Origin of the sequence: Microbacterium sp. NPDC087591, from assembly GCF_044743625.1 — a bacterium.
GTDB lineage: Bacteria > Actinomycetota > Actinomycetes > Actinomycetales > Microbacteriaceae > Microbacterium.
Window position 1 is genome coordinate 111627 of sequence record NZ_JBIUWU010000003.1, and the last position, 226516, is coordinate 338142.

Sequence of the window (226516 nt, forward strand, 5' to 3'; positions counted from 1 at the left end):
TCAGGGTGTCCTTGCCGCTGTCGGCGATCGCCGCCGCTGCGCTCTGGTAGACCGGTCCACCGACCGGGAGGATCACGTCGACGCCCTGGTCGAGCACGCCCTGGGCGGTCTGCTTGGCCGTGTCGTTCGCGTCGAAGCCACCCGTGAAGGAGCCCTTCTGCGTCGCGGCGTCCCAACCGAAGACCTCGACCGATGCCGACTTGTCCTCGTTGTACTTCTCGACACCGAGCTGGTAGCCGTCCATGAACACGGCGACGGACGGGATCTGCATGCCGCCGAAGGTGCCGACCTTGTTCACACCGCTCTGCGCAGACCACGCTGCGGCAGCGTAGCCACCGAGGTAGGCGGCCTGAGCCGTGTCGAAGACGAGGGGCTTGACGTTGGGGGCGTCGACGTTGCCGTCGAAGTCGTTGTCGGCCCAATCGTCGATGATCGCGTAGTCGATGTCAGGGTTCGCCAGTGCCGACTCGACGGTCGCGGCGGACAGCTTGAAGCCGACCGAGACGATCAGCGAGCAGCCCTCGGAGACGGCGGTCTCGAGGTTCGGCGCGTAGTCGTTGTCGTTCGCGGACTCGAACTCGAGCGGCTTGATGTCCAGCTCCTTCGCGGCGCTGTCCATGCCCTCCTTCGCGGACTGGTTGAACGACTTGTCGTTCCAGCCGCCGGCGTCGGAGACGAGGCAGGGAAGGAAGTCGGAGTCGACCGGCTTCTCAGAGCCGCCCGGCTCGGCGGTCGGTGCCTGGCCACAGCCGGCGAGTGCGAAGACGACGCCCGCGGCGATTGTCGCGCCGAGCAGCTTCTTGGTGGTGGAGATGGTCAACTCATGCCTCCCTCAACGAAACCGCGGCCCTCGCGGATCGATCAAAGTTACCTAGTGTTTCAGCGTTTGCGCACACCGGCGGCCCGTGTGCGAACGAATGGTTACCAAGCTGAAATCAACCCAGCCGATGAGCGCGATGCCCTGCTCATCAGAGCACGTCACCCTGACCGGTCAGCTTGAGGGACTCCACGACACCCTTCACGCGCTGCGCGTGCTCGACCGTCGTGACCAGCAGGGCGTCGGGAGTGTCCACCACCACGATGTCCTGCACACCGACCAGGCTGATCACGCGGTTGGTCTGGCTGACCAGGATTCCGCTGGCGGCGTCGGAGAGCACGCGGGCGTTCGGACCGAGCACGGCGAGGTCGTTCTTGCGCCCGTGCGTGATGAGCTTGGTGAGCGAGGCGAAGTCGCCGACGTCATCCCAGTCGAAGTGCCCGGGGATGACCGCCAGCCGCCCCCGTTCGGACGCAGGCTCAGCCACGGCGTAGTCGATCGCGATCTTCTTCAGCTTCGGCCAGATGCGGTCGACCGCCGGGCCTCGGCGCTCGCGATCGTCCCACGCCTCGGCGAGCTCCAGCAGCCCCGCGTGCAGCTCCGGCTCGTTGGCGGCCAGCTCTTCGAGGAGAACGCTCGCCTTCGCGATGAACATGCCGGCGTTCCACAGGTAACTGCGGTCTGCGACGTACTCCTTGGCCGTCTCGAGGTCGGGCTTCTCCACGAAGCGCTCGACCAGAGCAGCCTCGGGAGCACCGTCGACGACGAGCTCTCCGGCTTTGCGGATGTAGCCGAACCCGACCGACGGCTCGGTGGGCGGAATGCCGATCGTGCAGATGTACCCCTCGCGGGCGACCTGGACAGCCTGCTGCACGGCCCACTCGAACACCTGGGTGCCGCGGATGACATGGTCGGCGCTGAACGAGCCGATGATCACATCGGGGTCGCGACGGTGCAGGATCGCCGCGGCGAGCCCGATCGCGGCGGCGGATTCGCGCGGCTCCGATTCCAGGAAGACGTTCACATCGTCGATGCCGGGCAGCTCGGCCTCGACGGCGGCGCGGTGCGCGCGCCCCGTGACGACCGCGATGCGATCGGGGCCGGTGAGCGGTTCCAACCGATCCCAGGTGTCGCGCAGCAGCGAGTGCCCCGATCCGGTGAGGTCGTGGAGGAACTTCGGAGCGTCCGCACGAGAAAGCGGCCAGAGCCTGCTTCCGATGCCGCCGGCGGGGATCACAGCGTAGAAGTCCTGAATGGGTTGCGTCACCCCGTCAGCGTAGCCCGCGACCCTCCGCGTCGGTGTCGGCCGGCCGACGCGCGAACTGCACTTAGGCTCCCCTTCGTCGCTCCCCGTCATCTGACAGGAATAGGATGGACGACGATCGGGCATGCCTGACTTTCGACAGGATCACTCTTGGACGAGCGCAGCGCACGCGACCGACGCTCATCGATCCAGGGAGGACGACCGTGTCCACAAGCGCTCGCTTGACACCGTCGATTTCGGAAACCACGTCCAAGACCCCCCGCGGCACCCTCTACCGGGGTCGCGAAGGCATGTGGTCGTGGGTGCTTCATCGCATCACCGGAGTCGCCATCTTCTTCTTCCTGTTGGTGCATGTGCTCGACACAGCGCTGATCAGGGTCTCGCCTGAGGCGTACAACGCCGTCATCGGCACGTACAAGAACCCGATCATGGCGCTCGGCGAGGTCGTACTCGTCGCCGGCATCGTCTTCCACGCCATGAACGGCCTGCGCATCATCGCGGTCGACTTCTGGTCGAAGGGCGCGAAGTATCAGCGCCAGCTCTTCTGGGGTGTCCTCGCCGTGTGGGTCGTGATCATGGCCGGGTTCGTGCCCCGCCACCTGATGCTCGCGTTCGCCGGATTCGGAGGGGGTCACTGATGACCGCGCAGACCGTCGTCGCTCCCGCCCGCCGCCAGCGCGGATTCAACCTCGAGAAGTGGGGGTGGATCTTCATGCGCGCCTCGGGCATCGTGCTCGTCGTGCTGATCTTCGGCCACCTCTTCATCAACCTGATGGTCGGCGAGGGCATCCACGCCCTCGACTTCGCATTCATCGCCGGCAAGTTCGCCACGCCGTTCTGGCAGTGGTGGGACGTGCTGATGCTGTGGCTCGCACTGATCCACGGCGCCAACGGCATGCGCACCATCGTGAACGACTACGTCACCACCGAGAAGGCGCGCAAGGCGCTGGTCTGGGCGCTCGGCCTCGCCGCCGGTCTCCTGATCCTGCTCGGCACCCTCGTGGTGTTCACCTTCGACCCGTGCCTGGGCGTACAGCCGGACAGCGTCCTCTGGACCGAGTGCGCCGCGCTGGTCGGAAACTGAGAAGAAGGCTAAAGAAGAAGTGACTACCCAGACGCAGGATTCCGTCGTCCGTGACGGCGTGCACTACCACCAGTTCGACATCGTGATCGTGGGTGCGGGCGGCGCCGGCATGCGCGCCGCGATCGAAGCGGGCCCCGGTGCGAAGACCGCCGTGATCTCCAAGCTCTACCCCACGCGCTCCCACACGGGTGCGGCACAGGGCGGCATGGCGGCGGCGCTCGCGAACGTCGAGGAGGACTCCTGGGAGTGGCACACCTTCGACACGGTCAAGGGCGGCGACTACCTCGTCGATCAGGACGCGGCGGAGATCCTCGCGAAGGAGGCCATCGACGCGGTCATCGACCTCGAGAACATGGGCCTCCCCTTCAACCGCACCCCTGAGGGCAAGATCGACCAGCGCCGCTTCGGCGGTCACACGGCTGAGCACGGCAAGACCCCGGTCCGCCGCGCCTGCTACGCCGCAGACCGCACCGGCCACATGATCCTGCAGACGCTGTTCCAGAACTGCGTCAAGCTCGGCATCAACTTCTTCAACGAGTTCTACGTGCTCGACCTGCTGACCGTGAAAGATGCGGACGGCAAGACCCAGGTAGCGGGCGTCGTCGCCTACGACCTGTCCACCGGCGAGCTGCACGTGTTCCAGGCCAAGGCCGTGATCTTCGCGACCGGCGGCTTCGGCAAGATCTTCAAGACCACCTCCAACGCGCACACCCTCACGGGCGACGGCGTCGGCATCGTCTGGCGCAAGGGCCTCCCCCTCGAGGACCTGGAGTTCTTCCAGTTCCACCCGACGGGGCTCGCCGGTCTCGGCATCCTCCTCACGGAGGGCGCACGAGGCGAGGGCGCGATCCTGCGCAACGCGTCGGGTGAGCGCTTCATGGAGCGCTACGCACCGACCATCAAGGACCTCGCTCCGCGTGACATCGTCGCGCGCTGCATGGTGCAGGAGGTCCTCGACGGCCGCGGCGCCGGCCCCCACAAGGACTACGTGCTGCTCGACTGCACGCACCTGGGCGCGGAGGTCCTCGAGACCAAGCTCCCCGACATCACCGAGTTCGCCCGCACGTACCTGGGGGTCGACCCGGTCGTCGAGCCGGTGCCCGTGATGCCGACCGCGCACTACGCCATGGGCGGCATCCCGACCAACAACGACGGCGAGGTCCTCGCGGACAACACCACCGTCGTCCCCGGACTCTACGCCGCCGGCGAGTGCGCGTGCGTCTCGGTGCACGGCGCCAACCGCCTCGGCACCAACTCGCTGCTCGACATCAACGTGTTCGGCAAGCGCGCCGGTCGCAACGCCGTCGAGTACGTCCAGACCGCGGACTTCGTCCCGCTGCCCGAGAACCCGGCCGGCTTCGTGTCGGACATGCTCGAGGGCCTCCGGAACAACCAGGGCACCGAGCGCATCGCCGTGCTGCGCAAGACGCTGCAGGACGAGATGGACAAGGGCGCGCAGGTGTTCCGCACGCACGACTCCCTGCAGCACGTGCTGGGAGTCATCGCCGAGCTGCGCGAGCGCTACAAGAACGTGCACGTCGACGACAAGGGCCAGCGGTTCAACACCGACCTGCTCGAGGCCGTCGAGCTGGGCTTCCTGCTCGACATCGCCGAGGTCGTGGTCTACGCGGCGCAGAACCGCGAGGAGAGCCGCGGCGGTCACATGCGCGACGACTTCCCGAAGCGCGACGACGAGAAGTACATGCAGCACACCATGGCGTACCTGACCGGCGATGCGCACTCGTCCGACCCGGGCGATCACATCAAGCTCGACTGGAAGCCCGTCGTGTTCACCAAGAACGAGCAGGGCGAGTTCAACTACCCGCCGATGGAGAGGAAGTACTGAGCATGTCCACCGCCATCGCAGAAGCACCTGCCGACACGACCCAGGAGGCTGCGATCCAGTCCTTCGTCGTGACCTTCAACATCCGCCGGTTCGACCCCGAGGTCGACGCCGAGCCGCACTGGGTCGACTACGACGTGGAGCTGTACTCCACCGACCGCGTGCTCGACGCACTGCACAAGATCAAGTGGGAGGTCGACGGCTCGCTGACCTTCCGCCGCTCCTGCGCACACGGCATCTGCGGTTCGGATGCGATGCGCATCAACGGCCGCAACCGCCTCGCCTGCAAGACGCTGATCAAGGACCTGGACATCTCCAAGCCGATCTACGTCGAAGCGATCAAGGGTCTCCCCCTCGAGAAGGACCTCGTCGTCGACATGGAGCCGTTCTTCGCCTCCTACCGCGAGGTCCAGCCGTTCCTGGTCGCGAACTCCGTGCCGGAGAAGGGCAAGGAGCGCGTGCAGACGATCGCCGACCGCGAGATCTTCGACGACACCACCAAGTGCATCCTGTGCGCCGCGTGCACCTCGTCGTGCCCCGTGTTCTGGACGGACGGACAGTACTTCGGTCCGGCCGCGATCGTGAACGCGCACCGCTTCATCTTCGACTCGCGCGACGACAACGCCGCCGTGCGCCTCGACATCCTCAACGACAAGGAGGGTGTCTGGCGCTGCCGCACGACCTTCAACTGCTCCGAGGCGTGCCCGCGTGGCATCGAGGTCACCAAGGCGATCGCCGAGGTCAAGCAGGCCGTCCTGCGCGGACGCCGCTGACCGCTCTCGCGCTGTTCGACACGCCTCCGCCCTTGGATAGGGTGGAGGCGTGTCTGATTCCGGTGGCGCCGCGCCCGAAGCCGGTCGCCTCGATGTGGCGGTCGAGCGCGCCACGGCGCTGACCCGACGCACACTCGGCCTCTTCCCCGTGCGGGTCTGGCGTCATTTCCTGCAGCACAACGGATTTCTGCTGGCCGCCGGTGTCAGCTATCAGGCGCTGTTCGCGATCTTCGCCGCCATCTACCTCGCCTTCGCGATCGCCGGGCTCTGGCTCGGCGGCAGCGAAGAAGCCGTGAACGGCCTGATCGACATGATCAACAGCTACATCCCCAATCTGATCCTCCCCGAGGGCGGGGTGGTCACCCCCGCACAGGTGCAGGAGATCGCCGCCAACACGACCGGCGTCCTGAGCATCACCGGTCTGATCGCCCTCGGCACCGTGATCTGGACCGCGATCGGATGGGTGACCTTCTCCCGGCGGGCGACCAGGGACATCTTCGGCCTGCCGCCGGACCGACGCAGCTACGTGCTCCTCAAGGCCCGCGACCTGCTGGCGGCCGTGATCTTCGGCGTCGCTCTCATCATCGGATCCCTGCTCAGCTCGGCGAGTGCCGGCGTGCTGAGCTGGGTGCTGGCCCAGCTGGGCTGGGATTCCGAATCGGATGGCGTGAACCTCAGCATCCACGTCGGCACGGTGCTGGTGTCGTTCGTGCTGATGTCCGCCGCGCTGGCCGCCATGGTCCGCTTCCTGACGGGAACGTCGCTGGACTGGCGGATCATCTGGCCCGGCGCGCTCCTCGGCGGCGGTGCGATGACCGTCCTCCAGTTCGGTGCGGGATTCCTGCTGAGTTACACGCCCTCCAATCCCCTGCTCGCCACGTTCGCGATCTTCATCGGTCTGCTGCTGTGGTTCCGGATCAACGGCGTCGTGATGCTCGTCGCATCGTCGTGGATCGCCGTCGCCGCGGGCGACCGCGATGTCCCGCTGCTGCATCAGACCGAGGCGGAGCGGCGTCTGGCGGAGTACCGGGCGCTCCTGACCGCCGCGCGCATCCGGGTGCGAGAAGCCCAGACCGCCCGTGACACGGCTCCGTGGCACCGCGCGTGGGCGGCAGGGCGGGCCCTGCGCGCGGCAGAGGCGGAGCTCGCCGATCTAGAGGCGTCGCCGCCTCCGCCGGTCGATACCACCACGCCGCTCGCGCAGCGGCTCCTGTCGGAGCTGAACCGCGGCGCCAGGGACGCCAACGGCACCAGGGCAGGAAACGGTGCCAGGGACGGCAACAGCGATCGGGATGTCGGCGGCTCTCGTTAGGCTTGTCCCCATGCCTCATCTGCGTATCGCCTCGGTCAATGTCAACGGAATCCGGGCGGCTGCCCGTAACGGGATGAGCGGATGGCTCGATGACGCCGATGTCGACATCCTGACGTTGCAGGAGGTCCGCGGGCAGGACGAGCACCTGGAGGCGGCACTCCCCGGCTGGACGTTCGTGCATGACGAGGCCACGGCCAAGGGCCGCGCCGGCGTCGCGATCGCGAGCCGCGTGCCGGCGATCGCATCGCGCACCGATTTCGGTGACGCCGACTTCGATTCCAAGGGGCGGTGGATCGAGGCCGACTTCCTGATCGGCGACCGTCCGCTCACGGTCGTCAGCGCCTACGTGCACTCCGGCGAGGCCGACACCCCCAAGCAGGACGAGAAGTGGAAGTTCCTCGACGCGTTCGGACCGCGCCTCGCCGAGCTCGGTGCCGACGACGCGCTCGCGCTCGTCACGGGCGACCTGAACGTGGGTCACCGCGAGCTCGACATCAAGAACTGGCGTGGCAACCGCAAGAAGGCCGGCTTCCTGCCCCGCGAGCGCGCGTACTTCGACCGTTTCCTCGGCCCCGCGGGCACCGAGGTCACCGGGGTCGACGGCTCTGTGGGCGTGGGACTGGGCTGGGTCGACGTGGGTCGCCGCTTCCACGGCGAAGTCGACGGCCCCTACACGTGGTGGTCCATGCGCGGTCAGGCGTTCGACAACGACTCCGGCTGGCGGATCGACTATCACCTGGCCACACCGGCTCTCGCGGAGCGCGCCACCGCGTACCACGTCGCCCGCGCCGCCGCCTACGACCAGCGCTGGAGCGATCACGCTCCCGTGGTCGTCGACTACACCTACTGAATCGCCGAACGACCGGGAGCGCGGCCGATGCCGTCCTCCTGGTCGAGGTACCGGTACCACCCGCGGTACTCGAGGACCGTGCCGAACAGCGGATTCGTCGCGCGCATCCTGATCGTACGGCGGCGGTGGTCCTCATCCCACCCGTCCTCGAGGTCGACATCGACGCCGAAGATCCCCGCGAGCGGGATCCGTCGCCCGGCGAAGCGCAGGGCGACGCGGCGGGTGCGCATCCGCAGGGCGCCGTCGTCCGTGACGCTGCAGTGCTCGAGCATCTCGACGCGGCCGCGTGCGCCCAGGACGTTGTGCACGATGCCGGTACGCGGGGTCGTGGTCAGTCGGTCGGAGATGTACTGCGTCGATCCGGGGAAACGGAACTCCCGCGTCGTGTCGAGCGTCGCCTGCCCCGATGCGGTCACCCCGCAGCGCACGGTGAGCAGGAACGGCACGTCGCGCCCGAAGCGCGTCACCAGCATGCGCGGTCCGACGACGGGCCGGCCGAACGCGGACAGACGCCCGAAACGGCTGCCGGCCACCTCGAAGACCCCTTCGGCACGGTCCTCGTCGGGGGCGACAGCGCGCATCTGCGCCAGGATCTGCGGGTGCAGGCGCTCCGCATCCGCTCCCAGCGCCCGCAGGAACGCCTCTCCCCTGGCCGTCACTCGCGCACCTCCTCGCGATACGGCTTGACGGTCTCGGGCACTGCCCCGTCACTCGGGAACTCGCACTCGAAGGCGCCGCGATAGCCGAACAGGAATCCGAGCAGGTCGTTGCGCACCTCGAGGTCGATCACGAAGCACCCGCGCTCGTCGTCGAAGCGCTCGGTCAGATGCGCCCGCCCGCTGAACAGCATCGGGAACCGGAACGCGAGCGGTCCCTCGTAGAAGCGCTGCGCTCCCGAGGTCAATCGCAGAGCGCCGTCATCGGTCACCGCGAGTTCCAGGTCCACCGCGAGATGCTGATGCGTGCCGAGGTAGTCGATGATCCTCCCCCGCGCTTCGCTGTAGATCATGGTCGCGTCGAAGCGTCGACGACGTCCTGGGCGCACCGTCATGGTGCGCACGAAAGTCACGGTCTCCCGGCCGAGGCTGTCGACGTAGGCATGGTTATCGATCTGGAACGGGATGTCGGTGCCGCGCTCGGGGAACATGATGTTGCGCATCGTCCCGATCGCGAGGAACGGCAGCGTCCACCACGGGCCACGCCGCACCTCGGACATCACTCCCCGACCCACGCAGCCGTACCCCGCAGCCACGCCGACGCCGAAGCGCCGCTGCAGCTGCGGATGCAGGCGTGCGAAGTCCGGCCCGAGAGCGCGCTCGAACACGCCGTCGCCGGCGCTCATGAGCTGATCCTGTCGAGGGAATCCGGGGCGTCCTGCATGATCGTGCGCTCCCGGCGGCGCGGCGGACGCGACAGACAGCGTCGCGCCTTCGGACCTCCCCGGCGGAGCGAACGCCACCCGCTGAGTCGTTCCGGAGCGATGTCGTCCTCCGCCCACATCCTGAGTCGATCGAAACTGCGCGCCGTGAGCCACCAGACGAAGCGCCTCGTCACCAGCCGGTCGAGGATCAGACCGAAGGGTCCCCACCCTGGTGTGTAGTCGTACCCGGTGATGAAGCGCACACCGTCATCGGTCGGGATGTAGCGCCAGTAGCCGCGTCCGGACTGCAACGGCGACAGCCGGTCAGCGGAGTCGAACACGAGCGCCGAGGTGCGCTCGCCCCGCGAGCCCTCCCGTGTGCCGAGCGAGACCCCGGTGCCGCGGATCGTGTGCACGCCCAGGTCGAGAGCGTACGCGAACTCCTGCGCACCGTCCGGTCGCGTCCGCACGGGCCGGATGGCGGAGAAGCGCGCGTCCCATCGTACGTGCGCGGCAGGGTCCTGCGTGAGGCCCCAGAGGGTCTCCAGCGGCGCTCGGATGAGGATCTCCACGTACAGCGCGCGATCCCGGCGAGCGGGTGCGCGGACGGGGCTGCGGGACGGCGCCGACATCCCGTCAGCCTAGACGACCACGGCGACTCCCTCCGTGAGGAGCGGCGGCGCGGAGCACCATAGGATTGATGTCGTGACCAAACCTCGCCTCTACTCCGGAATGCAGCCCTCCGCCGACTCTCTTCAGATCGGCAACTACATCGGCGCGCTCCTGCAGTGGCGGGACCTCCAGAGCTCCTACGACGCCTACTTCTCGGTGGTCGATCTGCACGCCCTCACGGTCGCGCAGGACCCGTCCGTGCTGCGTGAGAAGACGCGACGCACCGCCGCGCAGTACATCGCCGCGGGGATCGAACCGTCGCTGTCGACGCTGTACGTGCAGTCGCACGTGCGAGCGCACGCCGAGCTCGCGTGGATCCTCAGCACGATCACGGGCTTCGGCGAGGCCGGCCGGATGACCCAGTTCAAGGACAAGTCCTCCCGCTACGGGCAGGACGGCACCAGCGTGGGCCTGTTCACCTACCCGGTGCTGATGGCGGCCGACATCCTGCTCTACCAGACCGATGTGGTGCCCGTCGGCGACGACCAAAAGCAGCACGTCGAGCTGACGCGCACGCTCGCCGAGCGATTCAACTCCCGCTTCGGCGAGACGTTCACGGTGCCGATGCCCGTGATCCAGAAGGAGACGGCGCGGATCTACGACCTGCAGAACCCGACGTCGAAGATGTCGAAGTCCGCGGAGAGCGACGCCGGCGTGATCTGGATGCTGGACGAGCCCGCGAAGTCCGCGAAGAAGATCATGCGCGCCGTGACCGACAACGAGGGCTCCGTGCGTTTCGACCGGGAGAACAAGCCCGGCGTCTCCAACCTGCTCACGATCTACGCGGCGCTCACCGGCCAGCAGGTCTCCTCGATCGAGAACGAGTATGCGGGCCGCGGGTACGGAGACTTCAAGAAGGGTCTCGCCGAGGTCGTCGTGAACGAATTCGAGCCGGTGCGTGCGCGCGCGCTGGAACTGCTGGACGACCCCGCAGAGCTCGATCGCATCCTCGCGGAGAACGCCGGGAAGGCGGATGCCGTCGCCGATGCGACGCTGTCCGACGTCTACGACCGGGTCGGCCTGCTCCGTCGCATCTGAGAGCAGCGCCCTAGGATGGGGGCGTGACCGATCCGCAGCTGCCCCCGCCGTCCGGCGCCGTTCCTCCTGTTCCCCCTGCGCCGACCGGCGCGGTTCCGCCGCCTCCGGTCGCGCCGCCGTACCCTGCACCGCCGACCGGCCCCGCGTACCCGACAGCTCCTGCTGCCGAGTACGCGGTCGCGCCGACGGCGTACTCGGCCCCTCCCGGTGCCTATCAGGTACCGGTCGGCGGCTACACGCAGCAGGCAGGAGGCTACGCCGTGCCGGACGCCGCTCCGCGCAAGTCCGGGCTGCTCGGCATCCTCGCGCTGCTCTTCTCGCTGGTCGCGGCGGTGGTCACGCCCATCGTCGTGGGAGTCGCCACGTACGAGATCGGTCGCCGTATTCCCGAGGCCGCCACGCGCGTCGACGACTTCGATTCGCTCGCGTGGCTCTCCCCCGCGCGCGACCAGGTGCTGTGGGCGGAACTGGCGTTCTGGACAGGAACCATCCTCGGCATCGTGGCGATCGTCATCGGCATCCTCGCCATCGTCCGCAAGCAGGGACGTGGACAGGGCATCGCGGCGCTGATCGTCTCGGCCGTCGGCCCGGTGATCTTCTTCTTGGTGGTGCTGGTCGCACTCACGCTCGGAGGGGCGGCCGGAACCGCAGGCCTCTACAGCTGATCCCGCGCACCACGTGCCGCACTCAGCGCGGCGCGTGGTGCTTCTGCTGGGCGGCGACCAGTCCCTCGGCGACGAGGAGCTCCACGGCATCCGCAGCATCGTCGATCAGGATCGGCAGGTTCGCTCGCTCGTCTTTGCCGAACGGCGAGAGCACCCAGTCCGCGGGGTCCTGACGTCCGACCGGGCGTCCGATGCCGACGCGCACGCGCGGGAAGTCCGCGGTGGCGATGGCCCGCGCGACGTCGCGCACGCCGTTGTGACCGCCATGGCCTCCGCCGATCTTGAGCTTGACCGTGTCGAACGGGATGTCGAGCTCGTCATGCACGACCACGATCTGCTCCGGCGGCACGGAGTAGAAGCGTGCAAGAGCAGCGACCGGCGTGCCGGAGACGTTCATGAAGGTGTTGGGCTTGGCGAGCACCAGCTTGTCGGCACCGGGGCGCAACCAGGTCTCGACGACCCGCGCACCTCCCTTGTGCTCGCGGAAGCTCTCGCCGCGACGGGCGGCGAGCTCGTCCACGACCATCTGGCCGATGTTGTGACGCGTCGTCTCGTACCGGGGCCCCGGATTGCCGAGTCCGACCACGAGCCAGGTCGATGTCATGTTCTTCTCGTCCTCTCGCGCCGAGCCGTCTGCGACCCGGTCAGGATACGACAGAGGGGACGCGATCGGATCGCGTCCCCTCTGCGGTGAAACTGTCGGAGATCACTCCGCGGCGGCCTCCTCGGCTGCCTCTTCGCCTGCAGCGGCCTCGTCCTCTTCGCCGAGGTCCTGCTCGGCGGGGATCGAGATCGCGACGACGAGCACGTCGGCGTCGGTCAGCAGCGACGAGCCCTTGGGGAGGACGACGTCGGCAGCGGTGATGTGCGCGCCGTCTTCGAGACCCTCGACCGAGACCTCGATGTTCTGCGGGATGTGGGTCGCCTCGGCCTCGATCGAGATCGTGTTGGCGTCCTGGTTGACGGTCGTGCCGGCAGCCGGCTCGCCCACGACGATGATCGGCACGTCGATGGCGACCTTCTCGCCCTTCTTCACGACGAGCAGGTCGATGTGCTCGATGATCTGGTGCACGGGGTCCTTCTGGACGTCCTTGACCAGGGCGAGCTGCGGCGTGCCCTCGATGTCGAGCTCGAGCAGCGCGTTGGCGCGGCGCAGGAGCAGCGAGACCTGGTGGCCCGGCAGTGCGACGTGCACGGGCTCGGTGCCGTGACCGTAGATGACGGCGGGGATCTTGCCGGCGGCGCGCAGGCGACGGGCGAAGCCCTTGCCGAAGCTCGCGCGGAGCTCGGCGTGGACCTTGGTGTCTTCAGACATGAGGTTCTCCTTCGGAACACGCAGCGAAGGTGCCGCGCGGTGGTCTGTGAATAGCGATCTCGAACGCGGACGCGTGAGGAAAGCCACCGGGCTTGCTTCGCCGCGTCGATAACGGATGACAGCGCACGCGCTGAAGCATCCCTCGCCGAGGTACAGGCTCAATGGTACCGGATGACCCGATAGGCTGAGTACACCGTTCCCTTCTGCAGATCACGGAGACCTCATGCTCGACGGCGCCTTCCTCTCGCACGTACTCCTCTGGGTCATCGGAGCCATGACGGTGTGCGCCGCAGTGACGTCGTTCATCGCGCTCTTCTCGCTCGGCCGCTCGGGCTACCGCAAGGACTGACGCTCCGGGCTCCGTCCCCGGTCACGCCTCACCCGGCGCGCGCCTCCGTGGCCGTGCTGATGATGGATGTCGCTTCCTGGACATCCGCCGACTCGTCGACGCTGATGCCCCGCTCGTCCGCCTGCAGCGGCTCCCACGTCTGCAGCTGCGACTCGACCAGCGATGCCGGCATGAAATGGTCCCCTCTCGAGAGGACCCTCGCCTCGAGGGCCGCTCGGCTGACCGAGAGCTCTGCGAAGAACGCATCCGGCGCCTGGGCACGGATCGCGTCACGATAGGAGCGCTTGAGCGCCGAGCAGGCGATCACGATATGAGCGGCATCGCTCAGAGCAGCACCCACGACGGCGAGCCACGGCATCCGATCCGTGTCGTCGAGCGGGATCCCGGCCGCCATCTTCTCGACGTTGGTGAGCGGATGAAGGTCGTCGGCGTCGATGAATCGCGCCCCGATGCGTTCGGCGAGTGAGCGCCCGACCGTGGACTTCCCCGAGCCGCTCGGTCCCATCACGACGATCCGCATTGTCATTCCTCCATCGCTCGACGTCACACCAGCGGTGTGACAAGCTCCATTCTCGCAACCCGCACGGTGACCGTCTGACCGCGGCTCACCGGAGTCTGCGCTCGAGGCGCGCCCGTCATGACGACGTCGCCGGCACCCAGGGTCGACCAGGAGGCGACGTAGGCCAGGCAGTCGCGGATCGACATCGGCAGCTCGCGGCTGCCCGTCGTGCACATCACCACGTCGTCGACGAGCAGCTCGAGCTCGACGTCGTCGATGTCGGCATCCGTGTCGATCCAGGGCCCGAGCGGCGTGTACCCGTCGCCCGACTTCGATTCGAAGTTGCGCGGATCCCACTCCCCTCGATCAGGGCTGGAGAGGTCGTTGACCGCCGTGACGCCGAACACGAACTCGTGTGCATTCTCGGCGGTGAGACCGATCGTGGACCGTGCGATCACGACGGCGATCTCCCCCTCGGCGACGGGGGTGCCGGCGTCCCGCCTGACGTGCACCTGGGTGCCGGTGCCGACGACCGTGCGCGGGCTCTTCAGCCAGGCCTGCACCGGCGAGGGATGTCCCGGACCGTTCTGTGCGATGCCGACGACGACACGGGGATCGACCGGCGCCAGGATCGTTCCGTCGAGGGGATCTCCGGCATCCGACGGCATGCGCCCCTCCGCAGCTGCGCGGAACGGATCCTCGATGGGGACGAAACCCGCGCCGTCGAGCCTGGCGAAGCGCGGACCCGCCGGGGTCGCGACCCGAACGACGCGCATCAGATCCCCACCGTCGCCGCGGGAGGCAGCGACGCCGCGCCGCTCATCGACCGACCGCCGTGATCGACACGGTGGTCGCGAACACGTCGTCTCCGCCTTCGCCGCGCGACACCTTGATCGCGTCGTCGACGCGCGTGAGGTCACGGCGCAGGGTCTCGGGTGCGAGGAAGGTGGATGCGGTGGTGATCAGCGCGAGCACGGCCATGTAGGTCGCGAGCAGCACCCAGTTGCCGCCGGTGACGGCGATCAGGTAGGCGCCGAGGACTCCGGCGAGGCCGCCGGCGAGCACGGCGGAGATCTCGCGGGCCATCGCGACGCCGAGGTAGCGATGACGGTTGCCGAACAGCTCGGGGAGCATGGCGCACTGCGGTCCGAGCATGCTGTTCACCGCGACGCCGATGCCGACTGCGATGACGCCGATGGCGATCGCGTGGTTGCCGAGCGACAGCAGCCACCAGGCGGGGAACGTGTAGATCAGCATGAACACCGCGCCGAACCGGTAGACGGTGCGGCGGCCGAAGCGATCGGACAGATGCCCGGTGATCGGCACAGAGAAGATGCCGATCAGCGACCCGAGCGTGACTCCCCAGGTGAGCAGGCTCTTGTCGGCGGTGTCGCCGGCCACGGCCACGAAGAACGCCAGCCCCAGCGTGTTGAACATGTAGGAGCCGCCGTTCTCGGCCATCCGCAGGCCGATGCCGACGATGACGCCGGGCAGACCGTGCGTGAAGATGTCGCGGATGGGCCGTTCGGCGATCTGCTCGTGCTTCTCGAGCTCCACGAACGTCGGCGTCTCGCGCAGGCGCATGCGGATGAACAGGGCGAGGAGGATCAGCACGAACGACGCCAGGAACGGCACCCGCCAGCCCCAGCTCAGCAGCTGGTCCTCCGGCAGCAGCGTGATCAGGCTGAACACGACGGCCGCGAGCAGAGTGCCCGCCTGGATGCCGATGAACGGCAGTGCGGAGAAGAATCCGCGGCGCTTCACCGGCGCGTACTCGGCCATCAGCACGGTTGCTCCCGCCTGCTCGGCTCCGGCGCCGAACCCCTGCAGCAGTCGCATGAGCACCAGCAGGACCGGCGCCCAGAGTCCGATCGCCTCATAGGTGGGCAGCAGGCCGATGGCGGTCGATGCTCCTCCCATCAGGAGGATGGTGGCGACCAGCACCCACTTGCGTCCGAGCTTGTCGCCGAGGACGCCGAAGAACAGACCGCCGAACGGGCGGGCCAGGAAGCCGACGCCGAAGGTCGCGAACGCCGCGACGGTCGCCATCGCGGGGTCGCCCTGGGGGAAGAACAGGACGTTGAAGATCAGGGCCGTCGAGAGCCCGTACAGGGCGAAATCGAAGTACTCCAGTGCGCTGCCGATGCTCGAGGCGAGCGTCGCCCTGCGCAGGTTCGCCGCGTACTCCGGGTCATCCGGCACTGCTTCGGCGGGGGTGCTGGTCTTGGTCACTGCCATCTCCTTCGATCGGCTTCGCCAACGGCGTGAGGTTGACGATATCAGCCTGTTGGATGCAGTTCAACCCTTTGGACCGACGCTGGACGTAGCACTCTTCTCGACGGACACCTGAGCGCGCCCGGGGTCAGCGCCGGGCGGCGGCGCTGAACGGGTTCGTGAGGACGGCGGCAGCCTCACGCAGCGCGCCGCCGACACGCTCGATGCGCTCGTAGTCGGCCTCGCCCGCCCTGATCGCCACGCCGAGGGCGAGCGGCGGATCGGACGGCGCCCAGGCGCTCAGCGGCACAGCCACGCCGACGACGCCGCGCAGCGACTCCTCGGCATCGATGGACCAGCCGCGGCGTCGCGCCGCTTCGAGCACGTCCAGCAGCGCGCTCATCGTGGTGGTGCTGCGCTCGGTGAGCGCGGGGAACACGGCGTCCTCGCCCAGCAGCGCGATGACCTCGGCATCGGTCATCGCGGACAGCAGCGCGCGGCCCGTCGCCGAGAGCGGCGCCGGCAGGCGCGAGCCGAGCGGCGTTCCGAGCCGCAGCGACTGCGAGCCCTCATGACGCGCGAGGTACAGGGCGTCGGACCCGTCGAGCATGGCGACCTGCACCAGCTCGGTGTGCAGCACCGGCGACGCTTCGCAGACGCTGTAGAACTCACGCACCTGATTGAACTGCGCGGCGAAGGCGCCACCCAGCTCGGCGGTGCGCAGTCCGAGGCGATAGCCCTGCGGGGTCCGCTCGATCATGCCCCCACCCTCGAGGGCGAGACAGAGATTCGCTGTCGACGACTTCGCCAGCCCGAGATCGCCCGCGAGCTCGGTGAGCGTGCGCGGGCCTCCCGCTTCGGCGAGCAGCCCGAGCAGACGGATGCTGCGCGTCACCGCCGGCGCGGGGTCACGTCCCTCACGACTGTCGTCGTCCATGCACGGGCCTCTCTCGTGGTCAGTAGAACTCGACCGTATCGACGACTGCGCGCAGCGGCTCGCCATCCAGCAGGCGCGCCGCGTTCTCGGCGAAGCGGCGGGCGATCCGCTCCTCCTCCTTCGAGTTGAGCGCTGCCGTGTGCGGGCTGACCAGCACGCGCGGATGGGTCCACAGCGGTGACGACTCCTCGAGCGGCTCCTGCTCGAAGACATCCAGTGCCGCGAACGAGATCCGTCCATCGTCGAGCCCTGACAGCAGCGCCCCCTCGTCGATGACCGTGCCTCGGCCGACGCTGGCGATGATGACTCCGGGTTTCACCGCGGCGAGCACCTCAGCGTCGATCAGGTGGTGCGTCTGGGCGGTGCCGGGAAGCGTGACGACGATCGCATCGACGTCGGCGACGGCGGCCACGAGCTGGTCGAGTGGCACGAGCCGCTCGACGTGCTCGACCGGCTCCCCGGAGCGCGTCGTGCCCCAGACCCTCGCGCCGAGCGCGGAGAAACGGCGAGCGCACTCCGCGCCGATCCCGCCGAGGCCGACGACCAGGACGGTCATCTCGTCGACCTGACGCATCTCCCAGCGGTCAGGCCACGTGCGGCTGGACTGATCAGCCAGGAGGCGGGGCAGACCCTTGGCTCCGGCGATGATGCCGAACACCGCGAACTCCGCCAGCGGGCCGCCGTGCACACCCGCGCTCGTGGTGAAGACGACACGATCCAGCGCCGCGCGGTCCAGGCCGGCAGCCTTCACCGTGCCACCGCCGCCGGCAGCCGTGGTCATCACCCAGCGAAGGCCCGGGTTCGCACCGACGGTGCGCGCAAGCTCGGAGGCCGCGACATCGGGGATGCCGAAGAGCGCATCGGCCGAATCCACCAGCGCATCGAACGCCTCCTGCTGCTCCGGGGTGCGGACGAACTCCGGATCGCCCGACCAGTCGGCCGGTCCGCGCATCGGGGGGAGCAGCGTGTGATCGCGGATGAGCTCGATCCGCGGCTCGAGCTCCTCGATCAGTCGGCAGAGCTCCTCGCGCAACGGCACCGCCACGACGACACGCAAGCGGTTCTCGGTTCCGGCCATGTTGATCCCTTCCTCGGGAAGTCGATGGGTGCCACTCTAACCCAGATCCATCTAGCTGAACCCTGTCCGCTGGGTTGGATCTTTGCTACCGTGACACCATGAATGCCTCAACCGCCGACGTCGGCGTCATCGGTCTCGGCGTCATGGGTCGCCCCATGGCCGATCATCTCCTGGCCGCCCGCGGTCACCTCGTGATCCACGCGCGTCGTCCCCAACCGGAACTCGTCGCTGCAGGAGCGACCTGGGCGGAGACGCCACGCGCGCTCGCCTCCAGCGTAGACGTCCTGCTGGTGATGCTCCCCGATCTTCCTCAGCTCGAGGAGCTGCTCGACGGGCCGGACGGCCTGCTCGCAGGTTCGGGCGAGCTGCTGATCCTGATCGGCTCCACCTCCTCCGCACCGGCTGTGCGCCGACTGGCGGAACGCCTGCACGTTCAGACCGAGGGGCGCGTGCGCATCGTGGACTGCCCGGTGTCGGGCGGGGAGGATGGCGCGATCGCCGGAACGCTGTCGATCATGCTCGGGGGCGCGGACGACGACGCCGCGATCGCCGCCGAAGTGCTCGCGTCGTGCGGCTCCCCTGTCCACCTCGGCCCCCTGGGTGCCGGTGAGGTCGCCAAGGCCTGCAATCAGCTCGTGGTGTCGGCGACCATCCTCGCCCTGGGAGAGGCCACCGTGCTCGCCGAGCGGTCGGGACTGGACCTGGACGCGCTCTGGTCGCTGCTCGGCGGCGGCTACGCCGGCTCCCGCCTGCTCGACTCGCGCAGGGAGAAGCTCGTCTCGGGCGACGACTCCCCCAGCGGGATCGCGCAGTACATGGTGAAGGACCTCGGATTCGCCGCGGACATCGCGGACGCCACCGGGACGGCGGCGATCCTGCTCCCCACCCTCCGCGCGGCCTTCGACGAGATCGTCGCGGACGGCCTCGGCGACCGCGACATCAGCGTCACGCGCCGCTTCGTCGCAAACCGTGACACAGCGGCGCACTGACCCCGCACACAGCGATACGCTGAAAGCAACCCTTCTTCACGATCGAGGAGCCATCTGTGCCCGAAGCATCAGCGAACATCGGAGTCGTCGGACTCGCCGTCATGGGGTCGAACCTCGCCCGCAACCTCGCCAGCCGCGAGGGGAACACCGTGGCGATCTTCAACCGCAGTTTCGAGAAGACGCAGTCGCTTCTCGACGCGCACCCGGAGGCCGGGTTCGTGCCCGCGTCGTCGTATCAGGAGTTCGCGGACAGTCTGCAGAAGCCGCGCACCGCGATCATCATGGTCAAGGCCGGTGGCCCCACCGACGCCGTGATCGACTCGCTGGTCGAGGTGTTCGAGCCCGGTGACATCATCGTCGACGGCGGCAACGCCTACTTCCCCGACACGATCCGCCGCGAGAAGGCCGTGCGTGAGACGGGGATCAACTTCGTCGGCGCCGGAATCTCCGGTGGTGAAGAGGGTGCCCTGCTGGGCCCGTCCATCATGCCCGGCGGCTCGGACGAGTCCTGGGTCACGCTCGGCCCGATCCTGAAGTCCATCGCCGCGGTCGCCGAGGGCGAGCCCTGTGTCACGCACGTCGGCCACGACGGCGCAGGACATTTCGTGAAGATGGTGCACAACGGCATCGAGTACGCCGACATGCAGCTGATCGCCGAGGCGTACGACCTGATCCGTCGCGGCACCGGCAAGACCCCCGCCGAGATCGCGGAGATCTTCGCCGAGTGGAACCGCGGCGAGCTGGAATCGTACCTGATCGAGATCACCGCCGAGGTGCTCCGCCAGGTCGACGCCGACACGGGCAAGCCGCTGGTCGATGTGATCCTCGACCAGGCCGGCGCCAAGGGCACCGGCGCCTGGACGGTGCAGACCGCGCTCGCCCTCGGCGTCCCGGTCTCCGGTATCGCCGAAGCCACCTTCGCCCGCTCGCTGTCCTCCCACCCGGAACAGCGTGCCGTCGCCGGATCTCTCCCCGGCCCTGACGAGGCCTTCACGGTCGCCGACCCGGACGCGTTCATCGAGGACGTGCGCCTGGCGCTGTACGCATCGAAGATCGTCGCGTACTCGCAGGGCTTCGACGAGATCCGTGCCGGCGCCGCCGAGTACGACTGGAACATCGACCTCGGCGCCATCTCCAAGATCTGGCGCGGCGGATGCATCATCCGCGCCCAGTTCCTCAACCGCATCGCCGACGCGTACGCTGCCGAGCCCGCACTGCCCGTGCTGCTCACCGCCCCGTACTTCACCGAAGCGATCACCCGCGCACAGGCCGCCTGGCGCCGCGTCGTCATCGCCGCGGCAGCCGCCGGCATCCCCGCCCCCGCGTTCTCCTCCTCGCTGTCGTACTACGACGGCATCCGCGCCGACCGGCTCCCCGCCGCACTCGTGCAGGGACAGCGCGACTTCTTCGGTGCACACACCTACAAGCGCATCGACAAGCCCGGAACCTTCCACACCCAGTGGTCCGGCGACCGCACCGAGATCGAAGCAGAAGACACCCACTGACGCCGTCACGGACAGCATGAAGGGGGCCCGGCCGATGCCGGGCCCCCTTTGTGATCCGTGATGCCGTTCAGCGCGTGATGTCCTGCACCGTCCCCTTCGAGAGCCGGAGGCGGCGTGTGGCACGACGGGCGACCGCCGAATCGTGGGTCACCACGATCATCGTGATGCCCTCGGCGCACAGCGACTGGAGCAGCGCGAGGATCTCGTCACGCATGCTCTCGTCGAGGTTGCCCGTCGGTTCATCCGCGAGCAGCACGCGCGGTCGCTTCACGATCGCCCGTGCGATCGCCACGCGCTGCTGCTGTCCACCGGAGAGCTCGGTGGGAAGGTGGTCGCCGCGATCCTCGAGCCCGACGTGCGCGAGCGCCTCGGTCACCCGCCGCAGCCGCTCCGCCCTGTCGAGCCTCATCGGCTCCAGAGCCATGTTCACGTTCTCCGCGGCCGTGAGGGTGGGGATGAGGTTGAACCCCTGGAAGACGAAGCCGATCTCCTCGGCTCGGATACGCCCGAGCTCCTTCGCCGAAGCGGTCGCGAGCTCCCTGCCGTTGAGCAGGAGCGAGCCCGTCGACGGAGAATCGAGAGCACCGAGCAGCTGCAGCAGCGTCGATTTCCCTCCCCCGGTCGGCCCCTGGATCGTGACGAACTCCCCTGGCATGATCTCCAGATCCACACCGGTCAGAGCCTTCACCGTGCGTCCCTTCTGCGCGTACGTGCGGGTCACGCCCGTCGCGCGGTACAGCGGCCGGTTCTCTTCTGTCATCGGCGCCGTCTGCGCCAGGTCTGCGATGGTCATGTCTGTCTCCTTGAAATCGAATTGTCCGAGGTGTCGAGCGGCCGGAGCACTCAGGCGACCGACCGGAGCGCCTCTGCCGGGCTGAGTCGCGCCGCGCGCCACCCGCCGAACGCGCCGGCGATCAGTCCGCCGAGCACGGCGAGCCCGACGGCTGCGACCAGCACCCACGGAGTGAACGGCGCCTGCAGGACGATGTCCGCCGCCTGGGTGGCCTGGGACATCGGACCCCCTGCGCCGCCCATGGGACCGCCGCTCATTCCCCCGGGGCCGGTCTGCCCCGTGCTCGCGGTAGATGCCGCCACGGTCGGGCGGATGATGTTGATCGCCACGATGCCCGCGATGCCGAGCACGAGTCCGACGGCGCCGCCGATCAGGCCCTGCACCATGGATTCTCCGGCCACCTGACGCACGACGCGACCGTTCGACCAGCCGATCGCCTTGAGCGTTCCGAACTCCCGGGTCCGTCGTCCGACGCCGGAGAGCGTGAGCAGCACGGACAGGAGCACGGCGACCGCGAGAACGATGATCGAGAGCCAGGTACCGAGGTTCGTGATGAGGGACGTGGCACTGGAGAGCGAGCCGGAGACGGTGGATGCGAGTTCGGCCTCGGAGGTGACGGTCGCATCGGGCAGCTCGTCGGCGAGCGCCGCCTGAACGGAGTCGATCGAGGCCGCAGAGTCCGCCTGCACGTAGACCGTGGAGATGACGTCCTCGACACCCGCGAGCTGTTGCGCCGTGTCGAGAGGGAGGTAGACGTTCGCCGCGGTGTCGGCGGTGCCGGACGTGGAGGTCAGGATGCCGACGACCTCGACATCGGACCCGGCGACGTCGATGGTGTCACCGACAGCGATCTCGTTGGTCGTGGCGTAGGTGCTGTCGACGAGGGCGACGAGGGCGCCGCTGTCGTCGCTGTCGAACGCACGGCCGTCGCTGACCTCGACGGAGGCGAGCGGGCCGATGGCCGTCGCTGCGGGATCGATGCCGAGCACCGAGAACGAGTCGACGTCGAAGGCGCCGCCACCGGCGCCGTCCGCTCCGCCGGCGGGCGGCGCCTGGCCTTCTGCCGGCATGCCGCCTTCTGCGCCATCCTGCGGGCCGAAGCCGCCGCTGGGGAGCTCGCCGGAGAACGTGGAGTTCGTGAGGCTCAACGCCCCGGTCGCGGCAGCCACCCCGTCGGTGGAGGCCACGGTGTCGAGCACGGAGGCGTCGAGCGTGCCCCGCATGAAGTCGGTGCTGAGCCTCGACTGGTTCAGCGTGGTGGTGTCGCCGTCGGTCTCTCCGGAGTCCGCGTCGAACTCGAACCGCGGGCCACCGCCCTCCCCCGGCTCGGTGGCGGCGCCGGTGACGGTGAGGTCGGTGCCGACGCCGTACACGGATTCCAGGGCCTGCGCCTGGGCATCCCGCACACCGGCGGTGAGCGCGTTCACGATGATCACGAGGGCGATCGCGATCGCCAATCCGATCGCGACGATCATGGTCTGCTTCTTGCGGCCGGCGAGTTCGCGCCGCAGATATGTTCCGTACATCTCTCTCCTTCTGCCGCGGACATCGCGGGGCGAGATCGACGTTAAGGAGCGCTGCTATGCGGATTCGAGGGGCGGATGATGAGAAGACTATGGACGCGCGACGGCTCCGTCTCAGGGCCCTACCGCGTCGATGAAGGACCGTGCTCGTGCGGCCAGCGCGACGAGATCTCCCCCCGGAGATGTCGCGTCGCCGACGAGCGGACCGCCCACTCCGACGCCGAAGGCTCCGGCTGCGAGGTAGTCGCCGACGCTGGCGGGCGTCACTCCGCCGACCGGGATGATCCGGGCGTCGGGGAAAGGGTCGCGCACGGCGCGGATGAACCCGGGTCCCAGGGTCGCGGCCGGGAAGAGCTTGACGGCGGCGCTGCCCAGATCGAGGCCCCGCTGGATCTCCGTGGGCGTGTAGACCCCGGGCAGGATGCCGATGCGCTGCGCCACCGCGTAGGGGACGGAGTCGTTGAGGGTGGGGGTCACCAGGAACTGCGCGCCCGCGGAGACGGCTCGATCGACGTCGCGCTCGTCGAGCACGGTCCCGGCACCGATGAGCGCGTCGGAGGGGGCGTCCTGGACCAGCTGCGCGATCGCCTCCTCCGCATCGCGCAGGGTGAGGGCGATCTCGAGCGTGAGGATGCCGGCAGCCAGGAGCGTCCGCGCGGCGGCGACCGTCGCATCGACCTCCGTCCCCCGCAGGATCGCGACGATCCTGCTCGACTCCACCCGACGCTGGAGCTGCGCATTGTCGACCGTGCTCATCGCGTCACCTCCTCACCCGTCGCGCCGCGCTCCGCGTGGACGAGGGGCGGCGTACCGCCCCAGGGCAGAGCGGGAGTCCCGCCCACCTCCACCTCGACGCCGAGCAGAGCGCCGTCCGCTTCCGTGGGAGCAGCGAGCCCCACACTGGCCGTGGTGATCACCAGCAGCCGATCGACGAGAGCAACAGCTGTGGGGCGGGTCGCGGGGAGCGCGATGGTCTCCGCCAGCGCACCCTCCGGGGAGTAGCGGCGCACCTCCCCGGCATCCCAGACGGCCACCCAGAGCATGCCGTCCCGATCGATCGTCATCCCGTCGGGGTTGCCCCCATCGACCCGGCACACCGTGCGGCGGTTCGAGAGCCCGCCATCGGGCGCGACGTCGAACGCCTCGATGCTCCGGTGCGGCAGCGTGTCGATGTAGTACAGGGTGGATCCGCTGCGGTCGAACGTCAGACCGTTGGAGACGGTCACCCCCTGCAGCCGCTCCGTCGCCACGCCGCGGGCATCGAAGCTCCACAACGAGCAGTGCGGATCGCGGGGCATCGCCTGACTTCCCACCCAGAAGCGGCCGAAGGGATCCGCTGCCCCGTCGTTCATGTAGTCCCCCTCGCTCGCCACGCCGCTGGCGAGCGGCGAGACGACGCCGCTGTCGCTCACGTGCACGATCCCCTGATCGACGGCGACAGCCCAGCCCGCACCCGCGGCGACGAGAGGCACCGGAGCGCCGATCTGCGCGCCGACGACCACGGCCGTCTCCGGGATGACCTGTCCGTTCTCGAACCGGCCGCGGTGGAAAGCGCCCGTCGCCATGTCGATCCACGCCAGGGTGCCGTCCCGTCCGTCCCACCGCGGCGACTCCGCCTGGACGTAGCGAGCGTCGGAGAGGATCTCGACCGTGCGTGAGAGCGGGGAACGCGACATCGTTGACAGCTTTCATTGGTAGCGGATAACCGTTATGTGGCAGACTATCTCACAATATGCATAATACTTGCGAAAAGTGCGAACCGACGATGCGGAAGCAGGGAAAGTAGCCCATGGCTCTCAAACTCCACGGCCTGATGCCGATTCTGGCAACCCCGTTCGACAGTACGGGCGCCCTCGATCGCGCGGGGCTCCGACGGCTGGTCGAGTTCGAACTCGCCTCCGGCGTCGACGGCGTCGCCGTCTTCGGGATGGCGAGCGAGGGCTTCGCCCTGACGACCGAGGAGCGCAGGACGATCCTCAGTGACGTGGTCGAGGTCGTCGAAGGCCGCGTGCCCGTCATCGCCGGCGTCAACGGCACCTCGACGGCCACCTCGATCGAGCAGGCGCAGCTCGCACAGGACGGCGGCGCCGACGCCCTGATGGTCCTCCCGCCCTTCATGGTGAAGCCGCCGGCGGCCTCCCTCATCGACTTCTACGGGGACGTCGCGGATGCCACGGCGCTGTCGGTCATGGTCCAGGACGCCCCCGGCGTCACCGGCGTCGCCATGACCCCTGCGCTCATCGCCGAGCTCGCCCTCCTCGACGGCGTCGACTCGGTCAAGGTCGAGTCCCCGCCCACCGCCCCCAAGGTCGGCGCCGTGGTGGATGCGATCACCGACCCTGCATTCGCCGTGCTCGGCGGCCAGAACGCCCAGTTCTGCCTGGAGGAGTACGCGCGGGGCGCCGTGGGCACGATGCCGGCGTGCGAGTTCCCCGACCTGCTCGGCCCGGTCCTCGCGGACTTCGTCGCGGGGCGCGTCGAGGAGGCGCGCGCCGCATTCCGTCGTATGCTCCCTCTCGTGCTGATCGGACTGCAGGGCGGCATCGCATGGGCGGTGCACAAGGAGATCCTGGTAGCGCGCGGCATCATCGAGCACGCCACGGTCCGCTACCCCGCTGCTCGCCTCGACGCCGGCAGCCGCGCAGCCGTGCACGTTGTCCTCGAAGAGCTCGCCCTCCCTCCGCTCCCGCTCGCGGTGCGCGCATGACCGGTCGCGGCGTGCTGCTGATCGGCGGCAGCTCCGACATCGGGATCGCGATCGCGCGTGCCTTCGTCGACGCCGGCGACCGGGTCGTCGGCGTCGGGATCGAGGAGAGCAGCGACCCGGTCTTCACGCAGTACCTCACCGCCGACTGCAGTGTGCCGGAGACTGCGGACCTCACCGTCGCGGATGCCGTGCGCTCTCTGGGCGGCATCGACGTGGTCGTGCTCGCCGCGGGCCGCATGCCGATCGCTCGGGCCGAGGCGACGAGCGACGACGACTGGCGCGGTGCGTTCGGCGCGACGCTGGACTCGGCGTTCTTCGTGGCACGCGCCGCTCTCCCCCACCTCGCGGCCGGCTCCTCGATCGTCGCGGTGACCTCGGTCAACGCGACACTCGCCGCCCCCGCCCTCGCCGCCTATGCGGCCGCCAAGGCGGGCGTGGAAGGCCTCGTGCGGCAGCTCGCTCTCGACTACGGCCCCCGCGGCATCCGGGTGAACGCGGTGCAGCCCGGCAGCATCTCGGCGACGGACACCGGCGAGACCGAGGGGTATCCCCTCGGCAGGATCGGACGCCCGGAGGAGGTCGCCGCGGTCGTGGCGTTCCTCGCCTCCGAGGCCGCGTCGTTCGTCACCGGCACGTCGCTCGCGGTGGACGGCGGCCTGTCCATCTCATCGCCCGCTGCCTGGCTCAAGCCGGTGCTGCGCGAGCGCTGGCTCTGACCTCACCCCGCTCTGGCACCAAGAAGGCCGCGTCCTGAGGACGCGGCCTTCTTCGTCGATGCGGCGACTCAGGTGTTCGAGTCGAGCAGCCCCTGCACTTCCTTCTTCAGGGCGTTGAGCCCGGACTGCACGTCGACCTGCCCGGCGAGGATCGTGGCGACGCCGCCGCCGATCGCTGCGTCGATCTGTGCCGTGACGGCCACGCGGTCCCACGCGGCTCCCCTGGCGTGCTCGGAGATCTCGGTGCGGAAAGACTGCTGGAACGTGTCGGCCGCCAGCGCGGGGATCTGATCGGCCACGCTCTTGGCCGCCGGGGCCACGGCCGAGTTCTCGTACAGGGCGGTCGCGGCCTCGACATTGGTCGCCGCGTAGAGGATGAAGTCGCGACTCGTGAGCTCGCCCTCGCCGGCACTCGCGAACAGTCCGCTGCCCCATGCCCGGTTGAACGAGTCCTTGCCTCCGGAGGTCGGCCGCGAGATCGCACCGATGTTGTCGATGATGTTCTGCGCCGCACCGTTCGTCTTCACGAAGGTCGATGCGAGAGGCGCGTCGTCGTAGATCGCCGCTCGTCCGCTCGCGAACAGGATGCGCGCATCGCTGCGGGCGACGTTGGTCTGGGTCAGCCCCGCGTCCTGCAGAGACTTGTACCAGGTGATGGCCTCGACGCTCTCGGCGTCTCCGATGGTGCAGGTGAAGTCATCCGTGACGACATCGCTTCCGAAGCCCCACATCCAGTGCACGGCGTCCTTGAGGTCGGGGTTCTTCGTGACCGCGGCGTACGGGATCAACGAGGAGTCCTGCTTCTTGATCTTCTCGAGCGCCGTGGCGAACTTCTCCACGCTCATGCCCGAGGTGATGCCGACGCTCTCGGCGATCTCGCCGTTGGTGATCATGCCGATGCCGGCCGCCGTCAACGGGAGCACCAGCAGCTTGCCGTCCATCGTGTACGAGTCGAGCACGCCCTGCGGGATACCCAGCCCCTTCGCGAGATCGGTGAGGTCGGCCAGCACGTTCATCGGCGTGAGCACCTGCCATCCGCCGGACTGCCCGACGCCGAGCAGCTTGCCGGAGCGCCCGGTGAGGGCGAGCTGGGTGGCGGCCTGGTCGTAGGGGTAGATCACGGGCGCGACCGTCACCCCCGCCTGGGCCGAGAACCCGTCGAGGATCCCCTGCCATGCGGACTTGAGCGCCTCCTCGCCGAGCGAGTTGCCGTAGAAGTTGATGGTCTTGGCCTTGGTCGCGGCGTTCGCGCCGGCGCCGACGCCCGTCGCGGTCGGCGTGGCACAGCCGGTGAGGGCGAGCAGGCCGAACGCGGCCAGTGCGCTGCCGCCGCCGAGGAAGGCCCGGCGACTCAGCTGCGAGTTCGAGAGGTTCATGGAGACTGCTCCTTCGTGATGTGGGGGACGTGCATTCGGGCGGCGCATCGCTACCCCTTGACGGCTCCGGCGGCGAGGCCGGAGACGAAGTAGCGCTGCAGGAGGATGAAGATGAGGACGAGCGGCAGCGACGTGATCAGAGACGCCGCCATGAGCGCCGGCCAGTCGGCCGTGCCCTCGCGGATAAACGCCTGGGTGAGGCCGGCCGGAAGCGTCTGCTTGTCGGGCCCGGCCAGCGTCAGCGCGAAGAGCAGATCGCTCCAGCCGCGCATGAAGGCGAACATCCCCGCGGTGATGAGACCGGGAACCACGAGCGGGAAGACGATGCGGAACATGGTTCCCGTGCGCGAGAGGCCGTCGACCTTCGCCGCCTCGAGGATGTCATCGGGAAGGGCGTCGATGATGCCCTTCAGCAGGAACACCGCGAGCGGCAGTGTGAACGTCGTGAACGAGATGATCAGCGCCGTGTATGTGTACAGCAGCCCGGCGGAGCTCAGCATCAGGTACAGGGAGATGAGCAGCAGCGCCCCGGGGATCAGCTGGCCGATCAGGAACATGAACATGATGGCGTTGCGACCGCGGTAGCGGAACTTCGACAGCGAGTACGCCATGAGTCCGCCCACCAGCACCGCCAGCACGGCCGTGCCTGTCGACACGATCACGCTGTTGAGGAGGTTCTTGAGCAGGGCGTCGTTCTGGAAGAACCCGACGAAGTTCTCGATGGTCGGATCGACAGGGAAGAACGGGCGGTCCAGCGCGAAGACGTCCTCCTTCTTGGTGAAGGCGGTCGCGGTCAACCAGTAGATGGGGAGCAGACCGAACAGCGCGAGCAGCAGGAGCAGGACGCGGCCGGGGATGGACAGGTGCGGGCGGATGATCGACTCGCCGATGTCGCGACTACGGCGCATCACTTCTCCAGTCGTCGGTTGAGGAGCAGATAACCGCTCGAGATGATCGCGAGCAGGACGAGCCAGAGGGCGCCCATCGCGGAGGCCTTGCCGAGCTCGTAGCTGCCGAACGCGAGGTGGTAGAGGCTGACAGCGAGAGTGGTGGTCGAGTTGCCCGGCCCGCCGCCGGTCATGACGAAGATCGTGTCGAAGTTGCCGAAGTTGTAGATGAACTCGAGCACCGCCACGAGCGTGACAGGACCGGCGATGTGCGGGAGGGAGATGTAGCGGAAGCGCTGCACCCTGGTCGCGCCGTCGATGGTCGCGGCCTCGATCTGCTCGCTGGGCAGCGTCTGCAGCACCGCGAGGGCGACGACCATGATCCAGGGGAAGGAGTGCCACGTCTTCGCGATCACGACGGCGGCCATGGCGCCGACGGGCTGTCCCAGCAGGCTGACCTCCGGGAGCCCGAACGTGGACAGCACGTGGTTGACGACGCCGTAGCTGTCGTTGAAGATCCACGCCCACAGGAACGACACGACGACACCGGGGAGCAGCCAGGGCAGCATCAATGCGCCGCGCAGGATGTTCCTGCCGCGCATCCGCGCATTGAGCAGGATCGCGAGAGCGACGCCGAGCACGAGCGGGAAGACCGTCGAGAGCGAGGCGAACACGAGGGTGGTCCCGAGGCGTGCGAAGAACTCGTCCCAGATCGCCACGTAGTTGTCGAGGCCGACGAACGTGCGCTCGGGGCGCAGCAGCGATTGGTCGTAGAGGCTCGTTCCGATGCTCGACACGAGGGGGAAGATCGCGATCACGAGGAACAACAGGACCGCGGGAAGTGCGATCATGAATCCGAAGGTGCGATCCTTCGCACCCAGCGTGGAACGACGCCCGGAGCGTGGCTCGACCTGCTCGCGAATCGCAGGCCGCTCGAGGGTGGCTTGTGGCATTGCATTCACTTTCCGAAGAGGGAAGACCCCGCGTGGGGCCCTGCACGTCGTCGTCGCAGTCGTCGGCGGTGACGTGCGCTTAGTCAACCACAATGCGGATGCGAAATCCACAAAATGCATAAGACACCCACATTTGTGTTGCTCCGCATCATTTCTCTCATTAGGATGACTGGCAGCGGTGACGAGCCGCAGCGTCGCACGAGCGGCGGCAGAGTGGAGGAGCAGGCGCGATGGCATCCGAATCCGTGGGCGGCACCCAGACGGTCGAACGGGCGATGTCCCTGCTCGCCTGCTTCACCGAGGAGTCCGGAGAACTCCGCGTCTCGGAGCTGTGCACCCTGACCGGCCTCGGCCAGTCCACCGTCTCGCGCATGATGTCGGCGCTCGACCGCATGAAGTTCGTGGTGCAGGACGGCCGCACCGGTCTCTACCGCCTCGGCCCGGCCGCCGTCTCGCTGGGTACGATCGCGATCAACGGCTCGCCCATCTTCCGCGCCTCGCGCCAGATCGCCCAGAACCTCGCGCGCAAGATCGAGATCGGCGTCAACGTCGCCGAGCTCAGTGGATTCACCTTCACCTACCTCTGCAACTTCGAGGGCGCACTCGCGCCGAAGTCCTTCGCGATGGCCGGCCGCACCGGCCCTCTGCACGCCACGGGCCTCGGCAAGGCGCTGCTGTCCGGCATGCCCAGCGCCACGGTCGACGAGTACTTCGCGCAGACGCCCCAGCGGTTCACCCCTCACACGATCGTCGACCGCGACGCCATGGAGGTCGCGCTGGAGGAGACCCGCAGCCGCGGGTACGCGACCGAGATCGAAGAACTCGCCTTCGGTCGCGCGTGCATCGCCGCTCCGATCCACAACCGTGCCGGCGAGATCGTCGCCGGCCTCTCGGCGAGCGGCCCACTGTCGGTGCTCGACCTGCATGCTCCCCACCAGGAGCTCGCCCTGCAGCTCATCGAGGCAGCAGACGAGATCTCCGTCGCCCTCGGCTACAGCCCCTCCCGCACCGCGAGCTCGTTCGCGACCCTCTGAGCGCCCTGCCGCGGCGCACGCGGCACCTCGACCACACTGCCGCGGCATCGGCCGTCGGCAGCCCGCCCCGCTCTGCCTTTGGAGACCCTTGTGAGAATCGCGCGCGTACAGACCTTCCCGCTCTACCTCTCGAAGGAGGACGCCGATAACTCCTACGCCGGCGACACCGCCGTCGAGCACCGCGGCTATGTCATCCGACCACCGTGGCGCAGCCTCTACTCCCCCGGCTACGAGACCCTGCTGGTGAAGATCGAGACCGATGACGGCCTCGTCGGATGGGGTGAGGCGCTCGCACCGGTCGCTCCCGTGGTCGCGGCCGCCATCGTCGACAACCTGCTCACCCCGCTGATCCTCGGAGAGGACCCGCGCTCGGTGCGCACCCTCTGGCACCGGATGTCGGAGTCGATGCGCGAGCGCGGACACCTCACCGGTCACCAGGCCGATGCCATGGCCGCGGTCGACATCGCGCTCTGGGACCTGTGGGGCCACGCGACCGGACTCTCGGTGTCCGAGCTGGCGGGCGGACGCTTCACCGAGGTGCTGCCCACCTACGTCTCCGGCATCCGCGGCGTCGACGACGCCGAGCGGGCCGACAAGGCGGCGGAACTGGTCGATGCCGGCGTCCGGCGCATCAAGCTGCACCTCGGCGTGGACATCCGCACCGACCTCGCGACCTACGACGCGATCCGCGCCGTGCACCCCGACCTGGACCTCGCGCTCGACGCGCACTGGACCTACCGCCTAGGCGAGGCCAAGACGCTCGGCCGCGAGCTCGACGACCGGCACGCGTGGTTCTTCGAGGCGCCGCTCGCGCCGGAGGACGTCGAGGGTCACCGCGACCTCGCCGCCTCGCTCTCCACGCCCGTCGCGATCGGTGAGGCGATGCGGAGCCGCTTCGAGTTCACCGACTGGCTCACCCGTCGCGCCGTCGGCCTCACACAGCCCGACATCGGGCGCACCGGCATCACCGAAGGGCTCGCGATCGCCGCGGTGTCCGATGCGTTCCACGTGCCTGTCGCCCCGCACCACTCGGCGGCGTTCGGCATCGCGATGGCGGCGGGAGTGCACGTGGCGGCGAGCGCCACGTCGCTGCTCGCCTTCGAGTACCAGCCGTTCACACTGCCGGTCGCCAACCGGCTGCTCACCGCTCCGCTGGAAGTGCAGCCCGACGGCGGCTTCCTGGTGCCGACCGGCCCCGGCCTGGGCGTCACGGTCGACGAGGCCGCCATCCAGGAGTACGTGCGGCACTGAGCGTCCCTCCCGCTTCACCGACGAACGGGTGGGCGGGGCCGGATCCCTCCGGCCCCGCCCACCCGTTTCGTGTTCTGCCGTGCGGCGCCGGTCAGTCGCCGACGCGCACGAACTGTGCGGCACTGACCCGGTGGATGCTGGTGTTGCGCACCTCGAGCCGCACCGTGCCGACCGCGTCGGCGTCATAGCGGTAGGTGCCGAGCGAGCGCCAGGCGCCTGCACCCTCCGTCTGGTTCACGATGACCTCGGTGTCTCCGCTCTTGTGCGTGACGATGTACGCGGCAGAGGTCGTCGTGGTGGCGTTCGTCGGATACCAGACCGAGACACGGTACAGCCCCGCCTGGGGAAGGTCCGCGTTCCAGGTCACCGTGCTGCCCACCGAGTCGTTGTCGCTGTAGCGCGTGCGGGTGCCGTTCCAGCCCGACAGCCCGCTGGGGTACCAGTTCCCGGCCTCGAGATAGCCGGGCCAGGGCGACTGGGTGTGCGTGATCACCCCCTCATCGGCGATGCGGACCAGCACCCCGCGGCGCAGCGTCTGGTCGAGTCTCGCCTCGAATCGGGTCGACGAGCCGGGCGCGACGCCGGAGCCGGCCGTCACGGTCCACGTGTGAGTGAGGTCGGATCGAGGCGGCACCGTGATGGTGACGCTCTGCGGACCCGCGCTCCAGCCGGTGGTGCCGTAGAGCGCCAGCGTGCCCTGCAACGGGGTGACACCGGTGTTGATGACCACCGCGGTCAGCTTGGCGACGGCTCCGGGTCCGCTGACGATCGCGGTGTCCGTCGACAGCGACACCAGCCGACGTCGGTCGATGACGTCGATCGTCGCCGCCCTGAGCGTGACGGCCGGCTCCCCGGGGATCGTCAGCGCTCCCTTCACCTCCACCTCGCCGAGCGTCGCGGCAGCGGCGATCACGACCGCGGCTTCCACTCTGCTCGTGGCCCCCGCGGCGACGGAGACCGCAGGCACGGCGCCGTCGAGCTGCCATCCGCCGGGGAGACTGAGAGCGACCGTGCCGGCGATCGCCTCATCCGTTGCGTTGCGCACCTCGATCACGAGCGGGACGCGGTCGCCCGCGGTGCCGGTGGCCTGCGCCACCACGTCTCCGGCGATGGCGCTGTTCTGGCCGCTGATCCTGGCGGGCACCCGCAGGGTGGCCTCCGAGGTCGTCGTCCCGCCGGTGGTGATGGTGTAGCGGAAGGTCGCGGTCACATCATCGACCGGGATCGTCCACTCATAGGGGTAGGCCTTGGCCGGCGCCTGCTGCACCGCGTGGTCGCCGATCCGGTAGCTGAGCGTGGCCGTCTGCTCCGTGTCGATCTGCACATAGGCGTCGTAGCCCTCACCGTCGGGGCGGACCAGCAGCATCCCGCGCGCCAGGCCGTAGTCGGTCGCCGGATCGGTGTCGACCTCGTGGAACGTGTCGGGACCATGATCGACGATGTCGTCCGAGGGCAGCGCCGGCTTCTGCACCTCCACATCGCGCACGATGAGCGCGAGCAGCCCGCGTGCCGGCACGGTGACCGTGACCCGACCGTCGTGCGCGGTCTGCGTGGAGCGGCTGCCATCGGCGGCGACCACCTCGACGGACGGCGCCGCGCTGCGCGGCAGCCCGGTCAGGTCGCTCGAGAGATCCACCACCACCTGCTGCGCGCTGGCTGCGGAGTTGGTGAGGCTGACGTAGAGGGAGTCGTTCCCCGTTCCGGCGAGCCAGTTGATCAGGGGGTTGTCGAGTGCGATCAATCCAGCCGGAAAGTACGGCCACACGCCGTCCTCACCGAAGAACGTGCCAGGGGCATGACCGTAGGCGAAGAACTTGAAGTACGCGAAGTCGGCCTCGAACACATGGGGGAAGTCGATGCTGCCCGCGCTGCGGTAGAAGCTCTCGCTGATCAGATAGTCCATCGCGAGCCCCAGCTGGGCGGGAGCGTGATGGAAGTAGTACCCGGTGATGCCGACCGGGCCGCTCGTGGCGAAGTCCGGCTTCATGTGCGCCACCTGGAACTGACGTCCGTAGTAGCCGGGATACGTCGTGAAGCGCCCGATCACCATGTTGTGCGCGACATCGGCGATCAGCGCGTCACCCGTGTGATGCGCCAGGCGCAGCAGCGCGCCGGCCCAGCACGGATTGAACACGTATCCCCCGCCGGGGTTGGCCAGCGTGCTGAGCCCGAGCTTGAAGGACGACAGCGCCTCGAAGGTGAGCCCCGATGGTGACACGTACCAGGCGGGCACGGTCTCGGTCGGAACGGTCGTGGTGGGGTAGCCGGGCAGCGAGCTGCGCGACTCCCAGTCGTACTGCTGCGTGATCACGGGACCGGACGGCACGGTGACGTTCTCATCCGGCACCGGTCGCACCGTGGTCTGCGTGAGGAAGCGCTGCACCTCGCGGTACGCCCCCTCGAGGAACTCATCCTCACCGGTGATCTCGAACAGCTCCAGCAGATCGACCCAATACTTCGAGAAGCTGTAGGCGAATCCGCCGGGAGGTTGCCCGTTGCCGCGGTACGGGGTGAGGATCTGCTCCTGCACATAGCGGGAGCCGATGAGCTTCGCCTCGGCGAGGTAGGCGGGATCGCCCGTGGCCCGATAGGTCGCCAGGGCGTTCGCGAACGGCGCCCTGCTCTGCCCCACCGTGCCGGCCTTGGTCGCCTGCACCGCGAGGCGCTGGATACCGGCGTTCCGGCCGTGTGTGAGTTGATACAGGGCCGTCAGGTTCACCGCATCCGTGGGGATGCGCCCGATCCGGTACTGCGTGGTGTCGTTGTAGACCGGACTGCCGATCACGGGCGAGTGCCCGATCCCCTTGCGCGACACCTGGTACTCGATGAGCGGACGAGCCCGTCGATCGTAGAGCGTGCTGTCCGCCGTGCCGGTGAGATAGTGCGCGGAGAGCACCACTCCGCTGGCCGCGGTGCGGACCGCATCCTCGTTCTCGACGTCGACGAACCCCTTCGCCCTGTTCCACCATCCGGAATACGAGGGGATGTAGTCGACGGAGTCGTCGCCGTCCGGCTCGACCGCGATCAGCTCGGCCATGGCGTGCACGGCATCGGTCAGCGACCGGTCGTAGACGTTGTGGCGATACGCCGTGAGCCCGTACTCGCCCCGGCACAGCTGCGTGTACGTGCCGTAGAGGGTGTCGGCACTGGCCGCCAGCCCGAAGGCGAAACCCCGCTGCTGCCCCACGGTCATCGTGGTCCGCAGCCCCGGCTGCGGGGAGTACATGCAGGGAACGATGTCGAGGCTGTCGTTGCGCAGGCTCATGCCGTACGGCTGCCGATCCGACATCAGCTGGCGTTCGTGCACGAACTCCGCGACCTCGGCCGGCAGGTAGACGCCGGAGGTGACGGGCACGTTCCCCACGGCATACTGCGTCAAGGCCATCGGCGCGAAGAGCTCCCACGCGCCGAGGGGCGCGGAACCGTCGAGCACCGAGAGCGCATGCTGATACGACCCGCAGAGCACCTCGTCGAGGTCGTCGAGCGCCTTCGCATCCTGGCTCTGGTACCCGACGATGTAGTCGCCCGCGGTCTTGGCCGTGATGACGTAGTGCGCCTCCGGATTCGGGCCCTCCAGGCGCCACCGGACGACGAGGTCGAAGTCATCCGTGCTCGTGCGCAGCTCGATCGCCTGCGCGCCCAGCACCTGATGCGAGGTGAAGCCCAGCCAGCTCGGCTGCAGGGGCCCGTAGAGCTCCGGGGCACTGCCGGCGGGGAGCGTGCCTTCGAAGACGATCCACTGCTCGTCGAAGCGGTGGGCGGGATCGGTCAGCAGGAGCCATCCGCCGTCGTGGGCGACCTCGAGGTCACGGAAGATCGTCTCCCCGCCGTCCCACTGAGCGCGATAGAAGGTCATCCGATGGTTCTCTCCCACCAGCTGCGCGATCTGCGACAGCGCCAGGTTCGGCATCGCGAGGCGGCGCAGAGCATCGGGGTATGCCCCCGGGGTCGTGGTGGTCGCCGAGGCCGATGGAGCGGCACCGAACGGCGCCCCCACCACCGGCGGGAGAACTCCGGCGATCACGAGCATCCGCAGCACCGACCGTCGGCTCCACAGCAGGGAGCCATCATCGGGTTCGGCATTCGTCGTTGAATCCATGATGCACATAATGCAATGAGTATGCGAACATGTCAATGGACCGCCCTACGATCCGCACGCCACCGGTAGCGTCGTCAGGCAGGCACACCGCACCGAAGGATGTCACACGATGGCCCAGGACCGACCCGAGGAGATGACCGAGTACTCCCTCGGCACCCTGATGACCGCACCCCCGGCGCCTGCGGGCCCGGGAGACTTCGACGACTTCTGGCGCGCAACGTTCGCCGAGTTCGGCACGGGCACGGTCACCTGGCACCGCACCCGCGACCTGGAGGCCACCGACACGCATCACGCCTGCGAGATCCGCTTCGACTCGTCGGCCGACGAGCAGGCGGTCGCCTACCTCCTGACTCCGCGCTCGCCGTCGTCCGTCCGGCGCGGGCTCGTCGTCGGACACGGGTACGGCGGACGCAGCGGCCCCGACCTCGACCGCGTGCCCGCCGACACCGTGGCCATCTTCCCCTGCGCTCCCGGCACACATGCGGGAACCCCCAGCCGCTTCCCCGCCGCTCCCGACGAGCACGTGCTCGCCGGCATCTCGCACCGCGACACCTACTCGCACCGGTTCGCGGCGGCGGACATCTGGCGGGCCGCCACGGTGCTACTCGACATCGCCCCCTCCGCATCCGGCGCGTTGGACTTCAACGGGGGGAGCTTCGGCGGCGGGATCGGCGCAATGGCGCTCCCCTGGGACGCTCGCTTCCGACGCGCCGTGCTGGACGTGCCGAGCTTCGGCGACCACTCGACCCGCCTCACCCGGCACTGCACGGGAAGCGGCGAAGCCGTGCGCCAGCACCTCCGGTCTCGCCCCGAGGACCGCACGACCCTGGACTACCACGACGCCGCGACCGCGGCTCGTCGACTGCAGATCCCCACCCTCGTCGTCGCCGCCCTCCTCGACCCTGCGGTCGACCCCCGCGGACAGTTCGCGGTGCATCACGCACTCGCCGGCCCGCGACGACTCGGTGTCCGCGCGGCAGGGCACCTCGACAGCCCCGCAGGGGTCCTGTCGGATCGGCTCGCGCTGCAGGCCGGCATCGACTTCCTCGCGCTGCCGGACGACCGGCTCGCCTGAGCACCGTCGCCGGCGCTCGATCGACTTCGGTGAGCGGACTCACAGACAAGACATAGCTGGCTCCATAGAAATCACATAGGAGATTCCGCAGAATGGTCGCATGAGCAACGACCTCCCCGAACTGCGCCGCCCCGACGGCTCCCCCCTGCGCATCCTCGCCGTCGACGACGAGCAGATGCTCACCGATCTCCTCGCGATGGCGCTGCGGATGGAGGGGTGGGAGGTGCGCACGGCGTCCTCCGGTCTCGAAGCGCTCCAGGTCGCCCGCGAGTTCGAACCCGACGCCCTGGTGCTCGACATCATGATGCCCGACCTCGACGGCATGGCCGTGCTCAAGCGCCTGCGCGAGTCCGGCAGCCTCGTTCCGGTGCTGTTCCTCACCGCGAAGGATGCCGTCGGCGATCGCGTCGCGGGTCTGACCGCGGGCGGCGACGACTACGTCACCAAGCCCTTCAGCCTGGAAGAGGTGATCGCGCGACTCCGCGCCATCATCCGGCGCACCGGGCACGCCACCGCCGACGACGGCCAGTCGATCCTGCGCGTGGCCGACCTCACCCTCAACGAGGACAGCCACGAGGTCATGCGCGACGGCACCGAGATCGACCTCACCGCCACCGAGTTCGAGCTGCTCCGCTACCTGATGCGCAACGAGCGCCGCGTGCTGTCGAAGGCGCAGATCCTCGACCGCGTGTGGAGCTACGACTTCGGCGGCAAGTCATCCGTCGTCGAGCTGTACATCTCCTACCTGCGCAAGAAGATCGACGCCGGGCGCACGCCGCTGCTGCACACCGTCCGCGGCGTCGGCTACATGATCAAGGCCCCGCAGTGAGCAACACGGGGATGGCGCGACGGCCGATGAGCCTGCAGACACGGCTCATGACCGCCGTGATCGGGTTCGTCTCGCTCATCCTCGTGATCGTCGCCGTCATCACCAGTGCGCTGCTGACCACCACCATGGAGCGGCAGCTCGACGAGAAGCTCTACACCAACGCCCGCAGTCTCAGCTCCTGGGTGGCGCAGGTGCCTCCGAGCAAGGCGACGGTCGACAACGTCCTTCCTGCGCAACTCCCTCCCGTGGCACCTGGCCTGCTGTTCGCGGTCTTCAGCCAGGTCACCGGAGCGAGCGGGGTGATCATCTCGGCCGATGAGGGCGCCGCCACCGGCACGGCGACGACCCTGACCAACGCGCAGCTCGCGCAGATCGCCGCGGCGCTCGGCACCGAGCACATCGCGAACGCCACGATCGAGAACGTCGGCTCGTATCGCGTCGCCGTCAGCACGACGCCGAGCGGTGTCCTGATCGTGACCGGACTCCCCCGCGACGAGATCCAGAACCAGCTCGCGACCCTGCTCACCGTGATCGCGCTGGCCACGCTCGGCGGGCTCATCCTGCTCGCCCTCACCACGGCCATCACGATCCGGGTCAGCCTGCGACCGCTGCGAGCCGTGGCCGCCACGGCGATGCGGGTCGCGAATCAGCCGCTCGACCGCGGCGAGGTGACCATCACGGAGCGCATCCCCGTGTCCGAGGCCGATCCCCGCACCGAGACCGGACTCGTGGGCGCGTCCCTGAACACGCTGCTGGATCACGTCGATGCCTCGCTCGCGGCGCGGCAGAAGAACGAAGAGCGGATGCGACGCTTCGTCGCCGATGCCAGCCACGAGCTGCGCACGCCGCTCGCCTCCATCCGCGGATACTCCGAGCTCTCGCTCCGCGCGCTGAGCAAGCAGGCACCGGAGGAGGCGATCGAGGGAACCACCTCATCGCTCGAGCGCATCCAGGCCCAGTCCCTGCGGATGACCCGGCTCGTCGAGGATCTGCTGCTGCTCGCGCGCCTCGACGAAGGACGCGAGCTCGTCTACGGCACGGTCGACCTGACTCAGCTCGCGCTGGAAGGCCTCTCCGACGCGCGCCCCACCGCGATCGATCACGAGTGGAGCATCGAGGTTCCGGACGAGCCGGTCGTCATCGTCGGCGACGCCGGGCGCATGCACCAGGTCGTGGCGAACCTGCTCGCCAACGCCCGCACGCACACCCCCGCCGGCACCGTGATCACCCTGAGCGTGGCCCAGGAGCAAGACGAGGCCGTGCTCCGCGTGCACGACAACGGACCCGGAATCGACCCCGGCGTGCGCGACGAGCTCTTCGCGCGCTTCGCCCGCGGCGACAGCTCCCGTGCCAGGCAGACCGGCGGTACCGGACTCGGGCTCGCCATCGCGAAGGCGATCGTGGAGGGTCACGGCGGTCACATCACCGTCGCCAGCGAGCCGGGCGACACGACCTTCACGGTGCGGATCCCGGTGAACCCGGCCCGCGGCGCAGTATCCGATTCCGCGCCCTGACTCCGGAGCCGGCCTGTCGGCCGCGCGACCTGCAGGAGATCTCACGGGATGAAGGAGGAATCCGAGGGTTCGGTCCTTCAGGTCGTGAGATCTCCTTCGCGTCGAGCGACGGAACGCAGGTCTCAGTAGCCGGCGAAGGCGTCGGTCGTGAGGCTGTGTGCCTTCTGCAGCGCGGGCGCGAGGTCGGCGATCAGCCTCGGCGGACCCGAGATGAACGCATGACGGCTGGCGAGATCACCGACCGCACGCTCGAGGCCGGCGGCGTCCAGGCGGGCGCCCTGTGCCCAGGTCCAGTGCGCGGGAAGATCGGCGGGCTCGTCCTTGGTGAACACGATGGTGCGCACACCCGTCGCGGCGAGCTCATCACGGAACGCCAGCTCCGCAGCCTCGGCGGCGACGTACACCAGCACCACGTCGCGCTGCTCCCCCGTGGCCTGCAGCTGGCGCAGCTGCGAGACGAACGGCGTGACGCCGATCCCGGCCGCGAGCATGAGCACCGGGGTGTCGCCGCGCGGCAGGATGAAGTCGCCCCAGGTGCCCGTGACGGCGAGCACCGCACCGGGCTGCGCCCCGGCCAACGCCCGCTTGTAGCTGGACGGATGCTTCTGGTCGCCGTTCTTGTAGGCGATGCGGAGCGTGGGCAGGTCGGCTGGCGCCGATACGATGCTGAACTCGCGACGGGTGCCGCGCGCGTCCGGGCGGTGATGCGGCACATCCAGTTCGAGGTACTGACCGGGGAGGAATGCGAGCTTTCCCTTCGCGCGGAAGGTGAGCTCCTGTGCCGTGGGGGTGATGAAAGCCCGTCGTTCGAGCACGAGCCGCACCGAGCCGCGCAGGGCGAACGCGAACGCCAGCAGGTTGCCGATCAGCAGCGCGCGCTCCTGACCGAGCGTGAAGAGGCCGGCGACGGAGATCGGCCAGCCCGCCAGCACTCCCACCAGCACGGCGACCGAGAGCTGCTGCCACCGGCGGGGCGGCAGCGTCAGCGGCTCGGAGAGCATGAAAGCGCCGAGGAACAGGAACGGCGACTGCAGCAACGCGAACTGCAGGGCGGTGGAGAAGTCGAAGGCGACATCGAACTGCTGCGCCTGCACGAGCTGTCGCACGAGAGAGATCCCGAGCGCGACGACCAGGAAGAGCAGCACCACCCGCACCTTCTCGGTGCGCCAGAGCACGGCGAGTCCGAGCAGTGCCACCGGGAGGGCGAGCGACGGCGTGCCGACCCACCACGATGCGGAGGTGCCCAACCACTCGAATGCACCGAAGGAGCCGAGGATCGAGACGAATGCGGCACCGAATGCCGCCGGGTTCAGGATGTGCCGCCCGCGCCAGGCGATCAGGTACTTCGACAGGCTCGCGAGGGCACCAGCCACCGCGAGACCCAGCAGCGTGGTGGGCTCGAGCCCCGGACGCAGCACGAACAGCAGGATCAGCGCCGTGACCAGAGACGATTCGATGCGCCACGGCAGCCGGATGACGCGCTGCGCCGCGGCATCCACCCCGGAGATGACCACCGCGAGCACCACGAAGGACACGAGCATCTCGACCGGTGTGGGCGAGACGATCACCCCTAGCAGCGACAACAGGAAGGCGATCACCGCCAGCGCCATCAGGGTGAACAGCACCAGGCGGTACATCGACAGGGCGCCCAGCAGGGCGAGCACCCGCTGTCGGGCGGCGGTGAATGCGGTGATCACGTGGTCCACTCTTCCCTAGTTCGGGGGTGCAGGGGCGTGGGTGACGCCCGTGAGGAACAGTTCGGCGTCGCAGCCGGGTGAGCGCTGGACGCGGCCGTCGGTGCTCATGCGCACCCACTCCACGCCCCACTCCGCGGCGAGCTCAGGGCCTCCGTCGAAGAACAGGGCGGTGGCGACGGCATCCGCCGTCATCGCATCCGGCGCGAGCGCCCAGGTCGCCGCCCAGGTGCGCACGGGCATTCCGGTTCGCGCATCGAGCACGTGATGCAGACCATCGCCCCACGCGCGTCGATTGATGGCGGAGGCGCACAGTGCACCGTCGGCGAGCGTGACGACCCCGATCGCCGTGGTCGCGTCATACGGATGCTCCAGAGCGACGCGCGTCTGCACGCCCCGCACCCGCATGTCGCCACCGGCATCGACGACCACCGGACCGGGGACCGAGGCGAGTGCCGCCGCGACGAGATCCACCAGCCGGCCCTTGCCGAGCGCGCCCACATCGAGGAGCGCCGGAGCGGGAGCCTGCACGGCGTGCGCGGTCCAGCTGATGCGCGACTGCCATGCCTCGGGTGCAGGCCGCGGCGCTCCCGCCGCCAGCGAGTACTGCGCGTCGTAGCCGAGGGCGTCGAGGCTCTGCGCCACCAGCGGGTTGACCGCACCCCCGGTCGCACGCGACAGCTCACGATACGCGTCGAGCATGGCTCCGGCGTCCGCCGAGACGAAGGCGCCGCCCTCCGCCCCGAGCCGCGTCACGTCGGAGTCTCCCCGGAAGCGCGACCACTCGCGATCGAACCGCTCGATCTCGGCTGACACCAGGGCTCGGGAGTCGGGCGTCACCTCCGCGGCGGTCTCGATCTCCCAGCGGGTGCCGATCGCGTCGAACTGCCAGATCGCCATGATGAGCCGCGGGTCACCGGGTCAGGCGGCTGCCTGCTCCTTGATCGACTCGACGGCGGCGTTGAAGCCGCCGCTGGTGAGCGAGGACCCGGCGACGCGGCTGACGTTCAAGTCGTCGATGGACTTGCCCTCGACCTCTGCGGCGATGCCGTCGATGAACGCGCCCTGGTACTGCTCGGTCTCCCGCGCCTGGGGATCGCCGGTCACTTCGACGTCGGTCACGACGCCATCGGCGAGCGTGAGCGTCACCGAGATCTTCTCCACGGTCTCGGGCGTCTGGTACGACCCGTCCGCGGTGTACGTGCCGTCTGCGTAGGTGCCAGAGGCGCTGTCGGCCCCGGTGCTGGAGCTGGACGGCGCTGAGCTGCTCTCACCGGAGCTCGAGGTGTCTTCTGCCGCAGGCGTGCCGGAGCAGCCTGCGAGCACGAAGAGCCCTGCGATTCCGACGAGGGCGGAACCCTTGCGGACAGAGGTCGGTACGGTCGTGCGGATCATGATGGTCCTCCCGGCTCGATGTGAGACAACTGTATGCCTGTGAATCGACCGTAGGCACTCGGCCTATGCGCGGGCTGTGGGAGGACGATGCGCTTCCTAGGCGTCCCCGCCGAACATGCTCGTCACGGAACCGTCCTCGAACACCTCGTGGATCGCCCGCGCCAGCAGCGGAGCGATCGGGAGGATCGTGAGACCGTCCCAACGACGCGACTCGGTGAGCGGGATCGTGTCGGTGATGACGACCTCGTCGATGGACGAGTCCTGCAGACGCTCGGATGCCGGGTCGCTGAAGATCGCGTGGGTCGCCGCGACGATGACGCGGTGGGCGCCTGCCGCCTTGAGCGCCTGCGCGGCCTTGACGATCGTGCCACCGGTGTCGATCATGTCGTCGACCAGCAGGCAGGTGCGCCCCTCGACCGTTCCCACGATCTCGTGCACCGAGACCTGGTTCGCGACCTTGGGATCACGACGCTTGTGGATGATGGCGAGCGGGGCGCCGAGGCTGTCCGACCAGGTGTCGGCCACGCGGACGCGCCCCATGTCGGGCGAGACGACCGTGAGGATCTCGCGGTCCGCCGGGCTCAGCGTGCGCTTGAAGTAGTCCAGCAGCACGGGCTTGGCGAACAGGTGGTCGACAGGGCCGTCGAAGAAGCCCTGGATCTGCGCGGCATGCAGGTCCACGCTCATGACGCGGTCGGCGCCTGCGGTCTTCAGGAGGTCGGCGACGAGACGGGCGCTGATCGGCTCGCGGCCGCGGCCCTTCTTGTCCTGACGCGAATAGGGATAGTACGGCGCGACCACGGTGATGCGCTTGGCCGATGCACGCTTGGCGGCGTCGATCATGATCAACGTCTCCATGAGCCACTCGTTGACCGGCTCGCCGAACGTCTGGATCAGGAACAGGTCGCAGCCGCGGATCGACACCTCGAACCGCGCGTAGATCTCACCCGACGCGAACGTGCGGTGCTCGGTCGGAGCGATCTCGGTGCCGAGCGAGGCGGCGACGTCGGCCAGGAGCTGCGGATGCGAGCGTCCGCCGGCGACCACGAGCCGCTTCTTGGTCTTGGCGACCAGACCCGGCGCGATGCCGTTGTCGCGATCCAGTTCGACCGTCTTCTTCTTGCGCGCCATTTTCGCCTATTCCGCCGATCGTTCCCGGGCTGCGGCGTCCGCCGCACCCGTGCCTGCCCTGTTCTTCTCGACCCAGCCGTCGATGTTGCGCTGAGGCGCGACGGTCATGGCCAGAGCTCCGGCGGGGACGTCCTTGCGGACGACGGCACCGGCGCCGGTCTTCGCGCCAGCTCCCAGCCTAACGGGCGCGACGAGCACCGTGTGCGAGCCGGTGTGAACCTCATCCTCGATCACCGTGCGGTGCTTGTTCACGTCGTCGTAGTTGGCGGTGATGGTGCTCGCCCCGAGGTTGACGCCGCGACCGATCGTCGCGTCTCCGACGTACGAGAGGTGCGGGACCTTGCTGCCCTCGCCGATCTCGGCGTTCTTGGTCTCGACGTAGGCACCGATCTTGCCGTTCGCGCCCAGCACCGTGCCGGCCCGCAAGTACGAGAACGGTCCGACGGTGGCGCCGGCGCCGATCACGGAGTGTGTGGCGTCGGTGCGACGAACGCTCGCGTCCTCGCCCACCTCGCAGGCGACGAGCGTCGTGTCCGGTCCGATGATCGCCCCGGAACCGACGACCGTGGCACGCAGGATGTGGGTGTTCGGGAGGATCGTGACGTCGGGCGCGAGAGTCGCGTCATCGTCGATCCAGGTCGTCGCCGGGTCGATGACCGTGACGCCTTCGCGCTGCCACCTGCGCACGATGCGGTCGTTGAGCACGCGCCCCGCTTCGGCGAGCTGCACGCGGTCGTTGATCCCGAAGGTCGACGCGGTGTCGATCGCGATCTCGGCGGCCACGCGCTGCTCGGCGGCACGGAGCAGCTCGATGACGGTGGTGAGGTACATCTCCCCCTGCGCGTTGTCCTGACCGACCCGAGCGAGGTAGGTGCGCAGCTCCGGTGCCCGGAACACGTAGACGCCGGCGTTGATCTCGGTGACGGCGGCCTCTTCGGCCGTGGCATCCTTCTGCTCGACGATGCGCTGCACGGTGCCGTCGGCGTCGCGGATCACGCGGCCGTATCCGCTCGGGTCCTCGAGTCGGGCGCTCAGCAGGGTGGCTGCGGCGGCCGCGGCCCGGTGCCCGGCGATGAGCGCCTGGAGCGTGCTGGCCTCGAGCAGCGGAACGTCGCCGGAGAGCACGAGCACATCGCCGTCGAAGTCGGCGGGGAGCGCATCGATCGCGACCTGCACCGCGCGACCGGTGCCGGGGACGTCATCCTGATCGATGAAGATCGCGTGCGGATAGTCCTTGCTCAGAGCTGTGACGACCTGGTCGCGCTCATGACGCACGACGACCTCGACGTGAGCCGCCTCCAGCACGGCGGCCGTGGTGAGCACGTGCCCGACCAGGGGGCGTCCGCCGATCGCATGGAGCACCTTCGGCAGGCGCGACTTCATACGAGTGCCTTGGCCCGCTGCGAGGATGATGATGGCGAGATTGTTCTCTGTCATGCTCCGCCGCCAGGACTCGAACCTAGACCTCACAGCTCCAAAGGCTGTCGTGCTGCCATTACACCACGGCGGACCGTGCCGTCCGCGAGGGACGCCACCGGTCAATTCTGCCACGCCCGGAGCGCCCATCCCGGCGCACCGGTGAAACGGACGGCGGGGTCGTCATCCGGACGAAACACGCCCCCGCGATGATGTCTCCGTGAACATCGTCATCGAACGCGTCGAGACCGCCACACCGGAGATCACCGCATTCCTGCTCGCGCATCTTCGGGACATGGACGGGACGGCACCTCCCGAGAGTCGGCACGCTCTGCCGCTCGCCGCCCTGCTGGCACCGGGCGTGCGGCTCTTCGCCGCGGTGGAGGGCGGGCGTCCGCTCGCGACCGGCGCGCTCGCCTCGATCGACGAGGAGCACGAGGAGCTCAAGTCCATGCGCACGGACCCCGCGCAGCGCGGGCGAGGGCTCGCGACGGCGATGCTGTCGTTCCTGCAGGCGGATGCCGTGTCGCGCGGCATCCGCCGGATCTCGCTCGAGACGGGCAGTCAGGACTTCTTCCGCCCGGCCCGCGCCCTCTACTCGCGCGCCGGATTCGTGGAATGCGCGCCGTTCGGCCGCTACCTCCCCGATCCGCACAGCACGTTCATGACGCTGTCACTGGATGGAGCCGGCGGCGAGCCGGAGGGCGAGCACACGCGATAATGGACGGATGAGCGCAACGGACGAGGTCGATCGGATCGTCGGCGCGTGGAACACCCAGCGGCCCGATCTCGACTTCTCCCCCCTCGAGGTGCTGTCGCGCATGGACCGTCTGTCGCGACACCTGGACCGCGCGCGCCGCGACGTCTTCCGCCGCAGCGATCTCGAGCCGTGGGAGTGGGACGTGCTGTCGGCACTGCGCCGCGCCGGCGCCCCCTTCCAGCTCTCGCCCAAGCAGCTGCTGCAGCAGACCCTCGTCTCCAGCGGCACCATGACCAACCGGATCGACCGCCTCGTCGGTCGCCGCTTCGTGCGCCGCGAGGCCGATCCGGACGACGGACGCAGCGTGCTGGTGATCCTGACCGACGACGGGCGCATCCGCGTGGACGCCGCGATCACCCGTCTGGTCGACGTCGAGGCCGATCTGCTGCAGGCCCTCTCGCGCGGAGACCGCGACCGCCTGGCCGGGCTGCTGCGCAAGCTCAGCCTGAGCTTCGACGCGTGAACGGCGGCTGCTGATGGGCATGCTCTCGCCCCTGCCCGTGCGCGACGGCGTGGGCGCCACCCGGCTGCACCTGCCGATGAGCGGTCCGTGGCCGACGGTCGCCGACTACATGATCGAGCGCTTCTTCCATCTGGAGCCCGAGCAGGTGCATGAGCGGTTCGATCTCGGCGAGATCGTCGCCATCGATGGGCGCGCCCTCCCCCGGGACACTCCACTGGGTGTCGAGGAGTTCATCTGGTACTACCGCAAGCCCCCGATCGAGACCGAGATCCCGTTCGCGGTGGAGGTGCTGTACCAGGATGACGATCTGCTCGTGGTCGACAAGCCGCACTTCCTGCCGACCACGCCGGGCGGCAAGTTCCTGCAGAACTCGGCGCTCGTGCGGCTGCGCAACCTGCTCGACAATCCGGACCTGGCACCGATCCACCGCCTCGACCGCGCCACCGCGGGGCTGCTGATGTTCTCGGTGCGGCCGCAGAGCCGCGGGCCGTACCAGCTGATGCTCCAGAACCGTGAGGTGGAGAAGGTCTACGAAGCGGTCTCGGCCGTGCCAGAGGACTGGGACCCGGCGGCGCCGACGCTCCGGGGGCAGCCGTTCCCCCTCGTCTACCGCAACCACATCCGCAAGGATCGTGGCGAGCTGCTCGTGCAGGTCGACGACGTCCGCGAGCCGAACTCGGAGACGCTGATCGAGCTGATCGGCAGCGACGACCACGTCGTGCACACGCTGCTGCGTCCCCACACCGGCAAGATGCACCAGCTGCGCGTGCATCTGGCAGCTCTCGGCATCGGGATCCTGAACGACCCGTTCTACCCCGCGCTGCGAGGAGAGCTCCCCGACGACTACGCGCGACCCCTGCAGCTCCTCGCGCGCGAGCTGCGCTTCGTCGACCCGATCAGCGGAGAGCAGCGCGTGTTCACCAGCGCGCGCTCCCTGCAGGACGCTCCCGTCAGCGGCGCATGACCTTGCGGGCGAGGCGCGTGCCGAGCAACTGCATGAAGTGCACGAACACCACGATCAGGATGATCGCCGCCCACATCACGACCGGTTCGAACTTGCGGAAGCCGTAGATCTGGGCGAAGGCGCCGAGACCACCACCGCCCACGAGGCCGGCCATGGCCGTCATGTCGATCAACGCCACCACGATGAAGGTGTAGCCGAGGATGAGCGGTCCGAGAGATTCGGGGATCGCCACTGTGAACAGGATGCGCCAGGGACCTGCGCCCATGGCGCGCGCCGCCTCGATGACACCGGGCGAGACCGAGACGAGGTGCTGCTCGACGATGCGCCCGATCGCGAACGCGGCAGCGAGTCCGATGATGAACGCGCCGGCCGTCGTGCCGATGCCGACGCCGATCACGGCACGCGCCAGCGGCTGGGCGACGGCCATGAAGATCACGAACGGGATCGGCCGGAAGAAGTTGACGATGAGGTTCGCGATCACCGAGACGACGACGTTCTGTGCCAGCCCACCGGGGCGGGTCACGTAGAGGATCACGCCGATCACGAGACCGAGGATGCCGCCGAGCACGAGGGCGAACGAGGTCATGTACAGGGTCTCGAGCGCGGCCGCCCAGAATTCGGGCCAGAGTTCGATCAGACGATCCATCAGCGGGCCTCCTCTCGTGCGATCTCGGTCACGTGGACGCGCTCGCCGATGGCCGCCAGAGCCCCGTCGATCGCGGCACTCTCTCCGCGGATCGCGAGCGTGAGATGCCCGAAGGCGCGTCCGCGGATGTCGTTGATGCCTCCGTAGACCAGCTCGAAGTCGAGTCCGGCGGAGGCCAGGTCGAGGAAGACCTGCGCCTGCGAGGAGTCACCGTCGCGGAACGAGAACGTGACGAGGCGGCCCTGGTGCCGCTCGCGCAGCACCGACTGCTCAGCCGGCGAGGGCACACCCTTGACCACGGTGCCGACGAACCGCTGCGACGCGGGGTTCTGCGGGGCAGAGAACACGTCGAACACATCGCCCTGTTCGATCACGCGCCCGCGCTCCATCACCGCGACCTTGGTGGCGATGGTCTGGATCACATCCATCTCGTGCGTGATCACGACGATCGTGATGCCCTGCTCCTCGTTGACGCGCTTGAGCAGATCGAGCACCTCGTGCGTGGTCTGCGGGTCCAGCGCGCTGGTGGCCTCGTCGGCGAGGAGGATGGCGGGTCCCGTCGCGAGCGCGCGCGCGATGCCGACGCGCTGCTTCTGCCCTCCGGAGAGCTGCTCCGGGTACGCCTTGGCCTTGTCGGAGAGTCCGACGAAGGACAGCAGCTCGGTGACACGGGCGTCGATGTCGGGCTTCTTCCACCCCGCGAGCGTGAGCGGATACGCGATGTTCGCCCGCACGTTGCGTGAAGAGAACAGGTTGAACTGCTGGAAGATCATGCCGATGCCGCCGCGGACCTTGCGCAGCTCGCTCTCCCGGAGTGCGGTGATGTCGACGCCGTCGACCAGGATCGTGCCGCTGGTCGCCGGCTCGAGGGCGTTGATCAGCCGCACGAGCGTGGACTTGCCCGCTCCGGAGTAGCCGATGATGCCGAACACATCGCCCTTCTCGATCGAGAGGGTCACGTCATCGACGGCGATGACCTCGCCGTCGCCCGGCGTGCGGGACGGGTAGGCCTTCGACACGTTCGTCAGGCTCACGATCGGCATGTGCAGCTCCGGTCTGGATCTCGGGGGAATGACGAATCGGGTGACGCACGATGCGCCACCCGATTCTCTCGCATCAGGCGGGATTCCTCCCGCCCGCGCTCACTTCTGTGCTTCGGTGTCTTCCTGGACCTTCTTCAGCGACGCGACGAGGTCCTCGACCGGCGTCTGCAGCGCCACCGCGGTGCCGCCCGACGACGCGAGCAGCCCGGCCTGGACGTCCTCGTTGGTCTGGAAGATCTCGACGAGCTTCAGGTAGGTGGGGTTGTCGGCATCCTCGGCGCGAGCCGCGAAGATGTTGACGTACGGCAGCGCGTTCGGGTCCTCCGGGTCGTCCTGTGCGATGGCGTCCTCGTAGGAGAGACCGGCGTCCTCGACGAAGTCGTTGTTGATGATCGCCGCAGCGACGTCGGGCAGCGAGGTCGGGATCAGAGCAGCCTCGAGTGCGGTGACCTTGACCTTGGACTTGGCGGTGTCGACATCGGCGAGGTCGGAGAAGATCGATCCGCCGCTCTTGAGCTCGATCAGGCCAGCCGACTGCAGCACGAGGAGGCCACGGGCCTGGTTCGACGCGTCGTCGGGAACCGCGACGGTCTCGCCCTCGGGGATGCTGTCGACGTCGTCGTACTTGGTCGAGTACAGACCGAGCGGGTAGATCGCGGTGGAGCCGATCGGCGTGAGGTCGGCACCCGAGTTCACGTTGTAGTCCGCGAGGTAGACGATGTGCTGGAACTGGTTGAGGTCGATCTCGCCCTCGGTCAGCGCCGGGTTGGGCTGCTCGTAGGAGCCGAAGTCGACGAGCTCGACCGTGATGCCCTCTTCCGCGGCAGCGTCGACGAAGGGCTCCCACTGCTCGTCGCCCTTGCCGACGACGCCGATCTTGACGACCTCGGGCGTGGTCGATTCTCCGCTGCCGGAGCCGGCCTCGGACGATGCCGTGGCGCAGCCTGCGAGGGCGACGAAGAGCGGGACCGCGGCGAGCGCGGCGATGATGGACGTGGTACGGCGGGACATAGTGATGCGGGTTCCTCTCTCAGGGACTCGAATACGTTAGGCAGGCTCGGGCGCGGGCGCGGAATCGAGCCGTCACACAGCGTCACAGCCCGGCATACCGGTGTGCGGCCGCGCTCAGTCGAACTCTTCGATCCCCTGCAGACGCACCTGCTCCAGGTCGAGCCGCGCGGAGATCCTCCGCACCACCAGGTCGTCGACGGTGCCGGAGCGGCGCAGCCCGAGCAGCACCTCGCGCTTGCGGTCGAGCATGGCGAGCTTCAGGCGGGTGTGCTCCTCGTGACGGATGAGCGGCGACCGCTGCATCACGTCGACATCGGCGGACGTGGCGATCATCTGGAGGGTGGTCCCGTCGCCGCCGTCCATCGACGAGGGCAGAGCGCCTCCGCTGCCGAGGTTCTCCTCGACGCCGCCGCCGGTGCCGAGTGGGTCGGGCTCGTCGAGCATCTCATCGAGCGCGTCCGCCTCGGCGTCGACGATGGCCTGTTCACGGGCGAGGGCCCTAGCATTCGCGAACTCGAGCATCATGTAGCCCTCGGTGCGCACCCGATCGCGCACCTCCTGGCCGATGCCGTGCTCCGCGGCGAGGTCGTCGAGCGCCGCCAGGGCGGCTCCCGAGATCGCCCGCTCGGCCAGCTCGTACTCCTCGTCGTCGGCATGGTCCACGGGGATGCGCGCCCAGCGCACGAGCGCGGGCAGGAGCGGACCCTGCACGAGCAGGCTGAGCAGGATGACTCCGGCGGTGACGAACACGACCTCGCCACGGCCGGCGGCATCCGGTCCGTCGGCGATCGTCGCCGGCACCGACAGGGCGATCGCGAGCGACACCGCGCCGCGCATACCGGCGACGGTGGAGACGAGGCGTGCACGGGAGCGGACCCCGCGTGGCGGCTTGGGCGCGGAGGACCGCTGGAACGGCACGCTGAGCAGCTGGAACAGGTACCGGACGACGAGCAGTGTGACCCACACCGCCAGCGTCACCAGCACCAGGCGTCCGATCGCCGCCGCGGAGATCTCGTGCACGACGTACTGCACCTCGAGCCCGATGAGCACGAACAGCGCGCCGTTGAGCAGGAAGACCCCGAACGGCCAGGCCGCATCGGTCTGCCGGCGCGACGAGGCGGTCGTGACGCGAGGCGAGACGTAGGCCACGATGAGCCCGGCGACGACGACCGCGAGCACTCCGGACGCGTGCACGATCTCGGCGAGCAGGAACGCGGTGAACGGGATCAGCAGGAGGGCGACGTTGATCACCATGGTCGAGGAGACGCGGCTCAGCAGCAGGTAGCCGAGCCCGGCGATCACAGTGCCGGCCGCGATACCGCCGACGTACGAGACCAGCACCGTCCAGGTGACCGACCAGGGTGTGATCTGGCCGCCGACCGCGAGGGAGACCGCGATCGCGTAGAGCACCAGCGCGGTGCCGTCGTTGGTGAGGCTCTCCGCCTTCAGCTTCATGAACATGCGTCGAGGCAGCAGCCGCCCGAGCGCGGCCACGGCGGTGGCATCCGGCGGGGCGACCGCAGCACCCAGGATGAGGGCGATCTCCCACGGCATCCCGAAGAGCACGCCGATACCCGCCACGGCGAACGCCGACGCGACGACCAGCAGGGTGCTCATCGGCAGGATGTAGCGGAAGTCGCGACGGATCGCGCGCAGGGATGTCGTCAGGCTCTCCCAGAAGAGCATCACCGGGAGGAACAGCAGCAGCACCGTCTCCGGCGGCAGCTGCACCTCGCGGAGCGCGGGGACGAACCCGAGCGCGAGTCCGAAGATGACAAGCACCAACGGCAGCGCGAGACGGATGCGGGGTGCGAGCAGCGCCCCCGCGAGGATCGTGAGTCCCAGCAGGACCGTGACCTCGAGACCTTCCATATGTACCTCCCGGATGCCGCAGGATCGCGCCGTGCGCCACCGGATGGCGTCAGGCCCCGCCCAGAGCACAGCGCATCGCACTGCCACCGTATTCCCAGGAAGGGGGGAACAACAGACCCCCTCACGGGGGGAATGGACTCAGCCGAGCTCTTCGGTCAGTTCGAACCAGCGCAGTTCGAGCTCGCCGATCTCGTCCTGCTGCGCGCTGATCTCCTTCATCCGCGCGCCCAGGCCTTCGAAATCCGACTGGTCGTGTTCTGCGAGCGCGTGCTTGGCCTTGTCCACCTGCTGCGTGAGCTTCTCGATGCGGCGCTCCAGCGCGGAGATCTCCTTCTGCGCGGACCGCAGTGCGGCGCCGTCGAGACTCGCGGACTTCGTCGTGTTCACGGCCGTCTGCGACTTCGCTGGCGCGGCATCCTGCAGCTGTCGCAGCCGCAGGTACTCGTCGACTCCGCCGGGAAGGTGGCGCAGCCGACCGTCGAGGATCGCATACTGCTGATCGGTGACGCGCTCGAGGAAGTAGCGGTCGTGGCTGACGACGAGCAGCGTGCCGGACCACGAGTCGAGGAGGTCCTCGATCGCGGAGAGCATGTCGGTGTCGAGATCGTTGGTGGGCTCGTCGAGGATCAGCACGTTCGGCTGATCGAGCAGCACCAGCAGCAGCTGCAGTCGGCGCTGCTGTCCACCCGAGAGATCCTTGACCGGGGTGGAGAGCTGCGCGGAATCGAAGCCGAGCCGTTCGAGGAGCTGACCGGGCGTGAGCTCCTGCGCCTTGGAGCCCGTCCCCATCGTGTACGAGGTGCGCAGCCGCGAGATCACGACGCGCACGGGCTCGCGCCGCACGTCCTCGAGCTCGTCGAGACGCTGGGTGAGGGTCTTGACCTTCACCGTCGTCCCGCGCTTGACGCGGCCGACCGTGGGCTCGACGGTGCCGGAGATCAGTCCGAGGAGCGTGGACTTGCCGGCACCGTTGACGCCGAGGATGCCGGTGCGCTCACCCGGGGCGATGCGCCACTCGACGTCGCGGAGCACGACTTTGTCCTGGGTCCCTGAGCTTGTCGAAGGGTCGGGCGTGGAGTACGTTACCCCGACGTCGAGCAGGTCGACGACGTCCTTGCCCAGACGCGAGACCGCGAGGGACTGCAGCGACACCTTGTCGCGGATCTCCGGGACGTCGGCGATGAGCTCGTTGGCCGCGTCGATGCGGAACTTGGGCTTGGCCGTGCGAGCCGGGGCCCCGCGGCGCAGCCAGGCGAGCTCCTTCTTGGCGAGGTTCTGACGCTTCGCCTCGGTGGCCGACGCCATGCGGTCGCGCTCGACGCGCTGCAGGATGTAGGCCGCGTACCCGCCCTCAAAGGGCTCGACGATACGGTCGTGCACCTCCCAGGTCTCGGTGCAGATCTCGTCGAGGAACCAGCGGTCGTGGGTGACGACCAGCAGCGCACCCGAGTTCGGCGACCAGCGCTTCTTGAGGTGGCCGGCGAGCCAGGTGATGGCCTCGACGTCGAGGTGGTTGGTCGGCTCGTCGAGCGCGATCACGTCCCAGTCGCCGGTGAGGAGCTTGGCGAGCGAGACGCGACGGCGCTGTCCGCCGCTGAGCGAGCCGATCTCGGCATCCCACGGCAGGTCGCGGAGCAGACCGTCGATCACGTCGCGGACGCGCGGATCCCCCGCCCATTCGTATTCCGGAGTGTCACCGACGACGGCGGCACTGATCGTGAGGTCGTCGCTGAGCGTGTCGGCCTGGGAAAGCACCCCGATCGTGGTGCCGCCGCGCACGGTGACGCGTCCGGAGCTCGGCTCCTTGAGACCGGCGAGCATCCCGAGCAGGCTCGACTTGCCGTCGCCGTTGCGGCCGACGATGCCGATCCGATCTCCCTCCTCGATCCCGAGGGTCACGGAGTCGAAGACGACCCTGGTCGGATATTCGAGATGAAGGGACTCTGCCCCGAGAAGATGTGCCATGTCACTCCCCAGGGTAGTCGCGTCGGACTGGGCGTTCGTTGCGGGAGCCCCGGCTGATCCCCCGGGCTCCCGCGCGCGTCAGGAACGTCGTCGGGCGCGGCGTACGCGAGCCGTCACCACCAGCACAAGACCCGCACCGAGCAGCAGCAGCGCTCCGGCGACGAGCGCCACGTCGATCTCGGCGCCCGTGTCCGGCAGCTGTGCAGGCGCCGCGGCTCCCGCTCCTGCGGACGGGGCGATGATGGTGGTGGAGTCCCAGCCGAGGAGCGCACCATCAGCCGCGTAGACGGCGATCCGGTGCGCGCCGAGCGTGACCTCCTCCGAGATCATGACAGTGACGGTGCCTTCGGCCGAGACGGTGCGCTCTCCGAGTGCGACCGGGGTGGAGAACAGATACACGTCCACTCGCTCCCCGACGAACTCGCTCCCGACCGTGACGACGGCAGTCTCCCCCCGCACGAGGGAGTCGGGAACGGTCACGGTTCCGCGAGCTTCTTCTGTCAGGTCCTCGTCGGACGGGCCTCCGTGTCCAGGCTCCTCCCCCGTCGATGCGACGGTGAGGGTCGCGGCATCCGTGATCGCTTCGCCGGCGGCGTTCCGGAACACCGCTCGATATTGCGTGCCGGTCGCCGACGCCGCCGCGCCGGTCACGACATAGGATGCGCCCGTCGCATCCGGGATCGCGACCCAGTCCGCGGAGCTCGAAAGCCGGGATTGCCACTGCACGGTGGGAGCGGGAACGCCCGTCGCAGCCGCGGCGAAGCTCGCATCCCCTCCCTCATCCACCTGCACATCGGCCGGGTGCGATCCGACCTGCGGCGCCACCATCGCCGGCGCTGACGGCAGTTCTGTTCCCGGGATCGTCGTGCCCGGCGCGGCGTAGATGAACCGGAGTCCGCGGCTGAAGGATGCTCCGATCACCGACAGATGCGTCTCGTCCTCGAACACATGCCCGCCGAGCTCCAACCCCGCATAGGCGCGTTCCGCCAGTGTCGTCGCGAAGCTCGTCATGTCGCTCGTCATCGGGAAACCGGTCGTGGTCTCCTCCAGCGATCCGACCGAGAGGAACACGCGTGCGTCGAGTGCATCGTTCTCGGCGGCGTACTCGTTCTCGGCATCGAGGATCGTATGCTCATCCCACCAGAGCGACGGGCTCGCGATCACGAAACGCTGGAACAGTCCCTCGTTGTGCAGCAGCGTGTAGGTCGCGAACAGACCGCCGAAGGAATGGCCCATGAGCGCACGATCGCCCGCATCGACGTGGAAATCCCCTTCGATCCGCGGCACCAGTTCGTCTCGGAGGAACGAGAGGAACTCCGGTGCCCCGCCGGAGGGCGTCGCCACGCCGATGTCGGTCGGAGTCAGGTCGAGGGTTCGTGGAACGCCCGAGGCCGTGAAACCCTGACCGGGGTTGTCATACCCGATCCCGACCACGACCGTGCCGGGCGCATTCAGCCGTGCCGTCTCGACCGCGATTCCGAACTCGGCGTTCGCGTCGGTGACGTAGAGCACACGGTACGCGGACCCGCTCTCGCTGTAGCCGGCGGGGAGCGCCACCGAGATCTTGTAGCTGCGGTCATCCTCCGAGGTCATCATCCACGTCTTCACGTCGCGGATGAACGGGTCAGGCTCCTCGGCTGGTCCTGCGGCGACGGCGGCGTGCGTCGAGGCGCCAGAGGCACCCGCGCCGCTCGCCTGAGCGCCCGCCCAACCGGCCGTGACAAGCGTCGTGGCTGCTGCGAGAGAGACGAGGGCCCGGACGCCGCGCCCTCCCCGAAAGTCATACGACATGAGACATCCCTCTCGTCGGTCGATCAGTGATCCTCACGGTAGGACGGGCGGCGCAGCCATCCCATGTGCGCTCACCCCATCAGTGAAGGGCAGCGATGTGCGGATACCCTGCGCCTGCTCACGGTGACGGGAGCGGTTGCTGTCGTCACCCTCTTCGAATGCTCCGGACGCTTCTGCCCGACCTAGACTCGACGGGTGTCATGGAATCGCCGGGTGTTCTCCCTCTCGCTAGACGATCGCAAGGCGAAACTGGTCCGGTCGAGAAGGCACTCCGATCGCTACGAGCTCAGCGTCGACGGAATCCCCCAGTCCGTCGTCTCGATGACCGAGCCCACCATGCTCGAGTACGCCTACACCCAGCACATCGCCCGCGCGATGGATGCCGCCGCCGAGCCCGGCGCACCGCTGTTCACCGTGCATCTGGGCGCCGGCGCCCTCACCCTGGCACGGTACATCGAGGCCACGCGCGCCGGATCACCTCAACTCGTGGTCGAGTTCGAGCCCGCGCTCTACGCCGCAGTCATCGCCGCACTGCCCCTGCCTCCCGGCGCTGACGTGCGAGTCATCTTCGGCGATGCACGGGCAGTCGCAGACGCGGAGCTTCCGGATGAGAAGCCATCGCCGGACCCGTCATCCCCCTCCCGCGAGTGGGTGGACGCGCGCTTCACCGTCGTCGATCTCTGGGATGCCGCCGTCATCCGGCATCGCGTGGCCAGCCAGGAGTTCTACCGCCGGGTCGCCGCACGCTCCGCCGCATCGGGGGTCGTCGCCGTGAACCTGCTCGATGGGCATCCGTTCGAGTACGCACGGCGACAGGCGGCCACCCTGCGATCCGTGTTCGAACATGTGGCCGTCGTTCTCGACGCCGAACCGGAGGATGACGAAGGGCCACTCGGCAACGTGGTCGTCTTCGCGAGCGATGAGCCGCTGGAGATCGTCACGACCCCCGAGCTCCTCGGCACCCCGCGCCCTCCCCTCCTCCACGACGGCGAGCTGACGTCGTGGATCGCGGGAGCGCGCATCATGACCGACGCCGACGGCACCGACTCCCCCGACCCCGACGACCCGGTCTGGAACTAGCGCACCGCGCGGCGACGACCCCTCTCTGCCGACAACGCACTCTTCCCCGCGAACACGGACGAGCCGCCCGGAACCCGAAGGTCCGGACGGCTCGTGGTGCGCCCTCGACGAGGACTGGTGCTGCTTACTGGAACGACTTCACGATCTCGAGGAGGCTCGGCACGTTGGCGTACGCGTCGGCCGCGTTCGCCTTCGTGACGATGATCGGCTCCAGCAGGTAGGCCGGAACGACCTTCTTGCCGTTGTCGTACGACTCGGTGTCGTTGACGTCGACCTTCTCGCCCTTCTGCAGCTGACCGACCATCTTGATCGACTGCTCGACGAGCAGCGTGGTGTCCTTGTTGATCGTGGAGTACTGGATACCCTCCATGATCGACTTGACCGACTCGACCTCGGAGTCCTGACCCGTGACGACCGGAACCGGCTTGCCGGCACCCTGCACCGAGGTGATGATGGCGCGAGCAAGGGTGTCGTTCGGAGAGAGGACGCCGTCGAGCGTCTCGGAACCGTACGAAGAGGTGAGCAGCGAGTCCATACGACGCTGCGCGTTCTCCGGCTTCCAGCCCTCGGTCGCCGTCTGCGCGATCTCGGTCTGACCCGAGACGACCTTCAGCGTGCCATCGTCGATCTTCGGCTGGAGGACCTTCATCGCACCGTCGAAGAACACGGCGGAGTTCGCGTCATCCGGAGAACCCGAGAACAGCTCGATGTTGTACGGCGCGTCGTGGCCCGCACGCTCGGCGAGTCCGTCGAGCAGCGCCTGCCCCTGCAGCTCGCCGACCTTGAAGTTGTCGAACGCGACGTAGTAGTCGACGGCCTCGGTGTTCTCGATCAGACGGTCGTACGCGATGACGGTGACGCCGGCGTCGCGGGCTGCCTCGACCTGCGTTGTCAGCTGCTTGCCGTCCTTCGCTCCGATGATGATGACCTTCGCACCACCGGTGACCATCGCCTGGATCTGGTTCTGCTGCTCGGCGACCGTGTTGCTGGCCGGTGCGTACTGGACGTCGGCCTTGAAGCCGGCCTTCTCGAGGCCGTCCGTGAACAGCTGACCGGCGAGGACCCAGTTCTCCGAGGTCTTGTCCGGGAGGGCGACACCGATCGTGGCGTCAGCGGCGAAACCCTTGGCGGTCTCCTCCCCTGCTCCGGAACCGGTACCACCGCGCTCCGAGGAGCAACCGGTGAGGGCGAATGCGCCCGCGACGACAAGCGCTGTCGCCGACAGAAGAATCTTCTTCATGTGATCTCTTTCTCTGGTGTGTGAAGGTCTCGTCGCGCGTGCGGCACGCGGCTCGACCCCTACTTTCCGCGCGTCTCGTCGACGGCGGGGGCTTCGTACTTCTGGCTGGTCGGGTAGTTGGCCTTCGGATCGAAGGTCGCAAGCGCCGGGTCCTCCTTGCGGCCGAAGCGGCGCGTCATGAACCCGATGATCGAGGGACGACCCTGCTGCTTGTTCCAGACGTCGACACCGACCGCGAACAGGAGCACGAGGCCCTTGATCATCGAGACGACGTCGGCGCCCTGCCCGAGCAGAGCCAGGCCGTTGTTCAGGAACGCCATCACGAGACCACCGATGATCGAGCCGATGACGGTTCCGATACCACCCGAGACGGCGGCGCCACCGATGAAGACCGAGGCGATCGCGTCGAGCTCCCAGCCGTTGCCGTCCTGCGGACCCGATGCGGTGGCACGGGAGACGTAGATCATGCCGGCGAGGGCGGCGAGGACCGACATGTTCATCATGACGAAGAAGTCGACCCAGCGGTCCTTGACGCCCGACAGACGCGCAGCCTGGCGGTTGCCGCCGACGGCGTAGATGTGACGGCCGAACACCGTGTTGTTCGTGATGAAGGTGTACAGGATCACCAGGAGCAGCAGGATCACGCCCGAGATCGGGAAGCTGGTGCCCTCACGCCCGGTGGCGAACAGCCATCCGGCGACCAGGATGACGACCGAGATCAGGATCACCTTGGTCGTGCTGACCCAGGCGGGCGCCATCTCGGAGCCCATCTTGCGCTGGGCCCGACGCAGGCGGATCTCGGAGATCACGATCCACGCGACGCCGATCAGCGCGAGAACCATGGTCAGCACGTTGAACGGGACCGGGATGAACGACAGCTCCGGCAGGTAGCCCGCGCCGATGATCTTGAAGCCATCGGGCACCGGCACCGACTGCGAGTCGCCGACCCACTGGTTCGCACCGCGGAAGAACAGCATGCCGGCGAGCGTCACGATGAACGCGGGCACCCCGACATAGGCGACCCAGAACCCCTGCCAGGCGCCGACCAGCACGCCGACACCGAGTCCGAGCAGAATCGCGAGCGGCCAAGGGAGATCCCAGTCCGCCATCGCCTTGGCCACGATGATGCCGGTGAACGCCGCCACGGAACCGACCGACAGGTCGATGTGGCCCATGATGATGACCATCACCATGCCGATCGCGAGGATCAGGATGTAGGAGTACTGGTTGACGACGTTGATCAGGTTGCCGGACGAGAGCGTCAGTCCCTGCCCCTTGAAGATCCAGGTCAGCACCTGGAACACGACCAGGATGACGACGAGGCTGCCGAGGATGCTGAACTGGCGCAGCGTCGACTGCCCGCCCCCGAACATCTTCGTGATGTCCTTGAAGTGGAAGCCGCGCTTCGCGGTGGTCGATTCGGTGGTCATGCGGATGCTTTCTGGGTCGCGGAGGTCATGCTGCGCATGAGGGCCTCGGGTGTCGCCTGTTCGGTCGGGATGCAGTCGGTGACCCGACCTTCGAAGACGGTGTAGATGCGGTCGGAGATGCCGAGCAGCTCCGGCAGCTCGCTGGAGATGACGATGACGCCCTTGCCCTGCGAGGCGAGCTCGTTGATGATCGCGTAGATCTCGTACTTCGCTCCGACATCGATACCGCGGGTGGGCTCGTCGAGGATGAGCAGGTCGGGATCCGTGAACATCCACTTCGCCAGCACGACCTTCTGCTGGTTGCCACCCGAGAGCTTGCCGACGCCCTCCTCCACGGACGGAGTCTTGATACGAAGCGCCTTGCGGTACTGCTCGGCGATCGCGTACTCCGCACGCGGATCGACGACACCGCGGCGAGCGATCTTCGAGAGCTTCGCGGAGACGGTCGCACGCTTGATCGTGTCGAGGAGGTTGAGGCCGAGCACCTTGCGGTCCTCGCTCACGTAGGCCAGGCCGTGCTTGATCGCCGCTGCCACGTCCGGCAGCACGATCTCCTGCCCGTCCTTGACCATGGACCCCGAGAGGTAGGTGCCGTAGGAACGACCGAAGATGCTCATCGCGAACTCGGTACGCCCCGCACCCATGAGGCCGGCGATGCCGACGACTTCGCCGCGGCGGACGTTGATGTTCGAGCCCTTGACGACCATGCGCTCGGACACGGTCGGGTGCTGCACCCACCAGTCCTTGACCTCGAAGAACACCTCGCCGATCTCGGGGGTGCGGTCGGGGTAGCGGCTCTCGAGCGAGCGGCCGACCATGCCGCGGATGATGCGGTCCTCGTTGATCTCGCCGCGTGAGATGTCGAGCGTCTCGACCGTGCGGCCGTCGCGGATGATCGTGATCTCGTCGGCGATCTGCTCGATCTCGTTGAGCTTGTGGCTGATCATGATCGACGCGATGCCCTTGGCCTTGAGACCGAGGATCAGATCGAGCAGATGCTGCGAGTCGTTCTCGTTGAGTGCGGCGGTCGGCTCGTCGAGGATGAGGAGCTTGACGTCCTTGTTCAGTGCCTTCGCGATCTCGATCAGCTGCTGCTTGCCGACGCCGAGCGTCTTGATCTGCGCATCGGGGTCTTCGTTCAGGCCGACGCGGGCGAGCAGCTCGATCGCGCGCTGCTTCTGGGCCTGCCAGTCGATGCGGCCCAGGTGGCGGATCTCGTTGCCGAGGAAGATGTTCTCGGTGACCGAGAGCTCCGGGATCAGCGCGAGCTCCTGGTGGATGATCGCGATACCGGCCTGCTCGCTCGCCGCGATGTCGCGGAAGCGCTGCTCCTCGCCGTACAGCAGGATCTCGCCGTCGTAGCTCCCGTAGGGGTAGACGCCGGACAGGACCTTCATCAGGGTCGACTTGCCTGCGCCGTTCTCGCCGCAGATGGCGTGGATCTCGCCGGCGCGCACGGTGATCGACACCTCGGAGAGGGCCTTCACTCCCGGGAACTCCTTAGTGATGCTGCGCATCTCCAGGATCGGGCCTGACACGGTCGGCAACGTTGCTGTGGTGCTCACGGATCTTCCTCGCGACGTGCGGTCACCTTCGATGTGACCGTTCACATTTGTAACATGGTGCATTGGGGACGGGACCATGTCAAGTCCGGTCGGCGATTTCGTGTCGTTACCGTGACCCGGACGACTCGCGCAGGCGCAGCGTCGTCTGAAGGGGTCCGAACGCCGGCACCGGCTCGTCCCGGATCTGCGCGAGCAGGATCTTGACGGCTCTGCGCCCCAGCTCAGGGAAGTCCTGATGCACTGTCGTCAACGTGGGCGCGACGTGCGCCGCGACCGGCACATCGTCGAAGCCGACGACGCTCACGTCCTCCGGCACCCGGATCCCGGCATCGCGGAATCCATGCAGCAGGCCGATCGCCATCAGATCGTTCGCCGCGAACACCGCGGTGAAGTCCCGCCTTCGCGAGAGCTCCTGCCCCGCGAAGTAGCCGAAGTCCGCCGACCAGTCGCCGCGGATCGGCGGGAACGTGGGCAGGTCGGCCTCGCGCAGCGCGTCGAGATAGCCGCGCATCCGCGACTCCGCCTCGATCCAGTCCTGTGGCCCGGCCAGGTGCAGGATGTCGCTGTGCCCGAGCCCGATCAGGTGCTCGGTCGCCGCGCGCGCCCCCGCGACCTGATCGGCGGAGAGACTGATCCCGTCCGACCCGGATGCGGTCTGGAGACTCACGAACGGCAGCGAGACGGCCATCCCCCGCAGCACATGGAACACGCGCACCTGCGGAGCGAGCACGACGATCCCGTCGACCTGTTCCCTGGCCAGTTGACGCACGGCACTGCCGATCGCCTCGGGCGTCGTCGCCGCGAGGTTGAGCGTCGAGACCGAGTAGCCCTCCTCACGCGCCGCATCCTCGATGCTCGCGATGGACGATGTGGGGCCGAACTCGCCGATGGTCGCCGAGAGGATTCCGAGCATGTTGGACTTGCTGGTCACCAACGCTCTGGCGGCGAGGTTCGGGCGGTAGTCCAGCACGGCGATCGCATCGAGGACCTTGGCTTTGGTCTCCGGGCGGATGCTGGCATGATCGTTCAGCACGCGCGAGACCGTCTGGTGAGAGACCCCGGCGAGCCGTGCGACGTCACGGATGCTCGGCATCCGCGCACGCTCAGAGGCGCTGGACATCGCAGCCTCCTTGCATGTGCACGGTCACATCGTTACTTCATTATGTACGCCGGGAGCGCGGTCCGCACACCGGGGCTGTGAAAGGCGTGAACGGCACCGACTAGCACATCGAAAAGAGAAACCCGGCGTGACCCGGCGGTTGTCGCTAGAATGACGAGTACCCAGCGGGCTTTCGCAGCTCCGCACCCGATGAACGCTCGCCTGAGGAGGGACTCAACTTCGTCCTGGCCGGCCGTCGAGCGTATGGCGACAGGACAAGGCCATGAGCTCCCCCAGAAGAGCATCGATGACTCTCACCGCCGGAATGATCCTCTGCGCAGGCATTCTCGCGGCCACCCTCACCACCACCGACCCCGAATGGTGGGAACTGTACTTCAGCCGGCTCGGCATGACCGGCGACCTCTCGGCGACGCTGTTCAACGGCGGCCTGATCGCCGCGGGCGTGGTCATCACGGTCTCGGCGATGATGATGAGGATCTGGCTCATCAGCACGCCGCTGATCGCCGAGGCGAAGTACCGACACGCCGCCCGCGCGGTGCCGTTCTTCGTGGCGACTCTGGGCATGAGCCTCGGGGCGATCGGCGTGTTCCCACTGTCGGTCGACAAGGCCGCACACGACAACTCGTCCATGCTCATGCTCTCGTCCTTCGCCTGCCTGCTGATCGTGCACCGCATCTTCCTGCGTCAGCTCTCCCCGATGCTGACCCGCCTCGCTGCCATCTCGGGCGTGACGATGGTGGCCAGCATGGCGGCGATGACGCAGGGATGGATCAATCTCACCCTGTTCGAGGCGATCGGATTCACCGTGATCCTGACGTGGGTGCACCTGCTCGAAGTGCAGCTGCGGAGCCTCGCTCCCGCATTCATCTGGCGACGTTCAGCAAACTCACAGCGATTTTCTTTGTCCCCCATTTGGGGGACAAGCAAAGTGGCGCTATTGTCTATTCAGTAGCTGGGGCTACAAGGCGGAGCATCTGGGGTGCGAAGCCGAACGCAGTGAGGCAGAGCAGCCACGTCCCTTGTGGTGAGCACCCTCTCGAGTACCGGTTGGGGAATCGGATGACTCGAGAGGGGCTGCCCGCTCCGACTCCCGAAGATCGTCACACGACGATGCGAGCGCCCGGCACCGGGCCATGCACATGCAGCGCTTCATGCCCGGAGCGCCGCAGCGCCGTCTGCACATCCTGCGCCGCCTCGGGGTCGGCGCACAGCAACGCGATCGTCGGCCCGGAGCCCGAGACGATCCCCTGCAGCGCACCGGCGCGGATTCCGATGTCGATCGTCTCCGCCAGGTCGGGACGCTCAGAGAGCGCCGCCGCCTGCAGGTCGTTGTACAGCGTGTCCGCCAGTTGCGCGGGATCTCCGGATCGCAGTGCTTGGAGCACGGGGATCGGTACGTCGAGCGACATCGGCGGATCATCGGCGAGGGCGCCTTCCTCCTCGCGCAGAAGATCGAGCCGCCCGTAGACCACGGGCGTGGAAAGGCCGTGCTCGCTGGTGACCAGCACCCAGTCGAACCGGCCACGCGCCAGAGCGGGGTTGAGCTGATCACCCCGACCCGTGCCCACGGCCGTGCCGCCGTGCAGCGCGAACGGCACGTCTGCGCCGAGCCGCGAAGCGAGCTCGTGCATCCGCGCGGCTGACAGGCCGGTGCCCCACAGCGCGTCGCACGCGACGAGTGCCGCCGCCGCATCCGCCGACCCTCCGCCCATTCCGCCGGCGACCGGGACGCGCTTGCGGATCTCGAGCGCGACCCCGCCGGGGTACTCGGTCGCCGCAGCCAGGAGCTTCGCTGCCCGCATCGCGAGGTTGCGATCGTCCAGCGGGACCTCGTCGACGTCATCGACGCCCGAGACCGTCAGCGAGAAGTCGTCCGCGTGACGGGCGATCACGTCCTCGTAGAGCGACACCGCCTGGAAGACCGTCGCGAGCGCGTGATAGCCGTCGTCATGGCGACCGCCGACCCCCAGATAGACGTTGATCTTCCCGGGGGCGCGCACGTGCACGGACTCGGTCGTCGCGGCGATGCTCATGATCGGATGTCCGTCACAGCTCCGAGGACTTCGCCCACAGGTTCACGTCGATCGCGCCCGAGAGCTCATCGATGCGCGTGAGCTCCTCCTTCGTGAACGCGGGGCCGTTCACCGCCGCGATGTTCTCGTCGAGCTGCGAAGGACGCGAGGCGCCGATCAGCGCCGAGGCGACGACCGGGTTGCGCAGCGTCCACTGCAGCGCCAGCTGCGCGAGGGACTGCCCGCGCTCGCGGGCGATGTCGTTGAGCGACCGCAGCGTCTGCAGGGCTTCATCGCTGAGCCTTCCCTCCGGCATCGAACCGCGCTTCTGCGCGCGCTCAGCGGTGCCGTCGCCGAGGTACTTGTCGGTCAGCAGCCCCTGTGCCAGCGGCGTGAAGGCGATCGCACCCAGTCCGTGCGCCTGGAGGGAGTCGGTCAGTCCGTCCTCGATCCAGCGGTTGAGGATCGAGTACGCGGGCTGGTGGATGATGAGCGGCGTACCGAGCTCCGCGGCCACGGCCACGGCCTCCTCCGTGCGCTCCGCGCTGTACGAGGAGATGCCGACGTAGAGGGCCTTGCCCTGGCGCACCAGGGTGTCGAGCGCCGCCACGGTCTCGGCGATCGGCGTCACGGGGTCGACCCGGTGCGAGTAGAAGATGTCGACGTGGTCCAGGCCCATGCGGGTCAGTGACTGCTCCGCGCTGGCGAGGATGTACTTGCGGCTCGCGAAGTCGCCGTACGGTCCGGGCCACATGTCCCAGCCGGCCTTCGACGAGATGATCAGCTCGTCGCGGTACGGCCGGAAGTCCTCGGCGAAGATGCGGCCGAAGTTCTTCTCGGCCGAACCGTACGGCGGGCCGTAGTTGTTCGCCAGGTCGAAGTGCGTGATGCCGCGGTCGAAGGCGTGGCGCAGCAGCGCGCGCTGGTTGTCGAGCGGGATGTTGTCGCCGAAGTTCCACCACAATCCGAGCGAGATCGGGGGCAGGTACAGACCGGACGACCCGACCTGACGGTAGGCGAACTGCTGATAGCGGCTCTCGTCCGCGGTGTACGGACGGTGCAGCTCGGGGACATCGGGGCTGAAGCGCGAAGACTCGGTCACCGTGCCAGGTTAGTCGGTGATGCCGACCTCATCGATCGATGTGGCGTTCTGGGCGATGCGCTGGTAGTCCTCGACCGTGAGATCCTCGCCGCGCGCCGTGGGCGCGACGCCCGCCGCGATCAGCACCTCCGACGCCGCCGCCGAGCTGCCGAAGAGGCCGGACAGCGCCTGACGGAGCATCTTGCGGCGCTGGTTGAAGGCGGCGTCGACGATCCGGAACGTGCGGCGACGCTCGGCCTCGCTGCCGCGCTCCCCCTCGGACCGGTCGAATCCGACCAGCAGGCTGTCGACGTTCGGCACCGGCCAGAACACCTGACGCGACACGGTGCCGGAGAGCTTCCACTCGCCGTACCAGGCCGCCTTCACGCTCGGAGAGCCGTAGATCTTCGAGCCGGGCTTGGCGGCGAGGCGTTCGGCCACTTCGGCCTGCACCATCACCACGCCGCGCTGCAGATAGTCGAAGTTCTCCAGGAAGTGCAGCAGCACGGGGACGGACACGTTGTACGGGAGGTTGGCGACCAGCACGGTCGGTTCTCCCGGAAGCTCCGTGATGCGCAGCGCATCGGCGTCGACCACCGTAAGCTTCTCGGGCGCGACGCCGTGCTCGACCGCGGTCTGCGCGAGGCGGGCGGCGAGGCGGTGATCGATCTCGACGGCCGTGACGGCGGCCCCGCTCTCGAGGATCGCGAGAGTGAGGGAGCCGAGTCCTGGTCCGACCTCGACCACGCGTTCGTGCTGCTGCACGCGGGCGGCCTGCACGATCTTGCGGACGGTGTTCGCGTCGGTGACGAAGTTCTGCCCCAGCTTCTTGGTGGGGGTGACGTCGAGCTCGGCGGCGAGGCGGCGGATCTCGGTGGCGCCGAGCAGGGTGACGGTCATCCCCCCATTCTCGCCTATCCGCGGCGGCGTCCCCGCGCGTCTTCCGCGGCGTCCGCGTCACGAAACGCACCGTCGCGCGTCGTGGTAGGTGAGCGGGGCGATCGATCCGGATGCCTCTGCGACGCCCGTTGTGGAGAGGACACGCTGTGGACGCCGAGAAGACGAGGCCGAACGCGGCCAGTGGTCACCCTCGAGGAGTCGAGCGCCGCACCAGCATCCGCAGCGCCGCATGGGCGCTTCCGGTGATCGCCGCCGCCATCGCCCCTCCCGCTGCCGGCGTCCTCGACGACCGCGGGGCTGCGGCGCAGGATCCCTGAGCAGGAGGCGGCCCGTGCGGCACAGCGGTGTCGGAGGCCGCCGCTACTGTGAACGGATGCCTTCCCTCGGTGAACTCCTCGCGCCCCGCCGCATGGGGAGGGACTTCCGCTGGTTGCTGGCGTCGTCGTGGACGAGCAACATCGGCGACGGCGTCGCGCTGGCCGCCGCCCCGCTGCTGATCGCGTCGATGACCTCGTCGCCGATCCTGGTGGCATCCGGAGCGATCCTCCAGTTCCTCCCGTGGCTCGTGTTCGGTCTGCACGCCGGCGCCATCGCCGACCGCTTCGACCGGCGACGTCTGGTGATGCTGGCGAACACCGCCAGGGCGATCGTGCTCCTCGCGCTCTGCGTGTTCCTGATCACCGGCACCGCGAACATCTGGATCGTGCTCGCGGTCGCATTCCTCTACGGCACCGCCGAGGTCTTCGTCGACACGGCAGGCAGCACGCTCCTGCCGATGCTCGTGAAACCCGCCGACCTCGGCATCGGGAATGCGCGCCTGCAGGCCGGATACCTCGTCGCGAACCAGTTCGCCGGGCCGCCACTGGGCGCGTTCCTGTTCGCGGCCGGCACCGCCTGGCCGTTCCTGCTCGAGGTCGTGTGCGTGAGCGTCGCCGTCCTGCTGATCTCCCGCATGGCCAGGACGCCCATCCCTCCCCGGGCGACGGCCACCCACCCTCCCGTGCACACCGACATCGCCGAAGGTCTGCGCTGGCTCTGGCGCAACCCGCCGGTGCGCACGCTGGTGCTGATCATCCTGCTCTTCAACGTGACCTGGGCGGCTCCGTGGGGCGTGCTGGTCCTCTACGCGACCGAGCATCTGCACATGGGCGCGGTCGGCTACGGCGCCCTCACCACCGCCTCCGCGGTGGGCGGACTGCTGGCGACGGTGAGCTTCGGATGGTTGGAGCGGCATGTGTCGTTCGCGACTCTCATGCGGGTGGTGCTGTCGCTGGAGGTGCTGATGCACCTGGCCTTCGCACTCACGACCGTGGGATGGGTGGCGCTCGTGATCATGTTCGCCTTCGGTGCCTACGCCTTCGTCTGGGGCACGATCTCCACCACGGTGCGGCAGCGTCTGGTACCGGCGGCGCTGCAGGGACGCGTCGCATCCGTGAACATGGTCGGGGTGTTCGGCGGCATGGTGATCGGTCAGGCGCTGGGCGGCGTGATCGCCGAGATCTGGGGCCTCACGGGGCCCTGGTGGTTCGCCTTCGTCGGAGCCGCGCTGACGCTGCTGTTCGTCTGGAAGCCGATCTCGCAGATCGTCAGTGCGGCGCCGGTGGAAGCCGCTCAGTCCTCGAACGAGCCGTAGACACGCAGCGTGTTCGCGGCGAGCTGCGCCGAGAGCTCATCGACGTCGATCCCGAGCTCCGCCGCCATGAATCGCACCGTGATCGGCACGAGGTAGGGCGCGTTCGGTCGACCGCGCAGGGGCACCGGAGTGAGGAACGGCGCGTCGGTCTCGACCAGGATGCGCTCGAGTGGGGTGACCGCGAGCGCGTCACGCAGGTTCTGCGCGTTCTTGAAGGTCACGTTGCCGGCGAACGACAGGTGATATCCGGCATCCGCGCAGACCTTCGCCATGGCGTCGTCCCCGGAGAAGCAGTGGAACACGGTCCGTTCAGGCGCGCCGACACGGGTCAGGGTCTCCAGCACGGCCTCATGCGCATCGCGGTCGTGGATCTGCATCGCGATGCCGTGCTTCTTCGCCAGGGCGATGTGCGCCTCGAACGACGCGAACTGCGGCGCACGCCGTTCCGGCTCCGTGCGGAAGAAGTCGAGCCCTGTCTCGCCGATCGCCCGCGTGCGCGGATGCGCGGCCAGCTCGTCGATCACGGCGATGGCCTCGTCGAGCCGCCCGGCCTCGGCATAGGTCGGCGCGTCGTTCGGATGGATCGCGACCGCGGCGAGCACACGGGAGTCGGATGCTGCCGCCTCCACTGCCCAGCGTGAGGACTCGATGTCTCCGGAGGCCTGGATGACACCCGCGATGCCGACCGCGGCGGCACGGTCGAGCTGCTCGGTCAGCGACAGCGGCTCGTCGCCGTCGAGGATCTCCAGGTGCGCGTGGTTGTCGTAGACCGGCACGCGCAACGGCTCGGGAGCCGCCGGATAGCGCAGGTCCTTGCGCCCGTCGCCCGAGCGCTCACGTACGTAGGTGTCGGACATGTCTCAGGAGGTGGAGTCCACCCGCGGGAACAGCGGAGCGAGCCCGTTGACGCTCGTACCAGGACGCAGTGCACCCCAGGCGCCGGCCTCGCGGATCGGCTGGTCCTGCAGGCGTCCGAGGCTCGCGGCGGCGCCGAGCGCGTGCCACAGCTTCTCGGTGGCCTGCGGCATCACCGGCGACAGCAGTACGGCGAGCGCGCGCAGTCCCTCCGCACACGTGTAGAGCACGGTGCCGAGGCGCGCGCGCTTGTCCTCGTCGCGGGCGAGAGCCCACGGCTCGTTCTCGGTGATGTAGCCGTTGAGCGCGTCGACGACCTTCCAGATCGCGGCGATGGCCTCATCGATGCGGAACTGCTCGACGGCGGCATCCGCGTTCGCTGCGGCATCCGCGACGATCTTCTGGATCGCCAGATCCTGCTCGGTGTACTCGGCAGCCGGGGGCACGATGCCCTCGAAGTACTTCTCGATCATCGCCGTGGTGCGCGAGGCGAGGTTGCCGAAGCCGTTGGCGAGCTCCGCCTGGTATCGCGCGGACAGGTCCTCCCAGGAGAACGAGCCGTCCTGCCCGAAGGCGATCGCGGAGAGGAAGTAGAAGCGGTACGCGTCGGAGCCGAAGACGTCGGTGATCTCGGTGGGCGCGATGCCGGTGAGCTTGGACTTCGACATCTTCTCGCCACCGACCAGCAGCCAGCCGTGCGCGAAGACACCCTTGGGCACATCGAGTCCTGCAGCCATCAGCAGCGCCGGCCAGATGACGGCGTGGAAGCGCAGGATGTCCTTGCCGACCACGTGGTAGGCGGGCCACCGGCGCGCGAAGGTCTCCTCGTCGGAGCCGTAGCCGACCGCGGTGGCGTAGTTCAGCAGCGCGTCGACCCACACGTAGATGACGTGCGACTCGTCCCACGGCAGCGGGATGCCCCAGTCGAAGGTCGAGCGCGAGATGGAGAGGTCCTTGAGACCCTGGCTCACGAAGGAGACGACCTCGTTGCGCGCCGAATCGGGGCGCACGAAGTCGGGCTGGGTCTTGTACAGCTCGAGCAGGCGGTCCTGGAACTCGCTGAGCTTGAAGAAGTAGTTCTTCTCCTGCAGCAGTTCGAGGGGCTTGGAGTGGATCGCGCACACCTTCAGGCCCTCGAAGGGCCCGGTGCCGTCGACGATCTCGGACTCGGGCTTGAACTCCTCGCAGCCCACGCAGTAGAGCGCCTCGTACTCGCCCGCATAGATGTAGCCGCGGTCGTAGAGCCGCTGGAAGAACGTCTGCACGTTCTTCTCGTGGCGCTCCTGCGTGGTGCGGATGAAGTCGTCGTTGGCGACGTCGAGCGTCTCCAGCTGCGGGAACCAGCTCTCGGTGACGAGCTTGTCGACCCACTCCTGCGGGGTGACGCCGTTCGCCGCCGCGGCCCGCAGCATCTTCTGGCCGTGCTCGTCGGTACCCGTGAGCATCCAGGTGTCATCGCCCGCCTGGCGGTGCCACCGCGCGAGGGTGTCGACCGCCACCGTCGTGTACCCGTGGCCGATGTGCGGCACATCGGAGGGGTAGTAGATGGGCGTGGTGATGTAGAACGATTCGCCTGCGGGCATGGGGACAATTCTAGGTGGGACGGAGGGTGCGGTTACGCCGCCCGGAAACCACCGCGACCGGCACTCAGTTCACGGTGACGTCGACGCGGTGCCATCCCTGGGCGCCGTCGGGCGCCGGGGGTGCCGGCTGCTCGATCTGCGTGTCGCCGTCGACGCTCACCGCACGGCACTCGATCGTGTGACGACCGGTCTCGGCCACCCACGGCATGCTCCACTGCACCCAGGTGTCCGCCGAGATGGCGGTCGCGAGCTCGGCACGACGCCACGGTCCGCCGTCGACGCGGACCTCGACGCCGGCGATACCGACGTGCTGCTGCCAGGCCACCCCGGCGATCACGGTGTCGCCGGCCTCGACCGCGCGTCCGCCACGGGGGACGTCGATGCGCGACTGGAGCTTGATCGGACCGTGATCGGACCAGCCACGCGGGGTCCAGTACGCCTGCGCGCGGTCGAACCGCGTCACCTCGAGCTCGGTCACCCACTTCGTCGCCGACACGTAGCCGTAGAGGCCGGGCACGACCATGCGCACCGGGAAGCCGTGCTCGATCGGCAGCGGCTCGCCGTTCATGCCGATCGCCAGCAGGGCGTCGCGGTCGTCGGTGAGCGCCTCGACCGGCGTGGACGCCGTGAAGCCGTCGATGGAGGTCGACAGCACCATGTCGGCATCGGCATGGACACCGGCGCGCGCGAGGAGTTCACGGACGGGGTGGCCCAGCCAGCGCGCGTTGCCGATGAGCGAGCCGCCGACCTCGTTCGACACGCAGGCGAGTGTCACATACGACTCCTGCATCGGCAGGGCGAGCAGCTCGGTCCACGTGATCTCCACCTCGCGATCGACCATGCCGTGGATGCGCAGAGACCAGTCAGCCGGGTCGACGCGCGGCACGATCAGCGCCGTGTCGATGCGGTAGAACTCCGCGTTCGGGGTGACCACGGGGGCAAGTCCGGGGATGCCGAGTTCCGCCGCAGGCGGCACGGCGGCTGCGGGGGCTGCGGCCTTCGGCAACGCCAGCGCGTCGCGTACCGCGTCGATCGAGCGGGTGACGCCGCGCGCCGCGTTGCCCACCGCGAGCGCGATCAGCCCGGCGGCCGCGGTGCCGGCCGTCCAGAGCAGGAACCGGCGACGGTCTTCGTGGTCAGGCGCGAACCCGGCGATGGGGCGCAACCGGCGCGTGAGCAGTCGCAGCGCGATCACTCCGACGAGTCCTGCGACGAGGCCGGGCAGCCACGCGAAGGGGCCGGAGCCGGGGCGGACCATCGCGGCCACCACGGCGAGCGCTCCGAGGCCGCCGAGGATCACGGAGCCCACGCCCGATCGCCAGGACTCCAGGATGCCGGCGACGGCCGCGACGGCCACGAGCACGATCGCGATGCCCGTGATGAGGGCCGCCTTGTCGCCCGTGCCGAACAACGCGATCGCCGTGTCCTTGGCCCAGCTCGGCGCGAGGTCGATGAGCCCGCTGCCGATCACCGCGAACGGGCTGGCGCTCGGCTCGACCACGGCGGCGACGAGCTCTGCCAGTCCGACCGCGACGACCGCCGCGCCCAGACCCGCGGCCGCCGATCGGAGGCGGTCACCGCGCGACGTGCGGATCGCTTGCGTCATCATCATCCGAGAGTAACCCCGGAGCGCCGCGCGGGATCCGTTCGGTTTCGTCCCATCGGGGGTATTCGCTCGGCCTGCGCGCTTCGCTCGGCTCTACGCACTTCCCTCGGCCGTATCGCGGAGATTCGGCCGCGGGAAGCGCATATCGCCGCGGGAAGTGCAGCGGAGCATCCGGGTTCAGAGCGCGTTGCGCCGAGCGACCTCGCCGAGCCAGGCCAGCGAGGGCTTCGGCGAGCGCGCGAACGTCTCGTGGTCGAAGCCGATCAGGCCGAACGTGGGGGCGAATCCGCTCGCCCACTCATAGTTGTCCAGGGCGCTCCAGTGTTGGTACGCACGCACCTCGATGCCGTCCGAGATCGCGCGGTGCAGTCCTTCCAGCGCTCCCTGCGTGTAGGCGATGCGGCGGGTGTCGTCAGCGGTGGCGATGCCGTTCTCGGTCACCAGGATCGGCACCCCTCCGCTGCGCTCCCAGGCACTGCGGACGCCGAGCTCGAGCGCCTCCGGGTAGAACTCCCACCCGGTGAGGGTCGTCTCCACGTCGGGGCTGACCGGACGCGGCCCCTCGGGTCCGATGAAGGTGCGCGTATAGGCCTGCACGCCGACGAAGTCATCGCCGGCCGACTGCTCCAGATACCAGTGGTCGCGCGGGTCGCCGTATTCGGCGAGCATCTCGTCGGCACCGGGCTCCCCCGTCGAGTGGAATGCCTGGGTGGCGATCGTCCAGCCGGCCTGTGCGCCGGAGACGCTGTGCACGATCTCCGATGCCCGGTGGTGCGCGTCGAGCAGCGTGTCGGCGACGGCGAGGTCCGGATTCGGCAGTCCGAAGGCGACGAGGTTCGCCGCGTCCTCTCCCCCGGCGAGCATCGCCGCGATGTTCGGCTCGTTGATGGTGCACACGTAGCGGACCCCGTCGAGGATCGGCAGGACGGTCTCGACGTAGCGTGCGAACAGGTCGACCGCGTCATCCGCCCGCCAGAAGCCGTCCTTCTGGAACCACTGCGGCACCGTGAAGTGCATGAGGGTGACCGTCGGGTCCAGGCCGTTCTCGCGTGCCGTGTCGATCATGCGACGGTAGTGGTCGAGCATGGCGCGCGAGACGAACCCGCGCTCGGGCTCGATGCGCGCCCACTCCACCGAGAACCGGTAGGAGTTGAGTCCGGCGTCCGCGAGCAGACGCATGTCCTCCGGGTAGCGGTGGAAGTGGTCGGCGGCGTCGCCCGACGGCTCCACCATGGGCGAGCCGGGCGCATGCTCCATCGCCCACCAGTTGCTGGTGGTGTTGTTCCCCTCCACCTGGTGGGCTGCGGTCGCGGCGCCCCAGAGGAAGCCTTCAGGGAATGAGAGCACGGAGGCTCCTTTCTTTCGGTGGGGTGTGGGCTCAGCGTGCGGCGCGTGCCGGATTGGGCACCGCGTCGAGCAGTTCGACCGTGTACGGGTCCTGCGGGTGCTGCAGGACCTCGGAGGTCTCGCCGCGCTCGACGACGCGACCGCTGTTGAGTACGAGGATGTTCTCGGTCACCAGTCGCGCGCTGAGCAGATCGTGCGTGATGTAGAGCATGCTGATGCCCCAGCGCTCGCGCAGATCCTCGAGCAGGGCGAGCACTCCGGCGCGCAGCGAGACGTCGAGCATCGACACCGGCTCGTCGGCGATGAGCACCTGCGGATCGCTCGCGAGCGCCCTGGCGATCACGACGCGCTGACGCTGTCCGCCCGAGAGCTGGTGCGGCAGCTTCGCCGCGAACTGCTCGACCGGGGTGAGCCCCACGGTCTCGAGCAGCTCCAGGACGCGCGCCCTGGCCTCCTGCCCGCGCAGCGGGGTGTAGTTGCGCACCGGTCGAGACAGCGCGTATTCGACGGTGTGCAGCGGGTTCAGCGCCGCATACGGGTCCTGGAACACCATCTGCACGTCCTTGCGCAGGTCGCGCAGACCGCCGCGGCGCAGCGTCGCGACGTCGACATCACCGAACCTCACGGTGCCGGCAGTGGGCTTCTCGACCCCGGTGATCAGCTTCGCGATGGTCGACTTTCCCGATCCGGAGGCTCCGACGAGCGCGAGCGCCTCGCCCGGCTCCAGCCGGAACGACACGTCGTCCACCGCGACGACCGGATCCTGCCCGCGGCGCGGCGCCGGGTAGCGCTTGGACACCCCCTCCACGATGATCGCGGCATCGGCACGGCGCAGGTCGCGCTGCGCCACGGTCGGCAGCGTCTCGGTCAGGTCGGTGCGCACCCGCCCTTCCCGGCGCCGGGTGCCGAGGTCGACGAAGCCGGGGATGGAGATCGTCTTCGCTCGCGGGTCCGCGTAGTGGCTGAGCAGCATCCGCGTGTACTCGTCCTTCGGGTCATGCAGGATGTCCGCGCTGCGGGCGTCCTCCACGATGCGCCCCTCGTGCATGACCATCACCCGGTCCGTGGCCTCCAGCACGATGCCGAGGTCGTGGCTGATGAGGATCGCGGTGAACTGCTCGGCCTCCTGCAGGTCGCGGATCGTATCCATGACCGCGTGCTGCACGAGCACATCGAGGGCGGTGGTCGGCTCATCGAACACCATGAGCTGCGGTTCGAGCGACAGGGCCAGCGCGATCGATGCGCGCTGCCGCATGCCGCCAGAGAGCTCGCCGGGGTACCGCGAGAGCACCTCCGGCTCGAGGCCGACCTTGCCGATCAGCTCTCTGGCTCGCGCGTCGCGGGCCTCGCGGGGCACGTGACCGTGCGCGGCGAAGATGTCCTGGAAGTGCGCGCCGACCGTGCGCACCGGATTCAGGGCGTTCATGCCGGACTGCAGCACCATCGCGAAACCGCCCTGGCGCTGGCGACGCAGCTCCTCGGCGTCCAGCTCGCGGATGTCACGCCCGCCGAACAGGATGCGTCCTCCGCTGATCCGCGCCGGGGGTTTCTGCAGCCGTGTGAGGGCGAAGCCGAGCGTGGACTTGCCCGACCCGGACTCGCCGACCAGCCCCACGAACTCTCCGCGACGGAGCGTGAACGACACGTCCTCCACCGCCGTCACCGGCTCGGTTCCCGGCGAGGCGTACTCGACCGAGAGCGAGTCGACCTCCAGCAGCACGTCATCCGCGTTCATGGCGCTCATCGGCCCTTCCCCTCTCGCAGGCGCGGATTGGAGATGCCATCCACGCCGAAGTTGATCAGTGTCAGGCTCAAGGCCAGCAGTGCGATGCACAGACCGGGGGCGAACAGCAGCAGCCACTGCCCGGTGAGCAGCGAGTTGGAGTTCTGGGCCCAGTAGAGCATGGTGCCCCAGCTGACGATGCTGGAGTCGCCGAGACCCAGGAACTCGAGCCCCGCCTCGGCCAGGATCGCCGCCGTCGCGGCGCCGAACAGCGTGCCGGCGATGATCGAGGTCATGTTCGGCAGGATCTCGCGGAACACGATGCGCGCTGCGCTGTCTCCGGAGAACTGCGCGGAGGCGACGAAGTCGTTGCCCCGGAGCGACTGCGTCTGACTGCGCAGCACGCGCGCACCCCAGGCCCAGCCGGTCACGACGATCACCGCGATGATCATCAGGATGCCGCCGTTCTGCAGGTACGCGGCGATCACGATCATGAGGGGCAGGCCGGGGATCACCAGGAAGAGGTTGACCACGAAGCCGACCACCTCACCGGCGAAGCCGCGCATGTATCCCCAGCTGAGTCCGATGAGCACCGCGACGATCGTGGAGAGGATGCCGGCGGCGAAACCGACCAGCAGGCTGATCTGCGCGCCGTAGATGAGCTGGCTCAGCACGTCCTCCCCCGCGGCCGTGGTTCCCAGCCAATGGGCGGCCGAGGCGTCGGCGTTGCGCTCGAAGCCGTTGTCCTTGGCCCCGTACGGCGCGATCACCGGGGCGAACACCGCGACGAGCACGAAGAAGCCCAGCAGGCACAGTCCGAGCCGGGCCTTGCCGTTGCCCCAGAGGGTTCCGAGCATGCGCCCGAGGGCGCGCCACGGGCTCGGGGACGCGATGCGGTCGGCCGGAAGCTTGACGTTCATGGTGGAGGTCATCGGCGGGTCCTTGGGTCCAGTACGCCGTACAGGATGTCGACGAGGAAGTTGGCGATGAGCACGCTCACGGTGATCATCAGGAAGAGCGCCTGCATGAGCGGGTAGTCCTGCCCGATCACGGCGTTGAACAGCAGATATCCGATACCGGGATAGCCGAACACCTGCTCCACGAGGATGGATCCGCCCACCACGCCGCCGAGCGTGAGCCCGAAGCCGGTGAGGTTGGGGAGGATCGCGTTCCGCGCGGCATAGCGCAGGGCGATCGTGCGACCGCGCAGACCGTTCGCCTCGGCGAAGGTCACGTAGTCCTGACCGAGCGTGTTGATCATCGCGTTGCGCATGCCGATGATCCAGCCGCCCAGTGAGGTGAGCAGGATCGTCAGCGCCGGGAGCACCGCGTGCATGGCCAGGTCGGAGATGAACGCCCAGGTGAAACCGGGGGTCGTCGTGGCCGCGTAGGCGCCGGTGGTGGGGAACCAGTGCAGCACGTAGCCCAGGAAGAACAGCAGCAGCAGCGCGGTCCAGAAGTACGGGAAGGTGCTGAGGAAGGAACCCGTCAGCGTGGGCAGGCTGTCGAGCCAGGTCCCTCGCCGCCAGGCGGCCGCCACGCCGATCAGCGTGCCGATCACGAAGGCGAGGATCGTGACGATCCCGACCAGCCCGATCGTGTACGGCAGCGCCGTGGAGACCATGCTGGCGACCGACTGCGGGTAGAACGTGTACGAGACCCCGAAGTCGAGCCGGGCGACCTGACCGAGGTAGGTGACGTACTGGTCCCAGATGGAGCCGGTCGGAACGCCGAGTTGGGCCTCTATGGCCGCGCGCGTGGCGTCGGAGACCGGACCGTTCTGCGAGAGCTTCGCGATCGCGGCATCCGCGGGAGATCCGGGCATGAGCCGCGGGAGGAAGAAGTTGAGCGTGATCGCGGCCCACAGCGTGAGCACGAACAGACCGAGCTTCTGAAGGACGTACTTCATTTGTCGTCTCCGTTCACGAGCTTCAGCTTCGTGAAGATCATCAGCGGCGCTGAGTCGTAGTTCTGCGGGATCATGTACGGATCGTCGGCGTTGGGCCACCCGGTGAACTTGGCGTCGCTGAACAGACCCCAGATCCCGCCGTAGTACAGCCCGATCACCGGCAGGTCGTCGTAGACGATGCCCTGCAGCTCCCGCACGATCTCGGCCTGGCGCTGCGGATCCACGGTCGCCCGGTACTCGGTGAGCAGCGCGTCGGCCTCATCCGAGCGGTAGCGCTCGAAGTTGTTCGCGGTCGCCTCTCCCGACGGCACGTAGAACTCGCTGGAGAGGAGGTTGTTGTAGGCCTGGTACACGTCGCCGTTGCCCATGCCGCCGATCGCCATCTCGAAGTCGCCGTTGCTGATCGCGCTCTGGTATCCGGCCGGCTGCGGCAGGCGGAGGGTGACCTTGACACCCACCGCGGCGAGCTGCGACTGCACCGTCTGGGCGGCGCGCGTCCAGTCCGTGAAGCCGTTGGCTGTGGTGAGGGCGAACTCGAGCTGCTCTCCGTCCTCCCCCACCAGTCGGTCGCCGTCGAGCGTGTACCCGGCTTCCGCGAAGGCTGCGAGCGCGGCATCCGCGTCCTGCGTGATCATGCCCTGGTCGGGGATGTCGGGGTCGAGGTACTGCTCCTGGTTCGGGAGGATGAGGCCGGTCTGACCGGCCGGCTCCATGTACCCCTCGGAGGCGGTCTCGGCGATCTCCTCGCGGTCAAGGGCGAGGGCGATACCACGACGCACGTTCACGTCGTCGAAGGGGGCGACCTCGAGGTTCGGCATCAGGGCGATCACGCCACCCGGCGGGAACCACCACGCGTTGTGGTCGCTCGCCGCTCCCCAGGTGCCCTCGACGTCGGAGATGAACGCGTAGGCCCAGTCGTAGCCGCGGCTGACGGTGTCGAGCTGCGAGTTGGTCGCCGGCAGGATGATGTGCTCGATCTCGATCGAGTCCGCCTGCCAGTAGTCGGGGTTCTTGTCCATCGAGTACTGCTGGTCGTTGTAGTTGCCCAGCACGAACGGACCGGTGCCGACCGGCTTCTCGTTGCGGAACGTACCGGGATCCTTCACATCGGCCCAGAGGTGCTCCGGCACGATCATGGTCTGTCCCAGGATCGACAGCGACGGTGCGTCCTCTCCCTGCAGGTGCAGGATGACGTCGTCGCCATCGGTCTCGACGCTCTCGAGGTGCTGCCACGCCCCCTTGATGTCGAGCGAGGGGTTGTCCTCCAGCAGCTGGAAGGTGAACGCCACGTCGTCGGGGGTGAGGTCTTCGCCGTCGCTCCACTGCACGTCGTCGCGGATCGTCATCACGATCGTGCGGGCGTCGGGCTGCGACCACTCGGTCGCCAGCCACGGGTTGAGCGTCCCGTCGAGCGGGTTGACCAGGATCAGCGGCTCGTAGATCCACCGCGATGCGGTGCGCGTGTTCGTCAGGTACGGGTTGAAGTTCTTCGTGAAGAACGGATTGCCCTTGTCGGCGTTGATGAGCATCGTGTCGGCGCCGATCGACGGATCGGGCTGCGACGTGATCTGGATGCTGCATCCGCTGAGCGCGACGGCCGCGGCCGCCAGGCCTACGATCGCGGCTCTGCGCCACCGTCGGAGCGTGTGCTTCTTCGACACCCTGCCACCTCATGTCGTCTCTGTCATGAAGGGCGTCACGTGGTCGGAACGCCCTGCGGACCCTGCCGCATGAGCGAGTGTAAGCGCATACATTTCTGCGCCGCAACCCCTTGACAAGGCCCCGGAGGACTGTCTTCCCTTGCCCTCACTGGCGTGGGAACGGTGCCACAAGGTACCTAATCCGGTCGCCGGGAGCTCTCTCTGAGCAGGATCTGCAGGGGCAGATGCACCACGAGCGGCTCGGCATCCGGGCGCTCCAGACGACGGGCGAGCACCTGCACGGCCGCCCGTCCCAGATCGATCATCGGCTGGCGGATCGTGGTCAGCGGAGGCCGCGAGAGCGTCGCAGCCTCGATGCCGTCGAAGCCGGTCACCACGACGTCCTCCGGCACCCGGAGCCCTGCGGCGCGGAACACCTCGAGCGCGCCGAGCGCCATCTGGTCGTTCGCCGCGACGAGTGCGGACGGCGTCGTCTGCGCCAGGATCTCCTCCGCCGCGCGCCGACCCGAGGCGCGAGTGAAGTCCCCCCTGGCGACCGTCACGGCATCGGGCGATCTCCCCGCCTCCGCCACGGCGGCGGCGAACCCGTCCCAGCGCTGGGCGCCGTCCGGGGAATCCTCGGGGCCGGCGAGGAATGCGAGCGCGCCGTCACCGATCTGCGCCAGCACATGGCGGGTCAGCTCCGCCATCGCCTCGGTGTTGCTGACCGTCACGTGGTCGTAGTGGTCGCCGCGGGGCGGGCCGGACAGCACCGCGACCGGGATGCGGCGAGAGAGCCCGGCGAGCTCGTCTTCCGGCACGCTCTCGGCGAGCACCATCAGCCCGTCGACCTTGCCGGCCATGTCGCGCACGGTCGCGCGGGAGGGATCATCGCGCCCGACACCGATCATCAGCACGAAGCCCTGCTTCCAGGCCTCCAGCTCCGCGCCGCGCAGCACCTCGTCGAGGAACAGCAGGGTGTGGTGCTCCTCCCCCGGCTCGGCGGCATCGTGCACGACCGTGAACGGCGGCGTGGCCGCAGCTCCCGGGGTCAGCACATCCAGCGACGGGGCCTCCTCCGCGGCGTCGAAGCCGGGAAAGTACAGTCCGAGCACGCCGGTCCGGCGTTCCGCGAGCCCGCGCGCGCTGCCGCTGGGCACGTAGCCGAGCGCCGTGACGGCATCCAGCACCCGCTCCCGCGTGGCCGGACGCACGGCATCCGGCGAGCGCAGCACACGCGACACCGTCGCGATGGACACGCCCGCATGGTCGGCGACGTCGTACACCGTGGCTGTCTTCGCCATGCTCGCGTCCTCCCTCCCGTACGTGCTTGTGAGGTTACTTCGCTCTGGCGGCGAGCGCGGCCTGGTACAGATCGCGGGAGGAGAGACCGGTGAGTGCGGCGACCTCGGAGGCCGCCTCCTTCAGACGGATGCCGTCGGCCACGAGCTTCTGCACCTGCGCGAGGGCATCCTCCGGCGAGGCGTCGCGGCGCGGAGCACCCTCGACCACCACCACGATCTCGCCCTTCACGCCGTCCTTCGCCCAGGCGACGAGCTCGGAGGCGGTGCCCCGGCGCACCTCCTCGTAGAACTTCGTGAGCTCGCGGCACACCGCGATCCGGCGCTCGTCGCCGAAGGCGCCGCCCATGTCGGCGAGCGAGGAGGCCAGACGGGCCGGGGACTCGAAGAACACCATGGTGCGCGGCTCTGCGGCCAGGGCGCGCAGGGTGGCGCGGCGCTCCCCCGGCTTGCGCGGCAGGAAGCCCTCGAAGGTGAACCGATCGGTGGGGAGCCCGGAGATCGCCAGAGCCATCAGCACGGCGCTCGGGCCGGGGATCGCGGTCACGGTGACGCCCTGCGCGACAGCCTCGGCGACCAGCCCGTAGCCGGGATCGCTGACCGTCGGCATCCCGGCGTCGCTCATGACGACCACGTCGGTCTCGGCGGCGAGGGCGGCGAGCTCCGCCGCCTTCTGCTTCTCGTTGTGGTCGTGCAGCGCGATCAGCCGCGGCCGGTTGGCGATCTGCAGCGCCTGCAGCAGGCGTCCGGTGGTGCGGGTGTCCTCGGCGACGACGACCTCCGCGTTCTCGAGGACCTCGATCAGGCGGCGCGAGGCGTCACCGAGGTTTCCGATCGGAGTGGCGGCGAGGATGATCACCCGCTCAGCATAGGCGGGTTGTCTAGGCTGGACCGGTGACCGCGCCCGTGCCCCTGCTGCCTGCTCCCGAGGAGCGGCTGACACGATACGGACGGCTGCGCGACCGCATCCTGCTCGATCCGGACTGGCGCCGCTCGCTGCGTTGGCTCGCCCCGCTCGTGGTCACCGCGATCGCAGCCGTGCTGCGGCTGATCAACATCGGCCACCCGCGTCAGCTCGCGTTCGACGAGACCTACTACGTCAAGGACGCCTGGTCGCTGTGGACCCTCGGCTACGAGGGAACCTGGGGCGAGGGGGCGAACGACGCCTTCGTGACCCTGCAGCAGCTGCCGCTCTCGGAGCAGGGCTCGTTCATCGTGCATCCGCCACTGGGCAAATGGCTGATCGCCCTGGGCATGGCAATCGGCGGGCCGGACAACAGCGCCGGCTGGCGCCTGGCGACTGCGCTGCTGGGCACAGCCTCCGTACTGCTCGTGTACCTGATCGCGCGGATGCTGAGCGGATCGATCGTGGTGGCCACGGTCGCCGGCCTCCTGATCGCGCTCGACGGTCTGAGCATCGTGCTGAGCCGGATCGCGCTGCTCGACGGCATCCTGACGTTCTTCGTGCTGCTGGGCGTGCTGTTCGTCCTGCTCGACCGGCGACGGACGATCCCGCTCTTGGAACGCAGGGACCCCGAGGCCCCCGACCCGTTCTGGGGCCCGATCCTCTGGCGCCGTCCGTGGCTGATCGCCGCAGGACTCGCGCTCGGGGCGGCCTGCGCCGTGAAGTGGTCGGGCCTGTACGTGCTCGCCGCCTTCGGCCTCTACGTCGTGGTGACGGATGCCCTCGCCCGCCGCCGCGCCGGAGTGATCCTGTGGCCCACGGATGCCGCGTTCCGCCAGGGCCCGGTGTCGTTCCTGCTGCTGGTGTTCCCCGCGCTCGCGGTGTACCTGATCAGCTGGACCGGATGGTTCGTGACCGCGGGTGGCTACGACCGCCAGAGCGATGCGAATCCCCTGGTCGCGCTGTGGAAGTACCACCAGTCGATGCTCGGCTTCCACGTCGGACTGAACCGCGGGCACCCCTACGCGAGCCCCGCATGGGAGTGGCCCTTCCTGCTGCGCCCGACCGCCGTCTGGGTGGGCACGGATCCGGCCCCTTGCGGGGTCGACCACTGCATGGCCGTGATCTCCGCGGTGCCGAACCCGCTCATCTGGTACGCCGGTGTCGCGGCGGCCGTGTTCCTGCTCTACCTCCTGGTGCGCGGCTGGGTGCTCCGTCAGCCGGTCGGACCGGAGATCAGCGTGCCGCTCGTGGGTCTCGCCGCCACCTACATCCCGTGGCTGCTGTTCCCCGAACGCACGATCTTCCAGTTCTACACCGTGGTCATGGTGCCGTTCCTCGTGATCGCGCTCGCCCTGACGCTGCGGGTCATCGCCGGACGACGAGACGATCCGCTGTACCGGCGACAGTCGGGCGAGCGGACCGTGCTCATCTTCCTGGTGTTCGTGGTGCTGGTCTCGGCGTTCTTCTACCCGCTGTGGGCGGGCATCAGCGTGCCGTACGACTTCTGGCGCCTGCACAACTGGCTGCCCGGCTGGGTTTGAGTCGCGGCACGTCAGCGCGTGACGGGCTCGTCTCCGGCGACGTGCTCGACCAGAGGCAGTACCCGCCCCGAGAGGTGCGTGCGCATCGCGATCGATGAGGCGGTGCGGGCCACCCCCGGCACCAGGGCGACGCGGTCGAGCACCTCCTGCAGCTGCGTGGCGTCGCGGGCGACCAGCCGCAGCTGCATGTCGCTGGCTCCGGTGACCGTGTGCATGTCGACGATCTCCGGCACCGCGTCGGCCAGCGCCGTCGCGACCTCGTCATGCCCGACCTTCTGATCGATCTCGACCAGGCAGAACGCCACGACGCCGTAGCCGAAGCCGCTCGGATCGATGCGCGGCACGATCGCCTCGATCACCCCGCCCTCGTGCAGGCGGGCGAGACGACTGGTCGCCGTGCCACGGGCGATCCCCAGCCGCCGCGCGCACTCCAGCAGCGGCAGCTGCGGGGACTCCGTGAGCAAGCGGATGAGCTCGGCGTCGAGGCGGTCGATGCGCATGTCCCGGCTACTCCCTGGCCACCCCGACGCGTGCCGCACCGCGTGTGAGGCGGGCCACGATCAGCAGCACCGCCGTCAGCCCCAGCGTCAGCAGCAGCTGGATGCGGGCGGCCTCATCGACCATCGCCAGCGCGATGACACCGGCGAGCAGCGCCAGGCACAGCCATGACAGCCAGGGGAAGCCCCACATGCGCATCGGCATATCGACACCGTCGCGGTCGGCACGCCGGCGCAGGATGATCTGCGCGAGCGCCGTCGCCGTCCAGATCACGAGCAGGGTGGATCCGACCACGTTCAGCAGCGCCGGCAGCACCACATCGGGGAACGCCCAGTTCAGCCCCACCGTCACGAAGCCGAAGGCCACCGACGCGAGCACGGCCACGAAGGGCACGCCCTTGAGACTCGTGCGGGTGATGCCCTGCGGAGCGAGACCGCGCTCGCCGAGCGAGAACGCCATGCGCGAGGCGCCGTAGATGTTGGCGTTCATAGCTGACAACAGCGCCACCACGACGATGAGCGACATCACCAGGTCGACGCCCGGAACGTGCAGCGTGGCGAGCACGGCCGAGAACGGTCCGTCGAGCACGGCGGGCGAGTTCCAGGGCAGCACCGCCACGATCACGAAGATCGAGCCGATGTAGAAGATCAGGATGCGCACGAGCACCTCGCGCACGATCCGGCGGATGTTGCGGGCCGGGTCGTCGGATTCGGCGGCGGCGATCGCGACGACCTCGGTGCCGCCGAACGCGAAGACCACGATCAGCAGCGCGGCCGCGATGCCGGTCATGCCGTTCGGGGCGAATCCGCCGTGGTCGAAGAGGTTGCCGATGCCGGTCGCCGGCACCCCCGGGATCAGGCCGAGGATCGCGCACACGCCCACCACGAGGAACGCGATGATCGCGGCGACCTTGATGGCGGCGAACCAGAACTCGAAGCGACCGTAGTTGCTCACACCGAACAGGTTGACCGCGGTGAGGGCGACCACGAAGATCAGCACCCACAGCCACGCGGGGATGCCGGGCACCCAGCCGGCGACGATGCCCGCTGCCCCCGTGGCCTCGGCGGCGATCACCACGACCAGCTGGATCCAGTACAGCCAACCGACCGCGCTGCCGGCGCTGCGCCCCATCGCCTTCTGCGCGTAGGAGCTGAACGCACCGGAGCTCGGCCGCGCTGCCACCATCTCGGCGAGCATCGCCATCACGAGGATCACGATGCCCCCGGCGACCAGGTACGAGATCAGCACGGCGGGACCGGCGAGACCGATCGCCTGCCCCGAGCCGACGAACAGACCGGCGCCGATGGCACCGCCCAGGCCCATCATCGAGATCTGCCGGCGCGTGAGCCCCGGGTGCAGTCCCTTGGTCGTCGTCGTGGTGACGGGCACGTCGGTCATACGGTCGCCTCCTTGCGAGCGGAAAGGTCGGAGCCCGAGGGGGATGCCGCCAGTGCGGCCTCCACCCGGTCGATGTCCTCGGCGGATCCGGAGGAGATGCGCACGCCTTCGCCCGCGAACGCGCGCGTGATGACGCTACCCTCGCGCAGCAGTGTCTCGAGCTCCTCGGTGCGCTCCCCCGCGGGCACCCAGACGAAGTTCGCCTGGGAGCGGACGGCCGGCCACCCCGCCGCGAGGAGCAGGGCGTGCAGCCGGTCGCGCTGGCGGACGACCTCGTCGATGCGGAGCGAGAGCTCGTCCTCGGCTTCCAGCGACGCGCTCGCGGCGATCTGGGCGAGGTCGGTCACGCCGAACGGGACGGCGACCTTGCGTTGGTTCTCGGCGATCTCCGCCGGCGCGATGGCATAGCCGATGCGCAGGCCCGCCAGACCGTAGGCCTTGGAGAACGTGTGCAGCACGGCCACGTGCGGGTGGCGGCGGAAGAGCTCGATCCCCGCACCTCTGGTCTCGGCATCGAAATAGGTCGTGCGGTCGAAGTGCACGTAGGCCTCGTCGATCACGACCAGCACGTCGTGCGGGACCGCGGCCACGAAGCGCTCGAGCTCGTCGGCGCCGACCACGGTGCCGGTCGGGTTGTTGGGGTTGCAGACGAAGATCAGCCGCGTGCGCGGGGTGATCGCGGTGAGCATGGCATCGAGGTCGTGCACGTGCTCCGCGGTCAGCGGCACGGCCACAGGAGTGGCGCCGGCGATCCGCACGAGCGACGGATAGGCCTCGAAGGACCGCCAGGCGAACATGACCTCGTCGCCGTCTCCGGCGACCGCATGGATCAGCTGGGCGGCGAGCTCCACGGATCCGGCGCCGACCGTGACGAGCGCCGGGTCGACGTCGTACCGTTCGGCGAGGCGGGCGCGCAAGGCCGCGGCACTCATGTCGGGGTACCGGTGGATCGATCCGAGTCGGTCGTGCACGGCATCGATCACCGAGGGAAGCGGCGGATGCGGGGACTCGTTCGACGAGAGCTTCGAGGCACCGGCGGGAGCGGAACGCCCCTGTCGGTAGGCGGGCATGGCATCGAGTCCGGCGCGGGTGGGGAGGGGCATCGGCAGAGCATCCTTGCTGTGATCCTGAGGCGGCGCAGGCGGCGACGCCTGCTGTCGCGCAACAGTAGACCGGATGCCGACGGCTGGGCAATCGGTGCAGCGAAAGGTGCGCATCGCGCGCAGTCGGAGGCTGTCAGCGTGCTCGACGCTGTGCAGACTGTTCAGTCCACACGCGCCGTCAGCCGGGGTCGCGATGCGTCGCCCACGCCGCCCGCACCGCGCCCAGCGCCTCATCGAGCGTGATGCCTTCGGCCGCATCGACGAAGGCCTGCGCCGCGTCGCGCACTCGCGCCCCATGCGCATTGCCGCCGCGCACCCGTGTGCCGCGGGCCCGACTGCTCTCGATCAGCCCCTCCGACTCGAGTGCCGAGTACGCCTTCGCAACCGTACCGGCGGCGACACGCAGGTCGGCAGCGAGCTGTCGGATCGACGGCAGTCGGAATCCCTCCGCCAGCTCGCCCGAGCGGATGCCGTCGGCGATCTGCGAGCGCACCTGCTCGAAGGGCGCGACCGCACCGGAGGGGTCGACCGTGATCATCGAACGCTCTCCATCCTGGTCGCCGCCTCTCCGATGGTGACGGCGGTCAGACCGGCGAGGGTGACACTCACGATACTGAGCACCAGTGCGACGGCTCCGGAGATCCAGAGCACACCCGACATGACCGACCACAGGATCGGAGTGCTGCCGGCGATCACCGCGTTCCCCATCGCCATCCCCGCCGTCGCCGCGATCCCTCCGAGCGAGAAGAGGATCGCGCCGATGCCGAGCTTCAGGATGACCTCGACCGAGCGCCGTCGCCACAACTGGTCGAGCACCGCATCAGCCGGCCGCGGGAATGCCGGGGTGGCGCTGATGCGCTGCAGCGCGATCGCCGTGCACGCCACCAGGACGACCAGGGCGATCAATACCGGCACGCCGTAGAACCAGCCAGGGTACGGGCTCGACCAGGACGAGACCTCCTCCGACTCGAACCCGATGGTGCGCGATCGCCCCTGCTCGTCGAGGTCGGCCGTCATCCCGCAGAAGACCACGAGCGCGATGAAGGCCACGGTCGTGACCAGGAACCCAGTGGCCCACCGCGAGGGTACGGCGGAGAGGGCGGAGCGCGGCACCAGCTGCGCGGCACGCGGTTCGTCAGCGCGCAGCACGATCTGACGCGGAGGGGTGGCGCTGTAGAGCAGCATGCCGGCGGCGCCGGCAATCAGCGGAGTTACGGCGAACGACTGCCCGAGCATCTCGGGGATCGCGATACCCACGAGCGCCCCCGCTATGAACACGATGGTCGAGAACACCACCGCGATCACCGCGCGGCGGCGCGCAGCATGCAGCACGGGCCGGATTCCCGCACGGGCCGCGTCGCCTCGTCGACGGTGCACGGCGAGCCACACCACGACCGCCGCGGCGCCGATCCCCAGCGCGTATGCCCCCATCATGATCCCAGCCATGACCACCTCCTGTTGTGTACCATTCGAACGGTACACAACGTATCATCCGTGTGTCAACTGATTAATACACAGACGCTCGGCGCCGTCGCAGGGATACGATCTCCTGCATGCCAGCCCCGTCCGGTTTCGACTACGTGATGCGCGGTGACGACGTCGTCATCCGACACCACGGCGTGACAGCCACGGTGTTGCGCGGCGCGCGGGCGACGGACTTCCTGGCAGAGGTCGAGAACGGGGACGCGCAGCTGCTGATGGCGCGTCTGACCGGGAACTACCGCCGAGGGAATGAGCGCACGGCGCGGCAGCATCCGCGCAACGCCCGCTGAGTCGGGCCGGCTCAGCGCTCCAGGGAGACGGAGCGCGGATCGTCCACCGGCAGACGGCAGACGAACGCGCGGCAGTCGTAGGCCAGCCCCTCCCCGCCGGTCGGCACCTCACCCTTGCCTTCGAACAGCTCGAAGCCGGCATCGGCGAACGCGCGTGACTGTGCGGAAGTGACCACCGCGACGATGTCGGCATCCGCCCGGAGCGCCACCGCGGCCAGCGGGCTGCTCGGGTCGGGCGTCACCACCACGAGCTGTCGTGGCGGATCGACGAGACCCGCGGCCACACGCAGCAGACTGCCATGCGCGAACGGCTGTTCCACTCCGCGTGCCGCATGGTCGCGCACCGCGCTCACAGCCGCCTCGCGATACCGCTCCCCTGCCCCGAGTCGCCACGCGGTCAGGGCCGCGGCGGCGGTCGCGGCGACATCAGAGGGCAGATCGCCATCCGTCTGATCGGGTGAGGCGGCGATCCCGTGCACTGCGAGGAGCGGATCGATGCGCCTGCCGTCGAGAGCCTGATCCAGCACCTCCCGCGCGACCGAGGCCCACGATGCCTCACCGGACGCGAGCGCCAGCGCGAACAGCCCGTCGGCGAGCAGTGCGAGATCCGCGCCCGTTGCGACGGCATCCGAGGCGACGCCGTCGAGTGAAGCTCGCACGAGCTCACCGTCGACGCCGCGGTTCACCCGCAGCACGGTCTCGGCAGCCCGCGCGGCGGCCTCGACCCACGACGGCTCGGCCAGGCGCGCCCCGGCACGGGCGAGCGCACCGATCGCCAGACCGTTCCAGCCGGTGATGAGCTTGCCGTCGACGGAGGGCGGCTCCAGACCCACCCGCTCCGACACCGGACGCTGGTAGTACCCGCCCTCGTCGCGGCGTCCGTCGATCCAGGACTCCGAATCCTGCGCGGCGCCGAATCCGCCACCCGACCGCTGCAACGACGCGAGCAGGAACCCCGCGATCCCGCTGGCCGTCTCTTCATCACCGGCATCGAGCGCGACCTCGAGCAACTGGGCGTTGTCGGTCAGCATCCGCTCGTAGTGCGGAACGGTCCAGTCGCGCTGGGTGGCATAGCGGAAGAACCCGCCGTCCGCATCGCGGAGGTCGGATGCGGCCATCGCGGCGAGCGCCCGCTGCGCCGAGCGAGCCGCATCCGCCGCCTCCCGAACGACCAGCGGACTCTGCAGGAACCGCAGTGTCGTCGCGACCGGGAACTTCGGGGCTCCGCCGTAACCGCCGAACTGCTGGTCCTCGCGGGCGGCGATCGCCGCGGCGGCCGAGGCGAGGGCTCCCGCGGCGGGCAGGTCGGTCGGCGAGGCTTCCGCGGCCCGCATCAGGGCGTCGGTCACGGCATCCGCCGACTCCTCCGCCTGTGTGCGCCGCTGCGTCCACGCTTCGCCGACCGCCGCCAGCACCTCACGGAACGACGGCAGCGGGGGCCGCGCGTCCGGCGGCCAGTACGTGCCGGCGAAGAAGGTGCGACCCCGCGGTGTCGCGAACACCGTGAGGGGCCAGCCGAGGTTCTGGGTGAAGGCGGACGCCGCCGCCATGTAGGCCCCGTCGACGTCTGGATGTTCTTCGCGGTCGACCTTCACCGCGACGAAGCCGTCGTTCATGAGGGCGGCGACCTCGGGATCCGCGAAGGACTCCCGCGCCATCACATGGCACCAGTGACAGGTCGAGTAGCCGATCGAGATCAGCAGCGGCACATCGCGGCGCTGGGCCTCGGCGAACGCCTCCGGCCCCCAGGGGTACCAGTCGACGGGATTGTCGGCGTGTGCCCGCAGGTACGGGCTGAGCGTGTCGGCGAGCCGGTTGGTCATGCCCTCACGCTACGCCGCCGTCCGCGGTGACGGGGCGATCAGCCGACCAGCAGCTCGACGGGTCGGGATGCCGCGTAGCCCACCAGCGGCAGGGCGCGCTCGGCGGCCAGGGCGATGCGCGAGCGCAGCACGTCGGAGATGATCTCGTAGCGGTCGAAGTCGGTGTCGCTCGCGTACACGCCCAGCGGCAGGGTCAGCGCCTGGAAGAAGGCGAAGAGCGGGCGCAGCTGGTGCTCGATGATGAGCGCATGGCGTTCGCCGCCTCCGGTGGCCGCCAGCAGCACCGGTTTGCCGACGAGGTCGTACTGACCGACGAAGTCGAACAGGTGCTTGAACAGGCCCGTGAACGACGCCCGGTAGACGGGGCTTCCGACGATCAGCAGGTCGGCGGCCTCGATGGCCTGGAGCTTCTCCTCGACCTCGAGCGGCAGCTGGTCGCGCCGCAGCGCTCCGGACAGCCGGGGGCCGATGTCGGTCAGCTCGATGATCTCCACGTCGACCTCGGCGCGCTCGGCCACCGCATCGGCGATGGCGCGGACGAGGGCGGTGGTCTTGCTCGGCTCGTGCAGGGATCCCGACACGGCCACGACGCGGTAGCGAGCTGTCATGAGTTCGACGGTACCCACGACGACGCCCCGTGTCGCGGGGAGCGACACGGGGCGTCATGTGTGAGCGGAGAAGTCAGTTCACGTCGTCGGGGTGGGCACCGACACGGCCGGAGCCGTCGAGCGGGTCGAGCGCATCGATCGCCGCGACCTCGGCATCCGTGAGCGTGAATCCGAAGACGTCGAGGTTCTCGCGCAGGCGCTCCGCCCGCACCGACTTCGGGAACACGATGATCCCCTTCTGCAGGTGCCAGCGCAGCACGGCCTGGGCCGGCGTGACGCCGTGCGCCGCTGCCGCCTCGGCGACCGCGGGGGTGCCGAACAGGTCGTACTTGCCCTGACCGAGCGGACCCCAGGACTCGATGCGCACGCCGTGCTCGGCAGCCCAGGCCACGACGTCGCGCTGCTGGTAGGCCGGGTGCAGCTCGATCTGGTTGATCGCCGGCGTGACGCCGGTCTCGCTGACCACACGCTCCAGGTGCGGCACCAGGAAGTTCGAGACGCCGATGCTGCGGGTCAGCCCGGCCTCGCGCAACTCGATCAGCTTCGCGAAGGCGTGCACGTAGTCGTCCTTCGCCGGGGTGGGCCAGTGCACGAGGTACAGGTCGACCTGGTCGAGCCCGAGCTTCTCGAGGCTCTCACCGATCGCGGCGCGCGGCTCTTCACCGTGGTGGCGGTCGTTCCAGAGCTTGGTCGTGATGAACAGCTCGTCGCGCGGGATGCCGGACGACGCGATCGCCGCCCCGACGCCCTCCTCGTTGCCGTAGATCGCGGCGGTGTCGATGTGGCGGTAGCCGATCTCCAGCGCCTGGCTCACGGTGCGCTCGGTCTCGTCGGCCGGCACCTTGAAGACGCCGTAGCCCAGCTGGGGGATGGAGTTTCCGTCGTTCAGTTCGAGTGCAGGAATGGTCATGCGTCCACCCTACGACCTGTGATGACAGGCGCGACCAGAAGGGGACGATTGATCTCCTCGGATGACGTCAGCGCGCCGGGACGGCGGCCATCTTCGCCGCGCTCCACCCCACCAGACGCTCGAGCGGTCCGCGGCCGACGAACATCGACCACAGGGTCGTGACCACCAGCAGTCCGAGCGCCATCACCGCCCAGAGGACATTGCTCGTGAAATAGCCGCCCGGTCCCGCGAGCAGCGCGATCACGAGCACGTGAGCACTGTATGCCGACAGCGGCATGGAACCCAGAGCGCCCAGCGGCAGGAGCGGCCAGCGCAGCGGACGGCTGAGCAGCACGCACAGCGCGATCACGGCGAGTGCGAATCCGCCGGAGCCGAGGATCTCCGCCGTGCCGCCGCTGTGCGGCTCGACCGCGAGGAACGCGCGTAGGGCCGAGCCGAGCGGATCCGCCTCGACGAGCGACTGCGGGTAGGTCTCCCAGCCGTTCGGCAGGACCTCCCCCGTCGACGAGTCTCCGGGGAGGATGCTCGTGTCGCTCGCCCCGGACGAGTCGGAGCTCCACGAGAAGCTGGCGCTCGACCCCGTGACTCCGGCCGTCGAACCCAGCGCGCCCAGACCGTAGCCGGCCGCGGCGAGCAACACGCCGATTCCCAGGGCCACGGCCGCCGTGCGCACCTGCTCGACACGCAGACGCCCGAGCGCCATCCCGCCCAGTACGAACGCCATCCACACGGTGATCGGGTAGGTGCCGTACAACACGAAGCCGATGCCCGCGCCGTAGGGGTTCAGCGTCACGGCGCCGAGGAAGGCGAGCAGTGCCGGGCCGGCGAGCGCGAGCACCCCGGAGGCGACGAGCAGCTGCCACACCCGCCAGCGCAGGAAGGGGATGACGGCGACGTAGAGCAGCCCGTAGAGCGTGAGGATCACGGCGATCGGAGTGTTCAGCATCTCGAGCGCCAGCCCGATCAGGAAGATCACGGCGCCCCGTCCGATCAGGTTCAACCGGATGCTCGGGATCCGCTCACGGTCGGGCAGCGTGCTGCGCCCGGTCATCAGTGCGATCGAGATGCCGGCGAGCACGGCGAACAGGATCGAGGAGCGTCCGTGCACCAGATCGGTCCAGGTCGTGGGATCGAGCCATTGGAACGGCACGGTCTCGCCGATGTGGGCACCGGCCATGCCGAGGATCGCGAGTCCGCGGGCGATGTCGAGGCCCAGGATGCGGGGCGGTCGTCCGAACTCTCGGATCCACTGAGCGGGGCGGAGGGCGATGGTCACCCGATGATCGTAGGGGGCGAATCGCGGCATACGATGGAGGGCTATGTCCACACCTGTGATCTCGTACCCCCCGGAGCTGCCCGTCAGCGCCGCCCGGGAGGAGATCGCCGACGCCATCCGCGACAACCAGGTCGTGATCGTGGCCGGTGCGACCGGCTCGGGCAAGACGACCCAGCTGCCCAAGATCGCGCTCGAACTCGGCCGCACGCGCATCGCGCACACGCAGCCCCGCCGACTGGCCGCCCGCACGATCGCCGAGCGCGTCGCCGAGGAGCTGCAGGTCGAGCTGGGTACCCTCGTCGGCTACAAGGTGCGTTTCACCGACAAGGTCTCCGACGCCACGCGCATCGCGCTGATGACCGACGGCATCCTGCTCAACGAGATCCACCGCGACCGGCTGCTCACCCGCTACGACACGATCATCATCGACGAGGCCCACGAGCGCTCGCTCAACGTCGACTTCCTCATCGGCTACCTCGTGCGCATCCTGCCCGAGCGCCCCGACCTCAAGGTGATCATCACCTCGGCCACGATCGACCCGCAGAGCTTCGCGAAGCACTTCGCCCCGGCCGGCGCGGATCCGGCGCCGATCATCGAGGTGTCCGGCCGCACGTACCCGGTGGAGATCCGCTACCGGCCCCTGATCGACGACTCGGAAGAGACGGCCGCGGCACCGACGGCAGGAGAGCCGGAGGACGAGGTCTCGGCGATCGTCGCGGCTCTACGCGAGCTCGACCGGGAAGCACCCGGCGACGTGCTGGTGTTCCTCCCCGGTGAAGCCGAGATCCGTGACGCCGCCGACGCAGTGCGGGGCGCCTACGCGCACGACCGCTCCCCCACCGAGGTGCTCCCGCTGTACGGGCGTCTGTCCGCCGCGGAGCAGCACCGCGTCTTCGAGCGCAGCCGCGTCGCCGGTGTGCGTCGCCGAGTGATCCTGGCCACCAACGTCGCCGAGACGAGCCTCACGGTTCCCGGCATCCGCTATGTGATCGATACCGGCACCGCGCGCATCTCCCGCTACAGCAACCGCTCGAAGGTGCAGCGGCTGCCGATCGAAGCGATCTCGCAGGCCTCGGCGAACCAGCGTTCCGGCCGCGCCGGCCGCACGAGCGACGGCATCGCGATCCGCCTCTACTCCGAGGAGGACTTCGACCGCCGCCCCGAGTTCACCGAGCCCGAGATCCTGCGCACCTCGCTGGCCTCGGTGATCCTGCAGATGCTGTCGCTGGGCTTCGGAGACATCGAGGCGTTCCCCTTCCTCACCCCGCCCGACTCCCGCGGCGTGAAGGCCGCATTCGATCTGCTCACCGAGCTCGGCGCGGTCGAGCCGTCGCGCCGCGACGGATCCCCGCACCTCACCCGCACGGGCCGCGACATCTCGCGCATGCCGATCGATCCACGGTTCGCGCGGATGCTGATCGAGGCCGGCCGCCCGGCCCCTGAGCGAGCGAAGCGAGACGAAGGGTCGACGAGCTCAGGGACCCAGGGCGCCGGCGTCACGCGCGACGTGCTCGCGATCGTGTCGGGCATGACCATCCAGGATGTGCGGGAACGCCCGGAGGAGCGCCGCGAGGAGGCCGACCGGCTGCACGCGCGTTTCGTGGATCCGACCAGCGACTTCCTGACCCTGCTGAACCTCTGGAACCACCTGCGCGAGCAGCAGCGCGAACTCGGATCCAGCGCGTTCCGTCGGCTGTGCCGCGCCGAGCACCTGAACTACGTGCGGGTGCGGGAGTGGTTCGACGTGCACCGCCAGCTGCGCACGCTCGTGAGGTCGCCGGAGCGCCAGGGCGGCGACACCGGAGCGAGCGATCCCGATGCGATCCACCGTGCCCTCCTGTCAGGACTCCTGTCGCAGATCGGCATCCTCGACGAGCGCAGCACGCCTGCCGGCAAGTCGCACTCCCCCGCGAAGGACCCGAAGCGCCGCATCGCGGAGTACCGCGGCGCCCGCGGCATCCGGTTCTCGATCTTCCCCGGCTCCGGCCTGCGAAAGAAGAGTCCGCAGGCCGTCATCGCCGCCGAGATCGTCGAGACGTCGCGCACCTTCGCCCGCACGGTCGCCGCGATCGACCCGGCCTGGGCGGAGTCGCTCGCCGGCGATCTCGCCAAACGCCAGGTCACCGAGCCGCACTGGTCGAAGGATGCCGGCGCCGCCGTCGCCTTCGAGAAGGTGACGCTGTTCGGGCTCGAGATCATCCCGCGACGGCGTGTGCAGTTCGCCCGCATCGACAGGGCGGCCTCCCGCGAGCTGTTCCTGCGTCATGCGCTGGTCGAGGGCGAATGGGACCCGACGCGCATCGACAAGCGCGTGAGCGCGTTCTGGCGCAGCAACGGCGAGCTGCGCAAGCGTCTCGAGAAGCTCGAGGAGCGCGAGCGGCGCCGCGACATCCTCGCCGGCGACGAGGCCGTGTACCGCTTCTACGACGAGCGCATCCCCGCGGACGTGTTCGACGTGCGCTCTTTCGAGGCCTGGTGGCGGGAGGCGCTGCAGAGCACGCCCAAGCTGCTCGTGATGCGCGAGGGCGATCTGCTCGACGACGAGGAGCGGGCCGATCAGAGCGAGTTCCCGACGCGCTGGACGCAGGGCGACCAGGTGCTCGGTCTCGCCTACCGCTTCGAACCCGGTGCCGCCGACGACGGCGTGAGCGTGGTCATCCCGCTCGCGCTGCTCGCGCAGGTGGAGGACCGCGGCTTCGACTGGCAGGTGCCCGGGCTTCGCGCAGAGCTGATCACCGGCCTGCTGCGCGCGCTCCCCAAGGCCATCCGGCGGCACGTGGTGCCCGCGGCGGACTGGGCCGAGAAGTTCGGCGCCGAACTCGCGGGCGAAGGCCCGGAGTCGCACGGCGGTCTGCCCGCACGCACCCTGAAGGAAGCGCTCGCGCGGCTCATCCAGCCCCTCGCGAACCAGCTCGTCTCGGCGGCGGACTTCGAGGAGGAGCGGGTGCCCGCGCACCTGCGCATGAACTTCCGCGCGGTCGACGAGCGCGGACGGACGGCCGGTTCCGGTCGCGACCTCACCGCACTGCAGCAGCAGCTCGCCGACCGTGCCCGCAGCAGCGTGGCGCGATCGATCGCCGCCCCTTCGCGGCCTCGCGGCGGCGCGAAGGAGGCCTCGGCATCGGTGGCAGCGGCCTCCGCGCGCGGCCCCATCGAGCAGGACGGCCTGACCGCCTGGACCTTCGGCGACCTCCCCGAGGTGCTCGACACCCGGGTCGCCGGCGGCGTCGTGCGCGGCTACCCGGCGATCGTCGACCAGGGCAGGACCGCGTCGGTGCGCGTGGAGTCGACGGCGGATGCCGCGGCTGCCGCGACCCGCGACGGCGTGCTGCGGCTGGTGCTGCTCGCGGTCCCGTCACCGTCGTCGTACGTGCAGGAGCACCTCACGAGCCAGGAGAAGCTGGCGCTCGCCGCCTCCCCGTACTCCTCCGCCGCGGCACTGATCGAGGATTGCCGCGCCGCGGTCGCCCGTGCGGTGATCGACGCTTCGACAGGCTCGGCGACCGGTGAAGGACGCGGCGTCATCCGCACCGAGGCGGAGTTCACGCGCGTGCGCGATGCGGTCTCCGCATCCCTGGTCGACGACCTGTTCGCGTGCGTCTCGCTGGTCGCCCGCATCCTGACCTCGTCGCGCGAGGTCGAGCGCGGCATCAAGTCGCAGAACTCGCTCGCGCTGCTGGGACCGCTCAACGACATCCGCACCCAGCTGTCCGGCCTCCTGCATCCCGGTTTCGTCTCTGCGGCGGGCGTCGAACGCCTGGCGCACTACCCGCGCTACCTCGCCGGCATGCTCGACCGTCTGAAGATGCTCGCGAGCGAACCGGGCAAGGACCGCGCCCGTATGACGGAGTTCGAACGGATGGCGAAGGCATACGAGGACGCCGGAGGCACGATCCCGCTCGCACCGGGAGCTGCGGCCCCGCTGGTCGAGACGCGCTGGCTGCTGGAGGAATATCGGATCAGCGTGTTCGCGCAGCGCCTGGGCACCGCGCAGCCGGTGTCGCCGCAGCGCATCCTGAAGGCGCTGGCCGGACGCTGATCCGCGGCGGGTAGCCTGGCAGCATGGCTCGCGCGATCGTCTACACCGAAATCGGCTCCCCCGACGTCCTGCACCTCAGCGAGGTGCCCGATCCCGTTGCCGGAGACGGCGAGGTCGTGGTGCGCATCGAGGCCGCGGGGGTCAACCCGATCGATGCCAAGATCCGTGGGGGCAAGCGCCCCTCACCGCCGATCACCGAGCCCCGACCGGTCGGCTTCGACGGCGCCGGCGTGATCGATTCGATCGGGCCCGGTGTGGAGGACCACGCCGTGGGCGACCGCGTCGCGATCCGCGACACGGTCGGCACGTACGCCGACCTGCTGCTCGTCCCGGTCGCGAACCTCGCGTCCCTCCCCGATTCCGTCACCGCCGCTGAGGGTGCCGGTATCGGCATCCCGGCCGGCACCGCATACCAGGCGCTGCGCTCGCTCGCCGTCACCGCCGGTGATGTGCTGCTCGTGCATGGCGGCTCCGGATCCGTCGGGCAGGCAGCCGTGCAGTTCGCGGTCGCGTGGGGAGCGACCGTGATCGCGACCGCCAGCCCCGTCCGCCACGACCAGCTGCGCGAACTCGGAGCGATCCCGGTCGCCTACGGCGATGGCCTGCTCGAGCGCGTGCGCGCAGCCGCCCCCGAGGACGTCACCGTGGCGCTGGACTGCGCAGGCACGGACGAGGCGATCGAGACCTCGCTGGCACTCGTCGCCGACCGCGACCGCATCGCGACGATCGTACGGGGGCCGGACGCCGCATCGTTCGGCATCCGCGCCTTCTCCGGGGGATCGCCGGCCCCGTTGACCGACGAGGAGCTCGCCTGGCGCGCCGAGGCGCTGCCGGCGACGATCGCCCTGCTCGCGTCCGGCGACTTCACGATCGAACTCGGCCCCGAACTGCCTCTCGCCGAAGCGGCGCAGGCCCACGAACTCGTGGAATCCGGCGCCGCCTCGGGAAAGATCGTGCTGATCCCCTGATCTGATCAGGTCATCCCGGTCAGGCCGGGGCGACCGGGCGACCGATCGAGAGCATCAGCCGGTTGGCCCAGTTGAAGAACGCGGCGCCGTGGATGACGTCGGCGATCTCGAGGTCGTCGAGCCCCACCGCCCGCAGTCGCGCGATCTCGGCCTCGCCGAACGCGCTGGGAGTGTCGGTGAGCGCGACGGAGGCCGCGACGATCGCGTTCCACCGCTCCCCCAGCTCGGCATCCACACCCTCGTCGAGCAGCAGATCGACGTCGTCGACCCGCTTGCTGTAGTGCGCCGCGAAGCGCGAGTGCACCGAGGCGCAGAACACGCAGCCGTTGCGGCGCGATGCCGCCGTCGCGGCGAGCTCGCGGTCAGCGCGCGGGAGACCTTCGGCGACGTTGTAGAAGATGTCCTTATCGACCAGGGTGCGCGCCTTCAGCACCTCGGGATCGCGGGCGAGCAGCCGGAAGTAGTCGTTCTTCGCACGCGCGGCGTCGACGAGTCCGTCGTAGTGGCGCTCGGTCAGCTCCTCCTCGGCGAGCGGGGCCAGGTGCGGCGTCCAACCGACCTCGCCGCGGGTGAAGGCGTGCGGGTGCGGGGCGTCCTGGTGCAGGAGCGCGGTCGGCGCGGCGGTCATGCGGCCTCCTCCTCGGCGTCGGACTCTGCTGCGGATGTCGCCGCCGCGGCGATACCGGTCGCGGCGAGCACGCGCAGGCCTGTGACCACGCGCTGCTGGAAGGCCAGGAACGACACCAGCTGCGAGAGCGTGACGATCCCGTCAGCAGACCACCCGGCATCCAGCAGACGCCCGAGGTCGGCGCCGGCGGCCTCACGCGGCCGCAGCACCAGCAGGTGCGTGTGCGCGAGGGCCGCGGACAGGCGCTCGCCCAGCGCCGCGGTGACGGCAGCCGACGGCGTGTACCGCTGACCCTCCGTGTTCTCGTCCTGCAGTCCGAGCTCGGTGTAGGAGCCGAACGGTCCGCTCGTGGTGGCAGCGGCCGCCTCGGCGAGCACGACGCCCGCCCGTCCCGAGTCTGCCTGCCGCGCCCGGTCCGCGTAGAACGCGGCGGTCTCATCGGTGCTCCCGGCGAGGCTCGTCGCGAAGGCCGCGATCAACTCGCGCTCCTCCTGCGAGACGTGCTCCACCGAGACGGGCTGGAAGAGCGCGTCGAAGCTCGCCTGCAGCTGCTCCCTCGTGACAGGGCGCCGACGGCGCAGAGCGTCCAGCTCCGGCGTCACCCCCGCGATCTGATCGACGATGTCGTGTGTCATGCCTTCTCCTTGAGTGTGGGGTTCACGGTGTAGCCGAGGGCCGGAGCGACCTGTTCGGCGAAGAGCTCGATCGAGCGGAGCACCTGCTCGTGCGGGGCGTCCACCGAGTGCACCTGGAAGGCGACCTCGGTGGCGCGGGCGAGCGTGGCATCCGCGGCGAGAGATTCGGCGACCTGCTCCGGAGTACCCAGGTGCGTGTCCAGCGCGGTGATGAGTTCCTCGATGCTGTCGTCGCCGGGGATGGTCTGGCCCTGACGCCGGAAGCCCTCGGCCGCTCGGCGCAGTCCGACCTCGGCGTAGCGCAGCGCCGCGGCGCGATCGTCGGCGACGAAGACCGTGCGCGAAGCCGTGATCCGCGGAGCGATGCCGTCGGGCAGGGCGTCGAGGTACGCGTCGATGATCGGATCCTGCAGCGCCGAGAGCGGTGCCCGCAGGGCGTCGGCCGGGCGCGGTTGCGTGCGCGAGAGCAGCAGTCCGTGGCCGTGCACGCCGGCGCGATGACCCCCCGGTACCGAGAAGGTCGCCTGCCAGATGCGCTCGTCGAGCGTGGAGGCGTCCGGGTAGAGGGCGTTGCCCTCGCCGATGTCGCGTCCGCCCAGAGCGTCGAGCAGCACGCCGAGCTTGCGGTCGTAGGTGACGGCCTTGTGGCGCACATCCTCCCCGAAGGGCGAGAACGACGAGGGGGTTCCCCCGCTGCCGAGACCGAGATCGAGGCGTCCGCCCGAGAGCAGATCGGCGACCGTCGCGTCCTCCGCGACCCGCACCGGGTCCTCGAGCGACAGCGTGATCACCCCGGTGCCCAGGCGGATGCGGGAGGTCTGCGCCGCGACGTTGGCGAGGAACACCAGCGGAGAGGGAAGACCCCCCTCCGCGGCGTGGAAGTGATGCTGCGCGACCCAGGCACGGCCGATGCCGTGGCGCTCGGCGTGCTGGATCTGCGCGGTCGCGAGGGCGTAGCGCTCGGCGGGCGCGGCATCGTCGAGCAGGCGCGTGAAGAACGCGATGGACGGTGCGCTCATCTGGTGACCTCCGTTCGTCCGGGAACCGCGGTGAGCAGCTCCCTGGTGTAGTCGTGCTGCGGGGCGTGGAACAGCTCCTCCGTGACCCCTTCTTCGACGATCCGGCCGCGGCGCATGACCGAGACCGTGTGGCTGATCCTCCGTACGACGGCGAGGTCGTGCGAGATGAACAGGTAGGTGAGTCCGAGCTCGTCCTGCAGCGAGGTGAGCAGCTCGAGGATGCGAGCCTGCACCGTCACGTCCAGCGCGGAGACGGCCTCGTCGAGCACCACGATCTCGGGATCGATCGCGAGGGCGCGGGCGATCGCGACACGCTGGCGCTGGCCGCCCGACAGCTCGCGCGGGGTGCGCTGTGCGACATCCGTCGGGAGCGCGACCCGGTCGATCAGGGCGAGAGCGCGCTGCTGCCGCTCCTTGCGCGAACCCACGCCGAAGTTCTGCAGCGGTTCGGCGATGATGTCGACGATCTGCTGGCGCGGATCGAGCGAGGCGAAGGGGTTCTGATAGACGAGCTGGATGCGCCGCCGCAGCGCGCGCAGCTGCTTTCCCGACGCGCCGGTCACATCGTCGCCGTCGACCTGGATCGATCCGGCGTCCGGCCGGTGGAACCGTGTCACGAGTCGCGCCGTGGTCGTCTTGCCCGATCCCGACTCCCCCACCAGCGCATGCGTGGTGCCACGGCGCACGCGGAACGACACGTCGTCCACGGCGCGGAAGCGCTCCCGACCGGCGATCGAGAACTCCTTGACCAGGCCCTCGGCCACGATCGCATAGGGGTTCTCGGCGGCGACCGCGGCTGCGTCCCGCAGGAACGGCGGTGCTTCCGGACGACGGAAGCCGGTCGTGAAGGCCGGGGCATCGGCGAGCAGCTGCCGCGTGTAGGCGTCGCCCGGCGCGGCCAGCACGTCCGCACTCGCGCCCTGTTCGACGATGCGGCCGTCCTTGAGCACGACCAGGCGCTGCGCACGGTCGGCCGCGACGCCCAGGTCGTGGGTGACCAACAGGATGCTCGTGCCCTCCTCCTGGCGCAGTTCGTCGAGCAGGTCGAGCACGCGGCGCTGCACGGTCGCGTCCAGGGCGCTGGTCGGCTCATCGGCGATCAGCAGTCGTGGCCGCAGGGCTATCGCGGTGGCGATCAGCACCCGCTGGCGCATGCCCCCTGACAGCTCGTGCGGATACTGTCGCGCGCGCAGGTCGGGGTCGTCGATACCGACGCGGTCGAGCAGCTCGATCGCCCGTGCACGCCGGGAGCGCCGGTCGCGGTGTCCGTGCAGCCGGAGGATCTCCTCGACCTGCGCTCCGATGGGGCGCACCGGATCGAGCGAGGTGGTGGGGTCCTGCGGAACCAGGCCGATCTCGGGGCCGCGGATGCTGCGCAGCGCGCGGTCCGTCCACCCCGCGATCTCCAGTTCGCCCAGGCGCACACTGCCACCCTCGACGCGCCCGCCGGCCGGCAGCAGCCCGAGCAGGGCGTGGGCGGTGGTGGACTTGCCCGAGCCCGACTCCCCCACCAGGGCCAGGGTCTCCCCCTCGCCGATCTCGAACGAGACACCGTGCACGACGTCGCGTCGCCCGGTGCGGGTGGCGTACGAGACCCGCAGGTCGTCGACGGTGAGAACACTCATCGTGCGGTCCTTCCGATCCGGTGGCTGATGCGGTTCGCGCTCAGCACGACCGCCACCACGACGAGGCCGGGCAGCGCGGTCAGCCACCACGCGGTCCCGATGTAGTTGCGGCCGTCGGCGATCAGGAGTCCCCACTCGGGAGTGGGCGGCGGAGCACCGTAGCCGAGGAAGCCGAGCGTCGAGATCGCCAGGATCGCGGTGCCGAACTGCAGGGCGGCGAGCGCGACGATCGGGGTGAGCGAGTTCGGGAGCACGTGGCGGCGCAGCACCGTGAGGAACGTGGCGCCGCTGCCGTAGGCGGCTTCGACGTACTCGGTTCGTCGCACCCGCGCGACCTCGGCGCGCATGAGTCGGGCGAAGGCCGCGATACTGCCCAGACCGACCGCGATCGCCGCGTTGACGGTACCGAAGCCGAGCAGGATGATCACCGACAGCGAGAGCAGCAGCCCGGGAATGGCCAGCAGCACGTCGACGATCCGCATCAGCACGTCGTCGACGACTCCGCCCAGCGCGCCGGCGATCGCCCCGAGCAGCGTGCCGAGCGCGAGCCCGACGGTGACGGCGATGAGCGCGCCCGAGAGCGAGTGCACCGCGCCGTGCACGACCCGGCCGAACAGGTCACGCCCCAGCGTGTCCGTGCCGAACCAGTGCGCCGCGCTGGGCGGGAGGAGCTTGTCTGCGGGCGTGCCGGTCAGTGGGTCCCCCGGGGCGAACACCCCGGGGATGAGCGCCCAGAGGACGGCGAGGGAGACGACCGCGATCGCGAGATACAGGCCCCACGAGCGCCCGCGCAGTCGGCTGGCCCTCCGCGGGATCTCCGGTGCCGTGTCGACGGGCACGGGGGCCTGGCCGTCCGCTGTCGGACGGGGAGTGAGCACGGGGACGGTCATGCCGACACCTCCTGGAGGGTCGTCTTCGCGGGAGAGGTGGGCGTCGAGACGCGGGTGACGCGACGCTGCCGCGGATCGATGAGCGGTGTGACGAGGTCGACCGCGAAGCTGATCAGCACGAAACCGAGCGCCGAGAGCAGGACGACGCCCTGGAGCACGGGGATGTCCTGGTTCGACACGGCCTGCTCGGTGAGGCGTCCGATGCCGGTGCGCCCGAACACCGTCTCGGTCACGACGGCTCCGCCCACGAGTTCGCCGAACAGCACACCGGCGATGGTCAGGGTGGGCAGTGTCGCGTTGCGGGCCACCGACCGGGTGAGCACCCAGAGCGGAGGCGCTCCCTTGGCGCGCACGACCGTGATGAACGGCTGTGCCTGCACCTGGTCGATCGCACGGACCAGCACCTGGGCGAGCGGTGCGGAGATCGGCACCGCGAGCGTCAGCACCGGCAGGATCAGGCCGCTCACCGGGTCCGCGCCCACGATCGGCACCCAGCCGAGTCCGAACGAGAACACCTGGATCAGCAGGATGCCGAGCCAGAACACCGGCACGGCCACGAACAGGCCGGGCACCTGCCGCAGACCGTCGCGCAGCCACGCGAACGGGGCGAGCGAGGAGAGACCGGCGATGAGGATCGCGATCAGGAGGGCGACGACCAGTCCGAGCGAGGCGAGCAGGAGTGTGGCGGGCAGCGCCTCGGACAGCATCGTGAGCACCGGGGTGCCGAACTGTGTCGAGTACCCGAAGTCGCCGGCCAGGAAGCCGAGCCCGGCGTGCACGTACTGCTCCCACCAGGGCAGATCGGCGCCATAGGTGGCGCGGATGCTGTCGAGCTGCTCCGGCGACAGGCCGAGGCTCGGATCCGAGAACTTGATCAGGATCGCATCGCCCGGCAGCAGCTGGAGCAGGAAGAAGGTGGCCGTGAAGGCCGCGATCAGAACGATCGCGGCCTGCCCGGCTCGTCGGAGGACGAAACTCATCGGTGATCCCCGTGCATCAGTGCTCGGCGAGCCAGACGCCGGAGAAGGTCGGACGACCCACCGACTCGAAGGCGACGCCCTGCACGTAGGTGGCGGCGCCGTAGACCTGCGGCTCCTCGAACAGCGGGATCACGTACGCCTGCTCGGCGATGTAGTCCTGCACGGCCTGCGAGGCGGCGATGCGCTTGTCCGCGTCGGGCTCGGAGGCCACGGCGAGGAGCAGCTCGTCGAGCTTCGCGTCCTGCGAGATCAGCACGTCGCGGTTCTTCGTGAAGTACTGGCTCTTGATCACGTCGAGGTCGGCGCGGCCGACCATCGAGTGGTAGAAACCGGTCTTCAGCGGATCGCGGGTGTCCTCTGCGGCGCTTCCGGCGTCGCCGGGCTTGACGTTGAGCTCGACGCCGACCTGCGCCAGCTGCTGCGCGACCAGCTCCAGGGTCTGCTTCGACAGCGGCTGCGGCTTGGCCTCGTAGACCGTGATCGACAGTCGCTCCCCGTCCTTCTCGCGGATGCCGTCGGATCCGGGGACCCAACCCGCCTCATCGAGCAGCTCGGCGGCCTTATCGGGGTCGTAGACGTAGTGCTCCGACTCGTCCTTGTATCCGACCGCCTGCGACGACAGCACCGATGTGGCCACCGGGTAGTTCTCGGTGAACAGGGTGTCGACGACCTCCTGCGAGTTCACGGCCGCGATGATCGCCTGCCGCACCCGGATGTCGCCGAGCAGCGGGTTCTCCGGACGGAGCGCGATCGAGTTGTTCACGCCGCGGGTCTGCGGGGCGTAGAGGGTGAATCCGGCGCTCTCGACGCGGTCCTCGTCGAACGCCTGCACGTAGCGGACGTAGTCGGCCTGCCCGGCGAGCAGCGAGCCGATGCGCACCGAATCCTCCGGGGTGACCAGCACGTGCACGGCGTCGACGTACGGACGCCCCTGGTTGGTCGCGCTCTCCGGCGCCCAGTCGTAGTCCTCACGCGCGGACAGCGTGTACTCGGTGCCCAGCTTCTCGTCGGTGACGGTGAAGGGACCGGAGCCGATGATCTCCTCGGCGTTCCCGGCGCCGAAGTCCTCGATCGTGCCGTCGAGGGTCTCGGGCGAGAGGAGCCCGGAGTTGATGGTCGACGTCGCCTGCAGGAAGCCGGGCGACGGAGCCGTGAAGTGGAACGTCACGGTGTCGTCGTCGATGACCTCGCTGCTGGCGTAGTTGTTGATCGCCTCGGAGATCGTGAGACCACGATCGGCGTCGCCCAGGCCGTAGGTGTCGAAGTTCTTCTTCACGGCCTCCGCATCGAGCGGAGTGCCGTCGGAGAAGGTCACGTCCGACTTCAGGTTGAAGGTGTACTCGGTCGCGTCGTCGTTCACGGTCCAGTCCGTGGCGATCCACGGTTCGATCTCGAGCGACTCCGGGTTCTGCCATGTGAGACGTGCGGCGATGTTGTTGACCACGCCGCCGTTCGGGTAGAAGCCGGCCTGCGGCGGGTAGAGGTTCGTGTACGCCTGGTGCTCGAGGTAGGTGAGCGTGCCACCCGTGATCGGGTCGCCGGCCTCTGCCGGGGCGTTCGCCGGTGCGGGAGAGGTGGCGCAGGCAGCGAGGCTCGCCGCCATCACGAGCGGGAGGGCGACGGCTGCGGCGCGGACAATGCGGCGGTTCATGCGGGGGCCTCCTGGAGGGATGGGATGCAGGGATGGAAGTGCACGGTGGATGTGCGGGGTGTGGATCACGCTAGGGAGTGGGGTGAGGGCGGCGCGACCGACGCGTCACGCTCGGACGCCGCCCGTCACCCGACGACGCACGACGTCATCGGGCGTCATGGACGCGCGGGCTGCAGCGCCGGCTGAGCTGCGACGCCGAGCCGTTCGCGCAGGGTCTCCCCGTCGCGACCGAGCAGCCCTCGGCGGCGCAGCTCCGGGGCGGCGAGACGGGTGAAGGCCTCGAACTGCGCGGGTTGGAACGCCGACAGCACGTTGAACCCGTCTGCGCCACCCTCGTCACGCCACGTCTCGAAGTGGTCGGCGATGGTCGCCGCCCCGCCGACGACGAAGGCGGCCGGTACCGCGTGCGCGGCGACGAGGTGGCGCCAGGTGAGCGGATGACGCGTCGCCACGCCCAGTCCCGCGATGCGCGCCACCCGCTCGATCAGCGCGGCGCCGGTCGCCCCCAGCCGTGCGGCCTGGTCCGCGGTCACCTCGTCGTCGAACGCGGCAGCGCGCAGCGGATCATCCGGCGCGACGTCGAGCGCATCCGCGAGAGCCTCGATCGTGCGGTTCGAGGGGAAGGCGGTGCGGCCGCGCTGATGCCCCTCGGCGAGCGGCACGAGCGCGAGAAGTCGCTCGACGATGCGATGCGCGTCGGCGTCGGTGTCCGCGACGACGGGCAGCACGGGTGCGATGACCTTCAGCGCGTCGGGGGCACGACCGGCATCCGCGGCGATCGCCCGCAGGACCCCGCGCACCTCGATCGCATCGGCCAGCGTCGGCGCCGCGATCAGCGCGAGATCCGCCTCGGTCGCCGCCAGCGCCCGAGACCGCGCAGATGTGCCGGCGTGCACGATCGGGATCTGCCCCTGAGGGGGCCGCGCGACGTTGAGCGGGCCTGCGACGCCGAGGTGCGTGCCCTGCAGCGCCGCGGGTCGCAGCCCGTCCGGATCGATCAGCACGCCGCGGGCGGCATCCGCGATCCAGGCGTCCTCGCTCCACGAGTCCCACAGCCGGCGCAGCGCCGTGACGAACTCCTCCGCGCGGTCGTAGCGGTTCTCGTTGTCGGCGTGGGCATCACGGCCGTGGTTGCCTGCGGCGCGCGGCTCCGCGCCGGTCACCAGATTCACGCCCGCACGCCCCCGCGTGAGCACGTCGAGCGACGCCAGCGAGCGTGCTGTCGTGTACGGGTCGGCATAGGTGGTGTTGACCGTCGCGATGAGGCCGATGCGCGAGGTGATCCCGGCGAGGAAGAGCACGGCGCTCACCGGGTCGATGCGCGCGAGCAGATACGGATCGCGGAACTCGAGATCGGGTCCCGTCGCGAGCCAGTCTCCGAAGAACAGATAGTCCAGCCCTGCGTCCTCCCCCGCCTGCGCGACCCGGCGCAGGATGTCGGCGTCGCCGGCGGGATCGCGGTGCGCCCCGTCCTGTCGCCAGCCGGAGGGATACGCGCCGAGGGTGCGCACCATGGCGCCCACGATGAGGGGTTCTGTCATGCCCGACACGGTAGAACCGCGCCGATGCACAGGGCCAGGAGGCCGAAGTCGCAGGTCATACAGCGCAACAGTCCGACACACAGGGCGCACCCTCTACGCTGAAGAGATGACTGGTCTTCGTTGGGGCATCCTCGCGACCGGCGGCATCGCCGGCGCCTTCGCATCCGACCTGCGCACCGCAGGACTCGATCTCGTGGCGGTCGGTTCACGATCCCAGGAGTCGGCCGACGCCTTCGCGGCCCGCTTCGACATCCCGCACGCGCATCTGTCCTACGAGGCGCTCGTCGCCGATCCCGACGTCGACATCATCTACGTCTCGACGCCGCATCCGATGCATCACGCGAATGCGCGCCTGGCGCTCGAGCACGGCAAGCACGTGCTGGTCGAGAAGGCCTTCACCCTGAACCACGGCGAGGCCGAGGACCTGCAGCGTCTCGCAGCCGAACGCGGCCTGCTGGTGACCGAGGCCATGTGGACCCGATACCTGCCGCACATGGTGCGCGTCCGCGAGATCATCGCCGCCGGCACGCTCGGCGAGATCCGCGCGGTCAGCGCCGACCACACGCAGCTGCTCCCCTCCGACCCGACGCACCGGCTCAACGCGCTCGAGCTCGGCGGCGGCGCACTGCTCGACCTGGCGATCTACCCGCTGTCGTTCATCTGGGACATCCTGGGCGCCCCCACCACGGTGCACAGCGTCGCACGTCTGATCGAGACGGGCGCGGACGCCGAGGTCGCCACGGTCATGACACACGAGGGCGGCGCGGTCTCCACGAGCCTGTCGTCGTCGCGTGCAGCGGGCCCCAACACGGCCCTCATCCTCGGCACCGAGGCGCGCATCGAGATCGAACGGTACTGGTGGTCGCCCTCCGTCGTGCGGGTGATCGATCCACAGGGCGAGGTGATCGAGGAGTTCGACGGCCGCCCCGCCTCCGACGCGGCTGGACGCGGCATGCAGTACGAGGCACTCGCCGCCGAACGACTGGTGCGCGAGGGCCGACTCGAGGGAGACATCCTCCCGATCGCCGAGAGCGTGGCCATCATGGGCACCCTCGACGAGATCCGCCGCCAGATCGGCGTGCGCTACCCCGGAGAGGACGCAGACAATGGCTGAGCCCACCGACTCCCGCGTCGCGGTCTATCTGGACTTCGACAACATCGTCATCTCCTGGTACGACCGCGTGCACGGCCGCAACGCCTATGCCAAGGACCGCCAGCGTATCTCGGAGCAGCCGAACGACCCCGAGGTCGCCGAGCGCCTGAGCCAGGCGATGATCGAGGTCGGGGCGATCATCGACTACGCCGCCTCCTTCGGCACCCTGGTGCTCACCCGCGCCTACGCGGACTGGTCGTCCCCGGTGAACGCCGTCTACCGGTCCCAGCTGGTGGCCCGCGCCGTCGACCTCGTGCAGCTGTTCCCCGCCGCTGCGTACGCCAAGAACGGCGCCGACATCCGGCTGGCCGTGGATGCCGTGGAAGACATGTTCCGCCTCCCCGACCTCACCCACGTGGTGATCGTCGCCGGCGACAGCGACTACGTGCCGCTCGCGCAACGCTGCAAGCGCCTCGGCCGCTACGTGATCGGCGTGGGCGTCGCGGGCTCCACCGCCAAGTCCCTCGCCGCCGCGTGCGACGAGTTCGAGGCGTACGACTCCCTCTCGGGAGTCGTACGTCCGGTCAAGGCCCCAGCGACCGTCGCGACGCCCGTCGTCGACGCGCCCGTCGAGGCCGCGACCGCGCCCGCCGAGACCGCGACCGAGGCCCCGAAGGCCAAGAGCCGCTCACGCGCGAAGGCGAAGCCCGCACCCGCAGAGGCCGCACCGCCCAAGCTCGACGAGCAGGGCGAGGCCACGCAGCTCCTGGAACGCGCCCTGCGACTGGGGCACGACAAGGGTGATGCCGACGAGTGGCTGCACAGCTCGGCCGTCAAGACGCACATGCGCCGCATGGACCCGTCGTTCAGCGAGAAGGCCCTCGGCTACCGCTCTTTCTCGGACTTCCTGAAGTCCCGCGACGACATGGCAGAGCTCGAGGAGACGGGGCACGAACGTCTGGTGCGCCTGCGCGACCACTAGTCGGTCGAGCGCAGTGCCCGCCAGCACGCCGCGACCGTCAGCGCCGTGACGATTCCGACGGCGGCATAGGCCAGGCGAGGGTCGGTCGCCTCGGCCAGGGAGCCCACCAGCAGCCCCGTCACGACGGTCGATCCCGGCAGCGCCATCGCCCACAGGCCCATGATCCGTCCACGGATCGGTGCCGGAGTGGTCAACATGACGTACGCGTTCGCCCTGGCGATGAACCACATCACGACCGCGCCGACCGCGGCCAATCCCACGAACAGCATCGGCAACGACCAGGAGACGGCGGAGAAGACGACGGCCGCCGCCATCGCCGCCGCCATGCCACGCACCTCGGAGCTGCGAGGAATCGTCGGTCCGGTGGCCGAGAAGAATGCGCCGGGCAGGGCACCGAGCCCGAACGCCACGGCGAGCGCGCCGTAGGTGCCTCCCCCGCCGTCGAACACATCGACGACGATGAGCGGGATCACGACGGCGATGTTGTAACAGGCAGCAGCGCACACGGCGAGCAGCAGCGTACTGCGGATCGCCGGTGTCCCGACCGCGAAGCGCCATGCGCCCGGTACTCGGAGCGCGGAGGCGGCATCGAGGGCGGCGTCGTCGGGAACGACCGGGCGCAGCCGGAGGGACAGCAGCACGACGATCGACGGGATGAACACGAGAGCGTTCACCACGAAGCACCAGGCCGCGTCCGACACCACCAGCAGGATGCCGGCGATCGCGGGGCCCAGCACTCGGGATCCGTTGATGATCACCTCGTTCATGCTCACGGCACTCGTCATCCGCTCGCGACCGACGATGTCCATCACCAGGAGCTGGCGCGCGGGATTGTCGGCGGCGAAAGCCACCCCGTGCGCGAGCGAGAGCGCGGCGAGCATCCAGATCTCGAGCACGCCGCCGAACGTGAGCGCCGCCAGCGCGCCGGCGACGAGCATCTGCGCGACCGCGGTGACGAGCAGCACCGACCGACGCGAGTATCGGTCGACGAGACCACCGATGAACGGACCGAGGATCAGCGTCGGCAGCATCATGCACGCCGTCACCGCTCCCAGCGCGAGGCCGTCGCCGCCGAGCTCGATCACGAGCCAGGCCATCGCGATCTGCGACGCCGCGCCCCCGGTGCCAGACAGCAGCTGCGCGACGCTCCACCGGCGGTAGTCGCGGATGCGCAGCGCCTGGAACGAGCGGGTCAGCGCCTCGCGCGTGAAGCGGTCTCGCAGGTGCTCCCAGAACACCCCTGCCTACTGGTTGCTGAACGCGGCATCGAACGACGCCGTGGGCTTCGACCACAGCAGCGATCGCACGAATCCGACGGCTTCTGCGGCACCGTGCAACCGGTCCATGCCCGCGTCCTCCCACTCGATCGAGATGGGGCCGGTGTAGCCGATCGCATCGAGAGCACGGAAGGAGTCCTCCCATGGCACGTCTCCGTGACCTGTCGACACGAAGTCCCAGCCGCGCCGCGGGTCGCCCCACGGCAGGTGCGAGCCCAGCACGCCGGCGCGGCCGTTCTGCGGACGCATCCGGGTGTCCTTGCAATCCACGTGGTAGATCCGATCGGCGAAGTCGACGATGAAGCCGACCGGATCGATGTTCTGCCACATCATGTGCGAGGGGTCCCAGTTGAACCCGAAGGCCTCGCGGTGATCGATCGCCTCCAGCGCGCGCACCGACGACCAGTAGTCGTAGGCGATCTCGCCGGGGTGCACCTCGTGGGCGAAGCGCACACCCTCGCCGTCGAACACGTCGAGGATCGGGTTCCAGCGGGCGGCGAAGTCCTCGAAACCACCCTCGATGACCGATGCGGGCACCGGGGGGAACATGGCCACGTACGGCCAGATCGACGACCCCGTGAAGCCCACGACCGTGTCGATGTCGAGCTTGCGCGCCACCCGGGCCGCACGCTTCATGTCGTCCGCCGCGCGCTGCCGCACGCCCTCGGCGTCGCCGTCGCCCCACACGTAGTCGCGCAGGATCGCCTGGTGACGGAAGTCGATCGGCGCATCGCACACCGCCTGGCCGGCGAGATGGTTCGAGATGGCGAAGATCTTCAGACCATGACGGTCGAGGATCTCCTTGCGCGATGCCAGATAGGCGTCGTCCTCGTCGGCGCGCTGAAGGTCGAGATGGTCTCCCGATGCCGCGACCTCGAGACCGTCGTAGCCCCACTCGCTCGCGAGCCGGGCCACCTCCTCGAAGGGTAGATCGGCCCACTGCCCCGTGAACAGGGTGACGGGATGCGTGCGGGTCATCGTGCAGCCTCCGGGTAGTTCTCGGCGATCCACGCCCAGCTCGTCTGCGCGCTGGCGAACGGTTCCATGCTCGGTTTGTCCACTTCGATGATCACAGCACCGTCGAAGTACTCCGGCAACCCGGCGAGCGCGTCGACGATCGGCACGTCCCCGAGACCGGGCTCGAGGAAGAACCGCCGGCTCATCACATCGAAGTACGGCGTGCGCGTCGCCCGTGCCTCCGCGGCGATCGACAGGTCCATGTCCTTCACGTGCAGGTCTGAGATGCGGTCGGCGTGCGCGGCGACCCACGCCACGACATCTGCGCCGGTCCAGGCCAGGTGCCCGATGTCCGGTCCCGCTGCGAGCAGGCTCGGTGAGATCGCATCGAGCACGTACTCGTACTCCTCCTCGGTCTCCACCCAGGTGCCGACGTGGTTGTGCAGCGCGGCGGTCACTCCTTCGGCGGCGAGCACCTCGGCGGCTTCACCGATGATGTTCGCGACCCGGTCCAGCCGTGCCCGGTCGAAGGCGTGGCCGATCGCCGCGGCCTCGTCGATGCGCGGGCGTCCCGGTGCCATGTCGGCGGCCAGGAACACCCGGTCGAGCCCCATGAACGTCGTCTCCTCGGCCCGGCGGCGGATCGCGTCGAACCAGCGGAAGTGCGCCTCCGTGTCGCCCGCGTGGTGGCGGTCGAACTCCTCGGGGAGCCCGATGTGCACGTAGCCCGGTGACAGCCTCAGCCCCGAGTCCGCCACCACCCGGGCGTAGCTCTGCAGCGTCTGCGTCGGCAGCACCTCCAGCATGACCGAGGAGTATCCGGCCTCGGCCACCTGCCCGAGGATGACGGGCTGCTTGGGCAGGAAGGTCGACAGGTCGAACTCCCATCCCACGCTCCCCGGCTCCCCCGTGGACTCGCCGAGCGAGACCGTGATCCACTGCAGCGTGTTGAGCGAGAAATGATCCTGTGTCAGCGCCATCGCTGTTCTCCGTCCTTTCAGGAACCGGTGACGTCGGCGACCCAGGCGGCGGTGTGCTTCGCGCTGTCCACCGGATCCATGCTCGCCCTGTCCACCTCGATGATGATCCACCCGCCGAAGTCGTCGGGGAGCACCGAGAGCGTGTCGACGATGTCGACCTGGCCGAGACCCGGCTCGAGGTACAGGCCCAGGTCGGTCGCCCGCTCGTAGCTGAGCCCCTCGTCACGGCTGCGTCGCGCCAAGTCCAGGTTCAGGTCCTTCACGTGCAGGTCCTGCACGCGATCCGCCCACTTCGCGATGGCCAGCTTCGCGTCGATGCCCGCCCACTCCAGGTGACCGATGTCGAAGGACGCTCCCAGGCGCGAGGCGTCGATGCTGTTCAGCACGTGCTCGTACTCGTGCTCGGTCTCGATCCAGGTCCCCACGTGGTTGTGCAGACCGGGGCGCACGCCCTCGGCGTTGAGCACGTCGACGGCCTCATCGATCAGGTCCGTCAGCTCGTCGAGCCGTTCCTGAGAGAAGTCGGCGCCGATGGCCGGCTTCTGCCAGCGGATCGCGGTCTGGTCGACCTCTGCCGCGAGGAAGATCGTGTCAAGTCCGAAGTAGGTGGACTCCTCCGCCTTGCGGCGCACCGCGTCGAACCAGTGGATGCGTTCGAACGTGCCGCGCTCCAGCCGTCCGCCGTGGTCACTCGCGAGCGGCACCTGCACGTAGCCCGGAGCGAGCGCCAGGCCCGACGCCTCGACCATCGCGGCATAGTTCTGCAGCGTCTGCGTGTCGAGCACCTCGAGCATCGTGGCTGAGAAGCCGGCATCCCGGATCTCCGCCAGCACCTGCGGGTACTCGGCGACGAACGAGGGATCGGCGAAGCGCCACAGGCTCGCGCTGCTGAGATCAGTCGGGTCCTCCTTGACGTTGATCCACTGGATCGCGTTGAGCGCGAACTTCAGGTCTTTCATCTGCATGGCGATTCCGTTCGGTTCTACTTCAGCCCCGCGGTGGCGACACCCTGGATGAAGTACTTCTGGAGGAAGAGGAAGAGGATGAGGATCGGCAGCAGCACGACGACGGCGCCGGCGAGCAGCAGTCCGAAGGAGATCGTGTTGGATGCCTGGGAGGCCACGGACAGTCCGACCGGAGCCGTGTAGGTGTCCTGCGACTGGGCCACGACGAGGGGCCAGAGGAAGTTGTTCCACGAGGTGAGGAAAGACAGGATCGCGACCGTCGCGAGTCCCGGACCGGTGAGCGGGAGGAAGATCCGGAAGAACAGCCGCCCCTCGCCCGCGCCGTCCAGGCGCGCGGCCTCCATGAGCTCGAACGGCACCCCGTGCGCGAACTGACGCATGATGAACACGCACAGCGGCAGGATCAGCACGGGCAGGATGATCGCGACGAGCGAGTTCACCAGTCCCATCTGCACGACCACCACGAACTGCGGAACGAAGAGCGCCACGTACGGCACGATCATCGACACGATCACCAGCGGGAAGACGACGTTCTTCCCCCGGAAGCGCAGCTTCGCCAGGGCGTAGCCGGCCATCGCGCTGAAGAGCACGTTGCCCACGATCGCGACGCCGGAGACCACGAAGCTGTTCATCATGTAGGTGCCGAACTCGCGGTCGGCGAAGAGCTGGATGTAGTTGTCGATCTGGAACGACTCGGGGAACCACGCGCCGGGGTTGCCGAGGAACTCGGACTGCGTCTTGAACGATCCGAAGAACACCCAGACGAAGGGAAGGAGCATGAACACGGTGACGACGATGAGGGCTGTGTAGTTCAGCGCCTGACGCGTCGGAGACAGAGTCTTCAATGTTTCGGCCTCAGCATTCGGAACTGGACGATCGCGACGATGCCGACGAGCAGGAGGAGAAGGACGGATCCGGCCATCGAGGCTGACACGTTCCCGAATCCGAACTGCTCGTAGACCCAGACCGCGATCGATTTGGTGGAGCCGAGCGGCCCGCCCTTGGTCAGCAGGTACGGCTCCTCGAAGATGTTCAGGAACGACACCGTCATCAGCACGGTGATCAGCAGCGTCGTCGGGCGCAGCAGCGGAAGCGTGATCGACCAGAGCCGGCGCCAGGTGCCGGCACCGTCCGTCGCCGCTGCCTCGTAGATCTCCTCCGGCACGGCCTGCAGACCCGCGAGGAACAGGATCATGCAGGTTCCCGTGGTGCGCCAGACGCCCATGAGCACGACCGTGGTGATGGCCCACCCCGGCTCCCCGAGCCAGTTCGGCTCGGGGAGGCCGAGATCTCCCAGCGAGGAGTTGACCGGACCGGTGATCGAGAAGGCGTACTGCCAGATCACGGCCGCCGCCACGATGTTGGTGATGACCGGCACGTATACGGCGGCCCGGAAGAAGGTCTTGAGACGGCGGATGCCGTTGTTGAGCATGAGGGCCAGCGCGAGGCCGAGCGCCATGCTGATCGGCACGCACAGCACCACGAACATGATGGTGTTGAAGAACGCGCTCTGGAAGCCGGGGTTCGTGATGACCTTCGCGAAGCCGTCGAAGCCCGTGAAGTTGACTCCCAGCGGATCGCGGATGTCCCGCGCGGTCATGTCGGTCAGGCTGGCGCCGATGGCCAGGATGGCGGGGATCCCCGTGAAGAGCAGGAAGAGGGCGAGGAACGGCGAGAGGAAGAGCCACGCCGTGGTGGTCTCCGCCTTGCTGCCCTCGCGCATCCTCCTGGTGCCTCCGGGGCGTCGTCGGGTAGACGCCCCGGAGGTGACCATGGTGCGAGTCGCTGTGGTGGACATGGCAGGTGTCAGTTGCCCATCCCGATCGACTCGGCCTGCTGCTGTGCCGCGTCGAGCGCGTCCTGCGCGGAGAGTCCGCCGCGGACGACCTTCTCCATCTGCTCACCGATGACCGTGCCCACCTGGCTCCAGGTGGAGACCTTCGGCAGCGTGATACCGGTCTCGAGACCGGCTTCGACCGTCGCGAGCAGGCGGTCGTCAGCGAGAGCGGGGTCTTCCCATGCGGACTTCACAGCCGGCATGTTCTTGAAGATCTGGAACCATTCGACCTGGCTCGCAGGCTCCGACATGAAGCGCGCGAACTTCCACGCGGCATCCTTGTTCTCGGAGTCGGTCGGCACGAACCAGCTGCCGCCGCCGACCGTGGTGGCCGCATCGCCCTCGGGGCCGACCGGCATGGTCGACAGCGACAGGTGCTCATCCGCCCAACCCTCACCGTTGGCGTCGTCGAACCAGCCGACGAACCAGGGACCGCCGTCGATGATCGCGGCGTTCTTGCCGGTGGTGGACCAGGAGACGGTGTCGAGGAAGGCGGGGCCATCCGGCGAGGCCAGGCCGTCCTTGATGAGTCCGGACCAGTACTCCAGCGCCTCGACGTTCTCGGGCGAGTTGATCGTCCACTCCGAGAGGTCGTCGGAGATGAAGGAGCCGCCGTTCTGCGCCGCGAAGGTCAGCAGCTGACGCGCGGTGTACGAGTCGTAGGCGGCGTACAGCGCCAGCGGGTACTCGACGCCGGACTCCTTGAGCTTCTCACCGAAGGTGCGCAGCCCGTCCCAGTCCTTCGGGGCCTCTGCTCCTGCGGCCTCTGCGAGGTCGGTGCGGTAGATCACCATGTCGGAGTACGCGTACCAGGGCACACCGTAGGCCACGTCGTCGTAGACCGAGTTGTCCCAGATGACCTCGAAGAAGTCGTCCTTGTCCACCAGTCCGTCCGGCACCGGGTCGAATCCGCCGGTCGCGATGAGCGAGGACTGCGTCTCGGTGAACGAGTAGATGAGGTCGGGGACGGTGCCCGCCGTGATCGCCGCGGTCATCTTCGACGCGAACTCGGCCTCGGGGATCTGCGTCATGTTGATCTCGACGTCGGGGTTGTCGGCCTTGAACTTCTCGAACATCTGGGGAAGCTCGGCGCCGTCGGCACCCTGCGTCCAGATCTCGAGCGTTCCGGTGGCGGGCTTGTCGTCGACCGTGGTCGAGTCGCCTCCCGCGGCCGGGGCGTCGTCGCCGCGTCCGCAGCCGGTCAGCAGCAGTGCGCTGGACGCGACAAGCGCGATTCCGAGCATCGTCGCCCGGCGTCGCGAGGAAGGGTATGTGTGCATCGCGATCATCTCCTAGTGGTGTTCTTCGGGTAGTGCAGGTCAGAGTGCGGCGGTGACGGCGCGCGCGATACGCACGGAGAGGGTCGCTCCCGTGAGCGTCGCGTTGCATGTCAACGCGGTGGGAACCACGCCGTTGCCGGCGAGGAACAGGTTGTCGAAGCCCCAGACGCGGCCGTCGGTGTCGACGACGCTCGTGCCGTCGTCGACCGGGCCCATCCGGACCGTGCCGGTGTAGTGCAGGGATGCCCCGGCGGGGAGCACCTCGGACTCGGCGTCCTGGAAGGTGCCGATCGCGTTCGCCGCTGCCCGCTGCACGTCCATCGTGCGGCGGATCTCGGCCAGATCGTTCTCCGAGTACGAGAAGTGCACGGTCATGTGCGGCATGCCGAGCTGGTCGGTGAGCTCGTCGGAGAACTCGATCCTGTTCTCCGGGCGGATCTCGGTCGCGCAGTACCAGCCGACGCCGAGCACATGCCGACCGTCCAACTCGCGCTCCATGAGCTGACCGTGCGCGGGGCGCGCGGCACCGATCGACGGGCTCCAGTAGGAGCCGATGAACGGCTCGCCGGCCGGAGGGACCGGGACCTCGGCATCGGCGAGACCGAGGCGGGCGGCGTCGATCTCGACATCGCCGTCGATCGAGGCGTGCTCGTTCAGGCGCACGCCGAGAGCGGCGGGACGGATGCCGGATGCCCACAGCAGCTGCGGGGTGCGCAGCGCGTCGGCGGCGACCAGGATCTGGGCGCCGTGGTACACCACCTCGGCGCCGGTCTCGACGTCCTTCGCGACGAGTCCGGTGACCCGGGTGCCGTCGTTCTCCAGCCGTGTCACGAAGATGCCGGTGCGGAGGGTCACGTTCGGCGCACTGCCGTCGAAGAGGAACGGCGCGATGTCGCGGGGACCGGTCCGAGCGAACGGACGGTCGCTGTGCGCGACACCCGCCATCGGCATGTAGCCGAATTCGCGCGCAGGGTCTGGGCTCGGGACGGCCTCGCGGATGGCCGCGAAGATCGGCTCCGTGAACGGGTTGTCCACGAGCGGTCCAACCGAGGTGCGCAGCAGTCCGCGCGCGGTCTCGAGGTCGGCGTCCCACTCCGCACGCGGCAGGAACTCGGGGATCTCCTCGGCGTACGGCCACGGGGTGGCCGCCGTCCAGTGCACGCCCATGCCCCCGATGTTCCACGCCACGGAGGCGCCGGGGAAGGCCGCGAAGTTGTGACCGAAGAACGCCGCGGGGAAGACGCCTGGCACGTCGGCCTGCCAGGCGTCGCCTTCGATCTCGTTCATCGAGACGGCACCCTTGACGTACTCGATCTGGCGTGCGCGGCGCATGAGGTCCTCGTAGGAGGCGTTCAGCGCGCTCTCGTCTGCTTCGACGAGATGCTCCCCCGGCACCTGGGTGATCTCGCGCCCTGCTTCGAGCACGAGGATCGATGCCTCGGGGTTCTGTGCGTGCACCTGGGCGGCGATCACGGCTCCGTTGGGGCCGGATCCCACGATGATCAGGTCGTAGTTGTCTGTCATGTCGATTCCTTCTCGCTCAAACCTGGTCGGGGGTGACGTCGACCCAGCGCTCTTCGCGCGCCGCGACCAGCACGGCCTCGGTGAGCTGCGCGGCGCGGACGCCGTCGACGAACGTGGGCAGGCCGTCGGGGGTCGGACCGGCGATGGCCGCATAGGCGTCGGCGACGAAGCCGTTGAACGCGTCCTGGTAGCCCTGCCCGTGACCGGCGGGAACCCGCGAGAACCGGGCGACGCCCTCATGGGCGAGCGCCGGGTCGCGGAACAGCTGCAGGTTGCCGGCCCGGTTGCCGATCCACAACTCCTCCGGACGCTCCTGGTCGAAGCGGATGCTGGACCGGGCGCCGTGCAGCTCGAGCGTGAGGGCGTTCTTGCGACCGGCCGCCATCTGCGAGATGAGCAGCGTGCCGATGGCGCCCGACTGCATCTCCACCAGGATCGACACCGCATCCTCGTTGGTCACGGTGTGGCCGCCGCGCTCGTCGTACACCCTCCGGGTGCGGGCGGTGAGGCGGATGATGCGCTCGCCGGCGACGAACTCGAGCAGGTCGCACAGGTGCGATCCGATGTCGGCGAACGCCCGCGAAGGACCTCCTTCGGCCGAGGTCGCGCGCCAGTCGTCGTCTTCGGGCAGCAGCATCCAGTCCTGCAGGTACCCGCAGTCGACCGTGAGCAGCGCGCCGATCTCGCCGGCGGCGACGCGGGCCCGCGCCTCGCGGACCATCGGGTGGTAGCGGTAGACGAACGGTACGGCGGCCAAGACTCCCCGCTCGGCAGCAGCGGCGGCGAGCGCCCGCGCCTCGGCGAGGGTCGTGGCGAGGGGCTTCTCGCAGATCACGTGCTTGCCGGCATCGATCACGCGCAGGGCGAGTGCGGTGTGCGTGGCGTTCGGGGTGCAGACGTGCACGATGTCGGCCTCGCCGCTGAGGAGCTCGTCGATGTCGCGCGCGGCGCGATCGATGCCGAGTTCCCGTGCTGCCTGTGCGGCGCGGTCGGGAGTGGAGCTGGCGAGGACGGCCGTGATGGCACCAGCTGCGCGTGCTGCGCGGCTGTGCACCTGGGCCATGAATCCTCCGCCGAGGAAGCCGGATCGGATCGTTCCGACCCCGGTGTCAGTGACGTCCGTTGTCATGCCGATGATTCTGACACACCTCGACACACTTTTGCTACCTTCTCGTCAGAAGTTTTCTTCCGATCGACGAATCTCGTTCCACGGAGATCGAAAAGGTCTGTGGTTTACTGACCCTATGAGCGACGCCGACCGCAGTTTCGGGGGCGCCTCGACCGGGGCCGGCGAGATCTTCCAGCTCCTTCTCGATGGCCATGCCCGCACCAAGGCCGACCTCGTGCATCTCACGGGGCTGGCACGATCCACCGTCTCGTCGCGCGTGGACGCCCTCCTCGCCTCCGGGCTCGTGATCCCCGCCGGCGAGGCGGCATCGACGGGCGGGCGCCCGCCCTCGCGCGTCGCCTTCAACCCGCGCGCGGGGCTCGTTCTCGCGGTCGACCTCGGCGCCTCGCATGCCACGGTCGCGATCTCCGACCTCGGCGGCCGCATCCTCGCCTCGACCACCCATGCGCTCGACATCGCGAGCGGACCGGTCGCCGTGCTCGACCACGTGGTCGCAGAGGGGCGCGGCCTCCTCGACGATGCATCCCTGCGGACGATCCCGGTCGTCGGCGTCGGGATCGGGGTACCCGGCCCTGTCGAGCACTCCTCGGGACGGCCCTACAACCCGCCCATCATGCCGGGGTGGGATCGCTTCGACATCCCCGCCTACGTGCAGCAGACCTTCGACGTCCCCGTGCTCGTCGACAACGACGTGAACGTCCTCGCCCTGGGCGAGCAGACCGCGAGCTTTCCCGAGACCACCGATCTGATCTTCGTCAAGGTCGCCACCGGCATCGGCGCCGGCATCATCGCCGGCGGCACACTGCAGCGCGGCGCGCAGGGCTCGGCGGGAGACATGGGACACGTGCGCGTCCCGCACTCCCCCGACTCGCCCCGCACGAGCGATGAGGACCGTGATCTGGAGGATCTCGCGAGCGGCAGCGCGATCGCGGCCGTCCTCCGCGCACAGGGCGCCGATGCCGAGACCAGCAACGACGTGGTCGAGCTCGTCCGATCCGGCAACCCCGCAGCGATCGAAGCACTGCGCCAGGCAGGGCGCGACGTCGGCGAGGTGCTCGCCACCGTCGTGAACCTGTTGAACCCCTCGGTCATCGTGCTCGGCGGCAGCATCGCCCGCGCCGGAGAGCACCTGCTCGCGGGCGTCCGCGAGGTCGTCTACCGGCGCTCGATCCCGCTTGCCACCCAGCATCTCGCGATCGTGCAGTCCCCGACCGGAGAGCGCGCCGCCGTGCTGGGCGCCGCGGTGCTGGTCGCGCGCGAAGTGCTCTCCCCCGCCAACGTCGATGCACGCGTGGCAGCGGCGGCGCGCTGATCAGCGCCTGCGCTGCTCCCACACGTCGCGGAGCGCGGGTTCCAGCTCGGGATACGCGAACTCGTAGCCCGCGGAAGAGAGCACGCCCGGCGCCACCCAGCGACTCTTGAGCACCAGCTCGGGCTCCTTGCGCAGCACCCACATCGCCGGCTCGAGCATGAACCGCCACGAGGGCAGACCGAACGGCATGCCGACCACGCGACGCAGCGTCGCCATGAGACCACGGTTGTCGGTCTGCGTCGGCGCCGAGAAGTTGACCGGCCCCTCGATGGACGGATCGTCGCGGATGAACCGCACCGCCCCCACGAGGTCGTCGATGTGGATCCAGCTGAACTTCTGGCGCCCTTTCGACCGTTTGCCGAGCGGCTGTTCGGGTTCGGTCGGATGCGGACCGATCCCCCGGTAGCGGCGGTGGGGGAACCACCATCCGTCGTGCTGAGTGCCGCCGATCCCCCAGCGGGCGAGGCGGAAGAAGAGGTCGGTCGCGGCACCGTCGCCGAGCACGATCGTGATGCGCATCGCGACGCGTCGCGTGCCGGGGAGCTCGCCGCGGAACAGCTCGTCCTCCCACGCGCGCGCGACATCCGGCGAGAAGCCGGTGTCGAACTCGGTGTCCGCTTCGGTCTGCGCGCGGTCGAGCGCATAGCGGTAGATGGTGGCGCTGCTGGCGTTCATCCAGAGGGCCGGTGGGTTCTCGGCCTTCGCCACGGCGTCGTGCAGTGCCCGTGTGGTGTCCAGGCGCGAGCTCAGGAACTCCTCGCGATTCGCATCCGTGAAGCGGCAGTCGATCGCCTTGCCCGCCAGTCCGATCAGCAGATCCGCGCCATCGACGAGACGCAGGATCGCGTGCGGATCATCCCAGCGCGCGTCCGGCCCGTTCCGCCCGATCACGCTGACCTGGTAGCCGTCCGCCTCGAGAGCCTTCTTGAGGGCGGAGCCGAGAAAGCCCGAGCCCCCGCCGAGCACCGCACGCCGGGTCATGCGCCGACCTGGCCCTGACCGTCGGACTCACGCCTTCGCTTCTCGATCTCCTGACGCAGCCGCCACTCCTCGATCTCGCGGTCGAGATCCGCGATCTGCTGCTCGGTGGTCCGCGTGTCCCTGGGCGGCGCCGGCGCAGGGCGCACATCGGCAGGCGCCGCACGCGGAGCGCGTCGCATCCGCGGGATGGCGATGCCCTCGCCGCCGTACTCCCTGCCGAGCCCGAACCAGAGAAGGCTTCCGATCAGCGGCAGCAGGATGACGATGATGATCCAGACCATCTTGGGCAGGAACTTCACCTGAGAGTCGTCGCGGGTGATGATGTCGATCAGCGCGCCGATCATCAGGGCGATGACGAGGATCGAGATCAGGAACGACATGTGTTCAGGGTAGACGACGATTGCGCTGCACGGTCGGGTTACGGCAGCAGATGCCCCGCCGCCCGGAACAGCTCGTACCACTCGGCCCTGGTGAGCTCGATATCGGCGCCCGCCGCCGCATCCTGCACACGCTGGGGAGTCGTGGTACCGAGCACGACCTGCATCTTCGCAGGATGCCGGGTGATCCACGCCGTCGCGATCGCGATCGGCGTGACACCGTACGAGGCAGCCAACCGATCGATCACCGTGTTCAGCTCTGCGTACTCCGGATTGCCGAGGAAGACCCCGGTGAAGAAGCCGCCCTGGAACGGCGACCATGCCTGGATCGTGATGCCGTTGATGCGGCAGTACTCCACGATCCCCCCGCCGTCGCGGACGATGCTCTGATCGGAGCCCGCCATGTTCGCCGCGATCGGCTGCGCGATGATCGGCGCGTGTGTGACGGAGAGCTGCAGCTGATTGGCCACGAGAGGCTGCCGCACGGCCGTGCGGAGCAGGTCGATCTGGCGCGGCGTGTGGTTGGAGACGCCGAACGCCCGCACCTTGCCGGATGCTTCGAGTTCGTCGAACGCCTTGGCGACCTCCTCGGGTTCGACCAGTGCGTCCGGGCGGTGCAGCAGCAGCACGTCGATGCGGTCGGTGCGCAGTGCCTGCAGAGACCCCTCGACCTGCGCCGTGATGTGCTCGTACGAGAAGTCGAACATGCCCTGGGCCGGCACGATGCCGCACTTGGTCTGCAGCACGATCTCATCGCGCTCGGCTGCACTCAACTGCAGGGCACCAGCGAACCGGGTCTCGCAGTGGTGCATGCTGCCGCCGTAGATGTCGGCGTGGTCGAAGAAGTCGATCCCGGCATCACGCGCCGCCCGGTAGAGCGTGCGGATGTGCGCGTCGTCCTTGTCGTCGATGCGCATCATCCCCGCGATGACGGCAGGAGCGGTGGTGGGTCCGAAGGGCACGGTCTTCATCCCGCCACGATACCCCCGGCCTTCCGGCGCGCGGCGCGGCTCGAACGACATGCCGGTCGGGGATGACTGCCCCAGCAGCGCCCCCGACCGACACGCCTTCCCTATGAATCCGCGCTGGTGTCCCGAGGGGAGGGTACGAGCGCGGCAGGTGAGAGGTCCAGCGCCAGCGCGATGTCGGCGAGCTCGGTGATCGTGAAGTCCGAGCGCCCCTGCATCCTGCGCCGCAGCGTGGAGTAGGCGATCCCTGAGTGTTCCGACAGCCAGCGCCGGGAACGCCCCGCCCTGCCGAGGTGCGCGGCGATCGCCTCTGCCACCAAACGTCGATCTTCTGTCGTCACACGGAGACACTATCCCCCCATCTGGCGACGCGCAAGCACATTCAGGGCCAGCATGACAGCATATTGGTTACGGGGCAGTGCTATCGTGACACGTGTGAAGACACTCTCCGATGAGTTCAACGCCGCCGTCGGACGCCAGCTGCGAGCCGAGATCGCGGCCGCAGGGAGCAGTATCGCGGCGATGGCGCGCGACATCGCGATCGCCCGCAGCGCTCTCGACAACTACGTCACCGGCAAGCGTGCCATCCCCGTCCCTGTGCTGTACGCCGTGTGCGCGAGGGTACAGGTCGCACCCCATCTCGTGCTCGCCAGAGCCGAAGAGCGGTTGAGCGCCGACAGTGCGCAGGGAACCGGCGTCCTGACCCCGTTCCGTCGCCGGACCGATGTCGCAGGCACCGACGACAATATCCCCGAAGTCGCCTTCGGCTCCTCCGTCGGACACGAGCGCGACACCGACGACCTGTACCAGTAGGAGCATCATGGACCACCTCCTCCGACTCGTCGAGGAGAGTGGCCTCCGACTGGTGGAGCGCTCTGGTCCCACCAGGGGTGGGTACGACCACTCCGCCATGACCATCCGTCTCGCGCCGGGAATGAGCGTGCGCACCGCGACGAGCGTGCTCGCGCACGAACTCGGGCACGCGGCGCTCGGCCACACGGTGTCGACGCACCCGGAGGCCCGCGCCCGCCAGGAGCGTCGGGCGGATGAATGGGCGGCACGACTGCTCATCTCGCCCGCCGCGTATGCCGCAGCCGAGGCGCTCCGCGGCCCGCATCGCGCGAGCCTGGCCTTCGAGCTCGGAGTCACCGTCGAACTGGTCGAGGCCTATCAGCGGATGCTGCAGCGGATCGGCGAGAGCGTCTACGTCGCGCCGCGCATGGGCGCCGGTCAATGGGCGCATCGCGTCGCCGCAGAATGACCTGCCGACCGCGAAGACCGCGAACTGGTTGAATGGCGGACATGGGATTCCTCGTCGCCCCCTCCGCCGTCACCCTGACCGGAGACCTGGTCGAACTCCGACCCCTCGAGCTCTCGCATCGCGATGCCCTGATCGAAGCCGTACAGGAGGGTGATCTCTGGAAGACCGCGTGGTACACCTCGGTTCCGGCGCCCGACGGCGTCGAGACGGAGATCGCGCGGCGCATCGCCCTGCGCGAGGCCGGCGAGATGATCCCGTTCACCGCCGTCGGCGCCTCAGGGCAGGTGCTCGGAATGACCTCGTACTACGACATCGATGCCGACGTCCCGCGGCTGCACATCGGCTACACCTGGAACCGGCCGTCGGCGCACGGCACGGGCACGAACGCCGAGTCCAAGCTGCTCCTCCTGCAGCACGCCTTCGAGACGCTGGGGGTCTTCCGCGTCGGCCTCACCACCCAGTGGGTCAACTTCCAGTCCCGAGCGGCCATCGAGCGGCTCGGGGCGAAACAGGACGGCGTGATGCGCGCCATCTCCCGCTACCGCAACGGCGCCCTGCGCGACAGCGTCGAGTTCTCCATCATCGAACCGGAGTGGCCCGCGGTGAAGGCGAACCTCGACGCCCGGTTGGCGAAGCGCCGCTGATCACACGGTCAGGGCGCTGCGCTGCTCGATCAGGGGACACGAGAAGACGTCGCGTTCCCCGAGCCCGACGCGGTTGATGTAGCGGACCACGATCACGTACGACGCGAACAGGCCGGTCTGCGTGTAGAGCACGTCGTGGTCCCGGCAGTACGCCGCGATCACGGGAGCTGCCCGGCGCAGGTGCGGCCGCGGCATCGACGGGAACAGATGATGCTCGATCTGGTAGTTCAGGCCGCCCATCGCGACGTCGAGCAGACGGCTCCCCCGGATGTTGCGGCTCATCAGCACCTGGCGGCGCAGGAAGTCGATGGCCATGTCACGCGGCACCACGGGCATCCCCTTGTGATTCGGAGCGAAGGCGACGCCCATGTAGAACCCGAAGAGCCCCAGCTGGACCGCGAGGAACACGAAAGCGATGCCAGGGGACAGCACGAGGAACACCAGCACCAGGTAGCCGATCATCCGCACGCTCAGGAAGACGATCTCGACCCCGCGTCGCTCCAGCCGCCCGCGGGTGAGGACCCTGCGCACGCTCGAGGCGTGCAGGGAGATGCCCTCGAGGAACAGGATCGGGAAGAACAGCAGCCCCTGATGCCCGCGGAGCCAGCTGATGGTCGGGCCGCGGTGCTTCAGCGCCGTCTCCGTGGTCACCGCGATCACCGGAAGCTCGATGTCGGGATCCGCGCCCAGCTTGTTGGGGTTCGCGTGGTGACGCGTGTGCTTGTGCTGCCACCATCCGTAGCTCATACCCACCAGCAGATCGCCGAGGATCAGGCTGATCCAGTCGTTCCAGCGGCCGGAGACGAAGATCTGACGATGCGCGGCGTCGTGGCCGAGGAAGGCGATCTGGGTGAACAGGATCGCGAGCGCCGCGGCGGTGAACAGCTGCCACCACGTGTCGCCGATCCAGATGAATGCCAGCACGCACGCAGCGAGGATGAGCGGGGCTGCGACCAGCTTGGTCCAGTAGTAGCCGTAGCGACGACGCAGGAGCCCGAGCCCACGGACCTGCTGCGCCAACTCGGTGAACGTGCTCGATGCACGGGACGCGCTTTCACGCGGACGTGTGCGGACGGTCGGACGGATGTCGCCCATGATGACCTCTTCTCCGACGGGTCGCCCGCTCAGCGGGAGGCGCCGCCCTCTTCCACCCAGTCGTCGATGCGCGCGTCGTCATCGACGGCGGCGGGCACTGCACGGCGGGTGAAGACCACCGATTCCGCGAGGGCGGCGACGGATGCCGCACGGACCTGTTCGCGGTCGGAGGCGTCCTGGTAGCGATGCGCGGCGATCTCACGGTCGGCCAGAAGGTCGGCACTGATCGTCGCGAGTCGTTCCGCGATGACGGCAGCGAGGCCGTCACGGAGCTCTTCCAGGTTGGTGTTCGCGATCTCCAGACGACGATCCGCGACGCGGAGTTCGACGGTCGGGTATCCGTTCGCGGACAGGTGGGCGCGCATCTCGCTGCCCTGGATCGCGGCGACCTCGTCACGATCCGTCTTGCGCGTGAACACCGCTTCCACGGTGTAGCGGTCTGGTGCGTCCTCCGTCAGCAGCGTCGCAGGAAGCGAGCCGATCAGGACGTTCTCCAGACCCAGCATGTCGGGGCTCGGCCCCGCGATTTTCAGTTGTGCGTTCATACACCGACGTTACGCCTGCAAGCTGTACGCCTCACAGGCTGGAGATCCGGTGCGCGCGTCGGAATCAGGCGCACCGGTGCGGGCGGCGAATGTCAGTCCGTGGCCTTGCCCGCCCAGTTGTTCGAGCGCTTGGTGGCCGTACCGCCCTGACGCATCATGAACGCGAGCGAGAGGGTCGTGAGCAGGAGACCACCGCAGAAGATGATCGCCTGGAAGTCCTCGAGCGTCTGCGCCAGACCCATGAGGTAGATGCCTCCGAGGAAGAGGATCATGAAGAAGATGAAGCTGAGGATCACGGGGTCTCCTGTCGTAGCGGCCGTCATCCAGGATACCGTCGACCGCGCGACCCGCCTGCCGCCCCGCGATGAGCGCAGGATTTCGGCTACGGCTTGGTGGCGTAGATACGGAACCTGCGCTGAGTGACGACGATGGGAGCCGCCGCGTTCAGCTCGAGGAGCCGCTCGGCATGCGGTGGGACGGCGAATCCGGGCGCATCCCAGGGGACGAGGCCGATGTAGGTCACGAGCGCGAGAGCATCCAGGAACTGCATCGATCCCTCCCAACGGTCGGCGTCGTCGATCCGCATCCCTGCGTCCCGAAGGGCCTGCGAATGAGCCTCCAGCGTGACATCGGGGTAGAGGTACTCGCCTCCGAACCACTCATGGATCTCAGGTGCGTCGAAGCCGTCCACCTGCTGGGTCAGGAACCGTCCGCCGGGGACCAGAATCCGAGCGATCTCGGTCGGGTCATAGGACTCGTGACGAGACATCACCAGGTCCTGGCTCTGGTCGGGAAGGTCGAGCGGATCGCCCGCCTCCGAGTCGTACGGCAGCACCGCCACGTGGCGGGGCGCGAGGCGTGCTCGCGCTTCGGGCACGTTGGGCGCCCATCCCTCCGTCGCGACGATCCGTGGTGGGCGCGCGGACTCTCGCGCCAAGGAATCGAGAAGTGCGGACAGCCGCTCACCGCCGCCGGTTCCCAGATCGACGGCCCCGATACGCGAGTGGCGCAGCGACTGCAGACAGTCGGCCTCGAAATCCCACCAGGGGCTCTCCGAGATCAGCGCACCATCCAGCCGCGAGAAATCCCATCCGACCATCGTCGCGTCGGCATGTGCGGCCATGAGGCGTTCGAGCAGGGTCACACGGCGAGTCTGGCACGCCGAGGACGACCGTGACAGAGGCGCCCCGATCTCAGCCCTGCCCCGGAGATCGGGTGAAGACGGTGACGTCGCGACGCCGCGCGTGCTGCTGCGTCATACCGGCGAGCTCGAGACGACGGAAGACGCGGCGCGGCAGCGGGGGCAGTTCGGCGGTGAGACCCCGCGGCGGTCTCGCGAGCCCGGCGATCAGGGACAGATCCACGCCGTCGCCCTGCACCTCGATGCGCGCATAGTCGCTGCGGGTGCGCCAGACGAGCCGCTCCAGCCGTCGGAACGGGATCACGTGGATCGACTCCCCCACCGTCACGCGCAGTTCGTCGTTGCCGAATGCCACCCGGCAGGACTCGGTTCGGCGACGCAGCACGCCCGTGAACACGAGATACGCGGGCAATGCGATCAGCACGCCCACCAGGATGATCGTGAAGCGCGCGCCCATGCGCAGCACCACATCGTCGAACGCGATCACCAGCGCGGTGCCGCCCAGGCCGAAGACCACGACGATCACGATGATCGCCGCGGTGAGCGCGCGCATGCGGAGCGGGATGCCGGGGAAGCGCACACCCGACCCGTCGCCGATCTCCTCGCGCTCCCACTCCGGCGTCACCGGCACGGGTCGCTTCTTCGTCTCACGCTGCGTCATGACGTCGGTGACGCGTGAGAGCAGGCCGAGCCAGATCCACCCGGCCGCGGGGATCGCCGCGAGCCGCCCCACGACCGCACCGGCCCGCACCGCCTCCGGCAGCGAGTCCACGAGGTCATTCCCGTACTCGACGGTGAACGCGATGGCCGCACCGAGCATGACGGCGACACCGGCGTGCAGGAACACGCCGTTGCGCGCGGGCACCATCCGCATCGTCGCGTTCACGAAGGCGAAGCCGAAGCACCAGCCGCCGACCAGCATCAGCAGGAACGGGAAGAAGCTCAGGTCGTCCCCGGCCAGCGTCCAGACGAACGCGGCGAGAAGCAGCACCGCACCCCAGATCAGCGGGTTGCGGATCAGACGCCGCCTCACGGTGCGACGCACCTGGACGTCGAGGACGGAGTCGGTCATCGCAGCAATCCTAGGCCGTGGGCGGATCCCCTTCTGGTCGCCAGGACACGTTCTTCGCCAGCAGATCGTCCTCGGTCTCGCCGTGCACGATGAGTCGCGCTCCGCGTCCGGAGACGGCGACGATCGGCGGGCGAGGGAGGTGGTTGTAGTTGCTCGCGAGCGACCAGCAATACGCTCCGGTGGCAGCGACGACGAGGGTGTCGCCCGCGCGCACGTCCCCGGGGAGCACATCGCGGTGCACGACGATGTCGCCGGCTTCGCAGTGCTTGCCCACGACGCGCACGAGGGCCGGGTCGGCTCCACTGGTCCGATTGGCGATGCGGACCTGGTAGTCGGCACCGTACAGTGCCGGCCGCGCGTTGTCGCTCATCCCTCCGTCGACGCTGACGTACAGCCGTTCGCTGTGCCCGAGGTCGGCGGGGGCGGCCGCATCGCTCCCCGCGAGAGGCACCGGCTTGGTGGTCCCGACCGTGTAGAGCGTGACTCCGGCCGGGCCGATCACGATGCGTCCCGGCTCGAAGGCCAGGTGCGGCACCGGCACCTCGAACTCGCGTGCGCCGTCGGCGACCATGTCGGCCAGCTCGCGCGCGACATCGGCGAGTGCGGGCACGTCCTCGGCCTGCGCGCTCGTGTAGGCGATGCCGAAGCCACCGCCCAGGTTGAGCTCGGGGATCGAGTGTCCGGCGAGCCGCGCCAACTCCGGGTAGACCGCCATCAGTCGACGCGCGGATTCCCGGAACCCGTCTGCGGCGAAGATCTGCGACCCGATATGGCAGTGGAGTCCGACGAACTCGAGGCTGTCGTGAGCGAGGATCGCGGCGACCAGGCGTGGAGCGTCGCTCAGGGGCTGCCCGAACTTCTGATCTTCGTGCGCAGTTGCGAGGTAGTCGTGAGTCGAGGCGTGCACACCGCTGTTCACCCGCAGTCGGACCCGCTGCCTGATCCCTGCTGCGCGCGCCGCCGCGGCGACGCGCTCCGTCTCGATCTCGCTGTCGATGACGATCGTGCCGACACCTGCGCCGACGGCCCGACCGATCTCCTGCTCCGACTTGTTGTTGCCGTGGAATCCGATACGGGACGGATCCACCCCTGCGGCGAGCGCCACAGCGAGCTCGCCACCGCTGGCGACGTCGACAGCCAGCCCCTCCTCCGACATCCACCGCGCCACGTCGATGCACAGGAGCGCCTTACCCGCGTAATACACGGTCGCCGTCGTGCCGATCCGCTCCGCCTCAGCCTCGAGCGCCACGCGGATCGTACGCGCACGGGCCCTGGCGACATCCTCATCGAGCACGTAGAGGGGCGAGCCGTACTGCGAAATCAACGTGGACGCGCTCACCACTCCGAGGCGGAGTTCGCCCGTCTCAGGATCGCGCCGAGCTGTCGGCGGAAAGACCCGCTGATCGAGCTCGTTCGGATCGGACACGTCGGTCGTCATCGTTACCTGTCTTTCTTGTGCTGGCGAGTCCGACCGGCGAGCCGGTCGGTTCGGACGGATCACCGGTCAGCGGTCGAGCGCGAACGGACGAAGGTCCAGTCGTGAGCCCTCGATCCGGGGACTCCGCCCGGCGACCAGCGCCCCGAGCACTTCGCCGGTCACCGGCCCCAACGAGAGCCCGTGCATGTTGTGCCCCGCGGCCACGAGTATCTCCGGCCTTCCCGCCGGTGAACCCAACAGCGGCATGCCGTCGGCGGTCATCGGGCGGGCGCCGACCCACTCCTCAGTGCGCCCGTCCCAGTCGGCGCCGACGATCAGCCCTCTGGCAGCGTTCGTGAGGACGTCGAGGCGGGCGGGGTGGAACGCATCGGGACGCTCGTCGAACTCCATCATCCCGACCACGCGCAGACGATCGTGCATCGGGATCACCACGCAGTGCCTGTCGATGGAATGCACGAGCTGACGGGGCATCCGTTCGACCGGCACCGTATAGCTGTACCCCTTGCCCGACACGATGCGCATGGCTCGTATCCCCGAGCGACGCAGGATCGGCGACGTCCAGGCTCCGGCGGCGACGATCACACGGTCGCCGGCGATCGTGGACTCGTTCCCTTCCGCATCCCGGCACATCACGAAGGCGCCATCGGCGAGCCGCAGGGCACTGAGCCCGGTGCGCACGTCCGCGCCCTGCTGAACGATCCTCCTGGCAAGGCTGGCGACGAAGGTGACGGGGTCGAGATAGCGCTCTGCGGGCAGCAGGAACCCCGCCGCGATCCCCGGCGCCACCGTCGGCTCGTAGTCGCGCAGCTCCTCGCCGCGCATGATCGCACCCGGCGCCGTCCCCCATCCCTCCGATGCGCGTTCGCGATAGCGCTGGTGTGCCGCGACCAGCTCCCGCTCGTCGGTGCAGGTCATCAGATACCCGCTGCCACCGCCGGACGTGTCGATGCCGTCGTCGGCCATGCGGTCGAGGGCGGGGAGGATCGCCGAGGAGAACTGTGCGAGCGCCCGCGTGGCATGAGCCCGACGCCGACGCGTCGAGGAGAGCAGGAAGCCCAGCCCGAACGCAGCGAGCTGGGGCAGTCGCGTCGGCGCGATGGACAGATACGACGACGACGAGAGGACGCCGCTCACCACATCACGCGCCGTGTGCGGCGATGCGAGCGGAGCGACCTGCTGCGGCGTCAGCTCCCCCGCATTGCCCGTCGCAGCCCCGGCTCCGAGACGATCACGCTCGACGATCGTCACCCGATGTCCGTCCCGCAGCAGTGCGTAGGCGGCGCACAAGCCGATGATGCCCCCGCCGATGATCACCACGTGCTGACGTCGACCGTCGATGCTCACAGGAAGAGTTCGATCCGCGGTTGACCGGCATCGGCCACGATCCGCGCCGGAACGCCCAGCGGCACGCTGTCGACACCGGGACCATGCCCGAAGGGAAGGCCCCAGATGAGCGGGATGCCGAGCGGCGCGAGGAGTTCTTCGGCGAGAGCACGGATCTCCGGCAGCGGCCCGCACTCGTGCCAGGTGCCGAGCGCGATTCCGACGGCCCCGTCGAAGTACCCCGATCGCAGGAGGGAGACCAGGAAGCCGTCCACCCGGTAGGTCTTCTCCTCCACGTCTTCGAGCAGGACGATCTTCCCGGCGGCCCGGGAACCGGACTCATGCGACCCCGTGGTCATGGCGAGCAGACTCAGGTTGCCGCCCGTGAGCGTGCCTTCGGCCATCCCCTCCACGATCGCCTCCGCACCAGGGGCCAGCAGGGTGCGGTTCGCCGCTTTCGTGAACAGAGAGCGGTGCAATGCGGTCAGATTCCCCGGATCGCTCATGAGGTCGTTCGTCCCGAGCATGGGAGCGAACAGGGTGGGTACTCCGAGCTCGCGCTCCCAGAACTCGTGCAGTCCGGTGATGTCCGACGACCCGACGAGCATCTTGGGACGCGCCGCTCGCAATCGCGGCACGTCGAGGTGATCCAGGATCCGCACCGCCCCGTAGCCGCCGCACAGGCAGAGCACGGCCGTGACCGAGTCGTCCGTCCAGGCGTGCATCAGGTCGGCCGCACGAGCGACGTCCGTGCCGGCGAGATACGTGCCGGCCCGCGGGTGCGTATCGCGCACGTGCGCACCGAGCACCGGCTCCAGATCCCACTTCGCGAGCAGGTCCAGCGCCTCCGTCAGGCGCTCTTCGGAGATCGCGCTCGACGGCGCGACCACCGCGACCCGATCGCCGTGCCGCACCGGTCCGGGCAGGGTGGCCGCCCCGTTCATCGGGCGCCTCCGGTCGGGCGCTCGCGCAGCTCCCGCGACGGTACCACGGCGAGCAGACGTTTCGTGTACTCGTGCTGCGGGTCCAGGAGCACCTCTTCCACGGTTCCGTGCTCGATGATCCTGCCGCGGTACATCACGGCGACGCGGTCGGCGATGTTCCAGGCCAACCCCAGGTCGTGGGTGATGACGAGGGCCCCCAGACCCCGCTCGCACCGCAGTCTCAGCAGCAGCGCGAGCACGCCGGCGCGGACCGAGGCGTCCAGGCTCGCGACGGGTTCGTCGGCGACCAGGAACTCGGGGCCGAGGGCGAGAGCTCCCGCGATCACCACCCGCTGGCGCTGCCCTCCGGAGAGCTCCTGCGGGATCGCCTGGAAGTACTTCTCCGGCGGAGTCAGCTCGGCATCCACGAGGGCCTGCGCCACGATGTCGCGCTCCTCGCCCGACTGGTGATGCAGCCGCGGTCCCTCGGCGACGGCCTCGTACACGGACTGCTTCGGGTTCAGCGCGGCGGACGGATCCTGCAGAACGAACTGCACCCGCGAGCGATACTCCTTGAGCGCCTTCCGTCGCGTCGACAGCGGGCGCCCCCGGTACATCACGTCGCCGCTGGTCGGCTGCTGGAGTCCGAGGATCGTGCGCGCGAGCGTGGTCTTGCCCGATCCGGACTGACCGACGAGCGCGATGATCTCGCCCGGCCGGCAGGTGAGGTCCACGTCGTCGACGGCGACGTGCCCCCGGTCGCCTCTGCCGAAGGAGACGCTCACGCCCCGGACGGCGATCACGGCATCCGTCAGCGAGAGCAGCCCGGTCGGCGTGGCGGAGATCTCGCTCTGCTCCGGGGCCGGACGCGAGCCTGGACCGTTCGGACCGGGTGCCTCCGGCGACGTGTACGTCGGAAGCGACAGCCGCGACGACCAGTCGCCGATGGTCGGGAATGCCGCGGCGAGCGCCCGGGTGTGCGGATGCTGCGGATTCGACATGACCTCTGCCGACGGCCCCTCCTCTACGATCCTGCCCTGCTGCATCACGACGATGCGCTCGCAGGTGGACGCGAGGACGGAGAGATCGTGGCTGATCATGATCAGAGACAGGCCGCGTTCGCGGACCATCTGCTTCAGCAGGTTCAGGATCTGGTCCTGCACGATCACGTCGAGAGCGGTCGTCGGCTCATCCGCGATGATGATCTCCGGCTCGCACGCGAGAGCGAGGGCGATCATGACTCGTTGCTTCTGCCCGCCGGAGAGTTCATGGGGATACGACCGCGCTTTGGACTTCGGCAGATCGACCTGCTGCAACAGCTCGACGACGCGTCGGTCCTGCTCTGCGCGCTCACGGTACTTCGTCCTGCTGCCGGTCGCGTGCAGCACCAGGGCCTCGACGATCTGATCGCCCACCCGCTGCACGGGGTTGAGCGAGTGCATCGCCCCCTGGAACACGATCGCCGCCTCGGTCCAGCGGACCGCGCGAAGACGCCCCCATCCCATCTCGGCGACGGACTCCTCGCCGAGCAGGATGCGCCCGTCGATCCGGGCGTTGCGCGGCAGCAGGCGGAGCACGCTCATCGCGAGCGTGGACTTGCCGCACCCCGACTCGCCGGCGAGGCCGATCGTCGCTCCCTCCGGCACGTCGAGAGTGACGCCGCGCACCGCTTCCACGGTGCCACGGCCTCCCTGCTCGAAAGTGGAGTAGCTGATCCGGACATCCTCGAACTTCAGACTGGGCATCATCGACCTCGCAACGTCGGGTTCACAACAGCTTCGAATGCACGGCCCGCGAGCGTGAACGCCAACACGACGAGCACGATGGCCAGGCCGGGCGGGAGCAGATACCACCAGTACCCGGCGGTCGCAGCTCCCGTGTCCAGCGCGAGCTTCAGCATCGAGCCCCAGGAGATGGTCGAGGGATCGCCGAGGCCCAGGAACGCCAGGGTGGATTCGGAGATGATCGCCGATCCGACCGTGAGCGTCGTGTTCGCGAGCACCAACGGCAGGACCGCGGGAAGCACGTGCTTCCACAGGATGTGTCCGTCTCCGGCGCCGAGAGCCCAGGATCGTTCGATGTATCCTCGGGACTCCACGGTGAGCGTCTGCGAGCGCACCAGCCGCGCGGTCGAGGCCCAGGAGGTGACACCGATCGCGACGATGATGGTCGTCACCCCGGCACCGAGGACGCTCGAGAGGACGATCGCGAGCACGAGCGACGGCACGACCAGGAAGAAGTCGACGATCCGCAGCAGAACCGCCTGCGTCGGGCCACGGAAGTGCCCGGAGGCCATTCCGACGGCCGTGCCGATCACCATCGAGACGAGCGTCGCCGCGAAGCCGACCAGCAGCGATGCCCGCGCGCCCCACACCAGCATCGCGAGCACGCTGCGACCCGACGGATCGGTGCCGAGCGGGAGCCCGGGGCTGGGAGGGGCGTTCAGCGGATTGTCGATCTTCGTGACGTCCAGCATCTCTGCCGGGAACAGCACGGGCGCGAGGGCCGCCAACGCGATCACGATGATCAGGATGACGAGACCGATGACGCCGGATCGGTGGGTTCGGAACTCGCGCCAGACCTCTGCGAGTCGGGCGCGGCGCCGTGCCGCGGCGACACTGCGTGCGGTGGGGCGCGGGGAATCGAGGATCTGAGTCATGCGGTACGCAGCCTTGGGTCGAGAACGCGGTAGACCAGGTCCGCGATGAAGTTCATCGCGATGACGATGGCGGAGAAGACCACGAACGTCCCCTGCAGCACGGGGAAGTCGGGAGCGCTGAGCGCCTGGAAGGTGAGATAGCCGAGCCCCGGCCACGAGAAGACGGTCTCCACGGACACGCCACCGCTGATGAGGCCGCCGATCGCGAGGAAGATCAGGGTGACCGTCGGCAGCAGCGCATTCGGGACGGCGTGCACACGACGAACGCGATCCTCGTTCAGGCCTTTCGCTCGGGCGGTGACGAGGTAGTCGGCCGTCATCTCCTCGAGCAGCGAGGCACGCATGACCAGGAGGTACTGCGCGTAGACGACGGCGGCCATGGTGATCGCCGGCAGGACGAGGTGGCGTGCGACATCGAGCACGGCGGCGATCCCCTCCAGGTCGGCGCCCGCCGTCACCATTCCCCCGGTGGGGAACCAGTGCAGTGTGCCGGCGAACAGGAGCAGCAGGAGCAGTCCGAACCAGAAGGTGGGCACCGACCACAGGGTCAGCGCGATCCCGGTGTGCACGCGATCGAAGAGGCTGCCCCGTCGCCACGCGGCCCGTTGTCCGAGCCACAGCCCGAGCGCGAGCGAGATCGCGAAAGCCGTGCCGGTGAGCAGGAGGGTCGGTCCCATCCGATCCAGGATCAGCTGGGAGACGTCTTCGTTGTTCGTGTAGGAGTAACCGAGATCTCCCCGGAGCAAGTCCGTGAGGTAGCGCCAGAACTGGGCGGGGAGCGGTTGATCGAGTCCCAGCTCACGGCGGATGGCCTCCAGCTGGTCGACGCTCACGCGACGGCCATGCGTCAGGGAGCGCACCGGGTCTCCCGGCAGGATCCGGAACGCGAAGAAACCGAGGACGATCACCATCAGCAACGAGATGAGCGCCCCTCCGGCCTTGCCGAGCGCATAGCGCGCCCAGGAGGTTCCCCGGCGCGGCTCGTCGATGTCGACGGCCGGCACCCCGGAGGGGACGAGATCATCGCCCCCTCCGGTCACCACACGGTTGCTCATGCGGACTACTCCCGGTCGCCGGCCTGCGCGCGGCGACGACTCAGGACGATCCCGCCGCCCACGAGCGCTACAGCGGCGATGCCCCCCGCGATCCACCACCCGGTCGCTCCGCCATCGGCAGCTGCGCCGTCCTCGGTTCCGGCGGCAGCCACCGGCGTCAGCGAGTAGACACCCCACGGCCCGTTCTGACGGAGCAGCACCCCGCCCTCGGCCGGCTGCAGCTGCGCGTCGGTGAAGCGGTCGGAGCGGTACGCCTGGAAGCGCGCGTCGAAGAACATCACGTTGTTGACCGCTGCGTCGTACTTCAGCTGCTGCATCTCCAGGATGAGCGCGGCGCGCTTCTCGGGGTCGGTCTCGGAGTGCTGCTGCGCGTAGAGCTCGTCGAACGCAGGATCGCACCAGTTCGACTCGCTGGTCGCCCCGGATCCATCCGCGTTGGGTCGCGAGCTGCAGAGGTTGATCGACATCATGAAGTCGGGGTCAGGACCCATCCCCCATCCGGTGAAGTACATGTCGTAGCGCCCGAGCACCGACTCGTCGTTGACCTGCGCGTCCGAGAGCATCGAGACGGTGGTCGTGATGCCGATCTCCTCCAGCCACGGGCCGATGAAGTCGGCCGCCTGCTGGCTGTTCGAGCTCGAGGAACGTCCCATGATGCGCAACTCGATCGGGTTGCCCGACTTGTCCAGACGCACGCCGTCTGCGCCACGCGCGTAACCGGCCTCATCGAGCATCCGATTCGCCTCGTCCGGGTCGTAGGCGAGCGGGAGATCCTCCGGCGCGATGTTCCAGTGGAAAGTCGGGTAACGCGGGGGCACCGTGCCCGTGCCCGGATCGCCGAGACCCTGCAGGATCTTGGCGCGCAAGGTCTCGTTGTCGATCGCGCGCACGATGGCCTGGCGCACGACCTTGTCGTGCAGCACCGGGTTGCCGTCGCCGAGGTCGTTCCCGTCGATGTCCTTCGCGCCCGGATTGATGGCGAGGGCGGAGAACGAGTTGCCCTTCGCGGAGATCGTCGTGATGCCCTCCGCTCCCTCGAGCGAGTCGAACTGCGCGATCGTGAGACCGTCGACCAGATCGACCTCTCCGGTCTTGAGCGCCTGGACAGCGGCATCCGAACTCTTGTACGGAACCCAGACGAGCGAGTCGATCTTCGCTTCGCCATGCCGGTAGTGCGGGTTCGCCGTCATCGTGACGCCGCCGGTCTTCGACGACTCGGTGATGATGAACGGGCCGGAACCCACGGTGTCCGCGTCGTTCTCGTAGGCGGCAGGATCATCGAGTCCGGCCCACACGTGGCTCGGGACGATCGGCAGGTCGGCACCGGGATTCGGGGCCTGCGGGTTCTCCATCGTCATGACGACGGTCAGCTCATCCGGAGCCTCGATGCTCGCGATGTTCTCGACGAGCGATCCCTTGGCCATCTTGAGCGCATCGTCGTCCTGGATCGCCTCGATCGTCCAGATCACGTCTTCGGCGACGATCGGCTCGCCATCCGACCACACCGCGTCCGGCTCGAGATGGAACGTCCATTGGGTCGCATCAGCGTTCGACTCCCATGACTCGGCGATCGCGGGGTACTCGCTGTTGTCCTCTGCAGCCCAGGCGACGAGGGGCTCGTACTGATACATCAGGATCGAATCGCTGGTGGAGAGCACGGAGAGGAACGGATTCAACGTCTCGACGTCGCCGGTGAGCGAGATCCGCGCCTGCACGTCGCCCTCGTCCGCTGCGGCCGCTCCCGCACCCGCGACCGTGCCGCCGATCACGATCGCTCCGGCTCCGATCAGCGCCAGGCATCGGCGACTCGTGCGGACGGATCGTCTTCCCCGACCATCCCAGTGTGACTGCATCAACATCCACTCCTTCGTGTTATGTCTCGTAAGTGTGAGCGCGTGAGGAATACAGACTCCGTCGACCCGGTCGAACTCTAACCAGATAGCGGGCGAGGATGACGAAGTTCCCTCACTTATGGGGGGTCACGTGCGATGTCGTTTGCGTTTTTATGATTCATAAGACGGAACGTACTAAGGAGTCTCATGTCGCATCCGAGCACCGCATCACGGCTGAGCGCCGCAGAGCTGTGCGCCCGACTGATCCGTTTCGACACGTCGAACTACGGAGACGGGCGCAGTGCGGGCGAGCACGACATCGCGTCGTGGATCCACAGCGCGCTGAAACATGCCGGTTACTCCGCGCAGATCGTCGGCCCGGAAGCGACCAGGGCCTCCGTGGTGCTGCGGGTGCCCGGCGTAGATCGCACGCTTCCCGCTCTGCTCGTCCATGCGCACACCGACGTGGTCCCCGTCGAGCCGTCGCAGTGGACGGTGCCCGCGTTCGCGGGTCACATCGCTGATGGCTATGTCTGGGGCCGCGGAGCCACCGACATGAAGGACATGGTCGCGAGCATCCTGCGAACGCTGCTGAACTGGGCGGAGCAGGACATCCGTCCGCAGCGCGACATCGTGGTGGCCTTCGTGGCGGACGAGGAGTCCGGGGGCGAGCACGGAGCCCTGTGGCTCGTCCAGAACATGCCGGAGCTCTTCACCGGCGTCGAGGTCGCGATCGGGGAGTCCGGGGGCGACGCGACCGAGCTCATGGCGAACGACGGCACGCCGCTGCGGGTCTATCCCATCGCCACCGGGGAACGCGGAACGCTGCAACTGCGCGTCCGTGCACGAGGGATCGGAGGTCACGGATCACGTCCGCAGGCGGACCAGGCCCTCACCCGTGTCATCGACACCTGCCAGCGCATCAACGCCTATCACTGGCCGCTTCGCCTCACCGACACCGTCAGGGAGTACATCGCGACCATCGACCGCGCGCTCGGCAATGAGCCCGACCTGGACACCGACGCCGGCATCGCGGCGTCGATCCGCCGCCTGGGGCCCGCCGGCGAGGTCGCGGAGGCCATCACCCGCTGCACCGCGACGACGACCGTGCTCAACGCGGGCGTCAAGGTGAACGTCATCCCCGCGTCCGCAGAAGCGCAGCTCGACGTGCGGTGCCTGCCCGGCACCGAGGACGACGTCGTGGCGACACTCGTGGATCTGATCGGTGACGATGTGGAGTGGGAGTTCCTCTCCCGCTGCTCGCCTGTGACCGCCCCCTACCCCTCGCATTGGTTCGACGCGATGCGCGCGGCGATCCTCACTCAGGATCCCGGGGCAGTCACTCCCCCGGTCTGGCTGGGCGGCGGCACGGATGCGAAGGCCTTCTCCGAACTCGGCATCGCCTGCTACGGCTTCGCCCCGCTGATGGCGGACAGCGGAGGGCGCCATCCCGGCGGCGCACACGGAGCGGACGAGCGGAACCCCGTGGAGGCGATCGATGGCGGTCAGCGGGTGCTCGAGCAGTTCCTGACGCATGTCTGAGCCGGCCACGGCGGTCGACCCCCTGCTCGCGCGTCTCACCGGCGCGCGTGTCGAGGCAGGTCGGAGTCCCGCTGCCGTGCTGGCGGCGGACTGCGCGGGACAGCGGAAGGCGGGCGGCTCCGGTGACGCCGGCGACGGATCGGTGCCGGACCTCGACACCGTCTTCCGCATCGCGTCGTGCACGAAGTCCTTCACCGCGGCTCGAGCGCTGCAGTTGCGCGATGCCGGTCTGCTCGATCTCGATCGGCCCATCGCCGAGATGCTCCCGCGGATGCCGGAGTTCGAGATCCCCGGAGAAGCCGCTTCACCTCCCACACCGCGGATGCTGCTGACCATGTCGGCGGGGCTGCCGACCGACGACGCCTGGGCGGACAGACAGGAGTCCATGCCGAGGGCGGAGTTCGATGCACTGCTGAGCCGAGGCATCAGGTTCACCCGCGCGCCCGGGCTCGGCTACGAGTATGCGAACCTCGGATGGGCGATCCTCGGACGGGCGCTGGAGCATCTGGACGGGCGCCGGCTGCAGGAGCAGATCGAGAACGAGCTCCTGGATCCACTGGGGCTCACCGGCGTGCGGTTCTCCCCTCCGCCGGGCCGGCGCATCGCGATCGGATACGCCCGGCACGACGGGTCCTGGCAGGCGCAGGCCGTCACGGCGCCGGGCACCTTCTCGGCAATCGGAGGGCTCTTCGCGTCGTGCGCAGACATCCTGGTCTGGGCACGGTGGCTGGCGCGCGCTTTCGCCGACGGACACAGCGACACGGATCCCGTGCTCTCGGCAGCGAGTCGCCGCGAGATGCAACAGCTGCATCGGGCCATCCCCGGGGGTGACGGCGAAGTCGCCCGCGGCTACGGGTACGGCCTCATCGTGGAGCACTCCGCAGCGCAGGGGCGTGTGGTCTCGCACTCCGGTGGCTATCCGGGCTTCTCCGCGCACATGCGCTGGAGTGCGGACCACTCGGTCGCGGTCTGCGGATTCGAGAACGCGGGCTACTCCGGCGTGCACGAGATCGTGCGTCCCGCGTTCGACGCCGCCGTCGCCGACGCGGTGAGCGCGGCACGGTCGGCTCCTCTCCCGGAGCCGTGGTCCGAGACCCGAGCCGCGGTTGCCCGGATCTCGGAGCTGGTGAGTGATCATGGGAACATGACGTTGTGGGACCGCGCGGGCAGTGACCTGTTCGACGACTGTGTCGCGCTCGACGCCTCCCTGCCGGAGCGCAGGTCGCTGTTGTCCCGCATCATCGACGACGTCGGCGGTCCGCTGATCCATGGGCCTGCGTCCTTCCCGACGCCCGCGCGCGCGACCTGGCGAGCGTTCGGGTCATCCGGCGCGTTCGACATCTCCCTGCAGCTGAGGCCGTCGGAACCTCCGCTGATCCAGAGATGGGACATCGCCATGATCACCTCGGAGGACACTCGTGTCTCCTAGCGCAGCGCCGGACGAGTCCGCGCCCGGACGGAAGGCGCAAGCGCGGAGAAGCGCGTCTCTCCTCAAGTCCCGCCTGCTCAAGGAGGAGCAGACCGCCTTCGACGACGCCCTGCACTCGTTCGCGACGAACCCCGCGTTCGAGCGCATGTCGGCCATCATCGCGCGCAGCCGTCGCCGCTTCGTTCTGGGGCGCGGCGACGCTCAGGAGTACGCCATGCTGCTGAGCGCATCGCTCAAGACCAGCTTCAGCCAGGTGTTCCTGGTCGCGCCTCCGGGACTCGACCACCTCGACCTGCTCGCGGATGTGCGCACGGGCGATGTGCTGATCGCCATCTGCAATCGCCCGTACCGGCGAGACACGGTGGAGATCGGCCGACTCTACGTCGCGGCCGGCGGCACCCTGATGCTGCTGACCGACAGCGCCGACTCGCCTCTGAGCGCGTTCGCCTCGGAGCAGATCATCGTGGAGCACGCCACGCGCGATGTGCAGGTCGATGCCACCGCCGTCGTCCTCGCCACTCGTCTGCTCGCGCGCCTGGCGTCGGCCAGCTCGAAGGGCGCCGTGCGACGAGCGCAGGAGCGAGAGCGGCTCGGCGATCTGCTCGACCTCTACGAACCCGACATGCGCTGGGTCGGTCGCGGACAGCAGCCGGGCGGGGCGACGCCGTAGCGCGGGAATCAGCCTCCCGAGGGGTTCTCGAGCGGCTTGCCGTCGTCGTCGGTCGTCTCGCGCTCGAGGATCTCGTCGGTGCTATCGGGCGCACCGCCCGATGCGGTGTCGGCCTCTTCGTCAGGACCGGGAGTCCCCTGCGTGTTCTTCGGATCGCTCATGATTCTCTCCTTGGTTCGGTCCGGCGAGGCTACGTGCCCCGGGGCACGGCGGCGAAGGGGGTTGACGTGGGTCGTCGGGGGCGAGTTCTCGACGGATCGACTCAGGAATCGCGAGGGCCGATGCGGTCGACTCGACACGGGTGTAGGTTGCGGAGATGGAGCCGATCCGAGTGGGCCTCGTGGCCGACCCGGCTTCGCCCACGGCGGTGGCGCGTCGGATGACCGACCTCACGCCGCCGCTCGCCGCTCGCGCCGACGACTGGATCATCGAACTCGTCAGCGAGCCGTTCACGCTCGGATCTGAAGACGTCGACGTCGCGCTGGGACGGCTCCGTACGCACGCGGTTCAGAAGCGGTGGGATCTCGTCATCGGCGTCACCGAGCTTCCACTTCGCGATGACGACGGTCGCTACCTGCTGGCGGCGATCGATCCTCGCCGCCGATCCGCTGTGCTGTCGTTGCCCGCGCTGGGCGGTTTCCGGGTGCAGACCCGCGCCCGCCGCGCGGTACGAGGGCTCGTCGACGGGATGGCCGAACCGGCCGTGTCCGACGAACAGCGCCTGCCGCTCCCCCGGCTCAGTGCCCGAGGGCGCGTGCTTCTGGGCATGGTGCTGGCCAACCGTCCCTGGCTGCTGGCGGCAGGACTCAAGTCCGCACTGGTCGCGGCACTGGCGACCGGCGCGGTGGCGACGATCGAGCCGACGGTGTGGTCGCTCGCCATCTCACTGTCTGGTTGGCGTCTGGCGGCGGCCACGTTGGCCTCCATCACGATCATCATCGCCTGGATCGTGATCGACGGCAGGCTCTGGGACCGCCCCGACGACAGCTCTCCTGCGGCGCGTGAGAGATCCCGTCTCTACAACACCTCGACGCTGCTGACTCTGACCATCGGCATCATCATCTGCTATCTGGCTCTGTACGTCGTGAACCTGGCCTGGGCGCTCTTCGTGCTCGACACGTCGGTGATGAGCGAGTCCCTCGGCAGAGCCGTCGGAACCGGTGATCTGTTCGTGCTCAGCTGGTTCGTCGCGTCGGCGGCGACACTCGGCGGGGCGCTGGGCACGGGTCTGGAGTCCGACGATGCGATCCGCGCCGCCACGTACTCGAAGCGCGAAGAGGAGCGACGCGCACGCCTGGCTGATGAGCGCGTCTGAATCGGCGATGCACGAGGGCGCTTCGTAGAACGGACTCCCGGTCTCAGGGTGCCGACGGCGCCCAGGTCAAGGACAGCTCATGCCGGGTCTCCCGATGATCCAGCACGATGCTCGTCACCGGATCGGGATGCGCTGGTGAGGTCACGGAGCGCGGGAAGCGCAGGGTGATCGGTCCCGTGCGCACCCATGCGGACTCCGCGCTCCCCGCCAGTGTCACGGCGATGCCCGACGCGCTCCACTCCAAGAGCTCGACGGTGAGCGCCGTCCGCGTCGTGAGTCCGGTCACCGCCCCCTCGGCCCAGGAATCGGGAAGGGCGGGGAGAAGGGTGATCGCGTCGCGGGACGAGCCGACCAGCATCGCCGCCACGACGGCGGGAAGCGCGCCGCTCGCGTCGAGGTTGAAGATCGCGCCCGAGTCGTGCGTCGTCGACATCGCCGGGGTGAAGTGCAGCGCGGCGAGCCAGTGCAGACACTGCTCCGCGCTCGGCGCGTCGCCCAGGGCCGCGGCGGCGAGTCCGAGCTGCGCAAGCCCGAAGGCCATCTCGCCGTTGCCGGGAGGCGGCCCGGGGTCCTCGGCGCGCCAGGCGACCTTCTCCCGCACGAGCCGACGCGCCGCCTCCCGCATCTGGGGCGTCTCGAACGCCGGGTCCACGTCGTACCAGAGCGGATACAGCTCGCTCGTGTGCCGGTGCGCGCGGTGCGACGGGAACGCGGGGTCGGCCCATTCGGCCAGCACCCCGTCGTCGTCGATGCGGAACCTCGGCTCGACGGCGGGGAGCAGGATGGGGTCCCTGCCGTGTGCCTCGGCCAGCACACGACCTGCACGATCAGCGTCCCGCAGCACCGCGATGTCCATGGTCGCGTTCACCGCGAGCGGTGTCGCCGCACCGCCAGGGGTGTTCTCCGGCGAATAGGACGGTGCGACGGGCCCGTGCGCGATCACATCGCGCGAGAAGAGGAGGATCCCCTCGATCAGCTGCCAGGTCTCGTCGTCGACCAGACCACGATCCCCGGAACTCAGGACCGCGTCGGCCAGCATGCGCAACGCCCACCCGCCACCGCTGATCCAGAACTGGTGAGGGAAATCGTCGGAGAAGTGGTTCGCGAGGCCGTGAGTGCTCATCCGGCTCGGCACCATCGCGCCATCGAATCCGAAGATGCGTGCGGCGTTGGTGCGGAAGTCGGCGAGATGCGGAACGAGCAGGCGGAAGAGGGATGCCGTCAACTCCGGTGTGCCGGTGGGCACGAGCGACGCCATTCCGCCGTTCTGGACGTTGCCGTTGAGGGTGTAGTCAGCCGACCACGCCGGCGACCAGGTGCCCTGCCACACTCCCTGCAGGGTGGCAGGGAGCTCTCCGGTCGCGCTGATGATGTTGGCGCGCCCCGCGGCATAGGCCAGTTCGATGAGCGCGCGCATCATCCGGGAGTCGCCCTCTGCCCCCTCCAGCAACGCCTCCGTGGCGACGTCCTCCGGCATCCCCGAGGCGAGGTCCAGCCCGGAGGCGCCCTGGAGCGCGGCCGGGTCGCCGAGTGCGAGCGTGTCGGGGTCGGCGTCGCCATGACACAGCTCGACGTCGAACTCGGCCTCCCTCCCCCCGTCGACATCGATCGTGAACTCGGCGGTGGTTCCGTCGAGCAGTCGCGCGGTCGTGGCATCCGCCCTCACCGTGGTCGTCAGCGTTGCGCGCTCCCCCGCGGCGCCTGCGCTCACGGTGAGGGCCGCCTCGGTCGGCGCCCGCAGTTCGACTGCGGCATCCGCGAACCCCGCATAACTCGCGGCGCCGGGGATGTCGGCTGTCTGATCGCGGACCATCCCGAGCCCGAGACGCACCGTCGCCGGCGCCGTCGACCGGATCCCGACCCGGACCCGTCGCCCTCCGCGCGGTGCCGAGATCCGCAACTCCTGGTGGATGCCGTCGACCTGCCACGCGATGGCGACCTCCCCCGTCGCGAGGTTGCGCTGTCGCCGGTACGACCGGCGCTGCACACCTTCCCGGGCGTCCGGGGTGTCGACGGTCAGCCGCAGCTCGGCGCCAGGGGCCAGCGGATCCGTCCAGATCATGTGCGAGAAATCGGCGGAGCCGGTGGTCTCCGTGATGATCGCCGCGGCCGTCTCCGCCTCATGTGCCAGCAGCGCGGTGCGAACACGCGGCATCGCCTCGGCGAAGAGCGGTGGAGGGGTGCGTGCGTTGACGGGCAGGAAGAACCGCTCATGCGTCAGGGTGAGCACATGCTCTTCCGGACCACCCCAGACGACCGCACCGACCCGACCGCTGCCGACGAGCATGCCGAGGTCCCAAGTCGGCGCGGTGCTCGCGCTGACGAAGCGCGATCGGCTCTTCATACGTCGGCCTCCGGCGGCGGCGACCAGGGCGCCTCAGCGCACGCGGGTGCGGCGGCCCTCGTCACCGGCGCTCTCCTCGACTGCCGCGAGCACCCGCTGCACCTGGTACGCATCGGCGAACGACGGCGATTCCGGCGTCCCGTCGATGGATCGGACGAAGTCGACGATCTGGTGCGTGAACGTGTGCTCGTAGCCGATGCCGTGACCGGTGGGCCACCACGCGTCGGCATAGGGGTGAGCGGGATCGGTGGCCTGGATCGTGCGGAACCCGCGGCGGTCATCGGCGTCGTCCTCGCTGTAGAACTCGAGTTCGTTCATCCGCTCGAAGTCGAAGGCCACGGAGCCGCGGTCGCCGTTGATCTCGATGCGGTTGGCGTTGCGGCGGCCGAGCGCCATCCGCGTCGCCTCGAACACTCCGAGCGCACCCCCGCTGAAATCGGCGATGAACGCGGCGGCGTCATCGACGTCGACCCGCAGGCGCTCGGCGTCGAGATCGCCTCGACCGCCGAGACCCACCTCGGCGCTCCGCCGGGGTCGCGACGACACGAATGTGCGCAGGCGCGCGGACACGCCCTCGATCCGCTCACCGGTCAACCACTGGGCCGTGTCGATGCTGTGCGCGCCGATGTCGCCGAGAGCGCCCGAGCCCGCCGATGCCCGGTCGAGACGCCAGGTGTGCGGGGCATCGGCGTCGCTCAGCCAGTCTTGCAGATACTGCGCGCGTACGTGCCTGATGGTGCCGAGCGCGCCCTCCGCGATGAGTCGACGAGCCGACGCGAGCGCGGGCGTGCGCCGGTAGCTGTAGCCGCACATCGCGACGACGCCCTGCCGTGCAGCGGCATCCGCGGCAGCGACCATGTCGGCGGCATCCGCCGGATCGTTCGCGAGCGGCTTCTCGCAGAGCACGTGCTTGCCGGCGCCGAGGGCCGCGATCGCGATCTCCGCGTGCGTGTCGCCGGGAGTGCAGATGTCGACCACGTCGATGTCGTCGCGTTCGACCACCGTCCGCCAGTCATCCGACCAGCTCTCCCAGCCCCAGTCGCGCGCCGCTGCGTGCCCTCGTGCCTCGTCGCGCGACACCAGGACCGAGAGCCGCGGCTCGCGCGGCAGGTCGAAGAAGCGCGGTGCGGTGCGCCAGGCGTGCGAATGCGCCCGCGCCATGAAGCCCGCACCGATCACGGCCACCCGCAGCGCACTCGTCGTCATGACGCCACGTCCGCTCGCTCGATCGCCGTGACGGCCGGCTCTGGCTCCAACTCGAGCTCCACCGTCGCGAAGGAGTGCGGCGGCAGGGTCACCGTCAATCTCCCGTCCCGGATCACCGTCTCGAGTGCACGCGGGGCGACACGATCGGGTGCTTCGGCGTCGTTGTAGGCCGACGCGTCGTCGCCGGTGAGCACGCGAGCCCTGGCGACGCGCGCACCCCGCCCGCGCAGATCGACGCTCACCGTGCAGTCGGCGTCGATCGCGAGATGGCTGAGCGAGATCAGGGCGGTGTCGCCCCGGGTCGAGGCCGACAGCGAGACCAGGGGGAGGTCGCTTCCCCGCACGCGGGTGGTCGGCACATCGCGCAGATGCGTCGGCAGGTGCAGTGCGTCCTGATGCCCCTTGTTCATCTCGAACACGTGGTAGGTCGGCGTCAGCACGAGCGCGTCGCCGTCGGTGAGCACCATCGCCTGCAGCACGTTCACGGTCTGGGCGATGTTCGCCATCGAGATGCGCCGTGCGTAGCGGTGGAAGACGTCGAAGTGGATGCCCGCGACCAACGCGTCACGCACGGTGTTCTGCTGGAAGAGGAAACCCGGGTTGGTGCCCTCCTCGACGTTCCACCAGGTGCCCCACTCGTCGCACACCAGCGAGACGCGGTTGTCGGGGTCGTAGGAATCCATCACGGCCACGTGTCCGCGCACGATGCGTTCCACGTCGGCGGCGTAGGCCATCGTGTCGTAGTACTTCTCGTCGCTGAACGATGCCGCGTCCTCGGTGTTGATGCCCGATCCTGAGTGCGTGTAGTAGTGGAACGAGATGGCCTGGTACGGCAGGGTCCCGTAGAGCGTGCAGCCGTGGCACTCCATGAGCGTCTTCATGAGGACGCGCGTCCAGTCGAGATCGTCCTCGTTGGCGCCGGCCGCGATGCGGGTGAGCCGGTTCTCGCCGTGATCGTGCGCGAAGGTGGCGTAGCGTCGCGCCTCCTCCGCGTAGTGGGCGGCCGACATGTGTCCACCGCATCCCCACGCCTCGTTGCCCAACCCCCAGAACGGCACCTTCCAGGGCTCGTCCCGGCCGTTCTCCCGACGCAACCGTGCCATCGGGCTGTCGTCGCCACGGGTGAGATACTCCACCCATTCGGCCATCTCCTGCACGGTGCCGCTGCCGATGTTGCCGTTGACGTACGCGTCGGCCCCGAGCAGGTCGCACAGATCCATGAACTCGTGCGTGCCGAAGTGGTTGTTCTCCACCACGTCGCCCCAGTTGGTGTTGGCGATACGCGGCCGCAGCTCGCGCGGACCGATGCCGTCGCGCCAGTGGTAGGTGTCGGCGAAGCAGCCGCCCGGCCAGCGGAGGTTCGGGATGTCGAGGGCCTTCAACGCCTCGACGATGTCGAGCCGGATGCCGCGCACGTTCGGGATGTCGGAGTCCTCGCCCACCCAGAAGCCGTCGTAGATGCAGCGCCCCAGATGTTCGGCGAAGTGTCCGTAGATGTGGCGGTTGATGCGATCGCCGGTCACGTCGAGGTCGATGACCGCGCGGGCGGTGGTGGCAGTGGTGGTGGTCAACGCTTTCTCCAGGAGTTCTCGGGGGTGAAGGGGATCAGCGCCGGCCGGTCCGGAGCAGTGGTCAGATCGACGCGCCGACCGACGCGTGCGGACTCCGTCAGGGCCGTCATGATCTCGAGGACGTGCAGGGCGATGTCGCCGCGGGCGCTCCCCGCGCCGGTGGCGAGGCGATCGAGCACGCCGATACCGCGGCCGGCGTTCTCGTACCCGGCGCGCTCGACGACGGGCGTCCAGGCGTCCTCCGCGGGTCGCCGCACCCGGACGACGCCCTCGAACAGATTCGGGTCCGGCACCGACAGCGTGCCCGTCTCGCCATGGATCTCGAGCGGAGCAGCATCCGTCGCCGCCGCGTCGAAGCTGAAGGTGACGGTCGAGATCGCGCCGCCGACGTGCTCCAGCACACCGGTCACGTGGGTGTCGATCTCGACCGGGATGCTCTCGCCCGCCCGGGGACCTGAGCCGATCGTGCGCACGGCGCGAGGACGCGACGACGCCCCGGAGACCCGAGCGACGGGGCCGAGCAGGTGGAACAGGGTCGTCAGGTAATACGGCCCCATGTCGAACAGCGGACCGCCGCCGTCGCGGTAGTAGAAGTCGGGGTGCGGATGCCACGCCTCGTGACCCGACGACACCCACGTCGCCACCGCGGCGACGGGTCGGCCGATGCTCCCGGCATCCACGGCGGCACGTGCCGTCTGCACGCCGGTGCCGAGGACGGTGTCCGGCGCGCAGCCGACCCACGCCGATCCTGCGGCTTCGACGACGCGGCGGGCATCGGCGAATGTGGCCGCGAGCGGCTTCTCCCCGAAGACGTTCTTGCCCCCGGCGAGCGCCGCGAGCGCCACCTGGGCGTGCGCGGACGGAATCGTGAGGTTGATCACCGTGTCGACGGACGGATCCGCGACCAGCTCGTCGACGTCGAGCACGCGGCAGCCGGGGTAGCGTGCGGCGACCGCCTCGGCTCTGGCCGTGTCGAGATCGGCTGTCGCGACGATGCGCACATCGGGGTGCGACCCGAGCGTATCGAGGTACTGCGCCGAGATGACGCCGAGTCCGATTATTCCGATACCGTGCGGCTGGCCCACAGCATCCCCCTCTCGATGATGGTGCGGACGCTCGTGTCGCGGAGGACGACGAGGCTGTGCCCCGGTGTGGCCACGAAGACCCGACCCCGGCCCCACTCGCGCGTCCAGACCGCCGGGGAGGTGATCGGCCGGTGCCAGGGGTGGAACGGCTGTACGGGGTGGGTGGTGGTGGCGAGGACGTCGTTGAGGTCGTCGGTGAGCACCCAGTACTGCTCCGTGCGGAGGGTGAAGTCCTCGATGCCCTCCATCACTGGGTGCCGCCGGCCGAGCTCGGTGAGGTCGACGGTGTAGCAGAGGAAGTTGTCCGCCTCGCCGCCTTCACGCTCATCCGGGTGCTTGCCGGGGTGGGTGGCGAACTGGCCGCCGATGAGCTGCAGGTAGTCCGAGCTGTTGCGATAGGAGTCGGCGATGCCGCCGTGCCATCCGGCGAGCCCCGTGCCGCGCTCCACCGCGCCGCGCAGCCCCTTCAGCGCCTCATCCGAGATGTCCGACATCGTGACGCTCTGCACGATGAGGTCGGTGCGGTCCATCTCCTCGCGGTCGGCGTAGACCTCGTTGGAGTCCTCGACGCGCACGTCGAAACCGTTGTCGACGAGGAACGGGAGGAACATGTCGGTGGCTTCGACGGGGCGGTGACCGTCCCAGCCTCCGCGGACCACGAGTGCTCGGCGCGCGGTCATGGCCGTACCTCCCGCCGCGCGGCCGGTTCCCGCAGGCGTACCTCTGATCCGCGCGTGTTCAGCGCTGTCGGCAGCGTCGTCTTCATCGACTCGTCCCTCCGCATCGACGGGCATGTGCAACGTCGGACACGATGCCATCGACGTATGGCGGAACGCACCGTTTTTGCGCAAAATAGGCTCATGGTCACTCCCCCTCGCACCACGCTCACCGATGTCGCGGCGCACGCAGGGGTCAGCATCGCCACGGCATCGCGGGCGCTGCGGGCACGGGGCGAGATGGCCGCGGACACGCGATCGCGGGTGCTGCGCGCCGCGACGGAGCTCGGCTACTCGACCGTCGGCCAGCGGCGCGGGCGTCCGCGACGCGGCACGTCCCTGATGTTCGACCTCGTGCTGGGCCACTTCCACGACCCCTACACCGAAGAGATCACAGCGGGTGCCCGCACCACCGCCTCCGAGCTCGGGTACGACCTGGTGCTGACGGCCGAGCGCGATGATCCCGCGGATGACTGGCACGAACGCATCCGCTCGCGCGGTTCCGCCGGGGTCATCGTCGGCCTCATCGTGCCGACGAGCACCCAGATCGCCGCCATGCGTCGGGCCTCGATCCCGTTGGTGCTGATGGAACCTCCTTCGGAAGCGTCGAGCCCGTTGCCGAGCCTGCGCACCACCGACAGCGCCGGCGGAGGGGCGGCAGCCGAGCACCTCGTCGCGCGCGGCGCTCGACGTTTCATCGTGATCGGCGGAGCGCCGTCGTACCGGTACGGACGCGCACGGGTCGACGGCTTCGTACGCACCGTCGACGAGATCGCTCCCGGCGCTCCGTGCGTGCGGACCAGCGCGGACTGGAGCGCCTGGGATGCCAGGAGAGCATGCGCTCGCGCGCTCGCGGAGCTGCCGGGCACCGGGCCGATCGGCGTGTTCGCCTGCTCCGATGAGATGGCGGCCGGCGCCTATCGGGCGATCGCCGACAGCGATCGCAGCATCCCTCGCGATGTCATGGTGGTGGGCTTCGACGATGTGCGCGGAGCGCGGTGGCTGCATCCGTCACTGACCACGATCCGTCAGCCGATCCGCGAGATGGCGTCGGCAGCCGTGCGCATCCTCGCGCAGGCGACGTCGGGAGGCGCGGTCTCGAACGAGGCCATCATCATGCCGACCGAGCTCGTCGAGCGGGGCTCGACCCGCCCCCTCCTCAGGGGCTGACCGACGTGCGCACGGGGAAGTAGACCGAATAGCGTTCGTCGGTCACCTCGTTGAGCGGGATGAATCGGATGCCGGCGTCGCGGCCGACCGTGCGATAGCGCACCAGCCACTGCGTCCATTGCCTTTCGTCGTCGGCGGCGAGCAGGGTGGAGGGATCCGCCGGGTCGCCCTCCAGACAGACCTCTCGGTCGACGAGTCCGGCGAGGACAAGCGGCCCTTCGGCGAAGGCCACCGTCTGGGGCTCGTCCGGGATCGGCACGGTGCGCAGCAGGAACGGGAACTCGACGTCGACGGTCGTCGCACCGCCGGGATGGGTGAGTTCGAGGAAGCGGCCATCGCGGCGCCAGGAGACGGTCGTCGTCACCAGCGGATCGCTCGACGTCCACTCCGGGACACGGAGACGCACCGTCGCGGGGACTCCGTCCTCAGACGTGACGGCGACCTGCACGCGCAACGCCATCGGACGGTGCGTCTCTCCTCCGGGCCCTGCATTGGAATCAGGACCCACGTAGCCGGCGTCGTCGCCGAGGCGCACGTCGACGGTCACGGGCGCGCCCGTCGCCGCGGTCTCAGCGCGCACCGGCAGGTACTGCGCCACCGTCAACGTGTCGTCGTCGGCGTAGACAGCGAGGGAGGCGATGCGGGTGTGCGCCTGTACGAGGCTCCCGTGGCAGCACCAGAAGTCCTCCGTCGGTGTGCCCCAGCTCTTGCGGGCGCCGCCCTCGAGCGGCAGGAAGTAGGCCACCATGCCGGTCTCCGGGTGCTGCTGCGCCAGCAGGCCGTTGTGCAGATTCGCCTCGATGTAGTCGAGGTGGACCGGGTCGCCGCCCCACCGGTACAGCACGTCGGCGAGGCGGATCATGTTGTACACGGAGCAGTGCTCCTGCGTCTTCGCCCCGCGGCGGGCGGCGAAGGAGAACGGCGGCGTCCAGATCTCGCCGGAGGTCTGACCGCCGGTGCAGAACGTGCCTCGGCGGGTGACCGCCCACTCCCAGTAGTTCTCGACGACGCGCTTCCAGCGCTCCTCACCGGTGACCTCGAACGCGCGAGCCGCGCCCAGCACCTCGGGGATCGTGGTGTTGGCGTGCATGTTGGTGAGTGCATCCTCCCCGGCCAGCAGCGCATCGAAGAGAGAGGCGTGCCAGTACCGCTCGAGGAGCTCGCGATAGAGGTCGTCTCCCGTGGCCTCGAGGAGGTCGGCCCAGACCTCCAGCATCCCGCCGGTCTCCACATCCAGGATCCGCTGGAACCGCTCCCGATCGAAGCCCCGCGCCCACTCGGCGATCGCACCCGCCGCGCGGTGCGCGATCTGCAGGCAGCGCTCGTCTCCGAGGTCCCTGTAGACATCGACGAGCCCCATGAAGGTCTTGTGGATCGCGTACTGCGGTGCCCAGACATCCCGCCCCTCCGCGAGTCGCCGCAGGAAGGAGGGCGGAGTCGCGAAGACCCATTCGCCTCCGTTCTCCTCCTGACACTGTGCGAGCAGCTCGATCACTCCCTCGAGCGTGGCGCGCAGCGCGGCGTCTCCGGTCGCCGCGATCTCCCGTGCCGCCGCTGACATCCAATGACCCAGGAAGTGCCCGCGCAGCAACGACCCCGGCGTCTCCCACCCCCAATGCCGGTCGAGCCCTCGGTCCTTCGCCGAGGAGCCCGAGGGGTGCAGGTGCAGCGTCTGGTCGCCGATGCCGGCCTCGATCAAGTGGTTCTGCATCAGATTCCGCTCCGACAACGACACGAGGTAGTCACGATTGCGGCGCCGGCGGCGATCGAAGACGCCCCCGGTGAGGCGCGCAGCCGAGGGCGGGAGTGCGACAGCGGACATGATTCCTCCTGGAGTGCGAGATCGATCTCTCACTGTACTCGGCTCGGACATCCGTGCAGAATGGTCGGCATGCACTCCACTCGCGTGATCCACCTCACCGCCGGCGACGTCTCGCTCGTTCTGGCAGTGCTCGCGAGCGATCTCCCCGTCGTCCTGCACTGGGGGGCACGGATCATCGCGACCGATGAGGACCTCCTCGCCTTCGCCCTCGCCGAACAAAGGCCTGGTATAGAGGGTATTTCCGATCTCCCCTATCGCCCTTCCCTCCTCCCGGAGCACAGTCGCGGATGGTTCGGACGCCCGGGGGTGAGCGCGCATCGCGCCGGCCGGGGGTGGGCGCCCTCGTTCCGCGTCGACACGATCTCCGTCGACGATGCGGAACTGCGGGGCTCGGTGATCCAGGCCGGAGCAGCGTCGGTCCGAGTGGTCGCGCGAGACGAGCAGGCAGCCATATCGCTCATCTTGGAGATCGATCTCACATCCGCAGGGCTGCTCCGCCTCCGCTCCGGCGTGCGCAACGAGGCGAGGGAGGGCGCGCCGCTGGAGGTCGAGGACCTCATGCTCGCCCTTCCCGTTCCGACACGAGCGACCGAGGTGCTCGACTTCTCCGGTCGCTGGGCGCACGAGCGCATCGCTCAGCGACACCGCGTGGTGCGCGGCATGCACAGCCGCCCGTCACGTCGAGGGCGGACCGGACTGGACGCCACGACCGTCATGATCGCCGGCACCCCGGGCTTCTCCGCCGACGCGGGAGAGGTCTGGATGTTCCACGTCGGCTTCAGCGGGGACCACGAGCACGCCCTCGAGCGCGGGGATGGAACCCTGGCGTTCCGTGGCGGCGAGCTCCTCCTCCCCGGCGAGATCCGGCTCGCGCCAGGGGCGGAGTATGTCGGCCCCTGGGTGTACGGCAGCCACGGCGAGGGCTGGGACGCCGCTTCCGCCCGGTTCCATGCCTTCCTGCGCGGAGTCTCCCGATCGGCGAGGAGGGATCGGCCCGTCACGCTCAACGTGTGGGAGGCGGTGTACTTCGACCAGGATGCCGCCACCCTCCTCGAGCTCGCCGAGCGCGGCGCCGCGCTCGGGGCCGAGAGGTTCGTGCTCGACGACGGCTGGTTCCGTGGTCGCGGCGATGACCGCGCCGGGTTGGGCGACTGGGAGCCCGACCCGGTGGCATGGCCTGACGGCTTGCGTCCGCTCGCCGATCGGGTGCGCAGCCTCGGGATGGAGTTCGGGTTGTGGGTCGAGCCGGAGATGATCAACGAAGACTCCGAGCTCGCCCGCGCCCACCCCGAATGGATCCTGCGCGCCGGCGAGGACCTGCCCGTCAGGTACCGCTTCCAGCAGGTGCTCGATCTCACCAGGCCCGAGGCCTTCGCGCACATCCTCGATACGCTCGACGGGCTGATCCACGACATCGGAGTCAGCTACCTCAAGTGGGACCACAACCGTGACCTCGTCTCCGCCGGTCACCCCGCGACCGGAGCACCGGCCGTCCACGCGCAGACCCTCGCCCTCTACCGACTGCTCGATGAGCTGCGGGACCGCCACCCCGACCTCGAGATCGAGAGCTGCGCGTCCGGAGGCGGCCGCGTCGACCTCGGCATCCTCGAGCGCAGCGATCGCATCCATCCCTCCGACAGCCATGATCCGGTCGACCGCTTCGACATCCTGCGCAACACCGGCCTGCTCGTACCCCCCGAGATGATGGGCTCGCACATCGCGTCTCCGGTATCGAGCGTGACAGGGCGCACGTCCGACCTGCATTTCCGTTGCGCGGTGGCCTTTCTCGGGCATTTCGGCATCGAGTGGGACATCCGCGAGCTGACCGAGTCGGAGCACACCGAGCTCGCGGCGTGGATCGCGCGCTTCCGCCGCCTGCGCCCCCTCATCCAGACCGGGCGCACGGTCGGCAGCGGAGAGGACGACCCGTCGGCGCCCTCGATGCGCGGCGTCGTGGCCGACGATTGCAGCGAGGCGCTGTACACGGTCGTGACCCCCAGGACGACCGCTGACACCCTCGCCCGGTTCCGCTTGCGCGGACTGGACCCCGCACGTCGCTACCGGTTGACGGTCAACGCACCGGAGTCGCTCGGACCGCCCTGGCAGGTTCCCGACTGGCTGCGGGCGCCCGATCTCGATGAGGACGGACCCGCGCCTGTCCTCTCCGGCGCACTGTTGTCGACGGCAGGACTGGAGTTCCCGACGTTCCACCCGGAGCGTGCGGTGGTCGTGCATCTTCGCGCGGTGGAGGCGTCGTGAGCGCCCCCAGGCGGCAGGCCGCCGACCTTCCTCCGATGGGATGGAACAGCTGGGACTGCTTCGGGTCCTCGGTCACCGAGGACGAGGTGATCCGGAACGCCGAGTTCCTGGCTGAGCACCTCGCGCCGTTCGGCTGGGACTGCGTCGTCGTCGACATCCAGTGGTACGAGTCCGATCCCGGTCATCACGACTACCGACAGGTCTCGCGCCCCGAGCTCGACGAATGGGGCCGCCCTTTGCCCGCCGTCACCCGCTTCCCGTCTGCGGCCGGCGGGTCTTTCCGGCCGCTCGCCGACCGCATCCATGCACTCGGCTTGCGCTTCGGCCTGCACATGATGCGCGGCGTGCCGCGCGCCGCGGCCGAACGGCGGCTGCCGGTCCTCGGCGCCCCCGGAGCGACCTGCGACACCATCGCGGATCGCGCGAACGTCTGCCCGTGGAATCCCGACAACTTCGGTGTGGACATGAGCGCTCCCGGCGCGCAGGAGTACTACGACTCGCTCGCCCGGCAGTTCGCCGAGTGGGGCGTCGACTTCATCAAGCTCGACGACGTGCTCTATCCCCCGGTGCAGACGGCGGAGATCGCCGCGTTCTCCCGGGCGATCGACCGCTCGGGACGGCCGATGGTGCTGAGCCTCTCACCCGGTAAGCAGCTGTCGACCGCTCACCTGGACTCGCTGCGCGCGCACGCCCAGTTGTGGCGCATCTCGGACGACCTCTGGGACGACTGGTCGCAGGTGCGCGAACAGTTCCAGCGTGCAGCCCGATGGGCTCCGCTCCAGCAGCCCGGCGCCTGGGCCGATGCCGACATGCTGCCGTTCGGACGCATCGGCATCCGCGGGCACGTCGGTCACGACCGGATGAGCCGCCTCACGCTCGAGGAGCAGCGCACGGTGATGACGCTCTGGTGCCTGCTGCGCTCTCCGCTCATGTTCGGAGGGCACCTGCCCGACACCCCGGACGACACCCTCGCCCTCCTGACCCGCCGTGAGGTGCTGACCCTCCGCGAGGGGCAGGGCGCGAGCGAGATCGTGCGCGACGGCGATCTGGTGGTGTGGAGATCGCGGGTCGGCGATCGCGACTATCGTGCGCTGTTCTGGCTCGGCGACGAGCCGAAGCGGCTGCGCGCCCACATCGATGACCTGGGTGTGCCGGAGGATGCGCTCGCCCGCGGCTGCGCCGACGCGTGGTCCGGCGCGATGCTGCCTGTCGACGCGGGATGGGTCGAGGCCGATGCCCCCTCCCACGGTGTGCGACTGCTCGTGTTCGGGTGAGCAGGGGCTTGACGACCCGCGGCGATCCGCTGCGCCGCGGGTCACGGACGTCACCGCGGTGGACCGCCCGCCCAGGCGCGCAGCTGGTCGGCGATCTCGGTCTCCCCGGCTGCCAGGGCCTCCGCGAGCGCCGACACCCCGGCGCGCGCGAACACGGAGTCCAGCTCGACCGTGGCACCGGTCGCCGCGGACTCCCCCGCCGCCTCGACCATCGCGAGACTGCGGATGTTCTGGCGGATCTCTCCGGATGGTTCCTCGCCACCCTCCAGCGCGGCAAGGAACTCCGTGAGCGCGGCGTCGAGTCCCTCGCGTGCGGCGCCCACCGGCAGCTCCTGCACCCCGCCGCCGCCGCGCTGCATCCGCACGGCGGTCTCGCCGTCCCACGTCGCGGAGCCTCCCGGCGCGCTCGCGCGCCAGTCCCCGTTCCACGACGTCGTGAGGCCGTCAGCGCACCAGCTCCCCGCGTAGCCGAAACGCGCACCGCCGGAGAAGCGGAAGATCGCCTGCGCGGCCGCCGCCCCGCCGTACCAGCTCCACGCCGGGGAGAACTCCTCGCAGTACACGGATTCCGGTTCACTGCCGAGCAGGTATCTGGCCTGGTCGAACTGGTGAATGGCCATGTCGACGAGCAATGGCGAGGCCATCTCGTCACGGAAGCCGCCGAATCGAGGGTTCTGGAAGAACTGCGTCTGCAGCTGACCGGCGCCGCCGAGATCACGTAGGGCGTCACGGAAGACGGAGATGCCTGCCGAGTGCCGGCGCGATTGACTGGTCGCGAGCAGCACTCCTCGCGTGACACTCAGCGCGCTGAGCCACATCGCGTCCGCCACGGTCGGGGTCACCGGCTTCTCGCTGAGCACCGGAACGCCCGCGCGGATGGCGATCTCGCTCACCGTCCGGTGCGCCTCGGGGATGGTGACGTTCAGCAGCAGATCCGCTCGGACCTCCTGCAGCGCTGCGGCCACATCGTCGAAGACCGGCACGTTCCAGTCACGCTCCGCCGCCGCGGCCTGCGCCGCCGACAGGTCGATGTCGACGACCGCCGCGGGGCGCAGATCGTTCCTCGACCGCACCACATCCATCCATGCCCGCCCCATGCCCCCTGCTCCGACGACCACGACGTCGCGCACGTCGGCATCGGCCGCTGCCGCTGCCGCGGTCATTGCAGCGTCCCGTCCCATTCCCGGGGGATGTCGAACTCGCCTTCGCGGTGCATCGTGATCCGCGGCTGGGTGCGCGGCCGATCCTGGAACGCCCACGCCACGGCGTTGGCGAGCACCTGTCTGATCTCCGGCTGGTGATAGACCGGGTAGTCCTGGTCGCCGGGCGAGAAGTAGAAGATCCGCCCATGACCGCGCGAGAACGTCATCCCCGAGCGGAAGACCTCGCCGCCGGAGAAGCTCGAGACGAACACGAGCTCAGCCGGAGCAGGCACGTCGAAGTACTCCCCGTACATCTCCTGGGCGGGGATCACGAGCGGGTGAGGCACGCCCTGCGCGATCGGATGCGTGGGCGACACCGTCCACACCAGTTCGCGATCGACACCCTGCCGCCAGCGCAGGCTGCACGTGGTCCCCATGAGACGGATGAAGATCTTCGAGAAGTGCGCCGAATGCAAGGGGATGAAGCCCATCCCTCCGAGCACATGCCGATGCACGCGCTCGACCGCGTCGTCGTCCACGGCGTCGTGCCGCAGATGCCCCCACCACAGGAGCACGTCGGTCTCAGCGAGTCGCTCCTCGCCGAGACCATGCTCCGGATCGTCGAGCGTGGCGGTCTCGACCACGGCGTCCTCGCCGAGGACATCGCGCAGGCCGGTCGCGATCGTGCCGTGCATCGTGTCGGGATAGATGCGCCGGGTGCGCTCATCGTGCTGCTCGTGATGATTCTCACCCCAGACGAGCACCCGTATCGGTCGCCTCGTACTCATTCCTCATCCTCTCCCTGATCGACATCCCACGCGGTCCTCCCGGCGCGGGCCAGCACCACGTGCCGCGGCCCCGTGAGCCGCACGGACACCGCGCAGGCGCGATCCGCCGCCGACGGGCCCGCGGCGAGCACCACGGTGCCGGGATCCACGCTCAGCCGACCGTCCACCCCGGTCGCGGCCAGACGTGCGGCTTCGAGCGTGAAGCGCACGACCCTGCGCGCCCCCGCGGGGATGCGGATACGCGCGAAACCGACGAGCTGCGCCTCCGGACGCACCACGGTGCCGGACGGGAAGGAGGCGTACAGCTGCACGACCTCCACCGCCGCCTCCCCCGCGTTGTGCACCGTGACGGCGATCTCGGCGGCGCCATCGGTGCGGACGTCCGACGGCGCGTCGATCGACACGTACTCGATGCATCCCCTGGTCAGGCCGTAGCCGAACGGGTAGAGGGGGGTCGGGTCGGCCACCGTGGCCCCCGCGTCATGACGGCCGGACGGCGGTTCCAGATACGTGGTGGTGACCGAGGGCGATCGCGGAATCTGCACGGGAAGTCGCCCGCTCGGCGCGACCCGCCCGGAGAGGACCCCGGCGATGGCGCCCGCGCCGTCTGCGCCGGGGAAGAAGGCCTGGACGATCGCGCGCGCCGCCCCGAACTCCCCCAGCGCGTACGGGCGCCCGGAGACCACCACCAGCACCGTCGGCACACCGGTGGCGAGGACGGCCAGGACGAGGTCGTGCTGGCGACCCGGAAGCCGCAGATCAGGGGCGTCGCATCCCTCGCCGGAAGAGCCGGCACCGAAGGTTCCGGCCACATCGCCGACGACCACCACGGCGACGTCGCTCTCGCCGGCCGCTCTCACCGAGGCGGCGATCTCCTCGGCATCGTCGAGGATCTCGCACCCTCGGACGAAACGCAGCTCGCCGATCCCCCGCTCGGTGTGCAGCGCCGCCTCGATGGTCTGGATCGTGATGCCGGAGTCATGGCCCGGGTATCTGGCGAGGACGTGGTTGGGGAACGCATAGCATCCGAGCAGGCTCCGATACTCGGCGGCAGCCGGTCCGATCAACGCCACCCGGGAATCGACGGTCAGGGGCAGGATGCCGTCGTCCTCGAGCAGCACGATCGACTCCTCGGCGATCCTGGCCGACAACGCTCGGTTCCGTTCGCTGTCGAGATCGACGTCCTCGGCACCGTGCGGCACGACGGATGCCGTGTCGAGCAGCCCCGCCTCGATCTTGTGCCGCAGATGACGCACCGCAGCGCGATCGATATCGCCCTCGTCGACGATGCCGTCGCGGACCAGCCGCGCGAGAGAGGAGAAACCGACCGTGGACGGCAGTTCGACGTCGACGCCGGCGCGCAGCGCGAGGGCGCCGGCGTCGGCGGCATCCGCAGCCACGCGGTGCACGGAGGCGAGCGACGGGATCGCCCAGTAGTCGGCGACCACGGTGCCGTCGAATCCCCACTCGGTGCGCAGGATGCCGTCGAGCAGCGCCCGGTTGGCGGTGCTCGGGATGCCGTCGACATCGGCGGAGGAGGTCATCACGCTACGCGCTCCCCCCTGTCGCAGCGCTGTCTCGAAGGGAGGCAGCACCGTGTCGGCGAACTCACGCGCCCCCATGGCGACCGGCCCCCGGTTGCGCGCACCCCTGGACGCGGCGTAGCCGGCGAAGTGCTTCACCGTGGCGATGATCCCCGCGCTCTCGAGACCCGCCACGTAGGCGGCGCCGAGCTGTCCCACGAGATAGGGATCCTCACCGAGGGTCTCCTCGACCCGACCCCACCGGTAGTCGCGCACGACGTCGAGCACCGGGGCCAGGCCCTGATGCACCCCGATGGCACGCATATCGTCGCCGATGGCGCGGCCCATCTCGCGCACCAGGTCGTCGTCGAAGGTCGCCGCCCATGCGAGCGGCGTGGGGAAGGCCGTCGCGCCGTACGCTGCCAGGCCGGTCAGGCACTCCTCGTGCACGAGAGCGGGTATCCCCAGGCGCTGATTCCTCGTCACCTCCCGCTGCAGGGCTCGCAGCTTCGCCACTCCGTCGCGCACACTGATCGGCTCCGTGCCGAAGACCCGGGTGAGCTGGCCGAGGCCGAGCTCCAGAGGAGCGACGGCGGCAGCCGGGAGATCACGGGAGGGGCGCGGGGTGGCGCCGACGTCCGCGGTCGGCCAGAAGGATCCGAGCTGGGCGACCTTCTCGTCGAGAGTCAGCTCGTCGACCAGAGCCTGGGCACGCTCGCGCGCGCTCAGCGTCGGGTCGCGCCATCGATCCTGATCGACGGCGCTGAGCTCGACGGTCATCCCTTGAACGCCCCGTCCATGATGCCCGCGACCATGCGGCGACCGACGAAGAAGAAGACGATGAGCAGCGGCAGGGTGGCCATGAACGAGCCGCCCATGGTCAGCGCCAGATCGATCGTGCGATTCGCCTGTAGCTGCTTGAGCGCGATCTGCACCGTGAAGAGCTCGGGAGACTTCAGCACGATGAACGGCCACATGAAGTCGTTCCACACGCCGGTGAAGGTGATGAGCCCCAGCACGAAGGCGGCCGGACGCACGACCGGGAAACCGATGCGCCAGAAGATCTGCCAGCTGTTGGCCCCGTCGATGCGCGCGGCGGCCATCAGCTCATCGTTCAGAGTGGTCGACAGATGCTGACGCATCCAGAAGATCCCGAAGGCGCTCGCGAGTCCGGGCAGGATGATCGCCTGGAGGGTGTCGACCCAGTCGAGCCACGAGATGATCAGATACTGCGGGATCACGCTGAGCTGCGCCGGCACCGTCATCGTCAGGAGCACGATGAGGAACAGGGCGTTGCGCCCGGGGAACTGCAGCTTGGCGAAGGCGAATCCTGCGAGCGCGCACAGCAGCGACGTGATGACCGCCACGGCGAGTGACACGATCACGCTGTTCAGCAGCGACTGCAGGAACGGCACGGTCTCGAACACCTTCGTCGCGATGTCGAAGAAGTTCAGTCCGGGGTAGAGCCGCGGCGGGATCGACGTGACAGCCGAGGCTCCGACCGACGCGATCACGAACATGTAGTAGAGCGGGAACACGCTGATCAGCACGGCGACGATGAGGAACGCGTAGACGTACCACCGCACCCTGCCGACACGGCCGCCCCGACCACGGCGGCGGGCGGGAGCTTCGGGCTTCACCGGCGACATCGAGGCCGTCTCCTGCGTCACGTGAGTCATGCGCGTGCCTTCCTGGTGCGGGTGGTGAGGTAGAAGTTGATCAGCGACACGACGACCACGATGACGAACAACGCCACTCCGATCGCGGAGCCGTAGCCGAACTCGAACTGCCCGAAGCCCTGTTCGTAGAGGAAGAGGGCGAGCGTCTGGCACTGGCGACCGCCGCCGCAGGTGAGTCCCGACTCGGGTGCGACGAGCAGCGGCTCGGTGAAGATCTGCAGTCCGCCGATCGTCGACATGATCACGGTGAAGATGATGATGGGTCGCAGCGACGGAATCGTCAGGTGGATGAACTGCTGCCATCCGGATGCTCCGTCGACGGATGCCGCTTCGTACATCTCGCGCGGGAGCGCCTGGAGCCCCGCGAGATAGAGCAGGGTGTTGTAGCCGAACCAGCGCCACATGACCATCGAGGAGATCACGATCCAGGAGCCCACCTGCGACGACATGAAGTTCACGGCCGGTGCCCCGACGAGATCCAGGATCCAGTTGATGAGGCCGAAGTTCTTGTCGAAGATCTGGGCGAACACGAGTGCGGTCGCGGCGACCGAGGTGATGTACGGGATGAGCAGGGCCATCCGGAAGAAGTTCGCGAGCTTGAGCGTCGCGTGGTTCAGCAGATGCGCCAGGCCGAGGGCGAGCAGCAGCTGCGGGATCGTGGAGATCAGGAAGATGCCGAAGGTGTTGACGAAGGCGTTCCAGAATCGCGCGTCCTGGAAGAGTCTCTCGAAGTTCGCCAAGCCGACGAAGGTCTGCTCGCCGATGGGGTTCCAGTCGAAGAGGGCCACGTAGAACGTGAACAGCAGCGGGAACAGGCCGAACACGGCGAAGATGACGAAGAACGGCGCGACGTAGAGGTACGGGGCGAGGCGCTCCGCGAACGGCTGCCTGATCTTCTGAGTGGGTGGCCGGTCGCGCCGGCGGATCTTCTGAACGGGGATGGCGGTCGCTGTCGCGGTCATGGTCCTACCTCGGTGGGGATGGTCGGCCCGCGCTCCACCGCGCGGACCGACCATCGGGCGATTCGGTTCTCAGCCGCCGATCGCGGCTTTGGCGCTGTCCAGTCCGGTCTGCCACGCGTCAGCCGGCTTGACGTTGCCGGCCTCCATGTCGACGAGAGCGTTCAGCAGCGCGGCGCCGATCGCGCTGGTGTCCGGACCGTTGTAGAACGAGCTGAACTCCAGCACCGAGTCGCTCATCGTGGCGCCGATGGGCGAGTCGCCGAAGAACGGGTCGGTGTAGCCACGCACCTCTTCGCTGTTGAGCGCCTCGTTCGCCGCGGGGAACGTTCCGGTTGTTGCGAAGTGCTCGGTCTGCCCCTTCGGCGACAGCATCGTCTCGATGTACTGCCACGCCGCCTCCGGGTTGTCGGCGCGAGCAGGGATGGCGATGACGCTGCCACCCCAGTTGCCGCCGACGCCGGGGACGGAAGCGATACGCCACAGGCCTTCGGTGTCGGGAGCATCCGTCTTGATCCCGGACAGCATCCAGGAGGGGGCGGTCGTGACCGCGAATGCGCCGTTGGCCTTGCCGGGCGCCCATCCGGACGACCATGCAGGGATGCTGGCACTGATGCCGGCGTCGTAGGTGCGCACCGCGATGTCGAACGCGTCCTCGACCTCCGGGTTCTTGTCGTAGATCAGCTCGCCGTCCGACGAGTAGTACTTCTCGCTCACCTGGTTGACGGTGGAGAAGAACACGCTCGTCTCGACGTTGTCGACGAAGGGCTCTCCGGTCGCCGCGGTGTACTTCTCGCCCATCTCGATGAACTTGTCCCAGGTCGACCACATCTCAGCCACCTCGGCGGGGTCGGTGGGCAGACCGGCCGCCTCGAACAGATCGGCGCGGTACGCGAAGCTCAGTCCCCCGACGTCGGTCGGGATCCCGATGATCGAGCCGTCCTCCGCCGTCGCACCGCCGATCGCCCAGTCGAGGTAGTCGTCGCCGATGTCATCGCCGCCGAGCGTGCGCAGATCGACGAAGTTGCCCGGGTTCTCGACGAACTTGGGAAGGTCGTCGTTCTGGATCATGACGAGGTCAGGGACGCGCCCGCCGGCGAGGGCCGCGGTCAAGGCCGTCGCCGTCTCGGTCGTGCTGCCGACCTCGCTCAGCTTCACCTTGGCGTCAGGGTTCTTCTCCAGGTACCGATCGACGGAGTCCTTCTGTCCGATGCCGGTGAACGACCAGAACTCGAATTCGGCGTTCGGATCACCGGACCCGGACTCCGATCCGCCGGATGAGCATCCGGAGATCAGCAGCGCGAAAGCGCCGATCGCTGCGATCGGCAGGGCCAGTTTGCGACGGTTCACAACAGCTCCTCTTCTTCGGGGACATGTGAGTGCAGACGACTACGTGAGGGAGTGCGCCTGAGAGATCGATCTCTCGTTCGGGTCACAGTAACCGACATCACCGGGCGGGGCAACCCTGCGTCGCGTTCCGAGCAACCCGACATTTTCATTCGACGGTCGAACAGTCGGAGGTTTTCATGCGATGATCTCTTCATCGAGAGATCGATCTTCGACAACCACCGAACTCCGCGGAGAGAGCCATGGGCAGACCCACCGTCGTCGACGTCGCGCAGGCAGCGGGAGTGTCGCGCGCCACTGCCGCCCGAGTGCTGGCCGGCGCGACCAACGTCGATCCCACGATGACCCAAGCCGTCGAGCGAGAGGCCCAGCGACTCGGCTACGAGACGAACTTCGCCGCCAGGGTGCTGCGTGGCGGCCGCGCCGGTGCCGTCGGACTGGTGATCGCCTTCGAGGAGCTCGGCAGCCACAGCGGCACCTTCTTCACCGCGGTGCTCAAGGGCGCAGCGAAGGGTCTCGCCGCCGGAGAGGTGCAGCCCGTACTGCTCCCCGCCGACCAGGAAGACCTCGACCGCATCCCGCGGTTCCTCCGCTCGGGTGCGCTCGACGGCGCGATCGTCATCCTGCAGCACGAGATCACGCACCTCGTCGATCGGCTGGCCGAATCCCCCGTGCCGATCGCCTGGGTCGGCCGCCCGCATGCCGATATCGGCCCCGACCCGATCGTGATCGATTCCGACAACTACGGCGGCGGAGTGCTCGCGGCACGCGCCCTCGTGGAAGCGGGTCGCCGGTCCATCGGCATCATCACCGGGCCGCTCGACCTCGAGCAGGCGAGGGACCGCACGCGCGGATGGACCGATGAGCTCGCGCGGCACGGCATCGCGCCCGGTCCGATCGTGCACGGAGACTTCACGCTCGACAGCGGCACCGCGGCGATGGCACGGCTGTTGCAGCGCGCCCCCGATCTGGATGGCCTCTTCGCCTCGTCCGACCTCATGGCCGCCGGGGCGCTTCGGGTGCTCCAGGCGGCAGGACGGCGCGTGCCGACGGATGTCTCCGTCATCGGGTTCGACGACATCCTCATCGCCGGCACGTCTGATCCGCCGTTGACGACGGTCCGCCAGCCTCTGGAGGAGATGGGGAGAGCAGCCGCGGACACGCTGCTGGCGACGATTCGCGGTCTCCCCGCCGAGAAGGAGCAGTTGCTGCCGACCTCGCTGATCTATCGTGAATCGCTCTGATCCTTCGCCCACCTCACCTCGCCGCAAGGTGCTGATCAGCACGGATGCGGCGAACGAGGCGGACGATCAGTTCGCCGTCGCTCATGCGCTGCTCTCCCCCGTGCTGGACGTGCGCGGTGTGCTTCCCGCACACTTCGGCCGGAACGGTAGCAGGGCGGCATCGCGTGCGGAGGTCGATCGGCTCTGCGACCTGATGAGCGTCGGCGACAGCATCACGATCGCCGACGGTGCCGAGGGCGCGCTGACGGATGCGCAGACGCCTCGACCGTCTGCGGCGTCGCAGCTCATCATCGACGAGGCGCACTCCGATGACCGGCGGCTGTGCATCGCCGTGCTCGGACCGCTCACCGACGTGGCATCCGCTCTCCTGGAGGATCCGTCACTCGTCGCGACCGACCCGCTCGTGGTGTGGGTCGGCGGGCCTCCCTACGAGGGGCCGGCGGGATATTCGCCGGAGTTCAACCTCGTGAACGACGTGCCGGCGTCTGAGGTCGTGCTCGCCTCAGGCGTCGAGCTCTGGCAGATCCCGATGCCGGTCTACACGATGGTCGGCGTCGGCCACGCCGAGCTCCGCGAACGACTCTCCGGCACCAGCCCGCTCGGCGACTACCTGGTGGATCAGCTGATCGAGTTCAACACGACGGTCAGCTACGGGCCCCTCGACTTCCGCTCTCTCGGCGACAGCCCGGCCATCGGCGCGCTCCTCAATCCGCTCGGCGCCCGCTGGAGCCTGCGCCCACCACCACGGTTCACCGTCGATGCACAGATCGACGGCGTCCTCGACGAGCACCGGCGCATCCGCGTGTGCGAAGGATTCGATACCCGCTGGCTGATCGAGGACATGTTCGCGAAGCTCCGGGCTTGGGGCGACGCCGAACGCATCGCGCGTGCTCGATGATCCGGGCCTCTGACCAGCCCCTAGGGTCGTCTTCCCTTGTCTGCGCGGCGCCTGTTCGAACCGAGGGCGGCTGTCACGACCGTCACCACGATCATCACCGTCGAAACCCCCAGCAGGGTGAGGGCGAAGAGTATCCCGTTCACAGCTTTCGGTCCTCCGAGTCCGGTGCCGACCCCCGAAAATAGGGACAGCATCCCTTCGTAAGACGCGGCGCCCCCAGATTCATCACGCGAAACGGCGATCGATCTGCGCACCTCGGGCTGAAGCGCACACAAGCAAGCCCCCTGTCGGTAGCTCACGTGAGCTACCGACAGGGGGCTTGCGTTCGGGTTCATGACCGAACCAGGTCCGCTCGTGAACAGGACGGTCAGAAGTCCCAGTCGTCGTCTTCCGTGGCCTCGGCCTTGCCGATGACGTACGACGAACCCGAACCGGAGAAGAAGTCGTGGTTCTCGTCGGCGTTCGGCGAGAGCGCCGACAGGATCGCCGGGTTCACGTTCGTGACGGTCGACGGGAACATCGCTTCGTAGCCGAGGTTCATCAGCGCCTTGTTGGCGTTGTAGTGCAGGAACTTCTTGACGTCTTCGGTGAGGCCGACGCCATCGTAGAGGTCCTGCGTGTACTGCACCTCGTTGTCGTAGAGCTCGAACAGCAGGTTGAAGGTGTAGTCCTTCAGCTCCTGACGGCGCTCCTCGGTCTCGTTCTCGAGCCCCTTCTGGAACTTGTACCCGATGTAGTACCCGTGCACGGCCTCGTCACGGATGATGAGGCGGATCAGGTCGGCCGTGTTCGTGAGCTTCGCCTTGGACGACCAGTAGATCGGCAGGTAGAAGCCCGAGTAGAACAGGAACGACTCGAGCAGGGTTGATGCCACCTTGCGCTTGAGCGGGTCGTCGCCCTGGTAATAGTCCATGATGATCTGAGCCTTCTTCTGAAGGTTCGGGTTCTCGGTGGACCACCGGAACGCCTCGTCGATCTCCTTCGTCGACGCGAGCGTCGAGAAGATCGAGGAGTAGCTCTTCGCGTGCACCGACTCCATGAACGCGATGTTGGTGTACACCGCCTCCTCGTGAGGGGTGATCGCGTCAGGGATGAGCGAGACGGCGCCCACGGTGCCCTGGATCGTGTCGAGCAGCGTCAGACCGGTGAAGACGCGCATGGTGAGCAGCTGCTCTTCGGGCGTCAGCGTGTTCCACGACTGGATGTCGTTCGACAGCGGCACCTTCTCCGGCAGCCAGAAGTTGTTCACCAGACGGTTCCAGACCTCGAGGTCCTTGTCGTCGATGATGCGGTTCCAGTTGATCGCCTGAACGCTGTCGACCAGCTTGATCGGGGGGTGGGGAGTCATGTCTTCGTCGTTTCTCGAGTCAGTGAGCAGGTCAGAGCATGCAGGAGACGCACTCGGTCATGTCGGTGCCCTCGAGCGCCATCTGACGCAGACGGATGTAGTAGATCGTCTTGATGCCCTTGCGCCATGCGTAGATCTGCGCCTTGTTGATGTCACGCGTGGTGGCGGTGTCCTTGAAGAACAGCGTCAGCGAGAGGCCCTGGTCCACGTGCTGCGTGGCCGCGGCGTAGGTGTCGATGACCTTCTCGTAGCCGATCTCGTACGCGTCCTGGTAGTACTCCAAGTTGTCGTTCGTCATGAACGCCGCCGGGTAGTAGACGCGACCGAGCTTGCCTTCCTTGCGGATCTCGATCTTCGATGCGATCGGGTGGATCGACGACGTGGAGTTGTTGATGTACGAGATCGAGCCGGTCGGCGGCACCGCCTGCAGGTTCTGGTTGTAGATGCCGTGCTCCTGGATGGACGCCTTGAGCGCGACCCAGTCCTCCTGCGTCGGGATGTGCTTGCCCGCGAAGAGCTCCTTGACCTTCTCGGTCGCCGGCACCCACGCCTGGTCGATGTACTTGTCGAAGAACTCCCCCGATGCGTAGGTCGAGTCCTCGAAGCCGTCGAACGCCTGCTTGCGCTCGATCGCCAGGTTGTTCGACGCACGCAGCGCGTGGAACAGCACCGTGTAGAAGTAGATGTTCGTGAAGTCGATGCCCTCTTCGGAGCCGTAGTACACGTGCTCGCGAGCCAGGTAGCCGTGCAGGTTCATCTGGCCGAGGCCGATCGCGTGGGAGCGGTCGTTGCCGTCCTCGATCGAGCGCACGGAACGGATGTGGCTCTGGTCGCTGACCGCGCTCAGAGCACGGATCGCCGTCTCGACCGTCTGACCGAGGTCATCGGCATCCATCGACAGCGCGATGTTCATCGAGCCGAGGTTGCACGAGATGTCCTTGCCGATCTGGTCGTACGACAGGTCGTCGTTGTACGTGGTCGGCGTGTTCACCTGCAGGATCTCGCTGCAGAGGTTGGACATGTTGATGCGCCCCTTGATCGGGTTGGCCTTGTTCACCGTGTCCTCGAACATGATGTACGGGTAGCCCGACTCGAACTGGATCTCGGCGATCGTCTGGAAGAACTCGCGCGCGTTGATCTTCGTCTTCTTGATGCGAGGGTCGTCGACCATCTCGCGGTACTTCTCGGTGACGGAGATGTCGCCGAAGGGCACCCCGTAGACCTTCTCGACGTCGTACGGCGAGAAGAGGTACATGTCCTCGCCGTTCTTGGCGAGCTCGAACGTGATGTCGGGCACGACGACACCGAGCGACAGCGTCTTGATGCGGATCTTCTCGTCGGCGTTCTCACGCTTGGTGTCGAGGAAGCGCATGATGTCGGGGTGGTGCGCGTTGAGGTACACCGCACCCGCACCCTGACGCGCACCGAGCTGGTTGGCGTAGCTGAAGCTGTCTTCGAGCAGCTTCATGACGGGGATGATGCCGGAGGACTGGTTCTCGATCTGCTTGATCGGCGCGCCGGCCTCGCGGATGTTCGAGAGCAGCAGTGCGACGCCACCGCCGCGCTTGGAGAGCTGGAGTGCAGAGTTGATGCCGCGGGCGATTGACTCCATGTTGTCTTCGATGCGCAGCAGGAAGCAGCTGACGAGCTCGCCACGCTGCGCCTTGCCCGCGTTGAGGAACGTCGGCGTGGCCGGCTGGAAACGGCCGGAGATGATCTCCTCGACCAGGGCGACCGCGAGCTTCTCGTCACCGTCGGCGAGGCCGAGGGCGGTCATCACGACACGGTCCTCGAAGCGCTCCAGGTAGCGCTTGCCGTCGAACGTCTTGAGCGTGTAGCTCGTGTAGTACTTGAAGGCGCCGAGGAAGGTCTCGAAGCGGAACTTCTTGCCGTAGGCGAGGTCGTTGAGCTTCTGGATGAAGTCCATCGAGTACTGCTCGATCACGGCGGGCTCGTAGTACTCCTTCTCGACCAGGTAGTCGAGACGCTCCTTGAGCGAGTGGAAGAACACGGTGTTCTGGTTGACGTGCTGGAGGAAGTACTCGCGCGCCGCCCGCTTGTCGGCGTCGAACTGGATCTTGCCGTCCGCGTCGTACAGGTTGAGCATCGCGTTGAGTGCGTGGTAGTCCAGGCCCTCGTAGTTGGGGTTGGCCTTGAACGCCACCGTCTCGGTCACTGCGTCCTGCTCGTCAACTGTGGTACCCACCGTCGCTCCAATCCGTCGCTCACGCGATCAACGTCGTCCTGTGTGCCGAAGATCTCGAGCCGATACAAGTGAGGCACGTGGCACTTGCGGCTGATGATGTCGCCGGCGAGACAGAAGGAATCGCCGAAGTTGGTATTGCCCGCGGAGATGACGCCGCGGATGTGTTGCCGGTTGCGCTCGTCGTTGAGGAACCGGATCACCTGCTTGGGCACGGCACCTCGTTCGACGCCTCGCCCTTCACCCCCGCCATAGGTGGGGGTGACCAGCACGAAGGGCTCGTCGATGACGAGTTCTTCCTCCTGCCGGCGGAGAGGGATGCGTCGGGCCGGAAGCCCGAGCTTCTCGACGAACCGCGCGGTGTTACCCGACGCGCTCGAGAAGTAGACCAGGAGCGGCGCGGCGGTCGCGACGGCGCTCATGGCGGGTCACGCCAGGCGCGTGGCGAGCTCGGCGATCTTGTCGGGACGGAAGCCCGACCAGTGGTCCTCGTCGGTCACGACGACGGGCGCCTGCATGTAGCCGAGCGCCTTGACCTGCTCCAGGGCCGTCGGGTCCTCCGACAGGTCGTGGATCTCGTACTCGATGCCCTTGGCATCCAGCGCACGGTAGGTGGCGTTGCACTGCACGCAGGACGGCTTGGTGTAGACCGTGATCGACATCTGAAACCCCTCAAATCTCTGGTTGCTCCGGCAGACCCCGCCGGGACTTCAATACTACATATAGGGACGGGCATTGCGGGCGACCACAAGGGGTAGTAGTTACATCCGTGTAGTTTTCCACCGCTCTCCCCTGGTACAACACAGGTTCTCCACCGTTTCTTCCACAGGCTGAGACCGGCCGGAAGGGCATCCGAACCGCGAGAAATCGCGGCTGGGAAGCGCCTGTGAGCGATCTGTCCACAGGGGCGACCGTACGCGGGGCTTCTGACATTCCGAGACCTGTGGAAACTGGCTCTCGGCGTGTCGTCGGCGTGTCGCATCCGCAGCCGCTTCGACGCTCTACTCCGGGTGCCGGTACCGTTGTGAGGTGGCGGGATATCGGGACCTTCTTCGCACGCCGGGAGTGGCGCGCATGATCGCGGCTCAGCTGACCGCGCGATTCCCCAACGGCATGTCCTCGCTCGCGATCCTGCTCCACGTCGAGCAGCAGACGGGGTCGTACGGTGCCGCCGGCCTCGTGCTCGCGGCGACCAGCGTCGGCCAGGCCGTCGCCGGTCCCATCACCAGCCGCTGGATGGGTGTGTGGGGCATGCGTCGCGTGATCACCCTCACCCTGACCGTGTGCGTCGTCGCCGTGCTGGCCCTCGCCCTGCTTCCGCTGAACCTGGCGGGGTACATGGCCCTGGGGATGGTGGCCGGCCTCTCCACTCCTCCGATCCAGGCAGCCGTGCGCACGATCTACCCGAAGCTCGTGAACTCCACGCAGCTCACCCCGCTCTTCTCGCTCGATGCCTCGCTGCAGGAGATCATCTGGATCCTGGCGCCGGTGGTCATCACGCTCGTGTCGACACAGATCGGCACCACCGAGGGCCTGCTGCTCGTCGCGATCATCCTGGTGGCCGGAGGCGCGTGGTTCATCCTGTCTCCCGAGGTCGGCCGCGTGCGTATCCCCCGCAGCCGCAACCCGCTGGGCAAGGTCGTCCTGAAACCGCCGGTCCTGCTCGCCACCGTCATCGGCTTCCTCCTGATCGGGGCGTGCGCGGCCGTGGAAGTCGGCGTCGTGGCGACGTTCGAGCACGGCAGCCTCGCCGCAGGCCTCGTGCTCGCGGTCTTCTCGGTCGGCAGTCTCGCCGGGGGGCTGGCCTTCGGCCACATCCCCATCGGGCCATGGGCCATGGCGCGGCGTCTGCTGATCGTCACGATCGGTCTCGGCCTGACGATGGTGATGCTCAATGTGTTCTGGCTCGGCGGCACGCTGATCCTCGCCGGCATCGGCATCGCGCCGGCTCTCGCCGTGCTCTTCGCGATCACCTCGGCGAGCGTGAAGTTCAGCGAGACCGCTGAGGCGTTCGGCTGGGCCGGCACCGGCCAGCTCATCGGCGCCGCTGCCGGGTCAGCGGTGGCCGGCTTCCTCGTCGATGTCAGCGACTGGCGCGGCGCGTACTTCGCGGCGACGCTGTTCGCCGCGGTCGGCCTGGTCGTCTCGATCGTGTTCGTCCGTTCCTTCCCCGATCTGCGTCACCGCGACGCGAGTCCCCATCCCGACACCGAACCCCTGGCGGTCACCCCCTCATGAGCTCCCTTCCTCCCCTGACGTCCGCTCCCGAGATCGTCTGCGTCGGCGAGACCATGGCGCTGATCACGCCGACGGATGCGGGGCTCGCCGCAGCAGGGCACGCGACGATCGGGCTCGCCGGGGCGGAGTCGAACGTGTCGGCGGGAGTCGCCGCCACCGGCCACCGCGTCGCCTGGGCATCGCGCCTGGGCGCCGACCCGCTCGGCGACCGCATCTGCTCCGAGCTCGCGCGGCGCGGAGTGGAGCTGTGGGTAGAACGCGCAGCGGATGCGCCCACCGGCGTCATGTTCAAGGATCCGGGCATCGAGTCCTCCGCGGTCTACTACTACCGCCGCGGATCGGCGGCCGCACACATGGAACCGGGCTTCCTGACGGCCGAGCGCCTGGACGGCGTGCGGATCGTGCACACCACAGGCATCACGCCCGCGCTCTCGCCCTCGTGCCGGGAGATGGTCGACCGACTCTTCGCCGACGCCCGCAGCGCCGGCGCGCTCGTGTCGTTCGACGTGAACGACCGGCGTCCGCTCTGGAGCCGCGAGGACGCGGCCGAGACCCTCGCCCGTCTCGCGGATGCCGCCGACATCACCTTCGTCGGCCGCGACGAGGCCGAGCGCATCTGGGGCACCGTCACTCCGGCCGAGATCCGCGCCTTCCTCCCCCGGTGCCCGCTGCTGATCGTCAAGGACGGCGATGTCGGAGCGACCGCCTTCGAGGGCGACGCCGAACCGGTGTTCGTGCCGGCTCCCGTGGTGGACGTCGTCGAGCCGGTCGGGGCGGGCGACGCGTTCGCCTCCGGCTTCCTCGCCGCAACCCTCGACGGCGCCCCGCTCGCCGCGCGCCTGTCGGCCGGGCACGCCGCCGCCGAGCGCGTGCTGACGATCGCCGCCGACCTCCCGCCGCTCCACTGATCGCGGACCCCCGCGCCTGGTCGGGAGGTCGCAACTGGTCGCTTCAGAGCATCCGAGGCGACCATTCGCGACCCCTGACCGGGATGCGGTGGCGCACTCTGCCGGAATACGGCCCTTATAAGGACCATTCGCGCCCTCCGCAGCACCCCGATCCGCGCGCGTGCGCCGGGGCCTGTCCGACCGGCCGGTCGTAGGCTGGGAGCATGCCCGCACCGCTCCTGCTGCCCCGCATCGCCTGGGGCTCCCCCTCGGCCCCGCGCCGCGCCCTGCTCGTGCACGGTCTCGGCTCCTCCGCCGCCCTGATGTGGCGCCTCGGCGATGCTCTGGCCGAGGCCGAATGGCACGCGACGGCCGTCGATCTGCGTGGTCACGGTGACGCGCCCCGGTCGCTCGACTACTCGCTCGCGGCGTACGGGGCCGACCTCGTGGCGACCCGCCCGTCAGACGGCGGCAGCTGGGACGCGGTCATCGGTCACTCGCTCGGGGGCGCGGCGAGCACGGTCGCCGCGGCATCCGACTCCGCCTGGACGCGCCGCCTCGTGCTCATCGATCCGGCCATCCACGTCGACGGGCGTGACGCCGGGATCGTGCGCCGGAGCCAGGAGCGGGCGTTCGCCGACACTCGACTCGAGGTGGTGCAGGAGGAGCATCCGCACTGGCACCCGCAGGACCAGGAGCTGAAGGTCGATGCCGTGCTCCGGGCGAGCGCCTGGGCGGTGGAGCAGACCAGCGCGCAGAATCAGCCCTGGGACGTGCGGGCCGAAGCCGCAGCCCTCTCGATCCCCACACATGTGCTCGGCGCCGACCCCGCCGTCTACAGCATCTTCACCGGCGACCTCGCGGCGGAGGTGCTGTCGGCCAATCCGCTCATCACCATGTCGATCGTCGCCGGCGCCGGGCACTCCCTGCATCGCGACAAGCCGGAGGAATCCGTGCGACAGCTCCTGGAGGCCCTGAAGTGAGCGCTTTCGACCCGACCGCCTTCCTCTCCGACGAGCTGCTGGAGCGGATCCGCGAGCGTGCTCCTCTGCATGACCGCGAGAACACGTTCCCGCAGCAGGACCTCGACGAGCTGCGCGAGGCGGGGTACCTGTCGATCCTCGTGCCGACCGCGCGCGGCGGTGCCGGTCTGAGCCTCGCCGAGGCTGCCCTGCTGCAGCAGCGACTCGCGACGGCCGCCCCGGCCACGGCTCTGGCCATCAACATGCACCTGGTGTGGACAGGCGTCGCGAAGGTTTTCTCCGACCGCGGTGTGCCGGGACTGGAGTTCGTGCAGGACGGCGCGGTCGCCGGCGAGGTCTTCGCCTTCGGCATCAGCGAGGGCGGCAACGACCTCGTGCTGTTCGGCAGCGACACGGATGCCTCGCCTCTGCCCGACGGCGGCTACTCGTTCACCGGTACCAAGATCTTCACGTCGCTGGCTCCGGTGTGGACCCGACTCGGCCTGCACGGGCTCGACACCACGAGTGCGGATGCCCCGAAGCTCGTGTTCGCGTTCGTCGAGCGCACCGATGCGGTCACCACCTCCGAGGACTGGGACACGCTCGGCATGCGCGCGACCCAGAGCCGCACCACCCGTCTGAACGGCGCGACGGCGGATGCCGCGCACGTCGTCCGCCGCATCGATCCCGGCCCGAACCCCGATCCGATCGTGTTCGGGATCTTCAGCGTGTTCGAGATCCTGCTGGCCTCCGTCTACACCGGCATCGCCCGGCGCGCGCTGGATCTCGCCGTGCAGACCGCGCACACCCGCCGCTCGAAGAAGTCCGGCACGACCTACAGCCAGGACCCCGACATCCGCTGGCGCATCGCTGACATGGCCCTCGCCTACGACGCCCTGCCCCCGCAGATCGCCGCACTCGCGCGTGACGTCGACGAGCGCGTCGACAATGGCGCGCGGTGGTTCAGTCTGCTCGCAGGCGTCAAGCACCGCGCGGTCACGATGTCCAAGCACGTCGTCGACCAGGCGATGCTGGTCGCCGGAGGCGGCTCGTACTTCTCCTCGAACGAGCTCTCGCGGCTCTACCGTGATGTGCTGGCGGGCGCGTTCCACCCTTCTGACCCCGAATCCGCGCACGCGACGGCGGCGAGCGCATGGCTGGGACCGCTCGAATCCTGATCTGTTTTCTGCTGTTTTCCACAGGCTCGGGCAACCGAAAGCGCGAAATCGGTTGCTGAACGTCGTTGCGAGTGCGAAGATCGCACCATGAGCCCGACGAGAAAGCACCCCGCGCTGGATGAGGTCTCGAAGACGATCATCGAACTCCTGCAAGAAGACGGACGCCGCTCCTACTCCGACATCGGACGGGTCGTCGGCCTGAGCGAGGCGGCGGTGCGCCAGCGCGTGCAGCGGCTCACCGAGTCCGGCATCATGCAGATCGTCGCCGTGACCGACCCCATGCAGCTCGGCTTCCACCGCCAGGCCATGATCGGCATCCGCGTCTCCGGCGACGCACGGCGGGTGGCCGAGTCCGTCGCCGCGATCGAGGCGATCGACTACGTCGTCATCACCGTGGGCGCCTTCGACGTGCTCGCAGAGGTCGTCTGCGAGGACGACGAAGACCTGCTTTCGCTGATCAACGACGTCATCCGCCCCATCGACGGGGTCCTTTCGACCGAGACCTTCATCTACGCCAAGCTGCAGAAGCAGCTCTACAACTGGGGGACCAGATGAGCACCACACGCAACGAAGCCGAACTCCAGGCGATGGCCAAAGACCACCTCTGGATGCACTTCACCCGGCAGTCCACGATGGAGAAGTCGGGCGTGCCGATCATCGTCAAGGGCGACGGGCACCACATCTGGGACTCGAAGGGCAAGCAGTACTTCGACGGTCTCGCCGGACTCTTCGTGGTCAACGCCGGACACGGTCGCCGCCGTCTCGCCGAGGCCGCCGCGAAGCAGGCATCGGAGCTGGCGTTCTTCCCGCTGTGGTCGTACGCGCATCCCGCCGCGATCGAGCTCGCCGATCGCCTCGCCGACGAGGCACCGGGCGACCTGAACCGCGTCTTCTTCTCCACCGGAGGCGGCGAGGCCGTCGAGACTGCCTTCAAGCTCGCCAAGCACTACTGGAAGCTGATGGGCAAGCCCACCAAGCACAAGGTGATCTCGCGCTCGGTGGCCTATCACGGCACCCCGCAGGGCGCCCTCGCCATCACCGGCATCCCGGCGATGAAGTCGATGTTCGAGCCGGTCACCCCCGGTGGGTTCCGCGTGCCGAACACCAACTTCTACCGCGCGGCGGAGATGGGCGGTCCGGCCGACGACCTCGAGGCCTTCGGCCGCTGGGCGGCGGATCGCATCGAGGAGATGATTCTCTTCGAAGGCGCCGACACGGTCGCCGCGGTGTTCCTCGAGCCGGTGCAGAACTCCGGCGGCTGTTTCCCGCCCCCTCCCGGCTACTTCGCCCGCGTGCGCGAGATCTGCGACCGCCACGATGTGCTGCTGGTGTCCGACGAGGTCATCTGCGCGTTCGGCCGCCTCGGGCACACGTTCGCGTGCACGGGCCTCGGCTACGTGCCCGACATGATCACCTGCGCGAAGGGCATGACGAGCGGCTACTCGCCGATCGGCGCCACCATCGTCAGCGACCGCATCTACGAGCCCTTCTCGAAGGGCGACATGTCGTTCCCGCACGGGTACACGTTCGGCGGCCACCCGGTCTCGGCGGCGGTCGCGCTCGAGAACCTCGCGATCTTCGACGAGGAGGGTCTGAACCAGCGCGTGCGCGAGAACTCCCCGCTGTTCCGCGCCGAGCTCGAGAAGCTGCTCGACATCCCGATCGTCGGTGACGTGCGCGGTGACGGCTACTTCTTCGGCATCGAGCTGGTCAAGGATAAATCCACCAAGGAGACGTTCGACGACGCCGAGTCCGAGCGGCTGCTGCGCGGCTTCCTCTCCCCCGCCCTGTTCGAAGCCGGCCTGTACTGCCGCGCGGATGACAGGGGCGACCCCGTGATCCAGCTCGCTCCGCCGCTCACGATCGGTCAGCCGGAGTTCCGGGAGATCGAGCAGATCCTGCGCGACGTGCTCACCCGGGCCCAGTCCGTGCTCTGAGCCGAGACGCCCGCAGCATCGCTCTGCTCAGCGGATCACGAGCTCGGGTGCGATGAGGGCATGCGCAGATCCGGACTCCAGACTGCGCGGTGTGACGATCTCGCCGGTCGGCCCGAGGAGGAGCTCGAGGATCGCCGACGCGACGTCCTCCGGCCGCTGCTCCACACTGGAGAATCCGAGCGCCTCCGCGGTGGGAGTGTTGTCGAAGCCGATCACCGGTAGCGGGAGACCCGCAGCAGTGACCGCGAGCAGCGCACCGACGGCGAGGGAGTCACTCGCGCACACGAGAGCATCCGGTGCGTCATCGGCAGCCAGCAACGCCTCGACGCTCGCGCGCGCGAACGGCACACCTTCCTCGGCGACGAGGCGAGCACCCGGCGCACCCACAGCGGACATCGCCTCGCGCCAGCCTCGTTCGCGGTCGTCACCGGTTCCGGAACCGGGTGGCCACCCCAGGAAGGCGACTCGCCGCCCACGGGTGAGGGCGTACTCGGTCGCTGCGCGCGTACCGGCGGCGCCGTCGACGTCGACCCACAGGTGGCGGGGGTCCGCGATGTCATCCTCCCCCCACGGCCGACCGAAGGAGATGAACGGCAGCCCGAGCTCATCGAGGCCGCGCACACGTGGGTCGTCGCGCTCGGTCGCGGTGAGGATCGCCGCATCGATCTCCGAGCCGTCCCAGAGTTCGCCGAGACGCGCGAGCTCTTCCTCCGGAGTTCGTGCCGCGTAGACGAGCATCCGCATGCCCCGGTCGCTCGCGCGTTCGGTGATCGCATGCACGAACCGGTCGAGTACGACGCCGGAGACACCGCCGAGATACGAGTGCAGCCGGATCCCGATCGTGGAACTGCGTCGCAGCCGCAGCCGGCGCGCGGCCGCATGCCGGCGGTAGCCGAGCGCGTCGATCGCGGTGAGCACGCGCTCCCGCGTCGCAGGGCGGACGATGTCCGGGGTGTTCAGCACGTTCGACACAGTCTGTCTCGAGACACCGGCGCGCGCGGCGACGTCTTCGACCGTCGGTGCTTTGGCCATGCGGCTCCGCCTCCACTTCCTGCGGGGTTTGACACTTCCGCGCTACGCCGTTTAGTGTAAGCCACGCGAGATTTGATCGATCAAATCCCACGTGACTCATCAAGGGAGAGAGACCATGACCCGGCCAACCACACGCGCACTTGTCGGCACCGGAGCGGTGCTGCTGACCAGCGCCCTCGTCCTCACCGGTTGCGGAGGATCCGGTTTCTCCGGCGACGACGCCGGCAAAACGGATGCCGAGGGCCTCACCTCGTCCGACGACGCACTCACGCTGCTGATCGGCTCCTCAGGGGACGCCGAAACGGCCGCGGTCCAGTCCGCGGTCGACGCGTGGTCGAAGGAATCGGGCGTGAAGGTCTCCCTGCAGGTGGCCAGCAACCTCGACCAGGAGCTGTCCCAGGGCTTCGCCGCGGGCGAGCCCGCCGACCTCTTCTATCTGTCGACAGACCGGCTGGCCGGCTACGCATCCAACGGATCCCTCGCGGCCTACGGCGACCAGCTCGAGAACAAGGATGACTTCTACCCCTCGCTCGTCGAGAACTTCACTGTCGATGGCACGTTCTACTGCGCGCCCAAGGACTTCTCCACACTCGCGCTCGTGATCAACACGCAGATGTGGACAGAAGCCGGGCTCACGGATGCCGACATTCCCGAAAGCTGGGACGACCTCGCCGCCGTCGCGAAGAAGCTGACCACGGCCGACCACGTCGGTCTCGCGTTCGGCGCCGAGTACCAGCGGCTCGGCGTCTTCATGGCGCAGGCGGGCGGGGGTCTCGTGCGCGACGGCAAGGCGATCGCCGATGACGACGCGAACGTGCAGGCGCTCGACTACGTCAAGACCCACCTCGCAGACGGCACGTTCGCGTTCGCGAAGGACATCGGCGCCGGCTGGGGCGGCGAGGCGTTCGGCAAGCAGTCCGCTGCCATGGTGATCGAGGGCAACTGGATCACGGGCGCGATGTCGAATGACTACAGCGGTGTCGACTACACCGTCGCGGAGCTCCCGGCGGGCCCCGCCGGACAGGGCACCCTGCAGTTCACGAACTGCTGGGGAATGGCCGCCGACAGCCCGAACCAGCAGGCGGCTCTCGAACTGGTGGAGTACCTGACCAGCACCGACAGCCAGCTCGCGTTCTCGAAGGCCTTCGGCCCGATGCCGTCCATCGCCTCGGCAGCCGACGCCTGGGCCACCGACAACGCCACGCTCGTTCCGTTCCTCGCCGGCGCCGACTACGCCCAGTTCCCGCCGAACCAGGACGGCGCGGCCGATGTGATCGCCGACTTCAACTCGCAGCTCGAGTCCCTGAAGTCGACGGACCCGGCGCAGATCCTCGACTCGGTGCAGTCGAACCTCGAAGCGGTCGTCGAGTAGTCATGGCGACACAGGTCGCATCTCGTCGCGGCGGGGCCTCCGGGTTTCGCCGCGGCGGGGCGTCAGGTCTCCGCCGCGGCGAGGCCGCCGCAGGATGGCTCTTCACAGCACCGGTGATCGCGATCCTCGGCGTCTTTCTGCTGGTGCCGGTTCTCATGGCGCTGTGGGTGAGTGTCTCCGACTGGTCGGGTCGCGGGAGCCCCCTCTCCGCCGACGTATCGTTCGTCGGCAGCGACAACTACGCCGCCGTTCTCGCCGACGGCGGGCTCGCGACGCGGGACTTCGGGACGGCGCTGCGGAACAACGCCTGGTATGTGGTGCTGGTCGTCCCGTTGCAGACAGCGCTCGCGCTCTTCCTCGCAGTGCTGGTCAACCGTGCGATGCTGCGCGGCCGCGGATTCTTCCGCACCGCCTACTACTTCCCCTCCGTGACGAGTTCGGTCGCGATCACGGTGCTGTGGATGTTCCTCTTCTCCGCCAGCGGTGCGGTGAACGACGTGCTCTCCTGGTTCGGAGTCACCGGTCCGAACTGGTTCAACGACCCTCGGGGCATCCTGCACCTCGTGCTGGGCGCCGTCGGTGTGGAGAACGGCCCCGGCGCGCTCACCCAGGCCGGCGCGCTCGGCGTCTCCTGGTGGGACTGGCTGGCCGGGCCCTCGATCGCGATGAGCGCCTACATCCTGATGGCCGTGTTCACGACGTCCGGCACTTTCATGCTGCTGTTCCTCGCCGGGCTTCAGAACATCGGCGCCGACGTCGATGAAGCCGCGATGATGGACGGGGCAAACGGATGGCAGCGCTTCTGGCGCATCACGCTGCCGCAGCTGCGCCCGACGCTGTTCACGGTGCTGACGCTCGGACTCATCGGCACCTGGCAGGTGTTCGACCAGATCTACGCCGGAACCCAGGGCGCGCCGAGCAAGACGACCCTGACGCCCGCATTCCTGTCCTACCAGACCGCGTTCACGAAGCAGGAGTGGGGACAGGGTGCCGCGATCGCGTTCATCCTGTTCGTCATCATCGTGGTCTTCACACTCATCCAGCGTTGGGCGCTGCGCGACCGCCCGGTGTCCCGGCGTCGTCTGCGCGCCTACGAGATCACGCGGAAGGGAGGGGCGTCATGAAGCTCTCCCCCAAACAGCTCACCTGGCAGATCGTGCTCTACGGGGTCCTGATCGTGCTCGCGATCATCTACATCTACCCGTTCCTCATGCAGGTCGCGACGAGCTTCAAGACCGACGAAGACGCGGCGAGCTCCGGTATCTCGCTCATCCCCGACGTATGGACCTTCGCCGCCTACGAGCGTCTCTTCGCGAACTCGACCTTCCCTTCGTGGTTCGTGAACAGCGCAGTCGTGACCCTCTTCGTCACGATCGGGCGCGTGTTCTTCAACTCGCTCGCGGGGTACGCGCTTGCGCGGTTGCGATTCCGCGGTCGCGGCTTCGTGTTCGCCGCTCTCGTCGCCGTGATGGCCGTGCCTTCGGTCGTGCTGCTGATCCCGAAGTTCCTCGTGATCAATCAGCTCGGGATGTTCAACTCCTACGCGGGCATGATCCTCCCCCTTCTCGTGGACGCCGCAGGAGTGTTCATCATGAAGAACTTCTTCGAATCGATCCCCGAGTCGGTCGAGGAGCAGGCCAGGATCGACGGCGCGAGCACGTTCCGCATCTTCTGGTCCGTGGTGCTTCCGATGGCGACTCCCGCGCTCGTCACGATCATCATCCTGTCCTTCCAGGGATCGTGGAACGAGCTCAGCCACTTCATCGTCTCGACGAACGACCCTGCCCTCACCACTCTCACCAAGGGCGTCGCGTCCCTCGCGAGCGGACAGCTCAGCCAGGGGACCCAGTACCCGATCAAGCTGGCTGCGGCGCTCATCATGACGATTCCCGTCGCCGTGATGTTCTTCATCTTCCAACGCCGCATCATGAACACCACAGAAGGAGCCGTCAAGGAATGACCCCCACCCCGCCCCTCCAGCCGTTGCTGGACGACGCCGTGATCGCGCTCGAGGCACCCACTCAGGTCTGGTCGGATGCCGCCGGCCGCATGGGGATCGCACCGATCCATGGGATCTATCACGGCGACGTCCGGCACGTCCGCAGCGTCGAGCTCTCCGTCGACGGCACCGAGCTGGAGTCGATCTCGTGCTCCTCCCCGGATCCGAGGCTCGTGGCGTTCACCGATGTCCTCCGCGGCATCGACGACGGCTCAGCCGATCCCAAAGTGCGCATGGACCGCGAGCGCCGCGTGACGGCGGGCTCGTTCGCTGAGACCATCCGGATCGCCTCGCATCTGGACGCACCGGTCTCGGTCGGGGTCACCGTGCGCCTGCAGCCCGACTTCACCCCGATGCAGCAGGTGAAGGCCGGCGAGACCGCCCAGACGCCATGGACGTGGGACGACGGCGTGTGCCGCGGGGGCGACGCCTCGTTCGTGGTCTCGGCGACGGCCGCCCGCGTCATCCGCGATGGGGATGTACTCGTGCTGCGCTGGGAGGCGACCGTTCCCCGCCGAGGGAGCGTGGAGCTCCATTGGGAGCTGGTGATGGATGACCCGACCCTGGTTGTAGCCGCGGCTCCGCCGACCGCTGACTTGAGCCACGAGCCGGTTCCCGCCGACCCTCGTGCCACCCGGTGGCTGGCTCAGGCCTCCGCCGACCTCGATGCACTCCGGTTGGTGCTTCCTACCCATCCGGACGACGCGTTCTACGCTGCCGGTGCTCCCTGGTTCTTCACGCTGTTCGGGCGTGACTCCCTGTGGGCCGCGCGCCTCGCCCTCCGCACCGATCCGACGATGGCGGCATCGACGCTGCGCGTGCTCGCCCGCCTGCAGGGCACCACGACGGACCCGTCGACCGCCGAGGCACCGGGGAAGATCGCGCACGAGCTGCGAAACGGTGCGTTGTCGCTTCCGAACGAGGGCGTGCACCTGCCTCCGCTGTACTACGGCACCGTGGATGCGACTCCGCTCTGGGTGTGCCTGCTGGCCGATGCGAGGGATGCTGGGATGGCGGAGCAGGAGGTTCGCGACCTCCTCCCCTCGCTGCGGGCCGCGCTCGCGTGGATGACCGAGCACGGCGCCGCCTCCGGCAGCGGTTTCATCGACTACGTCGACGAGACAGGACACGGTCTGGCGAACCAGGGCTGGAAGGACTCCGGCGACTCGATCCAGTGGCGCGACGGACGCCTGGCCGAGGGGCCGATCGCTCTCAGCGAGGTGCAGGCGTACGCCTATGAGGCCGCGAGGCGCGGCGCCGAGCTGCTCGATGCCCTCGGCGAGCCGGGTGCGGCTGAGCTGCGCGAATGGGCCGCGGACCTGCGCCGGCGATTCCGAGACGCCTACTGGGTGACCACCCCGGAGGGCCGCTACCCCGCGATCGCACTCGACGCCCACGGCGCCCCCGTCGACTCCCTCACCAGCAACATCGGCCATCTGCTCGGTACCGGGCTGCTCGACCCGGACGAGGAGCAGGCGTGCGCAGAGCTGCTCGTCGGTCCGTCACTGTCGAGCGGCTACGGCATCCGCACGATGTCCACCGGCGCTGCGGGATACTGGCCGCTGAGCTATCACGGCGGCAGCGTCTGGGTTCACGACACCGCGATCGCCCTGCACGGGATGCTGCGCTCCGGTCTCGATGACCACGCCGAGAAGGTCGCGCTGCAGCTGTTGGACTCCGCCGAGGGGTTCGACTACCGGGTCCCGGAACTCCAGTCCGGGGACACGCGTGTCCCGGGTGGTCGTCCTGTCCCGTACCCCGCAGCCTGTCGCCCCCAGGCGTGGTCCGCGGCGGCAGCTGTGGTCTGCGCGCAGGCCCTGCGCTGATCAACGCGACGGTCGCATAGTGCTCTACAGTCCCTCGTCCTCCTCCGCGGGGACGAGGGACTTCAGGATCGTCGCCTGGCGGACGAGGAACGCCCGTTCGTCGAACTTCTTGCGACGCAGCCACGAGGTGACCTCGCTGTTGTTCTTGCTCGCGTTGCATGAGGCACACGCCGGCACCACGTTCTCCAGCGTGTACCGTCCGCCGCGGGAGACGGGCATGATGCAATCGCGCTGCAGGGCCGGCGCCGGGTTCTGACAGTAGGCGCAACCCTCCCACGCGTCCATCAGTGCCTGCCACTGATCGGGCGTGAGGTCGTTCTCCACCCGGGACAGTCGATTCTGCCTGCGCCGCGCATAGCGCGTGCGGGCGGCAGGCGTGCGCGCGGACGCGGGGACCTTGCGACGGGCGGGCATGGGCTCACGGTACCGCGGCGGGCGGGGGATGTCGCGGCGCGAATCGCTCGGCTCAGCCCATGATCGGTGCCGCAGCAGCCTCGGCGTTGCCCGCATCCGCGACTTTGCGCAACGCGCGCTCGAGAACCTGGAGGTCCTCGACCGTCTCCACGGCGGTGACCTTGCCCCATGTGATGGTCATGAACTGGAAGACCGTGTTCTCGTAGAGCTCACCGTCAGGCAGAGGACCGCTGACCACGGAGCGCACGGCCACACGCGTCTTCCACGGCCCTCCGTTGACCAGAATCTCTCGCACGTCGAACGCGGCACCGGGAAGCACGCTCAGCGTCCGTTCCCACCACCGATTCATCGCGTCCTTCGTGACGCGCCGCCCTCCGAGCGCGTGCTCGCCGTGGAATATGTACTCGAACTCGCCGCTGAGCCCGTCGACCATCGCGGCATAATTGCCCGAATTGATCTGTTCGAAAGTGCGTCGCACCTTGCGCCGCACGATCATCGCGTAGACCATTCCTGGTCCCTTCTCTCGCGGGAGAGTCTGATCCGAAAGCGGAGAAGGCTTCTCCGTTCTCTTGCACAGTATCTTGACCTATCACCCCACGTCCGCAACAAGAAAGAAGCCCCCGGCGTGAGCCGGGGGCTTCTCTGTTCTGTGGTCATCCTGGGAACTTATTCCAAACAAGAGGGGCGCGGAAAATCAACGATCTCGCTCATGCGGGAGGCCGCCGGATGTCGACGCGATCATGTCAGAGGCGAGACACCTACGAGGACTAGAAACGCGGTTCGCACGCGCGTGAAGACGTTGACCCCCGGCGAGATCGATCAGCTCGTGAAGGCGTACTGCGCGGGCGACTCGACATACGTCCTGTCCCGGCGCTTCGCGATCCACCGCACCACTGTGAGTGCCCACCTCGAGCGGCGCGGCATACTTCGACGCGGACGCAAGAGATCGGAGCTAGACGTGGCATGAGAACGGTGTCCGCGACCTCACGTCTGCGTTGCCCACGCCGACAGCCAACTTGACTTCGCGATCCGCCACGGTCATGAGTCGCTTGTATGAAGCGCATGTGCGAGTTTCCGAACGCGTACGGACGCGTGTTGCTGTAGAGCGAGCTTGAGTCGCCGCAAGTTGTCATGAAGGGGCTCGGTGCCTCCGAGTCCCACCACGATGGCGTGCGCAACGGAGGTGTCCTTCTCGACGAGTCGGACGAGGAGATTGACGATGGCGGGCTTTGGCTCCGGACTGTTCCGCAGGAGCCTCGCCATCCCTGCTGCGGCGTTCGACGCTACCTCCGGGTCCGGGTCTTTCAGGAGTGCCGCGAGGGGCAACTCGGCATCATCAGAGCTTGCGAGATACCAGGAGACATCTCGCCGCTGCTCCAGGGAGCCGGCAAGCAAGGATGCCGTGAGCGCAAACCGATCTGGATCGCTCTTGTCCAGGAGCGAGGCGTAAAGGCAATCGATCGCGCCTCCGACATCTTTGATGAGTGTGGGCGCAGGCGATGTTTCCTCGTTGACTTGGTTCCGTGCTGAGCGCGCCGCGTCGAGTAAGGCTGGCCGAACGGCAGCAGGTATCGCGTCGGAATTGCGGGCGAGAGTCAGCGCGGCCTGGCGTTTGCGGCGGCCTTCGATGGAGAGGTCGGCAATGAACTCGATGAGAGAGCTCCATCCCTCGAGATCCGGGAAATTGATGCAGAGCTTGGCGAGGTTGCCAGCGTCGTCGCGTTCCTGGGCGATCAGCCCCGCCGGGATGGGATGCTCGCGCTCGGCATCGACAGCATTCGCGAGCGCGGTGGTGACAGCGGCAGCCTCGTCAGCGTCAAGTTCGCCCAGATTTCCGCGAATCGCGGAAAGCCCGTCGAGATCGCCGTCGAGGAGCTTCTGTCGGACCTGAGCTCGTTCATCCGCTTGGTTGGCGCCAATTGCGCTCCGCAGTGATGACTGCAGCCACTGGGGCACTTCGTCAAGGGCCCGAGCAAGACGGGCACGATAGTCGTCGACCAGCTGGGCATCCGTAAGAAGGCGAGCTAGCGATGGAGCGGAGACCTCGCTGTGTTCGTGAGACAGCACGTAGTCGATGAAGCGGCACCACTGTTCTTCCTGAAGGAAGTCTCGTAGTCCTGCCAGGGACTCAAGAAGCGCGGGAACCACGAGATATCGTGCTGCCACCCGGTCACTAAAGGGTTGTGGATCCTCGAGTGCGTCCAGCAGGAAGTCGACGAGCTCGTGAGCGTGCTCGGGATCGGCGTAGATACCGGCGTGCTGGAGCAGTCGCAGATCTGCGCGGCTTGTGGTTCGTGTCATCGTCGTTGGCGTCACATGGCTGACGAGTTCACGTAGTTGGCTCAGCGGCTCCCGCCGTGCGACCTCGTGGATCGCGAGTCTGAGAGCTTTTTCGTCGCCGACGCTGCGTAGCGTCTCCAGCGAGTCAACGGTCCGCGGGGCATCTCCTGCAGGGATGCTGAGATCCACTTGCGCCCTCAGTGATGCGACGTTCTTGGCCTGGGCGAAGGAGCCAGCCAGCCGAGCTTGAACAGTCGCAGAATGCAGTGCGTTGTGCGAGGCGTACTCATTCCCAAAGGTGACCGACTGATCGTGGCTCCATGCGCGGAAGTGTTGCTTGACCGCAGCCTCAAGGCCGCCGGATGTCGTCTGCGCGCGCCACCACGACGACGGATTGTCCATGACCGATACGACTGGTCCGAGATCGGTCGGGATCATCTCGGCGGTGTCGAACATCGCCCACGCGGCCGCCGCACGCACAGGCGAGGCTGTCACATCGGCACCAACCGGAGCGAGCTGAGCAAATCCGAGCTGAGCGAGACGCCGCGCTTCTTCGACGTCGCCTTGCTCCATTGCAAGGTGCGCCCGATGCACGCTAATCCAGGCTTGCTCGATCGATTCCTCGGTTTCAAGAGCGAGACGTTCAAGGCGCTCTGCCGCTTCCGCGAGCCTGTCGAAGTCCTCTAGGGCGACGGCCGTCGCAACGGCGTGCGCAATCTGAGCCTGACGCGATTCACTCGTGGAATCCAGGCTCTCAAGTGGTGCGGCGTCGGCTTCATAGATCCAGCTGTAGACGGCGGCGGCGAATCGCCATCCCCAGTCTTCGGACTGGGAGGCTTCACCGACGGTCGGCACCGTGGAATGACGTGCCGCGTTCTGTTCCCAGCGTTCGGCACCTGAGGATAGGCACAGCGCGACAGCTTGTGGCCACGACAAGGGCTCCTTGGATCCTCTGTTCGGGTGAGGCGCCACGAGGTGCGCCGCGAGGAGCGCGAAACGCGCGTGAGCGGCGGGAGGAACGGAGTCCATATCGAACGACCACCGCGCGCCCTCCAGGATGACCCTTTTCAGCGCCTGAGTGGTTGCATCCTCCCAGTGAGAGCGGAATCGCTCTTCGAGCGGCTGATCCTCCGGAACAAGGATCTTGAAGCCCTTCTTGGTGGGTTCGATCGTCTCGCGATTAGCAAAGACCCAGTACCGCCTGTTGAGGTCGGCGTTCTGAATGAGCAAGATGTGCGGGAGCGGATGATTGCTCCAGTAGTTGGCGTGCCTCTGGTCCTTCTCGCTGTAGATCCACCCAGGCTTCCCTGCGATCTTCGACCGCTTCTTGAACCAGGAGTCGCCTGTCTTTACCTGGACGCCGAACATGAGAGACATGTCGGCGAGCGTCTTGTCTCGGACCTGAACGAGCAGGTCAGTGCCGAGGTCGTGATCGCCGCTCGTCTCGATAACACCCCAGCCGAGGCTCTCGAAGAAGAGCTTCGCGGCCGTCTGGCCGCGAGCGCCAAGCTGCCGTGCCTTAGGCTGCCGCATCTTCATGTGGGTGCCTGCCTTTCCGCTCAGACGCTAACGCTGCCATGCCTCCGGCCGTGAACTCCTCAGGAAGCACGCGGCTGACGCCGGCAGGTCGAATCCCCGACGCCCATAGTCCCGCGGCACCGTAGCCTTCCAATTCTCTCATGGACAATGCACGGGGCATCTTCCGGGCTGCTCGGTGGTGCGCAGCCACGAGAGCCCACAACGGCTGGGAAGATTGAGAGAACCTACGGACACGGGAGTGGCATGGCGATCAGCGAGCGAACGCGAAAGCTGCTCTGGACGAGGGCGCATGATCAGTGCGCATTCCCTGGCTGTCTGCAGGCGCTCACCCTCGACGTCAACAACGCGCAGACCGGCGGTTCAGATGTGGTCGTGCTCGGGCAGGAAGCTCACATCCGGGCTCGAAGCGCTGGCGGCCCTCGCTACGACGTGGACTATGCCGAAGTTGACGGCTACGAGAACTTGGTGCTGATGTGTCCGACGCACCACTCCCTGATCGACGCGAACGATGGTACGGGCTATTCGGTTGACGTCCTCGTCGCGATGAAAGCCCGGCATGAGCGCAACCAACAAAGGCGTGACGCGCTTCAAACGACGCTCCGGGCGTATCTCGGCGACAGGTATGCGGCGGAAGACACAGTTCAGTTCCAGCAGGTCGACCTACGCGGACCGTCGGTTGATTCGATGTTCGTGGACGTGCCCGTCGGATGCCGACGCGATGAGTCCGCCGTTTCGGACCTGCTCATTCGCATCTCAGATGCGGCGCCGGGTGACACCGCAGAACTTGAGGCAGCATCGGGCTTTGTGATCACGGGCGCGACGCAAGCGCTGCTTCACCCCGAGTGGAAAGGCAACGCCGTGCTGGTGGGGGGTCCCGGCCAGGGCAAGTCCACCGTCCTCCAATACGTGTGCCAGTTTCATCGGGCTCGGCGGCTGGGCGAGAACGCCTACACTGCCGACCAGTCTGGGCTCGTCCGCGCGACTTCTATCGCCAGGTTCCCGATTCGCATCGACCTTCGCAAGTACGCGCAATGGGCGGTTAACGTCCCCCCGGCTCGTCGGGGCAAGACGCGGAAATCAAAGGAGAGATCTCGACGGGATGATGACTGGCGCAGTCTCGAGGAGTTCGTGATTGACGACATCGGTCGTCATATCGGAGCGCACCAGTTCGAGGCCCGTGACTTCGCCGTCCTCATCGCGACAGAACCGGTGCTCTTGGCATTGGACGGTCTCGACGAAGTTGCAAGCTTGTCCGTCCGCGCCAAGGTTGTCGACGAGATCGCCCGTGTACGGGGACGCTTGAGCCCGGATGCGGCCGACCTCGTGATCCTCGTCGCCACGCGCCCCGGCAGCTCGCTGCAACCGCTGACCTCATCAGGCGCCTTTCCGGTCTTGCATCTGCAACGCCTCACCCAGGGCTTGAGGCTCCAGTATCTACAACGGTGGGTCGCTGTCTCACAGCTCTCGCCTGAGGCGGCAACGCGGCTGCAGTCAACGTTCATGGACAGCCAGCACGTGCCCCACATCAGCGAGTTGGCTTCCTACCCCATGCAGCTCGCGATCCTCCTGCACTTGCTCCACCGGCGACAACTGCTGCCGCAGCAACGCACGGAGCTGTATGCCGAGTACCTCAAGACCTTCCTGGACCGGGAGCAGACCGAAGACAAAGAGCCTCTACTCGCAGAGCAGCGTCGCGTCGTCGAGGACACCCACGCCTATCTCGGCTGGCACCTGCAAGCCAAGGCGGAGCAAGGACAAAGCTCCGGAAAGATCTCCCGGGACGAACTCCGCCAGCTCCTGCGCAACTACCTCGCAGGCCAGCCCGAGGAACAGAAACTGGCCGAAGAGCTCTACTCGGCGATCACAGACCGCGTTCTTTGTCTTGTGGAACGTGATGACGCATTCGAGTTCGAGGTGCAGTCACTCCGCGAGTACTTCGCGGCCCTGCACATCTTCGACAACCTGACCGCCAAGGGCATCGGCAACTCTCGGGACGATGGCCTAAACGCCCTTCTCGAACGCCCGTACTGGTCCAACGTGTGCCGCTTCTTCATCGGCATGCTCACCAAGGGTGAAGTTCGCGCCCTTCGCGACAACTTCCGGACAGTCGGAAAGCGAGTCTCGCCGCAGCCGACGATCCGCTCAATGGCCGTCTTGGTTCTTGGCGACCGCATCTTCCACGGTCTGATTGATACGGAGATCAGGGAGGTCGTGGACTTTGTGCTCGAAGGCCCTGGCGTGATTCTTGCTGAGGATGGCGCGTTCGATTCGGCCGGCACACCGCTTCGGCTCGGCGACCGCGCCGGACGCAGCCAAGCTGTTGCTCATCTGAAGGGTCGCCTCGAACAGGAGAAGTCCCCAGAGATTCGCCACGCCATTGCGCGAAGTCTCGACGCACACGCCATGCCAGACGATGACATCGCGAGCTGGTGGTGGGAGCGGTTCGAAGCCACGACCGCATGGCTGCAGACCGCTGCGGATCTCAGAGCGCTCCCCCAGCCGGACCCGCGCCGCCTTGACCAGCTGCACTCAATTGTCGCTGAGGCAGACGGGGAACACGACTGGCTGGTCGACATCCTCGCCGAGGGTGGCTACAACGGACAGGACGAGCAAATCCTGAACCGGGCGCGATCCGACCTCAACGAAGGCGCCGCGGAAGGGGCCACGCACCGTGTCGAGACCTCACCTCTGACGGACCTCATCAACGCTGCGACCACGACGCTATCCAATCCGCGCCGCAAACTGCCAACGCCGGCCCTCCCTCCGCGTCCGGGACCGAAGCACACCGCAACCGGTTCAACGGCCGCCAACGCGGTGACGCCCAGTACGTCTACGACGATCGACTGGGACCAGCATCTGGCGACCATTGCGGACGCCTGGGGCGACGGATGGATCCTCCGACGCGTTGTCGCCACCGTCCCCACAGACGTCGACCTATCTGCGGTCGCTGCGCGCGCTCGCACCGCAGCCCTCACTGAGGCCGCGGGCATCGAGGCCTCCTACCGCCAGAACCGGGGCGATGCTGCGTGGTGGCGTACACACCTCGCAGCGTTGACATCCCCGCGTGACAAGATGCTCGCGGTGATCGGCATTCTGGAGCAGGCCCGAACCAGCGTCGTCATCGAACTCTCCACCGCAATCGATGACCTCGTGCAGACCTTCGATTCGAAGCGATACCGCGCGGTGGAACTGTCCCTACAGCGAGACGCGGCGGGTCACCGAGTGCGCTCCCTCGATCTCCAGGACGCCCTCCGGCTTCAACAAGTGAACTTCTCGGGGCGAACTCTCTGGCTGATCTGGACGATCGGAACCGAATCGACCCGTGAACGAGTAGCCATCCGCTTGGAGCCGACACTCCGCGACCTTCTCGTCGCCGGCACGTCCGACGCACGAACAGCAGTCATTGCTGCGTGCAAGACGCGGAAGCAAAAGCTCGAGATCTTCAAAGGCAGCCGGTACGCGCTCCCGCCCGGCGGATGGGCCAACCAAGCGCGGCTCGCCTCCATCACGCCATCCGTCGCGAAGTCCATCCTCGAAGATCCAGGCGAATGGCCAGCGGACCTGGTGCAGATCGCCACGGACAAGTTGGCTGCCAGGAGGGCAGAGCGCACACCCGCCCTGGCGGAGACCGCCGCCTCAAACCGCTGGTTCCGCGATACGGACTAAGCCGAGGAGGAACGTCGCACGCAGGTCGAGCCCCATTCCCCGCAGCCCACGCGAGAACATTGAGATAGAGAGGTGGTGACGATGATCGACAGTGCGCTAGAGATGCCGGCGGCAGTGGAGTTCGCGATTATCGGCAAGGACGCGACCACTGGAGTGGGCACACTCGTAGAAGCAGACGACCACGCCTACCTCACAACCAATGCGACCTTCTCTGCCACCACCGGAGCATCCTCAAGACGAGTTCTCCAGGCACGTATCGGCGACGTGCCGGCGCTCGTGGTTGGACACGTTGTCGTGAAGGATCGAGAGCTCACACTCCGGGTGACCGAAATTCGGATGGGCTCCGACGACGTCCAGCCCACATATAGCTCTGTCCACGCACTCTTCGAGCACGCCACGGGAGCCGCGGGATACCGGCACGAAGATGGCGGCGGGCGCTTTCCCTCCGCCCCGCTTCTCGCCCCTGCGCTGGGCACGGCGAGAGCGATGGAGTTCACCTACACGGACGCACAAGGACGGATCAAGCTCACGTCGACCGAGCCCGCGCCGCTCGACGAATTTGAGGAACACCTCGCCGCCTTCCAGGATCTGCTGACATTCGCGGCCGACTCTCCGTCGGGTCGGCTCACGCTAACCGCCACGGAGCCAACGGGTGTCATCGTGACTGTCCTCGGCCGTACCCGGTTCGCTCCATTCAACCGAAACCCCAGGAAGCCCATCGAGTACGTCGTGCGCCTGGGAAACGAGCACGCACAATCTGTGATCAACGCATGGTGGGCCGCGCGGTCATCGCTCCGCCCGGTGCCCCAAGTCCTCTCCGGGATCCGCTATCAATCCGGCTACGTCGAGAGCGATCTCATAGCGCTCGCTGCGGCGCTAGAGAAGTACGTCAAGACCCGGTTCCCGCTACCTGCTGTCAGAAGGCTGACCGACACCCAGCTCCAGCCGTTGAAAACAGCCCTCGATCAACTCAGTGGGCTCGACGAGGATCAGATGGCCGCGGTGCGAAGGTTCACCAGCAACCGGCCGGTGGAGCGCACCTATCGTGAGCATCTCGAGGTCTTCGTCGCGGATCTCGGTGCCGAACTCATGGCGGCGTCGAAGATCAACGTCGCAGAGTGGATCAATCACCTCCTGTGGGCAAGAAACGACATCGCCCACGAGGGAGCACCCAACGACCAGCGCGGTGACCAGTACGTGACCGACCCGGAATCTCGCGCGGTGCGCGACGCGACATGGGTCATGCTCTCGTTAGGTTTCACCAAGCAAGCCCACCTGCCAGAGCCGGCTTTGCAGCGCGCAGCGGAGCGCCTCGGAGTTCGGTACGGCTCGCGCCATACCGGCAGCACAATCTTTAACTAGCTCACGCTGCGTTCCACCAGGCCGACGACCGCGCACGAGAAGGCACAGGCAGGATGTAGGCGCTCACTGACCCGCGGAGTGCCCCGCGCCACCGCTGCCATCGACGACGGCTCTACCACGTGGACAACGAAGGGTGCCACCCCGTGGTCGAAGGACCGCACGACGATGTCTTCGGCCGCACGTTCGTGATCGCGGACCCTGGGAGAACCTCGTCCGAGTCTCGCCGTTTGACTCCGACATGTGTCGGGCGAGACGGGGCGCTACTGCCCCCACCATCCGTAGATCGGAAACTCGAGTTAGGTCCCGCTCCCCTGCAAGTTTCTTCGCCGAGACAAACGCTTTTGCCAGGACGCCGCTCGTGGCCGCTCACCACCTTGGCATCGGAGCCACACACCGCGGCACACCCGTCATACTCCTCGCCGACGACCACACCGTCACCGTCATCCGCCTCAACACCGGCGGAATCATCACAACCAACACCATCAACCCCAGCAAGACCTACTGGCGCAACAACGAAAAAGAGCCCGGCCGATGGCCGGACTCTTCCTCATAACTCGTCAACTATGTCGCGACTCAAAACACTGTGGACCTAAGGGGATTCGAACCCCTGACCTCCTCGATGCGAACGAGGCGCGCTACCAACTGCGCCATAGGCCCGTGAACACCTCTACGTTATCACGACGGAAGAGGGGTCCGCGTCACACCGATCACCCGGCGGCACGTCGGGAGAGCAGCTCTCTCACGTGGTCTTCGATCTCCGCGTCGTCCACGAAACCCATCCGGGCGTACGGAGATGAGGAGGCGGCCGGCAGGGCCACGGGGGCCTCCGGTGCCATCTCCTCGGCGCGCGCACGGAGCGCGGCGATACGCGCGGCCTTGCGACGCTCTTCCTGCGCCTCGATCTCGGCCTGCGCGACCTGTGCGCGCGATCCGGCGACCGACACCATGGGCTCAGGCAGCGGACGCGGGGTCCAGGTGGCACGGCCCTGATCATGGAGTTCGGGAGCCACGCGCTCGGTCTGCGGCTGTGCGACCTGCTGCGGGCGTCGCGCGGATCGTGCGGCGACAGCCGCCATCCGCTGCAGCGCGAGCCCCGAGACTAGCACGAGCGCTCCACCGGCCCACAGCAGCAGTTGCGCACCGGTCGCGACGACCTGCCACACACCGAGGCCCGCGAGAGCGAGACCGGTGACGACAATCGTGGTGGCCGTCGCACGCACACGACGACGAGCGCGCGCCTGGCGCACCACCGGGTCAGCCCTGGTGGCGGCGAGCTCGTTGCGGAGCGCTTCGAGCTCGGCAGCCTCCCGCTCGGACTGCACCCGCTTGGCCAGCTTCTGCTGCGCCAGGGCGGTGCGGGCGTTCAACTCGAACCGCACCTCTCCCGGCGTCTCACTGGTCTCGGCGAGCACCCGCAGCGCCTGGTTCAGCCTCACGGCGTTGCGTTCGGCGGCGTTGTACTGGAAGCGACCGCGCCACGAGGGCAGCAGGTAGAGCATCCAGAGGAGCACAGCGACGAGCACGATCACTCCCCCGCTCAGCACCGGCCCGTCCATACCGACAAAGCTACGGGCTTCGCGGCCTTCCGAACGTGCAGTCGGCGCGTGTCGCGGTGAGTCGGCGTCTCGTCAGAGCCTCAGACGGTCGGCGGGAGGCACCGTCGACGCGTCGGGCGGCACCTGGCCGTTCAGCCATCGGGCGAGAACTCCCTGCGGAACGTCCTCCCGGGTGAGCGCGAAGGCGTAGTGATCCCGCCAGTCCCCATCGATGTGGATGTAGCGGCGCCGCAGCCCTTCGTACCGGAAGCCCAGCTTCTGCACCACGCGCAGGCTCGCCACGTTCTCCGGGCGGATGCAGATCTCCATCCGGTGCAGTCCGTACTCGGTGAAGCAGGCATCGGTCGCGAGCGCGACGGCCGTGGGGGTGATCCCCCGGCCGGCGAATCGCTCGCTCACCCAATAGCCGATGGTGGCCGAGCACAGCGACCCGCGGGCGACACCCCACACGTTCAGCTGCCCGGCCACCTCGCCGTCGTACTCCATGACGAACGGGTACCCGGCACCGTCCTTGTACTGCTGCAGAAGCCGCCGGATGCTCAGGCGCATGTCGAACGACACGCTCCCATAGGGAACCGTCGCCTCCCACGGCTGCAGCCATGATCGGTTGGCCAACAGCTCATGCTGCAGCGGACGTGCATCCTTCGAGCGGATGAGCCGCAACTCGATCGCTCCGTGCCTGATCCCCGCCGTCAGATCCATCGCGCGTCCCGACGCCCGCAGAGTCGCCTAGAGGCGTTCCGCGAACTCCTTCAACCACGGGCGCAACTCGGGCCCGAGGTCGTCACGGTCGGAGGCGAGCTGCACGATCGCCTTGATGTAGTCGACACGGTCACCCGTGTCGTAGCGGCGACCACGGAAGATCACGCCCACCACACCAGGCCCGTCGGAGTCCGCCGCCATCTCCTGCAGCGCATCCGTCAGCTGGATCTCGCCCCCCTTGCCCGGCTCGGTGCGCTCGAGGATCTCGAACACCGAGGCGGGGAGCACGTAGCGTCCGATGACGGCGAGGTTGGAGGGCGCATCCTCCTGCGCGGGCTTCTCGACGAGTCCGGTCACGCGCACCGACTCGGAGCCCTCGATCGGCTCCACGGCGGCGGCGCCGTACATGTGGATGTTGGAGGGATCGACCTCCATCAGAGCGATCACGGCAGCACCGCTGCGCTCATGCTCGGCGATCATGTGCGTCAACAGCGGGTCGCGCTCATCGATGAGGTCGTCGCCGAGCAGGACGGCGAAGGAACTGTCGCCGACGTGCGTGCGCGCTCGCAGCACGGCGTGCCCGAGTCCCTTCGGCTCGCCCTGACGCACGAAGTGGATGTCGGCGATGTCACTCGACTTCATGACGCGCTCGAGCCGGCCGGTGTCGCCTTTCTCCATGAGCTTCACCTCGAGCTCCGGCACGGAGTCGAAGTGGTTGGAGATGGCGTTCTTGTTGCGGCCGATGATGACCAGGATGTCGTCGATGCCCGCATCCGCGGCCTCCTCGACGACGTACTGGATGGCCGGCTTGTCGACCACCGGCAGCATCTCCTTCGGCATCGCCTTGGTGGCTGGCAGGAATCGTGTCCCCAGACCCGCGGCAGGAATGACGGCCTTGATCTTCTGCGTACCCATTCCCTCAGCCTAGTGGTGGGCACCCCCGTAGACTCGGAGGCATGTCGAACGACGTCGAGCATGCCAAACGCGCACTCCGCGCCGAACTGCGCGAACGCCGAGGCCTGCTCTCCGAGGCGCAGCGCGAATCCGCCGCGACGGCGATCGGGGAACGTCTGGACGCTCTGATCGATGAGCTCGACGCCCGATCCATCTCCTGCTTCCTCTCCACCATGACCGAACCGGGCACCAGGGAGTTCGTGACCAGGGCCGTGCGCCGAGGCATCCGCGTGCTGCTCCCGATCACGCGTGCCGACGGCCTGTTGGACTGGGCCGTCGCGAACGACGACGACGAGACGACCGAAGGTCTGCACGGACTTCCCGAGCCCACCGGCGAGGTGCTCGGACCCATTGCCGTGAACGACGTCGACCTGATGATCGTCCCCGCAGCGGCCGTCGACCGTTCGGGTATGCGCATGGGCTGGGGTCGCGGATACTTCGACAAGACCATCGGTTCTATGGAGAAATGCCCTCCCGTCTACGCAGTCATCTATGATTCCGAGATACTCGACTCCCTGCCCCGAGAGGTGCACGACCAGCCGGTGAACGGCGTCGTCACCCCGTCGCAGACCCTGATCCTGTCGCCGACGCGACGCTGAACCTGAGGACGAAATGCCCACCTACGCCTATGCCTGCACGTCGTGCGGCCACCAGTTCGACGCCGTGCAGAGCTTCTCGGACGATGCTCTCTCGGTCTGCCCCGAGTGCGGCGGAGCGCTGCGCAAGCAGTACGGCTCGATCGGCGTGACCTTCAACGGCTCCGGTTTCTATCGCACCGACTCGCGCGCCAAGACTGGCGGATCGAAGGATGCTTCGGCATCATCGAAGTCGGAGTCGACGACGAGCGCCAAACCGGCGGCTGCATCGAGCTCCACCTCTTCCTGAGGTCCCGATCTGCAAGGGGTCCCCATGCTCAAAGGTTTCAAGGAGTTCATCCTCCGCGGCAACGTCATCGATCTGGCTGTCGCGGTCGTCATCGGCGGCGCATTCACCACCATCGTGAACGCCGTCGTCGCCAGCATCATCAACCCGCTCGTCGCCCTCTTCTTCAAGGCGGATGCCGCAGGCAACTTCGGCCCGCAGCTCACGAGCATCTACGGCGAGAAGGTCACCTTTCCGATCGGCGACCTGGTCTCGGCTGTCATCAGCTTCCTCGCGGTCGCCGTGGTCGTCTACTTCGTGTTCGTCGTGCCGATGAACCACTACAAGGCGCGCGTCGCCGCGAAGAAGGGTACTCCCGCAGAGGAGCCCGCAGCGGCCACCGAAGCCGAACTCCTGCTCGAGATCCGCGACCTGCTCGCCAAGAACCAGCGCAGCTGACTCCACGTCCGCTCGTACGAGAAGCGCACGGCACTCCGATCGGGGCCGTGCGCTTCTTGCGTGTGCGGCAGGTCGCGCCTGCCGTCAGTAGTGCGGCGGGATGTCCTGGATCAGCTGATCGTCGTTGGGACCTTTCGGGCCGCGCGCGACCCTGGCCTTCTTCTCCACGACCGCCGGTCCCGACTCCGGATCCGGGTCGGTGCCGGGCACCGGCGTCAGCCGCGCGCGCCGGGAGCCCGGCACCCGAACGACGCGTTGCCGCGGGGCGTCGGAGTCAGGCTGCTCAGCCACGGTCGGAATCGGCGATGTCGATCGGCTGCGTGTCATTGTCGGCCCGCGGAGCCGAATCGGAGATGCCGAGCACTGCTGCGATCCGCGTGGCGACCGTCACCGGATCGCTGTAGAGGTCGAAGGCATGCACGCGCACGTAGTGCCATCCCAGCCGGCGCAGCACGTGCGGGCGCAGACGCAGCGTCTCGCGCAGCGACTCCCCCCTGGACTCCGGGTCGGACTCGATCACCACGGCCTTGCCCTGATGCTGGGCGACCAGTGGAAGGCGTCCTCGGTAGTCGACATCGACCGAGGCGCCGAGGCGGCGTAGCTCTCTCGCGAGGGCCAAGGTCAGCGGGTCGGCCAGGTCCTCCAGCCGCGCATCGCGCCCGCGCGTCGCGAGGCCGCCGAGGATCGACATCAGCGTCGCTGCGCCGTGCTCGAGGCGCCCGTCGTCGAAGGAGGAGGGGCGGATGGACGACACGATGACCATCGAGCGTCGAGCTCTCGTCATGCCGACCGTGAGCAGGCGCTCACCGTCAGGCGTGGAGAGGTCGCCGAAGTCGCTCAGCACCCGTCCATGCTTGGTGAGGCCGAAGCCGAGCGAGAAGATCACGCGGTCGCGGCTCTCCGCGACCGATTCCTCGAGGGTCAGCACCGAGAACGGCTCGGCGGTGTCACGTCCCACGAAGTCGGCGACATCGGATCGACCGGCGAACGCCGATGTCACCGCGGCGCGCACGCGCTCGGCGTGCCGCGTGCTGGCGGTGACGACCATGAGCGACTCGGTCGGGCGGTGCACGGCATGCTCGACCACGAGCGTGACCACGCGAGCGACCTCGGCATCCGGGCTCTCGACCGCGCCGGAGATCGGATCGGGTGCACCGGTTCCGCCCTCGACGTAGTCGACGGTGAGGCTGCCGCGGCCGAGATACGAACCGGCCCAGGGCAGCGAGACGATCTCGCCGCCGTAGAAGGCGTCGTTGATCAGCTCGGCGAGATCCTCGCCCCCGGCGCGATAGCTGCGCGTGAGCGTCATCACCGGCAGCAGCTCCGAGAGCCGCTCGAACACCGAGACATCGTCGAAGGGCACTTCGGGCTCCCAGGCATCGCCCGGATCGACGGCGATGTGGAACGGCGTCGGTCGCTGGGTCACCGGGTCGCCGAACGCGACGATCTGGCGAGCCCGGCGGATGGCCGGGGCGGCCTCGGCGAGGTTGATGGCCGCGGCATCCACCAGCAGGACGGTGTCGAACTCGACCGAATCGGGGATCTCCGGCACGCGGTAGGGCGAGGATATCCACACCGGGGCGAGCACGTCGACCAGGCTCGGAGCCGCGCTCACGATCTCGGCCGTGCTGGACCCCGGCTGGGTCAAGGCGCGACGAAGGTGCTGCGACTGCTGCGGCTCGTCGACGATCGCGATCTTCCACTGGCTTGCGAGCTGCCACGCGAGCAGAGGCCCTGCCATCGCCGCATGGGCCTCGTCGACCAGGCGGAAGTCCCGCTCGAGGCGATCCACCACAGCGGTGTTGGCGCCGAGAAGGGCCCGGTTGTCCTGCAGTGCACGCTCGAGGAGAGACTGCCACCAGGCGAACTCGAGTTCCTCGCCGACCTGCCCCTCGGACACGTGGCGCACCGACAGCTCAGCGAGCAGGGGCCCGAGCCCCCACAGCGCCAGTCGGTCGCGCAGCTGCGCGCGCTCGACCAGGTTGTCGAAGACATCGGACTTGGCGGCGAGACCGGCAAGTGTGCGGACCAGGCGCGCGACCGGTAGCGAAGCGAGCGGCTCGCGACGCCCGAGTGCGGCATCGAGTTCCGCGAGCTCCGCGTGCGCGCGCTGCCAGGCCGAAGACACGTCGGCGAGGCCGAGCGGCACCTCAGGCGCCACACCCGCCTCGACGAAGCGCTGCCACTGGGTGCGCTGCGCCTGGATGCGCAGCAGTGCCTCGTGCATCTCAGTGACGTGCACGCCGGGCCGTACGTATTCCTTGGCCAGACGACGCAGCCGGCGGCGGTTCGCGCCGGAGAGGCCCGGTGCATCACGGCGCGAGCCGTGTGCCTGGATGAGTTCGCCGAGCGGCCGCTCGAACACCGTGGGGCTGAAACGGTCCAACGAATCGCGGATGCCCTCGAGCAGGCCGAGGTACTCCCCGAGCTCGTCGATCGTGGCGAACGGACGCATGCGCGTCTGCGCGATCAGTTCGTAGCCGCGCTCCAGCAGGGCGGGGATGCTGTTCGCGTGCAGGCGCGCAGCCAGCTCGTGAGCGGCACGCGCCGCCTCCGTGCTCGAGAACGTGACGCCGTACCAGGGCGAGTCGTCGGGTCCGAACCGGAATTCGCCGAGTCGCGCTGCCTGCGCGAGCGCCGACGCGGCAGCGGACCTGTCCTCGGCGAGTCGGTGCAGCGCATCGGTGCCGAGGCGCGCGGTCGTCGAAGGCGGCACGGGAAGCGAGGCGAGCCGGGTCAGGTGCCGCGTGGCGTCGAGGACCGAGGCGCCGGTACCGCCCACGGGTGCGGTCAGCGCCTGCCGATAGTCGCGCAGGACGGTGCGCAGGCGCACGAGTGCGTCGTCGACTTCCCCGGCCTTCGGCGCGACAGCCTTCTCGTTGCGCCCGATCGCACGCACGAGGTCACGGCGGACGCTGGCGGGCGAGATCGCGAGACTGTCCAGGCCGATCCCGGCGAGACGATGACGCACCCCGTCGAGAGTGGATCTCCGCGCCGACACGACGAGCACGCGGCGGCCGGCACGCACCAACTCGCCCAGGGCATTGATCACGGTCTGCGTTCCACCGGTGCCGGGCAGCGTCGCCACGGTCAGCGAATGACCGGCGGCGATACGCGCGAGCACTGCTTCCTGCTCGGCATCCGCATCCAGCAGGAGGTTGTCGGAAGCGGGCGCGCGGTCATCGGGTCCGGTGTGATGCGGCGTCGCCCGCGGTGCCGTGACCTGTTCGCGATCCCCGACGTGGCCGGCGAGTGCGTTCAACATGACGTGGTCGAGGTTGCGGCTGTCCCGTACCATCGCGCCGCTCACGTCGGCGAAGGTCGACACGACCAGTCGCGGCTCGACCGAGAACGTGTCGATCGAACGGGCGGTCGCGCGCAGGTTGTCGATCACGGGCTGGGGCTTGAAGATGCCCCCGTCGTACGCGAGGGCGGCGAGGGCGGCGGCGTCGATGGAGATGCCGAAGTGCTCCCGCGCGATACGCACGAGCTCCGGATTCACCTCGAAGGCGCCTTGCAGCTTGAGCTCGAAGTCGGAGTGGTGGCGACGGATGGCCAGCGGGCGCAGCAGCACGGGAGCGGAGAAGCCGGCTCCCCCGATGCGCCAATGCGCGACGCCGACGGCCAGATGGACGGCCTCGATGCCGCGGACGGTGCGGAGCTCGGTGTTCTTCGCCGTGATCCGTTCGGCGGCGAGTCTGGCGGTGCGCAGGCCGACCTCATCGCGGAACAGGTTGGAGAGCAGAGTCGATCGACCGGTGATGAACTGCGGCAGACTGCCCGGGTGCGCCTTGGAGATGTCGATCCCGGATTCGGGTCCATCGCGGAAGTTCACCAGAGGCGATGCACCTCCGAGATCCGCGGCTTCAGCCCGCAACCTGGTGCGCTCGGCCTCGGCGGCATGTGCGACATCGACGCCGGTCGCGGACTCGTGGAGTTCACCGAGAGTCACTGCGGCCTCCGCCACTGCGTCATCCGCAGACTTGTCTTCACGTCGCCACACAGTTCACACCCTAGGCGCGTCAGGGCCCGGCGTCCGGTATCCCGGGCGGGTTTCACCGGATTTCTGCCTCTGAACGGGCCGGCGGACTCCTCCTGCACGTCCACCGGGACCGATTGATTCTCCCCGGGACCCGGCTCGCGGACGATCTACGAATGCTCGAGGTCGGTGCGGACGGACACTATGGAGGCATGACCTTCCGCTACGACTTCGCTCCGACACCGTTCGGCGATGCACTCGCGGTGTTCTCCGACGAGGGCATCGTGAGGTTCGATCTCTCCGAATCCGAAGACCCTTCCGTCCCGTGGCTGCTGGAGGGTGTCGCCCGTGAGCTCGGCGCCATCCCCGAGCCCGACCCTGGCGCGGCAGACGAGCTCTCGCGACTCCTCGGTTCCTACTTCGAGGGTGAGCCCGTGCACTTCGCCGACCGTGTGGAGTTCGACTGGCGGCTCGCCCACGGCTTCTCGCTGACCGCGCTGCAGACGATCAGCACCATCGAGTGGGGCGAGACGATGAGCTACGGCGAGGTCGCCGTCCTCGCCGGTCACCCCGGAGCCGCGCGCGCCGTCGGAACCGCGTGCCGACTCACCCCGTTCTCGATCATCGTTCCGGTGCACCGGGTGGTGCGGTCAGACGGATCGCCGGGACACTACGGCGCGCACCCGGACCGCAAGCGCTTCCTGCTCGATCTCGAAGCCCGCTGACCCCGTGGCGCCACGGGGCGAGCGGGATCCCGGCGAGTAGGCCGCCGGGATCCCGCTGCCTGTCCCGCCCGGAGAACCGCAGACCCCCGGTGGTAGGGTCGACGCTACGAAAAGGGGCACGGTGCTGTCTCCCCGAGGTAGGAAATCATGAGCTCAGCGGTGACGTGGGAATCCGAGACCGAGCTCGTCGCCAACGCGGTGAGCGAGCTGGCCAGACGCACGCGTTTTCCCGTCGCCTTCGGAGGCCTGATCGAAGAGGGCGTCGTGAGTGTCACGAGCATCGTGGGCAACCGCACCCGCAGTCTCGACGGCCTGCGCGTCCGCCCCGAACGCGGTCTCGGCGGTCGAGCCATGATGGAGCTCCGGCCGCGCATGACGAGCGACTACGGTTCCTCGCAGCAGATCACGCACGACTACGACATGTTCGTGCTCGGAGAGGGACTGCGCACACTCCTGGCCCTCCCGATCGTGGTGCGCGGACGGCCGCGGGGCGTACTGTATGCCGGCACCTGGGACGAAGAGCCGGTCGGCGGGATCACGACGGCGCCCGCGATGCAGGTCGCCCAATCGGTCGCGGACGAGCTCCGCATCCGTGACGAGGTGGAGCAACGGCTTCGTGCCAGGGCTCCCGACGACGCTGTCGCCCCGCCTCAGCGGGAACAGCTGCGCGAGAGCTTCGCGGAGCTCCGCAGCATCGCCGCATCCATCGATGACGATTCGCTGCGGAGCCGGATCGCCCGTGTCGAGCGTCGCCTCGCCGTACTCGCCGGCGATGCGGTCCCCGTCACCACGGGTCCCGTGCCGACGGTGCGCCTGTCACCGCGGGAGATCGATGTGCTCGCGTGCGCGGCACTGGGGGCGACGAACGCCGAGATCGCGAGCAGGCTGGGACTGCGCGAGGGCACCGTGAAGGCGTATCTCGGGACGGCAATGTCGAAGCTCGACGCCTCCACCCGGCACTCCGCCGTGGCGAAGGCCCGCCGCGCAGGGCTGCTCCCCTGACCCTGGGCTGCACAGGCCCTGCCCAGCCCCTTTCACTAACATGGGGTGCAGTCGGCGAACACCGGCTCCGGACGAGGCAGGCCAGTACCCGGTAAGCGAAAAGACTGGTCCGAAAGGACCATCATGTCGTGGATCGTTTTGATCGCATCCGGAGTTCTCGAGGCCGTGTGGGCGACCGCGCTCGGCAAATCCGACGGACTCACCAAGCTCTGGCCGAGCGTGACCTTCTTCGTCGCACTCGCGATCTCGATGTTCGGTCTCGCATTCGCCATGCGCGATATCTCCACCGGCACCGCGTATGCGGTGTGGGTCGGAATCGGCGCATCGCTCACCGTCATCTGGGCGATGATCACCGGCGACACCGAGATCTCCTGGCTGCGAATTCTGCTGCTCATGGGGCTCGTCGGCTGCATTATCGGCCTCAAACTCGTCGATTCCGGCCACGAATGATGAACTCGGTCCGTAATTCTCTTTGCTGTGGTTATTCCACAGGAGTATCGTGATTTCCATGGCGAGAAGAATTGTGCACCAGCTGGTCGACGATATCGATGGCAGCGTTCTGGAAGTCGATGAAGGCGAGACCGTTCATTTCTCTCTGAACGGCACCTCGTACGAGATCGACCTGAGCAGCGCGCACGCAGAGGAATTGCGTGCCGCTCTCGAACCGTACATCTCCGCAGGACGTCGAGCAGGATCCGGTGGCGCCGTGCGCTCCGCCGCTCCTCGCAAGCGTCCGGGACGGAACCCCGAGGTCGCGGCCATCCGCGCTTGGGCCAACGAGAACGGCTACACGCTTTCGGAGCGCGGGCGCATTCCCGCGCCGATCGTCGAGGCCTACAACGCCGCCCACTGACGGCGTCGAGGAATAGGCACTTCTCTGGAAGTGCCTATTCCTCTCTCTCTTTCGCCCACGTTTCGTCCCGAAGAGTGATCTCGTTCGTCATATCCACAAGGAATCGGATGACAACCTCACGCTCTTCCGAGGTCAGCCGAGCCGCCGCATAGAATCTCTTCGCCTGCTGGCGCCCGACGGTCTCCATCGCCGCATGGCGCGTCTCCGCAGATATCGTGATCGCCAATGCTCGCCGGTCCGTCGGATGCGGAGCGCGATGAATATGCCCGCTCTTCTCGAGGCGATCGAGCAGTTTGGTCGTGGCCGCCGTCGAGATACCCAGATGTTGGGCGATTCCTCCCGGCGTCGCGATCGCGTCGCGGTTCGCGCACACGATCAGGTAATGCAGCGCACGCATATCCGTGTCGTTGAGCTGCATGTAACGGCGTGAGGCCAGCGAGAGACGCTGCTCCGCATCACGCAATTCACCGAGCGCTCCCATGAGGCGCGCGATCTCACGCAGGTCCTCCGGAGGGACTCCGCTGCGGTCGATCAGCGCACTTCGAGGGTCGCTCGCTTCGACGTCGTAGATGGCCGAATGACTCAGACCGTCAGGGCCAGGAACGTTCGCGCTCGATGCCGCCACTCCCGACGCACCCGGAGCAAGGGTGGTGCGGGACTCGTTCTCCATGCGATCATGTTACACATGACGGGCTTCATGCTAAGTTGATAACTCACTTAGTTAGCCAAATTGCCGAGAGGATGCCATGGACGATGTGACCCTCCTCGCTGAAGACGGCACCGCGGTCGGCGTTCTCCCGAAGCGGGACGTGCACACCTCCGAGACACCGCTCCACCTCGCGTTCTCGTGCCACATCCGCGACCACGACGGACGGATCCTGGTCACGAGACGAGCCCTGGGCAAGCAGACCTGGCCGGGCGTCTGGACCAACAGCTTCTGCGGTCACCCCCGCCCCGGCGAGGACATGGCGGCCGCCGTCACCCGACGCGCCCAAGAGGAGCTGGGCGTCCGCCTCTCCGACATCCGCCTCGTGCTGCCGTCGTTCCGCTACCGCGCCGTCGACGCGAGCGGCATCGTCGAGAACGAGATCTGCCCCGTGCACGTCGCGGTCATCGAGGGCGAACTGTCGGTGAATCCCGATGAGGTCGCGGAGTGGGCCTGGATCGAACCCGCCGATCTGGTGGACGCCGTGGAACGCGCGCCGTTCGCCTTCAGCCCGTGGATCCGTGAGCAGCTGCCGCAGCTTCGTGCGATCGGCGAGGTCTGACGATGGCGGCGATGGCGACCGAGGAGGACCTCGGCACCCGCATAGAGGAGGCGCTCCGCCTCCGCTTCACGGAGCGCAGCACGGCCGCAGAGGCATACGGGCCCGAGTTCGCCGGCCTGTGGAGGGCAGCCGCGGAACACGCGCTGGGCGGCAAGCTGATCCGTCCGCGTCTCCTCCTCGATTTCCGCCTGGCCCTCTCCACCGCGGGACTGTCGCATGAGGAAGCCGCCTGCGCCGTGGACATCGCGGCGAACGTCGAACTCCTCCACTACGCGTTCCTGCTGCACGACGACGTGATCGACGGCGACCTGATCCGGCGGCGACGCCCCAACCTGATCGGTTCCCTCGCCGAGCGCCGTTCCGAGGAGCCCGACGACGCGGAGCTGCACTGGGCTCGATCCAGCGCGATCCTGATGGGAGACCTGCTGCTGGCATCCGCCGTGCTGGGATTCGCCCGCGCCGACGTGGCGGCGGACACCAGGGACCGCCTGCTCGCTCTGATGGAGCAGACCATCCTCGAGACGGTCGCCGGGGAGCACACCGACATCGGCCTGAGCGATGGCATCATCCCGCCGGATCTGCGCACCATCCTGTCGATGAGCGCGTACAAGACCGCGACATACTCCTTCGTGCTCCCCCTGCGCGCCGCGGCCGTGCTGGCCGGCGCCTCGACCTCCGCCGAGGAGCAGCTCACGGCGATCGGACGTCACCTCGGACTCGCGTACCAGCTGCAGGATGACCTGCTCTCTGTGTTCGGCGACGCGCAGGTGCACGGCAAGGACGCCTTCTCCGACCTCCGCGAAGGCAAGGAGACCGCGATCATCGCGTACGCGCGCATGACCGGCCACTGGCCCAGCATCGAACTGCACTTCGGATCGACTGATCTGAGTACGCAGCAGTGCGCCGACATCCGCGACCGCCTGCGCGAGTGCGGTGCCGAGGGATTCGCCCGCAGCCTGGTCGAGGAGCAGCTCGGCGCCGTGACGACCGTGCTCGGCGAGGCCGAGGCAGCCGGCACGATCTCCCCCTCCGCCGGACGCACGATCCTCGCTCTCGCCTCGCGCATCGAGAGTCGACGCGCATGACGGGGAGCCCTGCGGGCGCAGCCGGGGACGGCGCGCTCGACCGCTTCAGCCGCACCGCCGAGATCGCGACGACGGATGTCATCCGCAACTACTCCACGTCGTTCGGGCTCGCGACCCGTCTTCTCGGATCGCGCCATCGTCAGCACGTGCGCAACATCTATGCGATGGTGCGCATCGCCGACGAGATCGTCGACGGCGTCGCCGCCGAGGCCGGTCTCGACGCCGCCGCACAGAGCGATGCGCTCGCGTCGTACGTCGCCGAGACGCACCGATCGATGCGCACGGGGTACAGCAGCGATCTGATCCTGCACGCGTTCGCCCGCACGGCACGGGAATGCGGCATCGGAGAGGATCTGACGCAGCCCTTCTTCGACTCGATGCGCGCCGACATCGCCGCCGACACCGGATTCACGGCGTACGACGGCGATGCCCATGCCCGCTACGTGTACGGCTCGGCCGAGGTCGTCGGGCTCATGTGCACACGCGTGTTCCTGCGCGGCACTTCGCGCACTCCCGCCGAGGAGCGGACGATCGAGCATGGCGCCCGCCAGCTCGGAGCCGCCTTCCAGAACGTGAACTTCCTGCGCGATCTCGCCGATGACACGGATCGGCTGCACCGGGGCTACCTCGGCGGCGGAGAGCGTCTCACGGAGGCCGATCGCGATGCCTGGGTGAAGACGGTGATGCAGCAGTTGGACGACGCGCGCCGCGCGATCCCTCTGCTCCCCAAGGATTCCCGCGCCGCCGTCCGCAGCGCGCACGCCCTGTTCGCCGCGCTGACGCGGCGCGTGGCGAAGACCCCCGTCGATGTGCTCTACCGCAGGAGGGTGCGCGTGCCCGATCCCCTGAAAGCCGTGCTCGCCGCGCGCGCCGTGCTCGTCACCGCTCTGGAGCGCGACCGATGAGCCGCGTGGTCGTGATCGGCGCCGGCGTCGCCGGACTCGCGGTCGCCGGTCTCCTCGCCCGCGACGGGCACGATGTCACCATCCTCGAGAAGAACGACCGGGTCGGGGGGCGCGCCGGGACGATCGAGCGCGACGGGTTCCGCTTCGACTCCGGTCCCTCCTGGTACCTGATGCCGGAGGTGTTCGACCACTTCTTCGCCATGATGGGGACGAGCGCACAGGAGCAGCTCGACCTGACGCTGCTCGATCCCGGCTACCGCGTGTTCCGGCAGCCGCACACATCGATGGACGCGGCCTCGTCCGTGACCGTGCCGGCCGGACGCGAACACGTCAGCCGGCTCTTCGACGCGCTCGAACCGGGCTCCGCGCCCGCCCTGGCGAAGTACCTGGATTCCGCGCACGAGGCCAGCACCATGGCCGAGAAGTACTTCCTCTACAACCCGTTCACCCGCATCCGCTCGCTGCTCGCACCCGAGGTGCTGCGCGCGCTCCCTCGTCTGTTCACGCTGCTCGGCACGCGCCTGCAGGCCTTCGCCGCGAGACGCTTCCGCAACCCGGTGATCCGGCAGATCCTGGGCTACCCCGCGGTCTTCCTCGGCACCGACCCCCGCAGCGCTCCGGCGATGTACCACCTCATGAGCGCGCTGGACCTCGACCAGGGCGTCAGTTATCCCCAGGGCGGCTTCTGGCGGGTGGTCGAGCGCATCGAGGATCTCGCCCGCGGCGCGGGAGTGCGCATCGTCACGGACGCGGAGGTCACGGGCATCCGCACGCAGGACGGTCAGGACGGCACCCGCGTGACCGGCCTCGGCTGGCGCGACGGGAACGGCGACGAACACGTGGAGCACGCCGACATCGTGGTGTCCGCGGCCGACCTGCACCACACCGAGACCGCACTGCTGCCGGCATCCCTGCAGAGTCATCCGGAGTCCTGGTGGGCGCGACGCACCAGCGGTCCCGGCGGTCTGCTCGTGATGCTCGGCGTGCGCGGCGCGCTGCCTCAGCTCCCACACCACTCGCTGTTCTTCACCGACGACTGGGATGCGAACTTCGATGCGATCTTCGGACGCGACCCCGCGATCCCGTCTCCCGCGTCGACATACGTGTGCCGCCCGAGCGCGACCGACCCCGACGTCGCACCCGCAGACCACGAGAACCTGTTCATCCTGGTGCCGATCCCCGCCGACGTCGACCTCGGTCATGGCGGATCGGACGGCGCCGGGTCCGCCGCGATCGAACGTGCCGCCGACGCCGCGATCGACCTCGTCGCACAGTGGGCCGACATCCCTGATCTGCGCGAGCGCATCGTGGTCAGGGAGACGAAGGGCCCCGCCGACTTCCGCGACGACTACCACTCATGGCGAGGCGGGATGCTGGGTCCCGCGCACATCCTCTCCCAGAGCGCGATGTTCCGCGCGCAGAACGCCTCGAAGCGCGTCAGCGGACTGTTCTATGCGGGCGCGACCACGGCACCGGGCGTCGGTGTGCCGATGTGCCTGATCAGCGCCGAGATCGTGCTGAAGCGCATCCGCGGTGATCACTCGGGCGGCCCGCTCCCCGTGCCGGTCCGCGACGCTGCCCGCACGGAGATCGACTGATGGGAGCGCTGTATCTGGCGGCGCTGCTCATCTCGCTCGGCTGCATGCTCCTGCTGGACCGGCGCTTCCGCCTGTTCTTCTGGCGCGACCCGCTCGCCGCGCTCGTGGTGACCGTCGTCGGTCTCGCGTTCTTCCTCGTCTGGGACGTGGCGGGAATCGCCGGAGGGATCTTCTTCCGCGGCGACGCGACGATCGCGACCGGGATCGTGCTCGCGCCGGAGCTGCCGATCGAGGAGCCCGTCTTCCTGCTGTTCCTCGTCGTGTGCACGATGGTGATCTACACCGGCGCCACCCGTGTGCTCGGCCGTCTGCGCGCCCGGCGGCACGCACCGGAGGTACGCCGATGACGTACATCCAACTGGCCGCCTGCTTCCTCGCCGCAGCCATCGCGGCCGCGCTGGTGCTGTCGCTGCTCGCGCACCGCCGCGGCGCCGCCCCTCACCTCGGCGCGATCGCACTGACCGTGCTGGCGCTGTTCATCCTGACGGCCGTGTTCGACACGATCATGATCGGCACCGGCCTGTTCCACTACTCCGGCGCCCACCTCCTCGACATCCATATCGGGCTCGCGCCGATCGAGGACTTCGCGTACCCCCTCGCCGGAGCGCTGCTGCTTCCGAGCCTCTGGGCAGCGCTGCGGGTGCGCCGCAGGGCCCGGACGCGCACGGCGGCGGATGAGTCGGAGACGGACGCGTGAGCGCCGTGACCGGCCGGCCGTCACGCGGACGGGACGTCGCCCAGATCGTGCTCTCCTCGCGGCCGATCAGCTGGATCAACACCGCCTTCCCGTTCGCCGCGGCCTATCTGCTCAGCACACGCGAGATCGATGCGACCCTCGTGATCGGCACCCTGTACTTCCTCATCCCCTACAACCTGGCCATGTACGGGATCAACGACGTGTTCGACTACGCGTCCGACCTGGCGAATCCCCGCAAGGGCGGGATCGAGGGTGCGCTGCTGGCACCCCGCATCCATCGGGCGACGCTCTGGGCCGCGGCCGTCACGAACGTCCCGTTCCTGATCTATCTCGTGATCGTCGGCAACCCGGCATCGTGGATCTGGCTCGCGGTGAGCGTCTTCGCCGTGATCGCCTACTCGGCCCCCGGTCTGCGCTTCAAGGAGCGTCCGTTCCTCGACTCGATCACCTCGAGCACGCACTTCGTCAGCCCCGCGATCGTCGGCCTCGCACTGACGGGCGTACCCGTGACGACGGGAACCGTGATCGTGCTCGTCGCCTTCTTCCTCTGGGGGATGGCCGCACACGCGTTCGGCGCCGTGCAGGACGTCGGCCCCGATCGAGAGGCCGGCATCGGGTCGATCGCCACCGTCATCGGCGCCCGTGCGACCGTGCGGCTGTCGGTCGCGCTCTGGACCGTGGCGGGCGCGAGCATGCTCCTGACGCCCTGGCCCGCCCCGCTCGCCGCCGTCCTCGCCCTCCCGTACATCGTCAACGCCCTGCCGTGGTGGAACGTGACCGACGAAGGCTCCGCGGCGACGAACCGCTCCTGGCGGCGCTTCATCGCGCTGAACTACATCGCCGGCTTCCTCGCGACCATGATCCTCATCCTCGCCTGGGTCTCCTGACCCCGCGAAACACCCTCCGGAAGGAAACCGATGTCCCGCCCCGCTCAGGCGCCCGCACCGACGCCCCGTGAACGTTCACGCCGCCACTCCTGGGTCCGCATCTTCATCCCCGTCGCGCTGATCCTCGTCTGGCTGGTCGGCGCGTCGCTCGGTGGGCCGCTGTTCGGCAAGGTCGACGAGGTGTCGTCGAACGATCAGACCAGCTACCTCCCCTCGTCGTCGGACGCGACCCAGGTCCAGAAGCTGCTGGGCGAGTTCAACGACAGCGAGGCGATCCCGGCGATCGCGCTCTTCACCTCCGAACAGAAGCTGACCGACGCAGAGCTCGAGACGATCTCGGATGCCGTCGCCGACGCGCCCTCGGTCGAGGGGGTCAGCGCGGACGTGTCCCCCGCCCTGCCCTCCGACGACGGCAAGGCCGTGCAGGCGTTCATCCCGATCGACAGCGACGCCGAACTCGCCGACGCCATCGAGGCGCTCGGCTCGCAGCTGCGCGCTGCCGTGCCGGACGGCGTCACGGTCTACATCACAGGACCGGCGGGTTTCAGCGCCGACCTCGTCGCCGGGTTCTCCGGCATCGACGGGCTCCTGCTGGGCGTCGCACTCCTGGCGGTGCTGGTGATCCTGGTGCTGGTCTACCGGTCGTTCCTGCTGCCGCTCGTGGTGCTCTCGACCAGCCTGTTCGCGCTCTGCGTGGCGCTGCTGGTGGTCTGGTGGCTCGCGAAGTTCGAGGTCCTGCTGCTGAGCGGACAGACCCAGGGCATCCTGTTCATCCTCGTAATCGGCGCCGCCACCGACTACGCCCTGTTGTTCGTGGCGCGCTTCCGCGAAGAGTTGCGCGTGGCGCAGGACAAGGGCACGGCGGTGCTCGCGGCCTGGAAGGGCTCGTTCGAACCGATCGTCGCCTCGGGCGGCACCGTGATCGCCGGGCTCCTCTGCCTGCTCCTGAGCGACCTGAAGTCGAGCAGCACGCTCGGACCGGTCGCCGCGATCGGCATCGTCTTCGCGATGCTCGCGGCACTCACGCTGCTGCCGGCGCTGCTGCTGCTCTTCGGCCGTGCGGTGTTCTGGCCGCGCCGCCCGAAGTTCGAGCCCGAGGTCGTCGCGGCGGAGCACGGCATGCGCACCACGGGTCTGTGGGCGCGCCTGGCCGGCCTGATCAAGAAGCGTCCGCGCGTGATCTGGATCGTGACCACGCTCGTGCTGGTAGCGGGAGCCGCGGGCCTCACACAGCTGAACGCGGTCGGGGTGCCGCAGTCCGACCTGGTGCTCGGCGCTTCCGAGGCCCGTGACGGACAGGTCGCACTGGGCGAGCACTTCCCTGGCGGCTCCGGCAGTCCCGTGTACGTCATCGTCCCCGAGGACTCCCTCCAGGCGGCGGCCGACGTGCTGCTGGCCAGCGACGGCGTCGACGGGGTCGCCGTGACCGCGTCCGACTCGCCGAGCGGGAGTGCTCCCGTGACCGCAGACGGGATCACCGCCGTGGGCGCACCGGGCACCCCGGCACCGGAGCCGACGGTGGTCGACGGCGACGTGCTGCTGCAGGGCACGCTGACCGATGCGGCGGATTCGGATGCCGCGGCCGCCACGGTACGCGACCTGCGCACGCAGCTCGACGACGTGGATGCTCTCGTCGGTGGCGTCACCGCGACGGCGATCGACACGAACGACGCGTCGATCCACGACCGGAACCTGATCATCCCGCTGATCCTGGTCGTGATCATGTTCATCCTGATGCTGCTGCTGCGCTCGATCCTGGCCCCGGTGCTGCTGATCCTCACGACCGTGCTCTCGTTCGGCACCGCTCTGGGAGTCTCGGCGCTGGTCTTCAACGGCATCTTCGACTTCCCCGGAGCCGATCCCGCGGTGCCGCTCTACGGGTTCGTCTTCCTGGTCGCCCTCGGAATCGACTACAACATCTTCCTGATGACGCGCGTGCGTGAGGAGTCGATCGAGCACGGCACGCGCGAGGGTGTGCTGCGCGGACTCTCGATCACCGGAGGAGTCATCACCTCGGCCGGCCTCGTGCTCGCGGCGACCTTCGCCGCGCTGTCCGTGATCCCGATCCTGTTCCTGGTACAGCTGGCGTTCATCGTCGCCTTCGGCGTGCTGCTCGACACGTTCGTCGTGCGGTCGCTGCTGGTGCCTGCGCTCACCTATGACATCGGCAAGGCCATCTGGTGGCCGTCGAAGCTCTGGCGGCGCGGACGGGACTGAGGATCACGGCGAGGGCCGGGGCTCAGCGGCACACCGGAGCCGGCGACGGAGGGCAGGAGATGGCACGGGCGTAGGCCAGTCCCACCAGATTTCGCCTACGCTCGCTCATCCGCCTACGCTCGCGGTGGTGGCCGACGTCCCGCGCTCATACCAGCGCCTTCTTGAGCGCACCGAGGTGGTCGCGGCTCTCCGCCGCGGCCAGGGCAGGCTCGCGGTCGATCACCGTCTGCGCCAGCCGCTCGTGCCTGGCGTGGTCCTCGGCGCCGCCGTGGTCGGTGCGGATGCGCAGCATCTCGATCATCGCCTGGCGCAGGCGCGGGGTCAGCGCATCGAACAGATCGAGCAAGATGCTGTTGTGCGAGGCCACGACGATGGCACGGTGGAACGCGGTGTCGGCGTCGACGTGCTCCGCGATCCCCGGCCCGCTCCGGGCGCGCGCGTCGAGGGCACGGCGGATGGCGCGCACATCGACGGCCGTGCGGCGCTCAGCTGCGAGTGACGCCGCCTCGGACTCGATCGCGATCCTGGCCTCGATCACACTGACGATGTCGGCGCGTCGGAGGACGGCATCCCAGTCCTCTGGCACGTCGAGAGCCGCCACGAACACGCCGGCTCCTTGGCGGGTGGTGAGCATGCCCCGCCCGGCGAGCTGTCGGATCGCCTCGCGCACCGTGGAGCGTCCGACACCGAGCTGCGGCGCCAGGGTCGTCTCACCGGGCAGCTTCTGACCGAGGGTCCACTCGCCCGCTCGGATGCGGTCGAGCAGGATCTCGGCAGCCTGATCGGCGAGCGGAGTTCGTCGGATCTGCGCCATGCGATCAGTCTAACTTGTCAACTTGTCTGAGGAGTTGCTACATTGTGGTCGTGCACATCGAACGACTTCTCCTTCTCCGCCACGACGGGGCCTGATCAGACCGGCTCCCCGTCGTGGGCAGTCTGCACGCCGGTCGGATCCCGCCGACCACTCGGAGAAGACCATGAACACGACAACGCCCTCCCCCTCGGACTTCCACACCCTGTCCACACCGCGCGGCCCTGTGCCGACCGACGCTCCGGCATGGAACCGGCAGCGCTCATCCCAGATGCCCTCGTACCGCTACGCGCCCGTGCGCGAGCGCGTCGCCGTTCCGCTCACCGAGCGCCGTTGGCCGACCAGGGAGCTCACCGTCGCCCCGCTGTGGGTACCGGTCGACCTGCGCGACGGCAACCAGGCGCTCGCCGAGCCGATGGACCCGGCCCGCAAGCGCCGGTTCTTCGAGCTGATGCTCGCGATGGGCTACAAGGAGATCGAGGTGGGCTACCCCTCGGCTTCACAGACCGACTACGACTTCGTGCGCCTGATCGCCGAGTCCGCTCTCGCGCCTGACGACGTCACGATCGTCGTGTTCACGGCAGCGCGCCGCGACCTGATCGAGCGGACGGTCGCCTCCGTCCGCGGCATCCGAAACCCCGTCGTGATCCACGTGTACACCGCGACGGCGCCGACCTGGCGCGAGCTGGTGCTCGGACGTGACCGCGACGAGCTCAAGGACCTCATCCTGTCGGCGGGGCGCGATGTGCTCGAGCTCACCACGGACCTGCCGAACGTGCGATTCCAGTTCTCCCCCGAGGTGTTCAACCTGACGGAGCCCGACTACGTGCTCGACATCTGCGACAGCATCACGACCCTGTGGGACGCGACGCCTGAGCGCCCCGTCATCCTCAACCTCCCGGCCACCGTCGAGATCGCCACGCCGAACGTCTATGCCGACCAGATCGAGTACATGCACCGCAACCTCGCTCGGCGTGACGGCGTGATCCTCTCGGTGCACCCGCACAACGACCGCGGCACGGGCATCGCGTGCGCCGAGCTCGCCGTGCTGGCCGGAGCGCAGCGCGTGGAGGGCTGCATCTTCGGCAACGGCGAGCGCACGGGCAACGTCGACATCGCGACCCTCGCCCTGAATCTGCATGCGCAGGGCGTCGATCCGATGATCGACTTCTCCGACATCGACGAGATCCGTCGCACCGTCGAGTACTGCAACCGGATCGAGGTGCATCCGCGGCACCCCTACGTCGGCGACCTGGTGCACACCGCGTTCAGCGGCACGCATCAGGATGCGATCCGCAAGGGTCTCGCCGCGCACCGGGCGAAGGCGCAGGCCTCCGGGATCGACGCTGAGAGGCTGGAATGGCGCGTGCCGTACCTGCCGATCGATCCCGCCGACATCGGCCGCGGCTACGATGCCGTGATCCGTGTGAACTCGCAGTCCGGCAAGGGCGGGATCGCCCATCTGCTCGAGAGCGAGTTCGGCGTCGAGCTGCCGCGTCGTCTGCAGATCGATTTCGCACGGCACGTGCAGCAGCAGGCGGACGCGAGCGGAGACGAGCTCTCCGCACAGGCGCTGTGGGAGCTGTTCACGCGGTGCTACCTCCCTGAGCACTCCGACCGGGTCGCGCTCACGGACTACCGGGTGGACCGCGGCTCCACCCAGGTGCGGCTGGTGGTCGGCGGGACGGCCTCCACCACGGGCCACGAGGGAGTCGGTCCCGTCGAGGCGCTCACGGCGGCACTGCAGGCGGCAGGGGTGCGCATCGAGATCCTGACGCTGAACCAGACCAGTTTGGGAACCGGCAATGCCAGCGAGGCGATCACCCTGCTCGAGTATCGGGACGAGTCCGGCGTGCGCTGGACCGCGGGCCGCGCCGGGTCCGTGATCGATGCGAGCTTCGACGCGGTCATCCGGGCCGCCGCGCTCGTGATCGCCGCCAGAGACTCCGCTACGCGCCGCGCCGTCGCTTAGACTGGATGGCACGCCCCCGTAGCTCAGCAGGATAGAGCAGCCCTCTCCTAAAGGGCAGGTCGCAGGTTCGAATCCTGTCGAGGGCACCTTCGAGTGGCATCGCGTCGAGTCGCGCCAGGCTCGACCGCTCTACGGCGAGTAGAGGGGCGATCGGGATGCGGGCCTGGACCGACCGGGCGACCGAATGGCGTGCTATATACTGTCCGCGTCAGCGTCCGGGGAGGCGCACGCGAGCGTGGTAATTCGGGGAACGCGGGTATGAGTGTGAGTCTTCACGGGCGCGAGGCTGAGCTGTCAAAGATCACGCAGACACTCGAGCGCGTCGCCTCGCGGAGCGGGGATCCTGCCGGTGCCGTCGTCATGCTCCACGGTGCCAGCGGCGCGGGAAAGTCGGCGCTGGCGGAAGCAGTGATCGCGGCGGCGAAGGGCATGGGGTTCCAGGCGTTCCGCACCGCATGCGAACCGTTCCACGAAGGAATGAGCTACTTCCCCGTCCGCGAGCTCGTGCGTCAGATCACGCAGGGGCGCCCAGCAGGCGAGTTCGTCGCCGCACAGTTCGGTGCAGCATCGTCGGAGGTCGAGATGGCCGCCGTCAGCGAGTCGATCTCCGCCGATCCGTCGAGTCGCCGGGAGGCGATCGTCGCGACCTTCACCAATGTGATCATGGGGGCTTACAGACAAGGCGACGCGCAGCCGAAGATCCTGTTCGTCGACGACATGGAGCACCTCGATGCGGGAAGCGCCGATGCGATCATCTGCCTCGTCTCCAGGCTTGCCGAGGGTCCCGTCGTCGTCCTCGGGGCCTATCGCTCCGATCTGGTCGCCGACGCGACCCATCCGGTGCGACCCGTCATCGCATCCGCGCGACGCATGGAAGGCGTCTATCAGAGCCATGAGATCCGAGGATTCGACCGATCGGGTTTTCGCGCACTCCTCGAGGCGCTGCTCGGCGGCCGAACCGACCTCCCTGATGCGGTCACTCGCAAGCTATTCGAAGAGACGGAAGGCAACCCGCTTTTCACTCGTGAGCTGATCCGGATGCTCTGCTCGCCCGATCCGCGATCCGGACGCGTCTCGCTGCGCCAGGACGGCGACGTGTGGCTGTTCGATGGCGATATCGGCTCGTGGGACATCCCCGACTCCGTCGAGGAAGTCATCGCATCACGCCTCAACCTCCTCGATGTCGAGGAACGCCGAGAGCTCGAACTCGCCGCAGTAGTGGGGCGCCGCTTCGCATTCGCCGTTCTCCACGGGCTCATGGAGGCCGGCGAAGATGAACTCCTCCAGGACCTCGAGAAGTTCCTCGACATCGATCTCATCCGCGAACTGCAGACGTCGGACGAGTCGTTCGAGTTCTCCCACGGCAAGATCCGTGACGTTCTCTATGCTCAACTGAGCGGCCTGCGGAAGAGGCGACTGCACGCGCAGGTGGCCGAGGTCATATCGAACCTGCGCGCGAGCTCGAACGAAGACTGGGACGCGCTCATCGGCGAGCATCTCTACCTTGCCGCCAAGCCGGTGGAAGCCTTCCCGTACCTCCTGCGCGCTGCCCGCAACGCTCAAGCGACGGGCGCAGCCTCGGAAGCCGCTGCGCTGTTCACAAAAGCCCTCGATTCCTCCGAAGCAGTGGTTTTCGAGGGAGACGACTCGCGCGCATCCATCCAGCTCGAACTCGTGAGTGCTCACATCAGCGCGAGCGAGGTAGAAGACGCTGGTCGCCTGCTCGCGCAGTTGACCGACGTCTCGCACGTCCCCTCGATTCGGGTCACCGCGTTGAATCTGCTCGGCGATGTGCTGCTTTTCGAAGGCGAGACCGCCCAGGCGCTCGACACCTACGAGCAGAGCCGCCTTCTCGCCGAGAGCATGGGTGACGCGGTCGCGCTCTGCGAAGTCCTCTGCGATCTCGCAGAGCTGCATGGACGGCAGTACGAACAGCAGGCCGGTGTTCTGCCCCAGGAGGCCGAAGCACATCGGCGACAGTACGTCGCTCACGTCGACGCGGCGTACGAGATGCATCATGAACTTCCGATGGGGCCGCTCCGCGCGCGGACCCTCAGGAACAAGGCCAAGCTCTCGCGCGTCTCCGGCGATTTCGCCACCGCCGAGTCGCTCTACAAGCAGGCGATTGACGCCGTGGATCGGCGCGTCGCGAGCCATCGGTTCCTCGTCCCCTACGCGAAAGCGCTCCGACGAGCCGGGAAGCCGGTGGAGGCGCTGCAGTACATCGAACGGGTCATCGCGTGGAGCGCCCAAGTCGGATCCGCGCGATCCCAGGCGATCGGGTGGCAGTACAAGGCGACCTTCCTCATGACGAGCGGCACCGAGGACAAGTACTTCGCCGAGGCGAACGCCGCGGCCGAGCACGCACTGCATGGGCATCAGTCGATCGGATACGTCCAGGGCATCCGCGAGACGCACATCGTCCTGGGCGAGATCGCCCTGCGAACGGGCGAGCGAGAGCGTGCTCTCGAGTGGTTCCGGGCCGCCGCTTCGGGAGAAGCACGCGAAGCCAATGAGGTTCTGGAGGTCATCTCCGCCGAACTCGATGCGAACGGCGAAGAAGACAGGGCCGCAGCGATCCGCAAGGCGCTGGAAGAGAACGTGCCGGCGCTGTGAAGTGGCTTCGTTCCCAGTTCCGATCATCGAGCCTGCCCGCTCTGCTCATCATCGTCGCCATTTTCGCGCTGGGAGCGACGATGTGGTGCCTCGGGCCACCGGAAGGTGACAAGTATTCCGATCTGGGAATCAATCTGGGCGTCGGCGCTGGGATCGGGGTCGCCCTTCTCTACGTGGAAGCTTTGGTGGCGAGAAGCGAGGGGGAGAGAGCACGGCGCCTCGCGGAAGAGAGTGCGTTCGTGCAATCGCTCGTCGCAGCCACAGATCTCACGGAGGTCAACGCGCGGGGAAGGAGCTTCTCAGGGATCCTGCTCTCATCGCGTAATCTCCGCGGAGGCGACCTCAGTCTGACCACGCTCGACAGGACGGATTTCCGCGGTTCGGATCTCACCCGAGCAAACCTGGCCGGTTCCCGAGGCGAAGGACTCAACCTCCACGGCGCCGTCGTCGACCGTCTCGATGCGCGCGACGTTCGCTGGACGAACGCGAACGTGTCCCGCGCGTCGGGATCTGACGCAGATTTCACCGGCGCAGTCCTGTCAGGCTCGACTTTTGCTGAAGCGCGACTACCGCGAGCAATCCTTGATCAGGCCGACCTCCACGGTCTGAACCTGCAGCGCGCCGATCTCTCCGATGCGAAAGGCCTCTCCCCCTCGTTCGAGGGCGCAGACCTTCGCGCCGCGAGCCTGCGCGGAGCACGACTCGTGAAGCCGAAATTCCGTGGTGCCGACCTGCGCGCCGCGGACCTGCGCGACGCAACGCTCAGCGAGCCGGACCTGCGCGGAGCGGATCTGCGAGATGCACAGGTCGAGGGGCTCGATCTGCGCGACCCTCTCACCGATGAGCAGACCAGACTCCCCGCAATGCCCGACCGCCTCACGTAGGCACCGACAGAAGGAGCTAGAAGTGGCGCTGTTCTTCACTGACATCGACGGGACTCTGCTGAACCCGGAGCGCACACTCTCCGAGCGCACTATTCACGCGATCAGGGATATCCGATCAGCCGGACACCACTTCGTCCTCTGTTCGTCACGAATGCCGGAGTCGATGCGCATCCTCGAGCGCCTGTACGACGGCGTCGACGAGCCCCTCATCGCATACAACGGCGGGCTCGTCCTCTCCCGCACGGGTCAGGTCGTGCACAACGTACCGATCACGCCACGCGATGCCACGACCATCGCGCAGTACTGCGAGGACGTGGACCTCCATGCCAGCATGTTCGCCGGAGAGGACTGGCATGTCTGGGCGGATGACAGGTGGACGGCTCGGGAGATCAACAACACAGGGGTCCGCCCACGCGACCTCTCCTCGCAGGACTACATCGCCTCGGGGCAGGTGGACGCACGCCCGCCGCACAAGATCATGTGCATGGGCGAGGCGGACCTCATCGATGGACTCGAGACCCTGCTCTCACCGGTGGAGAACGTCGTGACATATCGCTCCAAAGACACCTACCTCGAGATCGCGAACGCCGGGTGCTCGAAGGGGATGGGGGTTGCGGCGGCGGCGGCGGAACTCGGCGTCGATGCGAGCGACTGCTACTTCTTCGGCGACAACTACAACGACATTCCCGCCTTCTCAGCCGTCGGGACATCCGTCGCGGTCGCCAATGGCAAGCCCGAAGTGCTCGCAGCGGCAACCGTCACCACGGCCCGGCACCATGACGACGGCGTCGCCCAGTACCTGGAGGAATGGCTGCGCCGAGCCTGAGGGCCACCGGCGCTCTTCCGCTCGACGACCGAGGCAGTCACACGACTCCGCCGAGGCACTCACTCGGAATCGTGCAGCTCACCGCACATGACGAGTTCCAGCTCAGCGCAGACCTATCGCCCAATAGGCTGACCGCATACGAATCGGGCGACTGAGGCTTGTTCATGAGCGACACACCTGGCACAGAGAGAAACCCGGCGAAGAAACCGCGCACGCGCGCCAGCGGGAAGTGGTGGACTGCGGGTGGCGCAGCCGCGGTCCTCGGGCTGCTTCTGGGAGGTGTCGCCCTCGGCTGGTGGGCAGCGAACCAGACGCTCATCGCCGGTCAGCAGAACACTGTCGAATCGCCTGACGCGGCTCCCGTCGTCGCTCTCGATTCATCGATGCCGGATGTGAGAGGACTGACCCGCGACGACGCTGCCCAGGTGCTCGCCGACTCCGGAATCGCGGCCTCGACCATCACGTTCGAGGACGCACCTTCCGGACTCCCCGAAGGGACGGTGGTGCGCCAGGTGCCGGTGTTCGGCACCCCTTCACCCACAGCGATCGTGATCGGGGTCGCCGTGCCGGCGACGATGCCCTCGCTCACGGCCGCCGACAGGTCGGAAGCCGTGGCGACGCTCTCGGATCTCGGGGTCGCCGTTACCATCGTCTTCCAGTACGACACGAAGGCCGCCATCGGAACGGTCCTCAGCACGTCGCCCGCCGCCGGAGAACCGCTCGGCGACACCGCGACAGTCACGCTCGCGACGACCGGATCATCGGTCGCACTCGGTGACCTGCGGCGCCTCAGCGGGAACTGCCGGACGACCGGAGAGGTATCCCTCGGCGGGACGCGCCACCCCTCCGCGGTCGTGTGCAGCGCGCAGGCTGAGCCGTCGACCAGCGTCTGGTCGATCGGAGCGAGAGGCGACCAGTTCACAGCGACTGCGGGAATCGACGATGACGCGACGCCCGGGACGAACGCGACGGTAGAGGTACTGGCGGACGGGCAGGTCGTAGACAGCTGGCAGGTGGCATTCGGCAAGCCCGTCGAGATCTCCGTGCCCGTGACCGGGGTTATCCAGCTGAGCGTGCGGGTGAACTCACCGGACGATGTCGAGGTCCTGCTCGCGGGTGCTGCCGTCGCCGGGTCGGATGAAGCGATAGCCGAGCTCGAACAATGAGTCGCATCGTGCGTGCAGCACTGGCCACCCTGGGGTGCGCTGTTCTCCTGAGCGCGCCGCTCACCTCGACCGCGTCGACCGCATCCCCCGCTCCTTCGCCAACGACGACCGCCGCAGCACACGCGTCGGACGACGGCGTGGCCCCCATCATCGTCTTGCTCGACACCTCCGGGTCCATGAACGATGACGACGGGGCGGGAACGGTGAAGCTTCGAGGGGCGAAGAACGCCGTTCGCGACATCGTCCGAACCCTCAGCTCGACCACCGTGTTCGGTCTGCGCACGTATCCAGCCACAGGAGGATGCGACGGCGGGAAGTTCGTCCGTCCTCCGGCGCCCCTGACGAACGACTACGGAGACAACAGCGCCAGTTCGGTACTCGGTGATGTGGAAGCCATCACCGCAGGCGGCAATACACCGACCGGAGAAGCCCTGCGCGCGCTCGCCGATGAGCTCACCGCTGGCGGATACACCGCCGCGACTATCGTCCTCGTTTCAGACGGAGAGAGTACCTGCAGCACACCCCCGTGCGACGTCGCCAAGGAACTCGTCGCCGAGGGATTCGCCGTCACCATCCCGACCGTCGGCTTCCGCACCTCCGCGACCGGTGCGGACGAGCTCGCGTGCGTCGCCGCGGCGACGGGCGGCGTGAATCTGGAGGCGGGCGACAGCGCGGAGCTCGCTGAGCATCTGGACTCGCTGATCCGCGCACAACTCGAGGTGACCGTACGCTACGACCCCACGCCGATGCCGGGCGGTTCCACGAAGATCACCGCCGTCATCGCGCACAAGGGCGGTGAAGACGCGAAGGATGTCCGCGTCGCGCTGACTCTCGCGGATGCCGACGACCCCGCAGACCGAAGGGCTGCCATCCCGCCGATCGTCAGGATCGGCAACATCCCGGCCGGCCGCGTGGTCGAACGCACCTGGACCGTGGGCACGGGACCTCGAAGCTCTCCGGAGACGACCGTGTTCACCGTCGGCGCCTGGGGCACGAACGCCACCCGAGTGACGACGCAGGGCAAGTACACCCCGTCCGAGCCGTCGTACTCGACAGACGAACTCGGCGAGCTCTTCGCGGGGGTCAGCAGCGAGCGGCCCCTGATCATCTTCGGCGACTCGTTCTCTTCCGGCGAGGGAGCCGGCGACTACTTCACCAACATCGAGCAGGTATCGTTCAGCTGCCATCGCACCGACAGCACCTACCTCGGCAAGGTCTTCGCTCCGGACATGATGCGGATCGTCGCGTGCTCAGGCGCGGAGACTGACGGTCTCACCATGCCGAGTGACCGCGCGAAGGTCTCACAGATCACTGAGCTCAACAGCTTCGGGTTCGTTCCGGGCGCTGGCGCTTTGACGTTCGGAGGAAACGACATCGGTTTCAAGGAGGTCGTCGTCTCCTGCGTCTCGACGTCGACGTGCGGGGACGACGATTTCAGGGCTCGCAAGCTCGAAGAGGCGGCGGCCCTGACGGACACGCTCTCGACCACCTACCTGCAGGCCTGGTCGGCGCTCAACACACCTGAGCTGCGAGCACAGCGAGACGGTGCCTATGTGCCCCTCGTCGTGCTCCCGTATCCGAAGTTGACTCACGACCCGACGCGCGGGCGATGTGTACCGTGGTTCACTCCCGAGGAGACGGCGTTCGCCGACCAACTCGTGGCCCGGCTGAATCAATCCGTTTCCGAGGGGGTCGCACGGGCGCAACGCCTGGGATACAGCGTCTTCTATGCATCGGATGTCGAGGACGCCTTCCGGCCCGACAACACGGTGTGCGCGAGCGAACAGACCCGGCATGCGAACGGCCTTCTGAGCGACGGTCCCCTGGCGCGCAGCGAGTCATTCCATCCGACGGCATCCGGATACGTTTCGGAGACCGACGCGATCATCCGCTGGTCGCGCACCCAGCAGGCGTGGACCAAGCCAGGACCGCTGGTCACTGACGACATGATCCGTGCGTACAGTGCGCAACCCGATCCGGTGGAAATCGTCTGGCCCACGAGATACGACATCAGAGAGCAGCTCGGCGGCCTCACCATTACGCAGGGCGGCGCCCTCGCCCCGACAGGATCCGGACTCGCCCCGGGCACCCCCGTCACCACAACGATCTACTCCGAACCTGTCGTCCTCGGCACGCTCATCGTTGACGAGGACGGCGAGATCAACGGCACGCTCAGTGTCCCGGCAGATGTTCCGGCTGGCAGGCACACCCTCGTCATATCGGCGCTGTCCGCCGACGGCGAGTACATCGAGCGCCATGTCCCGGTGTCCGTCGTGTTCCCGACGCCGTGGTGGGTCTGGGGAGCGCTGTCGCTCAGCGGAGCGCTCCTCCTCGGCGCGGTGGTACTCGCCCTCATCGGGACTGTTGCCCGCCGGCGGAGCGCAGGCGAACCAGGCTCACCCTGAGCATCCTGTGCCCTGTCAGGCCGCCAACTCGAGGTACGGCTCCCACCGCGGATCGCCACGCTCGGTTCCCCGCACCGTCCAGGCGGTTCCGTGCGGGGGCCTCGGCGTGAACCGCAGTTCCCATCGCATCTCCTGCGGAGTCCGATCGCTCTTGACGTTGTTGCAGCGCAGACAGCATGCCACCAGGTTCTCCCAGGAGTCCGCCCCTCCGCGTGAGCGGGGAAGCACGTGATCGATCGTCGACGCCGCCTTGCCGCAGTACCCGCAGCGGTGATTGTCCCGCCGCAGCACTCCGCGCCGCGTCACCGGGACGCGTCTGCTGTTCGGGATGCGCACGTAGCGGGCCAGGATGATGACGGCCGGGCGATCGTAGACCCCGTGACTCCCCCAGACGGGGTCGTCCTCCACACGCTCTATCACCGTCGCCTTGTCGTTCATCACGAGCACCAGGGCTCTCTTGAACGACACGATCGCAAGCGGCTCGTATCCGGCATTCAGGACTAGTGTGCGCATTCGGAATCCTCTCGATCCGCCGGGACGGCTTCCCGGCACTCTCGAATCACGAGGTCGCGCAGATGGCAGAGCGTTCGCAGGAACAAGAAAAGGCGCCGTCTAAAGACAGCGCCTTTCGCACACGGCGGTACCGTGCAGTCCCTGCGGGCGATGCAGAAGTACGTGACGACCGAGTCCATCCATGGTTCGGATGTCCGGTATTCGCGCCATCAGCCTCTCCCGTCTGTGCGACAACGGGATCAGGCTAACCCATTCCCCTGAGAGCGGGGCGAAACTTCCGGTGAACGCTCGGGGCGTGTCCCGGTGCGCGGCTCAGCCGGCGTTGGCTGCGAGCCAGGAGTACGGCTCGACGAGTCCGCCGTTGATCCAGACCTCGAAGTGGAGGTGGTTCGCGGTGGAGCGACCGGTGCTGCCGACGAAGCCGATCAGCTGACCGGCGGCGACGGTCTGGCCTGCCTGCACCTGGCGCGTGCCGTAGGTCATGTGACCGTAGGTGGTCTGCACGCGCTGTCCGCCCACGACGCTGTCGATCATGACGCACACGCCGTATCCGCCGATGCTGTCGGCGGAGGCGCGGACGACGCCGGCCGCCGCCGCATAGATCGGGGTCATCGCGGGTGCGAGCATGTCGGCGCCGTTGTGGCCGCCGCCGATCGTGCGGCCCTGGGTGTAGGAGCCGCCGGGAAGCGGGTAGCGCACCTCACCGGACCCCGGGGAGACGAGCGCATAGCCGGCGGTGCTGAAGTTCGATGCGGCGGCGGAGGATTTCGCTGCCGCGGCGGCGCGAGCAGCGGCGGCTTCCTCGGCCTTCTTCTTCGCGATCTCCTCCGGCGTGGTGGCCGTGAAGGTTCCGCGAGCGAGTGGAGCGGAAGTCGCCTGCGAGGCGACGACGAGGGACTGCGCATCGACCGCGGCGAGCTGCTGCACGGTCGTGGCTGCTTCGGCGGGCTTGGTGACGGCGTAGGCAGGCAGAGCGATACCGGCGACGAGCGCACCGACCGCACCGAAGATGGCGACAGAACGGAGCGGCTTCACGGTCTTCCGAGCGCCTGTTCGCGCGCCGGTGCGGCGGGCGGGTACTCGGTCTTCAGATTTCTTCGCGGGCGGTTCGATGTCTGCGGCCAAAACTTAGTCCTCCTGCGCCTGTGCGCTTCGGGTAGCGCTGGCTCGTCGGCACTCTGCTTCTCGGGGCACGAATGTATCTCGGGTACTTTGTGCGTTCATGCCGTGAAGATGACGAGCCGAAAGGCAATCTTCGCGGTTCGTCGCCAGCGGGCTTCTTCGCTGACGACCTGACCGAGGCTACCCGAAGATAACGATCGTGTCACCCTGTGAACCTGGCAATCCTCGGAGAGGGAACGAAAAACCCCGGAATATCAGGCCGGATCGCCCACGAGGAAGATGTGGGATGCGAGTTCGACCGGCAATTCCAGTCCGTCTTCCTTGCCGTCCATCTGGATCAGGACATAGCCCTCACTGAAGCGGAAGTCGCCGTGCGCACCGGGAACGACTCCGGCATCGCGCAGCTGCTCGAGCAGCTCAGGGTCGACCTGCGCGGGCTCGGCCAGACGACGCACCGTGCCGTCGATCGGCTCCCCCGCGGCGTTCAGCTTCTGCACCAGACCGATGACGCCCTCGTCGAAGGTGCGCGCCGGCAGGTCGCCGAGCTGGTCGAGCCCGGGAATCGGGTTGCCGTACGGCGATTCGGTGGGGTGGCCGAGCAGCTCGACGAGTCGTCGCTCGACCTGCTCGCTCATGACGTGCTCCCACCGGCAGGCCTCTTCGTGGACGAACGCCCAGTCGAGCCCGATGACGTCGGACAGCAGGCGCTCAGCGAGACGGTGCTTGCGCATGACGTTGACGGCCTTGTTGCGGCCGGAGTCCGTGAGCTCGAGCGTGCGATCCTCAGAGACGACGACGAGTCCGTCGCGTTCCATGCGGCCGACCGTCTGCGAGACGGTCGGGCCCGAGTGTCCGAGGCGCTCGGAGATGCGCGCCCGCAGCGGCACGATGTTCTCCTCCTCGAGCTCGAGGATGGTGCGGAGGTACATCTCCGTGGTGTCGATCAGATCCGTCATGTGCAGGCCCTCCGAGGTTCTTAGGCAAGCCTACATTCCCGCAGGGACATCGGCTTCGCCCCGGTGATCGGGTCTGCCCCGCGCCCCCTAGAATCGACCCATGGCGATCGAGATTCCCCGTGACCTCCTGCCCGTCGACGGCCGTTTCGGCTGTGGTCCGTCGAAGGTGCGCCCTGCGCAGCTCGACGCACTGATCGCATCGGGGGCCACGATCCTCGGCACATCGCATCGGCAGGCCCCGGTTAAGAACCTCGTCGGCAGCGTCCGCGAGCAGCTCGCCGCCCTGTTCCGCATCCCCGAGGGCTACGAGATCCTGGTCGGCAACGGCGGATCCACCGCGTTCTGGGATGCCGCCGCGTTCGGCCTCATCGAGCGCCGCAGCCAGAACCTGGTGTTCGGGGAGTTCGGCGGCAAGTTCGCCGGTGCCGCGGCCGCCCCGTGGCTCGACGCGCCCGATGTGCGCAAAGCGGAGCCCGGTTCCCGCACCTCCGCCGAGGTCGTGGACGGCATCGACGTGTACGCCTGGCCGCACAACGAGACCTCCACCGGTGTCGCGGCACCGATCGAGCGCATCGCGGTCGACGGCGCCCTGACGGTGATCGACGCGACCAGCGCCGCCGGCGGGATCGACTTCGACGCGGCCCAGGCCGACATGTACTACTTCGCGCCGCAGAAGAACCTCGGCTCCGACGGCGGCCTGTGGTTCGCCGCCGCGTCGCCCGCCGCGATCGAGCGCATCGAGCGCATCGCCGCGTCGGACCGCTACATCCCCGAGTTCCTGAGCCTGAAGAACGCCGTCGACAACTCCCGGCTCAACCAGACGTTGAACACGCCAGCGCTGACCACGCTGCACCTGCTCGACAGCCAGCTGAGCTGGATCCTCGACAACGGCGGCCTGAGCTGGGCAGCCGCCCGCACCGCGGAGTCGTCCGCCGTGCTGTACGACTGGGCAGAGGCCTCAACGGTCGCCACCCCGTTCGTCGCGGATGCCGCACACCGCTCCCCCGTGGTCGTCACGATCGACTTCGACGAGAGCATCGACGCCGCCGCCATCGCGAAGACGCTGCGCGCCAACGGGATCGTCGACACCGAGCCGTACCGCAAGCTCGGACGCAACCAGCTGCGTGTCGCCACGTTCGTGTCGATCGAGCCGGATGACGTGCGTCAGCTCACGCGTTCCCTCGACTACGTGCTGGAGAACCTCGGCGCCTGAGCGCCGGGGGTCACTCCTCCTCGTCGGCGTCGACGTCCTCGTCGGCGTCGATGTCGTCTTCGTCGTCGATGTCGTCTTCGTCGTCGGTCATGCCGTCGGAGGCCGCTTCGTCGAGCTCGTCGATGTCGACGCCGTCGAGGTCACCGGCATGCAGGATGTCGGCCTCGTGGTCGTCATCCTCATCCAGCTCGTCGTCCTCGTCGAGGTCGTCCTCGTCGATCTCGGAGTCGGCATCGGAGTCATCGGAGGCGTCGTCCGTACCCGCCGCCGCGGCCGCCTGCTCGGCGAGCTCGGCCTGATGCGAGCGGTACTCGGCGAGACGCTCGACCCAGGGCACCCACTCCGGAGCGAGGAGTGCGCCGTCTCCGGGAAGGAGCTCGACCTCGAGCACGGTCGGATCCGCGTCCTCGACGCGCGCGACGGTCACCGTCCAGTACCAGCCCGGGTAGCCGGGGAGCCTGTTCTCGAAGCGCAACGACACGGAGCCGTCGTCTTCCACCAGGTACCCGGCGGCAGGGCCGATGGTCGCCACAGGAGTGATCTCGCGCAGCGCCTGCAGTGCGAGATCGTGAGCGTCGAGGAGACGCGCGTCGGCGTCAGGCTTCGAGGTCATCGGCGACCTTGCGCAGGACGGCCGCGATCTTGCGGCCATGGCTTGAGGACGGGTAGCGGCCGCGCCGCAGGTCCCCGCCGATGCTGTCGAGGAGCTTCACGAGGTCCTCGACGATGATCGCCATGTCGTCGGCGGACTTCCGCTTGGCCTTCGCGAGGCTCGGCGGCGCTTCGAGAACGCGGACCGAGAGCGCCTGAAGGCCGCGCTTGCCGTCAGCCACACCGAACTCGACGCGAGCGCCCGCCTTCATCGCCGTGCCCGCGGGCATGGCGGAAGCGTGCAGGAAGACATCCTGGCCGTCATCGCTGGCGATGAAGCCGAAGCCTTTGTCTTCGTCGTAGAACCTGACCTTGCCGGTGGGCATGGGAGAACCTCGCTGAGTCGGTGCGGAAAAGAAGGCGCGCTCACACGCGTCCACCTCCAGCCTACCGGTCGGAGACGGGGGAACTCGAAGGTCACGGTGAGAGTAGGGTGAGAGAGATGAGTGCACAGAATTCCGAACCGGAGCTTTCCATCCGGCGCCTGGATCGCTTCCTGGCATTCGGCGCGCTCGGAATCGCCGCCGCATCCGTGATCTGCTTCTTCGCGATCATCATCGGCACGGCGGTGGGCATGGATCAGGCCGCGTTCGGCGAGGGTGTCTGGCCGGCGGTCGCCGCCATACCGTTCTGGGGCCTGCCGCTGGCATTCGTCATGATCATGGTCCTCCTGGTGATGAGCTTCATCCGAAAAGGGCGCGCGGCATCGCGGTCCTGAGGTCTTCGGCATGACCGCACACGCACGCCCACTGGCCGACTGGCTGGCCGCGGCGAGCGATGAGGAGCTTCTGCACCTCTTCACGGAACGCCGTGTGCGAGCCGACGTCGGCTGGCACGACTTCTTCGATGCCGCCGAAGCGCTGCTCGACCCGGCATCGCTCGCCAAGGCGCTTCCGACGCTCACCGGCCTCGAGGCGGCGGCCCTGCTGCGCGCGGCGGCCGGAGACGATGCCGGGGAGGAGCGCGACGCCCTGATCGCTCTCGCTCTGCTTCGCCCTGACGGCACGGCCCCGGCGCCGGTGATCGCGGCGCTCAGCGGCCGCACCGCGCCGCCCGAGGCCACAGCGGCCTCCGTACCGGCCGCCCCCGAGGACCTGTCCGCGCACGCCGCTGAGCGCGCCTTCACGACCGTGTCCATCCTGGCCGACCTGCTGCTCGTCGCCAGGGACTCCCCGTTCGCTCTGCTCGCCGGGGGCACCGTCAGCGCCGGCGAGAAGCGCCAGCTGACCGAGAACGGCCTGCCGACCGAGGTCATCGACCCGCTCCTCGGAATCGCCGTCGATGCCCGCCTGGCCGTCGTCGACGGACGGCGCCTGCGCACCAGCACTGCGGCGGAGGAGTGGCTCCGCTCCTCCGCACCCGCGCGCTGGAGCGTGCTCGCGACGGCATTCCGCGATGCCTTGCCCCGCGGTGTCCGCTCGGCGGACGGCGGATGGATCGCCCCCGTG

At 68.4% G+C, this 226516-nt stretch carries 203 protein-coding genes, 3 tRNA genes, 1 pseudogene and 1 riboswitch (2 of these 208 only partly in view); of the genes and pseudogenes, 82 read left to right on the forward strand and 125 right to left on the reverse strand.

The annotated features are described in order from the left end of the window. On the reverse strand, nt 1-820 hold the 5' portion of the coding sequence (locus ACIOVG_RS15055; RefSeq protein WP_400875098.1) for a BMP family protein. It extends 293 nt beyond the left edge of the window; the window shows 820 of its 1113 coding nt (coding positions 1-820); the start codon lies at nt 818-820; its stop codon lies beyond the left edge, outside the window. Nucleotides 821-968: 148 nt separating this feature from the next. Next, nucleotides 969-2084 carry a mannose-1-phosphate guanylyltransferase gene (locus ACIOVG_RS15060; protein WP_400875101.1) on the reverse strand — a complete coding sequence of 372 codons (1116 nt, stop codon included), beginning with the start codon at nt 2082-2084 and terminating at the stop codon, nt 969-971. 200 nt (nt 2085-2284) lie between these two features. Here ACIOVG_RS15060 and sdhC point away from each other — a divergent pair, with 200 nt between their 5' ends. Genes sdhC through ACIOVG_RS15090 form a run of 6 tightly spaced genes read left to right on the forward strand, consistent with a single transcriptional unit; the run spans nt 2285 to nt 7943 of the window. Further along, a complete protein-coding gene (gene sdhC / locus ACIOVG_RS15065) occupies nt 2285-2719 on the forward strand; it encodes a succinate dehydrogenase, cytochrome b556 subunit (RefSeq protein WP_116636409.1) in 435 nt (144 codons plus the stop codon). Further along, on the forward strand, nt 2719-3165 hold the full coding sequence (locus ACIOVG_RS15070; protein WP_400875103.1) for a succinate dehydrogenase hydrophobic membrane anchor subunit: 447 nt from the start codon (nt 2719-2721) through the stop codon (nt 3163-3165). The genes sdhC and ACIOVG_RS15070 overlap by 1 nt, the downstream gene beginning before the upstream one ends. 19 nt (nt 3166-3184) lie before the next feature. After that, entirely contained in the window at nt 3185-5011 is a 1827-nt protein-coding gene (sdhA, locus tag ACIOVG_RS15075; RefSeq protein ID WP_400875106.1) for a succinate dehydrogenase flavoprotein subunit, read from the forward strand. A gap of 2 nt (nt 5012-5013) precedes the next feature. Further along, nucleotides 5014-5781: a succinate dehydrogenase iron-sulfur subunit gene (locus ACIOVG_RS15080; protein ID WP_400875109.1), complete on the forward strand. Its 768-nt coding sequence runs from the start codon at nt 5014-5016 to the stop codon at nt 5779-5781. A gap of 49 nt (nt 5782-5830) precedes the next feature. After that, nucleotides 5831-7093, forward strand: coding sequence for a YihY/virulence factor BrkB family protein (locus ACIOVG_RS15085; protein WP_400875112.1), 1263 nt, complete (start codon nt 5831-5833; stop codon nt 7091-7093). Between the two features lie 10 nt (nt 7094-7103). Next, nucleotides 7104-7943, forward strand: coding sequence for an exodeoxyribonuclease III (locus tag ACIOVG_RS15090; RefSeq protein WP_400875115.1), 840 nt, complete (start codon nt 7104-7106; stop codon nt 7941-7943). Here the strand turns inward: ACIOVG_RS15090 and ACIOVG_RS15095 are convergent. From ACIOVG_RS15095 to ACIOVG_RS15105, 3 genes are read right to left on the reverse strand one after another with little or no spacing between them, the layout of a single operon-like run. Beyond that, entirely contained in the window at nt 7937-8602 is a 666-nt protein-coding gene (locus ACIOVG_RS15095) for a DUF4166 domain-containing protein (RefSeq protein ID WP_400875118.1), read from the reverse strand. The genes ACIOVG_RS15090 and ACIOVG_RS15095 overlap by 7 nt on opposite strands. Then, entirely contained in the window at nt 8599-9285 is a 687-nt protein-coding gene (locus tag ACIOVG_RS15100; RefSeq protein WP_400875120.1) for a DUF4166 domain-containing protein, read from the reverse strand. The genes ACIOVG_RS15095 and ACIOVG_RS15100 overlap by 4 nt, the downstream gene beginning before the upstream one ends. Continuing rightward, nucleotides 9282-9935 (reverse strand): SRPBCC family protein, encoded by a 654-nt coding sequence (locus ACIOVG_RS15105; RefSeq protein WP_400875123.1) that lies wholly within the window; start codon nt 9933-9935, stop codon nt 9282-9284. The genes ACIOVG_RS15100 and ACIOVG_RS15105 overlap by 4 nt, the downstream gene beginning before the upstream one ends. Nucleotides 9936-10008: 73 nt before the next feature. Here ACIOVG_RS15105 and trpS point away from each other — a divergent pair, with 73 nt between their 5' ends. Further along, complete coding sequence (trpS, locus tag ACIOVG_RS15110) at nt 10009-11013, forward strand: tryptophan--tRNA ligase (protein WP_400875125.1); 1005 nt, start codon at nt 10009-10011, stop codon at nt 11011-11013. Between the two features lie 23 nt (nt 11014-11036). Continuing rightward, nucleotides 11037-11678, forward strand: coding sequence for a hypothetical protein (locus ACIOVG_RS15115; RefSeq protein ID WP_400875128.1), 642 nt, complete (start codon nt 11037-11039; stop codon nt 11676-11678). A gap of 22 nt (nt 11679-11700) precedes the next feature. On the opposite strand, the gene pth is transcribed toward ACIOVG_RS15115, so the two are convergent. Together pth and ACIOVG_RS15125 are read right to left on the reverse strand one after the other, a co-directional pair. Then, a complete protein-coding gene (pth, locus tag ACIOVG_RS15120; RefSeq protein ID WP_400875131.1) occupies nt 11701-12282 on the reverse strand; it encodes an aminoacyl-tRNA hydrolase in 582 nt (193 codons plus the stop codon). Nucleotides 12283-12384: 102 nt separating this feature from the next. After that, the gene (locus tag ACIOVG_RS15125) at nt 12385-12993 is read right to left on the reverse strand and encodes a 50S ribosomal protein L25/general stress protein Ctc (RefSeq protein WP_400875134.1); all 609 of its coding nucleotides are present in this window, start codon (nt 12991-12993) and stop codon (nt 12385-12387) included. A gap of 223 nt (nt 12994-13216) precedes the next feature. On the opposite strand from ACIOVG_RS15125, the gene ACIOVG_RS15130 reads away from it, so the two are divergent. Beyond that, nucleotides 13217-13342 (forward strand): hypothetical protein, encoded by a 126-nt coding sequence (locus tag ACIOVG_RS15130; RefSeq protein ID WP_267901898.1) that lies wholly within the window; start codon nt 13217-13219, stop codon nt 13340-13342. A gap of 28 nt (nt 13343-13370) precedes the next feature. Here ACIOVG_RS15130 and ACIOVG_RS15135 read toward each other — a convergent pair whose 3' ends face one another. The 5 genes from ACIOVG_RS15135 to ACIOVG_RS15155 all read right to left on the reverse strand — a co-directional run bounded on the left by ACIOVG_RS15135 (nt 13371) and on the right by ACIOVG_RS15155 (nt 18070). Then, nucleotides 13371-13868 carry a gluconokinase gene (locus tag ACIOVG_RS15135; protein WP_400875138.1) on the reverse strand — a complete coding sequence of 166 codons (498 nt, stop codon included), beginning with the start codon at nt 13866-13868 and terminating at the stop codon, nt 13371-13373. Between the two features lie 17 nt (nt 13869-13885). After that, nucleotides 13886-14617, reverse strand: a complete 732-nt coding sequence (locus tag ACIOVG_RS15140; RefSeq protein WP_400875141.1) for a fumarylacetoacetate hydrolase family protein — start codon at nt 14615-14617, stop codon at nt 13886-13888. Between the two features lie 43 nt (nt 14618-14660). Then, entirely contained in the window at nt 14661-16079 is a 1419-nt protein-coding gene (locus ACIOVG_RS15145; protein ID WP_400875144.1) for an MFS transporter, read from the reverse strand. A 124-nt stretch (nt 16080-16203) separates the two neighbouring features. Continuing rightward, on the reverse strand, nt 16204-16992 hold the full coding sequence (locus tag ACIOVG_RS15150; protein WP_400875147.1) for an IclR family transcriptional regulator: 789 nt from the start codon (nt 16990-16992) through the stop codon (nt 16204-16206). Nucleotides 16993-17011: 19 nt separating this feature from the next. Beyond that, nucleotides 17012-18070: a D-2-hydroxyacid dehydrogenase gene (locus ACIOVG_RS15155; RefSeq protein WP_400875150.1), complete on the reverse strand. Its 1059-nt coding sequence runs from the start codon at nt 18068-18070 to the stop codon at nt 17012-17014. Nucleotides 18071-18168: 98 nt separating this feature from the next. Here ACIOVG_RS15155 and ACIOVG_RS15160 point away from each other — a divergent pair, with 98 nt between their 5' ends. Next, the gene (locus tag ACIOVG_RS15160) at nt 18169-19059 is read left to right on the forward strand and encodes an NAD(P)-dependent oxidoreductase (RefSeq protein ID WP_400875153.1); all 891 of its coding nucleotides are present in this window, start codon (nt 18169-18171) and stop codon (nt 19057-19059) included. A 56-nt stretch (nt 19060-19115) separates the two neighbouring features. Further along, the gene (gndA, locus tag ACIOVG_RS15165; protein ID WP_400875155.1) at nt 19116-20564 is read left to right on the forward strand and encodes an NADP-dependent phosphogluconate dehydrogenase; all 1449 of its coding nucleotides are present in this window, start codon (nt 19116-19118) and stop codon (nt 20562-20564) included. 67 nt (nt 20565-20631) lie between these two features. On the opposite strand, the gene ACIOVG_RS15170 is transcribed toward gndA, so the two are convergent. From ACIOVG_RS15170 to ACIOVG_RS15185, 4 genes are all read right to left on the reverse strand, one after another. Then, nucleotides 20632-21357 (reverse strand): ABC transporter ATP-binding protein, encoded by a 726-nt coding sequence (locus ACIOVG_RS15170; protein ID WP_400875158.1) that lies wholly within the window; start codon nt 21355-21357, stop codon nt 20632-20634. Between the two features lie 50 nt (nt 21358-21407). Continuing rightward, a complete protein-coding gene (locus ACIOVG_RS15175; RefSeq protein ID WP_400875161.1) occupies nt 21408-22883 on the reverse strand; it encodes an ABC transporter permease in 1476 nt (491 codons plus the stop codon). Nucleotides 22884-22994: 111 nt separating this feature from the next. Further along, the gene (locus tag ACIOVG_RS15180) at nt 22995-23636 is read right to left on the reverse strand and encodes a bifunctional 4-hydroxy-2-oxoglutarate aldolase/2-dehydro-3-deoxy-phosphogluconate aldolase (RefSeq protein ID WP_400875163.1); all 642 of its coding nucleotides are present in this window, start codon (nt 23634-23636) and stop codon (nt 22995-22997) included. Next, the gene (locus ACIOVG_RS15185; protein WP_400875166.1) at nt 23633-24556 is read right to left on the reverse strand and encodes an SMP-30/gluconolactonase/LRE family protein; all 924 of its coding nucleotides are present in this window, start codon (nt 24554-24556) and stop codon (nt 23633-23635) included. The genes ACIOVG_RS15180 and ACIOVG_RS15185 overlap by 4 nt, the downstream gene beginning before the upstream one ends. A gap of 113 nt (nt 24557-24669) precedes the next feature. On the opposite strand from ACIOVG_RS15185, the gene ACIOVG_RS15190 reads away from it, so the two are divergent. Next, a complete protein-coding gene (locus tag ACIOVG_RS15190; protein ID WP_400875169.1) occupies nt 24670-25587 on the forward strand; it encodes a dihydrodipicolinate synthase family protein in 918 nt (305 codons plus the stop codon). Next, nucleotides 25584-26303: an SDR family NAD(P)-dependent oxidoreductase gene (locus ACIOVG_RS15195; protein ID WP_400875172.1), complete on the forward strand. Its 720-nt coding sequence runs from the start codon at nt 25584-25586 to the stop codon at nt 26301-26303. Before ACIOVG_RS15190 ends, ACIOVG_RS15195 begins: the two co-directional genes overlap by 4 nt. Before the next feature lie 68 nt (nt 26304-26371). On the opposite strand, the gene ACIOVG_RS15200 is transcribed toward ACIOVG_RS15195, so the two are convergent. The 3 genes from ACIOVG_RS15200 to ACIOVG_RS15210 are packed head-to-tail and all read right to left on the reverse strand — an operon-like array spanning nt 26372 to nt 29417. Then, nucleotides 26372-27679: an ABC transporter substrate-binding protein gene (locus ACIOVG_RS15200; protein WP_400875174.1), complete on the reverse strand. Its 1308-nt coding sequence runs from the start codon at nt 27677-27679 to the stop codon at nt 26372-26374. A gap of 50 nt (nt 27680-27729) precedes the next feature. After that, nucleotides 27730-28587, reverse strand: coding sequence for a carbohydrate ABC transporter permease (locus ACIOVG_RS15205; RefSeq protein ID WP_400875177.1), 858 nt, complete (start codon nt 28585-28587; stop codon nt 27730-27732). Continuing rightward, nucleotides 28587-29417, reverse strand: coding sequence for a carbohydrate ABC transporter permease (locus ACIOVG_RS15210; RefSeq protein ID WP_400875180.1), 831 nt, complete (start codon nt 29415-29417; stop codon nt 28587-28589). The genes ACIOVG_RS15205 and ACIOVG_RS15210 overlap by 1 nt, the downstream gene beginning before the upstream one ends. A 332-nt stretch (nt 29418-29749) precedes the next feature. On the opposite strand from ACIOVG_RS15210, the gene ACIOVG_RS15215 reads away from it, so the two are divergent. After that, nucleotides 29750-30553 carry an IclR family transcriptional regulator gene (locus ACIOVG_RS15215; protein ID WP_400875182.1) on the forward strand — a complete coding sequence of 268 codons (804 nt, stop codon included), beginning with the start codon at nt 29750-29752 and terminating at the stop codon, nt 30551-30553. 90 nt (nt 30554-30643) lie between these two features. Continuing rightward, nucleotides 30644-31804: a mandelate racemase/muconate lactonizing enzyme family protein gene (locus ACIOVG_RS15220; protein ID WP_400875185.1), complete on the forward strand. Its 1161-nt coding sequence runs from the start codon at nt 30644-30646 to the stop codon at nt 31802-31804. Between the two features lie 91 nt (nt 31805-31895). Here ACIOVG_RS15220 and ACIOVG_RS15225 read toward each other — a convergent pair whose 3' ends face one another. Next, nucleotides 31896-35903, reverse strand: a complete 4008-nt coding sequence (locus tag ACIOVG_RS15225) for a hypothetical protein (RefSeq protein WP_400875188.1) — start codon at nt 35901-35903, stop codon at nt 31896-31898. 109 nt (nt 35904-36012) lie between these two features. On the opposite strand from ACIOVG_RS15225, the gene ACIOVG_RS15230 reads away from it, so the two are divergent. The 3 genes from ACIOVG_RS15230 (at nt 36013) to ACIOVG_RS15240 (ending at nt 39321) form a co-directional block, all read left to right on the forward strand. Beyond that, nucleotides 36013-36978 carry an acetylxylan esterase gene (locus ACIOVG_RS15230; RefSeq protein ID WP_400875191.1) on the forward strand — a complete coding sequence of 322 codons (966 nt, stop codon included), beginning with the start codon at nt 36013-36015 and terminating at the stop codon, nt 36976-36978. Nucleotides 36979-37078: 100 nt separating this feature from the next. Next, nucleotides 37079-37807, forward strand: a complete 729-nt coding sequence (locus ACIOVG_RS15235) for a response regulator transcription factor (protein ID WP_141871262.1) — start codon at nt 37079-37081, stop codon at nt 37805-37807. A gap of 47 nt (nt 37808-37854) precedes the next feature. After that, a complete protein-coding gene (locus ACIOVG_RS15240) occupies nt 37855-39321 on the forward strand; it encodes a sensor histidine kinase (protein ID WP_400875195.1) in 1467 nt (488 codons plus the stop codon). 122 nt (nt 39322-39443) lie between these two features. On the opposite strand, the gene ACIOVG_RS15245 is transcribed toward ACIOVG_RS15240, so the two are convergent. From ACIOVG_RS15245 to ACIOVG_RS15270, 6 genes are all read right to left on the reverse strand, one after another. Further along, a complete protein-coding gene (locus ACIOVG_RS15245) occupies nt 39444-41018 on the reverse strand; it encodes an FAD-dependent oxidoreductase (protein ID WP_400875198.1) in 1575 nt (524 codons plus the stop codon). A 15-nt stretch (nt 41019-41033) separates the two neighbouring features. Then, entirely contained in the window at nt 41034-41915 is an 882-nt protein-coding gene (locus ACIOVG_RS15250; RefSeq protein ID WP_400875201.1) for an FAD:protein FMN transferase, read from the reverse strand. 21 nt (nt 41916-41936) lie between these two features. Continuing rightward, the gene (locus ACIOVG_RS15255; protein ID WP_400875204.1) at nt 41937-42410 is read right to left on the reverse strand and encodes an FMN-binding protein; all 474 of its coding nucleotides are present in this window, start codon (nt 42408-42410) and stop codon (nt 41937-41939) included. Nucleotides 42411-42506: 96 nt separating this feature from the next. Continuing rightward, nucleotides 42507-43541, reverse strand: a complete 1035-nt coding sequence (locus tag ACIOVG_RS15260; protein WP_141871258.1) for a ribose-phosphate diphosphokinase — start codon at nt 43539-43541, stop codon at nt 42507-42509. Nucleotides 43542-43547: 6 nt separating this feature from the next. Continuing rightward, on the reverse strand, nt 43548-44978 hold the full coding sequence (glmU, locus tag ACIOVG_RS15265) for a bifunctional UDP-N-acetylglucosamine diphosphorylase/glucosamine-1-phosphate N-acetyltransferase GlmU (RefSeq protein ID WP_400875208.1): 1431 nt from the start codon (nt 44976-44978) through the stop codon (nt 43548-43550). A gap of 1 nt (nt 44979) precedes the next feature. After that, nucleotides 44980-45051 (reverse strand) — tRNA-Gln (locus ACIOVG_RS15270). Between the two features lie 126 nt (nt 45052-45177). On the opposite strand from ACIOVG_RS15270, the gene ACIOVG_RS15275 reads away from it, so the two are divergent. Genes ACIOVG_RS15275 through ACIOVG_RS15285 form a run of 3 tightly spaced genes read left to right on the forward strand, consistent with a single transcriptional unit; the run spans nt 45178 to nt 47144 of the window. After that, a complete protein-coding gene (locus ACIOVG_RS15275; RefSeq protein ID WP_400875211.1) occupies nt 45178-45678 on the forward strand; it encodes a GNAT family N-acetyltransferase in 501 nt (166 codons plus the stop codon). Between the two features lie 7 nt (nt 45679-45685). Further along, nucleotides 45686-46180 carry a MarR family winged helix-turn-helix transcriptional regulator gene (locus ACIOVG_RS15280; RefSeq protein WP_400875214.1) on the forward strand — a complete coding sequence of 165 codons (495 nt, stop codon included), beginning with the start codon at nt 45686-45688 and terminating at the stop codon, nt 46178-46180. Between the two features lie 19 nt (nt 46181-46199). Next, on the forward strand, nt 46200-47144 hold the full coding sequence (locus ACIOVG_RS15285; RefSeq protein ID WP_400876418.1) for a pseudouridine synthase: 945 nt from the start codon (nt 46200-46202) through the stop codon (nt 47142-47144). Here the strand turns inward: ACIOVG_RS15285 and ACIOVG_RS15290 are convergent. From ACIOVG_RS15290 to ACIOVG_RS15315, 6 genes are all read right to left on the reverse strand, one after another. Beyond that, the gene (locus tag ACIOVG_RS15290) at nt 47131-47790 is read right to left on the reverse strand and encodes a methionine ABC transporter permease (protein WP_400875217.1); all 660 of its coding nucleotides are present in this window, start codon (nt 47788-47790) and stop codon (nt 47131-47133) included. The two genes, ACIOVG_RS15285 and ACIOVG_RS15290, sit on opposite strands and share 14 nt — an antisense overlap. After that, nucleotides 47790-48833: a methionine ABC transporter ATP-binding protein gene (locus tag ACIOVG_RS15295; protein WP_400875220.1), complete on the reverse strand. Its 1044-nt coding sequence runs from the start codon at nt 48831-48833 to the stop codon at nt 47790-47792. Before ACIOVG_RS15295 ends, ACIOVG_RS15290 begins: the two co-directional genes overlap by 1 nt. 99 nt (nt 48834-48932) lie before the next feature. Beyond that, complete coding sequence (locus ACIOVG_RS15300) at nt 48933-49844, reverse strand: MetQ/NlpA family ABC transporter substrate-binding protein (RefSeq protein ID WP_400875223.1); 912 nt, start codon at nt 49842-49844, stop codon at nt 48933-48935. A 114-nt stretch (nt 49845-49958) separates the two neighbouring features. Continuing rightward, nucleotides 49959-51716 carry a Na+/H+ antiporter gene (locus ACIOVG_RS15305; RefSeq protein ID WP_400875226.1) on the reverse strand — a complete coding sequence of 586 codons (1758 nt, stop codon included), beginning with the start codon at nt 51714-51716 and terminating at the stop codon, nt 49959-49961. A gap of 138 nt (nt 51717-51854) precedes the next feature. Beyond that, nucleotides 51855-53681 (reverse strand): ABC-F family ATP-binding cassette domain-containing protein, encoded by a 1827-nt coding sequence (locus tag ACIOVG_RS15310; protein WP_400875229.1) that lies wholly within the window; start codon nt 53679-53681, stop codon nt 51855-51857. 78 nt (nt 53682-53759) lie between these two features. Next, a complete protein-coding gene (locus ACIOVG_RS15315; protein ID WP_400875232.1) occupies nt 53760-55472 on the reverse strand; it encodes an alpha/beta hydrolase-fold protein in 1713 nt (570 codons plus the stop codon). 195 nt (nt 55473-55667) lie between these two features. On the opposite strand from ACIOVG_RS15315, the gene ACIOVG_RS15320 reads away from it, so the two are divergent. After that, the gene (locus tag ACIOVG_RS15320; protein WP_400875235.1) at nt 55668-56552 is read left to right on the forward strand and encodes a spermidine synthase; all 885 of its coding nucleotides are present in this window, start codon (nt 55668-55670) and stop codon (nt 56550-56552) included. Nucleotides 56553-56676: 124 nt separating this feature from the next. Here the strand turns inward: ACIOVG_RS15320 and ACIOVG_RS15325 are convergent, their stop codons facing one another. From ACIOVG_RS15325 to ACIOVG_RS15340, 4 genes are all read right to left on the reverse strand, one after another. Continuing rightward, entirely contained in the window at nt 56677-57792 is a 1116-nt protein-coding gene (locus ACIOVG_RS15325) for a substrate-binding domain-containing protein (protein ID WP_400875238.1), read from the reverse strand. Between the two features lie 59 nt (nt 57793-57851). Continuing rightward, complete coding sequence (gene mmsB / locus ACIOVG_RS15330; protein ID WP_400875241.1) at nt 57852-59222, reverse strand: multiple monosaccharide ABC transporter permease; 1371 nt, start codon at nt 59220-59222, stop codon at nt 57852-57854. After that, the gene (gene mmsA / locus ACIOVG_RS15335; RefSeq protein WP_400876421.1) at nt 59219-60739 is read right to left on the reverse strand and encodes a multiple monosaccharide ABC transporter ATP-binding protein; all 1521 of its coding nucleotides are present in this window, start codon (nt 60737-60739) and stop codon (nt 59219-59221) included. Before mmsA ends, mmsB begins: the two co-directional genes overlap by 4 nt. Before the next feature lie 154 nt (nt 60740-60893). Beyond that, the gene (locus ACIOVG_RS15340) at nt 60894-61907 is read right to left on the reverse strand and encodes a LacI family DNA-binding transcriptional regulator (protein WP_400875244.1); all 1014 of its coding nucleotides are present in this window, start codon (nt 61905-61907) and stop codon (nt 60894-60896) included. Between the two features lie 286 nt (nt 61908-62193). Between ACIOVG_RS15340 and ACIOVG_RS15345 the strand changes: the two genes are divergently transcribed. After that, nucleotides 62194-62859 (forward strand): DUF998 domain-containing protein, encoded by a 666-nt coding sequence (locus ACIOVG_RS15345; protein ID WP_400875247.1) that lies wholly within the window; start codon nt 62194-62196, stop codon nt 62857-62859. A 148-nt stretch (nt 62860-63007) separates the two neighbouring features. Here the strand turns inward: ACIOVG_RS15345 and ACIOVG_RS15350 are convergent, their stop codons facing one another. From ACIOVG_RS15350 to rsmA, 3 genes are read right to left on the reverse strand one after another with little or no spacing between them, the layout of a single operon-like run. Next, nucleotides 63008-63940, reverse strand: a complete 933-nt coding sequence (locus ACIOVG_RS15350; protein ID WP_247630797.1) for a 4-(cytidine 5'-diphospho)-2-C-methyl-D-erythritol kinase — start codon at nt 63938-63940, stop codon at nt 63008-63010. Between the two features lie 13 nt (nt 63941-63953). Continuing rightward, the gene (gene mgrA / locus ACIOVG_RS15355; protein ID WP_400875250.1) at nt 63954-65021 is read right to left on the reverse strand and encodes an L-glyceraldehyde 3-phosphate reductase; all 1068 of its coding nucleotides are present in this window, start codon (nt 65019-65021) and stop codon (nt 63954-63956) included. A 9-nt stretch (nt 65022-65030) separates the two neighbouring features. Next, complete coding sequence (gene rsmA, locus ACIOVG_RS15360) at nt 65031-65900, reverse strand: 16S rRNA (adenine(1518)-N(6)/adenine(1519)-N(6))-dimethyltransferase RsmA (RefSeq protein WP_400875253.1); 870 nt, start codon at nt 65898-65900, stop codon at nt 65031-65033. 146 nt (nt 65901-66046) lie between these two features. On the opposite strand from rsmA, the gene ACIOVG_RS15365 reads away from it, so the two are divergent. After that, the gene (locus ACIOVG_RS15365; RefSeq protein ID WP_400875256.1) at nt 66047-66217 is read left to right on the forward strand and encodes a hypothetical protein; all 171 of its coding nucleotides are present in this window, start codon (nt 66047-66049) and stop codon (nt 66215-66217) included. Between the two features lie 56 nt (nt 66218-66273). After that, nucleotides 66274-67533: an MFS transporter gene (locus ACIOVG_RS15370; RefSeq protein WP_400875259.1), complete on the forward strand. Its 1260-nt coding sequence runs from the start codon at nt 66274-66276 to the stop codon at nt 67531-67533. On the opposite strand, the gene ACIOVG_RS15375 is transcribed toward ACIOVG_RS15370, so the two are convergent. The 10 genes from ACIOVG_RS15375 to rsmI all read right to left on the reverse strand — a co-directional run bounded on the left by ACIOVG_RS15375 (nt 67512) and on the right by rsmI (nt 80356). Beyond that, nucleotides 67512-68390, reverse strand: coding sequence for a TatD family hydrolase (locus tag ACIOVG_RS15375; RefSeq protein WP_400875262.1), 879 nt, complete (start codon nt 68388-68390; stop codon nt 67512-67514). The genes ACIOVG_RS15370 and ACIOVG_RS15375 overlap by 22 nt on opposite strands. Before the next feature lie 3 nt (nt 68391-68393). Then, nucleotides 68394-69971: a methionine--tRNA ligase gene (metG, locus tag ACIOVG_RS15380; protein ID WP_400875265.1), complete on the reverse strand. Its 1578-nt coding sequence runs from the start codon at nt 69969-69971 to the stop codon at nt 68394-68396. 64 nt (nt 69972-70035) lie between these two features. After that, nucleotides 70036-71580 (reverse strand): molybdopterin-dependent oxidoreductase, encoded by a 1545-nt coding sequence (locus ACIOVG_RS15385; RefSeq protein ID WP_400875268.1) that lies wholly within the window; start codon nt 71578-71580, stop codon nt 70036-70038. 174 nt (nt 71581-71754) lie between these two features. Then, the gene (locus ACIOVG_RS15390) at nt 71755-72924 is read right to left on the reverse strand and encodes a glycoside hydrolase family 1 protein (RefSeq protein WP_400875271.1); all 1170 of its coding nucleotides are present in this window, start codon (nt 72922-72924) and stop codon (nt 71755-71757) included. 31 nt (nt 72925-72955) lie between these two features. After that, the gene (locus ACIOVG_RS15395; protein ID WP_400875274.1) at nt 72956-74668 is read right to left on the reverse strand and encodes an ABC transporter ATP-binding protein; all 1713 of its coding nucleotides are present in this window, start codon (nt 74666-74668) and stop codon (nt 72956-72958) included. Beyond that, nucleotides 74665-75579 (reverse strand): ABC transporter permease, encoded by a 915-nt coding sequence (locus ACIOVG_RS15400; protein ID WP_400875276.1) that lies wholly within the window; start codon nt 75577-75579, stop codon nt 74665-74667. The genes ACIOVG_RS15395 and ACIOVG_RS15400 overlap by 4 nt, the downstream gene beginning before the upstream one ends. Then, nucleotides 75576-76556, reverse strand: a complete 981-nt coding sequence (locus ACIOVG_RS15405) for an ABC transporter permease (RefSeq protein ID WP_400875279.1) — start codon at nt 76554-76556, stop codon at nt 75576-75578. The genes ACIOVG_RS15400 and ACIOVG_RS15405 overlap by 4 nt, the downstream gene beginning before the upstream one ends. Continuing rightward, on the reverse strand, nt 76553-78217 hold the full coding sequence (locus ACIOVG_RS15410) for an ABC transporter substrate-binding protein (RefSeq protein ID WP_400875282.1): 1665 nt from the start codon (nt 78215-78217) through the stop codon (nt 76553-76555). The genes ACIOVG_RS15405 and ACIOVG_RS15410 overlap by 4 nt, the downstream gene beginning before the upstream one ends. A gap of 176 nt (nt 78218-78393) precedes the next feature. Continuing rightward, complete coding sequence (locus ACIOVG_RS15415) at nt 78394-79500, reverse strand: LacI family DNA-binding transcriptional regulator (RefSeq protein ID WP_400875284.1); 1107 nt, start codon at nt 79498-79500, stop codon at nt 78394-78396. 34 nt (nt 79501-79534) lie between these two features. Then, nucleotides 79535-80356 carry a 16S rRNA (cytidine(1402)-2'-O)-methyltransferase gene (rsmI, locus tag ACIOVG_RS15420; protein ID WP_400875287.1) on the reverse strand — a complete coding sequence of 274 codons (822 nt, stop codon included), beginning with the start codon at nt 80354-80356 and terminating at the stop codon, nt 79535-79537. A 35-nt stretch (nt 80357-80391) separates the two neighbouring features. Here rsmI and ACIOVG_RS15425 point away from each other — a divergent pair, with 35 nt between their 5' ends. Continuing rightward, complete coding sequence (locus ACIOVG_RS15425; RefSeq protein WP_400875290.1) at nt 80392-81945, forward strand: dolichyl-phosphate-mannose--protein mannosyltransferase; 1554 nt, start codon at nt 80392-80394, stop codon at nt 81943-81945. A gap of 11 nt (nt 81946-81956) precedes the next feature. Here the strand turns inward: ACIOVG_RS15425 and ACIOVG_RS15430 are convergent, their stop codons facing one another. The 5 genes from ACIOVG_RS15430 to ACIOVG_RS15450 form a co-directional block, all read right to left on the reverse strand. After that, a complete protein-coding gene (locus tag ACIOVG_RS15430; protein WP_141871229.1) occupies nt 81957-82445 on the reverse strand; it encodes an Lrp/AsnC family transcriptional regulator in 489 nt (162 codons plus the stop codon). Nucleotides 82446-82452: 7 nt separating this feature from the next. Beyond that, on the reverse strand, nt 82453-83841 hold the full coding sequence (locus ACIOVG_RS15435; protein ID WP_400875295.1) for an amino acid permease: 1389 nt from the start codon (nt 83839-83841) through the stop codon (nt 82453-82455). Beyond that, nucleotides 83838-84944: a histidinol-phosphate transaminase gene (hisC, locus tag ACIOVG_RS15440; RefSeq protein ID WP_400875298.1), complete on the reverse strand. Its 1107-nt coding sequence runs from the start codon at nt 84942-84944 to the stop codon at nt 83838-83840. Before hisC ends, ACIOVG_RS15435 begins: the two co-directional genes overlap by 4 nt. A gap of 178 nt (nt 84945-85122) precedes the next feature. Continuing rightward, nucleotides 85123-85482, reverse strand: a complete 360-nt coding sequence (locus tag ACIOVG_RS15445) for a GntR family transcriptional regulator (protein WP_400875301.1) — start codon at nt 85480-85482, stop codon at nt 85123-85125. After that, nucleotides 85479-86390 (reverse strand): hypothetical protein, encoded by a 912-nt coding sequence (locus ACIOVG_RS15450; protein ID WP_400875303.1) that lies wholly within the window; start codon nt 86388-86390, stop codon nt 85479-85481. Before ACIOVG_RS15450 ends, ACIOVG_RS15445 begins: the two co-directional genes overlap by 4 nt. A 107-nt stretch (nt 86391-86497) precedes the next feature. Between ACIOVG_RS15450 and ACIOVG_RS15455 the strand changes: the two genes are divergently transcribed. Then, entirely contained in the window at nt 86498-86716 is a 219-nt protein-coding gene (locus ACIOVG_RS15455) for a hypothetical protein (protein ID WP_400875305.1), read from the forward strand. Nucleotides 86717-86727: 11 nt separating this feature from the next. On the opposite strand, the gene ACIOVG_RS15460 is transcribed toward ACIOVG_RS15455, so the two are convergent. The 4 genes from ACIOVG_RS15460 to ACIOVG_RS15475 all read right to left on the reverse strand — a co-directional run bounded on the left by ACIOVG_RS15460 (nt 86728) and on the right by ACIOVG_RS15475 (nt 91333). After that, nucleotides 86728-88539: a thioredoxin domain-containing protein gene (locus ACIOVG_RS15460; RefSeq protein ID WP_400875308.1), complete on the reverse strand. Its 1812-nt coding sequence runs from the start codon at nt 88537-88539 to the stop codon at nt 86728-86730. 38 nt (nt 88540-88577) lie between these two features. Continuing rightward, the gene (gene msuE, locus ACIOVG_RS15465) at nt 88578-89147 is read right to left on the reverse strand and encodes an FMN reductase (protein ID WP_400875311.1); all 570 of its coding nucleotides are present in this window, start codon (nt 89145-89147) and stop codon (nt 88578-88580) included. A 73-nt stretch (nt 89148-89220) separates the two neighbouring features. Continuing rightward, nucleotides 89221-90057: an aldo/keto reductase gene (locus ACIOVG_RS15470; RefSeq protein ID WP_400875314.1), complete on the reverse strand. Its 837-nt coding sequence runs from the start codon at nt 90055-90057 to the stop codon at nt 89221-89223. 67 nt (nt 90058-90124) lie between these two features. Then, nucleotides 90125-91333, reverse strand: coding sequence for a heparan-alpha-glucosaminide N-acetyltransferase domain-containing protein (locus ACIOVG_RS15475; protein WP_400875316.1), 1209 nt, complete (start codon nt 91331-91333; stop codon nt 90125-90127). Between the two features lie 43 nt (nt 91334-91376). Between ACIOVG_RS15475 and hrpA the strand changes: the two genes are divergently transcribed. Further along, complete coding sequence (gene hrpA, locus ACIOVG_RS15480) at nt 91377-95372, forward strand: ATP-dependent RNA helicase HrpA (RefSeq protein WP_400875319.1); 3996 nt, start codon at nt 91377-91379, stop codon at nt 95370-95372. Between the two features lie 23 nt (nt 95373-95395). Further along, nucleotides 95396-96340 carry a zinc-binding alcohol dehydrogenase family protein gene (locus ACIOVG_RS15485; RefSeq protein WP_400875322.1) on the forward strand — a complete coding sequence of 315 codons (945 nt, stop codon included), beginning with the start codon at nt 95396-95398 and terminating at the stop codon, nt 96338-96340. Between the two features lie 19 nt (nt 96341-96359). Here the strand turns inward: ACIOVG_RS15485 and ACIOVG_RS15490 are convergent, their stop codons facing one another. The 8 genes from ACIOVG_RS15490 to ACIOVG_RS15525 all read right to left on the reverse strand — a co-directional run bounded on the left by ACIOVG_RS15490 (nt 96360) and on the right by ACIOVG_RS15525 (nt 105309). Next, nucleotides 96360-96968: an alkylhydroperoxidase domain protein gene (locus tag ACIOVG_RS15490; RefSeq protein ID WP_400875325.1), complete on the reverse strand. Its 609-nt coding sequence runs from the start codon at nt 96966-96968 to the stop codon at nt 96360-96362. Then, a complete protein-coding gene (locus tag ACIOVG_RS15495) occupies nt 96965-97603 on the reverse strand; it encodes a CMD domain protein (protein WP_400875329.1) in 639 nt (212 codons plus the stop codon). The genes ACIOVG_RS15490 and ACIOVG_RS15495 overlap by 4 nt, the downstream gene beginning before the upstream one ends. After that, on the reverse strand, nt 97600-98622 hold the full coding sequence (locus tag ACIOVG_RS15500) for a putative FMN-dependent luciferase-like monooxygenase (RefSeq protein WP_400875332.1): 1023 nt from the start codon (nt 98620-98622) through the stop codon (nt 97600-97602). The genes ACIOVG_RS15495 and ACIOVG_RS15500 overlap by 4 nt, the downstream gene beginning before the upstream one ends. Further along, the gene (locus ACIOVG_RS15505; RefSeq protein ID WP_400875335.1) at nt 98619-100247 is read right to left on the reverse strand and encodes a dipeptide ABC transporter ATP-binding protein; all 1629 of its coding nucleotides are present in this window, start codon (nt 100245-100247) and stop codon (nt 98619-98621) included. Before ACIOVG_RS15505 ends, ACIOVG_RS15500 begins: the two co-directional genes overlap by 4 nt. Next, entirely contained in the window at nt 100244-101137 is an 894-nt protein-coding gene (locus tag ACIOVG_RS15510; protein WP_400875337.1) for an ABC transporter permease, read from the reverse strand. The genes ACIOVG_RS15505 and ACIOVG_RS15510 overlap by 4 nt, the downstream gene beginning before the upstream one ends. Then, nucleotides 101134-102117, reverse strand: coding sequence for an ABC transporter permease (locus tag ACIOVG_RS15515; protein ID WP_400875339.1), 984 nt, complete (start codon nt 102115-102117; stop codon nt 101134-101136). The genes ACIOVG_RS15510 and ACIOVG_RS15515 overlap by 4 nt, the downstream gene beginning before the upstream one ends. A gap of 16 nt (nt 102118-102133) precedes the next feature. Beyond that, nucleotides 102134-103768 (reverse strand): TIGR04028 family ABC transporter substrate-binding protein, encoded by a 1635-nt coding sequence (locus tag ACIOVG_RS15520; RefSeq protein WP_400875341.1) that lies wholly within the window; start codon nt 103766-103768, stop codon nt 102134-102136. A gap of 155 nt (nt 103769-103923) precedes the next feature. After that, nucleotides 103924-105309: an NtaA/DmoA family FMN-dependent monooxygenase gene (locus tag ACIOVG_RS15525; RefSeq protein WP_400875343.1), complete on the reverse strand. Its 1386-nt coding sequence runs from the start codon at nt 105307-105309 to the stop codon at nt 103924-103926. Nucleotides 105310-105415: 106 nt separating this feature from the next. Between ACIOVG_RS15525 and ACIOVG_RS15530 the strand changes: the two genes are divergently transcribed. Further along, complete coding sequence (locus ACIOVG_RS15530; protein ID WP_400875345.1) at nt 105416-106423, forward strand: Gfo/Idh/MocA family protein; 1008 nt, start codon at nt 105416-105418, stop codon at nt 106421-106423. After that, nucleotides 106416-107384, forward strand: coding sequence for an NYN domain-containing protein (locus ACIOVG_RS15535; protein WP_400875347.1), 969 nt, complete (start codon nt 106416-106418; stop codon nt 107382-107384). Before ACIOVG_RS15530 ends, ACIOVG_RS15535 begins: the two co-directional genes overlap by 8 nt. Here the strand turns inward: ACIOVG_RS15535 and ACIOVG_RS15540 are convergent. The 9 genes from ACIOVG_RS15540 to ACIOVG_RS15580 are packed head-to-tail and all read right to left on the reverse strand — an operon-like array spanning nt 107381 to nt 117333. After that, nucleotides 107381-108622, reverse strand: coding sequence for an MFS transporter (locus tag ACIOVG_RS15540; protein WP_400875349.1), 1242 nt, complete (start codon nt 108620-108622; stop codon nt 107381-107383). The genes ACIOVG_RS15535 and ACIOVG_RS15540 overlap by 4 nt on opposite strands. 6 nt (nt 108623-108628) lie before the next feature. Further along, entirely contained in the window at nt 108629-109639 is a 1011-nt protein-coding gene (locus tag ACIOVG_RS15545) for a sugar phosphate isomerase/epimerase family protein (RefSeq protein ID WP_400875351.1), read from the reverse strand. Then, nucleotides 109636-110598 (reverse strand): sugar phosphate isomerase/epimerase family protein, encoded by a 963-nt coding sequence (locus tag ACIOVG_RS15550; protein WP_400875354.1) that lies wholly within the window; start codon nt 110596-110598, stop codon nt 109636-109638. Before ACIOVG_RS15550 ends, ACIOVG_RS15545 begins: the two co-directional genes overlap by 4 nt. A 17-nt stretch (nt 110599-110615) precedes the next feature. Next, nucleotides 110616-111563, reverse strand: a complete 948-nt coding sequence (locus ACIOVG_RS15555) for a sugar phosphate isomerase/epimerase family protein (protein WP_400875357.1) — start codon at nt 111561-111563, stop codon at nt 110616-110618. A 17-nt stretch (nt 111564-111580) separates the two neighbouring features. Next, the gene (locus tag ACIOVG_RS15560; protein ID WP_400875360.1) at nt 111581-112408 is read right to left on the reverse strand and encodes a carbohydrate ABC transporter permease; all 828 of its coding nucleotides are present in this window, start codon (nt 112406-112408) and stop codon (nt 111581-111583) included. Then, a complete protein-coding gene (locus ACIOVG_RS15565; protein ID WP_247630838.1) occupies nt 112405-113361 on the reverse strand; it encodes a carbohydrate ABC transporter permease in 957 nt (318 codons plus the stop codon). Before ACIOVG_RS15565 ends, ACIOVG_RS15560 begins: the two co-directional genes overlap by 4 nt. An 8-nt stretch (nt 113362-113369) precedes the next feature. Beyond that, the gene (locus ACIOVG_RS15570) at nt 113370-114680 is read right to left on the reverse strand and encodes an extracellular solute-binding protein (protein ID WP_247630839.1); all 1311 of its coding nucleotides are present in this window, start codon (nt 114678-114680) and stop codon (nt 113370-113372) included. Nucleotides 114681-114719: 39 nt separating this feature from the next. Continuing rightward, on the reverse strand, nt 114720-116204 hold the full coding sequence (locus ACIOVG_RS15575) for a GMC oxidoreductase (protein ID WP_400875365.1): 1485 nt from the start codon (nt 116202-116204) through the stop codon (nt 114720-114722). A gap of 16 nt (nt 116205-116220) precedes the next feature. Continuing rightward, nucleotides 116221-117333, reverse strand: coding sequence for a Gfo/Idh/MocA family protein (locus tag ACIOVG_RS15580; RefSeq protein ID WP_400875368.1), 1113 nt, complete (start codon nt 117331-117333; stop codon nt 116221-116223). A 115-nt stretch (nt 117334-117448) separates the two neighbouring features. Here ACIOVG_RS15580 and ACIOVG_RS15585 point away from each other — a divergent pair, with 115 nt between their 5' ends. Then, nucleotides 117449-118645 (forward strand): ROK family protein, encoded by a 1197-nt coding sequence (locus ACIOVG_RS15585; protein WP_400875370.1) that lies wholly within the window; start codon nt 117449-117451, stop codon nt 118643-118645. On the opposite strand, the gene ACIOVG_RS15590 is transcribed toward ACIOVG_RS15585, so the two are convergent. The 4 genes from ACIOVG_RS15590 to ACIOVG_RS15605 form a co-directional block, all read right to left on the reverse strand. Then, complete coding sequence (locus ACIOVG_RS15590; protein ID WP_400875372.1) at nt 118646-119626, reverse strand: epimerase; 981 nt, start codon at nt 119624-119626, stop codon at nt 118646-118648. After that, nucleotides 119623-120006 (reverse strand): PLDc N-terminal domain-containing protein, encoded by a 384-nt coding sequence (locus ACIOVG_RS15595; RefSeq protein ID WP_400875375.1) that lies wholly within the window; start codon nt 120004-120006, stop codon nt 119623-119625. Before ACIOVG_RS15595 ends, ACIOVG_RS15590 begins: the two co-directional genes overlap by 4 nt. Before the next feature lie 38 nt (nt 120007-120044). Beyond that, complete coding sequence (locus ACIOVG_RS15600; RefSeq protein WP_400875377.1) at nt 120045-120974, reverse strand: aldo/keto reductase family oxidoreductase; 930 nt, start codon at nt 120972-120974, stop codon at nt 120045-120047. Nucleotides 120975-121075: 101 nt separating this feature from the next. Beyond that, nucleotides 121076-121312: a helix-turn-helix domain-containing protein gene (locus tag ACIOVG_RS15605; protein ID WP_400875380.1), complete on the reverse strand. Its 237-nt coding sequence runs from the start codon at nt 121310-121312 to the stop codon at nt 121076-121078. Nucleotides 121313-121406: 94 nt separating this feature from the next. Between ACIOVG_RS15605 and ACIOVG_RS15610 the strand changes: the two genes are divergently transcribed. Genes ACIOVG_RS15610 through ACIOVG_RS15620 form a run of 3 tightly spaced genes read left to right on the forward strand, consistent with a single transcriptional unit; the run spans nt 121407 to nt 122876 of the window. Continuing rightward, on the forward strand, nt 121407-121784 hold the full coding sequence (locus ACIOVG_RS15610; RefSeq protein WP_400875383.1) for an XRE family transcriptional regulator: 378 nt from the start codon (nt 121407-121409) through the stop codon (nt 121782-121784). A gap of 7 nt (nt 121785-121791) precedes the next feature. Beyond that, nucleotides 121792-122232, forward strand: a complete 441-nt coding sequence (locus ACIOVG_RS15615; protein WP_400875385.1) for an ImmA/IrrE family metallo-endopeptidase — start codon at nt 121792-121794, stop codon at nt 122230-122232. Between the two features lie 41 nt (nt 122233-122273). Next, nucleotides 122274-122876: a GNAT family N-acetyltransferase gene (locus ACIOVG_RS15620; RefSeq protein WP_400876423.1), complete on the forward strand. Its 603-nt coding sequence runs from the start codon at nt 122274-122276 to the stop codon at nt 122874-122876. On the opposite strand, the gene ACIOVG_RS15625 is transcribed toward ACIOVG_RS15620, so the two are convergent. The 12 genes from ACIOVG_RS15625 to ACIOVG_RS15680 all read right to left on the reverse strand — a co-directional run bounded on the left by ACIOVG_RS15625 (nt 122877) and on the right by ACIOVG_RS15680 (nt 135986). Next, nucleotides 122877-123971 carry a fatty acid desaturase family protein gene (locus ACIOVG_RS15625; protein ID WP_400875388.1) on the reverse strand — a complete coding sequence of 365 codons (1095 nt, stop codon included), beginning with the start codon at nt 123969-123971 and terminating at the stop codon, nt 122877-122879. Between the two features lie 29 nt (nt 123972-124000). Next, entirely contained in the window at nt 124001-124516 is a 516-nt protein-coding gene (locus tag ACIOVG_RS15630; RefSeq protein ID WP_400875390.1) for a hypothetical protein, read from the reverse strand. A gap of 92 nt (nt 124517-124608) precedes the next feature. Beyond that, on the reverse strand, nt 124609-124839 hold the full coding sequence (locus tag ACIOVG_RS15635) for a hypothetical protein (RefSeq protein WP_400875393.1): 231 nt from the start codon (nt 124837-124839) through the stop codon (nt 124609-124611). A 59-nt stretch (nt 124840-124898) separates the two neighbouring features. Then, nucleotides 124899-125660, reverse strand: a complete 762-nt coding sequence (locus ACIOVG_RS15640) for a class I SAM-dependent methyltransferase (RefSeq protein WP_400875396.1) — start codon at nt 125658-125660, stop codon at nt 124899-124901. A gap of 49 nt (nt 125661-125709) precedes the next feature. Continuing rightward, nucleotides 125710-126729 carry a hypothetical protein gene (locus ACIOVG_RS15645; RefSeq protein ID WP_400875399.1) on the reverse strand — a complete coding sequence of 340 codons (1020 nt, stop codon included), beginning with the start codon at nt 126727-126729 and terminating at the stop codon, nt 125710-125712. A gap of 10 nt (nt 126730-126739) precedes the next feature. Continuing rightward, nucleotides 126740-128167, reverse strand: coding sequence for a diaminopimelate decarboxylase (lysA, locus tag ACIOVG_RS15650; RefSeq protein ID WP_400875402.1), 1428 nt, complete (start codon nt 128165-128167; stop codon nt 126740-126742). Between the two features lie 66 nt (nt 128168-128233). Further along, complete coding sequence (locus ACIOVG_RS15655; protein ID WP_400875405.1) at nt 128234-129511, reverse strand: NAD(P)/FAD-dependent oxidoreductase; 1278 nt, start codon at nt 129509-129511, stop codon at nt 128234-128236. Then, nucleotides 129508-130434 carry an LD-carboxypeptidase gene (locus ACIOVG_RS15660; protein WP_400875408.1) on the reverse strand — a complete coding sequence of 309 codons (927 nt, stop codon included), beginning with the start codon at nt 130432-130434 and terminating at the stop codon, nt 129508-129510. The genes ACIOVG_RS15655 and ACIOVG_RS15660 overlap by 4 nt, the downstream gene beginning before the upstream one ends. Further along, on the reverse strand, nt 130431-132161 hold the full coding sequence (locus ACIOVG_RS15665) for an ATP-binding cassette domain-containing protein (protein WP_400875410.1): 1731 nt from the start codon (nt 132159-132161) through the stop codon (nt 130431-130433). The genes ACIOVG_RS15660 and ACIOVG_RS15665 overlap by 4 nt, the downstream gene beginning before the upstream one ends. Beyond that, nucleotides 132158-133072, reverse strand: coding sequence for an ABC transporter permease (locus ACIOVG_RS15670; protein WP_400875414.1), 915 nt, complete (start codon nt 133070-133072; stop codon nt 132158-132160). Before ACIOVG_RS15670 ends, ACIOVG_RS15665 begins: the two co-directional genes overlap by 4 nt. Continuing rightward, entirely contained in the window at nt 133069-134127 is a 1059-nt protein-coding gene (locus tag ACIOVG_RS15675) for an ABC transporter permease (protein WP_400875417.1), read from the reverse strand. The genes ACIOVG_RS15670 and ACIOVG_RS15675 overlap by 4 nt, the downstream gene beginning before the upstream one ends. A 5-nt stretch (nt 134128-134132) precedes the next feature. Continuing rightward, on the reverse strand, nt 134133-135986 hold the full coding sequence (locus ACIOVG_RS15680; protein ID WP_400875420.1) for an ABC transporter substrate-binding protein: 1854 nt from the start codon (nt 135984-135986) through the stop codon (nt 134133-134135). A 180-nt stretch (nt 135987-136166) separates the two neighbouring features. On the opposite strand from ACIOVG_RS15680, the gene ACIOVG_RS15685 reads away from it, so the two are divergent. From ACIOVG_RS15685 to ACIOVG_RS15695, 3 genes are read left to right on the forward strand one after another with little or no spacing between them, the layout of a single operon-like run. Continuing rightward, nucleotides 136167-137501, forward strand: coding sequence for a M20/M25/M40 family metallo-hydrolase (locus ACIOVG_RS15685; RefSeq protein WP_400875423.1), 1335 nt, complete (start codon nt 136167-136169; stop codon nt 137499-137501). Then, a complete protein-coding gene (locus tag ACIOVG_RS15690; RefSeq protein ID WP_400875426.1) occupies nt 137494-138930 on the forward strand; it encodes a serine hydrolase domain-containing protein in 1437 nt (478 codons plus the stop codon). The genes ACIOVG_RS15685 and ACIOVG_RS15690 overlap by 8 nt, the downstream gene beginning before the upstream one ends. Beyond that, entirely contained in the window at nt 138920-139600 is a 681-nt protein-coding gene (locus tag ACIOVG_RS15695; protein WP_400875429.1) for a MurR/RpiR family transcriptional regulator, read from the forward strand. Before ACIOVG_RS15690 ends, ACIOVG_RS15695 begins: the two co-directional genes overlap by 11 nt. 8 nt (nt 139601-139608) lie before the next feature. Here the strand turns inward: ACIOVG_RS15695 and ACIOVG_RS15700 are convergent, their stop codons facing one another. Then, a complete protein-coding gene (locus ACIOVG_RS15700) occupies nt 139609-139761 on the reverse strand; it encodes a hypothetical protein (RefSeq protein WP_400875432.1) in 153 nt (50 codons plus the stop codon). 155 nt (nt 139762-139916) lie between these two features. Here ACIOVG_RS15700 and ACIOVG_RS15705 point away from each other — a divergent pair, with 155 nt between their 5' ends. After that, a complete protein-coding gene (locus tag ACIOVG_RS15705) occupies nt 139917-140915 on the forward strand; it encodes a hypothetical protein (RefSeq protein ID WP_400875435.1) in 999 nt (332 codons plus the stop codon). A gap of 43 nt (nt 140916-140958) precedes the next feature. Here the strand turns inward: ACIOVG_RS15705 and ACIOVG_RS15710 are convergent, their stop codons facing one another. The 5 genes from ACIOVG_RS15710 to ACIOVG_RS15730 are packed head-to-tail and all read right to left on the reverse strand — an operon-like array spanning nt 140959 to nt 147801. Beyond that, a complete protein-coding gene (locus tag ACIOVG_RS15710) occupies nt 140959-143259 on the reverse strand; it encodes a glycosyl hydrolase family 95 catalytic domain-containing protein (RefSeq protein ID WP_400875438.1) in 2301 nt (766 codons plus the stop codon). Nucleotides 143260-143292: 33 nt separating this feature from the next. Further along, complete coding sequence (locus ACIOVG_RS15715; RefSeq protein ID WP_400875441.1) at nt 143293-144465, reverse strand: Gfo/Idh/MocA family protein; 1173 nt, start codon at nt 144463-144465, stop codon at nt 143293-143295. Next, nucleotides 144462-146036: an alpha-N-arabinofuranosidase gene (locus ACIOVG_RS15720; RefSeq protein ID WP_400875444.1), complete on the reverse strand. Its 1575-nt coding sequence runs from the start codon at nt 146034-146036 to the stop codon at nt 144462-144464. Before ACIOVG_RS15720 ends, ACIOVG_RS15715 begins: the two co-directional genes overlap by 4 nt. Next, complete coding sequence (locus tag ACIOVG_RS15725) at nt 146033-147121, reverse strand: Gfo/Idh/MocA family protein (protein WP_400875447.1); 1089 nt, start codon at nt 147119-147121, stop codon at nt 146033-146035. Before ACIOVG_RS15725 ends, ACIOVG_RS15720 begins: the two co-directional genes overlap by 4 nt. Continuing rightward, entirely contained in the window at nt 147094-147801 is a 708-nt protein-coding gene (locus ACIOVG_RS15730) for a ThuA domain-containing protein (RefSeq protein ID WP_400875450.1), read from the reverse strand. Before ACIOVG_RS15730 ends, ACIOVG_RS15725 begins: the two co-directional genes overlap by 28 nt. A 180-nt stretch (nt 147802-147981) precedes the next feature. Between ACIOVG_RS15730 and ACIOVG_RS15735 the strand changes: the two genes are divergently transcribed. Next, complete coding sequence (locus ACIOVG_RS15735; RefSeq protein WP_400875453.1) at nt 147982-149007, forward strand: LacI family DNA-binding transcriptional regulator; 1026 nt, start codon at nt 147982-147984, stop codon at nt 149005-149007. Here the strand turns inward: ACIOVG_RS15735 and ACIOVG_RS15740 are convergent. Beyond that, nucleotides 148997-150829, reverse strand: a complete 1833-nt coding sequence (locus tag ACIOVG_RS15740; protein ID WP_400875456.1) for a beta-L-arabinofuranosidase domain-containing protein — start codon at nt 150827-150829, stop codon at nt 148997-148999. The two genes, ACIOVG_RS15735 and ACIOVG_RS15740, sit on opposite strands and share 11 nt — an antisense overlap. Nucleotides 150830-150898: 69 nt before the next feature. Between ACIOVG_RS15740 and ACIOVG_RS15745 the strand changes: the two genes are divergently transcribed. Together ACIOVG_RS15745 and ACIOVG_RS15750 are read left to right on the forward strand one after the other, a co-directional pair. Beyond that, on the forward strand, nt 150899-153088 hold the full coding sequence (locus ACIOVG_RS15745; RefSeq protein ID WP_400875459.1) for an alpha-galactosidase: 2190 nt from the start codon (nt 150899-150901) through the stop codon (nt 153086-153088). Further along, on the forward strand, nt 153085-154362 hold the full coding sequence (locus ACIOVG_RS15750) for a glycoside hydrolase family 27 protein (protein ID WP_400875461.1): 1278 nt from the start codon (nt 153085-153087) through the stop codon (nt 154360-154362). Before ACIOVG_RS15745 ends, ACIOVG_RS15750 begins: the two co-directional genes overlap by 4 nt. A 50-nt stretch (nt 154363-154412) precedes the next feature. Here ACIOVG_RS15750 and ACIOVG_RS15755 read toward each other — a convergent pair whose 3' ends face one another. The 6 genes from ACIOVG_RS15755 to ACIOVG_RS15780 form a co-directional block, all read right to left on the reverse strand. Continuing rightward, nucleotides 154413-155525 carry a Gfo/Idh/MocA family protein gene (locus tag ACIOVG_RS15755; protein WP_400875464.1) on the reverse strand — a complete coding sequence of 371 codons (1113 nt, stop codon included), beginning with the start codon at nt 155523-155525 and terminating at the stop codon, nt 154413-154415. Continuing rightward, nucleotides 155522-156292 (reverse strand): ThuA domain-containing protein, encoded by a 771-nt coding sequence (locus tag ACIOVG_RS15760; RefSeq protein WP_400875467.1) that lies wholly within the window; start codon nt 156290-156292, stop codon nt 155522-155524. The genes ACIOVG_RS15755 and ACIOVG_RS15760 overlap by 4 nt, the downstream gene beginning before the upstream one ends. Continuing rightward, nucleotides 156289-158595, reverse strand: a complete 2307-nt coding sequence (locus tag ACIOVG_RS15765; RefSeq protein ID WP_400875470.1) for a beta-glucosidase — start codon at nt 158593-158595, stop codon at nt 156289-156291. The genes ACIOVG_RS15760 and ACIOVG_RS15765 overlap by 4 nt, the downstream gene beginning before the upstream one ends. Continuing rightward, nucleotides 158592-159494, reverse strand: a complete 903-nt coding sequence (locus ACIOVG_RS15770) for a carbohydrate ABC transporter permease (RefSeq protein WP_400875473.1) — start codon at nt 159492-159494, stop codon at nt 158592-158594. Before ACIOVG_RS15770 ends, ACIOVG_RS15765 begins: the two co-directional genes overlap by 4 nt. Further along, entirely contained in the window at nt 159491-160456 is a 966-nt protein-coding gene (locus tag ACIOVG_RS15775) for a carbohydrate ABC transporter permease (RefSeq protein ID WP_400875476.1), read from the reverse strand. Before ACIOVG_RS15775 ends, ACIOVG_RS15770 begins: the two co-directional genes overlap by 4 nt. Before the next feature lie 69 nt (nt 160457-160525). After that, complete coding sequence (locus ACIOVG_RS15780) at nt 160526-161803, reverse strand: ABC transporter substrate-binding protein (protein WP_400875479.1); 1278 nt, start codon at nt 161801-161803, stop codon at nt 160526-160528. Between the two features lie 239 nt (nt 161804-162042). Between ACIOVG_RS15780 and ACIOVG_RS15785 the strand changes: the two genes are divergently transcribed. Beyond that, a complete protein-coding gene (locus ACIOVG_RS15785; RefSeq protein ID WP_400875482.1) occupies nt 162043-163044 on the forward strand; it encodes a LacI family DNA-binding transcriptional regulator in 1002 nt (333 codons plus the stop codon). Beyond that, entirely contained in the window at nt 163031-163942 is a 912-nt protein-coding gene (locus ACIOVG_RS15790) for a nucleoside hydrolase (RefSeq protein ID WP_400875484.1), read from the forward strand. Before ACIOVG_RS15785 ends, ACIOVG_RS15790 begins: the two co-directional genes overlap by 14 nt. 367 nt (nt 163943-164309) lie before the next feature. On the opposite strand, the gene nrdF is transcribed toward ACIOVG_RS15790, so the two are convergent. From nrdF to nrdH, 4 genes are read right to left on the reverse strand one after another with little or no spacing between them, the layout of a single operon-like run. Continuing rightward, on the reverse strand, nt 164310-165290 hold the full coding sequence (nrdF, locus tag ACIOVG_RS15795; RefSeq protein ID WP_141871173.1) for a class 1b ribonucleoside-diphosphate reductase subunit beta: 981 nt from the start codon (nt 165288-165290) through the stop codon (nt 164310-164312). Between the two features lie 31 nt (nt 165291-165321). Next, nucleotides 165322-167466, reverse strand: a complete 2145-nt coding sequence (gene nrdE / locus ACIOVG_RS15800; protein WP_400876426.1) for a class 1b ribonucleoside-diphosphate reductase subunit alpha — start codon at nt 167464-167466, stop codon at nt 165322-165324. Further along, nucleotides 167463-167915, reverse strand: coding sequence for a class Ib ribonucleoside-diphosphate reductase assembly flavoprotein NrdI (gene nrdI / locus ACIOVG_RS15805; protein ID WP_400875487.1), 453 nt, complete (start codon nt 167913-167915; stop codon nt 167463-167465). The genes nrdE and nrdI overlap by 4 nt, the downstream gene beginning before the upstream one ends. Nucleotides 167916-167921: 6 nt before the next feature. Continuing rightward, nucleotides 167922-168155, reverse strand: coding sequence for a glutaredoxin-like protein NrdH (gene nrdH / locus ACIOVG_RS15810; RefSeq protein WP_046012882.1), 234 nt, complete (start codon nt 168153-168155; stop codon nt 167922-167924). Between the two features lie 367 nt (nt 168156-168522). Here nrdH and ACIOVG_RS15815 point away from each other — a divergent pair, with 367 nt between their 5' ends. From ACIOVG_RS15815 to ACIOVG_RS15840, 6 genes are all read left to right on the forward strand, one after another. Then, entirely contained in the window at nt 168523-169731 is a 1209-nt protein-coding gene (locus tag ACIOVG_RS15815) for an MFS transporter (RefSeq protein WP_400875490.1), read from the forward strand. Next, nucleotides 169728-170639, forward strand: coding sequence for a sugar kinase (locus tag ACIOVG_RS15820; RefSeq protein ID WP_400875492.1), 912 nt, complete (start codon nt 169728-169730; stop codon nt 170637-170639). Before ACIOVG_RS15815 ends, ACIOVG_RS15820 begins: the two co-directional genes overlap by 4 nt. Before the next feature lie 203 nt (nt 170640-170842). Next, nucleotides 170843-171601, forward strand: a complete 759-nt coding sequence (locus tag ACIOVG_RS15825; RefSeq protein ID WP_400875495.1) for an alpha/beta fold hydrolase — start codon at nt 170843-170845, stop codon at nt 171599-171601. Continuing rightward, the gene (locus tag ACIOVG_RS15830) at nt 171598-172758 is read left to right on the forward strand and encodes an acyl-CoA dehydrogenase family protein (RefSeq protein WP_400875498.1); all 1161 of its coding nucleotides are present in this window, start codon (nt 171598-171600) and stop codon (nt 172756-172758) included. Before ACIOVG_RS15825 ends, ACIOVG_RS15830 begins: the two co-directional genes overlap by 4 nt. 87 nt (nt 172759-172845) lie before the next feature. Further along, nucleotides 172846-173313 carry an Lrp/AsnC family transcriptional regulator gene (locus ACIOVG_RS15835; protein WP_400875501.1) on the forward strand — a complete coding sequence of 156 codons (468 nt, stop codon included), beginning with the start codon at nt 172846-172848 and terminating at the stop codon, nt 173311-173313. Continuing rightward, a complete protein-coding gene (locus ACIOVG_RS15840; protein WP_400875504.1) occupies nt 173310-174695 on the forward strand; it encodes an aspartate aminotransferase family protein in 1386 nt (461 codons plus the stop codon). The genes ACIOVG_RS15835 and ACIOVG_RS15840 overlap by 4 nt, the downstream gene beginning before the upstream one ends. Before the next feature lie 27 nt (nt 174696-174722). On the opposite strand, the gene ACIOVG_RS15845 is transcribed toward ACIOVG_RS15840, so the two are convergent. Further along, nucleotides 174723-175727, reverse strand: coding sequence for a LacI family DNA-binding transcriptional regulator (locus ACIOVG_RS15845; protein WP_400875507.1), 1005 nt, complete (start codon nt 175725-175727; stop codon nt 174723-174725). A gap of 115 nt (nt 175728-175842) precedes the next feature. Here ACIOVG_RS15845 and ACIOVG_RS15850 point away from each other — a divergent pair, with 115 nt between their 5' ends. From ACIOVG_RS15850 to ACIOVG_RS15865, 4 genes are read left to right on the forward strand one after another with little or no spacing between them, the layout of a single operon-like run. Next, the gene (locus ACIOVG_RS15850; protein WP_400875510.1) at nt 175843-177099 is read left to right on the forward strand and encodes an extracellular solute-binding protein; all 1257 of its coding nucleotides are present in this window, start codon (nt 175843-175845) and stop codon (nt 177097-177099) included. A 2-nt stretch (nt 177100-177101) separates the two neighbouring features. After that, a complete protein-coding gene (locus ACIOVG_RS15855; RefSeq protein ID WP_400875513.1) occupies nt 177102-178223 on the forward strand; it encodes a carbohydrate ABC transporter permease in 1122 nt (373 codons plus the stop codon). Continuing rightward, on the forward strand, nt 178220-179059 hold the full coding sequence (locus tag ACIOVG_RS15860; protein ID WP_400875516.1) for a carbohydrate ABC transporter permease: 840 nt from the start codon (nt 178220-178222) through the stop codon (nt 179057-179059). Before ACIOVG_RS15855 ends, ACIOVG_RS15860 begins: the two co-directional genes overlap by 4 nt. After that, nucleotides 179056-180924 carry a glycogen debranching N-terminal domain-containing protein gene (locus ACIOVG_RS15865; protein ID WP_400875519.1) on the forward strand — a complete coding sequence of 623 codons (1869 nt, stop codon included), beginning with the start codon at nt 179056-179058 and terminating at the stop codon, nt 180922-180924. Before ACIOVG_RS15860 ends, ACIOVG_RS15865 begins: the two co-directional genes overlap by 4 nt. A 24-nt stretch (nt 180925-180948) precedes the next feature. Here ACIOVG_RS15865 and ACIOVG_RS15870 read toward each other — a convergent pair whose 3' ends face one another. The 3 genes from ACIOVG_RS15870 to ACIOVG_RS15880 form a co-directional block, all read right to left on the reverse strand. Continuing rightward, the gene (locus ACIOVG_RS15870) at nt 180949-181338 is read right to left on the reverse strand and encodes an HNH endonuclease (protein WP_400875522.1); all 390 of its coding nucleotides are present in this window, start codon (nt 181336-181338) and stop codon (nt 180949-180951) included. A gap of 52 nt (nt 181339-181390) precedes the next feature. Continuing rightward, complete coding sequence (locus ACIOVG_RS15875; RefSeq protein WP_400875524.1) at nt 181391-181846, reverse strand: nuclear transport factor 2 family protein; 456 nt, start codon at nt 181844-181846, stop codon at nt 181391-181393. A gap of 530 nt (nt 181847-182376) precedes the next feature. Continuing rightward, nucleotides 182377-185157 (reverse strand): DUF4365 domain-containing protein, encoded by a 2781-nt coding sequence (locus ACIOVG_RS15880; RefSeq protein WP_400875526.1) that lies wholly within the window; start codon nt 185155-185157, stop codon nt 182377-182379. 243 nt (nt 185158-185400) lie between these two features. On the opposite strand from ACIOVG_RS15880, the gene ACIOVG_RS15885 reads away from it, so the two are divergent. The 3 genes from ACIOVG_RS15885 to ACIOVG_RS15895 all read left to right on the forward strand — a co-directional run bounded on the left by ACIOVG_RS15885 (nt 185401) and on the right by ACIOVG_RS15895 (nt 190738). Next, nucleotides 185401-188823, forward strand: a complete 3423-nt coding sequence (locus tag ACIOVG_RS15885; RefSeq protein WP_400875529.1) for an HNH endonuclease — start codon at nt 185401-185403, stop codon at nt 188821-188823. Nucleotides 188824-188904: 81 nt separating this feature from the next. Beyond that, nucleotides 188905-190185: a hypothetical protein gene (locus tag ACIOVG_RS15890; RefSeq protein ID WP_400875532.1), complete on the forward strand. Its 1281-nt coding sequence runs from the start codon at nt 188905-188907 to the stop codon at nt 190183-190185. Between the two features lie 358 nt (nt 190186-190543). Further along, the gene (locus tag ACIOVG_RS15895; RefSeq protein ID WP_400875535.1) at nt 190544-190738 is read left to right on the forward strand and encodes a hypothetical protein; all 195 of its coding nucleotides are present in this window, start codon (nt 190544-190546) and stop codon (nt 190736-190738) included. A gap of 31 nt (nt 190739-190769) precedes the next feature. Here the strand turns inward: ACIOVG_RS15895 and ACIOVG_RS15900 are convergent. The 4 genes from ACIOVG_RS15900 to galU all read right to left on the reverse strand — a co-directional run bounded on the left by ACIOVG_RS15900 (nt 190770) and on the right by galU (nt 193358). Continuing rightward, nucleotides 190770-190842, reverse strand: a tRNA-Ala gene (locus tag ACIOVG_RS15900). A 50-nt stretch (nt 190843-190892) separates the two neighbouring features. Beyond that, nucleotides 190893-191741 carry a hypothetical protein gene (locus tag ACIOVG_RS15905; RefSeq protein ID WP_400875538.1) on the reverse strand — a complete coding sequence of 283 codons (849 nt, stop codon included), beginning with the start codon at nt 191739-191741 and terminating at the stop codon, nt 190893-190895. Between the two features lie 72 nt (nt 191742-191813). Further along, nucleotides 191814-192443 carry a GNAT family N-acetyltransferase gene (locus ACIOVG_RS15910; protein WP_170198032.1) on the reverse strand — a complete coding sequence of 210 codons (630 nt, stop codon included), beginning with the start codon at nt 192441-192443 and terminating at the stop codon, nt 191814-191816. Between the two features lie 27 nt (nt 192444-192470). Next, nucleotides 192471-193358, reverse strand: a complete 888-nt coding sequence (gene galU / locus ACIOVG_RS15915) for a UTP--glucose-1-phosphate uridylyltransferase GalU (protein WP_400875542.1) — start codon at nt 193356-193358, stop codon at nt 192471-192473. A gap of 41 nt (nt 193359-193399) precedes the next feature. Between galU and ACIOVG_RS15920 the strand changes: the two genes are divergently transcribed. The 3 genes from ACIOVG_RS15920 to mscL are packed head-to-tail and all read left to right on the forward strand — an operon-like array spanning nt 193400 to nt 194717. Next, a complete protein-coding gene (locus tag ACIOVG_RS15920; protein ID WP_400875545.1) occupies nt 193400-193996 on the forward strand; it encodes a 5-formyltetrahydrofolate cyclo-ligase in 597 nt (198 codons plus the stop codon). A gap of 13 nt (nt 193997-194009) precedes the next feature. Beyond that, nucleotides 194010-194282 carry an FmdB family zinc ribbon protein gene (locus tag ACIOVG_RS15925; protein WP_400875548.1) on the forward strand — a complete coding sequence of 91 codons (273 nt, stop codon included), beginning with the start codon at nt 194010-194012 and terminating at the stop codon, nt 194280-194282. Between the two features lie 24 nt (nt 194283-194306). Continuing rightward, the gene (gene mscL, locus ACIOVG_RS15930; protein WP_400875550.1) at nt 194307-194717 is read left to right on the forward strand and encodes a large conductance mechanosensitive channel protein MscL; all 411 of its coding nucleotides are present in this window, start codon (nt 194307-194309) and stop codon (nt 194715-194717) included. An 84-nt stretch (nt 194718-194801) separates the two neighbouring features. Here mscL and ACIOVG_RS15935 read toward each other — a convergent pair whose 3' ends face one another. Further along, nucleotides 194802-195008, reverse strand: a complete 207-nt coding sequence (locus tag ACIOVG_RS15935) for a hypothetical protein (RefSeq protein WP_400875553.1) — start codon at nt 195006-195008, stop codon at nt 194802-194804. After that, on the reverse strand, nt 195001-198669 hold the full coding sequence (locus ACIOVG_RS15940) for an AAA family ATPase (protein ID WP_400875556.1): 3669 nt from the start codon (nt 198667-198669) through the stop codon (nt 195001-195003). Before ACIOVG_RS15940 ends, ACIOVG_RS15935 begins: the two co-directional genes overlap by 8 nt. A gap of 239 nt (nt 198670-198908) precedes the next feature. Between ACIOVG_RS15940 and ACIOVG_RS15945 the strand changes: the two genes are divergently transcribed. The 4 genes from ACIOVG_RS15945 (at nt 198909) to ACIOVG_RS15960 (ending at nt 201276) form a co-directional block, all read left to right on the forward strand. Next, nucleotides 198909-199421, forward strand: coding sequence for a methylated-DNA--[protein]-cysteine S-methyltransferase (locus ACIOVG_RS15945; RefSeq protein WP_400875558.1), 513 nt, complete (start codon nt 198909-198911; stop codon nt 199419-199421). A 147-nt stretch (nt 199422-199568) separates the two neighbouring features. Further along, a complete protein-coding gene (locus ACIOVG_RS15950; RefSeq protein ID WP_400875561.1) occupies nt 199569-200423 on the forward strand; it encodes a LuxR C-terminal-related transcriptional regulator in 855 nt (284 codons plus the stop codon). A gap of 45 nt (nt 200424-200468) precedes the next feature. Next, nucleotides 200469-200536: riboswitch (guanidine-III (ykkC-III) riboswitch) on the forward strand. A gap of 10 nt (nt 200537-200546) precedes the next feature. Next, the gene (locus ACIOVG_RS15955) at nt 200547-200873 is read left to right on the forward strand and encodes a DMT family transporter (protein ID WP_400875564.1); all 327 of its coding nucleotides are present in this window, start codon (nt 200547-200549) and stop codon (nt 200871-200873) included. A 58-nt stretch (nt 200874-200931) separates the two neighbouring features. Continuing rightward, on the forward strand, nt 200932-201276 hold the full coding sequence (locus ACIOVG_RS15960) for an Lsr2 family protein (RefSeq protein WP_400875567.1): 345 nt from the start codon (nt 200932-200934) through the stop codon (nt 201274-201276). Between the two features lie 34 nt (nt 201277-201310). On the opposite strand, the gene ACIOVG_RS15965 is transcribed toward ACIOVG_RS15960, so the two are convergent. Next, entirely contained in the window at nt 201311-201946 is a 636-nt protein-coding gene (locus ACIOVG_RS15965) for a MarR family winged helix-turn-helix transcriptional regulator (RefSeq protein ID WP_400875570.1), read from the reverse strand. 76 nt (nt 201947-202022) lie between these two features. On the opposite strand from ACIOVG_RS15965, the gene idi reads away from it, so the two are divergent. From idi to ACIOVG_RS16005, 8 genes and pseudogenes are all read left to right on the forward strand, one after another. Next, on the forward strand, nt 202023-202544 hold the full coding sequence (gene idi, locus ACIOVG_RS15970; protein ID WP_400875573.1) for an isopentenyl-diphosphate Delta-isomerase: 522 nt from the start codon (nt 202023-202025) through the stop codon (nt 202542-202544). 11 nt (nt 202545-202555) lie between these two features. Beyond that, nucleotides 202556-203629 (forward strand): polyprenyl synthetase family protein, encoded by a 1074-nt coding sequence (locus ACIOVG_RS15975; RefSeq protein ID WP_400875575.1) that lies wholly within the window; start codon nt 202556-202558, stop codon nt 203627-203629. Beyond that, the gene (locus ACIOVG_RS15980) at nt 203626-204534 is read left to right on the forward strand and encodes a phytoene/squalene synthase family protein (RefSeq protein WP_400875578.1); all 909 of its coding nucleotides are present in this window, start codon (nt 203626-203628) and stop codon (nt 204532-204534) included. The genes ACIOVG_RS15975 and ACIOVG_RS15980 overlap by 4 nt, the downstream gene beginning before the upstream one ends. Then, nucleotides 204462-206132: pseudogene (crtI, locus tag ACIOVG_RS15985) on the forward strand (phytoene desaturase family protein); the annotation flags it as partial. The gene ACIOVG_RS15980 and the pseudogene crtI, both read left to right, overlap by 73 nt. Next, complete coding sequence (locus ACIOVG_RS15990) at nt 206132-206479, forward strand: lycopene cyclase domain-containing protein (RefSeq protein ID WP_400875580.1); 348 nt, start codon at nt 206132-206134, stop codon at nt 206477-206479. The pseudogene crtI and the gene ACIOVG_RS15990, both read left to right, overlap by 1 nt. Beyond that, a complete protein-coding gene (locus ACIOVG_RS15995) occupies nt 206476-206829 on the forward strand; it encodes a lycopene cyclase domain-containing protein (protein ID WP_400875583.1) in 354 nt (117 codons plus the stop codon). Before ACIOVG_RS15990 ends, ACIOVG_RS15995 begins: the two co-directional genes overlap by 4 nt. Beyond that, nucleotides 206826-207716: a prenyltransferase gene (locus ACIOVG_RS16000; protein WP_400875585.1), complete on the forward strand. Its 891-nt coding sequence runs from the start codon at nt 206826-206828 to the stop codon at nt 207714-207716. Before ACIOVG_RS15995 ends, ACIOVG_RS16000 begins: the two co-directional genes overlap by 4 nt. A gap of 30 nt (nt 207717-207746) precedes the next feature. Continuing rightward, a complete protein-coding gene (locus ACIOVG_RS16005) occupies nt 207747-209933 on the forward strand; it encodes an MMPL family transporter (RefSeq protein WP_400875588.1) in 2187 nt (728 codons plus the stop codon). 145 nt (nt 209934-210078) lie between these two features. Here the strand turns inward: ACIOVG_RS16005 and ACIOVG_RS16010 are convergent, their stop codons facing one another. Then, nucleotides 210079-210747: a FadR/GntR family transcriptional regulator gene (locus tag ACIOVG_RS16010; RefSeq protein WP_400875591.1), complete on the reverse strand. Its 669-nt coding sequence runs from the start codon at nt 210745-210747 to the stop codon at nt 210079-210081. Nucleotides 210748-210910: 163 nt separating this feature from the next. On the opposite strand from ACIOVG_RS16010, the gene ACIOVG_RS16015 reads away from it, so the two are divergent. From ACIOVG_RS16015 to ACIOVG_RS16045, 7 genes are all read left to right on the forward strand, one after another. Next, on the forward strand, nt 210911-212716 hold the full coding sequence (locus ACIOVG_RS16015) for a 2-isopropylmalate synthase (RefSeq protein WP_400875594.1): 1806 nt from the start codon (nt 210911-210913) through the stop codon (nt 212714-212716). 12 nt (nt 212717-212728) lie between these two features. Beyond that, nucleotides 212729-212802: transfer RNA gene (locus ACIOVG_RS16020), tRNA-Arg, on the forward strand. Nucleotides 212803-212974: 172 nt separating this feature from the next. After that, a complete protein-coding gene (locus tag ACIOVG_RS16025) occupies nt 212975-215332 on the forward strand; it encodes an ATP-binding protein (RefSeq protein ID WP_400875597.1) in 2358 nt (785 codons plus the stop codon). Further along, nucleotides 215329-216216 (forward strand): pentapeptide repeat-containing protein, encoded by an 888-nt coding sequence (locus ACIOVG_RS16030; RefSeq protein WP_400875600.1) that lies wholly within the window; start codon nt 215329-215331, stop codon nt 216214-216216. The genes ACIOVG_RS16025 and ACIOVG_RS16030 overlap by 4 nt, the downstream gene beginning before the upstream one ends. Beyond that, on the forward strand, nt 216173-217042 hold the full coding sequence (locus tag ACIOVG_RS16035) for a Cof-type HAD-IIB family hydrolase (protein WP_400875603.1): 870 nt from the start codon (nt 216173-216175) through the stop codon (nt 217040-217042). Before ACIOVG_RS16030 ends, ACIOVG_RS16035 begins: the two co-directional genes overlap by 44 nt. Nucleotides 217043-217206: 164 nt before the next feature. Next, entirely contained in the window at nt 217207-218208 is a 1002-nt protein-coding gene (locus ACIOVG_RS16040) for a PASTA domain-containing protein (RefSeq protein ID WP_400875606.1), read from the forward strand. Continuing rightward, on the forward strand, nt 218205-220613 hold the full coding sequence (locus tag ACIOVG_RS16045; RefSeq protein WP_400875609.1) for a VWA domain-containing protein: 2409 nt from the start codon (nt 218205-218207) through the stop codon (nt 220611-220613). Before ACIOVG_RS16040 ends, ACIOVG_RS16045 begins: the two co-directional genes overlap by 4 nt. Nucleotides 220614-220628: 15 nt before the next feature. Here the strand turns inward: ACIOVG_RS16045 and ACIOVG_RS16050 are convergent, their stop codons facing one another. The 3 genes from ACIOVG_RS16050 to ACIOVG_RS16060 form a co-directional block, all read right to left on the reverse strand. After that, complete coding sequence (locus ACIOVG_RS16050; RefSeq protein ID WP_400875612.1) at nt 220629-221126, reverse strand: HNH endonuclease; 498 nt, start codon at nt 221124-221126, stop codon at nt 220629-220631. A gap of 312 nt (nt 221127-221438) precedes the next feature. Continuing rightward, entirely contained in the window at nt 221439-222161 is a 723-nt protein-coding gene (locus ACIOVG_RS16055) for a M23 family metallopeptidase (RefSeq protein ID WP_400875615.1), read from the reverse strand. A gap of 341 nt (nt 222162-222502) precedes the next feature. Next, the gene (locus ACIOVG_RS16060) at nt 222503-223204 is read right to left on the reverse strand and encodes an iron dependent repressor, metal binding and dimerization domain protein (RefSeq protein ID WP_400875618.1); all 702 of its coding nucleotides are present in this window, start codon (nt 223202-223204) and stop codon (nt 222503-222505) included. A gap of 100 nt (nt 223205-223304) precedes the next feature. Between ACIOVG_RS16060 and serC the strand changes: the two genes are divergently transcribed. Further along, nucleotides 223305-224417 (forward strand): phosphoserine transaminase, encoded by a 1113-nt coding sequence (serC, locus tag ACIOVG_RS16065; RefSeq protein ID WP_400875620.1) that lies wholly within the window; start codon nt 223305-223307, stop codon nt 224415-224417. 10 nt (nt 224418-224427) lie between these two features. Here serC and ACIOVG_RS16070 read toward each other — a convergent pair whose 3' ends face one another. Both ACIOVG_RS16070 and ACIOVG_RS16075 read right to left on the reverse strand, forming a co-directional pair. After that, nucleotides 224428-225030: a DUF3027 domain-containing protein gene (locus ACIOVG_RS16070; protein WP_400875623.1), complete on the reverse strand. Its 603-nt coding sequence runs from the start codon at nt 225028-225030 to the stop codon at nt 224428-224430. After that, nucleotides 225014-225394 carry a cold shock domain-containing protein gene (locus ACIOVG_RS16075; protein ID WP_363555008.1) on the reverse strand — a complete coding sequence of 127 codons (381 nt, stop codon included), beginning with the start codon at nt 225392-225394 and terminating at the stop codon, nt 225014-225016. The genes ACIOVG_RS16070 and ACIOVG_RS16075 overlap by 17 nt, the downstream gene beginning before the upstream one ends. 116 nt (nt 225395-225510) lie before the next feature. Between ACIOVG_RS16075 and ACIOVG_RS16080 the strand changes: the two genes are divergently transcribed. Both ACIOVG_RS16080 and ACIOVG_RS16085 read left to right on the forward strand, forming a co-directional pair. Further along, complete coding sequence (locus ACIOVG_RS16080) at nt 225511-225786, forward strand: multidrug ABC transporter ATPase (protein ID WP_400875626.1); 276 nt, start codon at nt 225511-225513, stop codon at nt 225784-225786. 10 nt (nt 225787-225796) lie between these two features. Then, nucleotides 225797-226516, forward strand: partial view of a helicase-associated domain-containing protein gene (locus tag ACIOVG_RS16085; protein WP_400875629.1) — the beginning only. 990 nt of this gene lie beyond the right edge of the window; the window shows 720 of its 1710 coding nt (coding positions 1-720); the start codon lies at nt 225797-225799; its stop codon lies off the right edge, out of view.

Bases quoted from the DNA above. Each gene is read 5' to 3' on its own strand.
- ACIOVG_RS15765 (WP_400875470.1), bottom strand. From the start codon at position 158,595: ATGACCGTCGAGCTCAGCGCCGTCGATCAGGATCGATGGCGCGACCCG.
- ACIOVG_RS16015 (WP_400875594.1), top strand. From the start codon at position 210,911: ATGAACACGACAACGCCCTCCCCCTCGGACTTCCACACCCTGTCCACA.
- ACIOVG_RS15430 (WP_141871229.1), bottom strand. From the start codon at position 82,445: ATGCGCATCGACCGCCTCGACGCCGAGCTCATCCGCTTGCTCACGGAG.
- ACIOVG_RS15535 (WP_400875347.1), top strand. From the start codon at position 106,416: ATGGCTGAGCCCACCGACTCCCGCGTCGCGGTCTATCTGGACTTCGAC.
- ACIOVG_RS15735 (WP_400875453.1), top strand. From the start codon at position 147,982: ATGGTCACTCCCCCTCGCACCACGCTCACCGATGTCGCGGCGCACGCA.
- ACIOVG_RS15385 (WP_400875268.1), bottom strand. From the start codon at position 71,580: ATGATGACGCAAGCGATCCGCACGTCGCGCGGTGACCGCCTCCGATCG.
- ACIOVG_RS15575 (WP_400875365.1), bottom strand. From the start codon at position 116,204: ATGACAGACAACTACGACCTGATCATCGTGGGATCCGGCCCCAACGGA.
- ACIOVG_RS15570 (WP_247630839.1), bottom strand. From the start codon at position 114,680: ATGCACACATACCCTTCCTCGCGACGCCGGGCGACGATGCTCGGAATC.
- ACIOVG_RS15705 (WP_400875435.1), top strand. From the start codon at position 139,917: ATGGAGCCGATCCGAGTGGGCCTCGTGGCCGACCCGGCTTCGCCCACG.
- ACIOVG_RS15905 (WP_400875538.1), bottom strand. From the start codon at position 191,741: ATGGACGGGCCGGTGCTGAGCGGGGGAGTGATCGTGCTCGTCGCTGTG.
- ACIOVG_RS15565 (WP_247630838.1), bottom strand. From the start codon at position 113,361: ATGTCCACCACAGCGACTCGCACCATGGTCACCTCCGGGGCGTCTACC.
- ACIOVG_RS15885 (WP_400875529.1), top strand. From the start codon at position 185,401: ATGGCGATCAGCGAGCGAACGCGAAAGCTGCTCTGGACGAGGGCGCAT.
- ACIOVG_RS15070 (WP_400875103.1), top strand. From the start codon at position 2,719: ATGACCGCGCAGACCGTCGTCGCTCCCGCCCGCCGCCAGCGCGGATTC.
- ACIOVG_RS15150 (WP_400875147.1), bottom strand. From the start codon at position 16,992: ATGGACGACGACAGTCGTGAGGGACGTGACCCCGCGCCGGCGGTGACG.
- pth (WP_400875131.1), bottom strand. From the start codon at position 12,282: ATGACATCGACCTGGCTCGTGGTCGGACTCGGCAATCCGGGGCCCCGG.
- ACIOVG_RS15350 (WP_247630797.1), bottom strand. From the start codon at position 63,940: ATGAGCATCGCCGCGACGACCGAGTCCGTGCACGTGCGCGCCCCCGGG.
- ACIOVG_RS15585 (WP_400875370.1), top strand. From the start codon at position 117,449: ATGAGCGACGCCGACCGCAGTTTCGGGGGCGCCTCGACCGGGGCCGGC.
- ACIOVG_RS15840 (WP_400875504.1), top strand. From the start codon at position 173,310: ATGAGCACCACACGCAACGAAGCCGAACTCCAGGCGATGGCCAAAGAC.
- ACIOVG_RS15340 (WP_400875244.1), bottom strand. From the start codon at position 61,907: ATGTCCAGCGCCTCTGAGCGTGCGCGGATGCCGAGCATCCGTGACGTC.
- ACIOVG_RS15890 (WP_400875532.1), top strand. From the start codon at position 188,905: ATGATCGACAGTGCGCTAGAGATGCCGGCGGCAGTGGAGTTCGCGATT.
- ACIOVG_RS15180 (WP_400875163.1), bottom strand. From the start codon at position 23,636: ATGAGCACGGTCGACAATGCGCAGCTCCAGCGTCGGGTGGAGTCGAGC.
- nrdI (WP_400875487.1), bottom strand. From the start codon at position 167,915: ATGAGCGCCGTCGCGACCGCCGCGCCGCTCCTGGTCTACTTCTCGAGC.
- ACIOVG_RS15960 (WP_400875567.1), top strand. From the start codon at position 200,932: ATGGCGAGAAGAATTGTGCACCAGCTGGTCGACGATATCGATGGCAGC.
- ACIOVG_RS15685 (WP_400875423.1), top strand. From the start codon at position 136,167: ATGTCGCATCCGAGCACCGCATCACGGCTGAGCGCCGCAGAGCTGTGC.
- ACIOVG_RS15135 (WP_400875138.1), bottom strand. From the start codon at position 13,868: ATGACAATGCGGATCGTCGTGATGGGACCGAGCGGCTCGGGGAAGTCC.
- ACIOVG_RS15920 (WP_400875545.1), top strand. From the start codon at position 193,400: ATGTCGAACGACGTCGAGCATGCCAAACGCGCACTCCGCGCCGAACTG.
- ACIOVG_RS15160 (WP_400875153.1), top strand. From the start codon at position 18,169: ATGAATGCCTCAACCGCCGACGTCGGCGTCATCGGTCTCGGCGTCATG.
- ACIOVG_RS15105 (WP_400875123.1), bottom strand. From the start codon at position 9,935: ATGTCGGCGCCGTCCCGCAGCCCCGTCCGCGCACCCGCTCGCCGGGAT.
- ACIOVG_RS15710 (WP_400875438.1), bottom strand. From the start codon at position 143,259: ATGAAGAGCCGATCGCGCTTCGTCAGCGCGAGCACCGCGCCGACTTGG.
- ACIOVG_RS15195 (WP_400875172.1), top strand. From the start codon at position 25,584: ATGACCGGTCGCGGCGTGCTGCTGATCGGCGGCAGCTCCGACATCGGG.
- ACIOVG_RS16045 (WP_400875609.1), top strand. From the start codon at position 218,205: ATGAGTCGCATCGTGCGTGCAGCACTGGCCACCCTGGGGTGCGCTGTT.
- ACIOVG_RS16025 (WP_400875597.1), top strand. From the start codon at position 212,975: ATGAGTGTGAGTCTTCACGGGCGCGAGGCTGAGCTGTCAAAGATCACG.
- ACIOVG_RS15490 (WP_400875325.1), bottom strand. From the start codon at position 96,968: ATGACCGCCGCGCCGACCGCGCTCCTGCACCAGGACGCCCCGCACCCG.
- ACIOVG_RS15755 (WP_400875464.1), bottom strand. From the start codon at position 155,525: ATGACCGCGGCAGCGGCAGCGGCCGATGCCGACGTGCGCGACGTCGTG.
- ACIOVG_RS15300 (WP_400875223.1), bottom strand. From the start codon at position 49,844: ATGTCCCGCCGTACCACGTCCATCATCGCCGCGCTCGCCGCGGTCCCG.
- ACIOVG_RS15460 (WP_400875308.1), bottom strand. From the start codon at position 88,539: ATGACCAACCGGCTCGCCGACACGCTCAGCCCGTACCTGCGGGCACAC.
- ACIOVG_RS15145 (WP_400875144.1), bottom strand. From the start codon at position 16,079: ATGGCAGTGACCAAGACCAGCACCCCCGCCGAAGCAGTGCCGGATGAC.
- ACIOVG_RS15305 (WP_400875226.1), bottom strand. From the start codon at position 51,716: ATGGAAGGTCTCGAGGTCACGGTCCTGCTGGGACTCACGATCCTCGCG.
- ACIOVG_RS15285 (WP_400876418.1), top strand. From the start codon at position 46,200: ATGCTCTCGCCCCTGCCCGTGCGCGACGGCGTGGGCGCCACCCGGCTG.
- ACIOVG_RS15235 (WP_141871262.1), top strand. From the start codon at position 37,079: ATGAGCAACGACCTCCCCGAACTGCGCCGCCCCGACGGCTCCCCCCTG.
- ACIOVG_RS15345 (WP_400875247.1), top strand. From the start codon at position 62,194: ATGACTCTCACCGCCGGAATGATCCTCTGCGCAGGCATTCTCGCGGCC.
- ACIOVG_RS15875 (WP_400875524.1), bottom strand. From the start codon at position 181,846: ATGGTCTACGCGATGATCGTGCGGCGCAAGGTGCGACGCACTTTCGAA.
- ACIOVG_RS15835 (WP_400875501.1), top strand. From the start codon at position 172,846: ATGAGCCCGACGAGAAAGCACCCCGCGCTGGATGAGGTCTCGAAGACG.
- ACIOVG_RS15880 (WP_400875526.1), bottom strand. From the start codon at position 185,157: ATGAAGATGCGGCAGCCTAAGGCACGGCAGCTTGGCGCTCGCGGCCAG.
- ACIOVG_RS15090 (WP_400875115.1), top strand. From the start codon at position 7,104: ATGCCTCATCTGCGTATCGCCTCGGTCAATGTCAACGGAATCCGGGCG.
- ACIOVG_RS15955 (WP_400875564.1), top strand. From the start codon at position 200,547: ATGTCGTGGATCGTTTTGATCGCATCCGGAGTTCTCGAGGCCGTGTGG.
- ACIOVG_RS15515 (WP_400875339.1), bottom strand. From the start codon at position 102,117: ATGAGTTTCGTCCTCCGACGAGCCGGGCAGGCCGCGATCGTTCTGATC.
- ACIOVG_RS15925 (WP_400875548.1), top strand. From the start codon at position 194,010: ATGCCCACCTACGCCTATGCCTGCACGTCGTGCGGCCACCAGTTCGAC.
- ACIOVG_RS15550 (WP_400875354.1), bottom strand. From the start codon at position 110,598: ATGGCGCTGACACAGGATCATTTCTCGCTCAACACGCTGCAGTGGATC.
- ACIOVG_RS15555 (WP_400875357.1), bottom strand. From the start codon at position 111,563: ATGCAGATGAAAGACCTGAAGTTCGCGCTCAACGCGATCCAGTGGATC.
- msuE (WP_400875311.1), bottom strand. From the start codon at position 89,147: ATGACAGCTCGCTACCGCGTCGTGGCCGTGTCGGGATCCCTGCACGAG.
- ACIOVG_RS16050 (WP_400875612.1), bottom strand. From the start codon at position 221,126: ATGCGCACACTAGTCCTGAATGCCGGATACGAGCCGCTTGCGATCGTG.
- ACIOVG_RS15775 (WP_400875476.1), bottom strand. From the start codon at position 160,456: ATGACCGCGACAGCGACCGCCATCCCCGTTCAGAAGATCCGCCGGCGC.
- ACIOVG_RS15625 (WP_400875388.1), bottom strand. From the start codon at position 123,971: ATGGGCGACATCCGTCCGACCGTCCGCACACGTCCGCGTGAAAGCGCG.
- ACIOVG_RS15530 (WP_400875345.1), top strand. From the start codon at position 105,416: ATGACTGGTCTTCGTTGGGGCATCCTCGCGACCGGCGGCATCGCCGGC.
- ACIOVG_RS15405 (WP_400875279.1), bottom strand. From the start codon at position 76,556: ATGAAGTACGTCCTTCAGAAGCTCGGTCTGTTCGTGCTCACGCTGTGG.
- ACIOVG_RS15185 (WP_400875166.1), bottom strand. From the start codon at position 24,556: ATGTCGCGTTCCCCGCTCTCACGCACGGTCGAGATCCTCTCCGACGCT.
- ACIOVG_RS15250 (WP_400875201.1), bottom strand. From the start codon at position 41,915: ATGGCGATCTGGCAGTTCGACGCGATCGGCACCCGCTGGGAGATCGAG.
- ACIOVG_RS15290 (WP_400875217.1), bottom strand. From the start codon at position 47,790: ATGGATCGTCTGATCGAACTCTGGCCCGAATTCTGGGCGGCCGCGCTC.
- ACIOVG_RS15415 (WP_400875284.1), bottom strand. From the start codon at position 79,500: ATGGCGAAGACAGCCACGGTGTACGACGTCGCCGACCATGCGGGCGTG.
- ACIOVG_RS15190 (WP_400875169.1), top strand. From the start codon at position 24,670: ATGGCTCTCAAACTCCACGGCCTGATGCCGATTCTGGCAACCCCGTTC.
- ACIOVG_RS15635 (WP_400875393.1), bottom strand. From the start codon at position 124,839: ATGACGGCCGCTACGACAGGAGACCCCGTGATCCTCAGCTTCATCTTC.
- ACIOVG_RS15760 (WP_400875467.1), bottom strand. From the start codon at position 156,292: ATGAGTACGAGGCGACCGATACGGGTGCTCGTCTGGGGTGAGAATCAT.
- ACIOVG_RS15375 (WP_400875262.1), bottom strand. From the start codon at position 68,390: ATGTCCGACACCTACGTACGTGAGCGCTCGGGCGACGGGCGCAAGGAC.
- ACIOVG_RS15945 (WP_400875558.1), top strand. From the start codon at position 198,909: ATGACCTTCCGCTACGACTTCGCTCCGACACCGTTCGGCGATGCACTC.
- ACIOVG_RS15600 (WP_400875377.1), bottom strand. From the start codon at position 120,974: ATGAAGACCGTGCCCTTCGGACCCACCACCGCTCCTGCCGTCATCGCG.
- serC (WP_400875620.1), top strand. From the start codon at position 223,305: ATGGCGATCGAGATTCCCCGTGACCTCCTGCCCGTCGACGGCCGTTTC.
- hrpA (WP_400875319.1), top strand. From the start codon at position 91,377: ATGTCCACACCTGTGATCTCGTACCCCCCGGAGCTGCCCGTCAGCGCC.
- ACIOVG_RS15580 (WP_400875368.1), bottom strand. From the start codon at position 117,333: ATGACAACGGACGTCACTGACACCGGGGTCGGAACGATCCGATCCGGC.
- ACIOVG_RS15295 (WP_400875220.1), bottom strand. From the start codon at position 48,833: ATGCCGATCGTGAGCCTGACGAACGTGTCGAAGGCCTACCCGTCCCGC.
- ACIOVG_RS15155 (WP_400875150.1), bottom strand. From the start codon at position 18,070: ATGGCCGGAACCGAGAACCGCTTGCGTGTCGTCGTGGCGGTGCCGTTG.
- ACIOVG_RS15975 (WP_400875575.1), top strand. From the start codon at position 202,556: ATGGCGACCGAGGAGGACCTCGGCACCCGCATAGAGGAGGCGCTCCGC.
- ACIOVG_RS15910 (WP_170198032.1), bottom strand. From the start codon at position 192,443: ATGGATCTGACGGCGGGGATCAGGCACGGAGCGATCGAGTTGCGGCTC.
- ACIOVG_RS15240 (WP_400875195.1), top strand. From the start codon at position 37,855: ATGACCGCCGTGATCGGGTTCGTCTCGCTCATCCTCGTGATCGTCGCC.
- ACIOVG_RS15205 (WP_400875177.1), bottom strand. From the start codon at position 28,587: ATGCGCCGTAGTCGCGACATCGGCGAGTCGATCATCCGCCCGCACCTG.
- ACIOVG_RS15260 (WP_141871258.1), bottom strand. From the start codon at position 43,541: ATGGCGCGCAAGAAGAAGACGGTCGAACTGGATCGCGACAACGGCATC.
- ACIOVG_RS15785 (WP_400875482.1), top strand. From the start codon at position 162,043: ATGGGCAGACCCACCGTCGTCGACGTCGCGCAGGCAGCGGGAGTGTCG.
- ACIOVG_RS15615 (WP_400875385.1), top strand. From the start codon at position 121,792: ATGGACCACCTCCTCCGACTCGTCGAGGAGAGTGGCCTCCGACTGGTG.
- ACIOVG_RS15990 (WP_400875580.1), top strand. From the start codon at position 206,132: ATGGGAGCGCTGTATCTGGCGGCGCTGCTCATCTCGCTCGGCTGCATG.
- ACIOVG_RS15125 (WP_400875134.1), bottom strand. From the start codon at position 12,993: ATGTCTGAAGACACCAAGGTCCACGCCGAGCTCCGCGCGAGCTTCGGC.
- ACIOVG_RS15170 (WP_400875158.1), bottom strand. From the start codon at position 21,357: ATGACCATCGCAGACCTGGCGCAGACGGCGCCGATGACAGAAGAGAAC.
- ACIOVG_RS15595 (WP_400875375.1), bottom strand. From the start codon at position 120,006: ATGTCGTTCCTGATCTCGATCCTCGTCATCGCCCTGATGATCGGCGCG.
- ACIOVG_RS15770 (WP_400875473.1), bottom strand. From the start codon at position 159,494: ATGACTCACGTGACGCAGGAGACGGCCTCGATGTCGCCGGTGAAGCCC.
- ACIOVG_RS15690 (WP_400875426.1), top strand. From the start codon at position 137,494: ATGTCTGAGCCGGCCACGGCGGTCGACCCCCTGCTCGCGCGTCTCACC.
- ACIOVG_RS15100 (WP_400875120.1), bottom strand. From the start codon at position 9,285: ATGAGCGCCGGCGACGGCGTGTTCGAGCGCGCTCTCGGGCCGGACTTC.
- ACIOVG_RS15210 (WP_400875180.1), bottom strand. From the start codon at position 29,417: ATGATCGCACTTCCCGCGGTCCTGTTGTTCCTCGTGATCGCGATCTTC.
- ACIOVG_RS15280 (WP_400875214.1), top strand. From the start codon at position 45,686: ATGAGCGCAACGGACGAGGTCGATCGGATCGTCGGCGCGTGGAACACC.
- ACIOVG_RS15645 (WP_400875399.1), bottom strand. From the start codon at position 126,729: ATGACCGACTCCGTCCTCGACGTCCAGGTGCGTCGCACCGTGAGGCGG.
- ACIOVG_RS15200 (WP_400875174.1), bottom strand. From the start codon at position 27,679: ATGAACCTCTCGAACTCGCAGCTGAGTCGCCGGGCCTTCCTCGGCGGC.
- ACIOVG_RS15730 (WP_400875450.1), bottom strand. From the start codon at position 147,801: ATGACCGCGCGCCGAGCACTCGTGGTCCGCGGAGGCTGGGACGGTCAC.
- ACIOVG_RS15855 (WP_400875513.1), top strand. From the start codon at position 177,102: ATGGCGACACAGGTCGCATCTCGTCGCGGCGGGGCCTCCGGGTTTCGC.
- ACIOVG_RS15175 (WP_400875161.1), bottom strand. From the start codon at position 22,883: ATGTACGGAACATATCTGCGGCGCGAACTCGCCGGCCGCAAGAAGCAG.
- mmsB (WP_400875241.1), bottom strand. From the start codon at position 59,222: ATGACCACCGAATCGACCACCGCGAAGCGCGGCTTCCACTTCAAGGAC.
- ACIOVG_RS15660 (WP_400875408.1), bottom strand. From the start codon at position 130,434: ATGAACGGGGCGGCCACCCTGCCCGGACCGGTGCGGCACGGCGATCGG.
- ACIOVG_RS15495 (WP_400875329.1), bottom strand. From the start codon at position 97,603: ATGACACACGACATCGTCGATCAGATCGCGGGGGTGACGCCGGAGCTG.
- ACIOVG_RS15670 (WP_400875414.1), bottom strand. From the start codon at position 133,072: ATGACTCAGATCCTCGATTCCCCGCGCCCCACCGCACGCAGTGTCGCC.
- ACIOVG_RS15630 (WP_400875390.1), bottom strand. From the start codon at position 124,516: ATGAACGCACAACTGAAAATCGCGGGGCCGAGCCCCGACATGCTGGGT.
- ACIOVG_RS15215 (WP_400875182.1), top strand. From the start codon at position 29,750: ATGGCATCCGAATCCGTGGGCGGCACCCAGACGGTCGAACGGGCGATG.
- ACIOVG_RS15395 (WP_400875274.1), bottom strand. From the start codon at position 74,668: ATGAGCGCCATGAACGCGGATGACGTGCTGCTGGAGGTCGACTCGCTC.
- nrdH (WP_046012882.1), bottom strand. From the start codon at position 168,155: ATGTCGATCACGGTCTACACCAAGCCGTCCTGCGTGCAGTGCAACGCC.
- ACIOVG_RS15860 (WP_400875516.1), top strand. From the start codon at position 178,220: ATGAAGCTCTCCCCCAAACAGCTCACCTGGCAGATCGTGCTCTACGGG.
- ACIOVG_RS15520 (WP_400875341.1), bottom strand. From the start codon at position 103,768: ATGAACCGCCGCATTGTCCGCGCCGCAGCCGTCGCCCTCCCGCTCGTG.
- ACIOVG_RS15965 (WP_400875570.1), bottom strand. From the start codon at position 201,946: ATGGAGAACGAGTCCCGCACCACCCTTGCTCCGGGTGCGTCGGGAGTG.
- ACIOVG_RS15745 (WP_400875459.1), top strand. From the start codon at position 150,899: ATGCACTCCACTCGCGTGATCCACCTCACCGCCGGCGACGTCTCGCTC.
- ACIOVG_RS15435 (WP_400875295.1), bottom strand. From the start codon at position 83,841: ATGACCGACGTGCCCGTCACCACGACGACGACCAAGGGACTGCACCCG.
- lysA (WP_400875402.1), bottom strand. From the start codon at position 128,167: ATGACGACCGACGTGTCCGATCCGAACGAGCTCGATCAGCGGGTCTTT.
- ACIOVG_RS15485 (WP_400875322.1), top strand. From the start codon at position 95,396: ATGGCTCGCGCGATCGTCTACACCGAAATCGGCTCCCCCGACGTCCTG.
- ACIOVG_RS15525 (WP_400875343.1), bottom strand. From the start codon at position 105,309: ATGACAGAACCCCTCATCGTGGGCGCCATGGTGCGCACCCTCGGCGCG.
- ACIOVG_RS15455 (WP_400875305.1), top strand. From the start codon at position 86,498: ATGCCAGCCCCGTCCGGTTTCGACTACGTGATGCGCGGTGACGACGTC.
- ACIOVG_RS15310 (WP_400875229.1), bottom strand. From the start codon at position 53,681: ATGGCACATCTTCTCGGGGCAGAGTCCCTTCATCTCGAATATCCGACC.
- ACIOVG_RS15740 (WP_400875456.1), bottom strand. From the start codon at position 150,829: ATGTCCGCTGTCGCACTCCCGCCCTCGGCTGCGCGCCTCACCGGGGGC.
- ACIOVG_RS15255 (WP_400875204.1), bottom strand. From the start codon at position 42,410: ATGATCCGCACGACCGTACCGACCTCTGTCCGCAAGGGTTCCGCCCTC.
- galU (WP_400875542.1), bottom strand. From the start codon at position 193,358: ATGGGTACGCAGAAGATCAAGGCCGTCATTCCTGCCGCGGGTCTGGGG.
- ACIOVG_RS15870 (WP_400875522.1), bottom strand. From the start codon at position 181,338: ATGCCCGCCCGTCGCAAGGTCCCCGCGTCCGCGCGCACGCCTGCCGCC.
- ACIOVG_RS15980 (WP_400875578.1), top strand. From the start codon at position 203,626: ATGACGGGGAGCCCTGCGGGCGCAGCCGGGGACGGCGCGCTCGACCGC.
- ACIOVG_RS15500 (WP_400875332.1), bottom strand. From the start codon at position 98,622: ATGAGCGCACCGTCCATCGCGTTCTTCACGCGCCTGCTCGACGATGCC.
- metG (WP_400875265.1), bottom strand. From the start codon at position 69,971: ATGCCCGCAGGCGAATCGTTCTACATCACCACGCCCATCTACTACCCC.
- rsmA (WP_400875253.1), bottom strand. From the start codon at position 65,900: ATGACCGTCACCCTGCTCGGCGCCACCGAGATCCGCCGCCTCGCCGCC.
- ACIOVG_RS15370 (WP_400875259.1), top strand. From the start codon at position 66,274: ATGCCTTCCCTCGGTGAACTCCTCGCGCCCCGCCGCATGGGGAGGGAC.
- ACIOVG_RS15950 (WP_400875561.1), top strand. From the start codon at position 199,569: ATGAGCTCAGCGGTGACGTGGGAATCCGAGACCGAGCTCGTCGCCAAC.
- ACIOVG_RS15850 (WP_400875510.1), top strand. From the start codon at position 175,843: ATGACCCGGCCAACCACACGCGCACTTGTCGGCACCGGAGCGGTGCTG.
- ACIOVG_RS15845 (WP_400875507.1), bottom strand. From the start codon at position 175,727: ATGGCCAAAGCACCGACGGTCGAAGACGTCGCCGCGCGCGCCGGTGTC.
- glmU (WP_400875208.1), bottom strand. From the start codon at position 44,978: ATGACAGAGAACAATCTCGCCATCATCATCCTCGCAGCGGGCCAAGGC.
- ACIOVG_RS15130 (WP_267901898.1), top strand. From the start codon at position 13,217: ATGCTCGACGGCGCCTTCCTCTCGCACGTACTCCTCTGGGTCATCGGA.
- ACIOVG_RS15680 (WP_400875420.1), bottom strand. From the start codon at position 135,986: ATGTTGATGCAGTCACACTGGGATGGTCGGGGAAGACGATCCGTCCGC.
- ACIOVG_RS15080 (WP_400875109.1), top strand. From the start codon at position 5,014: ATGTCCACCGCCATCGCAGAAGCACCTGCCGACACGACCCAGGAGGCT.
- ACIOVG_RS16075 (WP_363555008.1), bottom strand. From the start codon at position 225,394: ATGCCCACCGGCAAGGTCAGGTTCTACGACGAAGACAAAGGCTTCGGC.
- ACIOVG_RS15825 (WP_400875495.1), top strand. From the start codon at position 170,843: ATGCCCGCACCGCTCCTGCTGCCCCGCATCGCCTGGGGCTCCCCCTCG.
- ACIOVG_RS15675 (WP_400875417.1), bottom strand. From the start codon at position 134,127: ATGAGCAACCGTGTGGTGACCGGAGGGGGCGATGATCTCGTCCCCTCC.
- ACIOVG_RS16040 (WP_400875606.1), top strand. From the start codon at position 217,207: ATGAGCGACACACCTGGCACAGAGAGAAACCCGGCGAAGAAACCGCGC.
- ACIOVG_RS16005 (WP_400875588.1), top strand. From the start codon at position 207,747: ATGTCCCGCCCCGCTCAGGCGCCCGCACCGACGCCCCGTGAACGTTCA.
- ACIOVG_RS16035 (WP_400875603.1), top strand. From the start codon at position 216,173: ATGAGCAGACCAGACTCCCCGCAATGCCCGACCGCCTCACGTAGGCAC.
- ACIOVG_RS15865 (WP_400875519.1), top strand. From the start codon at position 179,056: ATGACCCCCACCCCGCCCCTCCAGCCGTTGCTGGACGACGCCGTGATC.
- ACIOVG_RS15450 (WP_400875303.1), bottom strand. From the start codon at position 86,390: ATGGCTGGGATCATGATGGGGGCATACGCGCTGGGGATCGGCGCCGCG.
- ACIOVG_RS16010 (WP_400875591.1), bottom strand. From the start codon at position 210,747: ATGGCGCAGATCCGACGAACTCCGCTCGCCGATCAGGCTGCCGAGATC.
- ACIOVG_RS15715 (WP_400875441.1), bottom strand. From the start codon at position 144,465: ATGACGACGAGTGCGCTGCGGGTGGCCGTGATCGGTGCGGGCTTCATG.
- ACIOVG_RS15995 (WP_400875583.1), top strand. From the start codon at position 206,476: ATGACGTACATCCAACTGGCCGCCTGCTTCCTCGCCGCAGCCATCGCG.
- mmsA (WP_400876421.1), bottom strand. From the start codon at position 60,739: ATGCGCAGCATCACTAAGGAGTTCCCGGGAGTGAAGGCCCTCTCCGAG.
- ACIOVG_RS15400 (WP_400875276.1), bottom strand. From the start codon at position 75,579: ATGACCTCCACCATGAACGTCAAGCTTCCGGCCGACCGCATCGCGTCC.
- ACIOVG_RS15700 (WP_400875432.1), bottom strand. From the start codon at position 139,761: ATGAGCGATCCGAAGAACACGCAGGGGACTCCCGGTCCTGACGAAGAG.
- ACIOVG_RS15665 (WP_400875410.1), bottom strand. From the start codon at position 132,161: ATGATGCCCAGTCTGAAGTTCGAGGATGTCCGGATCAGCTACTCCACT.
- ACIOVG_RS15140 (WP_400875141.1), bottom strand. From the start codon at position 14,617: ATGCGCGTCGTTCGGGTCGCGACCCCGGCGGGTCCGCGCTTCGCCAGG.
- ACIOVG_RS16060 (WP_400875618.1), bottom strand. From the start codon at position 223,204: ATGACGGATCTGATCGACACCACGGAGATGTACCTCCGCACCATCCTC.
- ACIOVG_RS15325 (WP_400875238.1), bottom strand. From the start codon at position 57,792: ATGAAGAAGATTCTTCTGTCGGCGACAGCGCTTGTCGTCGCGGGCGCA.
- ACIOVG_RS15820 (WP_400875492.1), top strand. From the start codon at position 169,728: ATGAGCTCCCTTCCTCCCCTGACGTCCGCTCCCGAGATCGTCTGCGTC.
- ACIOVG_RS15315 (WP_400875232.1), bottom strand. From the start codon at position 55,472: ATGTCGTATGACTTTCGGGGAGGGCGCGGCGTCCGGGCCCTCGTCTCT.
- ACIOVG_RS15620 (WP_400876423.1), top strand. From the start codon at position 122,274: ATGGGATTCCTCGTCGCCCCCTCCGCCGTCACCCTGACCGGAGACCTG.
- ACIOVG_RS15505 (WP_400875335.1), bottom strand. From the start codon at position 100,247: ATGAGTGTTCTCACCGTCGACGACCTGCGGGTCTCGTACGCCACCCGC.
- nrdF (WP_141871173.1), bottom strand. From the start codon at position 165,290: ATGACTCCCCACCCCCCGATCAAGCTGGTCGACAGCGTTCAGGCGATC.
- mscL (WP_400875550.1), top strand. From the start codon at position 194,307: ATGCTCAAAGGTTTCAAGGAGTTCATCCTCCGCGGCAACGTCATCGAT.
- ACIOVG_RS15590 (WP_400875372.1), bottom strand. From the start codon at position 119,626: ATGACCCGGCGTGCGGTGCTCGGCGGGGGCTCGGGCTTTCTCGGCTCC.
- ACIOVG_RS15510 (WP_400875337.1), bottom strand. From the start codon at position 101,137: ATGACCGTCCCCGTGCTCACTCCCCGTCCGACAGCGGACGGCCAGGCC.
- ACIOVG_RS16070 (WP_400875623.1), bottom strand. From the start codon at position 225,030: ATGACCTCGAAGCCTGACGCCGACGCGCGTCTCCTCGACGCTCACGAT.
- ACIOVG_RS15545 (WP_400875351.1), bottom strand. From the start codon at position 109,639: ATGACCCGCACGCATCCCGTCACCCTGTTCACGGGGCAGTGGGCCGAT.
- ACIOVG_RS15230 (WP_400875191.1), top strand. From the start codon at position 36,013: ATGGCCCAGGACCGACCCGAGGAGATGACCGAGTACTCCCTCGGCACC.
- hisC (WP_400875298.1), bottom strand. From the start codon at position 84,944: ATGCCCCTCCCCACCCGCGCCGGACTCGATGCCATGCCCGCCTACCGA.
- ACIOVG_RS15225 (WP_400875188.1), bottom strand. From the start codon at position 35,903: ATGGATTCAACGACGAATGCCGAACCCGATGATGGCTCCCTGCTGTGG.
- ACIOVG_RS15445 (WP_400875301.1), bottom strand. From the start codon at position 85,482: ATGATCACGGTCGACCCCTCCGGTGCGGTCGCGCCCTTCGAGCAGGTG.
- ACIOVG_RS16080 (WP_400875626.1), top strand. From the start codon at position 225,511: ATGAGTGCACAGAATTCCGAACCGGAGCTTTCCATCCGGCGCCTGGAT.
- idi (WP_400875573.1), top strand. From the start codon at position 202,023: ATGGACGATGTGACCCTCCTCGCTGAAGACGGCACCGCGGTCGGCGTT.
- ACIOVG_RS15470 (WP_400875314.1), bottom strand. From the start codon at position 90,057: ATGACCATTCCTGCACTCGAACTGAACGACGGAAACTCCATCCCCCAG.